This is a genomic window from Pseudomonas sp. Pseusp15 (assembly GCF_059492165.1).
In genome coordinates, this window is sequence record NZ_CP168523.1 from 851,152 (window position 1) to 1,080,150 (window position 228,999).

A 228,999-nucleotide genomic window follows, 5' to 3' on the forward strand; every position below is an offset into this window, starting at 1 on the left:
AGAAGGGGCGCGAGTACCAGACCCAGGTCAATCTGAAGGGGCCGGACGGTGAGCGATTCCAGCCGGACGTGATTATTTACCTGCCTGGCGACAAGCAGGTCGTGGTCGATTCCAAGGTCAGCCTCACGGCTTATCAGCAATATGTGGCCGCCGAAGACGACGGCATCGGCCAGATCGCCATCAAGCAGCACGTGCTGTCCCTGCGCAATCATGTGAAAGGCCTGGCCGGCAAGGACTACAAGCGGCTCGACGGGTTGCACAGCCTGGATTTCGTCCTGCTTTTCGTCCCGATCGAAGCGGCGTTTTCCGCGGCGTTACAGGCTGAGCCGACGTTGTTTCAGGAGGCCTTCGACCGCAACATCGTGATCGTCAGCCCGACCACGTTGCTGGCCACTTTGCGGGTCATCGACAGCCTGTGGAAGCAGGAGCGCCAGAGCCAGAACGCTCGGGAAATCGCCGAGCGCGCCGGGTGGCTGTACGACAAGTTCGTGTTGTTCATTCAGGATCTGGATGAGGTCGGCAATCGCTTGCAGCAGCTGGACAAAGCCTACAGCTCTGCCCGCAATAAGCTGACAGAAGGCCGCGGCAACCTGGTCAGTCGCAGCGAACAGCTCAAATTGCTTGGCGCGCGGGCCAGCAAGAGCTTGCCGGCGGACCTGCTGGAGCGGGCCATGACGGATGTCGATGGCTTGGCCGAATTGCCCGAATAAGCCATCTTTTACGATGGCATCTGTGGCGAGGGGGCTTGCTGTGGCGAGGAAGCTTGCTCCCGTTGGGCTGCGCAGCAGCCCCCGTTTCCCGTAAAGCAATCCGCGTTGCGTGTTTTGCGACTGCTGCGCAGTCTAGCGGGAGCAAGCTCCCTCGCCACAGGTTCTGGGCTAGCCAGACGCATTTATTACAACGGCAAATGCCGACTCAACAATGCCCGCAACGCCGCCGGCTTCACCGGTTTGGCCAGGTAATCCAGGCCCGCTGCATGCACCTGGGCCACGGTCTCCGGCCGTCCGTCGGCGCTGATCACCACCCCCGGCACCGGCTCGCCCAATTGCGTGCGCAACCACGCCATCAAGTCGGTTCCGGTCTCGCCATCGTCCAGGTGGTAATCCACCAGCGCCAACTGCGGGCGCATCCCGTCGTTGAGCAGCGTCGCGCATTCATCACGGTTGCGCGCGGTCCAGACCTGGCAACCCCAGCGCGTGAGCAGGCTGTTCATGCCGATCAGGATGCTGTCCTCGTTATCGATGCACAGCACCTGTGCGCCGCCGAGCAAATGGCCATTGAGTTCGGCAACCTTGGCCGGCACCGCGGCTTGTGCCCGAGCCAACGGCACGCTGACACTGAATACACTGCCGCGCCCCGGCCAGGAGCGTACGCGCAAAGTGTGACCGAGCACGCGGCACAGTCCATCGGCAATCGCCAGCCCCAGGCCCAGGCCTTTCTCGGCCCGGGTCTGGTGGCTGTCGAGGCGTTTGAACTCTTCGAAAATCACCTGTTGTTTGTCTTTCGGAATACCCGGTCCACGGTCCCAGACCTCCAGGCACAGCTCGCCGTTGCGCCGCCGAACGCCGAGCAGCACGGGGCCTCTGGCGTAGCGGAAGGCATTGGTCAGGAAGTTCTGCAAGATCCGTCGCAGCAGTTTGATGTCACTGTCGACCCGTAGCGTGCTGCCCCGGACGCGGAATTTCAGCCCCTGTTCCTGAGCAAGTGCCTTGAACTCGGCTCCCAGCGTGTCAAACAACTCATTGAGCACGAAGGGCCTGCGATCAGGGTTGATCTTGCCGCTTTCCAGACGGGAAATATCCAGCAGATCACTGATCAGGTCTTCGGCCGAACGCAGTGAGCTGTCCAGGTGATGAACCAGCTTCTGCGCTTCGCTGGACAAACCCTCTTCCTGATGGGAGAGGGCGGCGGAGAACAGCCGCGCGGCGTTCAGCGGTTGCATCAAGTCATGGCTGACGGCGGCCAGGAAACGGGTTTTCGACTGGTTGGCCGATTCGGCGGTGCCCTTGGCTTCGGTCAGGGCAAGGTTGAGTTGCGACAGTTCGTGGGTCCGTTCGGCGACCCGCCGCTCAAGGCCTTCATTGGCTTCGGTCAGCGCCTGCTCGGCTTCGCGGAACGCGGTAATGTCGGTGAAACTCATGACGAAACCGCCGCCGGGCATCGGGTTGCCGATCAGTTCGATCACTCGGCCGTTGGGGAACAGTCGCTCGGAGGTATGGGCGCGGCCCTGACGCATCCAGTGCAAGCGACGGGCGACATGCACTTCCGCTTCGCCGGGGCCACACAGGCCGCGTTCCGCGTTGTAGCGAATGATGTCGGCAATCGGTCGGCCGACGCTGATCAAACCGTCGGGGTAGTTGAACAGCTCCAGGTAGCGCCGGTTCCAGGCCACCAGTTTCAGCGACTGGTCGATCACGCTGATGCCCTGGGTGATGTTCTCGATGGCGCCTTGCAGCAGGGCGCGGTTGAATTGCAGCACTTCCGAGGTTTCGTCGGCGATCCGTACGACGTCCTCCAGTTGCATTTCCCGACCTTCGATGGCGGCTTTTACCACCGCCCGAGTCGAAGAGGCGCCGAGTACACCGGCCAGCAAGCGTTCGGTATGGGCGATCCATTCGCCGTCGGCGTTCTGGTTCGGGTTGAAGCCTTTGCCCTGGCGGTAGGCGAAACGGATGAAGCTCTGACGGGCCCGTTCTTCGCCGACAAACCGGGCAGCCAGTTGCAGCAAATCGTCGATCTGTACCGCCAGCATCGAGCGGGCGCTGGGGCGGGGGCTGATTTCCTGGCCGATGAAACGACCGGCCTGCCAGTGCTCCGAAACCCGTGTGCGTGACAGCACCGAGACCCAGGCGAACAAGGTGAAGTTACCCGCCAGGGACAACACCACGCCCTGAGTCAGCGGCGTGATCGGCAGGTTCAGCGGATTGCTTTGCAGCCAGGCCAGGCCCGGAAAACTGCTCAAGGGCAAGCCGAGGCTGTTGGCGGCAACCGGCAACACCAGGGTGTAGAACCAGAGGAATGTCCCGGTGGCCAGACCGGCGAACACGCCACGGCGGTTAGCCTGTTTCCAGTACAGCGCGCCGAGCATGGCCGGGGCCAGTTGGGTCACGGCGGCGAAGGCAATCTGGCCGATGGTCGCCAGGCTCGCGGTCGAGCCCAGCAGGCGATAGCTGACGTAGGCCAGCAGCAGAATGACCACAATGCTCACCCGGCGCACCGAAAGCATCCACTGGCGGAACACTTCGAATGGCCGTTCGGCGTTGTTGCGCCGCAGCAACCATGGCAGCAGCATGTCGTTGGAGAGCATGGTCGACAGCGCCACGCTGGCGACAATCACCATGCCGGTCGCCGCCGAAGCGCCGCCGATAAACGCCAGCATTGCCAGGGCAGGGTGAGATTGGGCCAGAGGCAGGCTGATAACGAATGAGTCCGGCAGCACCGAACTGGGTAGCAACATCTGACCGGCCAGTGCAATCGGCACCACAAAAAGCGCGGCCAGCGCCAGATACGTCGGGAACACCCACTTGGCCAGGCGTAAATCCTGGGGGTCGATGTTTTCCACCACGGTCACGTGGAACTGCCGGGGCAGGCAGATGATCGCCATCATCGCCACACCGGTCTGCACCACCATGGACGGCCAGTTGATGGTTTCCTTCCAGTACTCTTCCAGGCGCGGTGCGAGCATGGCCTGGTCGAACAGGTCGTCGAAACCGTCGTACAGGCCGTAGGTCACGAACGCGCCGACCGCGAGAAAAGCGAACAGCTTGACCAGCGATTCAAAGGCAATCGCCAGCACCATGCCGCGGTGGTGTTCCGTGGCGTCGAGGTTGCGGGTACCGAAAACGATGGTGAACAGCGCCAGTACCAGGGAGACGATCAGCGCCGTGTCCTGCGCGCGCGTGCCCATGGCGTCGGCGCCGGCGCCGATCAACAGGTTTACACCCAGCACGATGCCCTTGAGTTGCAAGGCAATGTAGGGCAGCACGCCGACCAGGCAGATCAGCGCGACGACTACCGCCAGGGACTGGGATTTACCGTAACGGGCGGCGATGAAGTCGGCGATGGAGGTGATGTTCTCCTGCTTGCTGATCATCACCATTTTTTGCAGGACCCACGGCGCGCACACCAGCAGCAGGATCGGCCCGAGGTAGATCGGCAGGAAGGACCAGAGTTGTTCGGCTGCCTGGCCCACGGCGCCAAAGAACGTCCAGCTGGTGCAATAAACCGCCAGCGACAGGCTGTACACCCAGGCACGCACCCGTGGCGGCAGCGGCGTGCTGCGACGGTCGCCGTAAAAGGCGATGGCGAACAGGATGGCCATATAGGCCAGGGCGACAATGGCGATCAGCCCGGTGGACAGCGACATGGGAACTCCAGACAAAGGACATCCGGGACTGCGCCCGATCCAGACAGTCTCGCATGACCGCCTGAGTTAGTCAGTGTCGACCAAGGTCGTGGCGTGGCGGGGTGTCGCAGGTTGTGTATCCGTCAGATCCTGGTCGTCATTGCGGGAGCGAGGCTTGCCTGCGAAGGCGGCGTTACTGACTCAACGCAATATCGATCAGCCGATGCAACTCTTCAACCTCCAGCGCCTGCGCCGCAAACAGGATGCGAAACACCGTCGGTGCCACCACCATATTGATCAACCGGTCGACACTTGGCCGTGATTGATCGGGATAACGATCCAGAATCGTCTGCAACTGCCCGCCAATGATCGTCACGCAATAGCCCGGCGTGGCACTGGATTGCACGTCGCGCATCATGTTGCGCCCGGGTTCGGAACTCATTTCGTCCAGATACTGCTCCGCCCAGGCCCGCACGTCCCCGCGCAAGCTGCCGGTATTGGCCGGCTCACTGTCGGGGCGCATGCGGGCGAGGGCGACATCGGCCAGCAGTGCTGACAAATCACCCCAGCGCCGGTAAATAGTCGACGGCGTCACTCCGGCCCGTGCAGCAATCTGCGGCACAGTCACGCAGGCGCGGTCCTGCTCTTCAAGGAGCGCGCGGACGGCCGAATGAATCGACTCTTGAACCCTGGCACTTCTGCCACCGGGACGTAAACCTTCTTTAATAGCCATGCAATGGACCTTAACACAAAGAATTTGCTTTAAGAGAAGGCCAGTAGCACACTCCGCAAAAGCAAAAAATTAGCTTTTGCGGAGTGTGCTCATGTCTCTTCCAGCGACAAATCGTTCCAGCCTGTGGTTTCTGGCGATCACCTTACTCAGTTTTCTCGCCGCTTCCACTGCGCCGACCCCGTTGTATCACCTCTATCAAGAGCACCTGCAGTTCTCAGCCGCCACCCTGACCCTGATTTTCGGTGTCTATGCCCTCAGCTTGCTGGCGGCGCTGCTCACGGTCGGTTCGCTGTCGGATTATCTGGGGCGCAAACCGGTGATTTTTACCGCCGTGTTGCTGAATATGCTGGCGATGTTGCTGTTCATCAACGCCGACAGCGTCGCCTGGTTGATCGGTGCGCGAGTACTTCAGGGGTTTGCGACGGGAATGGCCACCGCCGTCTTGAGTGCGGCGTTGCTGGACACCGATCGCCAGCAAGGGTCGATGGTCAACAGTGTTGCGCCGTTGCTGGGCATGGCGCTGGGGGCCATGGGCTGCGGATTATTGGCCGAGTTTGCGCCCCTGCCGTTGCAATTGACCTATTGGGTGTTGTTCGCGCTGTTTGCGATGCAAGCGCTGTACGTCTGGCGCCTGCCGGAAAGCGTCAGTCGACAACCGGGTGCCTGGGCCTCGCTGCGCCCGACCCTGCATGTGCCGATTCAGGCGCGGCGAATGTTGTGGCGGGTGCTGCCGATAGACCTCGCGGTGTGGGCGCTCGGCGGCTTTTTCGCCTCCCTGGCGCCGTCCCTGGTGCGGACAGCCACCGGGTCCACGTCGAACCTGATTGGCGGTGCGACGGTGGCCGTGTTGACGGTGACCGGTGCCTCGATGATCTACACCTTGCGCAATCGGCCGGCCGACAAGGTCTTGCTGCTGGGCGCGAGCTTGCTGCCCGCAGGCGTTGCGCTGATTCTGCTGGCGGTCCACAGCGCCAGCCTGCCATTGTTTTTCTTCGGCACGCTGGTGGCGGGCAGCGGATTCGGTACGGGTTTCCTTGGCGCCTTGCGCAGCATCGTGCCGCTGGCCTTGCCTCATGAGCGGGCCGGGTTGATGTCGGCGTTTTATGTGCTCAGTTATCTGGCGTTCTGCTTGCCGTCGTTGCTGGCCGGTAATCTGACCCGCAGCTTTGGGCTGGTGGCGACCACCGACGGTTACGGCGCGGTACTGATCATCCTGTCGCTCGGTGCGCTGATCGGGTTGCTTCGTGAGCGGTCTGTCAAAGTCTGTGGCGTCGATGTCAGATGACCGTTAGCCTTGGCACCGCCATTCATTTCGACGGACCGACCCATGAAGATCATCCGCAGCAAATCCTTCACCGGTGACCGCGCCTGGGCGGCGCTGGACATCGCCAACATGAACGGTATCACCACCCGTTTGCACTGGACCGATCAGCCGTATAAATGGCACGTCAACGATGGCCAGGAAGTGTTCGTGGTGCTCGACGGTCAGGTGCAGATGCGTTATCGCGAAGCAGGCCTCGAAAAGGAAACCCTGCTGGAGGTCGGCGATATTTTTTATGCCTCGGTGGGCACCGAACATGTGGCTCATCCGCAGGGCGTGGCGAGGATATTGGTGATCGAGACTGAAGGCAGCGTCTGATGCTATATCTGTAAAGCAGATAACAGTTAGAGATATTACCCGTTATATCGATATTCTATTCGGATCTATCATGAGCGCCTCCCTCATTAGAGGACAGGAGTTCGCCATGACCTGCACCCGTAGCGTTAAACCCGGTATCAAGCCGCTCAGTCATCTGCAGCACCCAAGAGAAGCCATCCGCCAATTCACCCCGAACTGGTTCGCGGCGACCATGGGCACTGGTGTATTGGCGCTTGCGCTTGCGCAACTGCCGGTGTCGACTCCCGGTCTGCATGCGTTGGCCGAAGGCTTGTGGCTATTAAATATTGGCCTGTTTGTGTTGTTCACGGCCATGTATGCCGCGCGTTGGGTCATGTTCTTCGACGAAGCGCGGCGGATTTTCGGCCACTCCACGGTTTCGATGTTTTTCGGCACCATTCCCATGGGCCTTGCGACCATCATCAATGGCGTTCTGTTGTTCGGCTTGCCGCGCTGGGGCGACGGTGTGATTCATGTCGCCGAAGTGCTGTGGTGGCTGGACGTGGCGATGTCGCTGGCCTGCGGCGTACTGATTCCCTACATGATGTTCACCCGTCAGGAGCACAGCATCGACCAGATGACCGCTGTCTGGCTGTTGCCGGTGGTGGCGGCGGAAGTGGCGGCTGCCAGTGGTGGCTTGCTGGCGCCGCACCTGGCCGATGCTCATTCGCAGTTAGTGGTGCTGGTGACCAGCTACGTGCTTTGGGCTTTTTCCCTGCCGGTGGCGTTCAGCATTCTGACCATCCTGTTGCTGCGCATGGCGTTGCATAAATTGCCCCACGAAAACATGGCCGCCTCGAGCTGGCTGGCGCTTGGGCCGATTGGCACGGGTGCGCTGGGCATGTTGTTGATGGGCGCCGACGCACCGGCGATCTTTGCCGCCAACAGTCTGCCGGGGATCGGTGAAATAGCTGAGGGCCTTGGGCTGGTGGCCGGGATCACGCTGTGGGGCTTCGGGCTTTGGTGGATGCTGATAGCACTGCTGATCACCGTGCGTTACTTGCGCGCCGGTATCCCGTTCAATCTCGGCTGGTGGGGTTTCACGTTCCCGCTGGGTGTCTATTCCCTGACTACGCTGAAACTGGCCAGCACCTTGAACCTGACGTTTTTCAGTGTCTTTGGTTGCGTGTTGGTGGCCATGCTGGCGGTGATGTGGCTGATTGTCGCCAAACGCACGGTGCAGGGCGCGTGGAAGGGCGAACTGTTTGTCTCACCGTGCATCGCAGGATTAAAGAAATAACCGGCAAAGATTAGGTAATGTGTGTGGCCTGGATCGACGTTCGACATTCCAATAACAGTATCCACGCCACCCTCTACCAAAAAAATCAGGGACACATGGAAGATGAGTCACCCCTCGCAGTTCACCTTGCTTCGCACTCGGCGCTTCCTGCCTTTTTTTGTCACGCAGTCCCTTGGGGCCTTTAACGACAACATCTTCAAGCAGTCGCTGATCCTCGCCATTCTGTACAAGCTGACCATCGAGGGTGACCGTTCGATCTGGGTCAACCTGTGTGCGCTGCTGTTTATCCTGCCGTTCTTCCTGTTCTCGGCGCTGGCCGGGCAGTTCGGGGAGAAGTTCGCCAAGGACGCGCTGATCCGTCTGATCAAGCTCGGGGAAATCGTCATCATGACGGTGGGCGCGGTCGGTTTCATGTTCGATCACCTGTCGCTGATGCTGTTGGCGCTGTTTGCCATGGGCACCCACTCGGCGCTGTTCGGGCCGGTGAAGTACTCGATCCTGCCGCAGGCCTTGCGCGAAGAAGAGCTGGTGGGTGGCAACGGGTTGGTGGAAATGGGCACCTTCCTGGCAATTCTCGCCGGGACGATTGGCGCCGGCATCATGATGTCCGCCAGCAACTACGCGCCGGTGGTGTCCACGGCAATCATCGGCATTGCGGTGCTCGGTTATCTGGCTAGCCGCAACATTCCCCGAGCTGCGGCGGCATCGCCGCAAATGCGCCTGAACTGGAATATCTTCAGCCAGTCCTGGGCCACGTTGAAGCTGGGCCTGGGGCAAACCCCTGCGGTCTCGCGTTCGATCGTCGGCAACTCATGGTTCTGGTTTGTCGGGGCGATTTATCTGACGCAAATCCCGGCGTATGCCAAGGAATGGATGCACGGCGACGAGACCGTGGTGACGCTGATTCTTACCGTGTTCTCGGTCGGTATTGCACTGGGTTCGATGCTTTGCGAGAAACTCTCCGGGCGCAAAGTCGAGATCGGTCTGGTGCCGTTCGGCTCATTCGGCCTGACCGTATTTGGCCTGTTGCTGTGGTGGCATTCCGGTGGAATTCCGGACAGCGTTACCGGCCATGGCTGGATCGAAATCCTTGGCTTCGGTCACACCTGGCTGGTGTTGATCGACATCCTCGGGCTGGGAGTCTTCGGCGGTTTCTACATCGTGCCGCTGTATGCGCTGATCCAGTCCCGCACCGTCGAGAACGAACGGGCCCGAGTGATTGCCGCCAACAACATTCTCAACGCCCTGTTCATGGTGGTGTCGGCGATTGTGTCGATCGTCTTGCTGAGCATTGCCAAGCTGTCGATCCCGCAGCTGTTCCTGGTGGTGTCGCTGCTGAACATCGGCGTCAACGCCTACATCTTCAAAATCGTCCCGGAATTCAGCATGCGTTTCATGATCTGGCTGCTCGGCCATTCCATGTACCGCGTCGAGCATCGCAACCTCGAGCTGATTCCCGATGAGGGCCCTGCGCTGCTGGTTTGCAACCATGTGTCGTTCGTCGATGCGTTGCTGATTGGTGGAGCCGTGCGTCGGCCGATTCGCTTTGTGATGTATTACAAAATCTACAACCTGCCGGTGCTGAACTTCATCTTCCGCACGGCCGGGGCAATTCCGATTGCCGGGCGCCAGGAAGACATTCAAATCTACGAAAAAGCCTTCACCCGCATTGCCCAGTATCTGAAGGATGGTGAGCTGGTGTGTATTTTCCCTGAAGGCAAGTTGACCGCTGATGGCGAGATCAACGAGTTCAAGGGCGGGCTGACGCGGATTCTCGAAGAAACGCCGGTGCCGGTGATTCCGCTGGCGTTGCAAGGGTTGTGGGGGAGTTTCTTCAGCCGCGATCCGAACAAGGGCTTGTTCCGTCGGTTGTGGTCGCGGGTGACGTTGGTGGCGGGGCCGGCGGTGGCCGTTGAAGTGGCTGAGCCAGCGAAGTTGCAGGCGATGGTGGGGGATTTGCGTGGCGCCGTTAGATAGTTGGTGACTTTGCGGGCGTCATCGCGGGCTTGCCCGCGATGACGTCAGTGGCCTAAGCGCTGACCTTGAGCCCAACCAACCCGGTAATGATCAGTGCCACACTGGCCAGCCGAAACAGTGCCATGGATTCACCAAACAGAATGATCCCGGCGATCACCGTGCCCACTGCACCCACGCCGGTCCAGATCGCATAGGCCGTGCCCAGCGGCAATTCCTTCATGGCAAGGCCCAGCAGGCCAAGGCTGATGGCCATGGCGGCAACGGTCAATGCGGTGGGAAGAGGGCGGCTGAAGCCGTCGGTGTATTTCAGGCCAACGGCCCAGCCGACTTCGAACAGACCGGCGAAAAACAGAATGATCCAGGACATGGAAGACCTCCATCGATGGATGGGGTCGTCCCCGGATTAAGCACTCGATCGAGCCGCGAGGTCGTCCCCGCGTTGCGCGATAGAGTGCCCATCATTAACCCGAGGATCAAGTTTTCGGATCAGTCAGCCACTTGCTGAGCAGCGATTTTCCGATCCTCTTTTTCGCTCATGCGACGGAAATACGTCGAGAGCAGCGCCCCCGAAATGTTGTGCCAGACGCTGAACAGCGCGCTCGGCACCGCCGCCAGCGGCGAGAAGTGCGCACTGGCCAGTGCCGCACCCAGACCGGAGTTCTGCATGCCGACTTCCAGTGCCAGGGATTTGCGCTGGGCCAGCGGCAGGTTGAACAGGCGCCCGGTGAAGTAACCCAACAAGTAGCCGAAGCTGTTGTGCAGCATCACCACGGCCATGATCAGCAGACCGGATTCGGCAATCTTCGCCTGGCTGGCAGCCACCACGGCCGTGACGATGATTACGATGCTCACCACCGACACCAGCGGCAACACTTCTACCGCGTGACGAACCCGATCACCGAGTACGCGTTGGGCAACCACGCCAAGTACGATCGGCAACAGCACGACTTGCAGGATCGACCAGAACAGCTCCATGAACGACACCGGCAACCAGGCCGAGGCCAGCAGCCAGATCAGCGCCGGTGTCAGCAATGGCGCGAGGAGGGTGGTGACGGCGGCGATGGCCACCGACAACGCCAGGTCGCCGCGAGCCAGCCAGGTCATCACGTTCGACGAGGTGCCGCTCGGGCAACAGCCGACCAGAATCACCCCGACGGCGATCTCTGGCGGCAGGTGGAATACCTGGCAGAGCAACCACGCCATGCCGGGCATGATCACGAAATGGGCAACCACGCCCAGGGCCACGCGCCACGGATGGCGAGCGACTTCGGCGAAGTCTTCGAGCTTGAGGGTCAGGCCCATGCCGAACATCACCAGCCCCAGCAGCGGCACAATGGCGCCTTTCAAACCGATGAACCAGGCCGGCTGCAGAAACGCCACGATGGCGAAAATCAGTACCCAGTAAGCGAAGGTGTTGCCGACAAAACGACTCAATGCAGCGAGTGCGCGCATGGCCTGATCCTTGTTATGTGTTTAAAAGCGGGTAGGGCTTGGAACTTGGGTTGCCTGCAAAAAGATCGCAGCCTTCGGCAGCTCCTACATTTGAAATGCGATCCTCTGTAGGAGCTGCTGAAGGCTGCGATCTTTTCTTACCAGGCGCCGCCGATCAAGGCCGGCGCCCTAAGGCAATCAGATACCCTGTGGGGTCTCTTCACCGCCCAACGCTTCAACCAGTGCCGGCAGGAAGTCGCCGAAGGTCAGCATCATCAGGGTGAAGCTGGCGTCCAGTTGGCCCAGTGCTTCGTCGCCACCGTCCTGCTCCGCCTGATCTTGCAGCAGGTCTTCGAACTTCAGGCGCTTGACCACCATTTTGTCGTCGAGCACGAAGGACAGTTTGTCCTGCCAGGCCAGCGACAGCTGAGTGACCACTTTACCGGTGCTCAGGTGCAGCTGGATTTCTTCGCTGGTCAGGTCCTGACGCTTGCAACGCACGATGCCACCGTCTTCGTGGGTGTCGCGCAGTTCGCACTCGTCCAGCACAAAGAAATCGTCTGCGGCTTTCTGAGTGGTAACCCACTCGGTCATGGTCGCGGTCGGGGACATCTTCACCGTCAGCGGACGTACCGGCAGCGAGCCGATCACTTCACGCAGGGTGGACAGCAGGTCTTCGGCGCGTTTCGGGCTGGCCGAGTTCACCAGGATCAGGCCCTGTTTTGGCGCAATGGCGGCGAAGGTCGACGAGCGACGGATAAAGGCGCGAGGCAGGAAGGCCTGGATGATTTCATCCTTGATCTGATCGCGTTCCTTTTTATAGACCTTGCGCATTTGTTCGGCTTCGATCTCTTCGACCTTTTCCTTCACTGCGTCACGCACGACGCTGCCCGGCAGAATGCGTTCTTCTTTACGGGCGGCGATCAGCAGGAAGTCTCCGCTGACGTGTACCAGCGGTGCATCTTCGCCTTTGCCGAAGGGCGCGACGAAACCGTAGGTGGTCAACTCCTGGCTTGCACATGGACGCGCCAGTTTGGTGGCCAGTGCAGTTTCCAACGCCTCGGCATCAAAAGGCAGATCTTGGGTCAGGCGATAGATAAGCAGGTTTTTGAACCACATGGGGTGAGTCTCTCCTTTATACAAAGGGGGCATTATTGTCTTCGCCGGGTCATAGGCCAACCCTTCTCTAAGCCTTTGGAAGGCCTGAGAAAATTATTTAAAAAAGTGCTTGCCAGAGGTTGGGTCGCTCCGTAGAATGCGCGCCACACCGAAGCGAAGGGTGATTAGCTCAGCTGGGAGAGCGTCTGCCTTACAAGCAGAATGTCGGCGGTTCGATCCCGTCATCACCCACCATTCGTTTCAAGTGTTTAGCGCAGCGGTAGTTCAGTCGGTTAGAATACCGGCCTGTCACGCCGGGGGTCGCGGGTTCGAGTCCCGTCCGCTGCGCCATATTCGGTAATCTGGACCACTGAACGCCAGGTCACCACGGAAAAACCCGCTGAGGCGGGTTTTTTTCTGTCTCAAGTTTGTACCTTGTTCCATCGGGTTGTGTCGTTTCACCGGTTTTCGGATTTTTTTGAAAAAAACTTCAATTAAATCAACACTTTACGAAAACTTGTGGCATAATGCGTCCCGTAACGAAGCGAAGGGTGATTAGCTCAGCTGGGAGAGCGTCTGCCTTACAAGCAGAATGTCGGCGGTTCGATCCCGTCATCACCCACCATTCGTTTCAAGCGTTTCGCGCAGCGGTAGTTCAGTCGGTTAGAATACCGGCCTGTCACGCCGGGGGTCGCGGGTTCGAGTCCCGTCCGCTGCGCCATATTCGGTATCTGGAACACTGAACGCCAGATCACCACAGAAAGCCCGCTTAATGCGGGCTTTTTGCTGTCTGGGATTTGGCTTTTTGCCGGACTCACTGAAGAAAGCGACCTGTTCGGGTCGCTTTTTTCGTTTCTGCCTTACTTATTGTTCGCCGTTGCGGCTGTGTCGGTAGTCGCTAACGGCCTCGTACACCGCTTTGCGCAACCGGTTGATCCCACCAATCGGCCGATGGGCTTCAAGGCCGAACCATGGATTGAACGACAGGTTGTCGCATTGCAGGTTCAGCGCCGGGGTGTCGAAATCCTGGGCAGGCAGCTTGATCCTGGCCACGGTTTCGAAGGGCGCGTCTCGTTCACGCCACTCGATGCTGGTGTCTTCGATCGGCATATATTGGCCCGGATCCTGACGCTGGACCTGTAACACGAAACAGGCCGGCACCCGATCAGTCGACAGCTGCTGGTTCAGCGCACTGCGCAGGAAGTTCGGCAGGTTTTGATTTTGCGTGGGCAGCGTGTAGGTCGGGCAGCTCTCCGGATCCGGGATTACCCGGAATTTGACGTTGGCCTCACCAAACTTGTACGGCGAAACCGAAAAGTAGGTGGTCTGGGTCGGACTTGCCGGGGCAGGGGAGAGTGTCGCCAGCGCAATAAACAGATGACGAACCTGCCAGGTGCGCGGATCCCAAGCCGGGAAGAACGCCATTATCGTTTTGCCGTCAGCCTGAGCGGCCACATTCTGACGATACTCGGCGACATCGCTGACAAAGAAGTTCGGATGGTTGAACATCACGAAATCCTGTTCGTTGCGCCCTTGTCGATCACTCAGCAACTGTTTACCCGGCACATCGAACAACTTGATCGCCATGCCCCGGGCATCGCGGATGCTGTCGAACTGCGGATAGGCATTGCCGTTGGACAGACGCATCGTCGCTTGCCAGGTTTTGCCGGGTTCGCTGAACACGCCTTGGCGCAACGCCGTCGCCAGATCCGGCAGCACCTGAACCTCGGCCTTCACGCAACCATGGGCCTTGGCGTGAGCATCGCGCAGATAGCGAGTACTTTCGCGGTGTTGATCGACGATCCGCACCGCTGTCTGAATGATGTCCCGGGTCATCGCCGCTTCGCCGTCCGGAATCAGTTCTTCAGCCGATACCGGGCCGCGATGTTGCCAGGCGAGCCATGCCATGGTCAGCGCCCAGCCGAGGACCCCCAAACCCAACATCCACAGCAGGGTTTTACCAAGGAAGGCACCCAGACGTAGCCAGAGCGTGATCAGCATGGGTCAATCCTTTTGACTGATGAGGTGGTCTGGCAATTGCGACTCCAGCGGGCCGCCCAACACTTTCAGGTATTCCAGCAGCGCCCAGCGCTCCTGCGGTTGCAGCAGGCGACCGATCACGCCATTACCGCGCTCGCCGTCGCGGAATTCGTGGCCGCTGTTGTGATTGCCGGTAATACGCGTGTCGAACACAAAACCGTTGGTGAAGGCTTCGGTGCGATAGCCCAGGTGTTTGGGATCGTATTCGAAGGTGCCCTTGTAGAACGTTGTTGCACGTTCATCCTGGGGCGAGAGCAGTTGATAAATGCTCGGCACCGAACCGTTGTGCAAAAACGGCGGCGTGGCCCAGACGCCCGCCAGCGGCCGGGCCTTATAGCTGCGTAATTCCTGGACGCCGATAGGCAAGCCGAAGCCGTCCAGGTTCGGGCGCTCCGCCGGCGTCACATTGGCTGCGCGATAGGCCTGGTTCCCCACGAAAGCAGTGACGTAGGCCAGCCCCTTGGCCACTGACAACTGGCTCAAATCCAAGGGCTCCGTGGGTTTTGGATGCAATTGCACGTCCAGTTGCGCAAGCTCTGCCGGATCCCACTGCAGGGCTGTCAGATCGAAGCGATGGTCGGCAATATTGTTGGCGGCGCCGGGGTCTGTGCCAATCACCTCCACGGGCAGTAAGTTCAGGTGGTGCACCGGTCTGCCGTCGCTTTGGGTGACGCGGGGGACGTGGCACCCAGCGCAGTTTTCAGCGAATAGTGCGCGGCCTTTTGCGGCCAACGGTTTGTCGATGGAGCCCAGCAAGGCTTCCGGCCAGACGGGCGGCTTGAGTCGTTGCAGGGTTTGTTCGATCCGGTGCAGATCGCGCACCCGGACGCTGGACGGGTAGCGATCGTCGCCCTTGAGGGGCTGCCCGCTGGCGTCGAAGAAATTCAGCGTGGCGCCGACACCCAGGGCCTCGCCGATGTTACGGGCCATCGGTTGCTGCGCCGAACCGTTCCACTGCACCCAGTCGAAGGTCCACATGTCCCACAGTTGCGGGTAGTCCACCGGCGCGTTGGCCACGCGGTAGTTGGCCGGCGAAATGGCGTCGCCGAAGCTGGCGTTGGCAATGCGCCCGAAGGCGTCGGTACGGCCGGGGCCTTCTTCGGTGGGGTAGAGCCCGCGATGGGTATCGTTCCAGGCCACTTTCAAGAAGGTATCGAGTGAGCTTTTGAAGTCCTGGCGTAGCTGTTGATGCCGGGCGTCATAGTCCTGGCCCAGGACGTTGCGTGCGAAACGTTCGAATTTCCACGGGTTGTAGTAAGTCGAGGCGAGGCTGGCCACCAGTGCCTGGCCGAAGCTGCCGCCGCGCAGGGTCGGGACGCTGGATGGCAACACATGCTGGGCCGAGCCGCCGTCGATGCGCACGGCCTGGCCGTTGAAACGCAATTCGCCGGTGTGGCAGGCGGAACAGGTGATGTCCAGAAACTCTTCCTGGCTGCCCGGATTCTGATGACGGGCGAAACCGACGGGCAGGTTGCCAGGGTTGTCTGGCGTGGCTTTCTGGCTCGGATCGATCAGAAAACCAAAGCGTGCGAGGTATTCGGGAGCGGCGAATCGTTTTTGCGAGAAGGGCAGTTCGAGGGCGTTGAACCAGTCATAGCGCAAGCCTTTGACCTGGGTGCCTTGAGGCGTGAAGTAGTAGGCCTGGCGGTCTGCGGCGCTCCATTGCTCCAGGTAATGCACCTGTTGCGCCGGTGACCAGGCCGGTAATTTCGGGTTGGCGACGTAGTACAGCACCACGGCGAGGCCCAGCCCCAGTAGTACTGCGATCAGAATCAGCAAGCGGATTATGAGGCGCACGATAAACATCCTTGTCAATTTGTAGCTCTCTTATGCCTCAGCTGATGAAGTGCGGCAAGAGGCCATTACGCCAAGGGCTATGGGAACCGGCATCGGGGGCTGTGAGAGCCAGATGACAGAAGCTTCATCGTTCTAATCCCGAAATGCGTTTAAACACCTGAACTTATCGGAAGTTTCCTGCTCTCATGCCGGTAGCCATTGGTCGTGGCCGCCTGATAAGCTCGCGGCTTTACTCGATTGCCCTTTAGGCGCATGAACAAGGAAATAGCATGAAACAGCATCGGTTGGCGGCGGCGGTGGCCCTGGTTGGCCTGGTACTTGCGGGTTGTGATTCGCAGACCAGCGTAGAGCTGAAAACCCCGGCGCAAAAAGCTTCCTACGGCATTGGCCTGAACATGGGCAAAAGTCTGGCTCAGGAAGGCATGGATGATCTGGACTCCAAAGCCGTAGCCCAAGGCATCGAAGATGCCGTCGGCAAGAAAGAACAGAAACTGAAGGATGAGGAACTGGTTGAAGCCTTCGCAGCGCTGCAGAAGCGTGCCGAAGAGCGTTTGGCCAAGATGAGCGAAGAGTCGGCAGCCGCCGGCAAGAAATTCCTCGAAGAGAATGGCAAGAAAGCCGGTGTCGTCACCACGGCTTCCGGCCTGCAATACGAAGTGGTCAAGAAGGCCGATGGCGCACAGCCTAAGCCGACCGACGTAGTGACTGTTCACTACACCGGTAAACTGACCAACGGCACCGTTTTCGACAGCTCCGTCGAGCGCGGCAGCCCGATCGATCTGCCGGTCAGCGGTGTGATTCCGGGTTGGGTCGAAGGCCTGCAACTGATGCACGTTGGCGAGAAGTACAAACTGTACATCCCTAGCGACCTGGCTTACGGCGCCCAAAGCCCTAGCCCGGCGATTCCAGCCAACTCGGTGCTGGTATTCGACCTGGAGCTGCTGGGCATCAAGGATCCAGCCAAACAAGACGACGCCAAGTAATCCGCGTCTGCTCGAAAAAACAACGCCTCGCTTATGCGGGGCGTTGTTGCATCTGGGGTTTGGTGAAGGTAAACAAAGCGAACGGATGCGGTACGCTGCAGTCATAGCCAGTGAGAGTGCCCGAGCTAGACGTACCGGTGCGCCAAGTCAATGAAATCTTGGGTTTTTTTATGTGAGTAAAAAACGCCCGATCTGAGCAAGACCCTTGTGAAACGGGGCCTCCAGCGGTGAAATGCAGCTCTGTTCACAAGGTTATCCACAATTTGTGTGGATAACATTTCAGTGGGAGGAAAAGATGAAAATGCCCTGGAATTTCGCCCGCTTCCTGCCAATGGCCGGGCGCCTGCTCGCCCGTGGTCGTTTGCCGACCCTGCTGTTCGCGGTTGCCAGCAAAGGCGCGAGCCAAGGTAATCGTCTGGGCAAACTTAAGGACGATCTGCGCTTGTTACAGGCACTCTGCCTGGCCTACTGGCGTGGCGAGTACCGGGCCATCAGCCCGAAAGCGATGGTTTCGGTGGTGGCCGGCCTGATGTATTTCCTGAGCCCGGTGGATGCGATCCCGGATTTCATCCCGGTGTTCGGCATGCTCGACGACATTGCCGTCCTGGCCTGGCTGATGAAAGTCCTCGATGACGAACTCAACGCCTTCCGCGCCTGGCGCAAGCGTCAGGCGCCGGAAAAACTCGCAGTGGTTGAACGCCTGCCCGATACCCCGGAACAGCTGCAACTTCAGGGCCCGAAAAAAAACTGAACCGATTCAGGATCATCCATATTCATACCCCCCGCGACCTTGGCCGCTGTTAGGATTACACTTCTAAGGAAAAGTGCCGACTCGCTACGTGTCGTTGTCCTACGGGGTAGTCATGGATATTCAGATAATTACACGCGAAGGCGAACCAGAATATGCGGTTCTGCCATGGGCTCAGTATCAGGCTCTACTGAAAGCAGCAGGCATCAACGAACAACCACCGCGCGAAGCCACAGTGCGTCCCGCGGCCACATCAGACCAGACTCTTCCGGGTCTGGATCAACTACGCAGTTTGCGCGAAGGGAAGGGCATCGCCATTGAGGCGCTTGCCCGCACGGTAGGCATCAGCCCGTCATATCTCGCCTTGATCGAAAGCGGTGAGCGTCAACCCGACGCTGCTATTCGCCGCAGCCTCGCCTGGGAGTTGACGGTGCCAGGATGGAGGGATGAATCGTGAGCGTACGCATCAGTCGTCAACATTGGGACGGATTGCTGGGGGAACTGGATCAGGCGCGCCGTCAGCGCCATCTTCTGACTTATCGGGCATTGCTGGAGCGATTGCAGCTACCCACGCCCGCCATGCAAACCCTGACCGCCGCCCTTGAGCACCTGGCCGCGCTGGACGCCAGGGCCGAGCAGCCACTGCGCAGCTCGCTGGTGATCAGCCAGGGCGCCAGTCGTTTGCCGCGCACCGGCTTCTTCGAATGCGTCGAGCGCCTCGGGCGCTTCTCCGGACCGTCCGACGGTGTGGCTGCCGCGTCCTGGCATGCCTCGGAGGTGGTGCGGGTGTTCGAATACGAGTACCCCGAGTCGGCGGAAGCCTGAGTGTTCCTACGACTCAAAGCGCGGGCCGGTTACTGGCTGGCCCGCCGGTTGTTCCACTGGTCGTGGTTTGTGCGCCAACCGCGCGGCTGGCGCTGGCTCGAGGGCCAGTTCGCGCGCATGGCCAACCTGGGCGATGTCGGCGCCCAGAGCTTCTACGGCCACATCCTGACCTTTCGCGGGGTCGGTCTTGGGGCTCGCGAGGAAGGCGTACGATTACTGCGCCTGGCCGCGTTGGCAGGGGATGGCAAGGCGGCGTATCAGGTGGGCGTGATCTGCCTCGCGGGGACGCCGAGCAAGGCGCCGGATCCGGTGGAAGCGGCGCGGTTTTGGCGTATTGCCTTGAAGGCCGGGCATCCGTTGGCTGAGATTAAGTTGAAAGGGGTGGAGGGCGGCGATGCTGAGCAGTGATTCGATGTTCTTCGATGAGCTAGAGTTGTGGGGGGCTAACGATGGTCAAATATAAATTCTATGGCGAGCTGCTTTCGGCCGATTGTGTTGAAAAAGTCGACCCGGCTTGGCCTGCCATACACTGAGCGGTGGAAACTCCTTTTTTGCACGCTGCTACGTCAAATCTGAGCCCAAACCCTTCTGCGCAAAACACGGATTTCAATCTCAGACGCATACTTTTCTGTCGTGATAACCGAAGCCGACTTTTTCAACAGAATCGGCCAAAAGCAGTCATTTCGACATGCCTAAGAAAGTCGGGCGATTCACCTTGAGCGTAGTTACGAATAAAGAACATGCTACGAACTGAAGGCATAGGTGGACAAATCGATCGTCATTCAGACGACCCTCAGCCAGGAAAGTACGTGCCCCAAGCTCACTTCAGAGATTCAATAGCATGTAATCATCTCGCTGATGCAGGCCGCTCAGCTAGATGTGACGAGGCATCGTCAGCTCCTTGAGCAGAAGCGGGGGTATGATGCCCATCGCGCTACGTCCCGCAAGAATGGATCCATTTGAGCATCCTCTTTGATGTCGATGTGCTATCTTCGATAGAACAATGGCGACTCAAGAGACTTGTTGTGTCCAATCTTAATTTTCAAAGCGAACATCCCGCACTTGAAGATGTCTTCCCAGGTGGAAGTCATGACAAGGTCGCTACGGCGATTTCTGATTATTTGTTAGGAGCAGATAACTCTCAAGTAATAGGCTTGGATGGTGAGTTTGGTTCCGGTAAAAGCTCCATTCTCAAGATGGTTGAGCAAAAGCTCGAGAAAGGAAATCCGAACTACAAAGTCTGGTTTTTTGATTGCGAACAAAATTATCAAGGCTCAATAAAAAGCAACTTCATCGAGTTGTTTACAGAGGAGCTATTGAGTTCAGTTGGAAGTAATAAGGCGACTAGGGAGGTCTTGACAAGTAGCCGCGATAAGGCCTTGGGTCGGCATTACACGTATACAAAAAACACAATCAGTCGAGTTAGTGTTTGGGCTCTACTTTTGATTGTTGCGCTTTTTTTCTGCTCCAGTTCATTCAAAGAGCTATTCACTTTATCAAGAAGCACTACTCCGGTGCCATTGTGGCTATATTTTTTGCATGGTTTTTCCCTTTTGAGCCCAGGCCTCATATTAGGGGCAGCATATCTAAAACTTAAGGATACGGAGGTTAATGGGGAGCCTTGGAGTATCTGGCATCTGTTTAAAGGGGGGACAGATGATACAGTTACTGAGAAAATTCGAATCTCGAAAGATGTGACGCCACTTGATCTAAAGAGAACGTTAACATCGCAACTTAGTCTGTTAGGTGATCGACATTACGTCGTTGTGCTGGACAATCTGGATCGTCTACCGAAAGACAGTCTCAGAGCAGTCTGGAGCGATTTGGAAATTTTTACTTGGGCATCAGAGGCGAAGAATTTAACGGTCATTGTTCCATTCTGTTCAAATAAGGTTGCGAAGTATCTTGGCTCTGACCAAGACGGCACTTACGATTCAAGGGATTTTATAGCTAAAAAATTCCCAATAGTTTTCCGTTCTCCCCCAGTTATCGCATCCGGATGGAAAACGGGATTCCAAAAGCTATGGGAGAGCACTTATCCCGCAGAGCACCATGCATTAGCGGATAAATGTGCCCAGCTTTTACAGCGGCATAGTCCTATGATGGGCAGGCTGGTTACTCCTCGGCTACAAAAAAGATTCATTAATGATATCGCGACCGCCTCACTTATACTGGGGGATTCTGCAAATTTAGTTTGTATCGCAGCGCACCTATTGCTCTGCAAATACACGGAGCATCCTCTAGCCGAAGTTATTAGAGTCGGAGGACTGTCCGAGATATACGGGAAAAATTTCGAAGATGGGGAGCTTAAGGATTTAGCCGCAACTCAGCAACTTCTGACCGATACGGTTGGGACTAACATGCATACTGGCTGGCAGATCCAGTTTTTGCAGATCCATTTCTTGACCAGTAGCGATATCGCAATTGCAGAGTTGATTGATGAGCCTCTTGCCGAGGCGATTGCTAGCGATGACGCGGAGAAATTTAAGTCACTGGTTTCGATGTTCGGTTTTTGGGATGCCTTCAAGCGCTACGTTGCGAAAAATCAGCTAAGCAAACATTTGATTTTGACTATTCAGCTAGTTGGAGAGCTCCTGGAAAATAGCGAATTAGTTAAAGTCATGGCAATTGTAAATTCGGAAGCGAAGAATTATGAAGGTGATGGTGGCTCAAATCAGGACGCCTTCTATGATGCGTTGGAATATTGTCGAGAGTCAGGGTTGCGTGTATCTCTTTTCGACGGTTTAAAGGATAAGCTCGAAACCGAAGTTTTTTCTGTCTTGAATGAGCCCGTTACGGTGGCGAGCATACCTAGTCGTAAAGCAGAGCTCATGGAATATGACAGATGCTTAGCCGCGCTGGGCCAGGACGTGGGTCAAGTCGATGTTGACTCAGCTGAATATTTATTCCATATCGTTATCCCTTCCGCTGATTTAAAAGTCATTGCCGGTAGCGATTTTACTTTATCAAAGTCTGCGAGGACTAGCGCTGTTCGTCAAATCGCAAGTTCCACGGAAGAGCCACTATCATTTATACCGTTGGAACCTGATCACCGGCTTTTGGCATTGAATTTCTTATGCGAGAACCGCCGGCTGGACGGAGATATTGTCGAAGGACTTAGCGCCGTTGACGTCGATAGTCTGATGACAGCTTTTAGTATCAATCCTAACAATGAAGGGGTGCTGATTGGTCTAGCATTGGCATCAAAAAAAATCGATCCTGCCCAAGTAGCCATAATCGCTGCTCAAACATTCGAAGGTAGGACAATGATAGGGGATGCCGCGATTGCGGCCATTTTCCTACGTGCTAACGATTTTGCAAATTTAGCTAAGGTTGAAAATCTTTCACAAGTTTCTAATACTGAAACTTTCAGACTGCTATTGCGAGCATGCGTGACCTCAGGCTCCTTAATTAGCGGCTTAACCAATGCAAGCGTTGCAAAAGAGATAGCCGGTATTTTTGCGTGGTGTATTCAGGAACGAGCCATTCATCGACTTAATACCGATTGGGTGGCGCAGAATTTCTCACTGCTTACTAATTTAACTCGGCAATTCGACGTTGATGAGGTCGATGTTTTAAATTGGTTTGGGGCTTGGGAGGTCCATATCAAGTATGAGCTTGATCAAATTGCTCTCATGGATATTGCGCTGATCAATTTGATCTTAGAAAATCAATCGGAGCTTTATAGTAACTTCGTTAAAAAAGCGGTAGATTTTTTTACAGCGAAGGATCGTAGTGAGGCTGACTGGAGCAAAGTGTTGCTAGGCGACTCTCCAAACTGCTCGGCAGTGCTAAATTATTTATCAGAAAAAGAATGTCGACTCGAATCAAGTTTGGCTGCAAAAAACTCTATTCTGAACCTGCTCAGCGGAGTTGTTACCGATGCGGAGTCAAGTTCGCTTACTGGAAATGTAATTAGAAATATTCGGTCGCTACTGAACGTGATAGAGCAAAGTATAAAGAATGCTCTAGGCACGGACTTGAGGACATTGATGTACTCTGATGCGGCGCTACCGGAGCGTAACACGGAAATGCTAGGCGAGTTTGGCGCGCTGATTGTCGAGCTCCAGCCAGCCGATCCAAGAGAAGTAGGTAGGTTAATGACACTGTTAGGATACCTCGCGCGGCACGTAGCAGTCTCCACGTCTACGATCCAGTATTTGGATAGTAGAGCGGAGCAAATCACTGCATATCGCTATTCGCAGGAACTTAAGCACGCAATGGCCATTGCCGTTGCTGAACTAGCAAACGAGGCTCCGAAGCTGTACAAGGCGTTCGCCAAAAAACGCGGTGTTGGTGCAATATTAAAATCGCTACTGAGTGGTCCCGATTCAGAGTCTGCACCCACGCCGTCAGCTGATTCAAAGAATGCAGCTTCGAGCGATTCATAGTTTCGGATCAGAGCGGAAAAAGGGAATGGATTTATTTCTCTGCAGTGTCAAAAAATGAACCCGTCTCCTTTTTCCCCTTTTTTTCTAGATTCAGGCGATATCTGTCCATTGGTTCCGGTCATGGTCGAATTTCCCTAAGTTTTGTAGACAAATTTCTTCTCCCGCTTCCGATCAGTTTTCGCCTTCGCACGACATCCCGTGGTCGGCCAAAAGCTGCTGTGGTGACGGGCAGCAGACGACCAATCGTCGACCTCCAAACCGTGACTGCTTCCAGTCTCAAGCAGCTTAGCTAATTCTACAGAAAGAGCGGACTGCCTCGGGGTGGCTTTGTGCTAGCCTTAAATCTACAGGTTTACTCGTCTGCTTTCCCGATGTGGATATTTCAGACCTGATTCTGACAGTATTATCAGGTGAGTGTTTTCGTAGCCAAGGGATTGAAAATGCCGGCTCTAAATATTTTTAAAATATATAACACTCAACTGAATAATTTAGAAGAGTCATTAACCGAAAACAATCTTACTTTAGTGCAGGAAGTTGAGCGAGAACACGAAGATAAACGTTTCAGTCTAAAGCTTTTCTTCACACAGAACCCGTATCCCACTTCCATAAAGTGGATAGCCGATCTGGCAAAAACTTTTAGAATCGAAGAAAAAAACGCTCATCATTACGCTGCTGCTGTGATCGTAATCTTCGATGATCAAGTATTTGTACTAAGCTACGGCGCGGCACACTTCTATATTTCGAAATTCGCAGATCTCGACTTTGGGATGGACGTAGCTGCCCGGCTACTAAGTTCGTTCAAAATTAAAAGCTCGCAAGAGCTGGCCGGAAGCCGCTTGAGAAGTATCGACACATACAAAATAATTTCAGATCTAGCCTATGAAGCCGGAGAAGCTGTGGATTACATCAGAGGTATTCCTATTGATATTGGAATGTGGGGTCGTAATATAAGTTGCGGGCATTCAGTTCATCTTAGGCACAGAAAATTCAGTGTAGAAAACTGTCATCTGATATGTCAGAGATTAGTTGGAGTGCTTGAGGGGGACGTCGTAAAACATATCCCTCGTCGCATTGTCATTAGTCAGGAAGACATAATTGCTGCACAAGATCAAAAGTTGATTGATGCGATTGAAAATAATCTATACATGGCCGACATTAGCCCAACCCAGCTATGCGGTATCGCTCTCATGTTTCCTGAAGAGCGGGACTACGTGCTCAGAACGGCCCGTCGACAGCTAATTCTTAACGACGAGTTGGACAGGACAACGCTTCGCACCATTGCACACGAAGACTTTAATGGGGATTATCAAGCATTATTCAATGCCAAAGTCGCAATCTTAGGTGATGACGACGAGAGGCAGATAGCAAGCCTCAAAACCATCTTAGATTACAAAGACGAAGAAGGCTACTATCTTGAGAATGGTAGATGGCATCGCTATGACCTAACTTACTTGAATACCATTCGCCATGAAGTCAATCGAATTGACATCCGATTTTCCGATGAAATGCCTTTCTTTGATCACGAGGCGTTCGCGGCCTGGAAAGCACAGCAAACGGGCAGCGTTAAATACGCTGAGCGTTTTGTTAATGTAACCCTGGCTGAAAATTTTGGGTATTTCGACGGGGACCGAAATCTCGATGCTCCCGAAGGTGCGGCAGTGGAAGTTGCTGATCTTTTTAGGGATGAAACAATTTTTATCGTAAAAATTGGAGAACCACAAAAGCTTAATTATGCCATTGATCAGGCGATGGCATCACTTAGCATCCTCGAGCGGAGCTCCTTTATTACGAGCGTTAATGGCGCAGAGTTTAACGTAAGACAAGTATGCCTATGGCTATTTATAGAGCGCCAAACAGAAATTGAGCAACTATCCGAACTGAATTCTCTAATTTTTCTAACCAAGCTGGCCAACTGGCGAAAATTCACACTTTTACGCGGGAGAATTCCTATAGTAAATATTAGCTATAAACGTAAGTTACAACAAAATACAACCGCTGCGCAGTGATGAAAGTTAAGAGCATTCTCAATTGCGCCCTCTGACCAGCCGCCCTGCCAAGCACTCGAAGCTGAAAGCAACTATACAAAAACCATCAGTAAAACGTTCGATTGTGCAACTGAATTACCGAAGTCATTGGGAGCATAATCCCGCTCGCGTATCTGGACCTCACTCCAACGTCTAAGCTTTAGAAATCCCGAGAATCATCATTCCAATTTGCGCCGGACTGGGCATTCCCGATCTTCCTTGACTTCGTCTGGACGTTGGATCGTGTCTGCCGCCCAAGCATCGATGTGGTACGCCTGGCCGTGGAGATGCAGTGGGCCCAGGATATTTGCGCGTCGCGCGAGGGTTTACCGAAACGACCGCGTCCATCTAGACTACCTTGCATTGCTGCCAGACATGGCTCCTTTAACTTCGACGCATGTTGAGGCCCGTATGAACATTGACACAAGCCATTTTCATAGACAGAGCATGAGTCGCCTGTCGTATGTTGGAGAGTACCTGGAGCGAGAAGGATATAATTTGAATGGCACTAGAGTTCAACATCACCTAAAGATTGTACGTGCTTTTTTGGATACCTCTGAACTTACCGACGAGGAGGCATGGGCCCTCGTCGAGCTAAACGAACTCTACGTCATAATAAAAGTGGCAGAGCGTCGTGGAGGAATTAGTCGAGAAGAAATATCGATATGCCTGAAGGGTGTTCACTACCTAGCAGATGAGACTTCCAACTCATCCGGGAACAAAGCAAGAAACTTCTGCTTCCAGCTATACGTTATATCTAATATGTTGGCCTTTGGTATGAAAGTCGATATTCCGTCTCATGGCGAGGAAGCCGATATTCGCTTCATGTATGATGACGTCAGCGTACCCGTCGAGTGTAAGAGGCTATTCGCGGAGCGCGGCGTCGAAAAGATTGCCAAAAAAACCTGCAGTCAGGTATCAAAACGTGTATCCAAAGGAAATCATGGTATCGCTGCGTTATCCTTGAGCAGAGAATTTTGGACAGCGGAAGAAGGGGCTGTCACTGAATCTATTCAAGATGCGAGAGATAAGGTCGAGAGGCTATATGGGCAGTGGCGCAATACGTTGGCAAAGGTTTTGAAGCAGTACCCGAAGGTAGCATTGATCTACATTAACATTCAGTTTCCATACATTGGCACCGACAACCTTTACTGTGTTTACGAGCGGAAGTTTTTCAGAACACGCAGCAACTACATTGATCTACCCGGAGGAGGAGTAGCGCAGCATTTCATTGAAAGCATGATGACACTGGGCCTAATGGAGGAGATCTCACATGATGACCAGTGAGTACTTTTAATTTTTTTGCTGGAGCCTATCTTTCCAGTGGAGCATGCTGATTTTTTAGGAACTAGTTCTACTTTATCCAAACGACAATTCCCATCTCGTAGTCTGATCGTGGTACTGAAGTTGGCTTTCAATTTGTTGAAATACTGTGTTACGTCAACTCGGTCTTGCTGGTGCGGAATATGTTGCTGAATCGTCCCCCCATTAGTAGACAAGTCGAACGCTATTGACCGAGGCTCCCTGGATCGAGCGTCCGCTATTGGCCGATTCTGTTGAAAAAGTCGGTCTGCCTAAACTGCCTGATCATTGACTGGTGAAAACGTTTTTTTTACGCGCTGCTACGTGAAATCCGCGTCCGAAGCCTCTGCCAAAAGTAAAGATTTCAATCTCAAACGCGTACTTTTCTAGCGTGGAAACCATGGCCGACTTTTTCAACAAAATCGGCCGATTTCTGCCTGTCGCCTCCGGCAGCTATAGCTCGAAAGCGGCTAACCCACGGTGGAGAAATCAAGCCAAGCTTCAGCGAAGCCTTCCACCACGTTTGCCTTTTTTGAACGAAATTTCTGGGCAAGGTCTTCGGAAGTTTCCTTCAAGTTGTGGCGGTTTTCGTGAACTGGTGCGCAGTGAGTTCGATCGCTAGGCTTTGGTGGTCACTGAATATCAGTGAGGGGGTGTAGGAACCCTTTAAGCATCGGTAATGCGTTAGCAATCGAAGTCAGATTTGCGGCCGTCAATGTGCGTCCGTAATATCTGTCGCGGCGGCTGTGCGCGGGCACGCTTCGGCGTGGTCGAGTTTCCGATGCTCGGTATTCCTACCCCGCGTATAGCTGCCACCCAAGCCTGTAGGAAGGCTTTTGGCAGCTCCCATTTTCATCGGAAGGTCTCAAATGCCAACACTTCATCCTGATCCACCCTACGAAAAACCAATTCCCCACCCCAAAAACCGCTTCATGGCGTTGACCAGCAACTGCACCGACATGCCCACCCTATTCGTCGACACCCACGCGCCGCTGGACATTCTGACCGAGGCCGCCAGCTATCGAATTCGCGCCGTCACCCAAGTGCTTGAGAACCTGTCCATGCGCGGTTCAGTCGAGTGCGATTCGATGATTCTCAGTGATTTTGCCTTGCTCTGCGCCATTCCACTGAGGGATGGCTGTGATGTGCTGGATGTGATTGGGCGGCGGTTGAGGGCTCGGTCTTCGGATTAGAGCCGAGTGGTTTTTGTGGCGAGGGGGCCTTGCCACAAAAGCAAGATCAAAAGATCGCAGCCTTCGGCGGCTCCTACGGATTCGGTGGGGCAAACAAATCCGCAAACATACAAGCGAGGCTTACCCGCGAAGGATGTACCGTGGTTTTTCAAGTATTACGCGTTATCGTTCTTCGCGGGCAAGCCTCGCTCCTACAGGTTTTGCGTTCAAGATCAAATACGGCAAATCACCGATGTCCGGCAACCAACGCTTCCTTAGTTGTCGGCACCGCCAGACAGTCAATCACATGCACGCTATACCCCGGCACATTCTTCGCGTGGTGTTTGGCCTGTGAGGCCATTTCCGCCAGTTGGCTCGCATCGAGCTGTCCGCAGGCCTGTGGATGCAGATGCACTACGCCGATGGACAGGGACAGCAGCGGAAACTCCTGGCGTACGCCCTGGCGGTTGGGGGCGATGAAGCAGCCGGCTTCCAGGTGTTCGCTGCGGTAGAAGCGTCGGCATTGGCTGTGGAAGTCGTCCAGCAGTTGGTTGAGGCGTTTGCGCCAGTCTTCCGGGCCGAGCACCAGCAGGAAGTCGTCGCCGCCGATATGGCCGACGAAGTCGCGGGATGGGTCGACGCGGTCGTTAAGGCATTGCGCCAGGCACAGTAGGACTTCGTCCCCGCGACCGTAGCCGTAGATGTCGTTGAAGGGTTTGAAGCTGTCGATGTCCACGTAGCAGATCACCGACTCCCGTTCCTGTTGTAGCAGGCGTGTCAGGCATTGCTGGATCGGCACGTTGCCTGGCAGCAGGGTTAGCGGGTTGGCGTAGCGGGCTTGCTGGATTTTCAGTTCGGTAATCAGTTTGAGTACGTCGATCACTCGACCCAGGCCCAGATAGCCGCCGTTGAGGGTGATGATGAAGTCTTCTTCGATGCGTTGGCGGGCGCGGCTGGTGATCAGGCGGCTGACCTGTTGCAGCGACTGGCTCAGTTCCACGGCGAGGAAGTCGTCGCTCATCAAGCGGCTGATGGGTTTGCGGGCGAACAGGTCGGTGGCAAACGGCTTGAGCAGGGCGTCGGAGAGTGAGTGACGGTGAACGATGCCGCACGGCCGGCCTTGCTTGTCGAGTACCGCCAGGGAGTTCAGGTTGGCCTGGCGGCGGAAGGCTTCCAGTACGGTGGCGGTCGGGGTGTCGCTGGCCATCGCCGGTTGGTCGTTGAGCAGGGCGCTGAGGTCACTGGCGTCCTCGTTCAGCATCGCTGCGGCGCTGGTTGGTTTGGGCATCAAGGTTCGGGCATCGCGGGGCGGATGCTCCTGGGGCCGGCAGAGCAGATAGCCTTGCACAAGATCGACGCCCATTTCGGTCAGCACGGCGAGTTCTTCTGGCAATTCGATGCCTTCGGCGATCACTTTTGCCCGCGAAGCCTTGGCGATCTGCAGGATCGAGCCGACGAATTCACGTTTGAGCGCGTCCTGATGGATGCCGTCGATGAAGTGCCGATCGATCTTGACGTAATCCGGCCGCAATTCAGACCACAGCCGCAAGCTCGAATAACCCGCACCCAGATCATCCAGCGCAATCGAAAAACCCATCGCCCGATAGTGATGCAGGGCGGTTTGCAGCAACTGGAAATCGTCGGTCGGGGTCTGTTCGGTGAGTTCGATCACCACCTGGCTCGGCGGTATGCCGAAATCCTGCAGCAGTTGCAGGGTGCGTCCGGGCTGGTGGGCGGCTTCGAGCAGGGATTCCGGGGATACATTGAGGAACAGTTTGCCGGGCAGTTGCTGTTCATTGAAACGTCGGCAAGCGCTTTGGCGGCAAGCGATTTCCAGTTCGCTGAGGCGACCGGCTTGGCGGGCTACCGCGAACAGGGCAATGGGGGAGTGCAGCGGGCTGTTGGAGGGGCCACGGCTGAGGGCTTCGTAGCCGATGATTTGTCGTTCGGAGAGAGAAATGATCGGCTGGAACAGGCTGTGCAAACCGCTTTGAGTCAGTATTGAGCTCAAGGCACTCAGCTGTTCGGTTGTGGTCATGGCGATCTCTGGCGATAAAAAAAGGACCGGGAGCGCAAAGCTCCCGGTCCTTTATTTCACGACAGAATGATGTCTATTTGATGACACTCCGGGGAGCGTCAGCACTAAATTGCCATCATCCTGATTGTAAGCACTTAGTGCTTGGCGACCGCAGTGTTGAGTTTCAAGTAATCCAGCAGAATCCGCCCGGTCTCGCTCAGGTAGGCGTCGTCTTCTGGTTTGGTCTTGTCCGGCTCGGCCGCGATGGCATCTTCGTCTTCTTTCTTCAGCTCTTTGAGCGGCTCTTCACCCTTGGCCTTGCGACGGATGTTTTCCATGGCCAGTTGCTTGGCTTCGATATCGGCGTGTTGTGCACGACGGTCGGCTTCATTGAGGCTGACGGTTTTTTCGGCCATCAGCTTCTGGGCCAGGGCCAGTTTGTCGCGGATGAACACGAACTCCGCGTCTTTGGCCGAGCGCATATCATGCTCGGACTTGAGCTGCGTGATGTACGGTTTGAACGGGTCGACCGCCGGCTTGATGGCCGCACGGATGGTGTCCCACGGCATCGCTTCCGGCAGGGCGCTTTCGCCGATTTCCTTGGTGTCGATGATCGACGGGTAATCGATGTCCGGCAGTACGCCCTGATGCTGGGTGCTCTGGCCGGAAACCCGGTAGAACTTGGCCAGGGTCAGTTTCAGTTCGCCATGGTTCAGCGGCTGAATGGTCTGCACGGTGCCTTTGCCGAAGGTCTGGCCGCCGATGATCAGTGCACGGTGGTAGTCCTGCATCGCACCGGCGAAGATCTCCGACGCCGAGGCGGACAAACGGTTGACCAGCAACGCCATCGGGCCTTTGTAGAACGCGCCCGGGTTTTCATCTTCCAGTACATCGACCCGGCCGTCGGCGTTACGCACCAGCACGGTCGGACCTTTGTCGATGAACAAGCTGGTCAGTTCGGTGGCTTCCTGCAGGGAACCGCCGCCGTTGTTGCGCAGGTCGATGACCACGCCGTCGACCTTGTCTTTCTGCAGTTCGGTCAGCAGCTTCTTGACGTCGCGGGTGGTGCTCTTGTAGTCCGGATCGCCGGCACGGAAGGCCTTGAAGTCCAGGTAGAAGGCCGGGATCTCGATGACGCCGAGCTTGTAGTCCTTGCCATCCTGCTTGAGGCTGAGGATCGACTTCTTCACCGCCTGATCTTCAAGCTTCACCGCTTCGCGGGTGATCGGCACGATCTTGCTGGTCTGGTCATTCGGCGCATTGCTGGCCGGAATCACTTCCAGGCGCACCACGGTGCCTTTCGGCCCACGAATCAGTTTGACCACTTCGTCCAGGCGCCAGCCGACCACGTCGACCATCTCTTTGTTACCCTGGGCTACGCCGATGATCTTGTCGGCCGGAGCGACCTGCTTGGTCTTGTCGGCCGGGCCGGCAGGCACCAGGCGCACGACTTTGACTTGATCGTTATCGCTCTGCAACACGGCGCCAATGCCCTCCAGGGACAGGCTCATGTTGATGTCGAAGTTCTCCGCGTTATCCGGCGACAGATAGTTGGTATGCGGGTCGTACGACATGGCGAAGGTGTTGATGTACGCCTGGAAGATATCTTCCGCGCGGGTCTGGTCCAGACGCACCAGCTGATTCTTGTAACGCTTGGTCAGGGTTTCCTGAATCTGCTTTGGCTCTTTGCCGGAAATCTTCATCCGCAGCACTTCGTCCTTGACGCGTTTGCGCCACAGGTCGTCGAGCTCGGCGGTGGTCTTGAGCCAAGGGGCATCCTTGCGGTCGACCAGCAAGGTTTCCTTGGTGGTGAAGTCGATCTTGTCGACGCCCTTGTTCAGCTCGGCAAGGGCAAAGTCCAGACGCGCCTTGACGCGATCCAGATAGCGCTTGTAGATGGTGAACCCGGCGTTGAGGTCGCCGCTCTTGAGGAAGTCGTCAAACTGGGTTTTCCATTTGTCGAATTCGGCAATGTCACTGGCCATGAAGTAGCTGCGCGATGGATCCAGCAGCTTGAGGTAGCTGTCGTAGATGATCGCGGAGCGCGCATCGTCGAGCGGCGGCTTGCTGTAATGGTGACGCTTGAGCAATTCGACGACGTTCAGACTGGCGATGACTTCGTCGCGATCGGGCTGAAGCTTGTCCCAGCTGTTGGCTGCGAACGAATTGCTCGACATCGGCAAAAGACCGAGACCAATGACAAGAGCGAGGGCGGTACTGGGGAAAAAATGCTTCATGCTGATTCGACGCGGGGACAATTGATCACGCATATTAGGCCGTCTTTGAAGTCGCCGGTTCCCACAAGGGCCGGTCGCATAATGCAAGAAAGCCCGGCGCTATAGCTTCGGGCTCAGTCCAGACTCACTATGGAGGCACTGTGAAAGCATTGCAAGGCGTTGAGGGGCGAGTGGAGTGGGTTGAGGAGCCGAGTCCTACGTGCGATGTAGGACAAGTTCGTATCCGAGTGGCGGCAGCGGGACTCAATCGAGCCGATTTGTTGCAGAAAGCGGGCCTGTATCCGCCGCCGCCGGGAGCCAGTCAAGCACTGGGTCTTGAGTGTTCGGGGGTGATCAGCGAGGTCGGCCCGGGCTCGTCCTGGCAGGTCGGAGATCGGGTTTGCGCCTTGCTGGCCGGGGGTGGGATGGCCGAAGAGGTAGTTGTCGACGGACGGCATGTGTTGCCGGTTCCCGAAGGTTTGTCCCTGGCCGAGGCCGCGGCGTTGCCGGAAGTGTATGCGACCGTTTGGCTGAATTTGTTTCAATTGGCTTCGCTCAAACCGGGTGAGAAAGTTCTTCTGCATGCCGGAGCAAGTGGAATCGGTTCAGCTGCCATTCAGCTGTGCAAGGCATTCGGCAACCCGTGCTGGGTCAGCGTCGGCTCCGAGGATCGTCTGGCCTACTGTGAAGCGCTGGGTGCCCAGGGTGGAGTGGTGCGCAATAAGGATCTGGACCGCCTGAACGATCTGGGGCCGTTCGATGTGATCCTGGATCCGGTGGGTGGCAACTATGCGGCGCTGAACCTCAAGTTGCTGGCTCGCGATGGCCGTTGGGTGTTGATCGGTTTGATGGGCGGTCGTGAAGCGCAGCTGGATCTGGCGCAGGTGCTGGCCAAGCGCGTGCAACTGCTGGGTTCGACCCTGCGCAATCGAGACGAGCAGTTCAAGGCCGATTTGTTCAGCGATCTCAGCCAGCACGTCTGGCCGCTGTTTGCCGAAGGGCGTTTGAGCCCGCAACTGGCCAGGACGTTTGCGATCGAGGACGCCGAAGCGGCGTTTGCGGAGCTGGCGACCAATCAGGTGTCGGGCAAGCTGGTGCTGGTGATTGACGACAGCCTGAGCTGACAACATGAACCTGTGAGTGCCTTTGTGGCGAGGGAGCTTGCTCCCGCTCGGTTGCGAAGCAGCCGCAAAACCTGAAAACCGGTTTTACCTGGCTAGCCACAGTGACTGATTTCAGGGCCGCTTCGCGGCCCAGCGGGAGCAAGCTCCCTCGCCACAGGGGACCCGGATTACTTCCAGATATGGATCGGCCAGCCGGCTTTTTCGGCGTGTTCGAGCAACACTGGATCCGGATTCACCACATGCGGGAAATCCACCTTCAGCAGCAGCGGCAAATCGTTGCGTGAGTCCGAGTAGAAACTCGCGCCTTCAAGGTTTTCCTCTTCGGCGTCCAGCCATTCCAGCAAGCGGGTGATCTTGCCTTCGCGGTAGGTCAGGGTGCCCACCGTGTTGCCGCTGTACACCCCGTGCGCCACTTCCAGCTCGATGCCGAGAATCTCGTCGATGCCCAGACGGTCGGCAATCGGCTTGACCAAATGCGTACCCGAGGCCGAGATCACCAGAATCCGGTCGCCGGCCTTGCGGTGGGCGGCGATGGCTTTGGTGGCGTCGCTGAAGATGATCGGCTCGATAAAGTCTTCCACCCAGGGCGCTACCAAGTGTTCGAGCTCTTGCGGCGTGCGACCGATCAACGGCTCCAGGCTGAAGGCCATGTAGTCTTCCATCGCCAAGTGGCCCCTGCCGTAGGCATCCATCAATTCCTTGTCACGACGCAGGAAGGATTCGCCATCGACCCAGCCGAGGCGGGCCATCTGTTCGCTCCATAGCGAGGCGCAGTCGCCGTGGATCAGGGTTTCGTCCAGATCAAAAATTGCCAGGGCCATCAGTACGGTTCTCTCTTCAACATCAGCAAGGTCATCAGGCTACCTCACACAGGGCTGTCGGATCGATGGAAAGTGCCAGGCGCTGACCATCGGGATGCAGATCGGACGCCGAGCGGTTCAGCACATCCACCACCAATTCCACCCCCCGAGCTTCCACCCGATAGCGAATCACGTTGCCCAACAGGCTGTGGCTGCGCACCTGCGCGTCGAGTTCGCCGTTCAGGCTTAGCTCAATGGCCTCCGGGCGAATCGCGATGCGGTGGGTGATCGGCCGCTGCAGCAGTTTGCTGGCGCTGTCGGCGTCCAGCAGGTTGTAGTTGCCGATGAAGCCTGCGGCGAACACGTCGACGGGCGCGGTGTAGAGGGTTTCGGCATCGCCACTCTGTACGATCTTTCCCTGATTCATCAGGAAGATTCGGTCAGACATGGTCAGGGCTTCTTCCTGATCGTGCGTGACGAAGATCGTGGTCAGGCCGAGTTCGCGCTGGATCTGACGGATCTGTTCGCGCAAGTGCTTGCGAATCCGAGCATCGAGCGCCGACAGCGGCTCATCCAGCAACAACAGCCGAGGCCGGGTCACCAACGAACGAGCGAGAGCGACACGCTGGCACTGGCCACCGGACAGCTGATGCGGGTAGCGGGCGGCGAAGTCATTGAGTTCTACCAGTCTCAGCACTTCGGCGACGCGTTTTTGGCTGTCGTCGGCGTTGACCTTCTGCATGCGCAAACCGAAGGCGACGTTCTGCTCCACGGTCATGTTCGGGAACAGCGCATAACTTTGGAACACCATGCCGATTCCGCGTTTCTGCGGGCTCAGTGGGACGAGGTCGTGACCTTCCAGCAGAATCTGGCCACCGTCCACCGAGGTCAGGCCGGCGATGCAACGCAGCAGCGTGGACTTGCCGCAACCGGACGGGCCGAGCAGGGTGACGAATTCGCCTTTCCTGATTTCGCAGTTGATGTCGCTGAAGACGGTGGTGCCTGAGTAATCTTTCTGAAGATGTTGGACGCTTACATAGCTCATTCGCTTTTGTCCTTGTTCAAGATATTGGCCACCCAGGTCAGAACCAGCACAAAGAAGAAGTAGGAAATCACCAGCGCACTGGTGAAGTGGCCGCTGCTGTTGCGCATGTTGTTGAGGTAGACCTGCAGGGTTTCGTAGCGGGTGCCGACGAGGATGTTGGCGAACACGAACTCACCGAACAGGAACGAGAAGGACAGCAGCAACGCGACCATCAGCCCCTTGCGCAGGTTCGGCAACACCACCAGGAAGGCTGCTTGCCAAGTGCTGGCGCCGAGCAGTTGCGCGGCGTCCATCAGGTCGCGCAGGTTGATCGCTTGCAGGTTGTTGGTGATCGCCCGGTACATGAACGGCAGCGCCACGGTGAAGTAGCAACCGATCAGAATCCACGGCGTACCCACCATCGCGAACGGCCCCGAACCGTAGAGCTGCAACAGCCCCACCGACGACACCACCGGCGGCACCGCGAAGGGCAGCAGGATCAGGATGTTCATCAGCGCGTCGAGCTTCGGGAAGTGGTAATGCACCACGAACAGCAGCGGCAGAATCAGCACCACCGACAGAATCAGCGAGCCGATACAAACCAGCAACGACTGACCGAATGCGTCGAGAAAGCGTGGATCGCTCCACAGCTGGATGTACCACTTGAAGGTAAAGCCGCTGGGCATAATCGTCGCCGACCAACTGCTGGCGATCGAGTAGATCAAGGTTCCGAGCAGCGGCAATAACAGAATGGCAAACAGCAAATACACGATGACCCGGTGGTAGACACCGACGGGCCCCAGTTCAGCGCGAGACATGGTAGCTCCTCTTCAACAGCAGCTGATGCACGATGGTCACCAGGGTCATCAACGCCACCAGCACCACGGCCAAGGCGCTGGCGAGGTTCGGGTCGAGGGAAATGTCGCCGGACACCATCGCCGCGATACGGATCGGCAACACGTTGAAGTTGCCGGTGGTCAGCGCGTAGACCGTGGCGTAGGCGCCAAGGGCGTTGGCCAGCAGAATCACGAATGTGCCCAGCAGTGCCGGGGTCAGCACCGGCAGACCGATGTGTCGCCAGAATTGCCAGCCGTTGGCCCCGAGCAAGGCGGCGGACTCACGCCAGTCTTCGCGCAGGGCATCGAAGGCCGGGTAGAGCAACAGCACGCCCAGGGGAATCTGGAAGTAGGTGTAGAGAATGATCAGCCCGGTTTTCGAGTACAGGTTGAAATCCTGAATGATTCCGGCCTGTTTCAGCATGATGGTGAAGGTGCCGTTGAACCCCAGCAAGATGATGAACGCGAAGGCCAGGGGCACACCGGCGAAGTTGCTGGTCATGTTGGCGAAGGCATTCACGAAGTTGCGCAGTTTCGAGTCGACCCGGCGCAGGGAGTAGGCGCCGAGCACGGCAATGACGATGCCGAATACGCTGGACCAGAAACTGATCTCGAGGCTGTACTGGATCGCCTGCAAATAGAACTTCGAGTTGAAGATTTTGCTGAAGTTGGCCAGGCCCCAACCGAACTCTTCCGATTGCAGGCTGTTGATCATCACCCAGAGCAGCGGGGCGATCTCGAACACGAAGAAGAAAATCGCGAAGGGCACCAGGCACAGAGCGGCCAGCCATTTACCGCGGGTCATGGCATTCACTTGAGCAGCTCCCGGCACACAGGTTTGTCGTGGGGCACGCCCAGCAGTTCGCAGACGGTGCCGCACAGTTCGGTTTGTTTCGGTGCAGCGCCTTGGTTGAAGCTGAAGGCGTCGCCGAGGACGAACAGCGGCACTTCGCGTTCTTCAGGCAGCAGGCCGTTGTGCGAGCGGTCGTTGTTCATGCCGTGGTCGGCAGTCACCAGCACTTGGTATCCGGCGTCGAGCCAGCCTTGCAGGTAGTCGGCGAGGATGACGTCCGCCGAGCGGGCGCTGTTGCGGTATTGCGGGGTGTCGAGGCCGTGCTTGTGCCCAGCGTCGTCGATGTTCATGGGGTGGACCAACAGAAAGTTCGGCGCGTGGCGCAGGCGCAGGTTTTCCGCGTCGGCGAACAGGTGCGAATCCGGGTAGTGGTCGTTCCAGTAGAAGTGACCGTGCTGGATCGGCAGTTTCGGGTCGTCGGTGTGACGGTCCCGGGCAGCCACGAACGGCGAACGGTTATACAACTCGCTGACCCAGTGATAGGCCGCGGCGGCGGTTTTCAGGCCGGCGTCGGTGGCGTAATGGTAGATGCTGCGCTGGTTGGACAGGCGTGAGACGTTGTTGTGAACGATGCCGCTGTCGATCGGCGCAACGCCGGTCAGGATGCATTCGTAAAGCGGTCGGGACAGAGCCGGCAGTGCACATTCCAGTTTGTAGAGCGCCGCGCGTCCTGCGCCAACGTAAGCCTGCAGATGCCCCATGGCGTGGCGCGCGACTTCGTAATTGAGGCCGTCGAGCACGACAAGGATGACGTTGTGCTTCATGGGGGGTGGGACTCCGCAAAAACAGATGATTCAAGTACGCAACCAATCCCTTGTGGGAGCGGGCTTGTGGCGAGGGGGCTTGTCGGACCGCCGCATCGCCCCGTTGGGCCGCGCAGCGGACCCAGTATCTACGAGCGCTGCGCACTCGAACGGGGGCAAGCCCCCTCGCCACAGGCCCGCTCCCCCATTTGGATCTCCATCAGATATCCAAATGGGGATCTACAGGTTTACGGCATATTGATGATGACTTCTTCCTGCCACTTCTGCGGCAGCGACTTGGAGGTCTTTTCCCACGCGTCGGCGTCTTTGATCGGCGTGACCTTTTTGTACTGCTCGTTAGGCAGCAGCTTGGCCTTGACCTCTTCCGGCAGAGTCAAATGCTCGGCGCGAATTGGACGGGCGTTGCCTTTTGCCAGGTTGATCTGGCCAGCGTCGCTGAAGATGTATTCGCGGGCCAGTTTGGCGGCGTTCGGGTGCTTGGCGTATTTGTTGATGATGGTGGTGTAGCCGGAAATCACCGAGCCATCGGATGGAATCAGCACGGTGTAGTCATCCGGATTGGCCATCTTGGCCTTGTAGCTCAGGCCGTTGAAGTCCCAGACCACGCCGACTTCGATTTCACCCTTTTCCATGGTGGCGATCGTCGGGTTGGCCATGGACAGGCGGCCTTGCTTGGCGATGTCTGCGAACAGCAACAGGGCCGGCTGAATGTTTTTCTCGTCACCGCCATTGGCGAGGGCGGCGGCCAGTACGCCGTTGGCAGCCTGGGCTGCGGTGCTTACGTCACCGATGGAGACTTTGTACTTGCCGCTCTTGAGGTCGGCCCATTTGGTCGGTGCTTCGGAACCGTGCAGCAGCTTTTTATTGATGATGAACGCGATGGAGCCGGTGTAGGCCAGTGCCCAGTTACCGTCCTTGTCCTTGGCCCAGTCCGGAACCTGTGCCCAAGTACTCGGCTTGTAAGGTTGCACCACGCCCTGCTTGACCGCGATCGGGCCGAAGGCGGCACCGACGTCGCCGATGTCGGCGGTGGCGTTGTCTTTTTCGGCGGCGAACTTGGCGATTTCCTGGGCCGAGCTCATGTCGGTGTCGATGTGTTTCAGGCCGTATTTCTTGGCCAGGTCTTCCCAGGTGCCTTTCCAGTTGGCCCAGTCATCGGGCATGCCGACGCTGTTGACGGCGCCTTCCGCTTTCGCAGCGGCTTCGAGTGTTTTCAGATCGGTATCCGCCGCCATGGCGGCAGTGCACAGGGCAATGGTCGAGCCTAACAGTGATGCCAGGAAAAACTGTTTCATCCGAAGCTCCTTTGGGCGTTTTCAACGCTGCGATTGCGGTTGTGTTGGTCTAGGTCAGCAATACCTGAGCCAATTTAGGCGTCCTGGATGACATTTTGATGTCGACGACCGGTCGGCCTGAATTTCCTGCGCTCGGATACGCGGGGTGCGAGATAAGCGTAGACCATGGCTAAAGGGCTGATATGAAAGGGACTTGGCCATGAAATTGCAGGTGTCTGAAGCAACCGTTCGGCGGCTTTGTCATCTGTCAGTCATCTGCAGTGCCTAGGCTTGCAGGCAATTGATGGAGCCCGGTTTCGATCGCGGTTCTGCCCTGAATCAGTGCTGGTCTAGTCCAGATAGGTAACGTTGATGCGCATCGAGACAACCAAAGCGGTGACAGCGATCGGGCAGGTTCTGCAAGAACAGCTCGACCACGGGCTGTTGGCGCCTGGGAGCAAGTTGCCGGCCGAGCGCAAGCTCAGTGAGTTGTTCGGTACCACGCGGATTACCGTGCGTGAGGCGTTGTTGCAGTTGGAGGCCCAGGGCCAGATTTATCGCGAGGAGCGGCGTGGCTGGTTCGTGTCGCCACCACGGCTGGCTTATAACCTGATGCAACGCAGCCACTTTCACGCGATGGTCAGCGCCCAGGGGCGGGTGCCGTCCACCGAGGTGATTTCCGCGCGTTTGCAACCGGCGTCAGCGGCGGTGTGTGCCTGGCTGCAGTTGCCGGCGCTGTCGAGCGTGATCCAGATCTGCCGCTCGCGACGGATTGACGGGCGATTGGTGCTGTATGTGGAGCACTACCTGAACCCGCAATATTTTCCGGGGATCCTGGATTTCGATCTGAATCAGTCGATGACCGAACTGTATGCGCGGCATTACGACTTGCACTACGGGCGGGTGCGCTTCGAGATCGTGCCGACCGCGTTGTCGGTGGACGCCGCGGCGGCTTTACGGGTGTCGGTGGGCAGCCCGGGGTTGCGGATTGCCCGGGTCAACTACGATCAGCATCAGCGGCTGATCGATTGTGACCTGGAGTTTTGGCGCCATGATGCGATTCATGTCGGGGTGGATGTGGTTTGAACCCCATCTACGCAGATTGTTCGCCACCGGGGGTGATCACCTGAATGCTCATGCGCGGTGTCGCCAGATCCAGCCCGGCCTCATCCAGATGCCGCTTCAGCGATAAATTGAATGCCCGGGACACTTCCCACTGCTTGATCGGCGCGGTCTTGAAGCGCGCGCGCAGAATCGCATTGCCTGACTCGAAACTTTCGACCCCCTGGATCTCCAGCGGCGACCAGATGTTGCGCCGTTGCAGCGGGTCGGTGCGCATTTTCTGGCCGACGTCGCGCATCAGCTTGATCGCCTCGTCGATGTCCATGTTTGAGGGCACCGCCACCCGGAAGATCGCGTAGCCGAACTCCCGGGAGTAGTTCTTGATGCTTTTGATTTCGCTGAACGGAATAGTGTGGACGATGCCGTCGATGTCCCGCAGGCGCACGGTGCGGATGGTCAGGCCTTCGACCGTGCCCAGGTGGCCGCCGACGTCCACGTAGTCGTCGATGGCCAGGGAGTCTTCGATGATGATGAACAGCCCGGTGATCAAGTCGGCCACCAGCGATTGCGCGCCGAAACCGATGGCCAGGCCGATGACACCGGCACCGGCCAGCAGCGGCGTGACGTTCATGCCCATGTTCGCCAGGGCGACGATCAGCGCAATGATGAAAATCGCCACGAACAGCACGTTGCGGATCAGCGGCATCATCGTCTGCGCGCGGGCGTTGGCCAGGCCTTTGCGTGAGCGGGTGAGGGCGTGATGCACGGCGGTGTCGCTGAGGATCCAGATCAGCCAGGCAAAAATCAGCGTGCCGCCGAGGCTGAACAGCTTGACGCTGACTTCATGGCCTTCGCCTTCGGTGAAGCGAATCAGCGACATGCCCCAGACCCGCAGGCCGAGTTCGATGAACGCCAGCCATACCAGCAGATGGGCGAGGGTGTAGAAGAAGCTTTTCAGGCGATCCGAATACAGCGCATGGCGCTTGGGGCCGCGTTGTGGCTTGAGTGCATGACGGCGCACCAGCCCGTTGATGACCATGCACAACACCAGCAGCACGGTGCAGATCAGCGACTGACGCAGCGCGGTGCTGGTGTCGCCGGCAGAGACGAAGGTGGCGAACAGTGAGATGCCCACCAGCACCAGCGCCGGCAGATACCAGAACGTCCCGAGGATTTCGATCGTGTCGCTCAAGGCGCGGCGGGTCAGGCGCCGAGACAGCGGCTGGTTGCGGATCAGGTGCGCGATAGGCCTGCGGAAACGCAGAATGAAAAAACCTGTGAAGATCGCCGCCAGTACATTGGCGAACGTCGCCGCCGTATGGGCCAGATGTTCACCGAGGCTGGCGATCAGGCGCGGGTCGTTCAGGGCTTCACCGAAGGCGGCGAAACTGCCGATCAGCCACAACGGGCGGAAGGCCTGATGCCGCAGGATGTACAGGGCGCGATGACGATGCGGGCCATCGAGCAGGGAAAACGCGATGACGCAGATCGCCGAGAAACAGGTACCGACCACCAGCGCATAAGCCAGCACCATGGCCAGGCTTTTGCCCAATGACGAGGGCAGGGCGTAGGTCATGTATACCGTCATGACCAGGGCGATCATCCACGGCCCGAGTTTGCGCAAGGCAAAGCGCAGCATGTCCAGGGCCTTGGGGTGTTGCGGCAGTTCTTCGGTGAGGCCGAAGCGCATGCGCACCCGGTGGCCGAGCCAGATCAGGGCGGCGGCCAGCAAGCTCCAGACCATCAGGATCATGGCGAAGGCAAAGATGATGGGCAGCCATTCATTGGCCGGCAGCATGAGTGCCACCAGTTCATCCTTGGCCAGGTTGACTTCTTCGGACCAGCGAGTGAGGGGGCTGTCGGCGCCGGAAAATTGCTTTTCGAAACTGGCCAGGGTGCCGCCGATCAGGCCCAGCACGCCTTCTTCTGTGGTCGGTTGGGCTTTTTTGCTGACGTCGCGCAGCTTTTTCAGGTCCGCCAGCAGTTTGGTCCGTTGCTGATCGTTTTCCAGCGACTTGATGACTTCGTCCAGCGACTGCCCCAGTGGAGCTTGCGCTTCGGGCTGGGTTTTCGCCGAGCCGCTGAGCAGCCCCGGCAAGCCGGCCGCCTGGGCAGGCGTCAGCGGCAGCAGCGTCATCAGGCAGACAAGGAACAAACAGTGCAGGGCAAAAAGACGAGCGAACACTAGGCGGTCAACCTCGGATGAGCGAATCGGCCGAGTGTACGAGCCCGTCAAAATCAATGCGAGCCGGGCGTAAGGATTTATTCGTTGAGTTTGGCGAGGATCTTGTAGATCACGGTGGCGAGGATCATCAGCATGCCGACCCACATCGCGAACACACCGGCGTTCTTGTCGCGAAAGTTGAAGCCGATGGCCAACATGATCATCCCGGAAAGAATCGGGATTAGCATGGCGTGAAACGAAGACATCGAGATCATGGTGACAGCCTTGTCGGAGGGGTTACTGCAAGTCTAGGCGGCTTTCGGGCGGGCGTTGGTGATGTGTGGCAGGAATGGATCGCAAGATCATTGTGGCGAGGGAGCTTGCTCCCGTTGGGCTGCGAAGCAGCCCCAAAACAAAGCAACATCGGCTAATCAGCCAGACCGAGTTTGCCAAGTTACGACTGCTTCGCAGCCGAGCGGGAGCAAGCTCCCTCGCCACAAAAGTTGCCTTTTAATCACAAGGGTTATGGCAACTCGCGGCAGGCGTAAAACGCGCTCAGCACTTTGACCAGGTGTGCCAGGTCATGGCTACCGCACAGCTCGCGGATCGAGTGCATGGCGAACGTCGGCAAACCGATGTCCACGGTGCGCACGCCCAGGTGGCTGGCGGTGATCGGGCCGATGGTCGAGCCGCAGCCCATGTCGCTGCGCACCACGAAGCTTTGCACCGGTACTTCTTCGGCCATGCACAAATGACGGAAGAACCCGGCGGTTTCGCTGTTGGTGGCGTAGCGCTGGTTGCTGTTGACCTTGATTACCGGGCCGGCGTTGAGTTTCGGGCCGTGGTTGGCATCGTGTTTATCGGCGTAGTTCGGGTGTACGCCGTGGGCGTTGTCGGCCGAGACCAGCAGGGATTTCTGAATGGTCCGTACGAATTCATCCCCTTCGGGCAACAGGCGACGCAGGGTTTGCTCAAGCATCGGACCGTCGGCGCCACAGGCCGAGCAGGAACCGACTTCTTCGTGATCGTTGCAGACCAGCACGCAGGTTTCGTCTGTTTCGGTCGTCAGCAATGCTTGCAGGCCGGCGTAGCACGACAACAGGTTGTCCAGGCGGGCGCCCGCGATGAAATCGCCATGCAGGCCAATGACCGCGGCGCTTTGGGTGTCGTAGAAGCTCAGCTCGTAATCGAGCACCACGTCGGCGTTCAGGCCATGTTCGCGGGCCAGCTGATCGGTGAGCACGGCGCGGAAGTCCACGCGTTCGTCACCGGCGAATTGCGCGAGAATCGGCGGCAGCTCGGTCTGGGCATTGATCGCCCAGCCCATGTTGGCTTCACGGTTGAGGTGAATGGCCAGGTTCGGAATGATTGCAACGGGAGCCTTGAAGTCGATCAACTGGCTCTCGACCTTGCCATCGCGACGGAAGGTCACGCGGCCGGCCAACGACAGATCGCGGTCGAACCACGGCGCCAGCAGCGCACCGCCATAGACTTCGACGCCCAATTGCCAGAAGCCCTGGCGTTGCAGTTCCGGCTGGGGTTTGACCCGCAGGCACGGGCTGTCGGTGTGCGCGCCAACCAGGCGAATGCCGCCATGCAGGGGCGAATGACGGCCCATTTTGAACGCGACGATCGAAGAGTCGTTACGGGTGACGTAGTAACGGCCATTGGCTTCGGTGGTCCATGGCTCGCGCTCGTCGAGGCGCACAAAACCGGCCGCTTCCAGGCGTTGGACAAGGCTGGCGGTGGCATGGAACGGGGTAGGGGAGGCCTTGAGGAAGTCGATCAGGCCTTGGTTCAACTCTTCGCGCATAAGAAGCTCCAGACAGCAGTGGCGCCAGTTTAACGTATTGAAAGCGCAAAGTGCGGCGGGCCTGATGTTGGCGGCGCGTGAGATTTAATGTGGCGAGGGAGCTTGCTCCCGCTCGGCGGCGCAGCGGCCGCAAATCCTGCTTGCGCGGTGTGCCCGACAGAATACGGTCGCTGGTTTTGGGAGTGCTCCGCACTCCAGCGGGAGCAAGCTCCCTCGCCACAACAGCCTCCTCGCCACAACAGCTCCCTCGACACCGAAGCCTGGGCACTACCGTTAGAACGGTGCCGGGCACTCGAAGCGCAGGCGTTCGCCGCTTTGCGGATGAGTGAAGCTCAGCATGCTCGCGTGCAGGCACAGGCGTGGCCAGGCAGCCAGGGCTTGCGGATGGGCATAGAGCCCGTCACCCAGCAGCGGGTGGCCGATGGAGAGCATGTGCACGCGCAACTGGTGAGAACGGCCGGTGATCGGCGTCAGCTCGACGCGGCACCAGTCGCCACAACGCTCCAGTACACGCCAGAAGGTCAGGGCGTGCTTGCCGAATTCGTGGTCCACCACATGCCGTGGCTTGGTCGGCGGATCGTAGCGCAGGGGCAAGTCGATGCTGCCACTGTCCAGTTCCGGTTGTCCCCAGCACAGGGCGGTGTAGGCCTTTTCGGTTTCGCGGTCGTGAAATTGCCGAGACAGCTCGCGATGAGTGTCCGGGTCACGGGCCAGCAGAATGATGCCGGAGGTTTCCCAGTCCAGCCGATGGACAATTCGCGCTTCCGGGTAGCCGTTTTCTTGCAGGCGCGTAATCAGGCAGTCCTTGTTGTCATCGGCCCGTCCGGGGACGGAGAGCAACAGGGTCGGTTTATCCACCACCAGTACGGCGGCGTCCTGATAGATGATGCGGATGTTGGACAACGGCATTAAAACAGCCTCGTAACAAACGCCAACGGCGACTCAGGCCCCCTCCAGTCATGGAAGGGCCCTGAGCCGCCGTGGCTCCCGCCGGATCGACTCAGCGATCGGGCAGGGTGATATTGAGTTCCAGAATCGAGCAGCTGCCCTGGTTTTCCAGAGCGACGTGCACGTCATCGGACCCGATATTGACGTACTTGCGGATCACTTCCACCAGTTCCTTCTGCAAGGCTGGCAAGTAGTCCGGCGTACTGCGTTGGCCGCGTTCATGCGCCACGATGATCTGTAGACGCTCTTTCGCTACCGAGGCGGTACTGGGCTTTTTGTTGGCACGAAAGAAGTCAAAAAGGTTCATTACCTACCTCCAAAAAGTCGCTCGAAGAATCCCTTCTTCTCGACATCGAGGAAACGATGGTCCACGGTCTTGCCCAACAGACGATCGACAGCATCGCTGTACGCCTGGCCGGCGTCGCTCTGGTCGTCGAGAATCACCGGCACGCCCTGGTTGGAGGCTTTGAGGACGGCTTGCGATTCCGGAATCACGCCCAGCAGGGTCACCGCGAGGATTTCCTTGACGTCTTCGACGCCGAGCATTTCGCCGTTGACGACGCGCGTAGGGTTGTAGCGGGTCAGCAACAGGTGTTCCTTGATCGGGTCTTCGCCGTTTTCGGCGCGACGGGACTTGCTGGCCAGCAGGCCCAGCATGCGGTCCGAGTCACGTACGGAGGAGACTTCCGGGTTGGTCACGACGATCGCTTCGTCAGCGAAGTACATGGCCAGGTGGGCACCTTTCTCGATACCGGCCGGGGAGTCGCAGACCACGAATTCGAAGTCTTCTTTCAACTGCATCAGGACTTTTTCTACGCCTTCCTGGGTCAGCGCGTCTTTGTCGCGGGTCTGACTGGCGGCTAGCACGTAGAGGTTTTCCAGGCGCTTGTCTTTGATCAGGGCCTGTTGCAGGTTGGCTTCGCCGTTCACCACGTTGACGAAGTCATACACCACGCGGCGCTCGCAACCCATGATCAGGTCGAGGTTACGCAAGCCGACGTCGAAGTCGACGATAACTGTTTTGTGACCACGCAGAGCGAGGCCGGTACCGATAGCGGCGCTGGTGGTGGTCTTACCCACACCACCCTTGCCGGATGTAACCACGAGAATCTTGGCCAAGGTGTTTTACCCCTAAGGAAAAAGGACGTTTAGCCCCTGAAAAACATCTCTTGAAAAACTACTGCAGTCGGACAGCCTTGGCTGGAATCCGGTTTTGAGCGGTATCTACCCCCGGTAAACACTGCTTTTAGCCTTTTTCCTACTTCGTTTGAGCCGTTTTCGCTACGTTTTAGAGATGCTTGGAAAATGCGGCAGTATCCGTTAAAGCCGAATGATGTTCAACACGTCACCCGACAGGCTGACTTGTACTCCGGCGCCCCACAATGGATCGCGGCGCAGGTCCTCGGAAACCTTGTAGTGACCGGCGATGGAGACCAGTTCAGCGGTCATTTGCTGACAGAAAATCCTGGCTTTCGTATCACCTTTGACGCCGGCCAGCACACGACCGCGCATCGCGCCGTATACATGGATGTTGCCGTCGGCGAGAAGTTCCGCCCCCGGGCTGACCGACGAAATCACCACCAGATCGCTGCCCTGGGCATAAATCTGCTGGCCACCACGTACTGGCGACGTGATGATTTTTGTCGGTTTGATGGTCGGCTCCGGTGGTTTTTCGGGTTTTTTCGCTACGACGCCTTCGAGCGGGTCGAGCGGGCGTTCCCGCGCGCCGGACGGCGGCAGCACTGGCAGATCGACCGCAATGGCGGCGGCGATGTCTTCAATGCGGCTGGCACGGATCGCCAGGGTGCGCAGGCCATGCTGGCGGCAGATGCGCATCAATCCCGGCAGGTCGACCGAGCCTTCGCTGGCCGGGAGTTTGTCCAGGGCCAGTACCAGCGGCGCATTACTGAAGAAGTTGGGCGCCTGGGCGACCTTGGCGGCCAGTTGCCGATCAAGGTTCACGAGGTCGTTACGGGCCAGTTCCAGCACCGTAATGGCCAGCATGCTGCCCTTCAACTGGAACACGGGATCTTGGTCTAGCGGTTCGGTTTGGCTCATGGTCGGCATACAACGGCTTGTCACTAAAAGTGCCGAGACTTATAACGAGAACGCCCGCAGGCCGCAAGCCGGGTCGAACGATGTAGAATGCGCGGCCATTAACTTTCCGGAACCTTTAATGGAACGCCCGCGATTTCGAACAGCATTTCTTTCTCCGCGTTTCTGGCCGCTGTGGTGTGGCCTGGGGCTGTTGTGGCTGATTGTGCAGTTGCCGTATCCGGCGTTACTGGCGATCGGTCGCGCCCTGGGCGCATTGATGTACCGAGTGGCCGGCGACCGACGGCGCATTGCCAAGCGCAATCTTGAGCTGTGTTTCCCTGAAAAATCCGCTGCCGAGCGCAAGCGCCTGCTCAAGGAAAACTTCGCGTCCACCGGCATCGCCTTCTTCGAGATGGCCATGAGCTGGTGGTGGTCGCGCAAGCGTCTGGCGAAACTGGCCCATGTCGAAGGCCTGGAGTATTTGAAACAGGCTCAGGCGCAAGGCAAGGGCGTGATTCTGATGGCTGTGCACTTCACCACGCTGGAGATCGGCGCAGCGTTGCTCGGTCAGCAACACACCATCGATGGCATGTACCGCGAACACAAGAATCCGCTGTTCGACTTCATCCAGCGCCGAGGCCGCGAGCGGCATAACCTCGACTCGCTGGCGGTGGAGCGCGACGACGTGCGTGGCATGCTCAAACTGCTGCGCGCAGGGAGAGCGATCTGGTACGCACCGGATCAGGACTATGGCGCCAAGCAAAGTATCTTCGTGCCGCTGTTCGGGATTCAGGCGGCGACTGTCACCGCCACCAGCAAATTCGCACGCTTGGGCAAAGCGCTGGTGGTGCCGTTCACCCAGGAGCGACTGGCTGACGGCAGCGGTTATCGACTGGTGATTCATGCCCCGCTCGAAGGCTTTCCCGGCGAGACGGAAGAGGCCGATTGCATTCGGATCAACCAATGGGTGGAGGGTGCGTTGCGCGAATGTCCGGAGCAATATCTCTGGGCGCATCGCCGCTTCAAGAGCCGCCCACCGGGCGAGCCGAAACTGTACGCCAAACGCGGTTGAGTCACCGATCCCTTTAAGCACCATGGAGTGTTGCAATGAGTCCTGCTGAACCGGTTACAGGGTTGATTCTTTCCGGCGGTGGGGCTCGTGCGGCCTATCAAGTAGGCGTGCTGGCAGCGATTGCCGAGCTGCTGCCGATGGGGGCGACGAATCCGTTTCCGGTGATCGTCGGCACCTCGGCCGGTGCGATCAATGCGGTCAGCCTGGCCAGTGGGGCGATGGATTTTCGGAGTGCGATCGAGCGTCTGACGGCCTTCTGGCAAGGTTTTCGCAGCCATCTGGTATTACGCAGCGATTGGCCGGGGGTGATTCATCAGGCCGCCCGTTTTGTCAGTCACAACCTGATGGGCATTGGCTCGCCGGTGCCGGTGGCCCTGCTTAACAGTTCGCCGCTGCGCCGCTTGCTTAATCACAAACTGCACATGCCCGGGATTGCCGAAGCGATTGCGCAAAAGCAATTGCGGGCCGTAGCGGTTACAGCGTTCGGCTACGAGTCCGGCCAGGCCGTCACGTTTTATCAGGGCGGCGGCACCATCGAATCCTGGTTGCGCCATCGGCGAGTCGGCGTGCCGACCCAACTGACTGTCGACCATCTGCTCGCCAGTTCCGCGATTCCGTTGCTGTTCGCACCGGTAAAAATCGGCGAAGAATATTTCGGCGATGGCGCGGTGCGTCAATCGGCACCGATCAGCCCGGCCCTGCACCTGGGCGCCAGTCGCGTGCTGGTAGTGGGCGTCAGCGGCAACCCGCGCGGGATCGATCCGCAACAGCCGCTGCAACGTGCCTACACCGGTCAGCAGCCGACCCTGGCGCAAGTCGGTGGGCACCTGCTCAACAGTACGTTCATTGACAGCCTGGAAAGTGACATCGAGTTGTTGCAGCGTCTGAACCAGTTCAGCCATCTGCTGCCCGACGGCATCTCGAGTCGTGCATTGGGGGCGGCGCCGGTGGATGTGTTGGTGATTTCACCGAGTCAGCCAATCGATGAAATTGCCGCGCGGCATCGCCAGGAACTGCCGGCAGCCTTGCGCCTGTTTTTACGCGGCCCGGGGGCGACCAAGACCAGCGGGGCAGGGGTGCTGAGTTATCTGCTGTTCGAGGCGGGGTATTGCAGCGAATTGATTGATCTGGGGCGGCGCGATGCGTTGGCCAAGCGCGATGAGCTGTGCCGGTTTCTGGGGTTGGTGGAGCCTGCGGTTCCGGCTTGAGATTTGCGGTGTGGCTGTTCGCGGGCAAGCCTCGCTTCTACGGATTTGAGTCGTTCACATAACCGGTGAACGACACAAGACCTGTAGGAGCGAGGCTTGCCCGCGAAGCTTTTACGATCAGAAGTGGAACTTCACCAGCAAGCTCGTGTTGCTCTGATCGGTCTTGAAGTACTGACTGTCCCTGATCCCGTACTTGTCCGACCAATAGTCGTACTCGACACCCACATACAACTGCTTCTCGCCAATGTTCAGCGCTTTGCCCAAGTCGTATTTGATCTGCGGGTTGAAGTGCAGGTTGGCGTGGTAGGTGCCTTTGCTGTTCTTGTCGTTGTCGACCACCCAGTCCATGAAGCCATCGATCAGGATGTTCGAATCGCCCACCGGAATGGTGTAGGACCAGACCGGGGTGATCTGCCAGACGTTGTCACCCGGGCGGCTGCCTTCGGTGTGACGCTGGTAGAAGTTCAGCTGGAAGTAGTCGAAACCAGGAATCGCCAGGTCGAAACCCGGACCGATCAGGTAAGACTCGGTATCGCCTTCACCGAACTCGTACGTCATGGCCAGCAGCACGTCCTTGACCGGGCCGAACTCCAGTTTCTGGTCGAAGATTTTGCCAAACGACAAGCGCGGGCTGATTTCGCCGTAGTAGGTGTTCGAACCGACGCCGGGGTCGTCCTTGCCGTTGTAGAAAATCTTGTCGACGAACATGAAGTTGTCGCCGTATTTCCATGCATCGGCGTGCTCGAAAGTGACGGTTTGCTGAATGCGCGGGTTGACCTGGAAGTCCTTGCCATAGAGGTAGGTCAGGCTGTTGTTCTGCCATTGCAGCAAGTCGCCGGCCATGGCCTGGCCCCCGGCCAGCAAGGATCCCGCGAGCATCAGGCTGGTGCACGTACGTTTCATTCGGTTGCTCCCAAAAAGTAGGTGGTTCCACGTTATTTTTCTAAGGTCGGCGCTCTGGTGTGGCGCCTTTTCTTGCTGCTGTAAAAAAATCATCCATTCGGTCAGCTTTGGTGCTGTTAGCAAGAGCTGAGCCAAGGCTTTCAAAAAGCCAAAAAATGCCCGTTCGGCTGTTCTAAAACAGTCGATTGAGCGTCTTTTCGGGAAGCCTTGATACTGCCCGGAGCCGGGGTAAGTTGGCTTTCCGGTCAGGAATTAAATCCGGGCTTTTTTTTAGACCGGATTCGGGCGGCCGCGGAGAATACTGACTCCTTGGCCAGGTCTCAAGTGCCCCGCAACAGAGCACTGGCGACAGGTGTGGGGCATTGCTGAACGACAGACTTGTCTGGGTACGAATCATCTGTTGCTCCCTCTTGTTTTTATTGTTTGAGGTGCAGGCAGCCACCCCTGTGGGAACTCGCCACAGGGTGTGTGCTTTGTACTGTGTCAGTGCGTGTGGGCGTGGCAGTCGTTGACGGCTGCGCGTTCGTGACCGCCGAGGATGTTGAACAACAGGTTCAATGCCAGGGCGCTAAGCGTGGCCATGGCGATGCCACTGTGGGTGATCGGGCTCATCCACATCGGCAGGTGGGCGAAGAATTCCGGACGCACCACCGGGATCAGCCCCATGCCGATACTCACCGCCACCAGCAACTGGTTGCGCCGGTCACCGATGTCGGCCTCCTGGAGAATCTTGATCCCGGTGGCGGCGACCATGCCGAACATCGCAATCGCCGCGCCGCCGAGTACCGCCGGAGGTATCGATGCCACCAGGAACGCGGCTTTCGGCAGCAGGCTCAGCACGATCAGTAAGCCACCGGCGACGATGGTCACCGAGCGGCAACGTACGCCGGTCATTTGTACCAGGCCGATGTTCTGAGCGAATGAGGAGTGGGTGAAGGTGTTGAAGAAGCCGGCGAAAAACGAAGCACCGGCATCGCACAGCAAGCCGCGACGCAGCATCCGCGGCGTGACGTCCTGGCCGGTGATTTTGCCCAGCGCGAGGAACATCCCGGTGGACTCGACGAAGATGATTACCACCACCAGGCACATGGACAGAATCGGTGCGAGCTCGAATTTCGGCATGCCGAAATGCAGCGGGGTGACGATTTGCAGCCACGGCGCCTGGTCCATGCCGCTGAGGTCGACCATGCCGATCACGCCGCAAATCGCGTAACCCAGGCACATGCCGATCAGCACCGAGATGTTGACCCAGAATCCGCGCATGAAGCGGTGGACCAGCAGAATGGTGGCCAACACCAGTGCAGCAATGGCCAGGTACACAGGCGAACCGAATTGGGCTGCGCCAGCGCCGCCACCGGCCCAGTTCACGGCTACAGGGAACAGCGATAAACCGATCGAGGTGATGACAGTGCCGGTCACCAGTGGCGGGAAGAAGCGCACGACCTTGGACATGAACGGTGCGATGAGCATGCCGAAGAAACCGGCGGCAATGGTCGCGCCGAAAATCCCTTGCAGGCCGATGCCGGGCATGCCGGCCATGGCCACCATGCTGCCGACCGCGGCGAAACTGGCGCCCATCATCACCGGCATGCGGATGCCCATCGGACCGATGCCCAGCGACTGGACGATGGTGGCGATGCCTGCCACCAGCAGGTCGGCGTTGATCAGGAAAGCGATTTCTTCACGGTTCAGGCCGGCGGCCTGCCCGATGATCAGCGGCACTGCAATGGCGCCGCCGTACATCAGCAGAACGTGTTGCAGACTGACCAGAATCAGTTGCACAAGGGGTAAACGTTGAATGGCGGGTGCGTCGGGGATGCGCGCTTCGGATAGCTCGGACATGCAACACCTCGGATCTTTTTTATTCTTGTGATTTTTGTATCAGGGGGACCGCAGTGCGGTCGTTCGCGGGCAAGCCTCGCTCCTACAGGGATTGTGTTGACCTTGTAGGAGCGAGCGGGCGGCGATCCGACTTGCCCGCGAAGCTTTTCAACGATTAATGGGTCGGAGCTCCCTGAACAATCCACGCGCCGATCAGGTCACGTTCCTGCTGGGTCATCTGGGTGATGTTGCCCAGTGGCATGATCTGGCTGGTGACCGCTTGAGCCTGGATGCGGGCAGCGTTTTGGCGGATCTGTTCTGGCGTATCGAACATCACGCCGGCCGGTGCGGCACTGAACAGCGGGCTGGTGGGTTTGGCCGAGTGACAGACCGCGCAACGTTCCTGAATCACGCTGTGAACCTTGTCGAACGTCGGGCCCTGATTCGAGGCCTGGGCCGGTGCAGCGGCAGGCGCATCAGGTTTCGCCGCTTCAGGTTTGGCACCACCGCCCAGGGCGGTTTCCGGCAGCGGCTGGTACTCGATGGTCCCAGGTGCCTTGGCCACTTCAGGTGCGCTGGACATCGGCGCCGGGCCGGTCACGTAGGCCAGGCAAATCATGCCGACCGCCGCAACGGGCAGGGTCCAGGCGAATTTGTGGCTGTCGTGACGGGTGTTGAAGTAGTGACGCACCAACACCGCCAGCACCGCGATCCCGGCCAGGATCAGCCAGTTGTATTGGCTGCCGTAGGTGCTCGGGAAGTGGTTGCTGATCATGATGAACAGCACCGGCAAGGTGAAGTAGTTGTTGTGCCGCGAACGCAGCAAACCTTTGGCCGGCAGCGCCGGATCGGGCGTGCGATTCTCGGCGATCGCCGCCACCAGGGCGCGCTGGGCCGGCATGATGATGCGGAACACGTTGCCGACCATGATGGTGCCGATGATCGCGCCGACGTGCAGGTATGCGCCACGACCGCTGAACACTTTGCTGAAGCCGTAGGCGGCGCCGATGATCAGCACGAACAGGATTGCGCCTAGCAGGGCAGGGCGTTTGCCCAGGGCCGAGTCGCAGAGGAAGGAGTAGATGAACCAGCTGATGAACAACGAGCCGAGGCCGATAGCCACGCCTTCAGGGCCGCTCAGGGTGCTGCCCGGAGCCAGCAGGTACAGCGTCGGGTTGGAGTAGAACACCACGCACAGCAGTGCGATCCCCGACAGCCAGGTGAAATAGGCTTCCCATTTGAACCAGTGCAGGTTGTCCGGCATGGTCGGTGGAGCCAGTTTGTATTTTTCCAGGTGGTAGATACCGCCGCCATGGATCGCCCACAAATCGCCCGCCAGCCCGTTTTTCGGGTTGACCCGGTTGAGGTTGTTTTCCAGCCAGACGAAATAGAACGACGCGCCGATCCAGGCCACGCCAGTGATCATGTGAACCCAGCGCACGCTCAGGTTCAGCCATTCCAACAGATGTGCTTCCACAGTCTTTACCTCTCGCCTGTCACCCTTGTTGTCGAGTGATCAGACCTTCTCTTATTGGTGGGGGGCGAGGATCAAACACTCATCCTCTTGGAAAAAATGCTCATCGCAGTTATTGCCTGTGCCACTGCGATCAACCACCAGGAAGTCATCCCGCTTTTCGATCGTCAGCACCGGGTGGTGCCAGACGCCGCGATGGTAATTAATGCCCTGCCTGCCGTTGGTGACGAAGGCGCGGACCAAGCCTGATACAGGTGCATCGCCAAGTGGCGCGACCACGATCAGAAAGGGGTTGCCGAGCAGCGGAATGAACGCCTGACTGCCCAGCGGATGGCGCTCCAGCATGCGTACCGTCAGCGGCATGTCCTGCGCGTCGGCGCGGAAGATGCTGATGATCGCCTTGTCCTCTGGCGTGGCGGTTTCCACCGTCGCCAGTTTGTGGAAGCGCATGGTCGAACCGTTGTTGATCATGAAGTGATCGCTGCCGTCGGTTTCGATCACGTCACCGAAAGGGGCGAAGGCTTCTTTGGTCAGCGGTTCAATCGTCAATGTGCGCATGCTGGTCTTCTTAATCTCGAATGTGTTGGGGTACTGCTTTTGTAGGAGCCGGCTTGCTGGCGATGGCGTCAGTGAGGGCGCTATCGCCAGCAAGCCGGCTCCTACAGGCTCAGCATTACTTCGCGACCTTGCCCAAAACGCGCAGGCGGCTCACACCACCATCCGGGAACACGTTCAGGCGGATGTGGGTGATCGGGCCCAGCGCCTTGATCTGCTCGGCGAAGGTGTGTTCGGCGTGCATTTCCAGCTTCTGGCTTGGCAGCAGTTCGCGCCAGAACAGCGATTGGGTTTCGATCTGGCTGTCGGTGCCGCCCTTCACGAAGGCACCCTGGATCGAGCAGCTGTCCGGGTAGTTGCCCTTGAAGTGCAGGGTGTCGACGATGACTTTCTCGACTTCACCCGCATGGCCCAGCGCGACGATCACCCAGTCATTGCCTGGGGTACGACGACGTGCGGTTTCCCAGCCATCGCCCATGTTGATGCCACGGCCCGGGTTGAGAATGTTGCTCATGCGGCCGAAGTGTTCATCGGAGCAGGCGAGGGCGCGACCGCCGTTCAGGGCTGCAGCCAGGTCGACTTGTTCGTTGTCGCCAACGGCCGACCAGTCGCGGAACGGAATGCCGTACACGCGCAGACGGGCCACGCCACCATCCGGATAGATGTTGAAGCGCAGGTGGCTGAACGCCTGGTCGTTATTGATTTCGTGGTAGTGATGGCTGTTGCCCTGCAGCTCGACGGCCGACAGCACTTCAGTCCACTGGGTGTTTTCGTCCGGCTCGCCCGAGGCCAGGAAGCAGGCTTCCAGGGAGGCCGATGGCGGGTAGTTGCCGGTGAAGAATGAAGTGTCGATGTCCACGCCTTTGATCGAACCCGGTACGCCCAGGCGGATCACCGCGCTGTCGTAGCCTTCGAAGCGCTTGCGGCGCGACTCCCAGCCGTCCATCCACTTGCCGTTGTCATCGAACACGCCCTCTTTCCACACGGCCGGGGTCGGCTGGAACAGACGGTTGGCGTCTGCGAACCAGTCATCGGTGACCGAGATGATTTTGGTGCCCAGACGGGCGTCGGCCAGGTTGACGAACTTCTCGAAAGGTACGGCGTAAGCTTTCATTCTTCTTGTCTGCCTTTAATAAGTTGGCTTGGGATGCTTGCAGTGCCCTGGGTGCTGTTTGCGTTTGAGAACACTCGGGCAAAGCTCGCTATAGGGTCAGTAATCGGAACAACGCGATCTTGTTGATCTCCGCCAGCGCGCATTTGAATTCGGTGTCGACCGAATTGTGAATGCGCGTTTCGAACGCCGCGAGGATCTGATGCCGGTTGCTGCCTTTTACCGCCATGATGAAGGGAAACTTGAACTTGGCCTTGTAGGCGTCGTTCAGCTCGGTGAAGCGCTCAAACTCTTCGGCCGTGCATTGGTGAATACCGGCGCCAGCTTGTTCATGGGTGCTGGCTTCGGTCAGTTGGCCCTGGACGGCAGCTTTGCCGGCCAGGTCCGGGTGCGCGTTGATCAGGGCCAGTTGGCTGGCGTGATCGGCGCTTAACAGGATGTCGCTCATGCGCTGGTGCAGGGTTTCGATCTGGTCGATCGAAGCGTCCTGGCCCAGGTCGAAGGCCTTCTCGGCCACCCATGGCGAGTGTTCGTAGATGTCGGCGAAGGCGGCGATAAATGCGTCGCGGCTCAGGGTCGAGGGCTTCAGTGTCTGGAAGTGGCTCATTTGGCAGCCCCTTGGTACGGATGGGTTTGCTGCCAGTGGCGAGCGATGTCGACACGGCGGCTGAACCACACCTGTTCATGACTTTTAGCGTATTCGATAAAGCGCTTGAGTGAGGCCAGGCGCGCCGGGCGGCCGATCAGCCGGCAGTGCAGGCCGATCGACAACATTTTCGGTGCCTCGGCGCCTTCGGCATATAGCACGTCGAAGGCGTCCTTCAGGTATTCGAAAAAGTCGTCGCCCTTGTTGAAACCCTGAACCTGGGTGAAGCGCATGTCGTTGGTGTCCAGGGTGTACGGAATCACCAGGTGTGGCTTGCCGGTCGGGTTGTTCGGTTCCCAGTAGGGCAGGTCGTCGTCGTAGGTGTCGCAGTCGTAGAGGAAACCGCCTTCCTCCATCACCAGCCGGCGGGTGTTCGGGCCGGTGCGGCCGGTGTACCAGCCCAGCGGGCGCTCGCCGGTGATTTCGGTGAGGATGCGGATCGCTTCGAGCATGTGCTCGCGTTCCTGCGCTTCGTCCATGTACTGGTAGTCGATCCAGCGATAGCCGTGGCTGCAGATCTCGTGGCCGGCCTCGACCATCGCGCGGATCACGTCCGGGTGACGCTGGGCGGCCATGGCCACGGCGAAGATGGTCAGCGGGATGTCGAATTCCTTGAACAGTTTCAGAATCCGCCAGACGCCGGCACGGCTGCCATACTCGTAAAGGGATTCCATGCTCATGTTGCGCTCGCCTTGCAGCGGCTGCGCCGAGACCATTTCCGAGAGGAAGGCTTCGGACTCTTTATCGCCGTGAAGGATATTGCGCTCGCCACCTTCCTCGTAGTTGAGCACGAAGGACAGGGCGATGCGGGCATTGCCCGGCCAGTGTGGGTGAGGAGGGTTACTGCCGTAACCGATCAGGTCGCGTGGGTAGTCAGCGCTCACTGCAGTCTTCCTTCTTGTTCGTGTCGACTTGTTCAAAGTCAGGGTGTGTGTGGCGGCCTGGCGATGAGAGGGCAGGCTGGCGTCACAGCGATGGAGTGATTGTATACAACTTTATATTCACTTTGTAAGCCTGATTTTTTGCATTTTTCACTGACTGCTCTCATTGGAGAGTACTGCAAGAAACCTGCCTGACTGGTCAGCTAATGGATGGAAGGTCCATTGATCTTATGGTTTTGCGCAAGATTCGCCCGCAAACCATGAATGCCGTTGGTGGCAGTAAAAATGTCGTTTTTATTGTGTACAATTTTTTTGAAAAATGTCTTAATCAGTCGCTCGCCGCAACTTTTCGTGCTCCGGAACGGTGCGGTCTCCTTTTCAACTGACTTCGGGAGGTGCGAGGTCTGACTGCTCCACGCAGGCAGGCGCGCAGAATCAATGGGACGTTTGACTACACACGTTTTGGACGCTGCTCACGGTTGCCCGGGCAGTTCGATCAAGGTCGAGCTGTACCGCGTCGAAGGCTCGCAGCTGGAGCTGGTCGCCACGGCGCTCACCAACAGCGACGGCCGGGTCGATGCGCCGTTGCTGCAAGGCGATGACTACCGTACCGGGGTCTATCAGCTGCAATTTCATGCGGGCGATTACTACCGCGCCCGTGGCGTTCAGTTGCCTGAGCCTGCGTTCCTCGACGTGGTGGTGCTGCGGTTCGGCATTTCTGCCGAACAGGATCACTACCATGTGCCTTTGCTGATTTCGCCATACAGCTATTCCACGTATCGCGGCAGCTGATCCCCCAAGCAGCTGCCTCAACCTGGAAGCGACTGCGCATATAGCTTCTTTGGTCTTTTGCCCGCTCACACTGCGGGCTTTTTTTCGCCTGGTGGAAAGTCAAAAGATCGCAGCCTTCGGCAGCTCCTACATGGAAACGCATTCCCCCTGTAGGAGCTGTCGAGTGCAACGAGGCTGCGATCTTTTGCCCTTAGCGGCTCAACAATGAGGCCGCGCCCGCACCGCTGAACAACCCGGCACTGACCCGGTTAAACCAGCTTTGCCCCTTGCCGCTACGCAGATACCGCGCCGCGCCATGAGCCCCCAGCCCATAAGCCAGCTTGCACAGCAGATCCAGCACGGTCCAGGTGGCAATCATCACCAGCAACTGCGGCAGGAACGGTTGTTCGGCACTCAAAAACTGCGGCAGGAACGCGGCAAAGAACAAAATGTCTTTCGGGTTGCTGGCGCCGAGCATGAATGCGCGCCCGAACAGTGCACGAAAGCGTGGCACCGGCGCAGCCTGGGGCACTTCGGCGCCCAGGGAGGGTTGGCGTGATTGCTGCCAGCTCTGCCAGGCGAGGTAGAACAGATACAGCGCGCCGACGATTTTCAGGGCGCTGAACAGCTGTTCCGACGCCAGCAGCAATGCACCCAGGCCGAGCGCCGAAGCGCTGAGCAGGCAGATCGAAGCAAACACCCCCCCGAGAAACGCCGGGTAAGAACGGCGCAAACCGTAATTCAGACTGTTGCTGATCATCAGCAAAGACAGTGGCCCCGGTATCAGGATCACCACCAGCGCAGCGCCGCTGAACAGCAGCCAGGTTTCCAGACTCATCACTTTCCTCCCTATGCACAAAAGCCCCACCCGACGGGGTGAGGCTGGTTTGAAACGCGTACCGCGTGACGCTTATAAGAAGATGAACTTGGCGATGAAGATCGCGCAGAGCACCCACAGGCTCACCGAAATTTCCTTGTACTTACCGGTGCCGGCCTTCAGCACCACGTAAGTGATGAAGCCCAGCGCGATGCCGTCGGCGACCGAGAAGGTCAGCGGCATCATGATCGCGGTGACGATCGCCGGAATGCTGTCGGTCGCTTCTTCCCATTCGATGTGCGCCATGCCGCCCATCATCAGCATCGCTACATAAATCAGCGCACCGGCGGTTGCATAAGCGGGGATCATGCCAGCCAGCGGTGCGAAAAACATTGCGGCAATAAATAGCACACCTACGGTCACGGCGGTAAGACCAGTCCGACCACCCGCCGCTACGCCAGCGGCACTTTCCACATAGCTGGTAACTGGCGGCACACCGACCACCGCCCCGAAAACACTGGATGCACTGTCGGCTTTCATGGCGCGGGACAGGTTTTCGATCCGGCCGTCAGCGTTCACCAGGTTGGCGCGCTGGGCGACGCCCATCAAGGTGCCGGCGGTGTCGAACATGTGCACAAAGAGGAAGGCCAGCACCACGCTGATCATGCTGACGTTGAACACGCCGGCGATGTTCATGGCCATCCAGGTCGGTGCCAGGCTTGGCGGGGCCGACATGATGCCCTCGTAGTGCACCAGGCCCAAGCCCCAGCCGGCCAGGGTCACGGTGATGATGCTGATGAGGATCGCGCCGAACACTTTGTGGTAGCTGAGCACGGCGATCATCAGGAAGCAGATGGCAGCCAGCAGCGGGCCGGGCTCGCGCAGGGAGCCGAGCTTGATCAGGGTGGCCGGGCTATCGACGACGATGCCCGAGGTTTTCAGGCCGATCAGCCCCAGAAACAGGCCCACACCCGCACCCATGGCGAAGCGCAGGCTCACCGGAATGCTATTGAGCAGCCATTCACGAATCCGGGAAAAGGTCAGGAACATGAACAACACGCCGGACACGAACACCGCGCCGAGAGCGGTTTCCCAGTTGTAGCCCATGGTGCCGACCACGGTGTAGGTGAAGAACGCGTTCAGGCCCATGCCCGGCGCCAGGCCCACCGGCCAGTTGGCGTACAGGCCCATCAACAGGCAACCCAGCGCGGCGGCGATGCAGGTGGCCACGAACGCGGCACCGTGATCGATCCCGGCATCGGCCATGATGTTGGGGTTGACGAAGATGATGTAGGCCATGGTGATGAAGGTTGTCAGACCGGCGATCAGCTCGGTCTTCACCGTGGTGCCGTGCAAGCTGAGTTTGAAGATGCGCTCCAGCCAGCCATTGCGTAACGGCGGCGAGAGTTCCAGCGTCGAGGCTTCGGATTTGCGGCTTTCCACAGCGAGTACTCCTCAAGAGTTTTATTGTTATTTCCAGGGCCGGACCCATGAGGGTGGCAGCGACCCTTTGAGGTGCTTGCGAATTTGTTGACCTGATGGTCAGGAACTCGCACGAAGCGAATTATGCTTTTGTATACAAATAAAGCAAATAATGTTTTTGATTTTGTAGACGAAAAAAATGGCAGGCGGGGTATATAGATATGAAATGTGATGTGTAGCGAGCTGTTTGTGGCGAGGGAGCTTGCTCCCGCTGGGGCGCGCAGCGGCCCGACTCAGGCGGTGGCAATTTTTCAGGCATACCGGCGTTATCGTTCTTTGCGACTGCTGCGCAGCCGAACGGGAGCAAGCTCCCTCGCCACAGTCAGGTGTCGTCCCGATCAACTCTGGTTACTTCCCCCAATGCCAGATTCACCGCCAACCACCCATTCACCGCCGTCTCCCCAGCTTCGGCAAACACCCGCTCGAGCAATTTCACCTGCTCGCGCCGTAACGACTGCTCGAACCGCGCGCCTTCCACAGTCAGTTCCAGCAGCCGCTTACGCTTGTCGGTCTGGGACGCGACGCTGTTCACCAAATGCATTTCCACCAACTGCCGCAGCGGAATGTTCAGCGCCTGCTTGGTCACGCCGAGCAACGCCAGCAACTCCTTGACACTCAGGTTCGGATAACGCGCGATGAAAAACACAATGCGCTGATGCACCCGGCTCAAGCCGCGCCGCTCGAGCATTTCATCAGCCTTGGCGGTGAAGGCCTGATAGCCGAAGAAAAACGCTTCCATGGCTTGTTGCTGGGTGGTGGGGTTTTTAAGGTCAAGCATGTTGACGTATCCGCTCGGTCTGTCGTAATTTCGGTCAATCAGTTTGACTCATTTTCCTCAGGCCTCGCTACCGGTGACCCCCATGGCTTTTTCCGAACGTGTCTCGCGCCTTAAAAGTTCTTTGATCCGTGAAATCCTCGCCGCCGCCCAGCGCCCGGAAGTGATGTCGTTCGCCGGCGGTTTGCCGGCCGAAGCCATGCTGCCGAAAGTCGAGTGGGCGCAGATGCCGCTGTCCATGGGCCAATACGGGATGAGCGAAGGCGAGCCGGCACTGCGTGAAGCGTTGGCGGCCGAAGCCCGGGCGTTGGGCGTGCCGTGTGAGGCGAGTCAGGTATTGGTGGTCAGCGGTTCGCAACAAACCCTCGATCTGGCGGCCAAGCTCCACATCGACAAAGGCACCGAAATCCTGCTTGAAGCGCCGACCTACCTGGCGGCGTTGCAGATTTTTCAGCTGTTTGGCGCCGATTGCATCACCGTCCCGCTGGAGGCTGATGGCCCGAACCTGGTGCAACTGCGCAGCCGTCTGGAACAACACAAGCCAGCGTTCATCTACCTGATCCCGACGTTTCAGAATCCGTCGGCGGTGCGCTACAGCGAAGCCAAGCGCGATGCGGTGGCAGCGTTGCTCGACGAGTTCGGCGTGACCCTGATCGAAGACGAACCCTATCGCGAACTGACCTTCGATGGCGGCAGCGCCACACCGATCGTCAGCCGCTTGACCAAGGCCAGTTGGATCTACACCGGCACCGTGTCGAAAACCCTGCTGCCGGGCCTGCGGGTTGGTTATTTGATTGCCAGTCCGGACCTGTTCCCGCATTTGCTGCGGCTCAAGCAATCGGCCGATCTGCACACCAACCGCATCGGGCAATGGCAAGCGCTGCAATGGATCGGTACTGAAAAATACCAGCAGCACTTGGGCGAGTTGCGGGACTTCTACCGGGTTCGTCGGGATGCGTTCCAGTCGGCACTGGAAAGGCATTTTTCCGATCTGGCGGATTGGAACGTGCCGCAGGGTGGGCTGTTTTTCTGGCTGACGCTCAAGCTGCCGCTGGATACCCGCACGCTGCTCAAAGCGGCGCTGGCAGCAGATGTGGCGTTCATGCCGGGCGAACCGTTTTTCCCTGAGCCGGATAACAACCCCGGCCATCTGCGGCTGAACTTCAGCCACATTGATCCGGCACGGCTGGACGAAGGGCTCAAGCGATTGGCAGCGGTGGTGCGTCAGGCCCAGGCGGCGCAAGCAGCCTGAGGCTGTTGGTGGGAGAGGGGGTAGAAACGAATAAACCGGCCAATCGGCCGGTTTATTTTTGTTCGGGTTTTGCGGTGTTTATACCGGCGCCACAGAAGCGTCAGACCGCAGCAAACCGCTTATCCAGATAATCAATGATCACCTTGGACTCATACATCCAGGTGGTCTGGCCATTCTCTTCGATGCGCAGGCACGGCACCTTGATCTTGCCGCCTTGCTCCAGCAGGGCCTGGCGATCCTGTTCGTTGTTCTTGGCATCGCGCAAGGCCACCGGAACGTTCAGGCGACGCAGGGTGCGACGGGTTTTCACGCAGAACGGGCAGGCGTGGAACTGATACAGCGTCAGGTCCTTGGCGGCCGCTTCGACCTGAGCCTGAGCGGCGGCGGGGCGCTGCTTCTTGCCAGGGCGGGTGATGAAATCGATGAAGATGATCAGTTGGCCGAGGCCGACACGAAGCGCTTTGACGAACACGGTATAAGTCTCTCAGGGCAAACAGAAGGCGCGCAGCTTACCTGATTTTTCGCAGGCGAAAAAAAACCGGCGATCAGTGCCGGTTTTCTTCTTGCTGCGCGTTACTTGATCAGGCTGAGAAACTCGCTGCGGGTGGCGGCGTTTTCGCGGAACTCACCGAGCATCACCGAGGTGATCATCGTCGAATTCTGTTTCTCCACACCGCGCATCATCATGCACATGTGCTTGGCCTCGATCACCACCGCCACGCCCAGGGCGCCGGTGACTTGCTGGACCGCATCGGCGATCTGGCGGCTGAGGTTTTCCTGGATCTGCAGGCGGCGGGCGTACATATCGACGATCCGCGCGACTTTCGACAGTCCCAGTACCTTGCCGCTCGGAATATAGGCAACGTGCGCCTTGCCGATGAACGGCAGCAGGTGATGCTCGCACAACGAGTAGAGCTCGATGTCCTTGACCAGCACCATCTCGCTGTTGTCGGAGCTGAACAAGGCACCGTTGGTGACCTCTTCCAGCGTCTGTTCATAACCGCGGCAGAGGTACTGCATGGCTTTGGCGGCACGTTTTGGCGTGTCGAGCAGGCCCTCGCGGGACACGTCCTCGCCCAATTGGCCGAGAATCGCGGTGTAATTCTGTTCCAGGGACATGAAACTACCTGTGGGATTTTACGCAAAGGGCAAGGGTACGGTGGCAAACACGGCGCTGCAAGCGTGAAGCGACAGCTTTACTCGTCGCGACCTTCCATCATGGTGCGTTTAAGCATCACGTAAACCGCTCCAGCGCCGCCGTGTTTCGGCTGGCACGAGGTGAAGCCGAGCACCTGTGGATGCTGACGTAGCCAGGTGTTGACGTGACTCTTGATCATCGGCCGCTTGCCGTCCAGACGCACGGCTTTGCCGTGGGTGACGCGCACGCAGCGGATTTCGAATTTAGTTGCTTCGGCCAGAAACGCCCAGAGGGTTTCACGGGCCTTTTCCACGTTCATGCCATGCAGGTCGAGGCTGCCTTCGAACGGAATCTGTCCGATCTTGAGCTTGCGCATCTGGCTTTCCTGAACACCGTCACGCGCCCACATCAGCTCGTCTTCCGGGCCGACATCAATCACAAACTGATCGGACAGCCCGTCAACGGTGGTCGCATCGGTGCGCACAGTGGCGGCCTGGCGCAGCTTGGCGATTTGCGCGCGGTCGGCCTTGGGTTTGCCGGTTTCGGCGCGATCGTGCTTGATCGGCTTGACGCCTTGGATCGCGCTTTTGAACAGGGAAAAATCGTCGTCTTGCATGTCAGCCTCCGCGAAGGGGGGGCAGTTTACCCAAGTCGGAGCGCTATCCATAACAATTGAGGCCCGTCAAAACGCCAGGCCTTTGATTCAGTCGTGTTTTTTCATCAGGTGCGGGGCTATGTTCAGCTCTCGCGACTGGCGCGAACGGCGACGGCAGCGGCGCCATAGCGACACGCCGAGGTACAGCACGAACACGCCCACCGCCAGAATGATCGACGAGCCCAGCGGGCTGGCATTCAACTCGCCCAACGCCGGTGGCCGCCCGAGCAGGCTGGCCGCGCCGGCCATCGCCAGCAATACACCGCACATCGCCAGCAGGGCAGCGAACGCTGCGCCGAAACGAAATCGCCAGTTGCGTTGGCCCTTGGGCCGCAAGCGGCGTGCATCAAAACCATCGGATAACTTCATTCCGACCTTCCTCAATGGGTATCGGCCCTTCGACCGGGAGTTGACCGGGATGTTCCTGAGGCTAGGGCAATTACGGCAAATGAGAGGCTTTTGCGGATGAGCGGCGGTTTGGGCCGCTCATCGACGGTCGATCAGATCAGGTCGCGGGTCAGGGCGAGGGTGGCGAAGTTGTCCGCCATGATCGCCATTTCGGTCTGCTGAACGTGTTCGGCGCTGAGGATCCCGCCCTTGCAAGGCAAATCCCGCGTCGCGCAGGCGTCTTCCACCAGGGTGCAGCGAAAGCCCAGGTTCTTCGCCGCACGCACGGTGGTGCTGACGCTGGAGTGACTCATGAAACCGCAAACGATCAGGTCGAGCGAGCCCAGTTGTTGCAGGCGATCGTACAGTTCGGTGCCGTGAAACGCGCTTGGCAGCAATTTGCCGATGACGGTTTCGTCGCCCTGTGGCTCCAGGCCCGGGATGAACTCACCGCGTTCGCCCTGGGGATCGAACAGCCCACCGACGGTGCCGAGGTGACGCACATGCACGATTGGCCGACCGGCTGCACGGGCAGCGGTCAGCAGGTGTTTGATGTTCGCGACGGCAGCATCCATGCCGCTCAGGGCCAGCGGACCACTGAGGTATTCTTTCTGGGCATCGATGATGACTAGGGTCGCATGACCCAGATTGGCCGCTGCATAACCACGGCCGCTGAGTTGAAACATCGTTTTTGGAACGGACATTCTGGGGCTCCTTCGGGTGGGGCTTTTGCGGCATTGTCCTCTGGCTGAGCGCTTCTGTGAATCGCTTCCATCGCAGGCACCGCCGTTGCTGGCTCGCAGCCTTGTCAAGATACTCGTTCTGTTCAATAGCTCGCTGAAAAAATAGAAGAGTCCTACATCTGATCCGGTGTTTTTCCTGCGTCGTCGCGGCGCCTTTTGGCTGTTAGAATCGTCAGTCGTTTTTTCTGGAGTTTACCCCGTGATCACTTCCCGCCTTCGTACCCTGCGTGACCATATCCGTTGGGCCGTCAGCCGCTTCCATGGGGAGGATCTGTTTTTCGGCCATGGGACCGACAACGCCTGGGACGAAGCCCGTCAACTGGTATTGGGTGCGCTGCACTTGCCGTGGGAAATCGCCGACAGCTATCTGGACTGCCGTCTGGAGGACGATGAGCTGGTCAATCTGCAACGCTTGCTCAAGCGCCGCATCGAAGAACGCATTCCGACCGCTTACCTGCTGGGCGAAGCCTGGTTCTGCGGCTTGTCGTTCATTGTCGACGAACGCGTGCTGATCCCGCGTTCGCCGATTGGCGAGCTGATCGAAAAACGTTTCGAGCCGTGGCTGGGTGCCGAACCTGCGCGCATTCTCGACTTGTGCACCGGTTCCGGTTGCATCGGTATCGCCTGTGCCTATGAGTTCCAGAACGCCGAAGTGGTTTTGGCCGACCTGTCGTTCGAAGCACTGGAAGTGGCTAACCAGAACATCGAGCGCCACGGTGTCGACGAGCGCGTGTTCACCGTTCAGGGCGATGGTTTCGATGGTTTGCCAGGGCAACGTTTCGACCTGATCGTGTCGAACCCGCCTTACGTCGATGCGGAAGATTTCGCCGACATGCCGGACGAATATCAACACGAACCCGAGCTGGGCCTGGCCTGTGGCGACGACGGTTTGAATCTGGTGCGCCGCATGCTCGCCGAAGCGGCGGATCATCTGACCGAGAAAGGTTTATTGATCGTCGAGGTGGGTAACAGCCAGGTTCACGTTGAGGCGTTGTACCCGGAAGTCGATTTCGCCTGGCTGGAGTTCGAGCGCGGTGGGCATGGGGTGTTCATGCTGACCGCCGAGCAGTGCCGCGATCATCAGGCGCTGTTCGCTTCTCGCATCTGACCCCGAATATTGTGGTGAGGGAGCAAGCTCCCTCACCACAATTGGGTTTGATGTCGGTTACCGATGCGTGGCAATCCAGATCAACAACCCCGCCTGAAACACCGCAAACGCCACCAGACAGGTAATGGTAAAACGCAGTCCAGCGTCTTCACGCTTGTACTTGCTGACCTTTTCTTCGTGTTTCTTCAGTTTGACTTCCTGTTCCGCCAGGTTCTGCTCGGCTTGCTGGAGCATCTGCGCGGCTTCGAGGATTTCCACCTGTTGCAGCTTTTCGCTGTTCCAGTCGCCCAGCAAATCACCGATCTGCACCTCTTTGACGCTGCCCTTCAAATGCTGGGCATCGGCGTAGGCCACGTCAAAACCGTGCACCCGCAGAAAGTGGTCGCGGCGCAGGCGCGTGTCTTCGTTCAACGCGTCCTTGTTGTTCAGGTCAGTGCCGTCGACGGTGTAGGCGGGCCATCGTTTCTTCGCCCAAGTGATGCCTTGAGCCGCCATATAGCGCCCGATGCCACGGTTCATCGGCTCTATCTGCAAGCCGCTTTCCGGAGCGAAATGCACGCGTTTGGCGGTGTGATCGACCCACACATCCAGATAATTCTGTTCTTTGCGCACCCGTTGGCCTGGCAGCTTGATGGCCATGCGCAGCAGGCTGTGCTCCTTGCTGTTGCGTTCGGCGTAACCGAATTCGACAAAGCGCAGCGGTCGGCCGCCGGTGTTACGGTCGGTTTGCAACGGCGCCAGGCGGAGCATTTTGTGGTGCTCGACGTGGACGTCCGCCCACGGCAGCTCGACCGCTGGCGGTGTGTCTTTTTCAGCGGTGGAGTCGGGTGAAGTCTGGGTATCAGTCATAACGGCGAGATCCTGTCCAAGCCCTGTTGCCACCAGTCATAGCGCTGGCGACAAAGGCTTATCGGCCGTTTTTTTCAGGACTGGAGCTTAACTGGGGCGAAGTCCGTCAATAAATCCGAGGATTCGTGCGCCGAGCTCCGCCGCCAGGGGCAATTGCGGATCTTTATAGGAGGCTAATTGCCGCTTCACGTCGTTGGGCACGATGCGCATGACGTGGTTCATGCCTTCGATCAGTGCCAGTTCGGCGTCCGGTTTGGCGGCTTTGAGCGCCCTGGCGTCACCCACGCCGACCTGGATGTCGTTGCTGCCCTGAATGATCAGTGCCGGCATCTTCAGTTTGGCGAAGGCGGCTGCCGGGTCCTGGCGGAACAGTGAAATCAGGTACGGCTGCACGCTGGGGCGGAAAATCACCTGCAACTGCGGCGGCACGTTGTCGTCAGTGTGGCCGGCCTTGAGGCTGTCGAGCAGTTCATTGCTGCGCAGCATCAAGGCCGGCGGCAAGCGATTGCTCAACTGCTGGCGCAGCACTTGATCGATCGGCCGCGCGCTGCCGGACAGGGAAATCACCGCCGCGGCGTCGACACTTGGCGCCGCCAGGCTGGCAATCAACGCACCTTCGCTGTGGCCCAGCAAAATCAGTTTGCCCAGGCGCGGGTCGGCCTTGAGCTTCTGCCCCCAGGCCACGGCATCGGCCACGTAGGCTTCCACCGACAGATTGCGTTCATCGGGCGTTGCCGCAAGGCTCGCCGCCACGCCGCGTTTGTCGTAACGCACACTGGCGATGTTGTGTTTGGCCAGCACCCAGGCCAGCCGTTTGAGGCTGTCGTTGCGCCCGCCGTCGGGGTTGTTTCCGTCACGATCCGTAGGGCCGGAGCCGGAAATGATCAGGACAACCGGTACCGGCGTGTCGGACTTGGGCAGCAACAGCGAGCCGAAAAGCTCGCCACTGTCGGTGTCCAGGGTGATCGGGCGTTGCAGGACGGAGGCCTGTACAAAACCGGTAAACAGGGTAAGGCTCAAGGCTAGAACTCGCAGCATCATCACGCCATCATCAACAAGGTGCCGGTTGGACTCGCAGGCACCCATAAGGTTCGAGGATGAACTACTTGGGTAGCCTGCGTATACTGGCGCGCATTACGTATTTTAGGTTCGATTTCACGGAGCGTCCTGCATGTCCGGCAATACCTACGGCAAGCTGTTCACTGTCACCACCGCGGGCGAAAGCCATGGTCCGGCGTTGGTCGCCATTGTCGATGGCTGCCCGCCGGGCCTGGAGATCTCCCTTGAGGACCTGCAGCGCGACCTGGACCGCCGCAAGCCCGGCACCAGCCGCCACACCACCCAGCGCCAGGAAGCCGACGAAGTCGAAATCCTTTCCGGCGTGTTCGAAGGCCGCACCACCGGTTGCGCCATCGGCCTGTTGATCCGCAACACCGACCAGAAGTCCAAGGACTACTCGGCGATCAAGGATCTGTTCCGTCCGGCCCACGCCGACTACACCTACCATCACAAATACGGTGAGCGCGATTACCGCGGCGGCGGTCGCAGTTCGGCCCGTGAAACCGCCATGCGCGTAGCCGCCGGCGCGATTGCCAAGAAATACCTGGCCACCCAGGGCATCGTCATTCGTGGCTACATGAGCCAGCTCGGCCCGATCGAAATCCCGTTCAAGACGTGGGATTCGGTGGAAGATAACGCCTTCTTCAGCCCCGACCCGGACAAAGTGCCGGAGCTGGAAGCCTATATGGACCAGTTGCGTCGCGACCAGGATTCGGTCGGCGCGAAGATCACCGTGGTCGCCGAAGGCGTGATGCCGGGCCTCGGCGAGCCGATCTTCGACCGCCTCGACGCCGAACTGGCCCATGCGCTGATGAGCATCAACGCGGTCAAGGGCGTGGAAATCGGTGCCGGTTTTGCCAGCATCGCCCAGCGTGGCACTGAACACCGCGATGAAATGACCCCGGAAGGTTTCCTCAGCAACAACGCCGGCGGCATTCTCGGTGGCATTTCGTCGGGTCAGCCGATCGTTGCGCACCTGGCGCTCAAGCCTACATCGAGCATCACCACGCCGGGCCGTTCCATCGATATCCATGGCAACCCGGTGGAGGTCGTCACCAAGGGCCGTCACGACCCGTGCGTCGGCATCCGCGCCACGCCAATCGCCGAAGCGATGATGGCCATCGTGCTGATGGACCACTTGCTGCGTCACCGCGGGCAGAACGCCGATGTGCGCGTGAGCACTCCGGTGTTGGGGCAGCTTTAATGGCTGATCTGAAAGCCGCTGCAGTCTGATGACGGTGGCGGCGCTCCCGTACTGGCGGCTTTCCAGCTTCTACCTGTTCTATTTCGCCTTGCTCGGTTCGACAGCGCCGTTTCTGGCGCTGTACTTCGATCATCTGGGCTTCAGCGCCGCGCGCATTGGCGAACTGGTGGCGATCCCGATGCTGATGCGCTGCGTGGCGCCGAATATCTGGGGCTGGCTCGGTGACTACACCGGGCGACGCCTGGCGATCGTGCGTTTCGGCGCCGCCTGCACCTTGCTGACCTTCTCGCTGATTTTCGTCAGCAAAAGCTACGCCTGGCTGGCGATGGTCATGGCCTTGCACGCGTTTTTCTGGCATGCGGTGTTGCCGCAGTTCGAGGTCATCACCCTGGCTCATTTGCGGGGACAGACCTCGCGTTACAGTCAGATTCGCCTGTGGGGCTCCATCGGTTTCATCATCACTGTCGTGGCGCTGGGCCGATTGTTCGAATGGCTCAGCCTCGACATTTACCCGGTGGCACTGGTGCTGATCATGGCCGGGATCGTCGTCAGCAGTCTCTGGGTGCCCAACGCGCAACCGGTTCAGGGTGAACGGTTGGCGGGGGACGGATTCCTCCAGCAATTGCGCAACCCCGGGGTGTTGGCGTTTTATGCGTGCGTGGCGCTGATGCAGATGAGTCACGGGCCGTATTACACCTTTCTGACCTTGCACCTTGAGCGACTCGGTTACAGTCGCGGGCTGATCGGCATGCTCTGGGCGGTCGGCGTGGTCGCCGAAGTCTTGATGTTTCTGTTCATGAGCAAGATTCTCGCGCGCTTCTCGGTACGCCGGGTGCTGCTGACGAGTTTCCTGCTGGCGGCTTTGCGTTGGTTGTTGCTCGGCTCGTTTGCCGAGTTCCTTTGGGTGTTGCTGTTCGCCCAGGTGCTGCACGCCGCCACCTTCGGCAGCTTTCACGCCGCTGCCATCCAGTTCGTGCAACGTAGCTTCGGCGCGCGCCAGCAAGGCCAGGGCCAGGCGTTGTATGCCGCGCTGGCCGGCACCGGCGGTGCACTGGGCGCGTTGTATTCCGGCTACAGCTGGAATGCCCTCGGCGCCACATTGACCTTTAGTATTGCCAGCCTCGCAGCCTTTGCCGCTGCCGTTATCATTGCCACACGTATGCAAGAGGACAGGCCATGAGCCTTACCCGTGAACACCTCGCCCAGGAAATCATCGACGCCGGGCGCTTTCTGTATGGCCGCGGCTGGTCGCCGGCCACCAGCAGCAATTACTCGACCCGCCTGTCGCCGACCGAAGCCTTGCTGACCGTGTCCGGCAAGCACAAGGGCCAACTGGGCCCGGACGATGTGCTGGCCACCGACTTGTCAGGCAACAGCCTGGAGCCAGGCAAGAAGCCGTCCGCCGAAACCCTGTTGCACACCCAGCTCTATAGCTGGCGTCCGGAGATCGGCGCGGTGCTGCACACCCATTCGGTGAACGCCACGGTGCTGTCGCGCCTGACGCCGGAAGATTTCATCGAGTTCGAAGACTACGAACTGCAAAAGGCCTTCAGCGGCGTGTCGACCCACGAGTCCCGGGTGCGCGTGCCGATTTTCGACAACGACCAGGACATTGCGCGGCTGGCCACCAAGGTGCAGCCTTGGCTCGACGCCCACCCTGATTGCGTCGGCTACCTGATTCGCGGTCATGGCCTCTACACGTGGGGCGCGCGCATGAGCGACGCACTGCGGCAGATCGAGGCTTTTGAATTTTTGTTCGAGTGCGAGTTGAAGACGCGCTCGCTCTTTAACCGTAATGCATGAACTGTTAAGGAGTTGCCCTGATGAGCAGCCTGTCCGTTTACCACGTCTCAAGCCCTGACATTCCGAACAAGGTGCTGACCCACTTTGAAGACATCGCCTCGACCCTGGCCGAGCAGGGCGTGCGTTTCGACCGTTGGCAAGCCGCAGCGAAAATCCAGCCAGGCGCTAGCCAGGAAGAAGTGATCGCCGCGTACCAGGAGCAAATCGACAAGCTGATGACCGAGCGCGGTTATATCACCGTCGATGTGGTCAGCTTGAACAGCGATCACCCGCAAAAAGCCGAGTTGCGTGCCAAGTTCCTCGATGAACACCGTCATGGCGAAGACGAAGTGCGATTTTTCGTCGCTGGCCGTGGCTTGTTCACCCTGCACATCGACGATTACGTGTACGCCGTGCTCTGCGAGAAGAACGACCTGATCTCGGTGCCAGCCGGCACAAAGCACTGGTTCGACATGGGTGAAAACCCGCATTTCGTCGCAATCCGCCTGTTCAACAACCCCGAAGGCTGGGTGGCCAACTTCACCGGCGATGACATCGCCAGCCACTTCCCGTGTCTTGAGGACTGAACCGATGCCGATCAAAGCGATTCTCACCGATATCGAAGGCACCACCAGCGCGGTGAGTTTTGTGTTCGACGTGTTGTTCCCGTACGCGGCCAAACACCTGCCGGACTTCGTTCGCGAAAATGCCGAACGTGCTGACGTCGCCGAACAGCTCGCCGCTGTTCGGCGTGACAGCGGTGAACCGCAAGCCGACGTCGAGCGGGTTATCGAAATCCTCTTGGGCTGGATCGCCGAAGACCGCAAGGCCACGCCGCTCAAGGCGTTGCAAGGCATGGTCTGGGAGCAGGGGTATCAGGCCGGGCAGTTGAAGGGCCATGTTTACCCGGACGCCGTTGAAGCGCTGAAGCGCTGGCATCAGGAAGGCTATCAACTGTTTGTTTATTCCTCGGGTTCGATTCAGGCGCAAAAACTGATTTTCGGTTGTTCGGAGGCGGGGGATCTGTCGCCACTGTTCAGTGGCTATTTCGACACCACTTCAGGGCCCAAGCGCGAAGCGCAGTCCTATGAGCGCATCACCCAGGCGATTGGTGTCGAGGCTTCGCAGATTCTGTTTTTGTCCGACATCGTTCAGGAACTCGACGCGGCGCGCACGGCAGGCATGGCAACCTGTGGCCTGGCCCGTGAAGGCGGGGAATTGGCAGGGCATGTGACGGTGGACAGTTTTGCGCGGATCAGTCCGTCTGCCTTTTAAACATCAGCCGTAGAAACAACTCAGGCCGTGAAGCGAAAGCTCTCACGGCCTGATCGTTTATAGCGCTGTGACGGTTTATGCCGAGTGATAGGTCGGCAGCGCGAACCGTTGCTGGCTTTGCAGCATGGAAATCTGCGGCAGTTCGCTGGCCTGTTCGGCGACGTCACGGCGAATCGCGCTGATGACCCATGACAGCTGATCGCCGGCATGCAATTGCTGGTAGGAAATCGAACGTTTGAAGACTTTACCGTCGTGGCTGCGCAGGGTCAGCAGAATGCCGCCATCCGGCCGGGGCTGGGTGGTCACTTCGAAGTTGGAGAACAGCGACGAAAATTTTTCCTGGATCAGGCTCATGTCTATCAGCTCCATTTTGTGCTTGAAGGGCAACATGGAGGGGTAGTTGCAGTGATTGTGCCAGTGTCGATACTTTTAAAATTCCATACAAATCAACAAGTTATATATTCATGATTTTCAGGGGGTCGTGCAATTTGCATGAATGGCCATCGTGCATCCTGCATTTTGCGAGGTTGGCGACAATTGGATGGAACCAATCGCAATCGCCGGAGTTCCGCTTTGCGAAGGCATCGGTCGCGGATACAAAACATTGCAAAAACCGCGTGTACAGCTCAAGAAGCCCTGACGTATTTTCGGCCTCAATCAACGCCACCCGACAATAAAAAGATCGAACGGGAGCAACCATGAGCCGCACACTGCACGACACGATTACCTGGGGCATGATGCTCCGCAAGCTGCCTTCCATTGCCAAAGCCATCCCCCGCGTGGTGAAGGGCATGAAAGTCGCCAACGTCAAGGACCCGACCCAACCGTGTGGTCTCGGCTGGAGCTTCGAGCAGGCGACGTTGCGCAATCCCGATGGCCCGGCATTGCTGCAGGGCGACGTGATGCTCACTTATGCACAGGCCAATCAGTGGGCCAATCGCATCGCCCATCACCTGATTGCCCAAGGCATCGGCAAGGGCGATGTGGTCGCGGTGTTTATCGAGAACCGTGTGGAACTGCTGGTGACGATATTGGCGGTGGCCAAGGTCGGTGCGATCAGCGCCTTGCTGAATACCTCCCAGACCCGCGATACCCTGGTTCATAGCCTGAATCTGGTGGCGCCTGTAGGGATTGTGGTCGGAGAAGAGCTGGTTCCGGCCTTCAATGCGGTCCGCGAGCGGGTGGCCATCGATGTGGCGCGCACCTGGTTTGTCGCCGATCAAGACACTTATCGCGATCCGGGCAAAACGCCCGATGGTTTCATTAACCTGATGACGGCCAGCTGCGACGCGCCCAGTGACAATCCCGTCAGCAGCCGGCAGGTTTTTCTCGACGACCCTTGTTTCTATATCTACACCTCGGGCACTACCGGGTTGCCCAAGGCCGGGGTGTTCAAACACGGCCGCTGGATGCGCAGCTCCGCCAGCTTCGGGCTGATCGCCCTGGACATGCAGCCGCAGGACGTCGTCTATTGCACCTTGCCGCTGTACCACGCCACCGGGCTTTGCGTGTGCTGGGGCTCGGCGATCAGCGGGGCGTCGGGGTTTGCCATCCGCCGCAAGTTCAGCGCCAGCCAGTTCTGGAGCGACGTGCGCAAATACCGGGCGACCACCCTCGGGTACGTTGGCGAATTGTGTCGCTACCTGGTGGATCAACCGCGCAGCGTCGACGACAGTCGGCACAGCGTGAGGAAGATGATCGGCAATGGTCTGCGCCCCGGCGCGTGGAACGAGTTCAAGACGCGATTTGCCGTCGACCACATCTGCGAGCTGTACGCCGCCAGCGACGGCAATATTGGTTTCACCAACATCCTCAACTTCGACAACACCATAGGCTTTTCCCTGATGTCCTGGGAGCTGGTGGCGTACGACCACGACAGCGGTGCCCCCACGCGGGATGCCAACGGCTTCATGCACAAAGTGGCCAAGGGCGAGCAGGGGCTGTTGTTGGCGAGGATCGACGATAAGGCGCCTCTGGACGGCTACACCGATCCGCAGAAGACCGCAAAAGTGGTGCTCCACGATGTGTTCGTGAAGGGCGACCGTTACTTCAATACCGGTGACCTGCTGCGCAACATCGGTTTCGGTCACGCGCAGTTTGTCGATCGCTTGGGGGACACCTACCGCTGGAAGGGCGAAAACGTCTCTACCACCGAGGTCGAGAACATCCTGTTGCAACACCCGCACATCGCCGAAGCCGTGGCCTATGGTGTGGAAATCCACAACACCAACGGGCGGGCAGGGATGGCGGCCATTACACCGGCCGAATCCCTGGCGACCCTGGATTTCAGTGAGTTGCTGGCGTTCGCCAGGCAACAAATGCCGGCCTATGCGGTGCCACTGTTCCTGCGGGTGAAAGTGAAAATGGAAACCACCGGGACCTTCAAGTACCAGAAGACCCGGCTCAAGGACGAAGCCTTCGACCCGAGCAAAACTGGCGATGACCCGATTTATGCCTGGCTGCCGGGCACCGAAACCTACGTGCGAGTCACCGAGCAGGTGCTGGCGGATATTTACGGAGGCAGGCATCGCTATTGAAAGGGTCGCTATTGAATATCGCTATGACCGTCCATGAGAAAAAACAAGTGACAGGTTCCGGGCTGCTCGGGAAACTATCGGCTTTCCGATTGACCGAATGTGGAGTCCCCAATGTCAGACAAAAGCCGCCAGATGACCCCCGAAGAGGCTGCTGAATTTGCCGAACAGGTGTTCAACAAAGCGCGCGATGGTGATGCGGTGATGCTGGACCGGTTGATCAGCTCCGGATTGCCGGTGAATCTGCGTAACAGCAAGGGCGATACCTTGCTGATGCTCGCCAGTTACTACGGGCATGTAGAGGCGGTGCAGGTGCTGCTCAAGCACAAGGCCGATCCCGAGTTGCGCAACGGCAACGGTCAGAGTCCGATTGCCGGTGCCGCATTCAAGGGCAACCTGGCGGTGGTCAAGGCGTTGGTTGAGGGGGGCGCTGAAGTGGAAGGTTCGTCCTTCGACGGACGCACTGCGTTGATGATGGCGGCGATGTTCAACCGCGTCGAAATCATCGACTACCTGATCAGCAAAGGCGCCGATCCAGCGGCCAAGGACGCCAACGGTGTGTCTGCGCTGGACGCGGCCAAGACCATGGGCGCGGCGGATACCACGGCTCAGCTGAAAAAACTCCTGGCCTGACCTCTGTAGTGTCGCGGGGCTTTTGTGGCGAGGGAGCTCTGTGGCGAGGGGGCTTGCCCCCGTTGGGCCGCGAAGCGGCCCCCTTCGGTATCTCATTCAAACCCAGTTCTCTGGTTTTACGACTGCTTCGCAGCCGAACGGGGGCAAGCCCCCTCGCCACAGGTTCCTGCCAGGTCCCGCAATCCGTTTCCGAATGCGGTATCCTTCGCGCCCTCAAAATTCCCTCGCTACAGGATCCACCTCATGAAAGCCGCACTCGTCGAACTCATCAGCAAAATCAGCTCCGGGTGCATGGGCGAGGACGAAATCCTGAAAATCGCTGACGAAGCGGCTCAGGCCTACGCCGATCCCGAGGCTTTTCTGGCGGCCAATCCAGATATCAACTACGACGACACCTTTCCGATCCCGTTGGGCGAGTGGGTTGTCGTCGGCAGTCTGCCGGAAACCGTGTTGTTCCAGGCCGACACCTACATGGACCTGTTCGCGCAGATCGTCGCCTCGTTCGGCCCCGGCGTTGAGTTCAACATCAAGCCCAAGCAACTGGCCAAAACCGAAGCCCTGACGGCACTCAATCGCATTCAGGTGCAGATGAGCAGCCTGAACAAGGAAAACGGTGGCTACACCTTGATGAATTTCAGCCAGTTGCTCGACGACGAACTGCAAGTGGTGCTGGTCTATGGCAACGACGTGCCACGGGTGCTGGAGTTGTGCGCCGAAGTCGGCATCGCCGCTGCGCCCTCCCTGGAAGCCCTGAAAGTGGCCATCCACGTCTGAAGCCGTCTACAACGGTAATAAAACGGAACCCTCGCCAGGCCCGACTATCCTAAGAGTGCCTACCATTTTTTTGGAGCGACACCATGGGTTCCACGTTCAACACCCTGATCGGCCTGATTATTTTTGCCCTGGATATCTGGGCCATCATTAACGTGCTTAAAAGTGGCGCCGAAACCGGGATGAAAGTCCTTTGGGTGCTTTTGATCCTGCTGCTGCCGGTGCTGGGCCTGATCATCTGGGCCATCGCCGGGCCAAGAGGCGATGTGCGGATCTGACGATCTTCATGGTAGGAGCGAGGCTTGCCCGCGAAAGGATCGCTGCGGTGTACCTGATAGACCGAGTCATCGTTCTTCGCGGGCAAGCCTCGCTCCTACCGGTGTGTGCATCAGAAGGTTCGACCTGTCATGTTCCGCGACGTAGAATGCGCGCCTTTCCCGGTCAATCGAGGCGATCGATTGGCCATCATGGGCGGGTAACCGTCCGTTGCCACCCGCATTCATCGGAGCACTTCCCATGAGCAATACCCCAACCAGCGAGTACCTGGAAACCCTCTACGAAGGCTATGGCCAGCGTTTTCGCATGGAAAAACTGCTGCACGAAGTGCGCACCGAACACCAGCACCTGGTGATTTTCGAAAACCCGCGCATGGGCCGGGTGATGGCGCTGGATGGCGTAATCCAGACCACCGAAGCCGACGAATTCATCTACCACGAAATGCTCACCCACGTGCCGATCCTCGCCCATGGCACCGCCAAGCGCGTGCTGATCATCGGTGGTGGCGACGGCGGCATGCTGCGTGAAGTGGCCAAGCACCGCAGCGTCGAACACATCACCATGGTCGAAATCGACGGCACCGTGGTCGACATGTGCAAGGAATTCCTGCCGAACCACTCCAAGGGTGCGTTCGATGATCCACGCCTGAACCTGGTGATCGACGACGGCATGCGTTTCGTCGCCACCACCACCGAAAAGTTCGACGTGATCATTTCCGACTCCACCGACCCGATCGGTCCGGGGGAAGTACTGTTCTCCGAAAACTTCTACCAGGCTTGCCACCGCTGCCTGAACGAGGGCGGCATTCTGGTGACCCAGAACGGCACCCCGTTCATGCAAATCGAAGAAGTCAAAACCACCGCCGGCCGCCTGCGCAGCCTGTTCCCGGACTGGCACTTCTATCAGGCGGCCGTGCCGACCTACATCGGCGGCGCAATGACCTTCGCCTGGGGCGCGACCGATACCGCTTATCGCAAATTGTCCCGCGAAACCCTGCAACAGCGCTTCGCCGGCAGCGGCATCATCACCCGCTACTACAACCCGGAAATCCATATTGGTGCCTTCGCGTTGCCGCAGTACGTGCTGCAAGCGGTGAACAAACCTAGCAACGACTGATGCTTCGTCGATAAGAAAGGCCGTCGCCGGTGTGTGAACACGCGGGTGACGGCCTTTTTTCATGTCTCGCTTTTAGGATCCCTTGGAACGATCGGCCAATGCACGAGTCGAGATAGATGTAAGCCCATCCATGGGTTTTACCGAGGAGGCACCGATGCAAAAGTGGAAAATCACTTTCGTGGATGAACACGGTGAATCAGTCGACGAACTCTTCGAGTGCGAGGAGTGCCCGAGCAACGAGCAAGCCGCCCAACTCATTCGCGACCGGCGACTGCCGGTGGCTGCGAAACTGGACCTCAATGATCTGGAGGGTCGTACCGATGATCCGACCGTCAAAAGTCTGAAATCCCAGCACAGCATTGAAATCCTCAGTATTACTCCGATTTGATACACCTCCTGTCACATTCACCACCAGGTCTTGGCAGCGGCTCTGTCTTGAGGCTACTCTGCAACCGAGATCAGCGAGTGACTCGCTAAGGTCTGGTCTTGTCAGCTACATGCTTGTTTCCCGGCGGCAACCTCTGTTGCCGCATCGAAAGTGCAGGGAATACGGAAAGTCTATCCATCAGTCTGAGGGGGACGTTTCATGAGCACAGCCTATCAAGAAGACATCAGCAGCAGCGTGCTGCGCCGCATGAAAGAAGGCGGTTTCGATTTTTCACGATTCCATCCCATCGAGTTCTACGCCATTTTCCCGGACGAGGAGCGGGCACGCAGGGCGGCAGGTCATTTTTGTGGTGAATCCTTGAATGCCCAGATCAGCGCGCGTGACGACGGCGCGTGGTCGCTGGAACTGAGTAAAGTGATGTACGCCACCTACGACGGGATCGGCGACTTCGAGCAGGACTTCGAGGCGGTGGTCGAGCCTCTGGGTGGCATCATCGAGGGATGGGGCGTCAAACAGGAGATACGAGGGCTACTCGCATAAGCTTATGAACAGTGACACTTAGTAACGGCTGACCTTTGGGTTGGCCGTTTTTTGTTTCGATCTTTTTATTTCGCCACATTTCAAACGGACAAAAAAAAGCCACCTGAACAGGCGGCTAAAGGGAAGAGCGATCAGTTTTCCAGCGAATGTACGGATTATCCGCATCTCCCTCCCGAGCAGTGAAATCAACTCTGACTATGCTGCTGATAGGCGACAGCATTGCTTCGCCATGAAGCGGGGGCGATCAGGGTGGGGCAATTACCGCACAGGATTGGTGCGGGGCGCGCAGCAACATTATTCAACTGATTGATATCAAAGCGTTTCTGCCTATGGCACGGGCCTTGCGAAGGCCTGGATGTCCGTGTGACAAGGAGTACGGCATGATCCGCACCTTTTTTGATGAGATGTACGATGCCGGCGGCCAGGTCCGTCCGCATTATCGGGAGTTTGCCCGTTGGTTGGCCGAAACGCCTGACGAGCTTTTGGCACAACGGCGACGCGAGGCCGATCTGTTATTTCATCGCGCCGGGATTACCTTCACGCTCTATGGTGATGAGCAGGGGACAGAGCGCCTGATTCCCTTCGACACCATTCCCCGCAGCATCCCCGCCAGTGAATGGCGGGTCGTCGAACGCGGCTGCATTCAGCGGGTCAAGGCATTGAACATGTTTCTTGCCGACCTCTATCACGAGCAGCGCATCATCAAGGCCGGCATCATTCCGGCCGAACAAGTGCTGGCCAACGAGCAATACCAGTTGGCGATGCAAGGGCTGGATCTGCACCGCGATATCTATTCGCACATTTCCGGTGTCGACCTGGTGCGCGATGGCGACGGCACCTACTACGTGCTCGAAGACAACCTGCGTACCCCCAGCGGCGTGAGCTATATGCTCGAAGACCGCAAGATGATGATGCGCCTGTTCCCCGAGTTGTTCGCGGCCCAGCGCATCGCGCCGATCGACCACTACCCGAACCTGTTGCTCGACACCCTGAAAAGCTCCAGCCCGATCGACAACCCGAGCGTGGTGGTGCTGACGCCGGGGCGTTTCAACAGTGCGTTTTTCGAGCATGCGTTCCTCGCTCGGGAAATGGGCGTTGAACTGGTGGAAGGCGCCGACCTGTTCGTGCGCGACGACAAGGTGTTCATGCGCACCACGGACGGGCCGAAAGCGGTCGACGTGATCTACCGTCGCCTCGACGATGCTTTCCTCGATCCGCTGGCGTTCAACCCCGATTCGATGCTTGGCGTTCCAGGGCTGCTGTCGTCCTACCGCTCCGGCAATGTGGTGCTGGCGAATGCCATCGGCACCGGGGTCGCGGACGACAAGTCGGTGTATCCCTTCGTCACGGACATGATTCGTTTCTACCTCGATGAAGAGCCGATCCTGAAGAACGTGCCGACGTGGCAGTGTCGTAATCCTTCTGAACTGTCCCACGTGCTGGCCAACCTTCCGGAGCTGGTGGTCAAGGAAACCCAAGGCTCCGGCGGTTACGGAATGCTGGTGGGGCCGGCGGCGACGGCGGCGGAGATCGAGTCTTTCCGCGAGCGGATCAAAGCCAAGCCCCACGCGTACATCGCGCAACCGACGTTGTCGTTGTCGACCTGTCCGACCTTTGTCGAAAACGGCATCGCACCGCGCCACATCGACCTGCGTCCGTTTGTATTGTCTGGCCGCGAAACCCGGGTTGTGCCCGGCGGTTTGACCCGTGTCGCCTTGCGTGAAGGCTCCCTGGTGGTGAACTCGTCCCAGGGCGGCGGAACCAAGGACACCTGGGTGGTCGAGGATTGAAGGAAGCTTGCCATGTTAAGTAGAACTGCCTCGGATCTGTACTGGATGTCGCGTTACCTGGAGCGGGCGGAAAACCTCGCGCGGATGCTCGACATCAGTTATTCGCTGTCGCTGATGCCCCAGGACGGTCGTGGTGACGGCTTGCACGAACTGGCCATGCCGTTGCTGATCACCGGCACCCTGGACGATTACCTCGCGCGCCACGGCGATCTGCATGCCGAACGGCTGCTGCATTTTTTCGCCCTGGACGCGGCCAACCCGGCGAGCATCTACAGCTGCCTCGGTGCCGCGCGAGCCAGCGCCCATGCGGTGCGTGGGCGAATCACCGCCGACATGTGGGAAAACATCAACGCCACCTGGCTGGAAATTCGCGGGATCGCCGAGCAGGGCTTGAGTCGCTACGGCATGAGCCGTTTCTGTGAGTGGATCAAGGAACGTTCCCACCTGTTCCGCGGCGCTTGCTACGGCACGATCATGCGTAACGACGCGTTCCGCTTCATTCGTCTGGGCACCTTTATCGAAAGGGCCGACAACACCTTGCGCCTGCTAGATGCTCGTTACGAAATGGCCGGCGATCAAGCCGAAGCAGTCAGTGACGGTACGGCCCACGCCTACTACCAATGGAGCGCCTTGTTGCGGGCCTTGTCATCGTTCGAGGCCTACACCGAAATCTACCGCGACGCCCCCGGCGCCCGGCATGTGGCCGAGCTGTTATTGCTGCGCGCCGATGTGCCGCGATCCCTGCGAGCCTGCACCGAAGAGGTCGATCAGATTCTCGCTCAACTACCGGGGGCCAACGGCCGTCCCGCACAACGCCTGGCGGCGGAAATGGACGCGCGCCTGCGCTACACCGGTATCAACGAAATCCTCGACGAAGGCCTGCACACCTGGCTGACCGAGTTCATCCCGCTGGTGCGCCAGTTGGGCAATGCCATACACAGTTCCTATCTGGAGGCTGCATGAGACTTTCCATTAGCCACGAGACCGCCTATCACTACGAAGATCAGGTGCGGGCGAGCATCCAGTACCTGCGACTGACACCCCACGACAGCGAGCGCCAGCACGTGCTGAGCTGGCAACTCGACCTGCCGCGCCCGGTGCGCGCGCAACTCGATCCGTTCGGCAACATCCTGCATGTGTTGACCCTGGATGAGCCGCATGAGGCGATCATCATCGGCGCCCGTGGCCAGGTCGACATCGACGAGCTGCGCGAAGCCGAGCACGAGAGTCAGTCGGCGCTGCCGTTCCTGCGTTTCACCCGGCTGACCGAAGCCGACGAAGCCCTGCGCGCGTTTGCCGAGAAGGCGTGCAAGCAACGGCGGGATCGCACGGCGCTGATCGATTTGATGCATGGCCTGAACCAGCACATGACCTACACGCCAGGTGCCACCGAAGTGGAGACCAGCGCCGCGCAAGCTTTCGCCGGGCGTTCCGGGGTCTGCCAGGACCATACCCATGCGTTTCTCGCCTGCGCCCGCAGCCTGGGCATCCCCTCGCGTTATGTGTCGGGGTATTTGTACAGCGAGAACAGTGAACACCTGGCCAGTCACGCCTGGGCGGAAGCCTGGCTGGATGACGCCTGGTATAGCTTCGATGTAACCAACGAACTGGCCCGGCCTGAACGTCACTTGAAACTGGCTGTGGGCCTGGACTACCTCGACGCCTGTCCGGTGCGCGGTATGCGCCGTGGCGGCGGGTATGAGCAGATGCATGCCAAGGTGTTGGTCGCGCCGACGCCTGCGCCGGTGATCTCCGTCCAACAGCAGTAGCAGTCATTCATTGTGGCGAGGGAGCTTGCTCCCGCTCGGCTGCGCAGCAGTCGCAAACCCGGCGAATGCGGTTTGCCTGACGGATCGCGTCGCCTGATTTGAGGGCCGCTTCGCGCCCCAGCGGGAGCGAGCTCCCTCGCCACAGGTGGATGTTTACTTGGCCGTAGACACCTTGCGTCCCGCCATGTGCTTCAAATACCCCACCAACAACTCCAGATCCCCCTCCGGCAACACCGTCGGCGAGAACCCGGGCATCTTCGCCTGCGGCCACTGGCGCAAGCTCTGCGGGTCACGGATGTAACGCTTGAGGAAGTCTGCGCCGAAATACTCGGTCGGGTTGAACGGAATATTCAGGTCCGGCCCGAACTGCGCGTCCCCCGCGCCATTGAGTCGATGACAGGCCAGGCAGTTCTTCTGAAACAGCGCAAAGCCCTTGTTCACCGGATGGTCCGCCTTCAATGCAGGATCGGGTAACAGGGCAGGGAAGCGCTCATCCACCGGGGCCATGCGCTTGATGCTCGCCACTTCGAACGGCCATTGCTCGGGACTGATATTGCCCGCCTGTGGATCGGTCCAGACCAGATAGAACGGCCCGGCACTGGGCTTGCCCTCGGACAGCGGCGGCCACGGCTTGGCCGGGTCTTCAATCGCCAGCCAGGCCTGCGCGCCCTGGGTATTGAGCAACGGTGCGGCGGCCAGTTCGGCGGCAAAACCGTCCAGGGCCACGGCTTGCAAGTGGTCGTCAGGCTTGATGCCCGTCAACAACGCTGCCAACGGCACGGCGCGATAGCTCATGTCCCGTTTGTAGGAAACGTCGTTAGTGATCGTGATGGTCTGAGCCTGAGGATGCTTGAGCAATTCCTCGGTCTGCCAGGTGCGAGGGCTCGCGCCCAACTCAAGATTCAGCTGCGCGGCAGACAGAGGCGTGCTGAGCAGCAAGGCCCCAAACAAAATGAGCGCTTTCAAGTGATCGTCGTCCATGTCGTGGAAGTGCCGCAAAGGTTGGCACAGCCACGCCGGCCCGGATAGCGAGCCAGTCACATTTTTATCAGGCGAAATGAAAACCCCCGCTGCTCGATCAGCCAAGCACCTTGGTCAGGTTCGGCAAAATCAACAACAGCGTAGTAGCAAATAGAATGAGCCCGGCTTGACGTACTTTCGAATGTTTGAACATGGCTTGACCGCCTTTTTTGTTATTTCCTGGTTGCCTGCCTGCATATCTCCATGACGGCAGAGCGCTGCACTTCCTGTAGGACGAGAGCCTCGGCAAAACCCGACGACAACTTCGTACAGGTTTACATTAGGGCCCGCGTCACGCTTGGCTTAGATCCATTTCGTATGGACTTAGCGCTGATCGCTGCCAAAAAGACATGAGGCCTATGGCCAGCTTCTTGGGCGCCCGTTGGCTAGACAGCTTGGTGACACGAATCGATTAATCCGATAGCTGACTACCGTTCGTCTGAGCGTGACCGTCAACGTCAATGAGCGGTGTGGTCATTGAATCCACGGCTGCTCGGCATAAGGTGAGGGTATAGAGATCACCCTCAGGTTCGAGAACGCCATGACCCAAGCTTTGATATTTGACGCGTTACGCACGCCCCGTGGCAAAGGCAAGGCCAATGGTGCCTTGCACAGCGTCAAGCCAGTGAACCTGGTGGCCGGGCTGCTGACGGCGTTGCAGCAGCGCACCTCCCTGGACACCAGTCAGGTCGACGACGTGGTGCTTGGCTGCGTGACGCCTATCGGTGATCAGGGCGCCGACATTGCCAAGACCGCCACACAAGTGGCCGATTGGGACGTCAGCGTGGCGGGTGTGCAACTCAATCGCTTCTGCGCGTCGGGGCTGGAAGCAGTGAACCTGGGTGCGATGAAAGTGCGTTCCGGCTTCGAAGATCTGGTGGTGGTCGGTGGCGTCGAGTCGATGTCCCGCGTGGCCATGGGCAGCGACGGCGGGGCCTGGGCGCTGGACCCGGAAACCAACTTGCACAGCCATTTCACACCCCAGGGCGTGGGTGCTGACCTGATCGCGACAATCGAAGGTTTCAGTCGTCAGGACGTCGATGCCTTCGCGTTGCACTCCCAGCAGAAAGCGGCGCGGGCGCGGGCGAATGGTTCCTTCAACAAGTCGCTGGTGCCGGTGCAGGACCAGAACGGCATCATCCTGCTTGATCACGATGAGTTCATTCGCGCCGATTCGACGATGGAAGGCCTGGGCAAGCTCAAGCCGAGTTTCGAAATGATCGGGCAAATGGGCTTCGACGCCACGGCATTGCGGGTGTACAGCCAGGTCGAGCGGATCAACCACGTTCACACGCCGGGCAACAGCTCCGGGATCGTCGATGGCGCGGCGCTGATGCTGATCGGCTCCGAAGCGAAGGGCCGGGCGCTGGGCTTGCAGCCACGGGCGCGGGTCGTCGCCACGGCGGTCACCAGCACCGACCCGACCATCATGCTCACCGGCCCGGCGCCGGCCACCCGCAAGGCACTGGCCAAGGCTGGGCTGCGGGTCGAAGACATCGACCTTTTCGAGGTCAATGAAGCGTTCGCCTCGGTCGTGTTGAAGTTCATCAAGGACATGGCCATCGACCCGGACAAGGTCAACGTCAACGGCGGCTCCATCGCCATGGGCCACCCGCTCGGCGCCACCGGTTGCGCGATTCTCGGCACGCTGCTCGATGAACTGGAAACCCGTCACCTGCGCTATGGCCTGGCGACATTGTGTGTCGGCGGCGGCATGGGCATTGCCACCATCATCGAACGCCTCTGAGCCTGCCTTTAAGAAAATCCGACTCAAGGAAAATTGCCATGACCCAAGCCATTCGTTACGAAAAGGGCCAGGACCGGATCGTCGTCCTGACCATCGACATGCCGGGCCAGAGCGCCAACACCATGAACGCGGTCTACCGCGAGGCCATGGCCACCTGTGTCGAGCGCCTGGTCGCCGACAAGGATGCGATTGCCGGCGTGATCATCACCTCGGCCAAGAAAACCTTCTTCGCCGGTGGCGACCTCAATGAACTGATCAAGGTCGGCAAGTCCGAAGCCCAAGCCTTTTACAACATGGTGCTGACCCTCAAGGGCCAGTTGCGCACCCTGGAAACCCTCGGTAAACCGGTGGTTGCCGCCATTAACGGTGCGGCGCTCGGCGGCGGTTGGGAAATCTGCCTGGCATGCCATCACCGTGTGGCGCTCGACAACCCGTCGGTGCTGCTTGGCCTGCCGGAAGTCACCCTCGGCCTGTTGCCGGGCGGCGGCGGGGTGGTGCGCATGGTGCGCATGCTGGGCATCGAAAAAGCTCTGCCGTATCTGCTGGAAGGCAAGAAAATCCGCCCGCAACAGGCGCTGCAAGCGAGGTTGATCGATGAGTTGGCTGTCGATCACGATGAGCTGATAGCCAAGGCGCGGGCGTGGATTGCTGCTCATCCGGTTGCTGTGCAGCGTTGGGATGTGAAGGGTTATCAGATCCCTGGCGGTACGCCGTCGGATCCGAAAGTCATGCAGATGCTGGCCATCACGCCGTCGATCCTACGTAGTAAAACCCAGGGGTGCCTGCCCGCGCCGGAGAAAATCCTCTGCGCCGCGGTGGAGGGCGCTCAGGTGGATTTCGACACCGCGCACCTGATCGAAACCCGCTATTTCACCGAACTGACTACGGGCCAGGTGTCGAAAAACCTCATCGGCACCTTTTGGTTCCAGCTCAATGAGATCAATGCCGGCGGTTCGCGACCTCAGGGCATAGCGCCTTACGTGACGAAGAAAGTCGGCGTGCTCGGCGCCGGGATGATGGGCGCGGGCATCGCGTTTGTCAGCGCCTCAGCCGGTATCGATGTGGTGCTCAAAGACATCAACCTCGCCGCGGCAGAGAAGGGCAAGGCTCACTCGGCGGCGCTGCTGGACAAGAAGGTTGCTCGGGGTCAGTTGAGCCGGGAGCAGCGCGAGGCGATTCTGACGCGAATCCATACCACCGAAAATGATGCGGATCTGGCTGGTTGCGATTTGATTATCGAAGCGGTGTTTGAAGATCGCGAGCTTAAAGCCAGGGTCTCATCGGCAGCGCAAACCGTCGTCGGCCCGGACGCGGTGATCGCCTCCAATACCTCGACGTTGCCGATCAGTGGCCTGGCCACCGCCGTGCCAGACCAGAGCAAATTCATCGGCCTGCATTTCTTCAGTCCCGTGGAGAAAATGCCGTTGGTGGAAATCATCAAAGGCGTCCATACCAGCGACGAAACCCTGGCTCGCGGTTTCGATTTCGTCCTGCAAATCAAGAAAACTCCGATTGTGGTCAATGACAGTCGTGGCTTTTTTACGTCGCGGGTGTTTGGCACCTTCACCAACGAAGGCATCGCGATGCTCGGCGAAGGCGTGAGCGCGCCGATGATCGAGACCGAAGCGCGCAAGGCCGGCATGCCCGTCGGGCCTCTGGCGATCTCCGACGAAGTTTCCCTCAGCCTCATGAGCCATATCCGCCAGCAAACCGCCAAAGACCTGCAAACGGAAGGGAAACCGCTGATTGAGCACCCGGCGTTTGCCGTGATTGACTTGTTGCTCAAGGAATTCAAGCGTCCGGGCAAGGCCGCTGGAGGTGGTTTCTACGATTACCCGGCCGCCGGGCAGAAACATTTGTGGCCGGAGCTGAAAACCCGTTTCGAGAAAACTGACGGGCAGATTTCGCCGAAGGATGTGCGTGATCGACTGCTGTTCATCCAAGCCATCGAAACCGTGCGTTGTGTAGAGGAGGGCGTGCTGACCTCGACAGCGGATGCCAACGTCGGCTCGATCTTCGGCATCGGCTTCGCAGCCTGGACCGGCGGTGCGCTGCAATTCATCAACCAGTACGGTGTGAAAGACTTTGTTGCCCGCGCCCAGTACCTGGCCGAGCAATATGGCGAACGCTTCACGCCGCCTGCGCTGTTGCTGGAGAAAGCCGCCAAGGACGCGCTGTTCTAAGGCGGCGTTCCAAGGGACCGATGACGCCTTCCGGGGCTTGCCTTGCCACCGTGTTTCAAGGCAGGCTCTGGGGTGTGCATTATTCCCACCATGTGTCAGGTATTTTTTATGTCGTTACGCATCTGCATTCTGGAAACCGACATCCTGCGTCCGGAACTGGTCGATCAATATCAGGGTTACGGGCAGATGTTCCAGCGTCTGTTTTCGCAGCAACCCATCGCGGCCGAATTCAGCGTGTACAACGTGATGCAGGGCGATTATCCCAGCGATGACCTGACCTTCGATGCGTATCTGGTCACCGGCAGCAAGGCCGATTCCTTCGGCACCGACCCATGGATTCAAACCCTCAAGACGTATCTGCTGAAGCGCTACGAGCGTGGCGACAAACTGCTGGGCGTGTGCTTCGGTCACCAACTGTTGGCGCTGCTATTGGGCGGCAAGAGCGAGCGGGCGACCCAGGGCTGGGGCGTCGGCACCCACAAATACAAACTCGCGGCCAAGGCGCCGTGGATGAGTCCGGTGAGGGAAGAACTGACGTTGCTGATCAGTCACCAGGATCAGGTCACCGCATTGCCGGAAAACGCGACGGTGATTGCTTCTAGCGATTTCTGCCCGTTCGCCGCGTACCACATCAACGATCAGGTGCTGTGCTTCCAGGGGCATCCGGAGTTCATTCACGATTACTCGCGGGCGCTGCTGGATATCCGCCAGGAGGCGCTGGGCGAGCAGATTTATTCGCAAGGTATGGCGAGTCTTGAACACGAGCATCACGGCACTACCGTCGCAGAGTGGATGATGCGGTTTGTGGCGCACAAGCCTGAGACTGACTCGGTTAAGCCTTAAAAGCTTCGCGGGCAAGCCTCGGTCCTACGGATAACCTGTAGGAGCGAGGCTGCCCGCGAATTTTGCAGACGCCTCGGTTCCGACTACAACCACCCAGACTTTTTGAAGCTCGCCCACAAACCGACGCACCCAACGGTAATAAACCCCAGCACCGCGAAATACCCGTAATGCCAGCTCAACTCCGGCATGTTCTGGAAGTTCATCCCATAGATCCCGGCCACCGCGGTCGGGAACGCCAGAATCGCCGCCCATGCCGCAAACTTGCGTTGCACCACGCTCTGGCGTGACGCCTCCAGCAACACCCCGACCTCGATGGTCTGGCTGGCAATGTCCGCCAGGGTCGTCAGGTCTTCCAGTTGCCGCGTGACATGAATCTGCACATCGCGGAAATACGGGCGCATATTTTTGTCGATAAACGGAAAGCTCAGCTTTTGCAATTCCTCACCGATCTCCACCATCGGTGCCGCATACCGGCGCAAGCGCAATACATCGCGGCGCAGGCCGTGGAGTTTCTGGATATCGCGCTCGTTCAGGGAACCGCAGAGGACATTGCTCTCCAGCTCATCGATCTCGGCATGAATCGCTTCGCCCATCGGCTGGTAGTTTTCAATCACGAAATCGAGGATGGCATAGAGTACGAAATCTTCCCCATGCTCCAGCAAAAGCGGGCGCGCCTCACAACGCTGTCGGACATGGGCGTAGGACGCCGAATGACCGTTACGTGCGGTAATGATGTAACCCTTGCCGGCGAAGATATGCGTCTCGATGAACTGCAATTTGCCTTCATGGCGGATCGGCGAATACGTGACGATGAACAGCGCATCGCCGAACGTTTCCAGCTTCGGTCGGCTGTGTTTTTCCAGGGCGTCTTCGATGGCCAGTTCGTGCAGGTTGAACTGGCGTTGCAGGTTGAACAGCTCCTGCGCATTGGGCTCTTCGAGGCCGATCCACACAAAGTGGCCAGGCTTGGCAGCCCAGGCAGCGCCTTCGTCGAGGGTGATGTTGGTGACTTTCTTACCGGCGCTGTAAACCGCAGCAGCAACGACTCTACCCATGATGATTCACTTCTTATCGGTCGCTTTCTATTGGTAAAGACTGGCGGTGCCAGGCAGGTTTCAGCTTAACCTTGTCTACTGCTTGAGAGTCAGCAAAATCGGTAGAGTTCGCAGGCAAAAGAAAACCCGCACAGGGCGGGTTTCATTCAGGCGGCTTGCAGCTGCCGATCCATCGAGTCGATGCACTCACGCATCTGTTCGCGGCACTGGGCGATCAACATCGGCATGTCATCCAGACTCAATCCAGCCGTAGGAATTGCCGGTAACGAACGGATCAGAATCTTCCCACTGCGCCAGCGGTTCAATCGCATGTGTTTGACGTAACTGCTGACACACACCGGCACGATTGGCACGCCGGCGGCGATCGCCATCTGGAACGCGCCTTTCTTGAACGGCAGCAGCTCTTCGCCCAAGTTGCGGGTGCCCTCGGGGAAGACCCAGATCGAGGTGTCTTCATTTTGCAAGGTGTGCGTGGTGGTCAGCATCGACTGGCGTGCCTTGTGCGCATTGCCGCGATCGATCAACACATTGCCGGCCAGCCAGAACAACTGCCCGAACAGCGGCACCCACTTCAGGCTCTTCTTGCCAATGCACACGGTACGGCGGGGCACCACGTTGCCGAACACAAACAGATCGTAGTTGGACTGGTGGTTGGCGATGATCACGCAGCTGTCGGGTTTATCCATCAACGGCCCGACATCGGCCTTAACCCGCAAGCGCAAAATACACATTGCCGGCCACGCATACAGACGGGCGCACAAACGGCTGTTGTCCGGATTGAACGGACGGCACAGCCCGAGAATCACTCCGAGCACACCGGCCAGAATAAAGTGCAGGCCCATCAACAACATACGAAACACAAACAGCATTTAAAGGCCCACCGGGACAAAAGGTGGCGCAGTGTACGGATGTGCACTGTTTTCGGCAATTGCCGCTATAGAAGTGGGAGATAGCCGATTTTTGAGCGCATGTTTCCGACTTGTGGGTCAGATGCGGCCTAGAGCGGTTGTAAGGTTTTAAACCAGACACCCAAGAAAAAGCCCGACACGACGGTCGGGCTTTTCGGTGCAACGCGTTCGGGCTTAGCCCATGTGCTCCTGATCCAGGATGATCGCGTTGTCCAGCGTCTCCAGCAGCGCCTTGCGCGTTTTCAACTTGGTGTTCTTGTGGGCGATCATGTTGAGCTTCTTCAACTGACGAGCCGCCGCCAGCGCCGCGCCTTGCAGCTCTTCGGCCGACACCACCTTATCGAGGAAGCCGGCATCCACGGCACTCTGCGGGTTGAACATCTCGGCGTTGATCACCGCGCGATGAAACGCCGACTTGCGCAGACGATCACGGGCCAGTTCGATACCGGCATGGTGCATGGTCATGCCGATCTGCACTTCGTTCAGGCCAATGCTGAACGGGCCATCGACACCGATGCGGTAGTCAGCCGACAACAGAAGAAACGCACCCTTGGCCACCGCATGCCCAGGACACGCCACGACCACCGGGAACGGATGCGACAGCAGGCGACGAGCCAGGGTCGAACCCGCAGCCACCAGCGCCATGGCCTCGTTAGGGCCGGCCGTCATCACCTTCAAATCATAACCACCCGACAAAATTCCCGGCTGACCGGTAATGATCACCACCGCCCGATCCGCTACCGCCCGATCCAGCGCAGCGTTAAACGCGACAATCACGTCTGGAGAGATGGCATTGACCTTGCCATTGCTCAAGGTCAGGGTCGCGATACCGTCTTCGAGATGGTAGGAAATCAACTCACTCATGACGCCAATCCTTCTAATAAAGTAGGGCAGACGTTACCCACCGCTGTAGGCCAGGTAAAGCGCTGTGACTGACCCGCCAGTCACCCTTTTCCGGCCCTCCAGGCATTGTCCGCCCCGCCCATCGTGCATTGGCTTCTATATAGAAGGGGAGGCGAAGCCGGAGATTGGCAGGTTTGCCATGCCCTTGAACGCCCCCAAAGCGTTAATCGCGTTAAGCGCATGAAAATTCTGAAAAAAATATTTGCCATCAGAAAAGCTTTCGACTACATTAGCGCGCCTCGACAGACTGAATAAGTTTGACGAGATACGGTGAAGTGTCCGAGTGGCTTAAGGAGCACGCCTGGAAAGTGTGTATACAGGAAACTGTATCGAGAGTTCGAATCTCTCCTTCACCGCCACATTCGATATACATAAAACCCCTGATTTCGAGAGAAGTCAGGGGTTTTGTGGTTTCTGGCGTCTGGATTTCATGCATTAGACTGCCAAACTCCTCGAGCGGAATCGACCTCGGTGCCCAAACCCTCGAGTCAGTTTCGTCGTTTCAGCCATTGATGACAGCTCTGAACAAGGACATCCCATGATCACCACCACTACCCACACCATCGAAGGTCGGCAAATCACCGCCTACCTGGACATCGTCAGCGCCGAGTCGGTGCAGGGCGTTAACGTGATTCGCGACATGTTCGCCGGGATGCGGGATTTTTTCGGTGGGCGTTCTCAGACGTTGGAGCGGGCATTGAAGGAGGCGCGGGTTCAGGCGACCGAGGAGATCAAGGAGCGGGCGCGGGTGCTTCAGGCGGATGCGGTGGTGGGGCTCGATTATGAGATCAGCATGCCTGCCGGCAAGGGTGGGATGGTGGTGGTGTTTGTGACCGGGACGGCGGTCAAGCTGAGGTAGGTTGCTCGGTACTGGCCATTCGTCGGGCATGTAACGATCTGAATCACAAGTCTGGGAATGACCGGCTAGTCTCAAAAACCAGGGTGGTCGATATTTTTCAGGCAAAAAGGGCTTGCCGGTATCGACCCGTTTTGAGAGGAGCGAAGATATGGCTGAGCCGTATATCGAAGACGACGGTGCAGAGTTTCCAATCAATGATTGCGTGCAGTGTGGTCAGACGGACTATGTGCCGAGCTTCGGCGAAGACCGTATCAAAATCAACAAAATCAAATCTGCAGTGCCTAGGACCCGAGGGCCGAAATCGAAATTTATGCCCAAGCTGGGGGCGCCCTCCAGGAAGTAAACCGATCACAGCACGAACCCCGTCATTGAGCGGGGTTTCTTGTTTCTGAAGGGCAGGAAGGGTGGCTCGGTGGCAATGCCGAGAAATGTCCTACAACTTTGCGAGCACTGGTATTTTTTTCACAAACTTTTCACACCGGCCTCCGTAGGCTCAGCTCATCCGTTAGAAAGCAGTACCCTGGCCCGTCTCCCCAGCGGGCTTTTTTTTGCCTGTCATAAAACCTTTTGCATAAACGCTGTCCAACCGTCGCCAATGGCGAGGTTGTTCTGGTTTTGTGTCTGGACTTTCCCTCCGCTAAAGCATTCAATCTCCGGCCTTTCGGTTCCCACTTTTTTGAGGTTCTTGTTATGCGTTTGACACTGCCTGCTCTGGTTCTGGGCCTTTTGGTTGCTCAAGGTGCGATGGCTGCCGGCGACGGCACAGCCGCGCTCGGTGGTGGTCTGGGTGGTGCGTTGGGTAACGTGGTTGGCCAGAAAATGGGCGGCAGCACTGGCGCAGCGATTGGTGCTGGCGTAGCGGGTGCAGCCGGCAGCGCTGTTGCCGCACGTAAAGGCAGCCGCACCAAAGCGGCCATCGGCGGCGGTGTTGGCGCGGCCGGCGGTTCGATAATCGGTAACAGCCTGGGCGGCAAGACCGGCTCCACCATCGGCGCAGGCCTGGGTGGCGCATTGGGTGGCGGCGTAGGCAGCAACCTGTCCAAAAAGCGTCATTGATTCTGAAGGTCAGCTGAAAAAGCCCGGCTTAATGCCGGGCTTTTTCGTTTTGGAACGTTTCTGCATCATGTGGCTCAAATCTCATACAGTCGGTATTGGTTTTCTGTATAACAGACCCAGATGCAGGCTGATGCCTATCCGCGGCACGTTTCTTCCCCCAATGCGGAAATTAGAGGTGCATATCATGCGTTTCATGCGTTTGACATTGTCCACGGTGTTTTTGGGGCTTTTGGTCGCTCAGGGCGCAATGGCGGGCGGCAACGGTGATGCTGCAGTCGGCGGTGGTCTTGGCGGTGTGTTGGGCAACGTAGTCGGCGGGCAGTTGGGCGGCAGCACCGGGGCCGCGGTGGGCGCTGGCGTCGGCGGTGCGGCAGGCAGTGCGGTCGGTGCGCGCAAGGGCAGTCGCACAGAAGCGGCCGTTGGCGGTGGTCTCGGCGCGGCGGGCGGTTCGGTGATCGGCAACAGCCTGGGTGGCTCCACGGGTTCGGCCATTGGCGCAGGCCTGGGCGGCGCAGCCGGTGGCGCGGTGGGCAGCAACATGGGTGATGACCGCGGCAGTTCGCATTCCGGTGGCGGCTACTACAAACACAAGCATAAAAATAAGTACAAGAATCACTAACTCGATATCGAGTTAAAGTAAAACCCGGCCGAGTGCCGGGTTTTTCGTTTCTATCGATAGGACGCTGGAACGATTTGCCGTAGGACCTCTCGAACTTTATATAACTCTGAACGTTGTGAGGCATGCCCATGAGTCCGGAAACCGAAGACAAGGAAGAAGAAGGCCCGATCAACGATCCTGGCAACGAAGATCCGGGGTCCCTGATGGACGACGCCACGGTACCGCTCAACGATGCCGATGACGCAGGCGATGTGGGCAATCTGGAGAATGATGAGTATGACGAGGAAGACGACGAGTGATTTTGCGGTCGGGCCGACCTCGATCCCTCTGATCGAACCGTGTCTGTCGTGTTGGCCTCGAAAGGCAAGGATCTGCTTTTCAGGTCCATTGAGAGGTGCGTTATGAACGCTGATCCGAAAGACTCCGATATCGACGATACCCCCGAATATCCGCTGCCTTCGCCCACCAATTCGCTGCGCCGTGACCAGCGCCCGCCCGACGATGACGACACCGCTGTGGAACAGGTGCCCGCCGATGATGTGAGGCGCGGTAATGTGGAAGCCGACCCGGAAGACCCGGACATCGCCGGCGATGACGCTTCGGGGGAACCGAGCTGAAACCTGTGTGGTGGTGCATCGCAGATTGTCGATTGAGCGACACCTTTTAAAAGCGATCACCGCCAGAGATCAGGTAAAGCACTCTTTAAAGGAGATGCACCATGATCAGATCAAAATGGATGGCGCTTACGATGGTCGGCTTTTTGTCGATCAGTTCATTGACGACGTTTGCTGAATCTACCGGTCGCGATGCGCCGGTCGACAAGGGCGGGATGCCGCCTTATTCGGAAATGAATGCGGGTACCTCGGATGGGAAGGCGCTGCCACCGGACACCCTTGGTGGTGGGAATGGTGGTGATACCAACGGGAGTAGCATCGACCCGGGGAAGGGCAGCGGGTCGGTGAGTGGTGGAAGTTCGATGGGGAGTGGTTCTGGAAGTGGGTCTGGAGGATCAGGTGGTTCTGGGAGTATTGGGACGGATAGGACAGATGATAGCGCGGGAGGTTAGAGTTCCTTAAGCTGATTTAGCCCGGACGTGAACCGGGCTTTTGATGGTTAGATCTTTTCTGATTCAATCCAGCATCTGTAGAAAGATCGCTGTTCATTTGGATCGTTTGTTAGATTGCTCTCATCATAATCAAAAATATAAACTACATCGGTGAGTGACGACGCTTTACCCAATGTCAATTCATATGCTTTCAACCCAAGAGACATTTGTGATGACATGCTGGAAGGATGTACGTTGATTTTTGATCCCTTGCAGAGAAATTGTATGTTGGGATTGTCCTCTCTGACACGTGCGAAGCATCTATAAAAGTCACTGTCCGAATATTTTTTGTTAAAGCCATTTTTCATTGTGAGAGTTATGGTTATTTCTTTGTTGTCGCATATAAGGTTGGCGACTTCCTTTATGCCGTCAATGCTTATGGTGATTTCAACCTTTGATATCATTTTTTTATTTTCCTGTACGGATTTGGTATGGAATAGCCGAGCTCTCGGCCGTCATCTATGATTAGCGTTGCGCCAAGTACGTCGACATTCTCTATACGGTTAGCTATGGCTATCTCTTTTTCTGGTCCGAAAAGATAAGCTTGTCCAAGCTCTTTTTGTAAGTCATACCCATCTATTTTTTGAAGGGTATAGAGGTAACCTACTTTTGTGTGATATCCAGTGGCGAAAAGCTTGCCAACATCTCGCGACGGTGATGTGCTGATAAAATTACTGGGTGGATTTTCACTGTCTATAGAGTGGAGCAATAAATCATTGCTTTTTCCTTTGCTTTTAAAACCATTTTGAAATACATCATCAGGCCCTCGCTCGTCCCCGCGATATAAGTAATCCTCTTCTCTTTTGGGGGAGGGAGTTTTTGGCTCCCCCTCATCAACCCCCGTCTTACCCGCCGGATCCTCATCCCCAAACGACGGCGTCTTACACCCATCCCCCCCAGGGCATTCACTCAACCCCAACGGATCAACCCAACCCGCCGGATTGCGCGTGTACTGATAGCCGTTTAACCCGCCCGCCAACTTGCTCGGGTCCGGCGTCAGGTACCGGCCGATATCCGGATTGTAGTAGCGATGCCGGTTGTAATGCAGGCCGGTTTCCGCGTCGTAATACTGCCCTTGAAAGCGCAGCGGTTGATCGAAGACCTGGTGGGTGTCGCGGTTGAGGCGGGTGAGGCGGCCATAGGCGGTGTATCGGGCGGCCCAGATGATGTCGCCACTGTAGTCCGTGAGTTCTTGCGGGGTGCCGAGGTGGTCGAGCTGGTAGTAGAAGGGACAAGCCTTACGCGGGCCTTTGCCGTCGAGCATCGCCAGCGGGCGGAAGCTGCCGGGTTCGTAGACGTAGCTGCGATGGTGGTCCTGGCTGTGTTCGGCGACGAGGTGGTCGCCTTGCCAGAAAAACTCGATGGTTTTGCCGTCGACGGTTTTGGCGATGCGGCGGCCGAAGGCGTCGTAGCGATAACTTGAACAACGACCATCCGGCGTAGTGACGCCGACCAGCCGATGCTGGCAGTCGTAGCGGTATTCGGTGACCAGTTTCTGCCCGGTGCCACGGCGCTCGCGGATCAGGTTGCCGAAGGTGTCGTAGTCGAAGTGGCGATCGCCCTGCATCAACAGGCGATTGCCTTTGACGGACGTCGGGCCGGGGCGGTCCTGCATCAGCAGGTTACCGGCTGGGTCGTGGGCGTAGCTTTCCGGCTGTTGGTCGCGGGAGTGGCGCACGCGGATCAGTCGATTGAGCGGGTCGTACTGATAGCTGCGCTGGCCATGGCGGGTGTCGGCGATGCTGTCGAGATTGCCATTGAGGCTATAGGCATAGTCGCGGCGGTAGAGCGGATGTTGGTGCTGGCCGACAGCGTGGGCCTTCAGACGGCCCTGTTCGTCGTAGGCATATTCACTGAGCAGCAGGCCCTGTTGGCGGTTTTGTTCGCGACCGGCGAGGAAAGTATGCGAGGTCAGTCGTGCGCCATTGAGGTCAATGGCCGTCAGCGCACCGCCCTTGGCGTGGCGGTAGTCGAGTTTGCTGCCGTCCGGCAGGCGCAGGCGGTTGAGCTGGCCGCAGGCGTCGTAGCCATAACGCAACGTGCCCCAGCCTTGGTGCTCGGTGATCAGCCGGTCCTGCTGGTCGTACTCGAACTCCAGCGGGTGATCGTGGCCGTCGTCGACGCGGGTCAGCCGGCCCAACGAGTCGTAGCGGTATTCGACCTGGATGCCGTCGGGCAAGGTCTTGACCAGCAAGCGCCCGGCCGAATCCCGCTTGTAAGCCGTCACCAGCTGCGAGCCGTCATCGCCGAACTCGGTTTTCTCCAGCAGGTGCCCATTGAGATCGTAGGCGTACGCGGTACGACGGCCGTCGAAGCCGGTTTCCTGTCGGATCAGGCCGCTGGGCGTGTAGTCCAGCCGATAGTGTTCGCCGGATTCGTTCTCGATTTCCGTCAGCAGCAGCTGCGCATTGTCATAGCGGTACTGGAGCTGGGTGCCGTCGGGATTGATCCGGCGGCTGACCAGGTGCAAATCGTCGACGTATTCGTAGCGGGTGATGCGGCCCAGTTCATCGCGTTCGGCGGTGATCTTGCCGTAGGCGTTGTAGCTGAACCCGCGGGTGGCTCCGGTAGGGAATGTTGTCTGGACCAGTCGGCCAATGGCGTCCCATTGGTACTGGGTGACGGCACCGTGTTCGTCCTGATGAGTCGTCTGCCGTCCCAGCGCATCGTAGGAAAAGCGCCGCTGCCCACCATCTGGCAGTGTTTCCTCAAGCAACTGACCCAGGGCATTCCAGACAAAGACATGTCGACTGGTGTCCGGGTAGCGGATCGACAGTAGCCGGCCTTGTTCGTCGTAGTGGTAATGGGTGATCTGACCGTCGGGATCGGTCGCCTCGGTGACATCGCCCTGGGCATTGCGCTGGTATTTCCACACCGCCTGACCGCGATAGCGCGCATGCAGGAAACCGTTGCGATACTCGTAGGCCGTCGGTTCGTCCTGCGGTGGAATCAGTGTCACCAGCCGTCCGACGTCGTCGTAACGGTATTCGGTGACGGCCCCCAACGGATCCTGCTCAGCAATCAACCGCCCGCTGTCGTCGTAGCTTTTGAGCTGCTCACCGCCATCCAGCTCGACCCGGCGCACCAGCCGCGCCCGCTCGTCGTGGGCGTAAACCTCTTCGCTGCCGTCGATGTTCCGGACGGTGACGCTGCCCTGGTCATCCCAGGCATACCGCGTGTCCATCTGCGCAAACGACGCCCAATGCCGCACGCAGCGTGCGGCCTTGCCAGACCGTTCCCACTCCCAGAAGAAACTCGCGCCACCGGCCAGCTGCCGCTGCAAAATGACGTGGTTGTCGTCGTAGTCGTAACGCTCGCTTTCCCCGGCGGCACTGGTCGCTTCGATCAAGCGCTGGCGGGCGTCGTAGCGGTAGAAAGCCAGCGTCTGCTCTGTACGCCAGGCTTCACCCAAGTCATCGCTGGGGTGAAACGACTGGTATTCGACGGCGATGAGGTGCCTGCGCTCGTAGCACAACAGCAGCGAACGACCGGCACCGTTGTCGAGGCGTTGAATACGTTCCTGGCGGTCGCGAGTGATGCGCAATCGGTTGTCGTAGGCGTCGCTGATCGCCGTCAGTCGACCGTTGTGAAAGTGGTAGAACCGGTTCGTCTCGCCGGCCAGCGCGAGGATCAGTTCCTCGGGGTCATCACCGAGGTAAATCGCCGCGCGCGACAGGCTGTTGTGGATCGCCGGGCGTTCGCTGCTCGGCAGCGGGAACGTGGTGCGACGGTTTTCATGGTCGATCCAGACGACCTGTTCAACGCCCAGCTCCAACCGCTGCGCCAGCGAATGGCTCCAGCCCCAGCCCAGCCCGCAATCGATCTCCACCGCGCTGGTGCGGTACAACCGGGTGAAGGCAAACGGCAGCAGCCCGTCCAGCGCACCGTCGGTCAGGGTCAGCAGTTCTTCGCCGCTGACCATCGACACAGGACAGCCGTTGGTGCAGGTCAGTGCCGAGCAATCGGCGCTGTCGCCATTGGGGTTTTTCGCTTGATTCGGTGCATCGTCGTGGGGTTCGTGACGGCCCAGCCGGGTCTTGGCTGCAGACTTGTCGCGGGCAATGGCGAGTGGATTGTTCACCTGCACAACCGGTGAGTTGCCGGCGCTGATCTGCAGTGGAACCGTCGGTGCAGGTTTCAGCGGTGCATTGCGCGCACTGACCACGAGCGGTTTGAGGACACCAGCGTGGGCTGTCAGGTCGGATTTGGCCGTCAGTTCGGCCAGTCGCGAACTGGCAGTCGCCAACCATTGTCGAGCCCGATGGGACTTGATCTTGTCCAGCACTTTGGCGCTCATGCCGAGCTTCAGGCCCGTAGGACCTGTGAGACGCACCAGCAGGAAGCTGATTAATATTTCCGTACGAACTTGTGCCACGACTTCGGCGATGAACTGCGGCGGCAACATCCTCAGCCAACTGGTGAAGGCGGCGAGATGGATGAACATCAACGGCTCATCGCTCAACATCAGCAACACATTGGCAATGGTTTCAGCCGAAGCGTTCAGCAGCGTCTCAAGCTCGCCTTGTGTCAGGTACTCAAGGAGTTTTTCGCTGCTGCCTTGCAGGTCCGCCACCAGTGCGTAGACCTGCTTCACGTCATCCCACAAGCCGTGCAGCGAACGCTCGAAACTGTGCCAGTCAGCCTGTTGCAGCAGGCCGTAGCGTTGAGTGAAACCAGCTTTGGAAAAATCTGCCCATAAAGGCTCGAATTCGCTCGTCCATTCGTTGCGCAACCAGCCTTCCAGCTCGCCGATCACGCCCTGATAGGAGGCGTAGAGCGCTTTGACGTGTTCAGTGGTGACATCGGGAAAGAAGGTGATGCGATAGCGATGGCCGCGCCAGCATTCGGGGATTTCGAGAATGCCGCTGGGGCCGATGGTTGCGTGGACGGGCTCACCGAACGTGAGCTCACCGTTGTGCTGGGAGATAACCGGCTCGAGCATCACCGGCGTATCGCCGATCGGCACGAAACGCGCGGCTTCAAACATATGCACCAGGGTCAACGGACCGCTGGCCGGGCACACGGCGAGTGTCGAACTGACAGGCGCGGTGGAGTCCTTCGGTGCGCTGAGTCGGACTTCGTTGCCGACCTTGAACACTTGCTCGACGTTCAGCGCGCCACCGGTCCAGAAGTTTTCCGCCCAGGCCTCGTAGTCGTTGAGGCAGAGTCGGAAATCACTGAGCAGCGCTTCGATGTTCGGCTGCTCGGGGTTCATGGCGGCGACCACCAACAGACCGATGGCGTTGTTCAAGGCCAGGACCTTGTCAGGTTCGAACATTCGCAATCCCTCGCGCAGATCAATGTGGAGCGAGAGACTTTGCGGGGGATCAAAAAGGAAAGAAGTCGGGAAAGGAGGTGTTTGGTGTAGGGGAAATCGCTAAATCATCACGGCGCCCTTGGCAGAGGATTTTGTATCCGCCAGGCATTGCCCGTTGCTCTCGACCAATCGCGCTCGCTATGCTGCTGAACCCTTTAATCCATCACGGATCCGGCCATACCTGAGCCGCCCTGAGATGTCGTGAGAAAACGGATCAGATGCGATGAGTGCACCCTTGGATGAGTTCGGTCCGATCAAGGCCGTGATTTTCGATATGGACGGTTTGCTGCTGGACACCGAGGGCATTTACACCGAGGTCACGTCCATCATTGCCGAGCGTTATGGGCGGACCTTCGACTGGAGCGTCAAACAGAACATCATTGGCCGTGGCGCGGGTGATCTGGCGCGCTATGTGGTCGAGGCGCTGGACCTGCCGATCACCGCCGAAGAGTTTTTGGTGATCCGCGAGCCCTTGATGCGCGAGCGTTTTCCGACGGCGCTGGCGATGCCCGGCGCGGAGGAACTGGTTCGGCACTTGAAAGCCAACAACATTCCTATCGCGGTGGGCACCAGTTCTTCGCGTCAGTCGTTTGGTCAGAAAACCACCTTGCACCGCGACTGGTTCGCGCTGTTCGACTTCATCGTCACCGCTGACGACCCGGAAGTGGGGGCGGCGAAACCGGCGCCGGATATTTTCCTGACGGCGGCACGACGCCTTGGGGTCGCGCCTCGGGATTGTCTGGTATTCGAAGATTCGCCGTTCGGCGTCACTGCAGCCAAAGCGGCAGGAATGACGGCGATTGCGGTCCCGGATGCGGCGATGGCCGACGAAAAGTACGCACACGCCGATGGCATTCTTCGTACGTTGAAGGCGTTCAAGCCCAGTGCATGTGGCTTGCCGGCGCTTGAATGGGGCTGATCATTCGGTAGTCCCTGAGACAAAAGTCCCTGACACAAAAAAACGCCGGCAATTGATTGCCGGCGTTTTTGTTTCAATCGAACGGTGTATCAGGCGCCGAAACCACCGTCGATGGTCAGGCTGGCACCGGTGATGTAGCCAGCTTCGGGACCTGCGAGGTAAGCGACGAAGCTGGCGATTTCTTCCACGTTGCCGTAACGACCCACCGCCATCAGCGGGATCAGGCTATCAGCGAAGTCGCCGCTGGCGGGGTTCATGTCAGTGTCCACCGGGCCTGGTTGTACGTTGTTGACGGTGATACCCCGCGGGCCGAGGTCGCGAGCCAGGCCTTTGGTCAGGCCGACCAGTGCCGATTTGCTCATGGCGTACGGGCCACCGCCGGCGAAAGGCATGCGCTCGGCATTGGTGCTGCCGATGTTGATGATGCGACCGCCTTCGGTCATGTGGCGGGCGGCTTCCTGGGTGGCGATGAACACACTGCGTACGTTGATGGCCAGGGTCTGGTCGAAGTCTTCGAGTTTAAAGTCCTCCAGCGGTGCGACGGCCAGAACGCCTGCGTTGTTGACCAGGATGTCCAGGCGGCCGAAGGTCTCGACGGTGGCGTTGACGGCATTGCGAATAGCAACGGCATCGGCGCTGTCGGCCTTGATGGCCAGGGCTTTGCCGCCGGCGGAGATGATGCTGTTTTGCAGGTCTTCGGCTTTGGCGGTAGAGCTGACATAGGTGAAGGCGACGGCTGCGCCTTCTGCGGCCAGGCGTTTGACGATGGCAGCACCGATACCGCGTGAACCGCCTTGAATCAGAGCTACTTTACCGCTGAGGTGTTGAGTGGTCATGTCGATCTCCAGAAGTTCAAGGCAGGCTGCCTTGTTGTCGGAGTCGAGTATCGGCTTCGCATTACCCGGCGGGTAGACCGTGATTGCTATAGTCTGTGTAAACCAGAAGTTTATAGTGGCGCTTATGGAAACCTTCAGCAGTATCGAATGCTTCGTGCGCAGCGCTGAGGTCGGCAGCTTCGCCGAGGCTGCGCGACGCTTGAGCCTGACGCCTGCTGCGGTGGGCAAGAGCGTCGCCAAGCTGGAGGCGCGGCTTGGTGTGCGGCTGTTCCAGCGCAGCACGCGTAGCCTGACGCTGACCGAGGCCGGTCAGCTGTTTCTCGGCGAAGTCAGCGCCAGCCTGCACACGATCCAGAATGCCGTGGCCAACCTGGCCAGCGCCGAAGGACGTCCGGCGGGAACGCTGAAGGTCAGCATGGGCACGGTGTTCGGGCGCTTGTACATCGTGCCGTTGCTCGGAGAGTTTTTGCGGCGCTTTCCGGCGATCAACCCGGACTGGCATTTCGATAACCGTCAGGTCGACCTGATCGGCCAGGGGTTCGATGCGGCGATTGGCGGTGGATTCGAACTGCCCCAGGGCGTGGTGGCGCGCAAGCTGACGCCCGCCCATCGAGTGTTGGTGGCTTCAGCCGGGTACCTGGCGGGGCACGAAGCGATCATCGAGCCCGATGACCTCCAGCGCCACGATGGCATCCTGATACGGTCGCCGCAGACGGGGCGCGTGCGTTCCTGGCAACTGACCTGTCGCAACCGGCAACACAGCCCGCTGACGCTCAAGGCGCGAATGACCATGAGCGATTCGGAAGCAGCCTGCGCGGCGGCGACCCAGGATTTGGGCATTGCATTGGTGAGCATGCCGTTCGCCGTTGGCTATCTGGACGCCGGGACCTTGCAGCGGGTGCTGCCCGACTGGTACGTCGACGATGGCAATATCTCCATCTATTACGCCGAGCACAAACTGCTGCCGGGCAAGACCCGGGCGTTTGTCGACTTCATCATTGAACAGTTTGCCGAGCAGGGGTTGGGGCAGCGGTTCAGTGCAGTTTGAGCCCGGCTTGGGACCGAGGGGAGGCCATCGCGGGCAAGCCACGCTCCCACAGAGTGATGCAAACCCCTGTAGGAGCGAGGCTTGCCCGCGAAGAACGATAACGCGGTCTAGCGCCCAAACCGCCCAGGCCAACCAATAATGGTCTTCGGCCGAGGCGTCGCATACGTCCGCACTTTCGACGTCGACAACCCCAACCGCACCAGTGATTCGGCAATGGTCACCGCCGCCGTCACGCCATCCACCACCGGTACGCCGGTGCGCTGACGAATCTGTTCATCCAGCCCGGCCATGCCGCCACAGCCCAGGCAAATCACCTCGGCCTTGTCCTCGCTCACCGCCAGTTCCGCCTGGCGGACGATCGCCTCCAGCGCACGCTCTGGATCGGACTCCAGCTCCAGCACCGCCAACCCACTGGCCCGCACCGACGCACAACGATCCCAGAGCCCGGAGAGTTTGAGGCGATCCTCGATCAGCGGCACGGTGCGGTCGAGGGTGGTGACCACCGAATAGGCATGGCCGAGGAACATCGCGGTGCTGGCGCCGGCATCGGTGATGTCCACCACCGGCACATTGAGCAACTCCTGCAAACCTTCGCGGCCGTGCTCGCCATAGCCGGCCTGGATTACCGCATCGAAGGGCTGATCGTAGGACATGACCCGGTCCATCACGGCGATGGCGGCCAGGTAGCTTTCGAAATTGCCTTCAATGGAGTCGGCGCCGAAATGCGGGGTCAGGCCAATGATTTCCGTGCCGGGCGCGGCCACGGACTGTGCTTGACGGGCGATGGCCTGGGTAATGGATTCGGTGGTGTTGACGTTGACCACGAGAATTCGCATGGGAGGTCCTTATAGCGAGTGGTTTGCGGCCCGATGTCACCGGGCCGCCAAGAGGATTAATGGCTGACGTTATCGACCGCGATGGCTTCTCCGCTGACATCGGCGTAGTAAGGCTGCCGTTTGGCGATGATCAGGTAGAGCATCCCTGCAATCCCGGCGCCAATCAGCCAGGAGAATGGCGAGACACTATCGAAACCTGGTACCAGGGCCAGGACAATGGCGATCAAGGCTGCCGGAATGAACGCCGCCACGGCGCGCAAATTGACCCCACGGCTGTAGTAATAATCGCCATCGGGATCTTCGCTGTACAACTGCGGCACGTTGATCCGGCCTTTTCGTACCTGCCAGTAGTCGACCATGATCACCCCGTACAGCGGGCCGAGCAGGGCGCCGAGGCCAGACAGGAAATACACGATCACCAGCGGGCTGTTGTAGAGGTTCCACGGCAGGATCAGCACCGCGATAGTCGCGCTGATCAGCCCGGCGCGGCGGAAGGTCAGGTATTTGGGCGCCAGATTGCTCAGGACAAAGGCCGGGGCCACGAAGTTGGCCATGATGTTCACCGCCACGGTGACAATCAGGAACGCCAGGCAACCGAGTACCAGAAAGAAGGTATTGGGAATCGACGCGATAATCTCGGTCGGGCTTTCGATGATCCGGCCGTTGATCTGAAATTGCGCACCGCACAGCAGGACGGTGATCCCGGCGAATACCAGAATGTTGACGGGCAGGCCCCAGAAATTTCCGACCCGGATGGTCTTGCGGCAGGGAGAAGAGCGGGCGAAGTCGCAGAAATTGAGGATTAGCGTGCCGTAGATCGACAGCCACAAGGCGCCGCCGGCAAAGATATTGCGCCACATCTCACCGCCACTCAGCGGTTCACGAATCGACCAGGCGATGGTGGCGTTGGCCTGGAAGTACATCCAGCCGGCGAGGGCGGCGACGGTCAACAAAATCACCGGGCCGGCAAACGCCTCGTAGCGTCGCACCATTTCCATGCCATAGGCCAGAATCGCCAACTGCACGAACCAGATCGCCACGAAACACACCCAGCCCAGGCTCGACAGTCCGAGTATCGAATTGTGGTCGTAATCGGCGAGTCCGGGATGCACCGCCGTCAGCAATACGCGAAAGACCACTGACGCCAGGTACGTCTGAATTCCGAACCAGGCAATGGCGATAACGGCGCGAATCAATGCAGGAATCTGCGCGCCATGGATGCCGAAACTGATCCGGCTGATCACCGGAAACGGCACCCCGGTTTTCTGGCCCATGTAACCGGAAAGGTTCATGAAGCAATACACCAGCGCAGCACCGATTCCCAAGGACAGCAGAATCTGCCAGCCGCTCAGGCCCAGTGCATACAAGCCAATGGCAAAGGAGTAGTTGGCAATGTTGTGCACATCGTTTGTCCACAGGGCAAAGATGCTGTAACGGCCCCAGCGCCGACCTTCGGCCTTGGTCGGCGCGAGGTCCTTGTTATGCAGGCGGGGGCTGAGCACGACGGGTGGTTGAAACGTTTGATCGTGAATCACGGAGGTAGAAAGAGGAGAGGGCAGATCCAGCGCAATATTGTTATTGGGGAGGCTAGTACGCATTCCGGCAGGCTCCTGAAGCTCGTTGCCGCGATGACTGTGCATGAGCGTGGGCTCGACAAATCTTCGTCGCGGGTGGGAGAGCATCATTGGTTACGGGGCATCTGCAGCCTGTACGGGATAGGGCGCTTCAGGCTTGCGGATATAAAGTGTGTGTATGTTTTTGTATTTATTGTATACAAAACATGTGTTCGCTTAAGCCAGATATGTGCCAGTCGGTGATCTATAAAATTTAAGGCTAATTTCGTTTTGTTATTGATTGAAGATAAGTATTTGAAAAAAAGACGATATAAATTGACCGATTGAACAGGTAATTATTTTGGGCAGGGTTTTGTCGGAGTGTTCGACTGAGGAAGTCAGGACAGGGGAATGTAACTTTCTGGGGCACTGAAACTAAAAGTGCACACAGATATGGCACTTATGGTGACATTTCTGTGTACACTTTTTTAAAGTAAAACCATCACAGGCTTCGCCAGCTCCTGCAGGAGCTGCTACGGGCTGCGATCTTTTAAGCTTTGGACTTGCTGATGATGTTCCCGGCATGCAGCCCGCATTCTTTCTGCGTGGCTTCTTCCCACCACCAACGACCTTCGCGCTCATGCTGGTTCGGCAGCACCGGACGGGTGCAAGGCTCGCAACCAATGCTGATGAATCCGCGTTCATGCAGGCTGTTGTACGGCAGCTCCAGCATGCGGATGTAACCCCAGATCTCTTCGCTGGTCATCTGTGCCAACGGGTTGAACTTGTACAGGGTACGTTCCGGGGTGGAAAACGCGGTGTCGATTTCCAGCACCGCGACGGCGCTGCGGGTGCCCGGGCTCTGGTCCCGACGCTGGCCGGTGGCCCAGGCGGTCACGCCAGACAGTTTGCGACGCAGCGGCTCGATCTTGCGAATGCCGCAGCACTCGCCATGGCCATCCTTGTAGAAACTGAACAGGCCTTTTTCCTTCACGAAAGGTTCGAGCTTGCTGTAGTCCGGCGACACCACTTCGATATCGATCTTGTAGTGCTCGCGCACCTGCTCGATGAAGCGGTAGGTCTCGGGATGCAAGCGGCCGGTGTCGAGGCTGAACACTTTGACGTTCTTGTTCAGCTTCCAGGCCATGTCCACCAGCACCACATCCTCGGCGCCGCTGAAAGATATCCACAGGTCATCGCCGAACTCGGCAAACGCGAGTTTCAGGATGTCCTGGGCGGATTTGTTGGCATAGGTCGTGGCGAGTTCCACGACGTCGAACGATGGGCTCATCAGGGCGGCTTCCTACAGGTCGGTGGCGCTGGGCGCTCTATATGCGTCGATGGTAACAAAATCCTGCGGTGGCTGGCGCGTCCTCTGCGTTGCACGGAGGGGGGCGAGTCGCTAGAGTTCGGCAGTCCTTTTGCTCGCTCGACTCATAAATAATACTAATGGGAGTGTCTTGTGGAAATTGCCTGTCTGGATCTTGAAGGTGTGCTGGTCCCGGAAATCTGGATCGCCTTTGCCGAAAAAACCGGGATCGAGTCCCTCCGGGCCACCACTCGGGACATTCCCGACTACGACGTGTTGATGAAGCAGCGCCTGCGGATTCTCGACGAGCATGGCCTGAAGCTCTCCGACATTCAGGAAGTGATCGCTACGCTCAAGCCTCTGGAAGGCGCCAGTGAATTTGTCGACTGGCTGCGTGAGCGCTTTCAGGTGGTGATTCTGTCGGACACCTTTTACGAATTTTCCCAGCCGCTGATGCGTCAACTGGGCTTCCCGACTTTGCTTTGTCATCGTCTGATTACTGACGATGCCGGTCGGGTCACGGGCTATCAGCTGCGTCAGAAAGATCCCAAGCGTCAGTCGGTTTTGGCGTTCAAGAGCCTCTACTACCGAGTGATTGCGGCGGGGGATTCCTACAACGACACCACGATGCTGGGCGAGGCGGATGCCGGGATTCTGTTCCACGCGCCGGACAACGTGATTCGCGAGTTCCCGCAGTTCCCGGCGGTGCACAGCTTTGCCGAGTTGAAGCAGGAATTCATCAAGGCTTCGAATCGCAATCTGAGCTTGTAAACCCGATCTGTGGCGAGGGAGCTTGCTCCCGCTCGGCTGCGCAGCAGTCGCATGCGTTATATTTGACGATATGCGGTGTCTGGTTTGGGGGGCGCTTCGCACTGGAGCGCCAGCCCGGCCCAGCGGGAGCAAGCTCCCTCGCCACATAAAAGTGCGGTATCAGAGGTTCTGCAACGTTTCGAGCAGCACCTTCACCTTGGTAATCGATTCCTGATACTCCGCCTGCCAATCCGAATCCGCGACGATCCCCCCGCCGCCCCAGCAGCACACCTGCCCATCCTTGACCAACAAACTGCGAATGGCGATGGAGCTGTCCATCTCCCCGCGCACGTCCAGATACAGCAATGAACCGCAATACAACCCGCGACGGGTCGGTTCCAGTTCATCGATGATCTGCATGGCGCGAATTTTTGGCGCGCCAGTAATCGAGCCGCCGGGGAAGCTGCCGGCGATCAAGTCCAGCGCGTCCTTGTCATCCGCCAGTTCGCCGGTAACGCTGCTCACCAGGTGATGCACGTTCGGATAGCTTTCCAGGCTGAACAGCTCCGGCACCCGTACCGAGCCGATACGGCAGGTACGACCCAGATCGTTGCGCAGCAAGTCGACGATCATCAGGTTTTCCGCGCGGTCCTTGGGGCTGGCCAGCAGTTCGGCGGCGTTCGCCGCATCTTCGGCAGCGGTCAGCCCGCGGGGGCGGGTGCCTTTGATCGGGCGGGTTTCGACGTGGCGCTCGCTGACTTTGACAAAGCGCTCCGGCGACAGGCTTAGCACCGCGTCGCCGTCGGGCAGGCTCTGGAAGCCGGAAAACGGTGTCGGGCAAGCCGCCCGCAGCGCGCAATAGGCCGCCCACGGATCGCCCTGGCATTGGGCGCGAAAGCGCTGGGCGAAGTTGACCTGATAGCAGTCGCCAGCCTGGATGTACTGCTGAATGCGTTCGAAGGCTTGCCGATAGTCGTCAGCGCTCAGGTCAGCACTCATCGGGCCGTCCAGTTTGAATGGCTGGATATTCTCGGTGGTGGGCTGAGTGAACAGTTCGATCAGCCGTTGTCGTTCGCTGTCGATCAGCGTCGGGTGGAACACCAGTTGACTGGTAGCCAGATGGTGATCGCTGATCAGTGCCCAGTCATACAGCCCGAAGCGTGCGTCGGGCAATTGCAGATCGTCCCGCGCCTGGCTCGGCAGGTTTTCCAGATGCCGGCCGAAGTCGTAGCTCAGGTAGCCGATCAGGCCGCCGGCGAAGGGCAAGTCGTCAGGGACGGTTGCTTCACCGAGCCGTGTAAGGTTCTTGCGAAGGCGTTGCAGGAAATGGCTGCCGCTTTCATCCGGCAACACGGCCAGTTGCTCCAGCGGCCAGGCGCTGAGCAGGTCAAAACGCCCACGTTCGGCACTCGGCCGGCCGCTGTCGAGCAGCACGGCACCGGGGGCATGACGAATCGCCGCGAAGTACTCGGCAGGGTTGGCGCGATAGGGCAGCGGGTGTACAGAACAGGTCAACATGGGCGGGGCAGATCAGCCAACGAGGCGGGGGAGCGATTGTAGTCCTCTGCAGGATTTGCTCCTAGAGGGGATGTCGGCAAGAGATACATCTGCGGCGAGGGAAGTTTGCCTGTGGCGAGGGAGCTTGCTCCCGGCGGACTGCGAAGCAGGCCCAAAAAAATCAGCCCCTCGGTTTTCAGAGAAACCGAGGATGCCGTTTTATGACTGCTGCGCAGTCAAGCGGGAGCAAGCTCCCTCGCCACAAAGAGCCAGAGGGGTCAGCCCTCAATCGTCGGAATATGCCCAAACAGTTCCTGAACGAACGCCACACGTTCCTGCGCCGTTTCGGTGATCCCGCGCGCCTTCAGCTCTTCGAGTCGCGCCTCGACCGCGTGGGTACGGGACGTCAGCCCGCAATCGTTGGCGATCTGAATGTTCAACCCAGGCCGGGCATTGAGCTCAAGAATCAGCGGCCCTTTCTCCTGGTCAAGCACCATGTCGACACCGATGTAGCCCAGCCCGCACAACTCGTAACAGCCGGCGGCCAGTTTCATGAAACCGTCCCAGTAGGGCAGTTGCACGCCGTCTACCGCGTTGGTGGTGTCCGGGTGTTTGTTGATGATGTTGTTCAACCAGGTGCCGCGCAATGTCAGGCCGGTGGCCAGGTCGACACCGACGCCGATGGCGCCCTGGTGCAGGTTGGCCTTGCCGCCGGACTGGCGGGTCGGCAGGCGCAGCATGGCCATCACCGGATAACCCATCAGCACGATGATGCGGATATCCGGCACACCTTCATAGCTGATGCTTTTGAAGATCTGGTCCGGGGTCACGCGGTATTCGATCAGCGCACGGTCGCGGTGCCCGCCCAGGGAATACAGGCCGGTGAGGATGCTCGAGATATGGTGCTCGAGTTCCTCATGGTCAATGATCTTGCCGGACACTGTGCGATAGCGCCCTTCGAACCGGTCGGCAACCACAATGATGCCGTCGCCGCCGGCGCCCTGGGCCGGTTTGATCACGAAGTCGGTGCGCCCGCCGATGATCTCCTTGAGGTTATCGATTTCCTTCTCGGTGGAGATCACGCCGTACAGTTCCGGCACGTGGATGCCGGCGGCGATGGCGCGTTCCTTGGTGATGATCTTGTCATCGACGATCGGGTACAGGCTGCGCTTGTTGTACTTGAGCACGTAGTCGGCGTTACGCCGATTGATCCCCATGATGCCCCGGGCCTCCAGGGCTTTCCAGGTCTTCCAGAGACCGAACATCAGGCGTCAGCCTCCTTCAGGAAAGCCTTGAAACGCACCAGTTCGGTCAGGCGGTAACCGCGATAGCGACCCATGGCCAGCATGAAAGCCACCAGAATCAGCAGGACCGCCGGGAAGGTGAACACGAAGTACACCAGCTCCGGCACGCTCATGATCAGGTGCGCCAGGGAGGCGGCGAACAGTGTGCCGATCGCCACTTTCATGGCATGGCCGCCACCGCGCTCTTCCCAGGTGATCGACAGGCGTTCGATGGTCATGGTCAGAATCACCATCGGGAACAGCGCCACCGACAACCCGCGCTCCAGGCCGAGTTTGTGGCTGAACAGGCTGATCGCCGCGATCAACACCACCACGAAGGTCAGCACCACCGACAATCTCGGCAGCATTTGCAGTTTCAAGTGCTCAAGGTAGGAACGCAGCGACAGCCCCAGCGCCGTGATGATGGTAAACAGCACGATGCCGAAGCCGAGTTGGGTTTCCCGGAAGGCGAGGGCGATCAGCACCGGGGTAAAGGTGCCGAGTGTCTGGATGCCGATCAGGTTGCGCAGGATCAGGATCACCAGCACGCCGATCGGGATCATCACCATGATCATGAAGGTCTGCTGGGTTTGCAGCGGCAGGCCGTACAGCGAGTAGTCGAGGAAATTGGCGTCGGAATTCTCGTCCGTCAGCTTGGCCAGGCGAATGGCGTTCATTTCGCTGTTGTTCAGGCTGAAGGTGACGTTGGCTTTCTTGCCGCCATCGACGGTGATCAGGTTTTCATCGCCGGTCCACCACAGCAAGCGGTCGGTGGGCAGGCCCTGTTCGCCGGTTTCCGGGTTGAAGTACAGCCAGTCGGTACCGTTGAAACTGCGCAACCAGAGTTCAGGCGTTTGCGGCTGATCGGCCACCAGGCGGATGGTGTGGACCTTTTCCACCGGCACGTGGGCGATGGACAGAACCAGCTCAACGATTTTGGCTTTGTTCGCGGTGGACGTATCGCCGGCCAGCAGCAGTTTCACGTTGTCGTCGTTGAGGTTGTTGACACGCTTGATGGCTTCGCCGATGAAAGTTTCGACGTCGGCCGAATGCTGGCGGATCGGCGCGAGCAAGGCTTCGGCGGCGATTTTTTCCGGACCTTCGACGGCGATGCTGTCGCGGAAGGTCGCCCCTTTGACCTTGGATTTTTCGCCGGTGTAGCGCTTGGTCAGCACCAGGCGGTAATAAAGGGTCTGGTTGCCCTTGGCCCGACGTGCCGACCAGGTGACCTTGCGGTTGCCGTCGACACGGTTCACTGCCACACCGTAGTTATTGGAAATGAAACTCTCGTTAAGGCTCACGTAGTCGCGGCTCAGCGGCGGCACGAACATCTGGATCTTGATCGGGTCTTTGGCGTTGGCGACGAACTCGACCTTGGCGTCGATGTTCCACAAGTCATCGGTGGCATCTTCAGTCACCGGAATACCGAGCACGAAAATCTGATAGGCCGTAACTGAAATGCCCAGCACCACCAGGATGGCGATCAGCAATTTCAGATGGAGGGTAAGAGAGCGCATTGGAATTACTCTGCGGTATGTGCGTCGGTGGCGCAGGCAGGTTTGCCAGCAGCGTATTTAAGACTTGGATCGACCAGCGCATCGAAACGCTTGAGTGCCTCGGAGCCGATCAAGAGCGGGTATTGGAAGGCGCTGCGGTCGGTCAGGTTCACTTCAATACTGCGTAAAGCCGACCCCATGCAGATATCCAGCTCGATGACCGGACGGGCGGTGTACTTCTTGCCTTCTTCCGGGTCGTAGTCGCCGGCCCGGCGCTTGATCTTGCTGACACGGGCCAGCGGTCGTTCGATCGGGTGCGAATGCGCGGCGTCGATGGCCAGATAGAAGCGCACCCAGGATTCGCCATTGCGTTTGAAACGTTTGATGTCGCGGGCGCTCAGCGAGGCGGTTTTCGCCCCGGTGTCGAGTTTGGCGGCAACTTCCAGGTTGATGCCATCCAGCGACGCGTACTCATTGAGGCCGTACACAGTCTTTTCCCCTGCCGCGGCAAAACCTGACAGGCCAAGAAGACAGAGAAATGTGGTGAAGAGCTTGAGTCTCATAAATCCTGATGCGCAGCGGTCCGTTCTTCAATTCAAGGCCCTGGCATTGCTGCACAAGCTCCCTCGTATGCCTATCCTTTTTTTATGACAGGCAATGCAGATGACAAGCAAATGCGGGCGGCATTCTAGCACGGTGGTTTTATGGCGCCAGCGCTGGCGGACGGCTGTAACCGGGGGTGCTGCTTCTTTATGGTGCAAGCGGTTATTAGACGATTGTCGACAATGTCTATTTATCCTTTGACGTAACCGGCCTTATTCGCTAATTTTTGCGGCATTGCTTTTAAAGGTGTCGACAATATGCTGGATCAACTCGATCCCCCGGTCACGGTTCAGGACGACTCGGAAACACTTTCCGAAAACGTCTTCCGACGCATTCAGGCGGCCATCGTCAAGGGTGAGATCGCCCCGGGCAGCAAGATCTCCGAGCCGGAGCTGGCGCGCACCTACGGCATCAGCCGCGGGCCGTTGCGTGAGGCGATCCACCGACTGGAAGGCCAGCGCCTGCTGGTTCGCGTGCCGCACGTCGGGGCGCGGGTGGTGTCGTTGAGTCACGCCGAATTGCTGGAACTCTACGAAATCCGCGAATCCCTGGAAGGCATGGCGTGCCGTCTGGCGGCTGAACGCATGACCGTTGAAGAAATCGACGAACTGCGCCGGGTGCTGGAAACCCACGAGCGTGATGCGGCGTTTCAGGCGGGCGTCGGCTATTACCAGCAGGAAGGCGATTTCGACTTTCATTACCGGATCATCCAGGGCAGCGGCAACCGCACCCTGACCCAGATGCTCTGCGGCGAGCTCTATCAACTGGTGCGCATGTACCGCATCCAGTTTTCCACCACGCCCAATCGGCCACGCCAGGCGTTTGCCGAGCACCACCGAATTCTCGATGCCATCGCCGACCGTGACGGTGAACTGGCCGAGTTGTTGATGCGCCGTCACATCGGCGCCTCCAAACGCAATATCGCCCGTCACTACCAGGACGGCGCTAACCCGACAGCCACTGAACGAGGTGAGTCATGAGTTCCAACAAGAGCACTCCAGGCCAGCGTTTCCGCGATGCGGTCGCCAGCGAGCATCCGCTGCAAGTGGTCGGCACGATCAACGCCAACCACGCGCTGTTGGCCAAGCGCGCCGGTTTCAAGGCTATCTACCTGTCGGGGGGCGGGGTGGCTGCCGGCTCCCTCGGCGTGCCGGACCTGGGCATTACCGGCCTGGATGACGTGCTGACCGACGTGCGCCGCATCACCGACGTTTGCGACCTGCCGCTGCTGGTGGACGTGGACACCGGTTTCGGTTCCTCGGCGTTCAACGTCGCCCGTACCGTCAAGTCGATGATCAAGTTCGGCGCGGCGGCAATTCACATCGAAGACCAGGTCGGCGCCAAGCGCTGCGGTCACCGTCCCAATAAAGAGATCGTTTCGCAGCAGGAAATGGTCGACCGCATCAAAGCCGCTGTTGATGCGCGCACCGACGACAGCTTCGTGATCATGGCCCGCACCGATGCCTTGGCGGTGGAAGGTCTGGAGTCTGCACTGGATCGCGCCGCCGCGTGCATCGAGGCCGGCGCCGACATGATCTTTCCGGAAGCCATCACTGAGCTTGAGATGTACAAATTGTTCGCCAGCCGCGTGAAAGCGCCGATCCTGGCCAACATCACCGAATTCGGCGCGACCCCGCTGTACACCACCGAGCAGCTCGCCGGTGCCGATGTGTCGCTGGTGTTGTACCCGCTGTCGGCGTTCCGCGCGATGAACAAGGCCGCCGAAAACGTCTACACCGCGATCCGCCGCGACGGCACGCAACAGAACGTCATCGACACCATGCAGACGCGCATGGAGCTTTACGATCGCATCGATTACCACACGTTCGAGCAGAAGCTCGATGCGTTGTTTGCGGCGAAGAAGTAAGGCGCAATCCCCCACAACTTGCCGATTCCCTAACAAATTCAAGATTGGAGACAGCAATGGCCGAAGCAAAAGTACTCAGTGGCGCCGGGCTCCGTGGCCAGGTTGCCGGGCAAACCGCACTGTCCACCGTGGGCCAGTCGGGTGCCGGCCTGACCTATCGCGGTTACGACGTGCGCGAACTGGCGGCTGACGCACAGTTCGAAGAAGTGGCTTACCTGCTGCTGTACGGCGAACTGCCGACCCAGTTACAACTGGCCGGCTATACCGAGAAACTAAGCAAGCTGCGCGACCTGCCGCAAGCGCTGAAAGAAGTGCTGGAGCGCATCCCCGCGGACGCCCATCCAATGGATGTGATGCGCACTGGCTGCTCGTTCCTGGGCAACATCGAGCCGGAGAAAGACTTCTCCGAGCAGCACGACAAAACCGACCGCCTGCTGGCCGCGTTCCCGGCGATCATGTGCTACTGGTATCGCTTCAGCCACGACGGCAAACGCATCAATTGCGTGACCGACGAAGCCTGCATCGGCGGCCATTTCCTGCACCTGTTGCACGACAAGAAACCGAGCGAATTGCACGTCAAGGTGATGAACGTTTCGCTGATCCTCTACGCGGAGCACGAATTCAACGCCTCGACCTTCACCGCCCGGGTGTGTGCCTCGACGCTGTCGGATCTGTATTCCTGCATCACGGCTGCCATCGGTTCCCTGCGCGGCCCGCTGCACGGCGGGGCCAACGAAGCGGCGATGGAAATGATCGAGCGCTTCAGCTCGCCGGAAGAGGCGGTTGAGGGCACCCTCGGTATGCTGGCACGCAAGGACAAGATCATGGGCTTCGGCCACGCGATCTATAAGGACAACGATCCGCGCAATGAGGTGATCAAGGGCTGGTCGAAAAAACTCGCCGACGAAGTGGGCGACACGGTGTTGTTCCCGGTTTCAGAAGCCATCGACGCAACCATGTGGGAACAGAAGAAACTGTTCCCGAACGCCGACTTCTACCACGCCTCGACGTACCACTTCATGGGCATCCCGACCAAGTTGTTCACACCGATCTTCGTCTGCTCGCGCCTGACCGGCTGGGCGGCTCACGTGTTCGAGCAACGTGCCAACAACCGCATCATCCGCCCGAGCGCCGAGTACGTCGGCGTCGAACAGCGCAAGTTCGTGCCAATCGAACAACGCTGACCGGGGAGGGCGCCGGTACTGGTTACTGAAGGAACCGGGAACCCTGCAGGTCAGGGTTCAGCCCGGTGCCAGGCGCCCACCTTTTGAAATTACCGCGACCGAGTCCTGACGATGAATACTGAATTCCGCAAACCGCTGCCCGGCAGCTCTCTGGATTATTTCGACGTCCGTGCGGCGGTCGATGCCATTGCGCCCGGCGCCTACGACACCCTGCCGTACACCTCCCGCGTGCTGGCGGAAAACCTCGTGCGTCGCTGTGACCCGGCCACGCTCACTGATTCCCTGAAACAACTGATCGAGCGCAAACGCGACCTCGACTTCCCATGGTTTCCGGCCCGCGTGGTGTGCCACGACATTCTCGGCCAGACCGCCCTGGTGGACCTTGCCGGCTTGCGCGATGCCATTGCCCTGCAAGGCGGCGACCCGGCGCAAGTGAACCCGGTGGTGCCGACGCAATTGATCGTCGACCATTCCCTGGCCGTCGAGCGTGGCGGCTTCGATCCCGAGGCCTTCGAAAAGAACCGCGCCATCGAAGACCGTCGCAACGAAGACCGTTTCCACTTCATCAACTGGACCAAGAAAGCCTTCAAGAACGTCGACGTGATCCCGCCGGGCAACGGGATCATGCACCAGATCAACCTGGAGAAAATGTCGCCGGTGATCCAGGTGTGCGACGGCGTGGCTTTCCCTGATACCTGCGTCGGCACCGACAGTCATACCCCGCATGTCGATGCACTGGGTGTGATCGCCATCGGCGTCGGCGGTCTGGAAGCGGAAAGCGTGATGCTCGGCCGCGCGTCGTGGATGCGTTTGCCGGAAAGCGTTGGCGTCGAGCTTACCGGCAAGCTGCAACCGGGCATCACCGCTACCGACATGGTGCTGGCGCTGACCGAATACCTGCGCAAACAGAAAGTCGTCGGCGCGTGGCTGGAGTTCTTTGGTGAAGGTGCGTCAAACCTGACCCTCGGCGACCGCGCGACCATTTCCAACATGGCCCCGGAATACGGCGCCACTGCGGCAATGTTCTACATCGACCAGCAGACCATCGACTACCTGAAACTCACCGGCCGTGAAGACGAGCAAGTGCAACTGGTCGAGAGCTACGCCAAACAGACCGGCCTGTGGGCCGATAGCCTCAAAGGCGCGCAATACGAGCGCGGGTTGAGCTTCGACCTGTCCTCGGTGGTGCGCAACATGGCCGGCCCGAGCAACCCGCATGCGCGTGTTGCGACCTCGGATCTGGCTGCCAAAGGCATCTCCGGCCAGTGGGAAGACGTGCCCGGCCAGATGCCGGACGGTGCGGTGATCATCGCCGCCATCACCAGTTGCACCAACACCAGTAACCCGCGCAACGTCATTGCCGCCGGCCTGCTGGCGCGCAATGCCAACCAGCTTGGGCTGACCCGCAAGCCATGGGTCAAGTCGTCCCTGGCACCCGGTTCGAAAACCGTGGCGCTGTATCTGGATGAAGCCGGCCTGACCAAAGAGCTGGAGCAACTCGGCTTCGGCGTCGTGGCCTTCGCTTGCACTACCTGCAACGGCATGTCTGGTGCGCTGGATCCGGTGATCCAGCAAGAGATCATCGACCGCGACCTGTATGCCACCGCCGTACTCTCTGGCAACCGCAACTTCGACGGGCGGATTCACCCGTACGCCAAGCAGGCGTTCCTCGCATCGCCGCCATTGGTGGTGGCTTATGCCATCGCCGGCACCATCCGTTTCGACATCGAAAAAGATGTACTGGGCGTGGTCGATGGCAAGGAAATCCGCCTGAAAGACATCTGGCCGAGCGACGAAGAAATCGACGCGGTGGTCAAGGCCTCGGTCAAGCCGGAGCAGTTCCGCCAAGTGTACATTCCGATGTTCGCCATCCACGAAGACACCGGCCCGAAAGTCACGCCGCTGTACGACTGGCGCGAGATGAGCACCTACATCCGTCGTCCGCCGTACTGGGAAGGCGCGCTGGCCGGCGCGCGTCCGCTCAAGGGCATGCGCCCGCTGGCGGTGCTGCCGGACAACATCACCACCGATCACCTGTCGCCTTCGAACGCGATCATGCTCGACAGCGCAGCGGGTGAGTACCTGGCGAAAATGGGCCTGCCGGAAGAGGACTTCAACTCCTACGCCACGCACCGCGGCGACCACTTGACCGCGCAGCGCGCAACCTTCGCCAACCCGAAACTGTTCAATGAAATGGTGCAGGAAAACGGCAAGGTCAAGCAGGGTTCTCTTGCCCGCGTGGAGCCGGAAGGCAAAGTGATGCGCATGTGGGAAGCCATCGAAACCTACATGGAACGCAAGCAGCCGCTGATCATCATTGCCGGTGCCGACTATGGCCAGGGTTCGTCCCGGGACTGGGCGGCCAAAGGCGTGCGTCTGGCGGGGGTGGAAGCGATTGCCGCCGAAGGTTTCGAGCGCATTCACCGCACCAACCTGGTGGGCATGGGCGTGTTGCCGCTGGAGTTCCTGCCGGGCACCAATCGTAAAACCTTAGGGATAGATGGCAGCGAAACCTATGACGTGATCGGCGATCGCACCCCGCGCGCGACGCTGACGCTGGTGATCAACCGCAAGAACGGTGAACGCGTCGAAGTGCCGGTGACCTGCCGCCTCGACACCGCCGAAGAAGTGTCGATCTACGAGGCCGGCGGCGTGTTGCAGCGTTTCGCTCAGGACTTCCTCGAAGAGTCGGCGGTTGCCGTTTAACACGACGAGCCGCGCGGGATTTCAAGTCCCGCGCTGGCCATACAGGATCAATATGGCTCACGCATCTCAGATAAAAATCCCTGCCACCTACATGCGCGGCGGCACCAGCAAAGGCGTGTTCTTCAGCCTCAAGGATTTGCCCGAAGCGGCGCAGATGCCAGGCACCGCCCGCGATGCCTTGTTGCTGCGCGTGATCGGCAGCCCCGATCCGTACGAGAAGCAAATCGACGGCATGGGCGGCGCGACGTCCAGCACCAGCAAAACCGTGATCCTGTCGAAAAGCATCAAGGCCGATCACGACGTCGATTACCTGTTCGGTCAGGTCGCCATCGACAAACCTTTCGTCGACTGGAGTGGCAACTGCGGCAACCTGTCGGCGGCGGTCGGTTCGTTCGCCATCAGCAATGGCCTGGTGGATGCCGGCCGCATTCCGCACAACGGTGTGGCGGTGGTGCGCGTGTGGCAGGCCAACATCGGCAAGACCATCATCGCTCATGTACCGATCACCAATGGCGAGGTGCAGGAAACCGGTGATTTTGAACTCGACGGCGTGACCTTTCCGGCCGCCGAAGTGCAGCTCGAATTCATGGATCCGGCGGCGGAAGAAGAGGGTGGCGGTGGCTCGATGTTCCCCACCGGCAATCTGGTGGACGACCTTGAAGTGCCAGGTGTCGGCACGCTCAAGGCTACCCTGATCAACGCTGGCATCCCGACCATATTCATCAACGCCGAAGACATCGGCTACACCGGCACCGAGTTGCAGGGCGCGATCAACAGTGACCTGGAGGCTTTGGCAATGTTCGAAACCATCCGCGCTTACGGTGCGCTGCGCATGGGGCTGATTGAACACCTGGATGAGGCCGCCAAGCGCCAGCACACGCCGAAGGTCGCGTTCGTCGCCCCACCTGCGGATTACATCGCGTCCAGCGGCAAGAAAATCGCAGCCGCCGACATCGACCTGCTGGTGCGCGCGTTGTCCATGGGCAAGCTGCACCACGCCATGATGGGCACGGCAGCGGTGGCGATCGGCACGGCGGCGGCGATTTCCGGCACCTTGGTCAACCTGGCAGCGGGCGGTATCGAACGCAACGCCGTGCGCTTCGGCCATCCGTCCGGCACCTTGCGCGTGGGCGCCGAGGCCGCAAAGGTCAACGGTGAGTGGAAGGTGAAAAAAGCCATCATGAGCCGCAGTGCGCGGGTGTTGATGGAAGGTTATGTCCGGGTGCCGGGGGATTGTTTCTAACCTCAATCCAGGCATACACAAATCCCTGTGGGAGCGCCGCTCCCATAGGTGATGCATTTCCAAAACAAGAGTGTTGTACCGACTGAGACTACCCTGAACCGAGGTCCCATCAACGAACCACTTCAAGAGTGAATCGAACATGAGCGCCAACGTCGACCTGAACACCCGCCCCGACTACGACACGGTTCTGCAGGACATCGCCGACTACGTCCTCAATTTCAACATCCAGTCGCCCGAGGCGCTTGATACTGCCCGCAATTGCCTGATGGACACCCTCGGCTGCGGCTTGCTGGCGCTGCGTTTCCCCGAATGCACCAAACACCTGGGTCCTATCGTCGAAGGCACTGTCGTCCCCTTCGGCGCCCGCGTGCCCGGCACCAGCTATCGTCTCGACCCGGTCAAGGCCGCTTGGGACATCGGTTGCATCGTCCGCTGGCTCGATTACAACGACACCTGGCTCGCCGCCGAATGGGGCCATCCGTCCGATAACCTCGGCGGTATTCTCGCGGTGGCCGACCACCTGTCGCAAAAGCGCCTGGCCAATGGCGACGCCCCGTTGACCATTCGCGCTGTGCTGGAAGCCATGATCATGGCGCACGAGATCCAGGGCGTGATCGCCCTGGAAAATTCGTTCAACCGCGTCGGTCTCGATCACGTGATTCTGGTGAAAGTCGCCTCGACCGCCGTTACTGCCAAACTCATGGGCGCCAATCGCGAGCAGCTGCTGTCGGCGTTGTCTCATGCCTTTGCCGACGGCCAGGCGCTGCGCACTTACCGACATGCGCCGAACGCCGGATCGCGTAAATCCTGGGCGGCCGGAGACGCGACCAGTCGGGGCGTGCGTCTGGCGGACATTGCGATGCGTGGTGAGATGGGCATCCCCGGCGTACTGACCGCCAAGCAATGGGGTTTCTACGATGTACTGTTCAGCCACACCAACAACGACCTGGGGCTCAAGCCTGAAGGCAAGCGAGCTTTCAGTTTTTCCCGGCCGTTCGGCAGCTATGTGATGGAAAACGTGCTGTTCAAGATCAGCTTCCCCGCTGAGTTCCACGCGCAAACGGCCTGCGAGGCTGCCGTCACCCTGCATCCATTGGTCAGGAATCGCCTGCATGAAATCGACAGGATCGTTATCACCACCCACGAATCAGCGATCCGCATCATCTCCAAGGTCGGCCCGCTGGCCAACGCTGCGGACCGCGATCACTGCCTCCAGTACATGACCGCCGTACCTCTGGTATTCGGCAATCTGGTGGCCGAGCAGTACGAAGACGACTTCCACGCCGCGCACCCGATTATCGATGTGCTGCGCGACAAAATGGTCATTGTCGAAGACCCGCGTTTCACCCGCGAATACCTGGAGGCGGACAAACGCTCCATCGCCAACGCGGTACAGGTGTTCTTCAAGGACGGTTCCAGCACCGATAACGTGATGGTGGAGTACCCGATCGGTCATCGCCGGCGCCGTGCCGATGGCATTCCGTTGCTGGAAGACAAGTTCAAGGTCAACCTGACGACGCGCTTCACGGCTCAGCGAAGCGCCGAGATCCTTGCGCTGTGCAAGGACCCGGCAGCACTTGAAGCGACGCCGGTGAACCGGTTTGTGGATTTGTTTGTGATCTAGCTGGCCGCGAAGGCGGCATAACTGCCGCCGACTATCTACTTGAACCGCCGTTCCACACCTTTCTCCACCAGAATCTTCGCCGAGATCTCTTCCACGGAGAAATGCGTGGAATTGATGTGGGGAATGTTCTCGCGTCGGAACAGATTCTCCACCTCGCGCACTTCGAATTCGCACTGCGCGTAGCTCGAATAGCGGCTGTTGGGCTTGCGTTCGTTGCGGATCGCGGTGAGGCGGTCCGGGTCGATGGTCAGGCCGAACAGCTTGTGATGATGGGCGCGCAGGGCGGTCGGCAGTTGCAGGCGCTCCATGTCGTCTTCGGTCAGCGGATAGTTGGCTGCGCGGATGCCGAATTGCATGGCCATGTACAAACACGTCGGTGTTTTGCCGCATCGCGACACGCCTACTAGTATCAAGTCAGCTTTGTCGTAATAGTGCGTGCGGGCGCCATCGTCATTGTCGAGGGCGAAGTTCACCGCCTCGATACGCTCCATGTAATTGGAGTTATGGCCGATGGAGTGGGATTTGCCGACGGTGTAGGAAGAATGCTCGGTCAGCTCCTGTTCAAGGGGCGCCAGGAAGGTCGAGAAAATGTCGATCATGAAACCATTCGACGTTGCGAGAATCTCACGAATGTCCTGATTGACAATGGTGTCGAAAATAATCGGACGAAAACCATCGTTTTCGGCGGCTTTGTTGATTTGTTGTACCATGGCCCGCGCTTTATCAGCGTCGTCGATGTACGGTCGTATGATTTTGCTGAAGGTAATGTTTTCGAACTGCGCCAGCAGGCTTTGGCCGAGGGTTTCGGCGGTAATGCCGGTGCCATCGGAGATAAAGAAAGCAGATCGTTTCATTTGCACCTTGGGCCTTAAGCTAGTGACGATTCTTGGATATAGTAGGCGCGATTTGTCGGCCACCGATGGCCCGCATTCTCACTTATTTTCCAGGTCCAGGCCATACAGCCGGCAAAGGCTCCCCCGAGTCGCCGGCTTCTGAGCTTTTCCAACACAGTTAGTGGAGAGATCACCTTGGTAGAGTACGTAGTTTCCCTCGATAAGCTCGGCGTCCATGATGTAGAGCATGTGGGGGGCAAGAACGCATCCCTGGGCGAGATGATCAGTAACCTTGCAGGCGCCGGTGTATCGGTGCCAGGTGGCTTTGCCACGACAGCTCAGGCTTATCGTGATTTTCTGGAACTGAGCGGCCTGAACGATCAGATCCATGCCGCCCTCGACGCCCTGGACGTCGATGATGTAAACGCCTTGGCCAAGACCGGCGCCCAGATCCGTCAATGGATCATGGAAGCCGAGTTCCCCGAGAAGCTCAACGCCGAGATCCGCACCGCGTTCGCCACGCTGTCGGCCGGCAACCCTGACATGGCCGTGGCCGTGCGCTCTTCCGCTACCGCCGAAGACCTGCCGGACGCTTCCTTCGCCGGTCAGCAGGAAACCTTCCTGAACATCCGTGGTGTCGAAAACGTCATTCGCGCCGCCAAAGAGGTGTTCGCCTCCCTGTTCAACGACCGCGCCATTTCCTACCGCGTCCACCAGGGCTTCGACCACAAGCTGGTGGCCTTGTCGGCTGGCGTGCAGCGCATGGTCCGCTCCGAAACCGGCACCGCCGGCGTGATGTTCACCCTCGATACCGAATCGGGCTTCCGTGACGTGGTGTTCATCACCGGCGCCTACGGCCTGGGTGAAACCGTCGTACAAGGCGCGGTGAACCCGGATGAGTTCTACGTCCACAAAGGCACGCTGGAAGCCGGTCGTCCGGCCATCCTGCGTCGCAACCTGGGCAGCAAAGCCATCAAGATGATCTACGGTGACGAAGCCAAGGCTGGTAAATCGGTCAAGACCGTCGACGTGGACAAGGCTGATCGCGCTCGTTTCTGCCTGACCGACGCCGAAGTCAGCGAACTGGCCAAGCAGGCGATGATCATCGAGAAGCACTACAAGTGCCCGATGGACATCGAATGGGCCAAAGACGGCGACGACGGCAAGCTCTACATCGTGCAGGCCCGTCCGGAAACCGTGAAGAGCCGCACCCAGGCCAACGTCATGGAACGTTACCTGTTGAAAGAAACCGGCACCGTGCTGGTGGAAGGTCGTGCCATCGGCCAGCGCATCGGCGCCGGCAAGGTGCGGATCATCAAGGACGTGTCCGAGATGGACAAAGTCCAGCCGGGCGACGTTCTGGTTTCCGATATGACCGACCCGGACTGGGAACCGGTCATGAAGCGCGCCAGCGCCATCGTCACCAACCGTGGCGGCCGTACCTGCCACGCGGCGATCATCGCTCGCGAGCTGGGCATCCCGGCCGTGGTCGGTTGCGGCAACGCCACCCAGCTGTTGAAAGACGGCCAGGGCGTGACCGTCTCCTGCGCTGAAGGCGACACCGGTTACATCTTCGAAGGCGAACTGGGCTTCGACATCAAGAAAAACTCCGTGGATGCCATGCCGGAGCTGCCGTTCAAGATCATGATGAACGTCGGCAACCCGGACCGCGCCTTCGACTTCGCGCAACTGCCGAACGCCGGTGTGGGCCTGGCCCGTCTGGAATTCATCATCAACCGCATGATCGGCGTGCACCCCAAGGCGCTGTTGAACTACGGTGGCCTGCCGCAGGAAATCAAGGACAGCGTCGACAAGCGCATTGCTGGTTACAACGACCCGGTTGGCTTCTATGTCGACAAACTGGTCGAAGGTATCAGCACCCTGGCGGCAGCGTTCTGGCCGAAAAAGGTCATCGTGCGTCTGTCGGACTTCAAGTCCAACGAATACGCAAACCTGATCGGCGGCAAACTCTACGAGCCGGAAGAAGAAAACCCGATGCTGGGTTTCCGTGGCGCTTCGCGTTACATCAGCGAATCGTTCCGTGACTGCTTCGAGCTCGAATGCCGCGCCCTCAAGCGCGTGCGTAACGAGATGGGCCTGACCAACGTTGAAATCATGGTGCCGTTCGTCCGTACCCTGGGCGAAGCGAGCCAGGTGGTCGATCTGCTGGCTGAAAACGGTCTGGCCCGTGGCGACAACGGTCTGCGCGTGATCATGATGTGCGAACTGCCGTCCAACGCGATCCTGGCTGAAGAGTTCCTCGAGTTCTTCGACGGTTTCTCCATCGGCTCCAACGACCTGACCCAGCTTACCCTGGGCCTGGACCGTGACTCCGGGATCATCGCGCACCTGTTCGACGAGCGTAACCCTGCAGTCAAGAAGCTGCTGGCCAACGCCATTGCCGCGTGCAACAAGGCCGGCAAGTACATCGGTATCTGCGGTCAGGGCCCTTCGGACCACCCGGACCTGGCCAAGTGGCTGATGGAGCAGGGCATCGAAAGCGTTTCGCTGAACCCCGATTCCGTACTGGAAACCTGGTTCTTCCTGGCTGAAGGTCAGGCTTCGGCCTGATGGTGTGAGTGAAAGGGCCGATCTGTGATCGGCCCTTTCAGAGATTCAAGTAGGGCGGGCTCCTCTGGATGCCGCCCTTTTTTGTGCAAGAGCATATGCAAAGTAGCAGCAACCTATTTCCTGTCGCCCTGATCAGCGCCGAGCGGCGCGGCGATCTGAGCGAAGACGTCTATCGTTTGAAACCCGGCAACAGCCCCGACGGCACCGTTGAGTTGGCTGTGACACGCCTGGGCCTGGCCGATGAGCCGGCGGTGCGTGGCGTGCCGGTGATTCTGCTGCATGGCAGTTTTTCCAATCGGCGGTTCTGGTTTTCTCCCAAAGGTTTGGGCCTGGGCGCTTACCTGACGCGTCTGGGATTCGATGTGTGGATTCCGGAAATGCGTGGTCACGGCCTGTCTCAGCGCAACCAGAACTATCGCCAGAACAGCGTCGCCGACTATGCGCGTTACGATTTGCCGGCCATTGGCGCGTTCGTGCGCGAGCAAAGCGGCCAGATCCCGCACTGGATCGGCCATTCGCTGGGCGGCATTACCCTCGCCGCGGCGTTGGGCGGCCAGTACCTGGGCGAGCCCGCCGTGGCTTCCGCGGCGTTTTTCGGCACGCAAGTCAGCCGTACTTACTGGCCGTTGAAGTTTCCACCGGTGGAGTGGAGCGGGCGCTTCATTCTCAAGCGTTTTGCCCAACTGTCGGGCTCTCGGCTCAAGCGCGGCCCGGAGGACGAGCCGATAGGCCTGGCTCTGGAAAGCATGCGTTGGTACGGGCTGTTCGGCCGCTTCGGCGATGCCGACAAAGACTGGTGGGCGGGTTTGGCCGAGGTGCAATTGCCGGTGCTGGCCGTGAGTGCCGCGGGCGATCATCAGGACCCGACCTGGGCCTGCCATAAGCTGTTCGATCAAGTCGGCTCCGAGCACAAGCAGTTCATCACCCTTGGCCGCGAGCAAGGCTTTGGCGATAATTTCGGTCACGTGGAAATGCTGGTCAGCAAGGCTGCGCAGGCTGAAGTCTGGCCGTTGGTGGCTCGCTGGCTGGCGGATCAACAGACGCCTTTACTGGGTGAAAAGCCGGATTTGGCCACAGCGATTTGAGCCTGATGCTCTAACAAGGGCATTTCTCTCTGGTCGGCTTGCGGCTAATATGTGACGCATTGAGTGGTTCTGGTCACTTTGAGTGATTGATGCGGTCGCTGTGTTCGTGCGTATGGAGCGATTTGCAACCGTCCAGCCTTGGCCCGAGTATGCTGCATACTCGATTGTCTTCCTTGTTACAGGAGTTTCTCGATGAACCATTACCTCACGCCTGACCTGTGCGACGCCTATCCGGAGCTGGTGCAGGTGCTGGAACCGATGTTCAGCAATTTCGGCGGCCGTGATTCTTTCGGCGGCGAAATCGTGACCATCAAATGTTTCGAAGACAACTCGCGGGTCAAGGAGCAAGTCGAGCTCAAGGGCAACGGCAAGGTGCTGGTGGTCGACGGTGGCGGTTCCCTGCGCCGCGCGCTGTTGGGCGACATGCTGGCCGAGAAAGCCGCGAACAACGGTTGGGAAGGGCTGGTGATCTACGGTTGCATCCGCGACGTCGACGTCATCGCGCAAACTGATCTGGGGGTTCAGGCCCTGGCCAGTCACCCGATGAAAACCGACAGGCGCGGTGTTGGCGATCTCAACGTTGCCGTGACCTTCGCGGGCGTGACCTTTCACCCGGGCCACTACGTTTATGCGGACAACAACGGCGTGATCATCTCGCCAAGCCCGCTGAAAATGCCTGAATAAGCGCTGCCGGCTTTTTGTTTCAAGAATAGGGGTGAGGATGTTCGAGGAAGAAAACGCGCAGTGGGGGCTGGTGCATGCCCTGGTGCTGGACGGTAAAGGCGGTGCGCGTTCGATAGCCCGGACTGAACTCGATGACTTGCAGCTGCAGGCCCACGAAAGCCTGTGGCTGCACTGGGATCGCAGTCACCCGCAAACCCAGACCTGGCTGCGCAAATCCAGCGGGCTGAGTGAATTTAGTTGCGATTTGTTGCTGGAAGAGAACACCCGACCGCGTCTTTTGCCGCTGCCGGACTCTGAACTGCTGCTGTTTCTGCGCGGGGTCAACCTGAATCCGGGCGCGGAGCCGGAAGACATGGTCTCGGTGCGGATCTTCGGTTCGGCTCAACGGGTGATTTCCCTGCGTTTGCGGCCGTTGCGTGCCACCGAAGAGTTGTTGGTGCAACTGGCCGACGGCAAAGGGCCGAGAAGCGCTTCCGAGCTGATCCTGTATATGGCGCAATACCTTACCCATAAAGTGCAGGATCTGGTCGGCGACCTCTCGGAAGTTGTCGATGAGGAAGAAGAAAAGCTGGATGCCGACGAACGGTATACACCTGAGCATGGGGCTGTTTTGCAGATCCGCCGCAGGGCCGCTGGGCTGAAGCGTTTTCTGGCGCCGCAGCGGGATATTTTCGGTCAGCTGACGCGGATAAAACTGCCGTGGTTCTGCGAAGACGATGGCGATTACTGGAACGAATTGAACAACAGCCTGACCCGTTACCTCGAGGAACTGGAATTGACCCGGGAGCGCGTGGGGCTGGTCCTGGAGGCTGAAGACCGGCGTTTGAGCGTGCGCATGAACCGCACGATGTATCGCTTCGGGATCATCACCGGAATCTTTTTGCCGATGAGTTTTCTGACCGGTCTTTTGGGCATCAACGTCGGCGGCATTCCGTTCTCTGCCAACCCCTACGGCTTCCTGATCGCCTGCCTGTTGATGGTCTTGGTGGCGCTGGGGCAGTGGTGGTTATTCCGACGTTTACGCTGGGTCTGACGATGAGCCATGTGACCCGACCAAATCTAACCGCGTCTTTGACAGACATCACGAGAGGTGCGTATGCACGATCCGTTTGAACAGTCTTTGCGTGACATGCTCAAAGCATCGCCGTCCAGCCGTGACGACGATGCCTGTCTGGGGCGTGTACTGAAAACCGCCAACCGCCAGGTCGGTGCCGGCGATCTGTTCAGCCTTCTGGGCCGTTGGCTGCCCGCGCTGATGATCGCCCTGAATAACGGATCGGCCCATGTAGCCCCGGTTTCTCGTCTGCGTAAACCTACCGCCCGCACTGCTGATAAGGCTGATTGAATATGGAACTTGATCTCTGGACTCAGAGCCTCGTCACTGCAATGACTGCGTTGTGGACCAAAGTTGCGAACTTCATTCCGAACCTGTTTGGCGCACTGGTTGTGCTGCTGCTGGGTTTTGTCGTGGCCAAGCTGCTGGACACGCTGCTCTCAAAATTGCTCGCCAAATTGGGCCTTGATCGCCTGATGGGTGGCACCGGACTGACCAAATTGCTGTCCCGCGCCGGCCTCCAGGTGCCTATTTCGACGCTGATCGGCAAAATTGTCTACTGGTTCGTCCTGCTGATTTTTCTCGTTTCTGCCGCAGAATCCCTTGGACTTGAACGAGTTTCGGCTACGCTGGACATGCTGGCGCTGTATGTTCCGAAAGTATTCGGCGCGGCGCTGGTGCTGCTGGTGGGTGTCTTGCTGGCGCAACTGGCCAATGGGCTGGTACGTGGCGCGGCAGAAGGTGTAGGGCTGGATTACGCCGCGGGCCTGGGGCGGATTGCCCAGGGCCTGGTGATCATCATCAGTATTTCGGTTGCGATCAGCCAGTTGGAGGTCAAGACAGACCTGCTCAACCACGTGATTGTGATCGTTTTGATTACCGTTGGTCTGGCGGTTGCGCTGGCCATGGGGTTGGGAAGCCGGGAAATTGCCGGTCAGATTCTTGCGGGAATCTATGTGCGTGAGTTGTATCAGGTTGGGCAACAAGTGCGTGTTGGCGAGGTCGAAGGGCAGATCGAAGAGATCGGCACGGTGAAAACCACGGTGCTGACCGACGAGGGTGAGCTAGTCTCTCTCTCGAATCGGATTCTCCTGGAGCAGCATGTGAGTAGCCGCTAACCCGGCAAATCCTGCTAATGTATGCCGCCGCAAATTGCCCTGAAGGGCAGCGGCGGACATTGACCTGACTGTCGGCCCGACTTGTTTTGAATAAAGCTCAATCGCTCTCCACGCGCTACGACCCCCGCGAGCTCTCTGATGAGGAGTTGGTCGCGCGCTCGCATACCGAGCTGTTTCACGTAACGCGCGCCTATGAAGAACTGATGCGGCGTTACCAGCGAACATTATTTAACGTTTGTGCACGGTACCTGGGGAACGATCGTGATGCAGACGATGTCTGTCAGGAAGTGATGTTGAAGGTGCTGTACGGCCTGAAGAACTTCGAGGGCAAATCGAAGTTCAAGACGTGGCTCTACAGCATTACGTACAACGAGTGCATCACGCAGTATCGGAAGGAACGGCGTAAGCGTCGCTTGATGGACGCTTTGAGTCTGGACCCCCTCGAGGAAGCGTCTGAAGAAAAGGCGCCGAAACCCGAGGAGAAGGGCGGACTTGATCGCTGGCTGGTGTATGTGAACCCGATTGACCGTGAAATTCTGGTGCTACGTTTTGTCGCAGAGCTGGAGTTTCAGGAGATCGCAGACATCATGCACATGGGTTTGAGTGCAACAAAAATGCGGTACAAACGCGCTCTAGACAAATTGCGTGAGAAATTTGCAGGCATTGCCGAAACTTAGTTTGGCGCAAATATCTCTTACGTGTAGGCAAGTTCTGATAGACTTGCCGCCGAGTTGTCCCCCGGTTTGCGGGACTGCTTCACAATCACCAGATGGGGATTTAACGGATGAAACTGAAAAACACCTTGGGCTTGGCCATTGGTTCTCTTATTGCCGCTACTTCGTTCGGCGCGCTGGCACAAGGCCAAGGCGCAGTTGAAATCGAAGGCTTCGCCAAGAAAGAACAGTACGACAGCGATCGTAACTTCAAGAACAACGGCAACCTGTTCGGCGGCTCGGTTGGTTACTTCCTGACCGACGACGTAGAACTGCGTCTGGCCTACGACGAAGTACACAACGTACGTGCAGATGATGGTCGCAACGTAAAGGGCGCTGATACCGCTCTGGACGCTCTGTACCACTTCAACAACCCAGGCGACATGATCCGTCCATACGTTTCTGCCGGTTTCTCGGACCAGAGCATTGGCCAGAACGGTTCGGGTCGTAACCGCTCCACTTTCGCCAACGTTGGCGGCGGTGCCAAGCTGTACTTCACTGAAAACTTCTACGCCCGTGCTGGCGTTGAAGCTCAGTACAACATCGACCAGGGCGACACCGAGTGGGCTCCTAGCGTCGGTATCGGTGTGAACTTCGGTGGCGGCTCCAAGCCTGCTGCTGCTCCAGTTCCAGCACCGGCTGAAGTTTGCTCCGACAGCGACAACGATGGCGTTTGCGACAACGTTGACAAGTGCCCAGACACCCCAGCCAACGTAACTGTTGACGCTGATGGCTGCCCAGCAGTTGCTGAAGTTGTTCGTGTTGAGCTGGACGTGAAATTCGACTTCAACAAGTCGGTAGTCAAGCCTAACAGCTACGGCGACATCAAAAACCTGGCTGACTTCATGAAGCAGTACCCATCCACCACTACTGTTGTTGAAGGTCACACTGACTCCGTCGGTCCTGACGCTTACAACCAGAAACTGTCCGAGCGTCGTGCAAACGCCGTTAAGCAAGTTCTGACCAACCAGTACGGTGTTTCGCCGTCCCGCGTTCAGTCTGTTGGCTACGGCGAATCCCGCCCAGTTGCTGACAACGCCACTGAAGCTGGTCGCGCTGTAAACCGTCGCGTAGAAGCGAAGGTTGAAGCTCAAGCTAAGTAATTAGCTCGCAGCTCAAGAAAAGCCCGGCTTAGGCCGGGCTTTTCTTTGTCTGCGATTTGGTGAAGAGGGAGTAATAGGTAGGGTTCAGGCTGATTGATCGGCCACCATCGCGGGCAAGTCGCGCTCCCACATCGATGAAGTTGCGCAGGCTGCCACGGCACCGATCACCAGGATCGCCGGGCTCTTCAACTGAAAGCTGAGGGCATCCTCTTCCATTGCTGTCAGGTCGCTCCGGCATTCCCGTTGGTGCGGCAGCGAAGCGTTTTCGATCATCGCCACGGGCGTATCGGCGGCCATTCCACCGGCCAGCAGTTGCTCACGAATCTCGCTCAGTTTTGCGACACCCATATAGACCACCAACGTGGTGCCGCCTTGAGCCAGGGCCTGCCAGTTCAGGCTGCTGTCATCCTGAGTGTGCGCCGTGACCAGTGTCACGCCACGGGCGACACCCCGCAGCGTCAGTGGAATATCACATTGGGTCGCGCCGGCAAGGCCAGCGGTGATGCCATTGACCAATTCAACCTCGACCCCTCGTTCACGTAACCACTGCGCCTCTTCACCGCCGCGTCCGAAGATGCACGGATCGCCACCCTTGAGCCGCACCACGCATTTGCCGTGGCGGGTATAACGCAGCATCAGGCGATGAATGAAGGCTTGAGGCGTGGAGCGACAGCCGCCGCGCTTGCCCACGGGAATAATTCGCGCATTCGGGCAATGCTCCAGTACCGCAGGATTGACCAGATCGTCGATCAACACCACGTCCGCTTCGCGCAACGCACGAACCGCCTTGAGGGTCAGCAATTCCGGATCGCCGGGACCCGCACCCACCAGCCAGACTTTTGCGCTCATAGTGTTTTCCTCACGAGGTGACGGCGACTGGCTGCGCAGTGGCGGCCAGTAAACGCTTGATTTCCGGGACGCAGGAGCCGCATTGCGTGCCGCAGCCCAATTCTTGTTTCAAACCTTGCAAGTCCAGGCCACGGCTGATTCCGGCACAGATTGCGTTCTGGCTGACGTTCATGCAGTTGCACAGGGTTTTGCTGCCGGATGCAGGGGCGCCAGCGTTGCCTGGTGGCGCACTCAACGGTGCCAGCAGCCAACGGCGCAGTTGTTCGTCGGCGCGACCTTCGAGCCACAGGCTTTGCAGCCAATGCTGGGCGAGTGTTTCACCGGCCAGGCGAATCGCGGTGATCCGGCCGTTCTCGATACGCACCCGTTTACCGATCGAGCGCCGGGGATCGTCATAGGCCAATACCGGGCCGTCGTTGAGCCCCAGGCATTGATCGATATCACGCAACAACTGTGGATCTGGCGCGGTGGCGCTGGCGGCGCGTATCAGCAGCGCGGGACGCTCACGGCCGGCCAAGCTGAGGCTGGCGTAGGAAAACGCCTCGCAGAGTGGTCGCAACGTCTCCAGGTGCTGTTGAACATCGCCTTCGATCAGGGCGAAAAGCTGCCAGGGCAAATGCACAGGCTCGAGCCGCACACCGCTGTGTTTGAGTTCCGGTTGCTTCGACAACGGATCGAAGGCGGGAAGGGTGAGGGTATTCACACCGCCCTTGAGAAAGCGGTCGCCCCAATGCATCGGCAGGAAAGCCTGGCCCGGACGTACGCTGTCGTCGCTGCTGACCGGCAGGATCACCGCGCCCCGGCGACTTTTCAGATTGATCAGGTCGCCAGGTTGCAGGCGATGCCGACGCAGTTCATCCGGGTGCAGGCTCAACACGGCTTCGCTGACATGGCCGAACAGCTGCGCGGCGGTGCCGGTGCGGCTCATGCCGTGCCATTGATCGCGCAGGCGGCCGGTGATCAAGGTCAGCGGGAAACGCGCATCGCGTTGTTCCTTGGCGGCGCGATAGGGGTCGGTCACGAACTGCGCACGCCCGCTGGCGGTCGGGAATACCCCGTCAAGGTACAACCGCGCGGTGCCTTCGCGGGCTCCGGCGGGGAAGGGCCATTGCTGCGGTCCGAGCTGGTCGATCAACTCATGACTGATCCCGGACAGGTCGAGGTCGCGGCCGCGAGTCAGTTGTTTGTATTCGTCGAAGACCTGTGCCGGGGTTTCAAAGGCAAACAGGCTGGAGGCTCCGGGACGCAGGTGTTTTTCCAGGCGCTGTGCGAAATCCACCGTGATCGCCCAATCGGGCCGTGCTTCACCGGGGGCGCCGATGGCTCGGCGGACGTGGGAAATGCGTCGCTCGGAGTTGGTAACCGTGCCGTCCTTTTCACCCCAACTGGCGGCGGGCAGCAACAGGTCGGCGAATGCGGCGGTTTCGGTGGTGTGGAAGGCTTCCTGCAACACCACGAACGGGCAGGCTTGCAGTGCCTCGCGCACAGTGGTCTGGTCCGGCAGCGACTGGGCAGGGTTGGTGCAGGCAATCCACAGGGCTTTGATCTTGCCGCTGCGCATCTGCTCGAACAGTTCGATGGCCGTGAGCCCGGTGTTTTCGGGCAGTTGATCGACGCCCCAGTAGGCGGCCACTTGCGCGCGGTGCTCGGCATTGGCCGCTTCGCGATGGCCTGGCAGCAGATTCGACAAGCTGCCGGTTTCCCGGCCGCCCATGGCATTGGGCTGACCGGTCAGCGAGAAAGGTCCTGCACCGGGCCGGCCGATTTGCCCGGTAGCCAAGTGCAGGTTGATCAGCGCGCTGTTCTTCGCGCTGCCGGCGGTGGACTGATTCAGCCCCATGCACCACAGCGACAGAAAGCTCGGTGACGTGCCGACCCATTCCGCGCATTGGTGCAGTTGCTCGACGCTGATGCCACAGAGTTGCGAAACCATTGTCGGGGTGTAGTCGCGCACCAGCTTTTTCAGCTCGGCCAGGCCTTCGGTGTGGGCCTTGATGAAGTCGCGGTCGATCCAGTCTTCCCACAGCAGCAAGTGCAAAATCCCATGGAACAACGCGACATCGGTACCGGGCAGAATCGCCAGGTGCAGGTCAGCCAGATCGCAGGTGTCAGTGCGCCGTGGGTCGATGACGATGACTTTCATCTGCGGACGATGGGATTTGGCTTCTTCCAGGCGACGAAACAGGATCGGGTGGGCGTAGGCCATGTTGCTGCCGACGATCATCACGCAGTCGCTCAGTTCCAGGTCTTCGTAGTTGCAGGGCGGAGCATCGGCGCCGAGGCTGCGCTTGTAGCCGACCACCGCTGAAGACATGCACAGCCGTGAATTGCTGTCGATGTTGTTGGTGCCCACCAGCGCCCGCGCCAGTTTGTTGAAGGCGTAGTAATCCTCGGTCAGCAATTGCCCGGAGATATAGAACGCGACGCTGTCCGGGCCGTGTTCGGCGATGGTCTTGGCGAAGACACTGGCGGCGTGATCGAGTGCGCTGTCCCAATCTGTGCGGCTGCGAGCCAGTCCTTTGCCCAGGCGCAGTTGCGGGTACAAGGCCCGCGCGGTCAGGTCGCCGGTCAAATGCAAGGTCGAACCTTTACTGCACAATTTGCCGAAGTTGGCCGGGTGCGCCGGATCGCCGCTGACGCCGAGAATGCGCTCGCCGTCATGCTCGATCAGCACGCCGCAGCCGACCCCGCAGTAGCAGCAGGTGGAGGCGGTGATTTGGCGGTCCATCAGCTTGCTTCCCGCAGAGCCAGCAACACCCGGCCATTTTCGACCCGTGCCGAATGATGGTGGGCGCAGCCGATATCGGGAGCCTGGGCTTCGCCGGTTTCCAGGTCGATCTGCCAGTTGTGCAGCGGGCAGGCGACCCGTTTGCCGTAGATCAAACCCTGGGACAGCGGCCCGCCCTTATGCGGGCAGCGGTCGTCGAGGGCGAAAACCTCATCGTCGCTCGTACGAAAAATCGCAATGTCGCCTTTCGGGCCGGCGACGATCCGCGAGCCAAGGGTGTTGATCTCTTCCAGTGCGCAGATATCCAGCCAGTTCATACCGACACCTCCAGGTTCTTCACGGGAATGACTTCGAATTCTTTTTTCAGCAGTGGTTGCTCGAGGCGTTCTTTCCACGGGTCCTGTTCGAACGACAGGGAGAATTGCAGGCGTTCGTTGAGTGCCTTGCGCCGTACCGGGTCTTCCAGCACGGCTTTCTTGATGTGTTCCATGCCGACTCGTTGCAGGTAATGCACGGTGCGCTCGAGGTAGAAGGCTTCTTCACGGTACAGCTGCAGGAAAGCGCCGTTGTATTCGCGCACCTCTTCAGCGGTTTTCAACTTGACGAAGAATTCAGCGACTTCGGTCTTGATCCCGCCGTTGCCACCGATGTACATCTCCCAGCCGGAATCCACGCCGATAATTCCGACGTCCTTGATCCCCGCTTCCGAGCAGTTGCGTGGGCAACCGGAGACAGCCAGTTTCACTTTGTGTGGCGACCACATGTTGAACAGGTCATGTTCGAGCTCGATGCCCAGTTGCGTGGAATTCTGGGTGCCGAAGCGGCAGAACTCACTGCCGACACAGGTTTTCACGGTGCGGATGGATTTGCCGTAGGCGTGGCCGGACGGCATGTCCAGGTCTTTCCAGACGCCCGGCAAGTCTTGCTTTTTGATCCCCAGCAAGTCGATGCGTTGGCCGCCGGTGACCTTGACCATCGGCACGTTGTACTTGTCGGCCACGTCGGCGATGCGCCGCAGTTCTGAAGGATTGGTCACACCGCCCCACATCCGCGGGACGACAGAGTAAGTGCCGTCTTTCTGAATGTTGGCGTGGGCGCGTTCGTTGATCAGGCGCGATTGCGGATCGTCCTTGGCTTCGCCGGGCCAGGTGGAAATCAGGTAGTAGTTGAGCGCCGGGCGGCAGGTGGCGCAGCCGTTCGGCGTGCGCCAGTTCAGGTAGCTCATGGTGCCGGCGATGGTCAGCAGATGCTGGTCGCGGATGGCCTGGCGGATTTGCCCGTGGTTGAGGTCGCTGCACCCGCAGATGGCTTTTTCGCTTTTCGGTTTGACGTCTGCCGCACCGCCCACGGTGTTGATCAGGATCTGTTCGACGAGGCCGGCACAAGAGCCGCAGGAGCTGGCGGCCTTGGTGTGTTTCTTCACGTCGTCGACGCTGAACAGCCCGTGTTCCTGAATGGCTTTGACGATGGTGCCTTTGCACACGCCGTTACAGCCGCAGACTTCGGCGGTGTCGGCCATGCTCATGGCTTTGTCCTGGCCTTGATGTCCTACATCGCCTAAAGCATTTTCGCCAAACATCAGGTGATCGCGGATCTCGCCGATGGCATGGTTCTCACGGATCTGCCGGAAATACCAGCCACCGTCTGCCGTATCGCCGTACAGACAGGCGCCGACCAGCACGTCATCCTTGATCACCAGTTTTTTGTACACCCCGCCAATCGGGTCGGAGAGGGTGATGGTCTCGGTGCCTTCGCCACCCATGAAGTCGCCGGCGGAGAACAGGTCGATGCCGGTGACTTTCAATTTGGTCGACGTCACCGAGCCCTTGTAAGTGGCGAAGCCCAGTTGGGCGAGGTGGTTGGCGCACACCTTGGCTTGTTCGAACAGCGGTGCGACCAGGCCGTAGGCGGTGCCGCGGTGGCTGGCGCATTCACCGATGGCGTACACCCGAGGGTCGTAGGTTTGCATCGTGTCGTTGACCAGAATCCCGCGGCTGCAAGGGATGCCGGCTTTTTCCGCCAGTTCGGTGTTGGGGCGAATGCCGGCGGCCATCACCACCAGATCGGCTGGGATAATGTCGCCGTTCTTGAACTGCACCGAGCCGACCCGGCCATTGCCGGCGTCGTGCAGGGCCTGGGTCTGTTCGCACAGGCGGAAATGCAGGCCACGGGCTTCCAGGGCGGTTTGCAGGAGTTGGCCGCTGGTTTTGTCCAGTTGGCGCTCCAGCAGCCATTCGCCGATGTGCACCACGGTGACGTGCATGCCCCGCAGCATCAGGCCGTTGGCGGCTTCAAGGCCCAGCAGGCCGCCACCGATGACCACGGCGTGCTTGTGGGTCTTGGCGGTGTCGATCATCACCTGGGTGTCGGCGATGTCGCGGTAGCCGATCACGCCCTGCAAGGTATTGCCGGGGATCGGCAGGATGAACGGGGTCGAGCCGGTGGCAATCAGCAGGCGGTCGTATTCGGCCTCTGTGCCGTCTTCGGCGATGACCCGGCGTTTGACCCGGTCGATCTCCACCACTTTGCGGTTAAGCAGCAGCTTGATGTTGTTTTCCAGGTACCAGTCCAGATCGTTGAGCACGATCTCTTCGAACGTCTGTTCGCCGGCCAGTACGGGGGACAGCAGGATGCGGTTGTAGTTGGTATGCGGTTCGGCGCCGAAGACCGTGATGTCGTACAGCTCATTACTCAGCTTGAGCAGTTCTTCCAGGGTACGAACCCCGGCCATGCCGTTGCCGATCATCACCAGTTTTAGTTTTTTCATCAGGTTCTCCGGGGAGCTCGGGCCTGCCTCATCAGGGCATTCAGGCCTTGCTCGACAAAATTTTGCGCAAACAAAAAAAGGCGTCCCGCTAGCTAACTAGCGAGGACGCCTTTGTCCTTGTCCCGTTCTCTCGGGCAGCGCAGCCTTCTACGTTGAAGGCCGGGCTTTATGTCTGTTGGGAAAGGTAATGCAGTGGTTGTGCCAAGTTCTTCAGACGCCAGAATTTGCTGGGGTTGGTCGCGGTCTCGGTATTTGATTGGGATGTTTGTGCACCGAAACAATGCATGTTGCCCGCAATTGGCGCGGTCTCTGTAGCAGCTGGCGAAGCCTGCGTTCGGCCGCGAAGTAGTCGCGATTTCAGGCACTGCGGTGTGACAGGTACATCGTGCATGCAGGATTTACGACTGCTTCGCAGCCGAACGCAGGCTTCGCCAGCTGCTACAAGGATTGGTGTTAGCCATGAAACAACAAAAACAGCAGCACCAGATTCACCAGCAACGACACCAGTGCCAACGTCCGCCAGACCTTCAACGGTTCGCGCTCCAGCAACGGTCTGGGGCGCACGCTCAAACTGCGTCGTTCCCCTTGTTCCAACACCAGCAACCATTCTTCTGCCGTTTCAAAGCGCTGATCCGGGGCTACCGCCACCGCGCGCTCCAGACTCTGCGCGATCCATTCCGGCAGGTCGGGTCGGTAGCGACTGGCGCTGACCGGCACACCAAACCGTGGACGCTGGAATGCTTCGATTTCGCCGTAGGGATAATGCCCGGTGAGCAGGTAATACAAGGTCACGCCGACTGCATACAAATCCTGTTGTGGTGTCGGCGGGTCGCCGCGAAAGGCTTCCGGCGCGATATAGCTGGGCGTTCCGGGCAGGGCGAAGGCTTGATCTTCGGACAGCCCCGGACAGTAGGCGAGGCCGAAATCCAGCAGACGCAACTCGCCGTCGTCCCCCAGCAGCAGGTTTTCCGGTTTGATATCGCGATGCAGGATCTGCCGTCGATGCAGGATGCCGACAGCCCGCAACAAGCGTTCGGCCAAGTCCTGCCATTGCGCCAGGGGCAGCGATGTGACGCGTTCATGCAACTCAGCCAGGGTCGACCCGGAGTATTCACGCATCACGTAGTACAAATGCTGACGCTGACTGGCGGCATGGACTTCAGGGAAGTGTCGACCGGCTACACGCTTGAGAAACCATTCCTCCGACAACAATGCCTGCCCGGCCTGGTGATCGTCACGTAGAGCACCGGGCAAGGTTTTCAGCAACCAGCGCTGTTGTTGTGCATCGCGCACCCGGTAGAGCAGCGATTGCTGGCTCTGGCCGAGAATCCCTTCGACCTGCCAGCCTTCGAAGGTCTGGCCCGGTTTCAGTGCAGGCGGGAGTGGCCATTGCTGCAGATGAATCAGTGCATCGCCGATGCTGGTTTCGCCAAGGGCATCGACCCGCACCAGCAGGGCGCTGGCATTGTCCTGGCTGCCGGCCAGGTGCGCGGCGCTGACCAGGGTCTGCGCGGCACTGTTGAGGTCAGGCTGATCGCGCAGAATCGCCGCGATGGCGGTGTCGCCCAGCACGGCCCAGATGCCGTCGCTGAGCAGCACGAAACTCTCGTTCAGGCGCAATTCGCCATCCAGAAAATCCAGCACCAGATGTTGATCCAGCCCCAGGGCCCGCTTGAGCACATGCTGCATGCCCGGCTGGTCCCAGACGTGATCTTCGCTCACCCGTTGCAAGGTGTCGGCGTGCCAGCGGTACACCCGGCAATCGCCGACATGCGCCAGGGTGAAACGTCTGCCGCGCATCACCAGGGCACTGACCGTGGTCAGCAGCGGTTGCCCGCCGCCGTTGGCCTGCAACCAGCGGTTTTGCGCCAGTAGCAGGCGATCGAGTGCCTGGGCGACACCCCAGGTTTCCGGGGTGGCGTAGTAGTCCAGCGCCAGGGCCTGCAAGGTCGAACGGGCCGCGAGCCCGCCATCGGCGCATTGGCTGACGCCGTCGGCGATGGCGAACAGGTAACCCTTGCTCGCCGCCAGTGCCGGGGCCGGAGTAACCAGGCGCAGAGCGTCCTGGTTCTCTTCGCGAGGGCCGATGGCGCTGGCTTCGGCAAAACTCAGTTGCAGGCTCATTCAATCCTCACACCCGAGCAGCGGTGACGGCTGCCGAACCCCAAGTGGTTCTCCAGCGACGTTTCACCCCGTGCAGACCGAACCAGGCGAGTACGCCGAGGCTGGCGAACAACCACAACGCCATTTGATAGCTGCCGGTACTTTGCTTGATTGCGCCCATGCCGGCCGCCAGTGCGAAGCCACCGATGCCACCGGCCATGCCGATCAAACCGGTCATCACACCGATCTCCCGACGAAAACGCTGTGGGACCAACTGGAATACGGCACCGTTACCTGCACCTAAACCGAGCATAGTGCAGACGAAAAGGGCCAACGCTGCGTAGGAACTCGGCAGATTGAAACCCACGGTCGCAATGCAGATCGCTGCCACGGTGTACATCGCCAACAGGGTGCGAATCCCGCCGAAGCGATCCGCCAGCGCGCCGCCCAGCGGACGCATCAGGCTGCCACCGAACACGCAAGCAGCGGTGTAGTAACCGGCAGTGACCGGGCTCAGGCCGTACTGGTCATTGAAGTAGCCGGGCAGGGCGCTGGCCAGGCCGATGAAGCCGCCGAAGGTCACGCTGTAGAAAAACATGAACCACCAGCTGTCGCGGTCACCCAGGGCCTTGAGGTAGTCGGCCATGGACTTGGCTTTCGGCCGCTCAGGGGCGTTCTTGGCCAGCCAGGCGAAGACGATCAGGGTCAGGATCAACGGAATCAGGGCGAAGCCGAACACGTTGCTCCAGCCATACGCGGCGGCCAGCACCGGAGCGATCAGGGCGGCCAGCACGGTGCCCGAGTTACCGGCACCGGCGATGCCCATGGCTTTGCCTTGGTGCTGCGGCGGATACCATTGCGAGGCCAGCGGCAGGGCGACGGCGAAGGACGCACCGGCCATGCCGAGGAACAGGCCCAGCAACAGCGCCTGCTCGTAACTGTGGATGCCGACTTTCCAGGCAACGAGCAGGGCGCTGATGACGATTATCTGGCCGATGATCCCGGCGGTTTTTGGCGACAGGCGATCAGCCAGCAGGCCCATCGCAAAGCGCAGTACGGCACCGGCCAGAATCGGCGTGGCCACCACCAGCCCGCGCTGTTGGGTGGTCAGGTGCAGGTCAGCGGCGATCTGCACCGCCAGGGGGCCGAGCAGGTACCAGACCATGAAGCTCAGATCGAAATAGAGGAAGGCTGCGAACAGTGTCGGGGTATGGCCGGATTTCCAGAAGCTTGAATTCATCGCGCACCTCAGCTGTCAGGCGTATCAAGAAGGAGTCATGAGCTTGCAGGTGGGGCGCCGCAACGGCCGCACCACCAGCCCCGGTCTCTGGGGCCAAAACGGAAAAACGCCGCTACCTGATTCGCAAAAGGGGGCGAATGAGGTGAGCGACGTCTTTGTCGTAGGTGGGGCAACCGCCGTTGGTTACCTTGCAGGGATTACTTAGCGAGATCTGTGCCAACAAGGGAAACCGAGTCGCGGCCTTCGCGGGCAAGCCTTGCTCCTACAGGTATTGTGCTTGCACTTGTAGGAGCGAGGCTTGCCCGCGATAGCGTCCTTCAGCCAAGCAACTCACTCATGGCAATGATTTGCTCTGCCACCTGTATCAGCTTCTGCTGGCGGCTCATGGCCTGGCGGCGCATCAGGGTGTAGGCCTCTTCTTCGTTGCAGTCCTTCATCTTCATCAGCAGCCCCTTGGCCAGCTCGATGCGCTTGCGCTCGGCCAGTTGCTGGTCGCGGGCGTGCAGTTGCGCGCGCAGGGCCTGATCGCTTTCAAAGCGAGCCATGGCCACGTCGAGAATCGGCTGCAAGCGTTGTGCGTGAATGCCTTCGACGATGTAGGCACTGACGCCGGACTTGATCGCCTGGCGCATCACGCCGGGATCGTGCTCGTCGGTGAACATCACGATTGGCCGTGGTTGGTCGCGAGTAACCAGCACCACTTGTTCCATCACATCGCGGCTCGGTGACTCGGTATCGATCAGAATCACGTCCGGACGCACCGTTTCGACGCGCGCGGGCAGGTCAATGGTCAGGCCGGACTCGTCGATGACTTCGAACCCGGCTTCGGTCAGGGCCGCTTTCAGACGCCCGACTTTTTTCGCGGTGTCATTGATCAGCAGGATACGCAACATATTCGCAGGCTCCTGTCAGCGGCTGGCGAGAAGGGGAGCGCTGTCGCTCATGGCGTGCAGCGTAAAACTGCGGGCATAGCCGGCCGGGTCCGAACCGTCCCAGATCTTGCCGTCGATCAGTTGACTGCTGCGCATTTCCTGACCACGGGCGGGCACGCCGACAGCGGCGGCGGCCTCACTGTATAAGTCTAGTTGCTGGACTTGGCGGGCCACGCCGAGGTAATCCGGGTCGTCACGCAGCAAACCCCAGCGACGGAACTGGGTCATGAACCACATGCCGTCGGACAGATACGGCAGATTGACCTCGCCGTCACTGTGGAAACGCACCGCGTGCGGGTCTTGCCAGCGATTGCCCAGGCCGTCGGCGTAGTCACCGAGCAAGCGCGGTTCGATGCAATCGAGCGGGGCATCCAGGTATTGGGGAGCGCTCAACAGTTGCGCGGTGCTGCGGCGATTTTCGCGGCTGGCTTCGATGAAGCGGCTGGCCTCGAGGATCGCCATCACCAAGGCCCGGGCGGTATTGGGGTATTGCTCGATAAAGGCCCGGGTGCAGCCGAGGACTTTTTCCGGGTGATCGGGCCAAATCGTCTGGGTGGTGGCCATGGTGAACCCGAGATTCTGTTGCACCGCACTGGCAGCCCACGGTTCGCCGACGCAGAACCCGTCGATGCGCCCGGCTTGCAGGTGCGCGACCATTTGCGGCGGGGGCACCACCACGCTGTCGACATCCTGCAACGGATGAATGCCCTGGCTCGCCAGCCAGTAATACAGCCACATGGCATGGGTGCCTGTGGGAAATGTCTGGGCGAAGGTTAGTTTTGGGCGACTTTGGTGCACGTGATGGTCCAGTGCTTCAGGACTGGTCACGCCCAGGGCCTGCAAGCCGTGGGAGAGGTTGATGCTCTGGCCATTCTGGTTCAGGCCCATGAGCACAGCCATATCGGTGGAGGCTACGCCGCCGATGCCCAGATGCACGGCGTAAATCAGGCCGTACAGGCTGTGGGCGGCGTCGAGTTCGCCGCTGACCAGTTTGTCCCGCAGGTTGGCCCAGGACGACTGGCGCTTGAGGTTCAGGGTCAGACCGTAAGGCTGGGCGAAGCCCTGGGTGGCGGCGACCACCACTGAGGCGCAGTCGCTCAGAGCCATGAAGCCAAGGTTGATTTCGGTTTTTTCCGGGGCATCGCTGCCGTTGACCCAGGCCAGTGGGCCGGCTGATGGTTCATTCATCGATTTGCACCTTCCAAAAAAAACGTCGTCCCATGGCCTCTGCGCGAGCAGAGCCGGTGACGACGCCATTGTCCTTCCACTCATTCCGTCGTTGGCATGAGTGCTGATGATCATGTTGGTGCAAGGCATATGCCATCGCTGGCTGATTTTGTCGTGCGCCTCGCCTGTGGACTCGATGCGCGGCTATAATCGCCGCCTCTCATCGCCACCCGAGTCAAGCCTGCCCATGTACACCCTGGCCCGTCAGCTGCTGTTCAAACTTTCCCCGGAAACCTCCCACGATCTGTCCCTGGACCTGATCGGCGCGGGCGGGCGTTTGGGCCTCAACGGCTTACTGTGCAAGGCACCGGCGAAAATGCCGGTGACGGTCATGGGCCTGGAATTCCCGAACCCGGTGGGTCTGGCGGCCGGTCTGGACAAGAACGGCGCGGCGATCGACGGGTTTGCCCAACTGGGTTTCGGTTTCGTCGAAATCGGTACCATTACCCCGCGTCCGCAACCGGGTAATCCGAAACCACGGATTTTCCGCTTGCCGCAAGCCGAGGCGATCATCAACCGCATGGGTTTCAACAACCTCGGCGTCGATCACTTGCTCGCTCGCGTGGCGGCGGCCAAGTACAAGGGCGTGCTGGGCATCAATATCGGCAAGAACTTTGATACGCCGGTTGAACGTGCGGTTGACGACTACCTGATCTGCCTGGACAAGGTCTATGCACACGCCAGCTACGTGACGGTCAATGTCAGTTCGCCGAACACACCGGGCCTGCGCAGCCTGCAATTCGGCGATTCGCTCAAGCAATTGCTTGCCGACCTGGCCACGCGCCGGGCGGAATTGGCCCTGCGCCACGGCAAACATGTGCCTTTGGCGATCAAGATCGCACCGGACATGAGCGATGAAGAAACCGCTCAAGTCGCCCAGGCGTTGATCGAAACCGGGATGGATGCGGTGATCGCCACCAACACCACCCTGAGCCGCGTCGGCGTCGAAGGCCTGGAGCACGGTGACGAGGCGGGCGGGTTGTCCGGCGCACCGGTTCGCGACAAGAGCACCCACACCGTGAAGGTGCTGGCGGCGGAACTGGCCGGTCGCTTGCCGATCATCGCGGTGGGCGGCATCACTGAAGGCAAGCACGCGGCTGAGAAAATCGCCGCGGGTGCGAGCCTGGTGCAGATCTATTCGGGCTTTATCTATAAAGGCCCTGCACTGATTCGTGAATCGGTAGATGCCATCGCCGCGTTGCGCTGAAGCCTGATTTGGGCCCTGATGGTGGGGGCTTTTGTGGCGAGGGAGCTTGCTCCCGCTCGGCTGCGAAGCAGTCGTAAATCCTGCAACCGCGTTTTACCTGACACTCCGGGTTGATTGGTTTTGGGGCCGCATCGCAGCCCAGCGGGAGCAAGCTCCCTCGCCACAGAAACGACCTCACCACCGTAGTTTCTTTGCAGGCATAAAAAAGGGCTCCCCGAAGGAGCCCCTGGGCCGAAGCCCGCCGTCCGGATAGGACGTGCGTGGTTAAGTCGTAGCGTAATCAGATTGTCGTGTCGGAGTGTGTGCCCTGTATTAGCCGACGGCGTGAAGTTCGTTGAGTCTGTGGATTCCCGCAGTGCCGGTCATACCGTCCCAATTGTCGCCGCGTCCTTCTCGCCAGCCATTGATCCAGGCTTGGCGTACCGACGGTAGAGTAAAAGGGCAAAGCTCACGGGATTTACCACCAACGCCATATTGATATCCGCGCAAAAATGCTCTTTCCAACGGATCACGCTTAAGTCTTCTCATAGGGTGTTTCCCTCACTTGTTGACTGTATGTATCGCGTCGACCTCAATCGAGGTCAGGCAGAAAAATTCTGCCGTTGGTGGCTCGCTGCCGGCGTCGCGAGCCAAGGTGTTGACGCCGTTGCGACGTCAACCTGAGTGGAGTTCTAACCAATGCGTCACATCGAGGGAATGACCGTTTTGTCATAAGAACGTAACCATAAAGATGGTATGGCCATAAGTAACACGATATTTGTGCCGTGTTGATTGGCCAAAGCCCGGTATGATCGGCCCTTCGCTGGGATGCTGGGGGTTGCGCCTTAACGAGAATGACACCCGTTGCTCTTGGGTATTATTCGACGAAGGGTCGACTTATGACATTTTGTTTCATCAACTTTTTTATCTGCCCTGGCATCTAAGCTCTTTTAACCCGAGCAGTCAGGGTGGGACGGCACACCTTCGTGCCACGCGGGCGTCTGTTAGAAAAACGCCTGATTGAAAACCGGATCGGCAACGCGTTGCCGGTTCACTTAGCTAAAGGCTCTGGAATTACCATGTCCGATCGTTTCGAACTCTTCCTCACTTGCCCCAAAGGCCTTGAAGGTCTGCTCATCGAGGAAGCCGTCGGGCTTGGCCTTGAGGAAGCACGCGAGCACACCTCGGCTGTGCGCGGCATGGCCACCATGGAAACCGCTTATCGCCTGTGCCTGTGGTCGCGTCTGGCGAACCGGGTGCTGTTGGTGCTCAAGCGCTTCCCGATGAAGGACGCCGAAGATCTCTATCACGGCGTGCTGGATATCGATTGGCAAGACCACATGCTCAACGACGGCACCCTGGCCGTCGAATTCAGCGGTCACGGCTCTGGCATCGACAACACGCACTTTGGCGCCTTGAAGGTCAAGGATGCCATCGTCGACAAACTGCGCACCCCGCAAGGCGATCGCCCGTCCATCGACAAGCTCAACCCGGACCTGCGCGTTCACCTGCGTCTGGACCGTGGCGAAGCCATCCTGTCCCTCGACCTGTCCGGGCACAGCCTGCACCAGCGCGGTTATCGCTTGCAGCAAGGCGCGGCGCCGCTGAAGGAAAACCTCGCGGCAGCGATTCTGATCCGTTCCGGCTGGCCGCGCATTGCCGCCGATGGTGGCGCGCTGGCTGACCCGATGTGCGGTGTCGGCACGTTCCTGGTGGAAGCCGCCATGATCGCCGCCGATATGGCGCCGAACCTGCGCCGTGAGCAGTGGGGCTTCACCGCCTGGCTCGGTCACGTGCCGGCGCTGTGGAAAAAACTCCACGAAGAAGCCACTGAACGCGCTGCGGCTGGCCTGGCCAAGCCACCGCTGTGGATTCGCGGTTACGAAGCCGACCCACGCCTGATTCAACCGGGCCGCAACAACGTCGAACGTGCCGGCCTGAGCGAGTGGATCAAGATTTACCAGGGCGAAGTGGCAACGTTCGAGCCGCGTCCGGACCAGAACCAGAAAGGCCTGGTGATCTGCAACCCTCCGTACGGCGAGCGTCTGGGCGATGAGGCGAGCCTGCTCTACCTCTACCAGAACCTCGGCGAGCGTCTGCGTCAGGCGTGCTTGAACTGGGAGGCGGCGGTGTTCACTGGCGCTCCGGACCTGGGCAAGCGCATGGGCATCCGCAGCCACAAACAGTATTCGTTCTGGAACGGCGCGTTGCCGTGCAAATTGCTGCTGATCAAGGTCACGCCAGACCAGTTCGTCACCGGCGAGCGTCGCACCCCGGAACAGCGTCAGGCCGAGCGTGAACAGGCGGCCTACGATGAAGCACCGAGTGAGCCGCAAGAGCGCAAGTACAACAAGAACGGCAATCCGATCAAACCGGCTCCGGCACCCGCCCCGGTGATTGAGCAACCGCGCTTGAGCGAAGGTGGGCAGATGTTTGCCAACCGTCTGCAAAAGAACGTCAAGGCGCTGGGCAAGTGGGTCAAGCGTGAAGGCATCGACTGCTACCGCGTCTACGATGCCGACATGCCGGAATATTCCATGGCCATCGACCTGTATCACGACTGGGTCCACGTTCAGGAATACGCCGCGCCGAAATCCATCGATCCGGAAAAAGCCTCGGCGCGGATGTTCGATGCCCTGGCGGCAATCCCGCAGGCGTTGAACATCGACAAGAGCCGCGTGGTGGTCAAGCGTCGCGAACGTCAGAGCGGCACCAAGCAGTACGAACGCCAGAGCGCCCAGGGCAAGTTCAACGAGGTCAACGAAGGCGGCGTGAAGCTGCTGGTGAACCTCACCGACTACCTCGACACCGGGTTGTTCCTCGACCACCGGCCGATGCGCATGCGGATTCAGAAAGAGGCGGCCGGCAAACGCTTCCTCAACCTGTATTGCTACACCGCGACCGCCAGCGTGCATGCGGCCAAGGGCGGTGCGCGCAGCACCACCAGCGTCGACCTGTCGAAAACTTACCTGGACTGGGCGCGGCGCAATCTGTCGCTGAACGGTTTCTCCGACAAGAATCGTCTGGAGCAGGGCGACGTGATGGCCTGGCTCGACGCCTGCCGTGACGAATACGACCTGATCTTCATCGACCCGCCGACCTTCTCCAACTCCAAGCGCATGGAAGGGATCTTCGACGTGCAGCGTGACCAGGTGCAGTTGATCGACCTGGCCATGGCGCGACTGGCACCGGGTGGGGTGTTGTACTTCTCCAACAACTTCCGCAAGTTCCAGCTCGAGGAAAACCTCACCGAGCGTTATGCCGTTGAAGAAATCACGGCCCAGACCATCGATCCGGATTTCGCCCGTAATGGCAAGATCCACCGTGCCTGGAAGATCACTGCTCGCTGACACTTGAGCCTGATTGGATCCACAGAGCCTTGATTTTTAAAGGCTCTTTGGTTCTTTCAGTGCTGGTCAAATTAGTGGCTAATAGCTATAACTCAACTCATGGCCAATGGGCTTTCCGGCACCTGGCGTTATGAGTTGCGTTTATGTCGTTACACGCCGTGCGCCCCAAGATCCTGGGTTTTATCAGCGAAGATGTCTCGGCCTGGCTGGTCGCGCTGCTGGTATTGCTCGTCGGCGGGATTCTTACGGGGTTGCTGGCCTGGGCCACGCTCAATCAGTTTCATCAGCAAATGCGGCAACGTTTCCAACTGCTCGCCAGTGAACGCTACAGCCGTATCGTAGAACGTTTCGAGGATCAGGAGCAGCGCCTTGATGGCCTGCGCCGGTTCTTCGCCAATTCCGAGTCGGTGTCCCGCGAGGAATTCGACGGTTACGCCAAACCTCTTTTGCGGCGCACTCAAGCCTATTCCTGGGCACCACGGGTTTCCCGCGCCGAACGCCCCTTGCTTGAACGCTTCGTGCATGACGAAGGCTTGAGCAATTTCACCTTTCGCGAACTCACCGCCGACGGCCAGTTGCAACCGGCCGCGGAACGGGACGAGTACGTGCCGGTGCTCTATACCCAAACCCAGAGCCGACTGCCCACGCCGCTGGGTTACGACCTGCTGGCCCAGCCCCTGCGCCGTTCGACCCTGGAGCGTGCCGATCGAACTGGCGGCATGGTTGTCTCGCAACCATTGCATCTGGTAGGCATTGAGCCTGCCTATTCACGGGGTGTGTTGCTGGTGGCACCGGTCAGCCGTCAGCAGCTGCCGGGCACCACGCCCGCCGGGTATGTGATGGCGGTGATCAGCATGCGCCAGCTGCTGGCGGACGGGCTGCCGGAAGAGAATCATGATTCTCTGTCGGTGCGCATTCTCGACTTGTCCACCGATGACCAACACGAAGTGCTGTACGAGTCGACCAACCCGGCGGGGGCCAGTGACTTATCCTCCACGCGCTTGCTGCGCCTGGCCGACCACGATTATCAAGTGGATATGCGCCCCAGTGCTGCGTTCCTGCAAGCCAACCATTCTTCAGTGACCAGCCAGGTGGTGCTGGGTGGTTTACTCAGCTTGTTGCTCAGTGTGTTTCTCTATGTGTTGGTCAGCCAGCGGCAACGGGCGCTGAAAATGGTCGAGCAACGGACCGAGGAACTGCACGCCCGTGAGCAAGAGCTGCGCGGCACGCATGGCCAATTGCGCGGCGTGCTGGATGCTGCGACTCAGGTGGCGATCATCGCCACCGACCTGCGGGGGATCGTCAGCACTTTCAATGCCGGTGCCGAGCACATGCTCGGTTACTCCAGTGCGCAGGCCGTGGGCCACATGACCCTGGAAAACCTGCACCTGCCCCGGGAGCTCGAGGCGCGGTCGGCGGAGTTGAGCGCGCGCTATGGCAAGCCGATTCCGACCTGTCAGGCCATGTTGGTCGAAGGCGGGGAAGAGGGCGGTCATGAAGCCCGGGAGTGGACGCTGGTGCGCCGCGACGGTAGCCATTTGACGGTGAACATGCTGGCGACCCCAGTTCTCGACGAACAAGGGCTGTGGGTTGGGCACCTGGCGATCTGTATCGACGTCACCGAGCGCAAGCGTGTCCACGAGGCTCTGGCGGCGCGGGACCTGTTGTTGAAGAAGCTCAGTGCCCATGTGCCCGGCGGGATTTACCAGTTCAAGATGGAGTTCGATGGGCGCTTCAGCATTATCTACGCCAGCGACGGGATGCGCGAGATCTACGAACTCGAATTGGAGGTGCTGCTGAGCAATGCCGAAGCGGTGTTCTCGCGGATTCATCCTCAGGACTCGCGCCGGGTCCGCGCGTCGATCCAGGTGTCGGCGGACAACCTCAGCCCCTGGCGCGAAGAGTATCGCGTGCAATTGCCCGAGCGTGGCCTGCGCTGGGTCCGCGGCGAAGCAACGCCGGAGGAACTGCCCGGTGGCGGTGTGCTGTGGCATGGCTACATTTCGGACATTTCCGACCTCAAGCGGGTGGAAGAGGAATTGCGCGCGCTGTCGGTGACCGACTCCTTGACCGGGATCCACAACCGCCGCTACTTCCAGGAGCGCCTGACCACCGAAATGGCCCGGGTCGAGCGCGGTGGTGGCGAGTTGTCGGTGATCATGCTCGACATCGACCACTTCAAACGCATCAATGACCAGCACGGCCATGCCGTGGGCGATCGGGTATTGCAGGCGGTGTGTGAGCGTATTGGCCGTCGCCTGCGGCGCACCGATGTGTTCTGTCGCCTGGGGGGCGAAGAGTTCATGGTGCTCTGTCCGGACATCGACGGCGAGCAGGCTCATGTGCTGGCCTTGGAACTGTGGCAAGGGTTGCGCAGTTCGCCGATCGACGAGGTGGGGATCGTTACCGCGAGTTTCGGGATTGCCAGCTGGCGGGCCGGGGAAGGCGCGGATGCGTTGCTGTTGCGGGCGGATTCGGGGGTTTACGCGGCGAAGCAGGCGGGAAGGGATAGGGTTGAGGGGCAGATGAGCTAGGTCAGGCGGGATGTTTGTGTGGACAGAAAAAGATCGCAGCCTTCGGCAGCTCCTACATGGGAATGTGTACACCCTGTAGGAGCTGCCGAAGGCTGCGATCTTTTGACTCTAAAGGCTTACAACACCGATGCCGTGGTCGGCAGCTTCGGCTGGCGATACAAGTCCAGCAGCACCTGATCCAGCACCGAAGACGCGCCAAACGGAGCCTTGTCGTTAAGGATCGCCACCACTGCCCAGGTATTGCCATTGACATCGCGGCTGAAGCCGGAGATGGCACGCACAGTGTTCAGGGTGCCGGTCTTGACGTGGGCTTCACCGGTCATGGCCGTGCGCTTCAGGCGTTTGCGCATGGTGCCGTCGGTGCCGGCAATCGGCATCGAACTGATGAACTCGGCGGCGTACGGGCTGCGCCAGGCGGCTTGCAGCATCGCGGCCATTTCACGCGCGCTTACCCGTTCGGCGCGGGACAGGCCGGAGCCGTTCTCCATCACCAGGTGCGGTGCGGTGATGCCTTTCTGCGCCAGCCACTGACGTACCACGCGCTGGGCCGCTTTGGCGTCATCACTGTCGGCGTCGGTGCGGAACTTCTGGCCCAGGCTCAGGAACAACTGCTGAGCCATAGTGTTGTTACTGTATTTGTTGATGTCGCGAATGATTTCCGCCAGGTCTGGCGAGTAGGCCCGGGCCAGCACCTTGGCGCTGCTCGGCGTCGGTGCCAGACGATCCTGGCCCTGGATACTGCCGCCCAGTTCCTTCCAGATCGCGCGCACGGCGCCGGCGGTGTAGGTCGCGTGGTCGAGTAGCGACAAGTAGGTCTGGGAGCTGCAACCTTCGCCCAACTGGCCGCCGACGGTCACGGTGACGCTGCCATCAGCCTGGGTCACCGGGTTGTAGCGCACGCCCCCGGTGCATTGCTTGGAGTTGAGCGCCTTGACCTGATTGTCGATGCGGATGCTGGCAATCGGCGGCTCGACCGACACCAGGACCTTGCCCGAGTCGTTGCGGGCCACGAAGCGCAGGGCCTTGAGGTTGACCAGCAGTGCGTCGGGCTTGACCAGGAACGGTTTGTTCTCGTCATTGCCGTCGTCGTTGAACTCGGGCAGTTGCGGCTGGACGAAGAAGCCGCGGTCCAGCACCAGGTCGCCGGTGACCTGGGTCACGCCATTGGCGCGCAAGTCGCGCATCAGCAGCCAGAGTTTTTCCATGTTCAGCTTCGGATCGCCGCCACCCTTGAGGTAGAGGTTACCGTTGAGGATGCCACCGCTGAGGGTGCCGTCGGTGTAGAACTCGGTTTTCCACTGATGGTTCGGGCCAAGCATTTCCAGCGCCGCATAGGTGGTGACCAGTTTCATGGTCGAGGCCGGGTTGACCGAAACGTCAGCGTTATAGACGGTTGGGGTGCCCGGGCCATTAAGCGGGATCATCACCAGCGACAAGGCACTGTCCGGCAATTTGCTGGCCTTGAGGGCCTTTTCAACGTTGGGCGACAGGGCGGTGTTGATCGGTGCGGCGGAAACGGGGAGGGCCAGGGGCAGAAGAAGGCTGGCCAGCAGCAATGGACGCAAAGATTTGATCATCTGAAATAAAACCCTACAGCCGAGGGGAAAAAAGACGAGGGCATGGTGATAAATTCCCTCAGCGGTCATGAAAGTGTCGGCATTATGCCCCAAGGTGCAAGGGCTTGTGCCGCACCTTGGTCGACTAATCCGCTATTTTTTTACCGACGGTAGACGTCGCGCCGTTCTGAGGCGGGTAATCGGCGCCTTAAACTGCTAAAGTGCCGCCCGTTATTACTTATGAGGATTGTTCCAATGGCGACTAACCGTTCCCAGCGTCTGCGCAAAAAACTGTGCGTCGATGAATTTCAAGAGCTGGGTTTCGAACTGAACCTGGATTTCAAAGAAGATTTGGCTGATGAAGCCATTGATGCTTTCCTCGACGCGTTCCTGAAAGAAGCCATGGAAGCCAACGGTCTGGGTTATGTGGGCGGCGATGACTTCGGTCTGGTTTGCCTGCAGAAGCGTGGCTCGGTGACCGAAGCACAGCGTGCCGCTGTTGAAGCCTGGCTCAAGGGCCGTAGTGAATTGACCAGCGCTGAAGTCAGCCCGCTGATCGACGTCTGGTACCCGGAAAAGCCGATCAATCCGGTAGCCTGATGTTCAAAAAAACGGCGACCCAAGGGTCGCCGTTTTTTTCAGGCCTTGCGCCAATTCAGAATCACCAGCGTCAACACCCCCGCGACAATCCCCCAGAACGCCGAACCGATGGAAAACAGCGTCAGCCCCGATGCCGTCACCATAAAGGTAATCAGCGCCGCTTCCCGTTCCTGCACTTGCGCCATGGCAATGCTCAGCCCGTTGATGATTGAGCCGAACAGCGCCAGCGCGGCAATCGACAGCACCAGTTCTTTAGGCAACGCGGCAAACAACGCCGCCAGTGTCGCGCCGAACACTCCGGCAATTCCGTAGAAAATCCCGCACCAGACCGCTGCCGTGTAGCGCTTGTTGCGATCCTCATGGGCGTGCGGCCCGGTGCAGATCGCTGCGCTGATGGCGGCCAGGTTGATGCCGTGGGAGCCGAACGGTGCCAACAGCAGCGAGGCAATCCCAGTGGTGGTGATCAGCGGCGAGGCCGGGACGTTGTAGCCGTCGGCGCGCAAAACGGCGATGCCCGGCATGTTCTGCGAGGTCATCGCCACCACGAACAGCGGGATGCCGATGCTGATGGTCGCGGCCAGGGAGAAATGCGGCGTGGTCCAGACCGGCGTCGCGACTTCCAGGTGAAAGCCACTGAAATCCAGCAACCCCATGAAACCAGCCAGCGCGGTGCCGATCAACAGTGCCGCAAGCACGGCGTAGCGTGGCGACAGGCGCTTGACCAGCAGATACGTGAAGAACATCCCCAGGACCAGCGCGGTGCGGTGCTGGGCGGCGACGAAAATCTCGCTGCCGATCTTGAACAGAATCCCCGCCAGCAACGCTGCCGCCAACGAGGCCGGAATCTTTTTCACCAGCCGTTCGAAACTGCCCGTCAGGCCGCACACGGTCACCAACACTGCGCAAGTAATGTAGGCGCCGATGGCCTCGCCATAGGAAACACCGCCCAGGCTGGTGATCAGCAACGCCGCGCCGGGGGTCGACCAGGCAATGGTAATCGGGGTGCGATAGCGCAAGGACAGGCCGATCGAGCACACCGCCATGCCGATGGAGATCGCCCAGATCCACGACGAAATCTGCCCGCTGCTCAGGCCCGCCGCTTGCCCGGCCTGGAACATCAGCACCAGCGAACTGGTGTAACCGGTCATCATGGCGATGAACCCGGCGACGATGGCCGAGGGCGACGTGTCGGTCAGGGGACGAAGCTGCGTGTGCGTGGCGTCGGTCATGACAGCGGTGTTCCTTGTTTTATAGAAATAATCAACTCCGGGGAGCTTTTGTGGCGAGGGAGCTTGCTCCCGCTGGGCTGCGAAGCGGCCCCCCAAACAATCCAATGCGCTCAGATAGATGAAGCGCGTTAGCAGCATCAACGACGGCTTCGCCGCCGAGCGGGAGCAAGCTCCCTCGCCACAATGGTCTCTTCACTTCAGTTCCCGCCCACAGGTTTGTGCGTTCAAGCCTAAACTGAAACGTAACCGGTCGTTGCAATACAGCAAAGGCGACAAACAGCCGTACAGTCGTGTTGCCACCCGCCATTGTGTACAATTGCAGTGTTTTTTACGCGATACTTGCCAGTGACCCACTGTGCCGTATTACAGTCACGGTCAATTCGCCGCAGTTCTCCCGACTCGAGTGCCCATGAACGAACAGTTGCAACCCCTCAAGAAACAACCGCGAGCAGGCAAAGCCGGCCGCAGCGGTACCCAGGACGATATTGTCTACGCGCATATCTTCGAGGCCATCCTCGAACAGCGTCTGGCTCCCGGCACCAAGTTGAGCGAAGAAGCGCTGGGGGAAATTTTCGGGGTCAGTCGCACCATCATTCGCCGCGCGCTGTCGCGTCTGGCCCATGAAGGCGTGGTGTTGCTGCGTCCGAATCGCGGCGCTGTCGTCGCCAGCCCGAGTGTTGAAGAGGCCCGTCAGGTGTTCATGGCGCGGCGTCTGGTGGAGCGGGCGATCACTGAATTGGCGGTGCAGCACGCCACTGCCGAGCAGATTGCCGACTTGCGGCAGATGGTCAACGACGAGCGCGACAGCTTCTCCCGTGGCGATCGCGGTGCCGGTATTCGTCTGTCGGGCGAGTTTCACTTGAAACTGGCCGAGGCGGCGAAGAACGCGCCGCTGATCAGCTTCCAGCGCAGCCTGGTGTCCCAGACATCGCTGATCATCGCCCAGTATGAGAGCGGCAACCGTTCCCACTGTTCCTACGATGAACACACCCAGCTGATCGACGCCATCGAAGCGCGGGACGCGACGCTGGCGGTGGATTTGATGATGCATCACATGGACCACATCGACAGCAAACTCAACCTCGACGAAGAAAGCGCGTCGGATGATTTGCATGCGGTGTTCTCGCATCTGTTGCAGACCAAGAAGCCAGGGCGCTCGACTGCCAAGCTATAAATCGGGCCGAGTCGCGATAGCGGTCTGACAGGCGACAAAAAAATCCCCCGCAATCAATGAATGCGGGGGATTTTTTATGCCCGAAAAACCTTAACGCTGATGCACCAGATTCCCCGCCGCGTACGTCTGCAGCACAGTCCGATCATCCCCCAGCGTCATCAACACAAACAACGTCTCGGCTATGTTATTGGCCTGCTTCAGGCGATAGCTCAGCAGCGGCGTCGCGTTGTAGTCCAGCACCAGGAAGTCCGCGTCGGAGCCCGGTTGCAGGGTGCCGATCTTGTCTTCCAGGCGCAGCGCGCGGGCACCGCCGAGGGTGGCGAGGTAAAGCGACTTGAACGGGCTCAGCCGTGCGCCTTGCAGCTGCATGACCTTGTACGCTTCGTTCAGGGTTTGCAGCAGCGAGAAACTGGTGCCGCCGCCGACGTCCGTGCCCAGTCCGACATTCAGTTTGTGCTTCTCGGCCATCGGCAGGTTGAACAAGCCGCTGCCGAGGAAGAAGTTCGAGGTCGGGCAGAACGCAATCGCCGATCCGGTCTGCGCCAGGCGCGCGCATTCGTCGTCGCACAGGTGCACGCCGTGGGCGAACACCGAGCGCTCGCCGAGCAGTTGGTAGTGATCGTAGACGTCCAGGTAGCCCTTGCGCTCCGGGAACAGTTCCTTGACCCACTCGACTTCCTTGAGGTTTTCGCTGATGTGGGTCTGCATGTACAGATCCGGGTATTCAGTGAGCAACTGCCCCGCCAGTGCAAGCTGTTCCGGGGTGCTGGTCGGGGCGAAGCGCGGCGTGACCGCGTAATGCAGGCGGCCCTTGCCGTGCCAGCGTTCGATCAGCGCCTTGCTTTCGACGTAGCTCGATTCGGCAGTGTCGGTCAGGTAGTCAGGCGCGTTGCGATCCATCATCACCTTGCCGGCGATCATCCGCAGATCCAGTTGCTCGGCAGCCTCGAAAAACGAGTTCACCGATTGCGGATGCACGCTGCCGAAGACCAGGGCGGTGGTGGTGCCGTTGCGCAGCAGTTCCTTGATGAAAATATCTGCGACTTCATCGGCGTGAACCTTGTCGGCAAACTGGCTTTCGCACGGAAAGGTGTAGGTGTTGAGCCAGTCCAGCAGTTGCTCGCCGTAGGCGCCGACCATGCCGGTTTGCGGCAGGTGAATATGGGTGTCGATGAAGCCGGGAGTGATCAGTGCGTCCTGATAATGGGTGATCTCGATGTCGGCCGGCAGCGTTGGCAGCAATTCGCTGGCGTGGCCGATGGCGTTGATCTGGCCGTTCTCGACCACCAGCAGGCCGTCTTCGAAATACTCATACGAGGCTTCGATACCCACTTCGGCAGGGTCGGCGATGCTGTGCAAAATGGCGGCGCGGTAGGCTTTGCGAGTCATTGGCTTGGGTTCTCAATTAGTTCGAAGCTTTGCAATTCGAGGCTTTTCAGTTCGAAGCTCTTCAGTTAAAAGCTTGGCTGCGGCGTGAAGCAGGCAGCAGTTTGGCGATCGATGATCCGGTGCTGGCGGTGTGCTGGCCGAAATTCGCGTTATAGGTGGCGATGATTTCGCCGGCGATGGAGATGGCGATTTCCACAGGCAACTTGCCTTTGACTTCGCCCAGCCCCATCGGGCAGCGCATGCGTTGCAGCACGGCACTGTCGAAACCACGATCACGCAGGCGGTGTTCGAACTTCACCCGTTTGGTTTTCGAACCGATCAGGCCGAAGTAGGCGAAGTCGTTGCGCTTGAGGATCGCGGCGGTGAGTTCGAGGTCGAGCTGGTGGTTGTGGGTCATGACAATGCAGTAGCTGCCAGCGGGCAGGTCATCGACTTCATCCAGCGGTTCTTCGGTGACGATTTTGCGCACACCGTGGGGGATCTGTTCGGGGAATTCGGCTTCCCGCGAATCGATCCAGCGCACCCGGCAGGGCAGGTTGGCGAGCAGCGGCACCAGCGCCCGACCGACGTGTCCGGCGCCGAATACAGCAATCTGCGCTTGCACCTGGCCCATCGGTTCGAACAGCAGCACGGTCACGCCGCCGCAGCACTGGCCCAGGCTGGCACCGAGGCTGAAGCGCTCCAGATGGGTGTCCTGCCGGCCGCTGGCAAGCATCTCGCGGCCGATCTGCATGGCCTTGTATTCCAGATGCCCGCCACCAATGGTGTCGAACGTTTGCGTGGCGCTGATGACCATCTTCGAGCCGGCATTGCGCGGCGTCGAGCCGAGCTCTTCGATGATGGTCACCAACACACAGGGTTCACCCCGGTTTTGCAGGTCGGCGAGGGCGTCGATCCAGTTATACATGTTCACCTCTCAAGATCGTTCCCACGCTCGGCGTGGGAATGCATCTCTGGACGCTCCGCGTCCGCTGTTCACAATGCGACGCAGAGCGTCGCGGGCTGTATTCCCACGCCGAGCGTGGGAACGATCAAACCACTACTTCCGACTCAGTTTCGACGGCCTTCACCGCCTTCAACTGACGCATCTGCTCACAGCCCCACAACACCCGCTCCGGCGTCGCCGGCGCGTCGATTTTCGGTTGATGCCGGTAGTCGCCCAAACTCGCCACGGCGTCCTTGATCGCGCACCAGACGGCGATGCCAAGCATGAACGGCGGCTCACCCACAGCCTTGGAATGGAACACCGTGTCTTCCGGGTTCTTGCGGTTTTCCACCAGTTTCACCCGCAGGTCCAACGGCATGTCCGCCACGGCCGGGATCTTGTAGCTGGCCGGGCCGTTGGTCATCAGTTTGCCTTTGTCGTTCCACACCAGTTCTTCCATGGTCAGCCAGCCCATGCCCTGGATGAAGCCGCCCTCGACCTGACCGATGTCGATGGCCGGGTTCAGCGAGGCGCCGACGTCGTGGAGGATGTCGGTACGCAGCATCTTGTACTCGCCAGTCAGGGTGTCGACGATCACCTCGGCGCAGGCCGCGCCGAAGGCGTAGTAGTAGAATGGCCGACCGCGAGCCTGACTGCGGTCGTAGTAGATTTTCGGAGTCTTGTAGAAGCCAGTGCTCGACAACGACACCTGGGCGAAATACGCCTGCTGGATCAGCGCTTCGAACGTCAGGATGTGATCGCGAACCCGCACATGACCGTTGTGGAATTCCACGTCTTCTTCGCTGACCTTGTATTGTCGCGCGGCAAATTCCACCAGGCGTTTCTTGATGATTTCCGCGGCATTCTGTGCGGCTTTACCGTTGAGGTCGGCGCCGCTGGAGGCGGCGGTCGGCGAGGTGTTCGGCACTTTGTCGGTGTTGGTCGCGGTGATCTGCACCCGGTCCATTTCCACCTGGAATACTTCAGCCACCACTTGTGCAACCTTGGTGTTGAGGCCCTGGCCCATCTCGGTGCCGCCGTGGTTCAGGTGGATGCTGCCGTCGGTGTAGACATGCACCAGCGCACCGGCCTGGTTGAGGAAACTGGCGGTGAAGGAAATACCGAATTTCACCGGGGTCAGCGCCAGGCCTTTTTTCAGGATCGGGCTGTTGGCGTTGTAGCGACGAATCGCTTCGCGACGCTCGGCGTACTGGCTGCTGGCTTCCAGTTCGGCGGTCATTTCCTCGAGCATGTTGTGCTCGACGGTCTGGTAGTAATGGGTGACGTTGCGCTCGGTCTTGCCGTAGTAGTTGGCCTTGCGCACCGCCAGCGGATCGAGGGCCAGATGACGGGCTATGGCGTCCATCACTTCTTCGATCGCAACCATGCCTTGCGGGCCACCGAAGCCACGGTAAGCGGTGTTCGATGCGGTGTTGGTCTTGCAGCGGTGACCATTGATGGTCGCATCGCCCAGGTAGTACGAGTTGTCGGCATGGAACATCGCGCGGTCGACAATCGACGCCGACAAATCCGGCGAGCAACCGCAGTTACCGGCCAGCTCCAGAGCGATGCCGTGCAGACGGCCGGTGCTGTCGAAGCCCACGTCGTACTCGACGTAGAACGGGTGACGCTTGCCGGTCATCAGCATGTCTTCGACACGCGGCAGGCGCATTTTGGTGGGTTGACCGGTCAGGTGCGCGATCACCGCGCACAGGCACGCCGGGCTTGCCGCCTGGGTTTCCTTGCCGCCGAAACCACCGCCCATGCGGCGCATGTCGACGACGATTTTGTTCATTGACACGTCCAGCACCTCGGCCACCAGTTTCTGCACTTCGGTGGGGTTCTGGGTCGAGCAGTAAACGATCATCCCGCCGTCTTCAGTCGGCATCACCGAGGATATCTGGGTTTCCAGATAAAAGTGTTCCTGGCCGCCGATGTGCAGCGTGCCCTGGATACGATGCTCGGCAGTGGCCAAGGCATTGGCCGAATCGCCGCGCTGGTGGGTATGGCTGTCGAGCACGAAATGGCGTTTGCGCAGGGCTTCGACCACGTCCAGAACCGGTTCGAGGTCTTCGTATTCGATGATCGCCGCCATCGCGGCTTTGCGCGCGGTTTCCAGGTCTTTCGCGGCGACTGCGAGCACCGGTTGGCCGACGAACTGCACATCATCGATGGCCAGCAGCGGATCGCCCGGCAACAGCGGGCCGATGTCTTTCAGGCCCGGCACGTCTTCGTGGGTGATGGCGATGCGCACGCCTTCGAAGGCGTAGCAGGGCTGGGTGTCGATGCTGATGATTTTCGCGTGGGCGCGATCCGACAGCCGTGCGTAAACGTGCAGCTGATTGGGGAATTCCAGCCGATCGTCGATGTACTGCGCTTCACCGGACACATGCTTGGCGGCGCTGTCGTGCTTGACGCTGCGGCCGACGCCGGTGGTCAGGTCCTTGGCGAACAATTCAGCCAGTTCGGCTTGGGTCTTCTCTACGGCGTGATGATTAGACATAAGCGGTCACCCGAGTCTCGATGTGCGGTGTTTGCAGTTCGATGAAGTATTTGCGCAGGAGGTTCTGCGCGCTGAGCAGGCGATATTCCTTGCTGGCGCGGAAGTCCGAGAGCGGTGTGAAATCTTCGGCCAGTGCGGCGCAGGCGCGTTCAATGGTGGCGTTGTTGAATGGTGCGCCAACCAGCGCGGCTTCGCAGTTCTTCGCGCGTTTCGGGATCGCCGCCATGCCGCCGAAAGCAACGCGGGCGTCGGCGACTACGCCATTGTCGATGCGCAGGTTGAAGGCTGCGCAGACTGCGGAAATGTCGTCGTCCAGACGCTTTGACACCTTGTAGGCGCGGAACAGTTGTTCAGCGCTGGCGCGGGGCACGATGATCTTCTCGATGAACTCGCTTTCCTGGCGCGCGGTGACCCGGTAATCGATGAAGTAATCTTCCAGGGCCAGGGTGCGGCGAGCCTCGCCTTTGCACAGCACGATCTTCGCGCCAAGGGCGATCAGCAGCGGTGGCGAGTCACCGATCGGCGAGGCGTTGCCGATATTGCCGCCGAGGGTGCCCTGGTTGCGAATCTGCAACGAAGCGAAGCGCTGCAGCAATTCGCCGAAGTCCGGGTACTCGGCCTTCAAAGCGTCGTAACAGTCGGAGAGGGCGGTGGCGGCGCCGATTTCCAGGCGATCGTCGAAGCGCTCGATGCGTTTCATTTCAGCGACGTTGCCGACGTAGATCATCACCGGCAAGGTGCGGTGGAATTGCGTGACTTCCAGCGCCAGGTCGGTACCGCCGGCCAGCAGGCGGGCCTGTGGATAAGCGTCGTAGAGGTCGGCCAGATCGGCCACGGTCAAGGGCACCAGACAACGTTTGTCGCCACTGTTGAGTTCACCGATGTCGGTGGGGGCGATGGCTTTCAGGCGAGCGATGGTTTGCGCTTCGCGAGCATCGAACTGGTCCGGTTGCTTGTCGCAGCAGGATTGCTCGGCGGCGGCCAGGATCGGCCGATAACCGGTACAGCGGCAGAGGTTGCCGGCCAGCGCTTCATGGGCCTTGTGGGAGTCCGGTTGATCGCTGTTCTTTTGCAGGGCGAACAACGACATGACAAAGCCCGGGGTGCAGAAGCCGCACTGCGAGCCGTGGCACTCGACCATGGCTTTTTGCACGCTGTGCAGTTGGCCTTGGTGCTTGAGGTCTTCGATGCTGATCAGTTGCTTGCCGTGCAGCGACGAAACAAAGGTCAGGCACGAGTTGAGGCTGCGATAGCGAATGTGTTCGCGGCCATCGTCATCCGTCTGCAGCTCGCCGACCACCACAGTGCACGCGCCACAGTCACCGCTGGCGCAGCCTTCTTTGGTGCCGGATTTGCCCACATGTTCGCGCAAGTAATTGAGCACAGTCAGGTTCGGGTCCAGGGCGTGCTCGCTACGGAGTTCCTGGTTGAGTAAAAACTGGATCACGGATGGCCTCGCAAACTCATTATTGTTGTTAACCGACATGAGCCGAATTTATCAGGTCTGACTTTCCGGTCAATGATTTTCTGACTTAAAGGTCAGGAAATGGCATTTTGTCGATCAACGACTCGTTCCTTCATTATTGACCCTCACGGGATAGCCTGCTTTTTGCTTGAATCGTGCCAAAAACCGCTGGGTGGGCACTCCGCCATGACCCCTCAATTGCGCTACACTGCGCCGCTTGTGCAGATCGAAGAGTTTGAAGGACAACCATGACGTTCAAGGCGCCGGACAGCCTCGCCGAGCAAATCGCTCACCACCTCGCCGAACGTATCATTCGCGGCGAAATGAAGCCGGGGGAGCGCATCCAGGAACAGAAGGTCACGCTGGCCCTCAATGTCAGCCGCGGTTCAGTCCGTGAGGCCTTGCTGATCCTCGAGCGCCGCCACTTGATCGCGATTTTGCCGCGACGTGGCGCCCACGTGACCGAACTGACGGCGCATAAGGTGCAGAGCCTGTGCACGCTGATGAGCGAGTTGTACATCTTGCTCGGCAACGCCGTGGCTAGCGGCTGGCAAGTCCAGGCCGACATGGCGCCGTTCCTGCAGATCCAGCAGCGCCTGACCGACAGCTACGAACGCCAAGACATCCGCACGTTCGTCGACGACAGCTTCAGCGTGATGCGTGCCGCGTATCCGTTCGCCAACAACCCGTACTTGCAGGAAACCGTCGAGAATCTGCAGCCGGCCATGAGCCGTGCGTATTTCCTTGCCTTGGAGCAGCGCAAGGCCTCGATGAGCGAGTTCCTTGAACTGTTCGAACGCCTGCTGGCCGCCGTGCTGGCCCGTGACTTTGCGCAGATTCGCGTGGTGCTGACGGCGTATGCCCAGCGCAGTTGCGATCTGGTGGTTTCTGCCTTGACGGTCGCTTAAGCGTGCGGCTCAAGTGCATCAAACTGGCGGGGTTCAAATCCTTCGTCGACCCGACCACGGTGAACTTCCCCAGTAACATGGCGGCGGTGGTCGGGCCCAATGGTTGCGGCAAGTCGAACATCATCGACGCCGTGCGTTGGGTGATGGGCGAGAGCTCGGCCAAGAACTTGCGCGGCGAGTCGATGACCGACGTCATCTTCAACGGCTCCACCAGCCGTAAACCGGTGAGCCAGGCGAGCATCGAGCTGGTGTTCGATAACTCCGATGGCACCTTGATCGGCGAATACGCCGCCTACGCGGAAATTTCCATCCGCCGCAAAGTGACCCGCGACAGCCAGAACAGTTATTTCCTCAACGGCGCCAAATGCCGTCGTCGTGACATCACTGACATTTTCCTCGGCACCGGTCTCGGCCCGCGCAGCTATTCGATCATCGAGCAGGGGATGATCTCCAAGCTGATCGAAGCCAAGCCGGAAGACCTGCGCAACTTTATCGAAGAAGCGGCGGGCATCTCCAAGTACAAGGAGCGTCGACGCGAAACCGAAAACCGCATCCGCCGCACCCACGAAAACCTGGCCCGCCTGACCGACCTGCGCGAAGAGCTCGAGCGTCAGCTTGAACGCTTGCACCGCCAGGCCGAGGCCGCCAAGAAGTATCAGGAATACAAGGGCGAAGAGCGTCAGCTCAAGGCCCAGTTGTCGGCCCTGCGCTGGCAGGCGCTGAACGAGCAGGTTGGCCAGCGCGAAGCAATCATCGGCACCCAGGAAATCACCTTCGAAGCCCTGGTGGCCGAGCAGCGCAATGCCGACGCGGCCATTGAACGCCTGCGTGACGGGCATCACGACCTGTCTGAGCGCTTCAATCTGGTGCAGGGGCGCTTCTATTCGGTCGGCGGTGACATCGCTCGGGTCGAGCAGAGCATCCAGCACGGTCAGCAGCGCTTGCGTCAATTGCAGGACGATCTAAAAGAAGCCGAGCGCGCGCGGCTGGAAACCGAATCGCACTTGGGCCATGACCGCACCTTACTGCTGACTTTGGGCGAAGAGCTGGACATGCTCACGCCGGAACAGGAAGTTACCAGCGCCGCCGCCGAAGAGGCCGCCGCCGCACTGGAAGAATCCGAAACCACCATGCATGGCTGGCAGGAGCAGTGGGACACCTTCAACCTCACCGCCGCCGAGCCGCGTCGCCAGGCTGAAGTTCAGCAGTCGCGGATCCAGCAGCTGGAAACCAGCATGGAGCGATTGGCCGATCGTCAGAAACGTCTGGCCGAAGAGCGCGCGTTGCTTTCGGCAGACCCGGAAGACGCGGCGATCATGGAACTCAGCGAGCAGTTGGCCGCGTCCGAGGCGACGCTGGAAGACTTGCAGGCCAGTGAAGAGGCGCAAGTCGAACGTCTCGAACAACTGCGTCAGGAGTTGCAGCAAGCCCTTTCGGCGCAGCAGCAGGCCCAGGGTGATTTGCAGCGGCTCAACGGTCGGCTGGCCTCGCTGGAAGCCTTGCAGCAAGCCGCGCTCGATCCGGGCACCGGCACCGCCGAATGGCTGCGCGAACAGCACCTGGCGGATCGTCCGCGTCTGGCCGAAGGCCTGAAGGTTGAGGCCGGGTGGGAGCTGGCGGTGGAAACCGTACTCGGTGCCGACCTGCAAGCAGTGCTGGTGGACGACTTCGGTGATTTCGATCTGGCCGGGTTTGCCCAAGGCGATTTGCGCCTGCTCAGTCCGGCCAGTGATGGCGTGCGCATGCCCGGCAGTTTGCTCGACAAGGTTGAGGCGCAGATCGATCTGTCGCCGTGGCTGGGGCAGGTCAAGCCGGTCGACAGCCTTGAGCAGGCCTTGGCCCTGCGCGGGCAATTGGCTGCCGGCCAAAGCCTGATTAGCCGCGACGGCTACTGGGTTGGCAGGCACTTTTTACGCGTACGTCGGGCTAGCGAGGCAGAAAGCGGCGTGCTCGCCCGTGGCCAGGAAATCCAACGGCTGGGCCTGGAGCGTGAAGAACGCGAAGCCACGGTTGAAACTCTGGAAACCCAACTTCAGAATCTCAGGGCGCAACAGCGTCAGCAGGAAAACGGCCGCGAACATTTGCGCCGTCTGCTGCAAGACGAAGCGCGTCAGCAGGGCGAATTGAAAGCCCAGTTGTCGGCTGGTAAAGCCAAGGTCGAACAGTTGACCCTGCGCCGCAGCCGTCTCGATGAAGAACTCACCGAGCTCAGCGAACAGCGCGCTCTGGAACACGAAAACATCGGCGAAGCGCGCCTGCAATTGCAGGAAGCCCTCGACAGCATGGCGCTGGATACCGAGCAGCGCGAGTTGCTGCTGGCCCAGCGCGACAGCCTGCGCGAACGCCTCGATCGGGTGCGCCAGGAAGCCCGGCAGCACAAGGACCATGCGCATCAATTGGCGGTGCGCCTGGGGTCGTTGAAGGCGCAACACGATTCCACCCGTCAGGCCCTTGAGCGGCTGGAAATGCAGGCAGAGCGCCTGACCGAGAAGCGCGAACAGCTGAGCCTCAATCTGGAAGAGGGCGAGGCACCGCTGGAAGAGCTGCGGCTGAAGCTCGAAGAGTTGCTCGACAAACGCATGACCGTCGACGAAGAGCTCAAGACCGCGCAAATCGCCATGGAAGACGCCGACCGTGAACTGCGCGATGCTGAAAAGCGCCGGACTCAGGCCGAGCAGCAATCCCAGTTGATTCGCAGCCAGCTCGAACAGCAACGCATGGAATGGCAAGCGTTGACGGTGCGGCGCAAGACCTTGCAGGATCAATTGCTCGAAGATGGCTACGACCTCAATGGCGTGCTCGCCACACTGGTAGCCGGGGCCAGCGAGAAAGACGCCGAAGAAGAACTCGAGCGTATTGCCGCGCGGATTCAGCGCCTCGGCGCGATCAACCTCGCGGCCATCGACGAATACCAGCAACAATCCGAGCGTAAACGTTATCTGGATGCCCAGAACGACGATCTGGTGGAAGCACTGGACACTCTCGAGAACGTGATTCGCAAGATCGACAAGGAAACCCGAAACCGCTTCAAAGATACCTTTGATCAGATCAATGGCGGTTTACAGGCCCTTTTCCCAAAAGTTTTCGGTGGAGGCAGCGCCTATTTGGAACTGACGGGCGAAGATCTACTCGATACAGGGGTAACGATCATGGCGCGGCCGCCAGGAAAGAAGAACAGCACCATCCATTTGCTCTCCGGTGGCGAAAAAGCCCTGACCGCATTGGCCCTGGTATTTGCCATCTTCAAGTTGAATCCGGCGCCGTTCTGCATGCTCGATGAAGTTGACGCGCCATTGGATGACGCTAACGTTGGACGCTACGCACGGCTGGTCAAAGAGATGTCGCAGACGGTGCAGTTCATCTATATCACCCACAACAAGATCGCCATGGAAATGGCCGATCAATTGATGGGGGTGACGATGCATGAGCCGGGTTGCTCGCGTCTGGTGGCAGTGGATGTGGAGGAGGCGATGGCCATGGTGGACGCCTGAGTCATTGCATGTAGGACAGGTAATTTTAAGCTGTAGGGCTTTTTTACCTGGCTTGACTTGCTGGCCAATCGACATATTCGCGCAAGCCATTGTGACAGACGGTGTAAAGTTATCTTTGGTCGTGCTAGTTTAATGTCAATTTTTCGTATACGTGGGCAAAACGCCTGTCAGAACATAGAGTTGGCGCCACGTTTTAAAGCGGTTTACACAATGTAAACCCCTTATTTTTCAGCATTTTTTATAGAGGCACGGGATTACATGGAAATCGGTCTGCGCGAGTGGCTGATCGTCATCGGCATTATTGTCATTGCCGGTATTCTTTTCGATGGCTGGCGTCGCATGCGCGGCGGCAAGGGAAAACTGAAATTCCGTCTTGACCGAAGTCTGTCCAACCTGCCGGACGAGGACACCAGCGCCGAGCTGTTGGGCCCGCCCCGCGTGCTGGACACCCAGAAAGAACCGCAACTGGACGAGCACGACTTGCCGTCGGTGAGCATGCCTGCCCGTGAACCGCGCGAATCGGGTTCCAAGCGCGGCAAGCGTGGCCATGGCGAGCCGTCGCAAGGCGATATGAACCTCAGCCTGGACCTGGACGGTGGCCCGAGCTTCAGCAGCCGTGACAACGATTTCCCGGATGACCGCAAGTCCGCCAGCTCACCTGAAAAAGATCAGCCACAAGCCGAAGAGGTGCTGGTGATCAGTGTGATCTGCCGCGACCCGGCCGGCTTCAAGGGCCCGGCGCTGTTGCAGAACATTCTGGAAAGCGGTCTGCGTTTCGGCGAGATGGACATTTTCCACCGCCACGAAAGCATGGCCGGTAACGGCGAAGTGCTGTTCTCGATGGCCAACGCGGTCAAGCCGGGCGTTTTCGATCTGGATGATATCGACCACTTCAGCACCCCGGCGGTGAGCTTCTTCCTCGGTCTGCCAGGCCCGCGTCATCCGAAGCAAGCCTTCGACGTGATGGTGGCGGCGGCACGCAAGCTGTCCCAGGAGCTGAACGGCGAACTGAAGGACGACCAGCGCAGCGTGCTGACCGCCCAGACGATTGAGCACTACCGTCAGCGCATCGTCGAGTTCGAACGCCGCGCATTGACCCAGAAGCGCTAAACGAATGACTGGGGCAGGCTTCTGTGGCGAGGGAGCTTGCTCCCGCTGGGCCGCGAAGCAGCCCCATCCAGATACACCGCATTCACTGGTTTTACGACGGCTTCGCCGCCGAGCGGGAGCAAGCTCCCTCGCCACAGTGTCCACAGCTTTGCGCTACCGTATTTAAAAGATTGAGCAGCCTCGGCTGCTCTTTTGCTTTATGAGAGAACACCCATGACTGCCGCCGAAACCCGCATTCTAGAGCTGCGCGCCGAGCTCGATCAGCACAACTATCGCTACCATGTGCTGGATGAGCCGAGCATTCCGGACGCCGAATACGATCGCTTGTTCCATGAACTCAAGGCGCTCGAAGCGGCCCATCCCGAACTGATCACCAGCGACTCGCCGACCCAGCGCGTCGGCAGTGCGGCGCTGTCGGCGTTCACTCAGGTGCGTCATGAAGTGCCGATGCTCAGCCTTGGCAACGCCTTCGAAGAAACCGACATGCGCGAATTCGATCGCCGGGTGACGGAAGGTCTGGACTTGCCGGTCGGCGACCTGTTCGGTGGCGGCGCAGCGGTGGAGTACAGCTGCGAACCCAAGCTCGATGGCCTGGCGGTCAGCCTGCTGTATCAGGACGGCATGCTGGTGCGCGGCGCCACTCGCGGCGATGGCACCACGGGCGAAGACATCAGCGTCAACGTGCGCACCGTGCGCAATATCCCGCTCAAGCTGCATGGCAGCGGCTGGCCGGCGACCCTGGAAGTGCGCGGCGAAGTGTTCATGTCCAAGGCCGGTTTCGAGCGGCTCAACGCCACGCAACTGGAAATGGGCGGCAAGACCTTCGCCAACCCGCGGAACGCGGCGGCAGGTAGCTTGCGGCAGCTGGATTCAAAGATCACCGCCAACCGTCCGCTGGAATTCTGCTGCTACGGCATCGGCCAGGTTTCCGCCGATATCGCCGACACGCACATTGGCAATCTGCAGCAACTCAAAGCCTGGGGTATGCCGATCAGTCATGAATTGAAATCGGCTCGTGGCATCGATGAGTGCCTGGATTACTACCGCGACATCGGCGAACGCCGCAATGCGCTGCCCTATGAAATCGACGGCGTGGTGTTCAAGGTCAACAGCATTGCCTCCCAGCGCGAGTTGGGTTTCCGTGCCCGCGAACCGCGTTGGGCCATCGCGCATAAATTCCCGGCGATGGAAGAGCTCACCGAGTTGCTCGATGTGGAGTTTCAGGTCGGTCGCACCGGTGCCGTGACGCCGGTGGCACGCTTGAAACCGGTCAAGGTCGCCGGTGTTACCGTGGCCAATGCGACGTTGCACAACATGGATGAGGTCGCGCGGTTGGGGCTGATGATCGGCGACACCGTGATCATCCGTCGCGCCGGTGACGTGATTCCGCAAGTGGTGCAAGTGGTCATCGAGCGTCGTCCTGAGGATGCACGACCGGTACAGATTCCCGAGCAGTGCCCGGTCTGCGGTTCGCATGTCGAGCGTACGCAACTGATCAAGCGCAGCAAGGGTCGCGAGACTGTCAGCGAAGGCGCGGTGTATCGCTGCGTCGGCCGTCTGGCCTGCGGTGCGCAACTCAAGCAGGCGATCATTCACTTCGTTTCGCGTCGCGCCATGGACATCGAAGGGCTGGGCGAGAAGAGTGTCGAGCAACTGGTGGACGAAGGTCTGGTGAATTCGCCAGCTGATTTGTACGCATTGACCTTCGAACAAATCGTCGACCTCGAAGGCTTTGCCGAGCTGTCGAGCAAGAACCTGCTCGGCGCCATCGAAGACAGCAAGCGCCCGAGCCTGGCGCGGTTCATCTACGCCTTGGGCATTCCTGATGTCGGCGAAGAGACGGCCAAGGTGCTCGCGCGTTCTCTCGGCTCGCTGGAGCGTGTTCAGCAGGCGTTGCCGCAAGTGCTCACGTACCTGCCGGATGTCGGGCTGGAAGTGGCTCACGAGATTCACAGCTTCTTTGAAGACCCGCATAACCAGCAGGTGATTGCCAATCTGTTGAAGCACGGCCTGCAGATTCAGGATCAGGGGGCGTTGGGTGCCGAATTCGCTGCAAGCACCACGCTTGGCGGTTTTCTCGACAAGCTGAACATTCCTTCGGTCGGGCCGGGCGGGGCGCAGAAGCTTGCCGACAAATTCGGCTCGCTTGAAACGGTGATGAATGCTGACTGGCTGGACATGCGCCAGGTGTTGCCGGAGAAGCAGGCGACCTCGGTGCGTGAGTTTTTTGCGGTCGCAGAAAACCGTCAGCTCGCCGAGTCCGCTGAAAAGCAGCTGCGCGATTTCGGCATGCATTGGCAGAGCGAGAAAAAAGTCGTCGAAGGATTGCCGCTGGCTGGGCAGACCTGGGTGCTGACCGGTTCGCTGGAACTGATGAGTCGCGACGTTGCCAAGGACAAACTTGAAAGCCTCGGGGCCAAGGTGGCCGGTTCGGTGTCGGCCAAGACCCATTGCGTGGTCGCCGGGCCGGGCGCAGGTTCGAAGCTGGCCAAGGCCAATGAGCTGGGGTTGAAAGTGCTGGATGAAGAGGCGTTTGTCGCTCGTCTGAAGGAATACAACATCCCGATCTAACCCGGGCCTGTGGCGAGGGAGCTTGCTCCCGTTGGGTCGCGTAGCGGCCCTGGAACCGGTACTCGCGATTTTTTAGGCGTACCATGCTGGCAGGATTTGCGACAGCTTCGCCGCCGAACCGGGCGATGCGGCGTTCCGACAAGCTCCCTCGCCACAAAAGCTGATCTTCATCAGGAGGCTGTTTGGTGCGGGAACGATCATGTCTGAGCAATGATCTAGTCTTGGCAGTCCCCAAAGAGAGATCGCCATGTACCGCTTCTTCGAACAGCTCAGTTCACGCATCGCCGCGCCCTTCATGGGTGAGCGTTCGCGCAACAGCAAGGTCTGGCATTGTCGCTGCGGGCAGTCGCTGTTCTTTCGCAACAGCCAGTGCCTGGCCTGTTCGGCGGCACTGGGCTATCAGCCGCAGCAAAGTCGCTTGTCATCGCTGCAACCCGGCCCGCAAGCGGATACCTGGTTGCTCGATGCCGACCCTGACGCCGGTATTTTCCGCCGTTGCGCCAATCTCGATTCCCCGGCTGCGTGCAACTGGTTATTGCCGGCCAATCATCACGATGGGTTGTGCATCGCCTGTAGCCTGAATCGCACCATCCCCGACCTGTCGATTCCCGAGAATCACGAACGCTGGCGCAAAGTGGAAACCGCCAAGCGTCGTCTGGTGGCGCAGTTGCTCAGCCTGGGCTTGCAGGTCATTCCCAAAACGGTGGACGAAGGGGCTGGTCTGGCCTTCGATTTCATCGGTATCGACCTCGAAGGCAAGCCGCCGACCACCGGGCACGCCAACGGCCTGATCACCCTCGATATCAAAGAAGCCGACGACGCTCACCGCGAGCAGGTTCGCGTGCAGATGCACGAACCCTATCGCACGCTACTCGGTCACTTTCGGCACGAGACAGGGCATTACTACTGGGACCGACTGATCGCCAACAGTGCCTGGCTGGAACCGTTCCGCGGCCTGTTCGGCGACGAGCGTGCCAGCTACGCCGAGGCTCTTGAGCAGCATTATCAACAAGGTGCGCCGCTCGACTGGCAGCAACATTACGTCAGCGCCTACGCCACCATGCACCCTTGGGAAGACTGGGCGGAAACCTGGGCTCACTACCTGCACATGATGGATGCGGTGGACACCGCTCTGTGTTTTGGCATGAGTGCCCAGGAAATGGAGTTCGACTATCAGCCGTTTCCACCTAGCACGCTGTTTGATCCGCAGCATCCCGGCGGGCCGGCGTTCCTGTCGTTCGTCAACGCGTGGATCGAACTGGCCGGCATGCTCAACGAGTTGTCACGCAGTATGGGCCAGCCGGACTTCTATCCGTTCGTCTTGCCGCCGGCGGTGATCGCCAGGCTGCACTTCATTCACCTGGTGATCCAGCAAGAGGGCGGCCGGGCGGATGAAGTGTTGGTGCAATAGGATCAAAGGATCGCGGCCTGGTCGCGATCTTTTGAAGGCCGGCGCATGTCCTTGAAGCAGCTCATGTTTTTTAATCCGCCCGAACGGTTGTAACTTCGTCTCAGATAGGTACAATGGCGCGGCTCGCCGTCAGGTGAGCGTCGTTATGGTGACCCCATCGGTCCCCCCGCAACGATTACCCGTGAACCTGGTCAGATCCGGAAGGAAGCAGCCACAGCGGGAACATTGTGTGCCGGGGTGTGGCTGGTGGGGTTGCCTCCATAACGCAACACGAACCCTCTCTCGTGTTTTCTATCTAAAAATACTGTTTTTCTTTACCTGCCATGGAGTTCATCCAGGGCGGCTTTTCGTCGTTTCCGAATGAAACAGCGGGATATATAAAAGGAGGCCGATCTGTCGCGTTCGACAGGTCGGCCTCCTTTTTTATTTGTTAGCATCAAGGCTTGGACAAGGCCTGGTCAACCGCTGCGATCAGCTTTCCCAGATCCTTCGGGGTGGCTTTGTGTATGACGTTGAACAGGTACGCTCGCTGTTCATCCTCGTCGCCTAGATCTGCGAAAAAGGCTTTCAGCTTCACACCCAGCACGTCGGCAAGCAGGAACAATGCTTCCACGCTGGGGGTATAGGTGCCAGTTTCGAAGCGGCTGATGGTTTTGGGGTCAAAACCGGTTTTTTCGCCGAGTTCAGCCTGAGTAAGCCCTGCGACCTTGCGGTAGCGTCGGATGGCTGGACCCAAACTTGAAATTTGCATCGCTCAATTCCCATTTAGAATCAAGAACTTAACGATAGATTTTTGCATTAGGCAACTGCATGATCCATCACCTTGCTTTGCAAAATGTGATGCATTTCGTAGAATCGCCGCTTCGGAGGGGGTTTTGGTGATCTGCTGTCTGAAGTTTAGGCGATATGAAACAGCCAGCATTGTCTTCCCTTGCCGGGTGTGCAGAGAAGTCGTTGGCGGTCTGAAACCCTCGCGAAATGTTACCAGAGTCGGTGTTGCTACCTTGCCCGAGACTAGTTGATCTTCGGCGGTCCAGGGGCCATCAAATGCTGTTCATGGAGTGATAACGTGTCTCTGCGCTGTACGTCTCAAAACATCTCTTCCGGGCATCCTGCACTGGTCGAGCGGTACCTCCGCTAGCGACAGTGAGCCTCACTCATGGATGAGAAATACCGCAGGGCCGTGGATGCCGCCGCAATTTTTTCCGAGACTGATCTGAACGGCCGGATTACTTACGTCAACGATCAATTCTGCGTCGTGTCCGGCTACAGCCGCGAGGAATTGCTGGGGCAAAACCATCGCCTGCTGAACTCCGGCCTGCATTCCGCCGATTTCTTCGCTGCCATGTGGCGCACCATTGCTCTGGGCAATGTCTGGAAGGGCGAAATCTGTAATCGCGCCAAGGATGGCAGGTTGTATTGGGTCGACAGCACAATGGTGCCGGTGCTCGACGACACCACCGGGCTCGTTGACCGATACCTGTCGATTCGTTTCGACATCAGCGAAAAACGCCAATTGCTGCAATCCCTGCAATGGCGGGTCGGGCATGACGTGCTGACCGGGCTGCCCAATCGCGCGTTCCTGTCGGATTTGCTGGATCAGGCGCTGGAGTTTTCCCGGCAGGAAAACATTCCGCTGGCAGTGTGCATGCTTGACCTCGACGGGTTCAAAGCGGTCAACGACGGCTACGGTCACGCCAGTGGCGATATGTTGCTGGTGGAAGTGGCCAAGCGTCTGCGTGACATTGTGCGCGGCGAAGATGTGGTGGCGCGATTGGCCGGTGACGAGTTCGTGCTGGTGTTGCGTTACGTGCGTGATCTGCCGGAATTGCGCGCGGCGTTGAGTCGCGTGCTGGGGGCGATCTCGGCGCCTTACACATTGCACGGCAAGGACATCAATGTGTTTGCCAGTATCGGCGTCACCCTGTTTCCCCACGACAACGAAGATGCCGAAACCCTGCTGCGCCACGCCGACCAGGCGATGTATGTGGCCAAACAGCGCGGGCGAAACCGCTTTCATCTGTTCGATGTGTCCCTGGATCAAGAGGTCAAGGCCACGCACCAGACCGTCGAGCGGGTGCGTCAGGCGCTGGTCGCCGGTGAATTTCGCCTGCACTTTCAGCCCAAGGTGAACATGCGTCGTGGCGAGGTTGTCGGTTTCGAGGCCTTGTTGCGTTGGCAGCACCCGCAAAACGGCATGGTGCCGCCCCGGGAGTTTTTGCCGCTGGTAGAGGATACCGACCTGATCATCGATATCGGCGAATGGGTGATGGACCAGGTGCTGGCGCAGTTGCACCGCTGGCAGCAAGTGGGGCAGGGCTGGCCGATCAGTATCAACATCGCGGCGCGACATTTTCAGCGCGCGGATTTCGTCGACCGGCTCAGACAGGTACTCGCTCGGCATGCTCAGGTTGCCCCGCGGATGCTCGACCTGGAAATCGTCGAGTCGGTGGCGATCGAGAATATCCAGCATGTCAGCGCCTGTTTGCAGGCCTGTCAGGCGTTGGGGGTGCAGTTTTCCCTGGGTGATTTCGGCACCGGTTATTCGTCCCTGAGTTATCTCAAGCGTTTACGCACCCAGACTATCAAGATCGACAAGTCATTTGTGCGTGACATTCTGAATGATCGGGATGACCTGGCCCTGACCACGGCGGTGATTGGCCTGGCCCGCGCATTCGGTCGGCAGGTGATTGCCGAGGGGCTGGAAAGCCTTGAGCACGGTGAGTTGTTGTTGCGGCTGGGGTGCGAAGTCGCTCAAGGCTATTTCATCGCCCGTCCGATGCCGCCCTCCGAGGTGCCGGCCTGGGTGGCGGGGTTTGTCGCCCCGTCGCAATGGCAGGCACTCGATCAAATAGCCTGACTCGCTCTATATGGCAGCCTTCGGCAGCTGCTACGGGGTCGGGTTGCCGGTATAGAGCCGGATGATGTCATTGATCTCCCCCGACGTTTTCATTTGCTGCAACGTACGCAAAATGCGTTGTACCGGCACTTTGGGGTCATTGCGCATGTAACAACTGATAGGCTGTTCCTGCACCAGCGCGACACTTTTCAGTTGCTGGTCGGGCAGCAGGCGCTGGTTGAACCAGTCCAGGGTCCATTGGTTGCTCACCGCGTAGCGATAGCGTCCAGCCAGCAGTTTTTCCAGCACCTGTTCCTGATTGCGTGCGTCCTCGCGGTGCAGCCGGTCGGCGTCGAACAGCGGTTGCAGGGTCGGGTAGCTATAGCCGAGCACGGTGCCGATCGACTGTCGTGGCAGGTCCGCTGGATTGACAGAGTCGGGTGGGCCTTGCCGGCCAATCAGCATGTCGCGCTGAACCAGCAGCGGAACGCTCCAGATATAGTCGCCGGACGGGGTCGACAACCAGTCTTGTGAGACGAAACAGCGCACATCGGCTTCGCCGTGCTCCATGGCGTTCTGTACTCGCGGCCGAGGCAACACGTGAAATTGCGCCGGCGCGCCGACCTGAGTCGCCAGGCTAAGCATGATGTCGTGCAGAATGCCCTGGGTCGGCCGGTCGCGCTCGATTTGCACCAAGGGCATGGCCCAGCTGTCCGGCACGACAAAGCGCAACGGCACTTCGGCGGCCGCGACGCTCAGGCTGACGAATAGCAGTGCCCCCAAGGCAAAGTGCATAAATGCTCCGGTACGGCTCAAGCCTGAGCTGATAAAAGCTCCTCAAAGTGCAGCTTAGCCAGAATAGACGAGCGCACCGGATGCAATTTTGGCCTTGCTCCGCTAGCATTAGCCGCTTCTGCTTCCTTCGCTGCGACGGTTTTCGATGAGTTATCAGGTTCTTGCACGTAAATGGCGTCCGCGCTCGTTCCGCGAAATGGTCGGCCAGACCCATGTGCTCAAGGCTCTGATCAATGCCTTGGACAGCCAGCGGCTGCACCACGCCTACCTGTTTACCGGTACCCGCGGGGTCGGCAAGACCACCATCGCGCGGATCATCGCCAAATGCCTGAATTGTGAAACAGGTATCACTTCGACGCCTTGTGGCGAGTGCTCGGTGTGCCGCGAAATCGATGAAGGCCGCTTCGTCGACCTGATCGAGATCGACGCCGCGAGCCGGACCAAGGTCGAAGACACCCGCGAACTGCTCGACAACGTGCAGTACGCGCCGAGCCGCGGGCGCTTCAAGGTCTACCTGATCGACGAAGTGCACATGCTTTCCAGCCATTCCTTCAATGCGCTGTTGAAAACCCTCGAAGAGCCGCCTCCCTACGTCAAGTTCATCCTGGCTACCACCGATCCGCAGAAACTTCCTGCAACGATTCTCTCGCGGTGCCTGCAGTTCTCCCTGAAGAACATGACCCCTGAGCGGGTGGTCGAGCATCTGAGCCATGTGCTGAGCGTCGAGAACGTGCCGTTCGAAGACGATGCGCTGTGGTTGCTGGGTCGCGCCGCCGACGGTTCGATGCGCGATGCCATGAGCCTGACCGACCAGGCCATCGCCTTCGGTGAAGGCAAGGTTCTGGCCGCCGACGTGCGGGCGATGCTCGGCACCCTCGATCACGGCCAGGTCTACGACGTCCTGCATGCGCTGATCGAAGGCGACGCCAAGGCGTTGCTCGAAGCCGTGCGCCATCTGGCCGAGCAAGGCCCGGACTGGAACGGCGTGCTCTCGGAAATTCTCAACGTGTTGCACCGTGTTGCCATCGCCCAGGCCCTGCCTGAAGGTGTCGACAACGGTCATGGCGACCGTGATCGAGTATTGGCACTGGCCCAGGCACTGCCGGCCGAAGATGTGCAGTTCTATTACCAGATGGGCCTGATTGGTCGCCGGGATTTGCCGCTGGCACCGGATCCGCGCGGCGGTTTCGAAATGGTCCTGCTGCGAATGCTCGCATTCAGGCCAGCAGACACCGAGGACGCTCCGAGGCAACCGCTAAAGCCAGTGGGGATCAGCCAGGCCACAGTTGATTCCGCAAACTCAGTGGCTGCCGCGCCGATTGTTGCGCCGGTAGTCGCTGCGGCCGTGGTACCGGTTCCAGTGGCGCCCGTGGTTGCACCCGCACCTGTCCCGGCCGTTGCGCCTGAACCTGTTGCGCTGGTGGCGGTGCCTGAGCCCGAGCCCGTGGTCGAGCCTGTAGCGGTCGAAGAAGTCGTCGATCTGCCCTGGAACGATCCGGTAGAGCCCGAGGTTGTCCAGCAGCCCGCCGTCGAGCCAATGCTGGAGACGGCCGGCGAACAACCCGAATTACCACCGATGCCCATGCCGACGCCGGACAGCGTGGTGCCGGATGCGCCTGAGTGGGCCGCTGCGCCGATTCCGGAACCGTCCGTGGCCGAAGTCGATGCCGCCACGCCAGGCATCGACCTGGATGACGAGCCGCCGCTGGACGAGGATTACATCGAGCCGGACATGGATTCGGCCTACAGCTACCTCGACGATCTGGCCAGTGAGCACACCGCCGAACCTGCGGCGCAGCCCGAGCCTGAACCGGCCGCGATGCCGGCCACCGGCCTGGCCCTGCAATGGCTGGAGTTGTTCCCGAAATTGCCGGTGTCCGGCATGACCGGCAGCATCGCCGCCAACTGCACGCTGATCGCCGTCGATGGCGACAATTGGCTGTTGCATCTGGACCCGGCTCACAGCGCCCTGTTCAACGCGACGCAACAACGTCGCCTCAACGATGCGCTGAACCAGCACCACGGGCGCACGCTGACCCTGAGCATCGAGCTGATCAAGCCTGAGCAGGAAACCCCGGCCCAGGCAGCGTCCCGGCGTCGTGCCGACCGTCAGCGCGAGGCCGAGGAGTCGATCCATGGCGATCCGTTCATCCAGCAAATGATGCAGCAGTTCGGGGCGGTGGTCCGTCACGATACTATTGAACCTGTCGAAGCCCTGGTCAGTCAGGGCTAATAACTGAAGGCGCTTGGCCGCACTCGCCGGGCGCTGTTTTTATCCAAGTACTTTTGAGGTGATTCCCATGATGAAAGGTGGCATGGCCGGCCTGATGAAGCAGGCGCAGCAGATGCAGGAAAAAATGGCCAAGATGCAGGAAGAGCTGGCCAACGCCGAAGTCACCGGTAAGGCCGGTGGCGATATGGTCACCGTGGTAATGACCGGTCGTCACGACGTCAAGCGCGTGACCATCGACCCAAGCCTGGTCGAAGGCCTGAGCGAAGACGACAAAGAGATGCTGGAGGCTGTATTTGCCGCCGCCGTCAACGATGCAGTGCGCAAGATCGAAGCCAACAGCCAGGAAAAAATGGGCAGCATGACCGCTGGCATGCAACTGCCACCGGGTATGAAATTGCCATTCTGATTCGCCAGCGCGCGTCGGATGGGTTAAAAAAATGCCAGGCATCGCGCCTGGCATTTTTGTTTCCGGCTGGTTTTTGCCAACCCCTGTGGCGAGGGAGCTTGCTCCCGTTGGACTGCGCAGCAGTCCCCCTCTTTTCAGGTAGAGAGAGTGGGGCCGCTACGCGCCCCAGCGGGAGCAAGCTCCCTCGCCACAGTGAAAAGTAGAAACATCGAACGCGCCATCCCCACAATGGTCTGCTCCCTATACCGCCGAAATTCATCGATCAAAGGAGACGCTCACATGCCACAAGCATTGACCCTCAACCAACGAATCGTCCTGGTGTCTCGCCCGGTGGGCGCGCCGACACCGGAGAATTTCCGCCTGGAACGGGTAGCGTTGCCGGATCTGGCCGACGGTCAGGTGCTGCTCAAGACGCTGTATCTGTCGCTGGATCCCTACATGCGCGGTCGTATGAGTGACGCGCCGTCCTACGCGGCACCGGTAGAAATCGGCGAAGTAATGACCGGTGGGGCTGTCAGTCGTGTCGAGCGTTCGCTGAATCCGAAATTCCAGGAGGGCGATCTGGTGGTCGGCGCCACGGGATGGCAGAGCCACAGCATCAGCGACGGGCGCAACATCATTCCGCTCCCGTCCGGGCTGCCAAGTCCATCGATGGCGCTGGGGGTGCTGGGCATGCCCGGCATGACCGCCTACATGGGGCTGATGGACATCGGCCAACCCAAAGAGGGCGAAACCCTGGTAGTGGCGGCCGCTTCCGGCGCGGTGGGTTCGGTGGTCGGCCAGGTGGCGAAGCTCAAAGGCCTGCGGGTGGTCGGCGTGGCCGGTGGTGCGGAAAAATGTCGTTACGTGGTCGAGGAGTTGGGCTTCGATGCCTGCATCGACCACAAGCGCCCGGACTTCGCCGACGAATTGGCGCTGGCCTGCTTCAAAGGCGTCGACATCTACTTTGAAAACGTCGGTGGCAAGGTGTTCGATGCGGTGTTGCCGCTGCTCAACCCCAAGGCGCGGATTCCTCTTTGTGGTCTGATCGCTTCCTACAATGCCCATGAAGCCCCGAGCGGGCCGGATCGCTTGCCACAATTGCAGCGCACGCTGCTGACCAAGCGCGTGCGGATTCAGGGGTTTATTGTGTTCGACGACTACGGCGACCGTCAGCCAGAGTTCATCAGCGCCATGGCGCCTTGGGTGCGTGACGGCAAGGTGAAATTCCGTGAAGACGTGGTCGACGGCCTGGAGAACGCGCCCGAGGCATTTATTGGCCTGCTGGAAGGACGCAACTTTGGCAAACTGGTGGTGCGGGTGGCGCCGACTGAGTAATTGGCGCTGCTATTTGACGCTAAACAGAGGCGAGGGTATAAACCGCGTCTCGTTGTTATGTCGGACTTTTTCCCCATGAGCTTCAGCCCTTTGATTCGCCAACTGATCGATGCCCTGCGAATTTTGCCGGGTGTGGGTCAGAAAACTGCCCAGCGCATGGCGTTGCAACTGCTTGAGCGCGATCGCAGCGGCGGTTCGCGACTGGCCCAGGCGCTGAGCCAGGCCATGGAAGGGGTGGGCCACTGCCGTTTGTGCCGCACGCTGACCGAAGACGATCTGTGCCCGCAATGCGCCGATTTACGCCGCGACGACACCTTGCTGTGTGTGGTGGAAGGTCCGATGGACGTTTACGCCGTGGAGCAGACCGGTTTTCGCGGTCGCTACTTCGTGCTCAAGGGCCACTTGTCGCCTCTGGACGGGTTGGGGCCGGAAGCCATCGGCATTCCACAACTGATGGCGCGGATCGAAGAGGCGGGCACGTTTACCGAAGTCATCCTCGCCACCAACCCGACGGTGGAAGGCGAGGCCACGGCGCATTACATCGCCCAGTTGCTCAGCAACAAGGGCCTGATTGCCTCGCGCATTGCCCACGGCGTGCCGTTGGGTGGCGAGCTGGAACTGGTGGATGGCGGGACATTGGCGCATTCGTTTGCCGGGCGTAAGCCGATTTCGCTGTAACGGTGCTGTCTGGGCTGACGCCTTCCAGGCGCTGCCTTACTTATCGCTCAACGCAAACTGCGTCAGACAGAAAGTCGCAATCCCCATGTCTTCCAGCCGTTGCGAACCACCCAGCTCCGGCAAGTCAATGATCGCCGCCGCTTCATGCACCCGCGCGCCCATGCGCCGAACCAGGTTGGCCGCCGCAATCAGCGTGCCGCCGGTGGCGATCAGGTCATCGAACAGCACCACCGAATCCCCCTCGCACAGGCTGTCGGCGTGGACTTCGAGGAAGGCTTCGCCGTATTCGGTCGCGTAACTTTCGGCCAGCACGTCGGCAGGCAATTTGCCCTGCTTGCGGAACAACACCAATGGCTTGTTCAGCTGATACGCCAATATCGAACCGATCAGGAACCCGCGCGCGTCCATGGCGCCGATGTGGGTGAAGTCGGCCTCGACGTAGCGATGGGCGAAGCTGTCCATCACCAGGCGCAGGGCCGTGGGCGACTGGAACAGCGGGGTGATGTCGCGAAAGATCACGCCCGGCTTGGGGAAGTCGATCACGGGGCGGATCAGTGATTTGATGTCGAAGGAGTCGATGACCATCGTCGAAGTGTCCTGGCGGGCTGCAAACGTCGCAGTATAACGGTGGCTGAACCGTTTCGCTCAGCCACCGTCAACAGGGTCAGCCTTCGATCGAGCCACCGGCCAGGGCGCAGAGCTGGATCGGGTCGAGGATGTGCACTTCCTTACCCTCGGCGGCGATCAGTTCGTTTTGCTGGAAGCGGGTGAACACCCGGGACACGGTTTCCACCGCCAGGCCCAGGTAATTGCCGATTTCGTTGCGCGACATGCTCAGCCGGAACTGGTTGGCCGAGAAGCCTCGGGCGCGGAAACGGGCCGACAGGTTGACCAGGAAGGTGGCGATGCGCTCGTCGGCGGTTTTCTTCGACAGCAGCAACATCATTTGCTGATCGTCACGAATCTCGCGGCTCATCACGCGCATCAACTGACGGCGTAGTTGTGGCAGTTGCAGGGCCAGTTCGTCGAGGCGCTCGAACGGGATCTCGCACACCGAAGTGGTTTCCAGGGCTTGCGCCGAGACCGGATGCTTTTCGGTGTCCATGCCCGACAGGCCGACCAATTCACTCGGCAAATGGAAACCGGTGAGTTGTTCTTCGCCGCCATCGCTCAGGCTGAAGGTCTTCAGGGCGCCGGAGCGTACTGCATAAACGGAATCGAACGTGTCGCCCTGGCGAAACAGGAATTCGCCTTTTTTCAGCGGGCGACCACGTTTGACGATATCGTCCAGCGCATCCATGTCTTCCAGATTCAGAGAAAGTGGCAGGCAGAGAGGGGCCAGGCTGCAATCCTTGCAATGGGCCTGGTTATGAGCGCGCAGTTTTACTGGCTCGGACATTTCTTTAATCCTTGTGGGAAAAAACACACATAAGCCGTAAGGGTACCCCACGGGAGGACATTCGGGCCAGCCTGCGACAATTTAACCGCAAGGCATTAAATCACTCGTGAAAAGCGCTGGCGATTGGTGTGTTCCAGGTATGCATCGAACACCATGCACACCGAGCGCACCAGCAGTCGGCCTGCGGGGAGTACGGTGATCCGTTCATTGTCGAGCTCGATCAACCCGTCCTTGGCCATGTCCTGCAGCTGTGGCCAGAGCTCGCCGAAGTAACCGCGAAAATCGATGTTGAAGGCCTGCTCGATTTCCGCGAATTCCAGGTTGAAATGGCAAATCAGTTGCTGAATCACCGCCCTGCGCAAGCGATCGTCGGCATTGCACAGCAGGCCACGGGCGGTGGCCAGTTGCGCGGACGCCAAAGCGTTCTGGTACTGGGTCAGGTCGCTGCTGTTCTGGCAGTACAGGTCGCCGATCTGGCTGATGGCCGATACCCCCAGACCGATCAGATCGCAATGACCGTGGGTGGTGTAGCCCTGGAAGTTGCGTTGCAAGGTCGACTCTTCCTGGGCAATCGCCAGTTCATCATCGGGCAGGGCGAAGTGGTCCATGCCGATGTAGCGGTAACCGGCGGCCGTCAGTTGTTCGATGGTGCGCTGGAGCATTTCCAGCTTCTGCGCCGGTTCCGGTAGATCGTTGCTGTTGATCCGCCGTTGCGGCATGAAGCGCTCTGGCAGATGGGCGTAGTTGAACACCGAGAGCCGGTCCGGTTGCAGGTTGATGACTTCGTCGACGGTGCGGGCGAAGTTCTCGGGCGTCTGCTTGGGCAGGCCGTAGATCAGATCGATGTTGATCGAGCGATATTGCAGAGTCCGGGCGGCGTCGATCACCGCGCGGGTTTCTTCCAGGCTTTGCAGGCGATTGACCGCCCGCTGTACCGCCGGGTCAAGGTCTTGCAGGCCGATGCTGACCCGGTTGAAGCCCAGTTCCCGGAGCAGGCCCATGGTCGACCAGTCGGCCTCGCGCGGGTCGATCTCGATGCCGTAGTCGCCGGAATCGTCGTCCAGCAGATTGAAATGCTTGCGCAGCCGGGCCATCAGCTGACGCAGTTCATCGTGGCTGAGAAAGGTCGGTGTGCCGCCGCCGAAATGCAGTTGCTCGACTTTTTGCATGGGGTCGAGGTGGCAGGCGATCAGCTGGATTTCCTGTTCCAGGCGCTGCAAATAGGGCAGGGCGCGGCCTCGGTCCTTGGTGATGACTTTGTTGCAGGCGCAGTAGTAGCAGATGTTCGCGCAGAACGGCACGTGCACATACAGGGATAACGGCCGCAACGCCTTGCGGCTGTCGCGCAGGGCATGAAACAGGTCGAAGGTGCCGACCTGGCTGTCGAATTGCACGGCCGTCGGATACGAGGTGTAGCGCGGCCCCGCCAGGTCGTAACGGCGGATCAGATCTGTGTCCCAACGAATGGCGTCGAGCATGCGGGCATTCCCCCGGATAGGCTGGCAGTGTCGGCGAGTCTAGGGGGTGCGGCGTTGCGGCATCTTGATTTGCATCAACGGTGATTGGCGATAGCGATAGTTTTTGTGGCGAGGGGGCTAATGCCCCATGAGCCAATGCTGATGCGGCCCCGGCAAGGTCCAGATGCCGAACACCATCACCAACAAGCCGCCGGTCATGCGCACGCTGCGTTTACGCAACAACGCCGTGACCCGCTCGGCGGCCAGGCCTGTGGCGAGCAGCACCGGCCAGGTGCCCAACCCGAACGCCAGCATCAGCAACGCACTGTCCAGCGCATTACCCTGACTCGCCGACCACAGCAATGTGCTGTAAACCAGCCCGCACGGCAGCCAGCCCCACAGCGCGCCGAGCAGCAAGGCGCGGGGCAGGTTCGACACTGGCAACAGTGTGTTGGCCACCGGCTGGATATGCCGCCACAGGCCGCGACCGAGGCTTTCGATGCGGGTCAAGCCGCTCCACCAACCGGCCAGGTACAGCCCCATGGCGATCAGCAGCAATCCGGCGAGGATGCGCATGAACATCGCCGCCGGGCTATTGGCCACGGCCCAGCCAGCCAGGCCGATCAGCAGGCCGGCCGCGGCGTAGCTGAGAATCCGCCCCAGGTTGTAGGCCAGCAACAAGCGCAAGCGTCGGCTGCGCTGTTCCTTGGGGATCGCCAGGGTCAACGCGCCCATCAAACCGCCGCACATGCCCAGGCAATGGCCGCCACCGAGCAGGCCGAGGATCAGCGCAGAGACCAACAGTGGCGCCAACTCAAGCATGGGGTGGCGCCTTGTCGTCGGGTTTGGCCGGATGGCCGCTGGCCTCGTCGACCGCTGCCGTGTGCTTCGGGTCCTGGTCGTCGAACAGGATGCTGTGGGCCGGGCCGTCGAGGTCGTCGTACTGACCGCTGTCGACCGCCCAGAAGAAGATGTAGATAGCGATGGCCACGATCAGCAGCGCGGCCGGGATCATCACGTAGAGAGCTGGCATCTGGACTCCATGCCCGCGCGGCTCAGGCCGGCAGCGGGCGGGTTTCTGGCGTGGCGCTGGTGGCTGGCGCGCTCGGCAGGCGAGTCAGGCGCAAAGCATTCAACACCACGGTCAACGAACTGATGGACATGCCGACCGCGGCCCACACCGGAGTGATCCAGCCGAGGGCGGCGAATGGCAACATGAGGCCATTGTACAGCGCTGCCCACAGCAAGTTCTCGATGATGACCCGACGGGTGCGACGGGCCAGGCTGAAGGCTTGCACCAGCGCGTCGAGGCGGTTCGACAGCAACACCGCGTCGGCACTGGTTTTTGCCAGATCGGTGGCCGAGCCCATCGCCACGCTGATGTCGGCGGCGGCCAGCACCGGCACGTCGTTGACCCCGTCACCGAGCATCAACACCTTGCGGCCTTCCTGGTGCAGTTGTTTCAGCACCTGCAATTTATCGTCCGGACGCAAACCGCCACGGGCCTCGTCGATGCCCAGTTCGGCGGCGACGCTGGCGACCATCGGCGAGCTGTCGCCGGACAGCAGCAAGGTGCGCCAGCCGCGAGCCTTGCAGGCCGCCAGCAGAGCGGGGGCGTCGGCGCGCAAACGGTCGTCGAGGACGAACCACGCCAGTGGTCCCTGGCTGTCGCCGAGCAGCAGCCATTGGCCGGGTTCATCGGGCATCATCGGCACTTGAGCACCGCTGAGCTCGCAGACAAAACCCGGTTGGCCAATGCGCAGGCGTTGCGCGCCGACCAAGCCTTCAAGGCCCAGGCCCGGCGTGCTGTGGACCTCTTCGGCGGCCAGCGGCGCGCGGCCAAAAGCCCGGGCGATCGGGTGTTCGGAACGGTTTTCCAGGGCGGCGGCGAGGCTCAGGCATTGATCGCTCGCCAGTGCCCCAAGCGGCCGGATCGAACGCAAGGCCAGCCGACCTTCGGTGAGGGTGCCGGTTTTGTCGAAAATCACCGTGTCGATCTGGTTCAGGCCTTCCAGTACATGGCCGCGCGTCAGCAAAAGCCCCAGTTTGTGCAGCGTGCCGGTGGCGGCGGTGAGAGCGGTCGGCGTGGCCAGGGACAAGGCGCACGGGCAGGTCGCAACCAGCATCGCCAGGACAATCCAGAACGCTCGCGATGAATCCAGCTCCCACCAGAGCAGGCCGATGGCGGCCACTGCGATAAGCGTCAGCAGCAAGAACCATTGCGCGGCGCGGTCGGCGATTTCCGCCAGCCGTGGCTTTTCGGCCTGGGCGCGATCCAGCAGGCGGACGATGGCCGACAGGCGCGTGTCCTGACCCAGCGCCAGGACCTCCACGGTCAACGCACCCTCGACGTTCAAGGTGCCAGCGGTGACAGCGTCGCCCAGGGTTCGTGGCTGCGGCAGGTATTCGCCGGTGAGCAGGGATTCGTCAATGCTCGACTGACCGTCGAGGATCTTGCCGTCGGCCGGCAGGATCGCACCGGGGTGCACCAACACCTGATCGCCCACGCGCAGCTCGCTGAGCAGAATCCGCTCGCTCTGGCCGTCGGCACTCAGCCGCAGGCAGGAGGCGGGCAACAGATTGACCAGTTGTGCGGTCGCGGCGGCGGTTCGTTCCCGGGCGCGGCGTTCCAGGTAGCGCCCAGCCAGCAGGAACAGCGCAAACATTCCCACCGCATCGAAATACAGCTCGCCGACCCCGGTGATCGAGGTCCAGATCCCGGCGATATAGGCACTGCCAATTGCCAGTGACACCGAGACGTCCATCGTCAGGTGCCGGGTGCGCAGATCGCGCATCGCCCCTTTGAAGAACGGCGCACAGCTGTAGAACACGATCGGCGTGGTGAGAAACAACGCGACCCAACGCAAGATGGTGTGCAGTTCGGGGCTGAGGTCAATGTTGAATTCCGGCCAGGTGGCCATGGTCGCCATCATCGCCTGGAACCACAGCAACCCGGCGACCCCGAGTTGGCGCAGGGCCAGACGGTTTTCGCTGGCCAGTTGTTCGCTGGCACGGTCGGCCTGATAAGGGTGAGCGGCGTAACCGATGTGGCGCAATTCGCTGAGCACCTGGCTTAACGGCAATTGCGCGTCGGCCCAGCGCACGTGCAGGCGATGGTTGGACAGGTTCAGGCGTGCTTCGGCCACCGCCGGCAGGCTGCGAAGATGCTTTTCGATCAGCCAGCCGCAGGCGGCGCAGCTGATGCCTTCCATCAACAGGGTGGTTTCGGCGAGTTCGCCTTCGTGACGGACAAAGGGTTGCTGCACGTCGGCGCGATCATACAGCGCCAACTCGTCGACCAACTGCACCGGCAAGGCTTCGGGGTTGGCCGAGGCTTCGCTGCGATGCTGGTAATAACTTTCCAGCCCACCGGCCACGATGGCCTCGGCCACCGCCTGGCAACCCGGGCAGCAGAATTCGCGGGTATCCCCGAGGACAGCGGCGGTGAAGCGGCTACCGGCCGGGACGGGCAGGGCGCAGTGGTAGCAGGGGGTTGGACTGGTCATGTTTGTTGCCATGAAAACCATTGTGGCAGGCCCAAAGGCCTCTGTGGCGAGGGGGCTTGCCCCCGTTGGACCGCGCAGCGGTCCCAAAGACAGTCAGCGCGAACTTCTCGATAGATCGAGTAGACAACTTGCGGCTGCTGCGCAACCGAACGCGGGCAAGCCCGCTCGCCACAGGAGATCGTTGTGACTATTTCTTCAGGTCTTCGGCACCTTGCAACGGCTCATCACCGAGCAACAGATCCTTGGCATGGCTGACCTGTTCTTCTTCGAACATGCGCCAGGTCTTGTCATCCTGCACACCCAGCAATTCGACGAAGCGGCGGCCTTCAACCTTGTCGCTCAACTGGCCAATGTAGCGGCCCTGTTCAGTTTCACTGCGGGCCAGGGTGATCTTGCGATCCTTCTCCGGCTGGGTCGGCGAAATCAGATTCAGCTCAAGGGTTTTCGGTTGGCTGTTGCCGCTCAGGCGCAGGTCGACTTCGCCGGTCAGCTCATCCAGGTGCACGCTGGCTCGCAGTTGCAGGGTCTGGGCCAGCAGTTCACGGTCCAGGGAGCGGTTGATGCCTTTGCCGGCCTCGTAATAGTTGTCGTTGACCAGGTTGTCCGGGTTGTTCACCGCGATGGTCACCATCGACAGGGTCAAGGTCACCGAGCAGGCCAGGATGGCGATGATGATCCACGGCCAAAGGTGCTTGTACCAGGGACTTGCGGCAGTTGCTGCGGGCATGATCACTTCTCTCAACGAATTTGTGGGCCGATGAATCGGCTCTTGGCTTCAACGTGGACGCTGGCGTCATCGGCATCCTTGAGGATGAACTTCACCTCGTTGGTGCTCGACGGCAGTTGCTCCGGCGAGCTGGACAACTCGACCGGCTGGCTGAAAATTTCCCCGGCGGCGACTTTGATCTCGCGCTTGCCTTGCAGCTTGAGGTCCGGCAGGCCGGTGGCTTCGAGCACGTAGGTGTGGTCGCGCTGGTCCTTGTTCATGATCTTCAGGCTGTAGACGTTTTCGATCCGGCCTTCGGCGTTCTCACGGTACAGCACGCGGTCTTTGCTGACATCGAAACCGACCAGCGAGCGCATGAAGAACGCGGTCACCAGCAACGCGATCATGGTCAGCAACACCAGGGCGTAGCCGATCAGGCGAGGGCGCAGTTTATGGGTTTTTTGCCCCGACAGGTTGTGCTCAGTGGTGTAGCTGATCAGGCCGCGCGGGTAATCCATCTTGTCCATGATGCTGTCGCAGGCGTCGATGCAGGCCGCACAGCCGATGCATTCGATTTGCAGGCCGTCGCGGATGTCGATGCCGGTGGGGCAGACCTGGACGCACATGGTGCAGTCGATGCAATCGCCCAGGCCCTGAGCCTTGTAGTCGATGCCTTTCTTGCGCGGGCCACGGCTTTCGCCACGGCGCGGGTCGTAGGAGACGATCAGCGTGTCCTTGTCGAACATCACGCTCTGGAAGCGTGCATACGGACACATGTAAATGCACACCTGTTCGCGTAGCCAGCCGGCGTTGCCGTAGGTGGCGAGGGTGAAGAAACCGACCCAGAAATACGACCAGCCATCGGCTTCACCGGTGAAGAAGTCGATCACCAGTTCACGAATCGGCGAGAAGTAGCCGACGAAGGTCATGCCAGTCACGAAGCCGATCAGCAGCCACATCGTGTGCTTGCTGAATTTGCGCAGGAATTTGTTGGCGCTCATCGGCGCCTTGTCGAGCTTGATGCGCTGGTTGCGGTCGCCTTCGGTGACCTTTTCGCACCACATGAAGATCCAGGTCCAGACGCTTTGCGGGCAGGTGTAGCCGCACCAGACCCGACCGGCATACACGGTAATGAAGAACAGGCCGAAGGCGCTGATGATCAGAATGCCTGAGAGCAGGATGAAATCCTGGGGCCAGAAGGTCGCGCCAAAAATGAAGAACTTACGCTCCGGCAGGTTCCACCAGACGGCCTGATGACCGCCCCAGCTCAGCCACACCGTGCCGAAATACAGCAGAAACAGTGCGGCACCACCCGTCATCCGCAGGTTGCGGAACAGACCGGTGAAGGCGCGGGTGTAGATCTTTTCTCGAGAGGCGTAGAGGTCGACGCTGTTGTTCGCGTTCTTGGCGGGTGGAGTGACGTCGTGTACCGGAATCTGATTGCTCATCATTGCATCCCACGGCAGTGGAAAAATGCCTCGGTCAGTACGTGCCGACCGCGGTCAAAAAGAGGTGTTGCAGTGGCGCAATGATACGCCTGTAGCTCTAACTCAAGGGTGCGACCTTTGGTCACGTTGGTGGAAATCAACTGACAGTGTAATGACTTGAATCAATTGACTTGTGAATTATGGACGGTTTTGTGGGGGCGGCGAGCTCATTCGAGCGCTACGGTGGCATCGACCGGCAAAATCCTGGCATCGAAGGCGGTATGACGCGGTGGCGCTTCAGCCGGGTGCGCATTACGTTCCCTGTACGGGATTCCTATGCTGCTGGCGAAAGCATCGACGTCAGTTGTTATAAGCAAGTCGGAAATATATTAACTGAATTGCCCGCTGTTTGATGTTTGCGGTTTTCTATTTTCTGGAATAAGTTGTTCTGGCATGCCGTTGTTATATAGCGGCGTGCCTATCTAATATTACGGAAATGGAATTCTATGAACATTGTAAAAGGTGCGAAGTTATTCGCATGCATGTGGATCCTGTCGCTGGCATCTGTCGCACATTCAAATGAAGGTACACCTATTCATATGGTCTTCGCGTCTGATCCGCAGTATCCGTGGACGGATAAAACGGACAGTGAGGAATATGAACCTGACAGCGAGTTTGAACAGCGTGCCAAATGGCTGGTGGAGACCCAGTTCGCGAGTATTGCGGATTTCAGAAGCAAGATGGGCGGGCACTCGCAGGTGCCATTGATGATCAACGGTGACATGACGGCGTTTGGTCATGGTTGGCAGCGTTCGTATATCAATTCGACGCTGCAGAAGTACTTTAATAAAGACTATCTGTACGGCTTGGGTAATCATGACTATCAGAACAATGTCGATGATTGTTTTACTAATAGTTGTGCGGCGGGCAGTATTGTCGAATATCAAGAGCATCATGCCGGCAAGGTAGATGATTTCGATTTGAAGATTACGGGCTTTTTGTTCAATAAGATGTATTCGGGCAGTCTTGCCTATTCCAAGAATATAGGGGAGGTTCATCTGGTCCAGCTTAATAATGAGCCGACTTACGCAACCAAAATTTCCCATCCCCTGAATCCTACAACTTTTAACATTACCGCTGCGCTGGATTGGCTTGAAAATGATTTACGAGTCGCCCGGGCCCAAGGTTACGCGATCATTATCAACATGCATAAACCCTATGACTGGCAGGGTGACTGGAGTCAGGAAAGTCGTTTCAGGGACATGATCGCAAAATATGAAGTGACGGCCATATTCGCCGGTCATCTTCATGAAAACGGCGGTTCCATGTCCTATAGGGGGAATGTGCCCGTTTTCCTCAGTGGCAGCGCTTCCCAGGAGACCTATCTGATTGCCAGTTTTTCCGCGGATCGCAAGCAACTGCAGGTCGATCTGGTCGAAAACAACCAGTGGCATAACCGCAAGCTTGTAGCGAAAGTGCCGGTGAAATCAATTTTCACCAGTCGCCCATGAAAAAGGCCCCGCCAGATCACTGGCGGGGCCTTTTTTGTTGCATCGAGCGTTTGCCTTACTGGGCGTCTGCCACCGGCGCTTTCTCACCGTGAGAGAGGCTGTAGACGTAAGCGGCCAGCAGGTGAACCTTGTCGTTGCCTTGCAGCTGTTCCTGCGCAGGCATCTGGCCCTGACGGCCGTAACGGATGGTCTGCTGCAGTTGAGCGAAGCTCGAACCGTAGATGAACGCTGCCGGGTGAGTCAGGTTAGGGGCGCCCATGGCCGGGGTGCCTTTGCCTTCCGGACCGTGGCAAGCCACGCAGTTGGCAGCGAACAGCTTCTGGCCGGCAACCGGGTCAGCCTTGGCGCCCTCCGGCAGTTTGCGGCCATCGAGGCTGGTCAGCACGTAAGCGGCAACGTCGCTGACGCCTTGTTCGCCGATCACTTCGGCCCAGGCCGGCATCACGGCGTGACGGCCGCCCATGATGGTGGTCTTGATGGTTGCCGCTTCACCGCCCCAGCGCCAGTCGGCGTCGGTCAGGTTAGGGAAGCCATAAGCGCCTTTGGCGTCGGAACCGTGGCAGACCGAGCAGTTGGAGGCGAACAGGCGGCCACCCATCTTCAGGGCTTGCGGGTCCTTGGCGACTTCTTCGATTGGCATGGAAGCGAACTTGGCGAAGATCGGGCCGAACTTGGCGTCCGACCTGGCCATTTCCTTTTCCCACTCGTGGACGCCGGTCCAGCCGGTCTGGCCGTTGGCGAACGCGGTCTGCTTCTCGTTATCCAGGTAGTTGTAACCTGGCAACAGGCCTTTCCAGTTACCCAGGCCCGGGTACAGGACCAGATAGCCAAGGGCGAAGATGATGGTGCCCACGAACAGCATGAACCACCATTTCGGCAGTGGGTTGTCGTACTCCTCGATCCCGTCGAAGGAGTGGCCGACCGTCTCGTCGGTCTGCTCGGCGCGCTGGCCCTTGCGGGTGGACAGCAGCAGCCAGGTCAGGGCGAAGATGGTGCCGAGACTGAGGACTGTGACGTACAGACTCCAGAACGTAGTCATTCTTTGTTACTCCTAGAAGCTTGCTCGACGTGCTTGATGGCTTCGGGATCATCCGCGAAAGGCAGCAAGGTCGCGTCTTCAAACTCCGACTTGCGCTTGGGGCTGAATACCCACAACGCCAGACCGATGAAGGCCACCATCACAACAACGGTGCCCAGGCCACGAATCATCCCGATATCCATCTAAATCACCGTTTGCTTTTGATGATGGTGCCCAGGCCTTGCAGATAGGCCACCAGCGCGTCCATTTCGGTTTTGCCCTTCACAGCATCCTTGGCGCCGGCGATGTCTTCGTCGGTGTAAGGGACGCCGAGCGTGCGCAAGACTTCCATTTTCTTGGCGGTGTCTTTGCCGTCGAGCTTGTTTTCCACGAGGAACGGGTAAGCCGGCATTTTCGACTCGGGCACCACGTTGCGCGGGTTGTACAAGTGCGCACGCTGCCAGTCATCGGAGTAACGACCGCCGACACGGGCCAGGTCCGGACCGGTACGCTTGGAACCCCACAGGAACGGGTGATCCCAGACGCTTTCACCGGCGACCGAGTAGTGGCCGTAGCGTTCGGTTTCAGCACGGAACGGGCGGATCATCTGCGAGTGGCAGCCGACACAACCGTTGGCGATGTAGATGTCGCGGCCTTCCAGTTCAAGGGCGGTACGAGGCTTCATGCCCTCGACCGGCTTGTTGGTAACGTCCTGGAAAAACAGCGGAACGATCTGGGTCAGGCCGCCGATGCTGACGGCGATAACCATGAAGAAGGCCAGCAGGCCAATATTCTTCTCGACTGCTTCATGCTTCATCAGTGAGCTCCAACTACAGCAATCTTGGCGGCGGCTTCAGCTTCAGCCGGGTCCGAGGCACGAACGGTACGGAACACGTTGTAGGCCATCAACAGCATGCCGCTGGCAAAGAACGCGCCGCCCAGGGCACGAACGATGAAACCAGGGTGGCTGGCTTGCAGCGCTTCCACGAACGAGTAGGTGAGGGTGCCGTCGTCGTTGATTGCACGCCACATCAGGCCCTGGGTGATGCCGTTGACCCACATCGAAGCGATGTACAACACGGTACCGATGGTCGCGAGCCAGAAGTGCGCGTTGATCAGACCGGTGCTGTGCATTTGTGCACGGCCGAACAGTTTCGGGATCATGTGGTAGATGGCGCCGATCGAGATCATCGCTACCCAGCCCAAGGCGCCGGCGTGTACGTGGCCGATGGTCCAGTCGGTGTAGTGCGAGAGCGAGTTGACGGTCTTGATGGCCATCATCGGGCCTTCGAAGGTCGACATGCCGTAGAACGCCAGCGATACCACGAGGAAGCGCAGGATCGGGTCGGTGCGCAGCTTATGCCAGGCGCCCGACAGGGTCATCATGCCGTTGATCATGCCGCCCCAGCTCGGAGCCAGCAGGATGATCGACATCGCCATGCCCAGGGACTGAGCCCAGTCCGGCAGTGCGGTGTAGTGCAGGTGGTGCGGACCGGCCCAGATGTACAGGGTGATCAGCGCCCAGAAGTGCACGATCGACAGGCGATAGGAGTAGATCGGACGCTCGGCCTGCTTCGGCACGAAGTAGTACATCATCCCCAGGAAACCGGTGGTCAGGAAGAAGCCCACGGCGTTGTGGCCGTACCACCACTGGATCATCGCGTCGGTCGCACCCGCGTAGGCCGAGTAGGACTTGAACAGGCTGACCGGTAGCGACATGTGGTTGACGATGTGCAGCATCGCGGTCACGACGATGAAGGCACCGTAGAACCAGTTACCGACATAGATGTGCTTGGTCTTGCGCTTGACGATGGTGCCGAAGAACACCAGACCGTAGGTGACCCAGACGATGGCCAGCAGAATAGCCAGGGGCCATTCCAGTTCCGCGTATTCCTTGGTGGTGGTGAAACCCATCGGCAAGGTCACGATCGCGCCGACGATCACCGCTTGCCAACCCCAGAAGGTGAAGGCCGCGAGGCTGTCGGAGATCAGTCGCGTTTGGCAGGTTCGCTGCACGACGTAATAAGAAGTGGCAAACAGAGCACAACCACCGAAGGCGAAAATCACCAGGTTGGTGTGCAACGGGCGTAAGCGTCCAAAAGTCGTCCACGGCAGACCGAAGTTCAATTCCGGCCATACGAGCTGTGAGGCGATGAAGACACCAAGCCCCATGCCAAGGATCCCCCAGACCACCGTCATGATGGCGAACTGGCGGACTACCTTATAGTTATAAGCAGTCGGACTGATTGCTGTGCTCATTCTAAGGTTCCACGGTTTGGGTGTTTTATTAGGAGTAAAAATCGGCCGCAAGTATGGAGAAAGCGGGGGGTCATTGCAACGCGCCATGACCTGGGTCAATGCTTTCAAAACCTGATTCTGCGGCCTTTCCATGCGCCGCGTAAGGACAAAATTGCCCTCTGACAAAATGTCGCAGCGGATGAAAAAGGCGAGGGGTTCAAGTCAGATGTAACGGGGTGTGTTCAAACGCAACGATCGAGGGACAGACGGCAATTTGCGCGACAGCCGGTATCTACCAGCCTTTGCGGCCTGTCATCGAACAGAATCGTCGAACACATCGGGTAAAATCGACCTGGAACCGGCTCATGCCAGTCCGCACCGAGGAAGCTTAGACCCGAATCTGGTGAACCGAAAGGAAGGGGAACGGCAGGGTGCGACAATGGGTCGCAAAGAGGCAGGGAACTGCCGCATTCCGCAGAATGCGGCAGCAGAGCGGTCAAAAATTATTCGCTTTTGCCTTGTGCCTGCAAACGCTCGGTGCCGACTCCGTGGGACAAGCTGTACACATAAGCGGCCAGCAATTGCACCTTGTCGTTGCCCAGCAGTTCGTTTTGCGCCGGCATATGGCCCTGGCGGCCATGGCGAATAGTCTGTTGCAGTTGCGCCAGGCTGGTACCGTAGATAAAACCGGCCGGGTGCGTCAGATTCGGCGCGCCCATGGCTTCAGTGCCCTGGCCGTTTGCCCCATGACAGGCTACGCAGGTGGTGCTGAACAGTTGCTGTCCGGCTTGCACGTTGGCACCACTGTCGGCTGGTAGCGGCAGGCCGGCCAATTCGTGACGCACGTACGCGGCGACGTTCTTCACCCCGGTCTCACCCAACACTTCACCCCAGGCCGGCATGGCCGCCATCCGGCCACCCATGATGGTGGTCTTGATGGTCTCGGCACTGCCGCCCCAGCGCCAATCGCTGTCAGCCAGGTTGGGAAAACCGAACGCGCCCTTGGCATCCGAGCCGTGGCACACCGAGCAGTTGGAGGCGAACAGGCGGCCGCCCATTTTCAGCGCTTGCGGGTCTTTCGCTACTTCTTCCACCGGCATTGCCGCGAATTTGGCGAAGATCGGTCCGAACTTCGCGTCTGCCTTGCTCATCTCCTTTTCCCATTCATGGACACCAGTCCAGCCGTTTTCATAACCGGGCAGGATGCCTTTCCAGTTGCCCAGGCCCGGATAAAGAATCAGGTAGCCGACCGAGAACACCAGGGTGCCGGCGAACAGCATGAACCACCACTGCGGCAGCGGGTTGTCGTACTCCTCGATGCCGTCGAAGCTGTGGCCCATGGTCTGGTCGACGCTGCCCTTGGTTTCGCCCCGGCGGGTGCCGATCAGCAGCCAGGTCAGGCCGATCAGGCTGCCGATGGTCAGTACGCAGATCCACGCACTCCAGAAGGTGGTCATGGCCGGGCGCTCCTTGTTGTTGCAGATTCTTGGGTAGTTTCGGGTTGCGGCTCGTCAGCGAACGGCAGCAGGCGCGCTTCGGCGAATTGCGGATTGCGCTTGCTGTTGAACACCCACAGTGTCAGGCCGACGAAGGCCACGAACACCACGACTGTGCCGAGGCCACGGATCAGGCCTGTGCTCATATCAATGACCATGACTCACCTCTTGCTCTTGATGGCAGTGCCGAGCACTTGCAGGTAGGCAACCAGCGCGTCCATCTCGGTCTTGCCCTTGAGCGAAGCGACTGAGCCTGCGATGTCTTCGTCGGTGTACGGCACGCCGAGGGTGCGCATGGCGCGGATCTTGGTTTCGGTGTGGCTGCTGTCGAGCGGGTTGGCCACCAGCCATGGATACGCCGGCATCTTCGATTCCGGCACCACGTTGCGCGGGTTGTACAAGTGCGCGCGGTGCCAGTCTTCGGAGTAGCGCCCGCCGACTCGCGCCAGGTCCGGCCCGGTGCGCTTGGAGCCCCAGAGGAACGGGTGATCCCACACGCTTTCCCCGGCCACCGAGTAATGGCCGTAGCGTTCGGTTTCGGCGCGGAACGGGCGGATCATCTGCGAGTGGCAACCGACGCAGCCTTCGCGGATGTAAATGTCGCGACCTTCCAGTTGCAGCGCGGTGTAGGGCTTCATGCCTTCCACCGGTTTGTTGGTCACGTCCTGGAAGAACAGCGGGACGATCTGGGTCAGGCCGCCGATGCTCACGGCGAACACCATCAGCAACATCAGCAGGCCGACGTTTTTCTCGATTGTTTCGTGTTTCATGGCGGACTCCTCAGGCGATCTGCGCGGCAGCGACGGCTTCGGCAGGCTGCGAGGCCCGCACGGTGCGCCAGGTGTTGTAAGCCATCAGCAGCATGCCGCTGAGGAAGATCGCGCCGCCCACCAGTCGCACGATGAAGCCAGGATGGCTGGCCACCAGGGTTTCGACGAAGGAGTAGGTCAGCGTGCCGTCCTCGTTGACTGCGCGCCACATCAAGCCCTGGGCGATGCCGTTGACCCACATCGAGGCGATGTACAGCACGGTGCCGATGGTGGCGAGCCAGAAGTGCGCGTTGATCAGGCCGATGCTGTGCATCTGCTCGCGGCCGAAGACTTTCGGGATCATGTGGTACAGCGCACCGATGGAAATCATCGCCACCCAGCCGAGCGCGCCGGCGTGAACGTGGCCGATGGTCCAGTCGGTGTAGTGGGAGAGGGCGTTGACCGTCTTGATTGCCATCATCGGCCCTTCGAAGGTCGACATGCCGTAGAACGCCAGGGACACCACGAGGAAACGCAGGATCGGGTCGCTGCGCAACTTATGCCAGGCACCCGACAGGGTCATCATGCCGTTGATCATCCCGCCCCAGCTCGGCGCCAGCAGGATCAGCGACATCACCATGCCCAGCGACTGTGCCCAGTCCGGCAGCGCGGTGTAGTGCAAGTGGTGGGGACCGGCCCAGATGTACAGGGTGATCAGCGCCCAGAAGTGCACGATCGACAAGCGATAGGAATACACCGGGCGTTCGGCCTGTTTCGGCACGAAGTAGTACATCATCCCGAGGAAACCGGCGGTGAGGAAAAAGCCTACGGCGTTGTGGCCGTACCACCACTGCACCATGGCATCGGTCGCACCGGAGTACAGCGAGTAGGACTTGGTCAGACTCACCGGCAATTCCAGGTTGTTGACGATGTGCAGGATTGCCACGGTGATGATGAATCCACCGAAGAACCAGTTACCGACATAGATGTGCTTGGTCTTGCGCTGCATGATCGTGCCGAAGAACACGATGGCGTAAGCCACCCAGACGATGGTGATCAGGATGTCGATCGGCCATTCCAGTTCGGCGTATTCCTTGGAGCTGGTGTAACCCAGCGGCAGGCTGATCGCCGCCAACAGGATCACCAGTTGCCAGCCCCAGAAGCAGAACGCGGCGATTTTCGGCGCAAACAATCGAGTCTGGCAGGTACGCTGTACCGAGTAGAACGAACTGGCGAACAACGCACAGCCGCCGAAGGCGAAGATCACCGCGTTGGTGTGCAGCGGGCGCAACCGGCCGAAACTGGTCCATGGCAGATTGAAGTTGAGTTCGGGCCAGACCAACTGGGCGGCGAGAAAAACCCCGAGCCCCATGCCGACGATGCCCCACACCACCGTCATAATGGCGAATTGGCGGACCACCTTGTAGTTGTAGGCGGTACTGATAGAAGTGTTCATGGTTCCCCATCCACGGTTCAGCCGAAGTGAGGGCCCGTCTTTGCGAGTAAGCCGCGCAAGGCAGACGCTCCCTTCGCCTGGAGTTATAGGCAGACTAAAAGCGAGGCAAGCATGGACAAACAGCACAAGGCCAGTATTGACGGGGATCAATGGGCGCAGTGCGTGCGGGATCACGGATGGTTGTGGAATGCCGCCTCGGTGCCGGCCTCGGCGACACTGATTCTCGCCCATGGCGCCGGTGCGCCGATGGACAGCGGCTGGATGAGCGACATGGCTGCGCGCCTTGCCACGCAAGGCGTCAACGTGCTGCGCTTCGAGTTTCCGTACATGGCCCAACGGCGAGTGGACGGCGGCAAGCGCCCACCGAACCCGGCGCCGAAACTGCTGGAGTGCTGGCGTGAGGTGTACGCCGTGGTGCGACGCCATGTCACTGGGCGTCTGGCCATTGGCGGCAAGTCCATGGGCGGGCGGATGGCCAGTCTTTTGGCCGATGAGCTGGAAGCGGATGCGCTGGTGTGCCTCGGTTATCCGTTTTATGCCGTCGGCAAACCGGAGAAACCTCGGGTTGAGCATTTGGCTGCGCTAAAGACACGGACGTTGATTGTGCAGGGTGAGCGCGATGCGCTGGGCAATCGTGAGGCCGTTGAGGCTTATACGTTGGCGCCGGGTATCGAGGTGTTCTGGCTTGAGGCGGCGGATCATGATTTGAAGCCGTTGAAGGCTTCAGGGTTTACGCATGAGCAGCATTTGGACGCGACAGCGAAGAAGGTCGCCGGGTTTCTGTGAGAAGCAAGATCAAAAGATCGCAGCCCTTGGCAGCTCCTACAGCGTGGACGCCGTTCAAATGTAGGAGCTGGCGCAGCCTGCGATCTTTTGACTTTGTTGTCAGCGGTTAAACCGCTCCACCAACGAATACTGGGTATTCGCCGTCTTGGTCAGTTCTTCACTCAGTAGCGCCGAGTTCTGTGCCTGTTCCGAGGTCTGATCAGCCAGTTGCGAGATGTTGCTGATGTTGCGGCTGATTTCTTCGGCCACCGAACTTTGCTCTTCGGTCGCGGCAGCGATCTGGGTGGTCATGTCGGTGATGTGGGCTACCGCTTCGCTGATGCCCACCAGCGCCTGATCCGCTTCCAATACCCGCGCCACACCTTCTTCAGCCTGGCGATGGCCGGCCTCCATGGTTTGCACCGCCGTGCTGGCGGTTTGTTGCAGCTTGGCGATCAGGGCGTGGATCTGCCCGGTGGATTCGCTGGTGCGCTGCGCCAATTGGCGCACTTCGTCGGCCACCACCGCAAAACCACGGCCCATCTCACCGGCACGCGCGGCTTCGATCGCAGCGTTCAAGGCGAGCAGGTTGGTCTGGTCGGCAATGCCTTTGATCACATCGACCACGCCACCGATTTCGTCGCTGTCCTTGGCCAGTTGAGTGACCGTCAGACCGGTTTCACCGACCACCACCGACAGGCGTTGAATGGCTTCGCGGGTTTCACCTGCGATGTCGCGACCGCGACCGGTCAGGCGATTGGCTTCCTGAGTGGCGTCGGCGGTGCGTTGCACGTGACTGGCGACTTCCTGAGTGGTAGCGGCCATCTGATTGACGGCGGTCGCCACTTGCTCGGTTTCGACGCGCTGACGTTCCAGACCGGTGGAGCTGTTATGGGCCAGCGTGTCGGACTGTTTCGCTTGTTCGTTCAGATGCTCGGCGGTGTCTTGCAGGCGCGTCAGGCAGGTTTTCAGGCGAGCTTCCTGGCTGAGAATGGACATTTCCAAGCGTGCCTGGGCACCGCGGCTGTCGGTGTACATCTGCGCGATCAGCGGGTCGGACGTGGTCTGTTCGGCCAGGCGCAGCAAGCGCTTGATGCCGCGCTGTTGCCAGCTCAAGCCCATCAAGCCCAACGGCACCGAAAGACCGGCGGCGAGGGCGAAGCCCCATTGCGACGTCAGGGTGGCGCCGATCATGAAGCTCAACTGGCTGACCAGAATGAACGGCAGCCAGTCCTGAAGCACCGGCAACCACTTATCCCTTTGAGGAACGGCTGACTTGCCCTGATTGATGCGTTGGTAGAGCGCTTCGGCACGGCGGATCTGCTCGGCGGTGGGCTTGACCCGCACCGACTCGTAACCGATCACCTGATTGCCTTCGAACACCGGTGTGACATAGGCGTTAACCCAGTAGTGGTCGCCGGTCTTGCAGCGATTCTTGACAATGCCCATCCATGGCAAGCCTTGTTTCAGTGTGCCCCACATGTGCGCGAACACCGCAGACGGGACGTCGGGATGACGAACCAGGTTATGCGGCGCACGGATCAGTTCTTCACGCGAAAACCCGCTGATTTCGACGAAAGCATCGTTGCAGTAGGTGATCATGCCCTTGGCATCGGTGGTGGAAATCAACCGTTGCTGCGCCGGGAAGGTCCGTTCGCGTTGTGTAATGGGCTGGTTGTTACGCATGGCTTTTTCAATCCGCAAGGCTTTGATGGTGTATCGGCATCGTTGGGCATTTATTGAAGTTTTTTTTCAATAAATCAGTAACGCGTCGCAAAACGACCGCTGCGTCATCATCCCGCGAGCATCGGATACGTGAACAAGCCGAAATGCAGCAGATTCAAACCAAAATGGGTGGCGATGGCCGCACCCAGCCCACCGAACCGGTAGGCCAGGCCATAGCCGACACCGGCCAGGCTGGCCAGCAACACCCATTGCCAGCCAGCGCCCAGATGAACGAGGCCAAATAGCAATGATGCGAGCACCAGCGCGAGGCTTTCGCCATAAGGCAGGTGTTTAAACTGCCGGCTCAGACCGCCCTGGATGTAGCCGCGAAACAGCGCTTCTTCCACCAGCGTCACCAGCAACAGATTGTTCAGCATCCACAGCCAGACCTGATCCGGCCATTTCGGTGCCCAACTGATCATCCCCAGCAACAGCGCACCACCCAGAGCCAGTACGGCACTCACGGTCAGGGCGAGGGCGGTGGCATACACGGACAGGCGCAGGGAGCGCCGACCGATGATCCACGGACAAACCAGCAACAGCCAGAAGCCGATCAGGGGTTTGTCCAGATTCAGGTACATGGCGAACCGCACGGCATCGTCGGTGAAACGCAGGGGATCGATAGCGCGACCGTTGTAGAAACCGGGAAGCCAGTGTGTCGCCAGCGCCACCGCCAGGACGATGAACAAGCCGTGGCCGAGGTAGCGGCCGAGGGGGATCTGTTGTTGGCGAACGGCGAAACCGGCGATCAGCAGTAACCCGAAAGAAATGGCAGCCAGCCAGCCGAGATGGCCGTAGATCAAAGCCAGGCTGTAGCCGAGCGAGAGAAGTGCCAGATAGATCCATGGCAGAGCGATCATTTGAAGTCCTTGAGGGCGGAGGTGCCTGTTTTCTTGGGGCGCGCAATTATAGAGACATACACCGCCCAAACAAAAACACCGCCCGAAGGCGGTGTCGTTGTCGGTGGAGGCGTTACGAGGCAATCAACTGCCGCAACACGTAATGCAAAATCCCTCCGGCCTTGAAGTACTCCACTTCGTTCAGGGTATCGATCCGGCACAATACCTCGACCTTCTCCTGGCTGCCGTCTTCACGGGTGATGACCAGCGTCAGGTTCATCCGCGGAGTCAGTTCGACGCCCGTCAGGCCAAGAATGTCCAGGGTTTCCTTGCCAGTGAGGTTCAGGCTCTTGCGGTTCTGATCCAGCTTGAACTGCAGCGGCAACACGCCCATGCCCACCAAATTTGAACGGTGAATCCGCTCGAAGCTTTCTGCGATGACGGCTTTGACCCCCAGCAGGTTGGTGCCCTTGGCCGCCCAGTCACGGCTCGATCCAGTGCCGTATTCTTGCCCGGCGATCACCACCAGCGGCGTGCCCGATGCCTGGTAACGCATGGCCGCGTCGTAGATCGGCAGTTTTTCCCCGGTCGGAATGTAAATCGTGTTGCCGCCTTCTTCACCACCGAGCATTTCGTTGCGAATGCGGATGTTGGCGAAGGTGCCGCGCATCATCACTTCGTGGTTACCGCGACGCGAGCCGTAGGAGTTGAAGTCCCGTGGTTCCACCCCTTGTTCGCGCAGGTAACGGCCGGCAGGGCTGTCGGTCTTGATGTTGCCGGCGGGGGATATGTGGTCGGTGGTTACCGAATCGCCGAGCAGCGCGAGGACTTTCGCCCCTTCGACATCCTTGACCACCGGCGCAGGGCCGCCAATGTCATCGAAGAAGGGCGGGTGCTGGATATACGTCGAATCGTTGTTCCAGACATAAGTCGCTGCTTGCGGCACTTCGATGGCTTGCCACTGCTCGTCGCCGGCGAACACTTCGGCGTACTCCTTGTGGAACATTGCGGTGTTCACCTGAGTTACCGCGTCGGCGATTTCCTTGGTGCTCGGCCAGATGTCTCGCAGGTAAACCGGGTGGCCGTCCTTGTCGTTTCCCAAGGGCTCGCTGCTGATGTCGATGCGCACCGTGCCGGCCAGCGCGTAGGCGACGACCAGGGGCGGGGAGGCCAGCCAGTTGGTTTTCACCAGCGGATGCACGCGGCCTTCGAAGTTGCGGTTGCCCGACAGCACCGAGGCGACGGTCAGGTCGGCTTTCTGGATGGCTTTTTCAATCGGCTCCGGCAACGGCCCGGAGTTGCCGATGCAGGTGGTGCAGCCATAACCGACCAGGGCAAAACCGAGTTGGTCGAGGTATTGGGTCAGGCCGGCTGCCTTGTAGTAGTCGGTGACCACTTTCGAACCGGGGGCCAGGGAGCTCTTGACCCAGGGTTTGCGCTTGAGGCCTTTTTCCACGGCTTTTTTCGCCACCAGCCCGGCCGCCATCATCACACTGGGATTGGAGGTGTTGGTGCAGGAGGTGATCGCGGCAATCACCACCGCACCGTTTTTCAGCCGATGCGTATGGCCTTCGTGGGCGTAGTCCGCTTCACCGATCAGATCGGCGTTGCCTACCGCGACGCCACCGCCGCCCTCACTTTCGAGGCGACCTTCTTCCTTGCTGGTCGGTTTGATTTGCAGGCCGAGAAAGTCAGTGAACGCTTGCGCCACATTCGGCAACGAGACGCGGTCTTGTGGGCGTTTCGGTCCGGCGAGGCTGGCCTCGACGCTGCCCATGTCCAGGGCCAGGCTGTCGGTGAACACTGGCTCTTTGCCGGGCAGGCGCCACAGGCCCTGGGTCTTGCTGTAGGCCTCCACCAGTTTCACGGTTTCCGAGGTACGGCCGGACAGGCGCAGGTACTCCAGGGTCACCTCGTCCACCGGGAAGAAGCCGCAGGTGGCGCCGTATTCCGGAGCCATGTTCGCAATGGTCGCGCGGTCGGCCAGCGGCAGGTCGGCGAGGCCGTCGCCGTAGAACTCGACGAATTTGCCGACCACGCCTTTCTTGCGCAGCATCTGGGTGACGGTCAGCACCAGGTCGGTGGCGGTGATGCCTTCCTTGAGCTTGCCAGTGAGTTTGAAGCCGATCACTTCCGGAATCAGCATCGACACCGGTTGACCCAGCATCGCCGCTTCCGCTTCGATCCCGCCGACGCCCCAGCCGAGTACGCCGAGGCCGTTGATCATGGTGGTGTGGGAGTCAGTGCCGACCAGGGTGTCGGGGAAAGCATAGGTGCGGCCGTCCTCATCCTTGGTCCAGACCGTGCGTCCTAGGTATTCAAGGTTGACCTGGTGACAGATACCGGTGCCCGGCGGCACCACGCTGAAGTTGGCGAAGGCGCTCTGACCCCAGCGCAGGAAGGCGTACCGCTCGTGGTTGCGCTGCATTTCGATGTCGACGTTCTGTTCGAAGGCGCTTGAGCTGGCGAACTTGTCGACCATCACCGAGTGGTCGATCACCAGGTCCACCGGCGACAGCGGATTGATGCGCTGTGGGTCGCCACCGGCCTTGGCCATGGCGGCGCGCATGGCGGCCAGGTCGACCACGGCGGGGACGCCGGTAAAGTCCTGCATCAATACCCGCGCGGGGCGGTATTGGATTTCGCGGTCGGAGCGACGCTCCTTGAGCCAGGCGGCAATCGCCTTGAGGTCGGCGCCGGTGACGGTTTTCTCGTCCTCCCAGCGCAGCAGGTTTTCCAGCAACACTTTCAACGACATGGGCAGCTTGTCGAGGTCACCCAGGCTCTTGGCGGCTTCGCGCAGGCTGAAATAGTGGTAGGTCTTGTCGTCGACTTGTAAGGTTTTAAGGGTTTTCAGGCTATCGAGGGACGGCATTGAAATGACTCCTTTAAGTCCGCACGGCTACGGACGGAGGGAAGGGCAGAGGTTTAAACCTAGTCCTGTTTGGTGCTTAAGGCTAATAACTGGACCCTAAGGGCAAGTCCAAGGTTCCGAACTCGGCTATCATGCGCCGGTTTTCGTGACAGGCTTTGCTTCAACGCAAGCCTGGGCATCGCGCAGTGGCGCAATTTTTCCGCCAACTGCCCAGGAGTAAGAATGAACACCCTCTTTATGCATTGCCGACCGGGCTTCGAAGGCGAAGTCTGTTCCGAGATTTCCGAACATGCCGCGCGGCTGAACGTGGCCGGTTATGCCAAGGCCAAAACCGCCAGCGCCTATGCCGAATTCATCTGCACCGAAGAAGACGGCGCCGAACGCCTGATGCGTGGCCAGCGTTTCGCCGACCTGATCTTCCCGCGCCAGTGGGCCCGTGGGATCTTTATTGATCTGCCGGAAACCGACCGCATCAGCGTGATCCTCGCCCACATGGCGGACTTCCCGCTGTGCGGCAGCCTGTGGCTGGAAATGGTCGACACCAACGATGGCAAAGAGCTGTCGAACTTCTGCAAGAAGTTTGAAGTGCACCTGCGCAAGGCGTTGATGGCGGCCGGCAAACTGGTGGAAGACCCCAACAAGCCGCGTCTGCTGCTGACCTTCAAGAGCGGCCGCGAAGTGTTCATGGGGCTGGCGGAGTCGAACAACTCGGCGATGTGGCCGATGGGCATTCCGCGCCTGAAGTTCCCCCGTGAAGCACCGAGCCGTTCGACGTTGAAGCTGGAAGAGGCGTGGCATCACTTCATTCCCCGCGACCAGTGGGATGAGCGTCTGCACAGCGACATGACCGGTGTCGACCTCGGCGCCGCCCCTGGCGGCTGGACCTGGCAACTGGTCAACCGCGGCATGCTGGTGACCGCCATCGACAACGGCCCGATGGCCGAAAGCCTGATGGATACCGGTCTGGTGCAGCACTTGATGGCCGACGGTTTCACCTTCAAGCCCAAACAGCCGGTGGACTGGATGGTCTGCGACATCGTCGAGAAGCCGGCGCGTAACGCGGCGATGCTGGAAGAATGGATTGGCGAGGGGCATTGCCGGGAAGCGGTGGTCAACCTCAAGCTGCCGATGAAACAGCGTTATGCCGAAGTGAAGCGCTTGCTGGAGCGTATTGCCGAGGGGTTCAAGGCGCGGGGCATTCGGGTTGAAATCGGCTGCAAGCAGCTGTATCACGACCGTGAAGAAGTGACCTGCCATTTGCGCCGGCTTGACGTGAAAAAACCGAAATCCCGCTGATTCATACGGTCCCGCTCCCATAGGTGACCGAACACCCGGCAATGCGCGACAATGCCGGCAAGTTTCAGGAGTAAACCATGAGTGAAATGATCGATACGCCGGTTGACGGCACCCTCGATGCCACCGGCCTCAATTGCCCGGAACCGGTGATGATGCTGCACCAGCACATCCGTGACCTGGTGCCTGGCGGCCTGCTGAAGGTGATCGCCACTGACCCGTCGACCCGTCGCGACATTCCCAAGTTCTGCGTGTTCCTCGACCACGAGTTGGTGGCGCAGCACGAAGAGGCAGGCACCTACCTGTACTGGATCCGCAAGAAGCTCGCTTAACGGGCACAAAAAAGGCCTGCATGTGCAGGCCCTTTTTTTGCGCTCGCTTAACCGGCCGAACGGCTGATGCGGATCCGCTTGCGTGCGCTGCGCGCCAGGCGGATCGACAGCATCAGCGCCGCGCAACTCAAACCGACGATCAAACCCTGCCACAGCCCGCTCGGGCCGCTCGGCGCGCCGAACCAATCGGTCAGGCCCAAGGCGTAACCCACCGGCAAACCGATGCCCCAATAAGCGAACAGCGTCAGGATCATCGTCACTCGCGTGTCTTGATAGCCGCGCAGTGCACCGGCCGCCGTCACCTGGATCGCATCGGAAAACTGGAACAGCGCCGAGTACACAATCAGCATCGCGGCCACGTGAATCACCGTCGGGTCGGCGGTGTAGATTGCGGCGATGGGTTCACGCAGCAACAGCATCATGCTTGCGGAAATACACGCATAAGCCAGTGCCGTGCCCATGCCGACTCCGGCGGCGAAGCGTGCTTCGCGTGGTTCTTCGCGGCCCAGTGCCTGGCCGACCCGCACGGTCACGGCCATGCCCAGGGAGTAGGGGATCATGAACACCAGTGAGCTGAAATTCAGGGCGATCTGGTGCCCGGCGACCACAGTGGCGCCGAGGCTGCCGATCAGCAGGGCGATCACCGCAAAGATGCTCGACTCGGCGAAAACGGCGATGCCGATCGGCAGGCCGATGCCCAGCAAGCGTTTGATCACCGCCCACTGGGGCCAGTCGAATCGGCTGAACAACTGGCTCGACTGATAGGCCGGCGCCCACCGTTCCCAGCCGGCCATCCCCAGCGCCATCACCCACATCACGATTGCCGTGGCCCAGCCGCAGCCGACACCGCCCATCGCCGGCACACCAAAGTGGCCATAGATGAAAATGTAATTTAGCGGAATATTCAGCGCGAGCCCGCACAAACCAAGGACCATGGCCGGGCGCGTGCGACCCAGGCCATCACTGAAACAGCGCAATACGTGATAGAGCGCGACGGCGGGCAGGCCGCTGGCGATGCCGTGCAGGTACTGCATGCACGGGCCGATCAGCTCGGGATCGACCTTCATGAAATGCAGGATCGGTTCGGCGCTGAACAGCAGGCCGGTCGCCATCAAACCCACCACCAGCGCCAACCACAAGGCCTGACGCACGATCGGGCCGATCTCGCTGTGAGTGCCGGCACCGAAGCGCTGGGCGACTTTCGGGGTGGTGGCCAGCAACGTACCGGTCATCAACAGAAACACCGGCACCCAGATCGAGTTGCCCAGCGCGACGGCCGCAAGATCGCGAGGCCCGACCCGTCCCGCCATCACCGCATCGACGAAGCCCATGGCGGTGGTCGCCAGTTGCGCGATCATGATCGGCAACGCCAGGCCGAGCAGGTTTTTCAGCTCCAGGCGAACCCGGGCCGGGCGGTTGAGGGAAATAGCGGCGGTGGGGTCAGTCACGGAATTCAAGGCGAAACGTCCAAAGGATTTTGATGCGCGAGGCGGCGCATTCTACGCCTTGACGCAATGGTCAGGAAAAATCCTGTGTTGCGGATTTGTAATCGGTTTTACAGGCATCCCCCACTCCCTCGCCACAGAGGGGGGGGCGACTAAGGTGCTTAATACCTGCTGGCCCATCACCTCCATCTGCGCCTAAACTGCCGGTCCGCCAAAGGAGCCTGCCATGTTGATTGTTGCCGACGAAAATATCCCGTTGCTCGATGCCTTCTTCGAAGGTTTCGGTGAAATCCGCCGAGTGCCGGGACGTTCCATCGACCGCGCCACCGTCGAGCAGGCCGATGTACTGCTGGTGCGCTCAGTGACCAACGTCAACCGTGCATTGCTCGAAGGCAGCAACGTGCGCTTTGTCGGCACGTGCACCATCGGCACCGATCATTTGGACCTGGACTACTTTCAGCAGGCCGGCATCACCTGGTCCAGTGCGCCAGGCTGCAATGCCCGGGGTGTAGTCGATTACGTGCTGGGCAGTCTGCTGACCCTGGCCGAAATCGAAGGGGTCGACCTGGCTCAGCGCACTTACGGCGTGGTCGGCGCCGGCGAGGTGGGCGGGCGGCTGGTCAAGGTTCTGCAAGGCCTGGGCTGGAATGTGCTGGTTTGCGATCCGCCACGGCAAGCCGCTGAAGGGGGCGATTACGTCAGTCTCGAGCAGATCATCGAGCAATGCGATGTCATCAGCCTGCATACGCCGCTGGACAAGCAAGGCCCTCAGGCAACCTGGCATCTGTTCGATAAAAACCGTTTGAACCAACTCAAACCCGGCACCTGGCTGATCAACGCAAGTCGTGGCCCGGTGATCGACAACGCCGCCCTGCGTCAGGTGCTGTTGCAACGTGAAGATCTGCAAGCGGTGCTGGATGTCTGGGAGGCTGAGCCTGAAGTCGATGTAGCGCTGGCGGAGTTGTGTGTCATCGCGACGCCGCACATTGCCGGCTACAGCCTCGACGGCAAACAGCGCGGGACGGCGCAGATCTATCAGGCGTTTTGCAAATTTCTTGGGCAACCGGAACAGGTCAGCCTGAACGATTTGCTGCCAGCGCCATGGCTGTCGGCTGTTACGTTGAATGCTGATACCGATCCGGCCTGGGCGCTGGCGATGTTGTGCCGTGGCGTGTACGACCCGCGCCGTGATGACGCGGATTTCCGTCGCAGCCTCGTAGGCAATGTGAGTGAACAGCGTGCGGCGTTCGATGCGCTGCGCAAGCATTACCCGCTGCGGCGTGAGATCGATGGGTTGAAAGTGCGAATTGAAGGGGATTCGCCGGCGTTGCAGCAGATCGTGGCGGCCTTAGGCGCAACCTCGGCCTAGCAAACTGACCGGATCCCTACAAAAGCCACACAAAACAGGCACCCATAAAAAACCCGGCCAACAGGGCCGGGTCAAGAAGACGGTGGCTATATCACTTTTGTTCGGCAGGCTTGACCAATCGCTTTTCCAGTTCGCGACAAGCGTCCTGGATCATGCTTTCAGTGATCGGTACTTCACGCCCATCCTCATCGATAATCGAGCAACCCAGAGACTGGTCTGGCTGTGTGCGGATCACTTGAATCTTGTCATCGCTGCTGTTTTGCAAGGACATGGCCTGTCTCCTCATCAGGTTGTGCGCTTACTGTAAAACCGCCAGGTGACCGGGCTGTGACAATTCCCTGCGATCTTTCAGGTCGGCCTCTTCAGTCCATCAGAAATACCCTGATGTTTCCACCCGGACTTTAGACCAATATTCTCTAGCCACTAGTCTAGGCGGTCATAATTAACCCGACTCATTGTGATTTACAGCGTTCAATCCGATTGAGCAGTGTAGGCTTGATCGGGTCAAAACCATGGGTTACGCCTTCGGATGATCTTCATGCTTTCTGCCCGTCACCGCCGCGCCATTCGCCTGGCCAGCCGTTTCATCACGCCTTATCGCTGGCCGGCCTTCGGCGCCTTGCTGGCGTTGATTGTCACTGCCGGCATCACCTTGTCCATGGGGCAGGGGATTCGCCTGTTGGTGGATCAGGGTTTCATGACCCAGTCGACGCATTTGCTCAATCAATCCATCGGCCTGTTCATGTTGCTGGTGATCGGTCTGGCGATTGGCACCTTTGTGCGCTTTTACCTGGTGTCGTGGATTGGCGAGCGCGTTGTCGCGGACATTCGCCGTCGGGTGTTCAACCACCTGGTCTATCTGCATCCGGGTTTTTATGAAGACAACCGCAGCTCCGAGATCCAGTCACGACTGACTGCCGACACCACGCTGCTGCAATCGGTGATCGGCTCTTCGCTATCGCTGTTCCTGCGCAACGGGCTGATGGTGATCGGCGGGATTGTCTTGTTGTTTATCACCAACCCCAAGCTGACCAGCATCGTAGTGGTCGCATTGCCGTTGGTGGTCGCGCCGATCCTGATTTTTGGCCGCCGGGTACGCACCCTGTCGCGCCAGAGCCAGGATCGGGTTGCCGATATCGGCAGTTATGTGTCCGAAACCCTGAGTCAGATCAAAACCGTGCAGGCCTACAACCATCAGGTGCAGGACGAGCAGCGTTTTGCCGCGACCGTGGAAGAGGCTTTCAATACCGCCCGCAAACGCATTTTCCAGCGAGCCTGGTTGATCACCCTGGTGATCCTGCTGGTGTTGGGCGCGGTCGGGGTGATGCTCTGGGTCGGCGGAATGGACGTCATCGCCGGGCGGATTTCCGCGGGTGAGTTGGCAGCGTTCGTCTTTTACAGCCTGATCGTCGGTGGCGCCTTTGGCACATTGAGTGAAGTGATCGGCGAACTGCAGCGAGCAGCAGGGGCGGCGGAGCGGATTGCCGAGCTGTTGCGTTCGGAAAACATCATCCAGCCACCGACCCATGGGCTGGTGACCCTGCCTGAACGGGTGAAGGGCGATCTGGTGCTGCAAGATGTGCGCTTTTCCTACCCGTCGCGTCCTGAGAGCTATGCCGTCGATGGTTTGAGTCTGACGATCAATGCCGGCGAAACGCTCGCTCTGGTCGGGCCGTCAGGTGCCGGCAAATCGACGGTGTATGACCTGCTGTTGCGCTTTTACGACCCCGCTGAAGGACGCATCCTGCTGGACGGTGTGCCGCTGACCCAACTCGACCCTCTGGACCTGCGTCGCTGCTTCGCCCTCGTCTCGCAAACCCCGGCGCTGTTCTTCGGCAGCATCGAAGAGAACATTCGCTACGGCCACCCGACGGCGACTTTGGCCCAGGTCCAGGAAGCCGCCAAAATTGCCTACGCCCACGACTTCATCGAGCAAATGCCCAACGGCTACCAGACCCACCTCGGCGACGCGGGTCTCGGTTTGTCCGGCGGTCAACGCCAACGCCTGGCGATCGCCCGGGCGCTGCTGGTGGACGCGCCGATCCTGCTGCTCGACGAAGCCACCAGCGCCCTCGACGCCCAGAGCGAGCACCTGATCCAGCAAGCCCTGCCCAGCCTGATGAAAAACCGCACCACACTGGTCATCGCCCATCGACTGGCGACAGTGAAAAACGCTGACCGAATCGCGGTGATGGACCAAGGGAAACTGGTGGCGGTGGGGACGCATCAGGAGTTGATTGCGAGCAATGCGTTGTATGCGCGATTGGCTGCGTTGCAGTTTAGTGATGGGCTCCATGCCCCAACCGACCAAGTAACCGAATAAGTAACCGACCAAGTCGAGCACCATAAAAAAAGCCCGCATCAATCGATGCGGGCATTTTTGTCAGCGTTTCAAAGCAGGCTCATTGATCGTCAAAGTAACGTTCATGCCAATCCACCAGCGGCTGCGGTGAATTGAGCTTCTGGCCGTAGATCACCGAATACGACAGCACGTTCTGCACGTACTGGCGGGTTTCGTCGAACGGGATGCTTTCCACCCACACATCGAAGCTCAGGTGGTCGGCGCCGCGCAGCCATTGACGCACGCGGCCGGGGCCGGCGTTGTAGGCAGCGGAGGCGAGCACGCGGTTGCCGTTGAATTGGCTATGGACCTGGCTCAGATAAGCGGCGCCGAGCTGGATATTCTTGTCCGGATCGAGCACTTGCTGCGGCGAGGCCAGGGGAATGCTGAACTTGCGCGCGGTTTCCTTGGCGGTGCCGGGCATCAGTTGCATCAGGCCGCTGGCGCCAACGCCGGAACGGGCGTCGTCCATGAAGGCGCTTTCCTGACGAGTGATCGCGAACACCCAGCTCGAGTGCAGGCCACGGACCTTGGCTTCACGCACCAGGGTATCGCGGTGAGCCATCGGGAAGCGGATGTCCAGGTCGTCCCAGTACTGCGCCTGACTGATGGTGCGGATCGCCGGGAAATACCATTTCAGGTCGTAAGCCAGTTTCGCCTGGGCAACCATTTCATCACGGCTGAAGTGCCGGCTGACGTGGTACCACTCGCGTCGGCCGTCGACGATCTGCCCGCGTGCATGGAACTCCAGCGCGCGGCGCACACCGGGGGTATTGCGTACCTTGTTGATCAGCGCCTGGCTGAGCATCAGCGGTTTGTTGATCAGCGAATAGGGAGACTGCGAGCGATCGGCCGCCAGGAAGCCGTAGAAGTCGCGTTCGCGAGCCAGGCCCTTGTAAAGCGTTTGCGCTTGCGGATTCTGTGGCTGCGCCAACTCCAGGGTGCGAGCCTGCCAATAACGCCAGCGGTTGGTGGTGGCCAGGTCCTGAGGCAGGCGGCGGGTCAACTGATAGGCGTCGTCCCAACGGGCCAGACGCAACAGCAGGCGCAAGCGCCATTCCGAAACGGTGTTGTCCCGCAGCTCCGGGTCGTATTTGGTCATCACGTCCAGCGCGCGACTGTCGAATCGTCGAGCGAGGGTCAGCCCGATTTCCCGGGCGATCGCGACTTTTTCGTCCCGGGAGAAGTGCATGCTGCTGGCGTAGCCGTCGAGCAGGGCCATGGCCCTGTCCGGATCCTGACGGGCCAGGCGGCGCAGGCCAAGGCTGACGATGTCGGACATCGGCTCATCGGCCGGGGTAAAGCGCGACGGCTGATTCAGCAGTTCGGGTTTCTGCGCCACATCCACCAGCAGGCGACCGCGCGGGGCGAGGGTCGTCAGGCCATTGATCAGGCTGTTGGCCAGCGGGTAGTTGCCGGCCTGGGCGGCGAGCTTGGTGCGTTCCCAGCGTTTCTGTTCAGTCAGTTGACCATCGGCGGCCCACATGCCGAACACTGCATCGCATGCCTCGGGCCGGGTTTTGCCGCTCAGCCAGAGTTTGTCGGCGTTGGCGTAACCTTCGGTCTTACGGTTATGGCTGATCTGATACTGCGCGTTCAGGCAGTCCAGTTCGGTGAAATTGAGCTTGGGGTCATAATATTTGACGAACGTTTCCCAATCGCCGCGTTCGGCCAGCCAGCGCAACCAGCGCAATTTCATCCAGTTGGCTTGTGGCAGGTCGCCGTGTTCGGCGAGGAAGTTCTCGATTTCGGCATTGTTTGCGGTTTTCAGCCGCGCGGTCAGTTCGTCATAAGCCAGGTAGGGGGTCAGCGGATAATCGCTGAGCGCCTGGCTATAACGGAAATAAGGGCCGGAATCGCCCTTGGCCAAGGCACGCTTGGCTTCGTCGTAATACTGGCGTTGGGTAGACAGGTCTACCGCCTGGGCGGATTGAACGGCAGCGGCTGTAAGAAGCAAACATGAAAAAAGACTGAAAAGGCGACTGCGCATGAGACATCCGGGCAGAAAAATCATGACAAGTGCTGGTAAGACCGGCACCTAATTATATGTAGCTTAGCCTTTTGCCAGCAGCGGGTGAAAGCTTTGCCGACATGCCAGCATAAGTTCGCAACAATTGTTGTGCAGAGTGCTTCGACATTGAAATTGCCGGCCTTCTGTAGCCTCAAGTCAGGTAGAATGCGCGCCCGGTTTTTGGAGAAGCTCATGACCCTGCTCAAATTCAGCGATGTGTCCCTTGCTTTCGGCGCTATGCCGTTGTTGGACAAGGTGTCCTGGCAGATCGCCCGTGGTGAGCGGGTGTGCATCATCGGCCGCAACGGCACTGGCAAGTCCAGCATGATGAAGCTCGTCAAGGGCGACCAGAAGCCCGACGATGGCTCCGTTTGGCGCGCACCTGGCCTCAAGATTGGTGAATTGCCGCAAGAATTGCCGGTAGCCGACGAGCGGACCGTGTTCGACGTGGTCGCCGAAGGCCTCGACGGCGTTGGTGCGTTGCTTGCCGAATATCACCATCTGAGCCAGAACATCGTCACTGACGCCGATCTGGACAAGCTGATGCACGTCCAGCACGACCTCGAAGCTCGAGATGGCTGGCGCTTGCAGCAACTGGTCGACAGCACCTTGAGCCGTCTGCAGTTGCCTGCCGACAAGACCCTCGCCGAATTGTCCGGCGGCTGGCGTCGTCGCGTCCTGTTGGCTCAGGCGCTGGTTTCCGAACCGGACCTGCTGCTGCTCGACGAACCGACCAACCACCTGGACATCGGTGCCATCGCCTGGCTTGAAGAAGCGCTGAAGGATTTCCAGGGCGCCGTACTGTTCATCACGCACGACCGTTCATTCCTGCAGAACCTTGCAACCCGTATCCTGGAACTGGATCGCGGCGGCTTGATCGACTGGAACGGCGATTACGCCAGCTTCCTCGTGCACAAAGAGGCCACACTGGCCGCTGAAGAAACCGCCAACGCGCTGTTCGATAAAAAACTGGCCCAGGAAGAAGTCTGGATCCGCCAGGGCATCAAGGCGCGTCGCACCCGTAACGAAGGCCGTGTCCGTGCACTGAAAGCCCTGCGCGTCGAGCGTAGCGAGCGTCGTGAGCGTACCGGCAAGGCCAACATTCAGCTCGATACCGCCGACAAGTCCGGCAAGCAGGTGATGGTGCTCGAGAATGTGAGCTTCGCTCACCCGGGCGGCCCGTTCCTGATCAAGGATTTCTCGATGGTCCTGCAGCGCGGCGACCGCATCGGTCTGCTCGGCGCCAACGGTACCGGCAAGACCACGCTGTTGAAGCTGATGCTCAACGGTCTGCAACCGACCAGCGGCACAGTGGAAGAGGGGACGCGCATCGACGTGGCCTATTTCGACCAGTTGCGCCATCAGTTGGACCTGGAAAAGACCGTGATCGACAACGTCGCTGAAGGTCGCGACTTCATCGATATCGATGGCCAGAGCCGTCACGTACTGAGCTACCTTGGCGACTTCCTGTTCAGCCCGCAGCGTGCCCGCACGCCGGTCAAGGCGTTGTCCGGTGGTGAGCGTGCGCGTCTGCTGCTGGCCAAACTGTTCAGCAAACCGGCGAACCTGCTGGTGCTCGACGAACCGACCAACGACCTCGACGTGGAAACCCTCGAACTGCTGGAAGAGGTCTTGCTGACCTTCAACGGCACTGTGCTGATGGTCAGCCACGACCGGGCATTCCTCGACAACGTGGTCACCAGCACCCTGGTCTTCGAAGGTGAAGGCAAGGTTCGCGAATACGTCGGTGGTTATCAGGACTGGCTGCGTCAGGGCGGCTCGCCGCGCCTGCTGGGTGTGACCGAGAGCAAGTCCGGCAAGGCCGACCTGAACTCGGCTGTCGTGACGGCCGAACCTGCGCCAGTTGCTGCAGTGGAAACGCCAGCGCCGGTGGCGAAAAAGAAACTCAGCTACAAATTGCAGCGTGAGCTGGAAGCCTTGCCTGGCCAGATCGAAGCCATGGAGCAGCAGATCGCGGTGGTTGAAGCGCAGATGGCGGACGCCGGCTTCTATCAGCGTCCTCCTGCCGAGACGGCTGCAGTGATCGCTCAGCTTGAGCAGTTACAGGCTGAACTCGACGTGATGGTCGAGCGCTGGGCCGAACTGGATGCCTGATTGATCCGGCTATAAAAAAGCCCGGCTTCACTCGTGTGAATGCCGGGCTTTTCGTAAGGGGTTTATTGTTGCTTGTTGTCAGCTTTTTTGCAGGCGCACGGCAAGTACATCGCAAGGCGCGCCGTGCAGCACGTCATTGGCAGTGGAGCCGAGCAACAGTGCCAGGCCATGCCGGCCATGACTGCCCACCACGATCAGGTCGCACGTTTGCTCCTTGGCGAGATGGTGAATCTCCTGTCGCGGCTGGCCGTAGGTCAAGTGGCTGTATTCCTTGGAGAGCTCCGGGTATTTCAGGATCAATCGCTCAAGGCGCTCCTTGGCCTGATCGAACTGTTGCTGTTGCAACTGGGAAAGGTCCATCGGCACGTCGCCGCCAAAGGCCATGGCCATCGGCTCGACGATATGCACCAGGGACAGCTTTGCGCCATTGCTCACCGAAAGTTCGCGGGCGCGGTGGATTACAGGATCGCACTCTTCGGTTAGATCTACAGCGACCAGAATATGGTGGTAGGGCATGAGGTGCTCCTCCTGAGGATTGCAATATTGGTAAGTATGGCTGGTTTCAAGCGCATTGGTTTCAACGTGACCCAATGGGCCCATCAAGAATCGGGAGTACAGATATGACGGTCTGGATAGTGGTGTCAATCCTGCTGGTGGTGCTGAGCCCGCTGGCCTGGTTGCGACCGTCTCGTGTCCAGAGCGGTCGCATGGCCCTGCGCATGGAGGCGCGGCGCATCGGCCTTGCCATGCAATTGGCGCCCCAGGAGTGGCCGCACTGGCTGAGCCAGGAGCCGCCAAGCCCTTGCGCCCAGTACCACCGACCGCGCCGTGGCACTCAGCCAGCGTGCTGGAGCTATTGGCAGAAGGCGCCGGGTGTGTGGGTCAATCAGTGGCAGGAAGTCTGCGAGGATGGAGTGCTTCTGAATCATTTCGAAAAACTGCCTGCCAACGTCTACAAGGTCGAGGCAGACAAGCAAATGATTGCCCTGTATTGGGGCGAGAAGGGCGAAGCCGAGGTTCTGCAACAGATCGACGCTACGCTCAAGGCGCTCGCCTGAACCCCGATCTGTTACGGAAGGCAATAAAAAGCCCGACATCATCATCGGGCTGGGGTTGGCCAGGCAGGCCGGTAATTCTTTGTGGCACAGATCTTACGCTGGGCATTCGTCAAAGCGTTCAAATTTTTTCTTCAGGGTCACGCCAGCGTAGCCTGTTAAACACAGGTTGCCGCGAATTAGGGCGACTTTTCTAACTATTGATTCTATGAATGGCCTCACATGCATCCGCATGTTGCAGGGCTTCGTGGTACGGAAGTGACCGGAAAGTCGCGTTTCAACCAGTATTTTGGGCGATTGACAATTGCCGGAAATTCCGTGAAGGTGACACACCCAAATCAAACGGGCGTATGAATTGAGCGTTTGTATTACAGACTGCTCCTACAGAATCCCGACTATCGCGTTGGCGGGTGTGCCGGGTGAGTTGGCGTTAGCATTGACGATAAACGTCCCTGCCGAGCCAGCCGCCTGCGTCCGACGTGTACTGTTCAGCTTCCATATCGTGGAGATCAGTTGATGATTTACGAAGGTAAAGCCATCACGGTTAAGGCTCTTGAAAGTGGCATCGTCGAACTGAAGTTCGACCTCAAGGGTGAGTCCGTCAACAAGTTCAACCGTCTTACCCTGAACGAGCTGCGTCAGGCTGTAGACACCATCAAGGCAGATGCTTCGATCAAGGGTGTGATCGTCAGCAGTGGCAAGGACGTATTCATCGTCGGCGCCGACATCACCGAATTCGTCGACAACTTCAAGCTGCCGGATGCCGAGCTTGTTGCTGGCAACCTCGAAGCCAACAAGATTTTCAGCGATTTCGAAGACCTCAACGTCCCGACTGTTGCCGCGATCAATGGCATCGCACTGGGTGGCGGTCTGGAAATGTGCCTGGCGGCGGATTTCCGCGTCATGGCCAGCACCGCCAAAATCGGTCTGCCGGAAGTCAAGCTGGGCATCTACCCAGGCTTCGGTGGTACCGTGCGCCTGCCGCGCATCATCGGTGCCGACAACGCCATCGAATGGATTGCCGCCGGTAAGGAAAACCGCGCTGAAGACGCACTGAAAGTCGGTGCCGTCGACGCGGTGGTCGACTCGCAGAAGTTGCACGAAGCGGCGCTGAACCTGATCAAAGGCGCCATCTCCGGTACGTTTGACTACAAGGCCAAGCGTCAGCCGAAGCTCGAAAAGCTCAAGCTCAACGCCATCGAACAAATGATGTCGTTCGAAACCGCCAAAGGTTTCGTGGCCGGCCAAGCGGGCCCGAACTACCCGGCGCCGGTCGAAGCGATCAAGACCATCCAGAAAGCTGCGAACTTCGGTCGCGACAAGGCCCTGGAAGTCGAAGCCGCCGGTTTCGTCAAACTGGCCAAGACCTCTGCCGCACAGAGCTTGATCGGTCTGTTCCTGAACGATCAGGAGCTGAAGAAAAAGGCCAAGGCCTACGACGAAATCGCCAAGGAAGTGAAGCAGGCCGCCGTATTGGGCGCCGGCATCATGGGTGGCGGTATCGCTTATCAGTCGGCCTCCAAAGGCACGCCGATCCTGATGAAGGACATCAACGAGCACGGTATCGAGCAAGGTCTGGCCGAAGCCGCCAAGCTGCTGGTTGGCCGCGTTGATAAAGGTCGAATGACCCCGGCGAAGATGGCCGAAGTGCTCAACGGCATTCGTCCGACCCTGTCCTACGGCGATTTCGGTCACGTCGATCTGGTGGTCGAAGCCGTGGTCGAGAACCCGAAGGTCAAGCAAGCCGTTCTGGCCGAAGTCGAAGACAAGGTCAAAGAGGACACCATTCTGGCGTCCAACACCTCGACCATTTCCATCACCTTGCTGGCCAAAGCCCTCAAGCGTCCGGAAAACTTCGTCGGCATGCACTTCTTCAACCCGGTGCACATGATGCCGCTGGTTGAAGTGATCCGTGGCGAGAAGTCCAGCGAAGTGGCCGTTGCCACCACCGTTGCCTACGCCAAGAAAATGGGCAAGAACCCGATCGTCGTCAACGACTGCCCGGGCTTCCTGGTCAACCGTGTGCTGTTCCCGTACTTCGGCGGTTTCGCCAAGCTGGTCAGCGCCGGCGTGGACTTCGTCCGCATCGACAAGGTCATGGAGAAGTTCGGCTGGCCAATGGGCCCGGCATACCTGATGGACGTGGTCGGCATCGACACCGGCCACCATGGTCGTGACGTCATGGCTGAAGGCTTCCCGGATCGCATGAAGGACGATCGCCGTTCGGCCGTCGACGTGCTCTATGAAGCCAAGCGCCTGGGCCAGAAAAATGGCAAGGGTTTCTACGCCTACGAGACCGACAAGCGCGGCAAGCAGAAGAAAGTCGCCGATCCGTCGGTGCTGGAAGTGCTCAAGCCGATCGTTTTCCAACAGCTCGAAGTCACTGACGAAGACATCATCAACTGGATGATGATCCCGCTGTGCCTGGAAACCGTGCGCTGCCTGGAAGACGGCATCGTCGAAACCGCCGCCGAAGCCGACATGGGTCTGGTCTACGGTATTGGTTTCCCTCCATTCCGTGGCGGTGCGCTGCGCTACATCGATTCGATCGGTGTTGCAGAGTTCGTTGCCCTGGCTGACCAGTACGCTGATTTGGGCGCGCTGTACCACCCGACCGCGAAGCTGCGTGAAATGGCCAAGAACGGTCAGAGCTTCTTCGGTTAAGCGCCCACACTAGAGCGAGAGTGAAAGTATATGAGCTTGAATCCTAGAGACGTCGTGATTGTCGACTTCGGTCGTACGCCGATGGGCCGCTCCAAGGGCGGCATGCACCGCAACACCCGCGCCGAAGACATGTCGGCACACCTGATCAGCAAATTGCTGGAACGCAACGTCAAGGTCGACCCGAGCGAAGTCGAAGACGTGATCTGGGGCTGCGTTAACCAGACCCTGGAACAGGGCTGGAACATCGCCCGCATGGCGTCCCTGATGACTCAGATTCCACACACCTCGGCCGGCCAGACCGTCAGCCGTCTGTGTGGCTCGTCGATGAGTGCGCTGCACACTGCCGCGCAAGCAATCATGACCGGCAACGGTGACGTGTTCGTCGTTGGCGGCGTCGAGCATATGGGTCATGTGAGCATGATGCACGGTGTCGATCCGAACCCGCACATGTCCCTGTACGCGGCGAAAGCCTCGGGCATGATGGGCCTGACTGCGGAAATGCTCGGCAAAATGCACGGCATTACTCGCGAACAGCAGGACGCCTTTGGCGTGCGCTCCCACCAACTCGCCCACAAGGCGACCGTGGAAGGCAAGTTCAAGGACGAAATCATCCCGATGCAGGGCTACGACGAGAACGGTTTCCTGAAACTGTTCGACTACGACGAAACCATTCGTCCGGAAACCACCCTGGAAAGCCTGGCGGCTCTGAAACCAGCGTTTAATCCGAAGGGCGGCACCGTGACCGCTGGTACTTCGTCGCAGATCACTGACGGTGCTTCGTGCATGATCGTGATGTCGGCACAGCGTGCCCAGGACCTGGGCATCCAGCCGCTGGCGGTGATTCGCTCGATGGCAGTGGCAGGTGTGGACCCGGCGATTATGGGCTATGGTCCAGTACCGGCAACGCAGAAAGCATTGAAGCGCGCGGGTCTTGGCATCAACGATATCGACTTCTTCGAGCTCAACGAAGCTTTCGCTGCACAGGCCCTGCCAGTGCTGAAAGATTTGAAAGTGCTCGACAAGATGAACGAGAAGGTTAACCTGCACGGCGGCGCGATCGCCCTGGGTCACCCGTTCGGTTGCTCCGGTGCACGTATTTCGGGCACCTTGCTGAACGTGATGAAGCAGAATGGCGGCACCTTCGGGGTGGCTACCATGTGCATTGGTCTCGGCCAAGGTATCTCCACCGTCTTCGAACGCGTTTAAGCGTTTCGTCGATGGAAGCCGGGGCCAAGTGCCCCGGTTTTTGTTTTTCCGGATTTATTTTTGTTTTTATTTTGAAAAAATTTGAGTGAGGGCCAAAGCATGCCGATACAACCTGGGCTCTACCAACATTACAAAGGTCCGCAGTACCGCGTATTCAGTGTTGCGCGGCATTCGGAGACCGAAGAAGAAGTAGTCTTCTACCAAGCCCTGTATGGCGATTACGGCTTTTGGGTACGTCCCTTGAGCATGTTCCTGGAGTCGGTCGAGGTTGACGGCGAACAGGTGCCACGCTTTGCTTTGGTGCAAGCCGAACCGAGCATTTTTCCGCAGCCATAAGGGGAGTGCGCGCAGAACCCTGCGCTTGACCTCACCTTGTAGCCACTATATATAGCGGTGCCGCGTCAGGCGCCAACCGCCTTTCACTTCTAGAATTCAGGAATTTTCTGATCCATGGGCAAATCGCTGGTCATTGTGGAATCCCCGGCTAAGGCCAAGACCATCAACAAGTATCTGGGTAACCAATACGTGGTGAAGTCGAGTATCGGCCATATCCGAGACCTGCCCACCAGCGGTTCGGCTAGCGCCAGCAAAGAGCCTGCCGCCAAGCGTGGCAAGGCCGCCGCAGGCGAAGGTCCGGTGCTCACGCCGAAAGAGAAAGCGCGCAAGCAGCTGGTCTCGCGCATGGGTGTCGATCCCGATCATGGCTGGAAAGCCAAGTACGAGATCCTCCCGGGCAAGGAAAAGGTTATCGAAGAGCTGCGCCGGCTCGCCAAAGATGCTGACACCATCTATCTCGCAACCGACTTGGATCGCGAGGGGGAAGCCATTGCCTGGCACCTGCGCGAAGCCATCGGTGGTGACGACAGCCGCTACAAGCGCGTGGTGTTCAACGAAATCACCAAAAAAGCGATCCAGGAAGCTTTCTCCCAGCCGGGCGAGCTGGACATCGATCGCGTAAACGCTCAGCAGGCGCGTCGCTTCCTCGACCGCGTGGTGGGTTACATGGTTTCGCCGCTGCTGTGGGCCAAGGTTGCTCGTGGCCTGTCCGCCGGTCGCGTGCAATCGGTTGCCGTGAAGCTGGTGGTTGAGCGTGAGCGCGAAATCCGCGCGTTCAACCCGGAAGAGTACTGGGAAGTTCACGCTGACCTCGGCACCGCCAAGGGCGCGACTGTGCGCTTCGACGTGGCTCGCGAGAAAGGCGAAGCCTTCAAGCCGCTCAACGAAGCCCAGGCCATGGCCGCGCTGGAGAAGCTCAAGGCTTCCAGCTACAGCATCGTCAAGCGCGAAGACAAACCGACCAGCAGCAAGCCGTCGGCACCGTTCATCACCTCCACCCTGCAGCAGGCCGCGAGCAACCGCCTGGGCTTCGGTGTGAAGAAAACCATGATGATGGCCCAGCGTCTGTACGAAGCCGGCTACATCACTTATATGCGTACCGACTCCACCAACCTCTCGGCCGATGCCGTGACGATGGCGCGTACTTATATTGAAGGCGAATTCGGCAAGAAGTACCTGCCGGAAACCCCGAACGTCTACAGCAGCAAGGAAGGCGCACAAGAGGCTCACGAAGCGATTCGTCCGTCTGACGCCAATACCGAGCCAAGCAAGCTGTCGGGCATGGAGCGTGATGCCGAGCGGCTTTACGAGCTGATCTGGCGCCAGTTCCTCGCCTGCCAGATGCTGCCGGCCCAATACCTGTCGACCACGGTCACCGTCGGTGCCGGTGACTTCGAGTTGCGCGCCAAGGGCCGCATCCTGAAGTTCGACGGTTACACCCGCGTCATGCCGCAAATCACCAAGCCTGGTGATGACGATGTGCTGCCGGACATGGCCCAGGGCGATGCGATGAAGCTGATCAAGCTTGATCCGACCCAGCACTTCACCAAGCCGCCGGCGCGTTACTCGGAAGCGAGCCTGGTAAAGGAAATGGAAAAACGCGGCATCGGTCGTCCTTCGACCTACGCGGCGATCATTTCGACCATCCAGGACCGCGGCTACGTGGCGCTGCACAACCGTCGTTTCTATTCGGAAAAGATGGGCGACATCGTCACCGAGCGTCTGGCCGAGAGCTTCTCCAATCTCATGGACTACGGCTTCACCGCCGGCATGGAAGAGAATCTCGATGACGTGGCCCAGGGCGAGCGCGACTGGAAAAACGTGCTCGACGAGTTCTACGGCGACTTCAAGAAGAAACTCGAAGTGGCCGAAAGCGCCGAAGGCGGCATGCGCGCCAACCAGCCGGTAATGACTGATATTCCATGTGTGGTGTGCGGTCGTCCGATGCAGATTCGTACTGCATCGACCGGCGTGTTCCTCGGTTGCTCGGGCTACAGCCTGCCGCCAAAAGAGCGCTGCAAGGCCACCGTCAACCTGGTGCCGGGCGACGAAATCGCTGCGGACGACGAGGGCGAGTCGGAGTCGCTGGTTCTGCGCGGCAAGCACCGTTGCCCGATCTGCAGCACGGCGATGGACGCTTACCTGCTCGACGAGAAGCGCAAGCTGCACATCTGCGGTAACAACCCGGATTGCGCAGGCTACGAGATCGAAGAGGGCGCTTACCGCATCAAGGGCTACGAAGGTCCGAGCCTGGAATGCGACAAGTGCGGCAGCGAGATGCAGCTCAAGACCGGCCGTTTCGGCAAGTTCTTCGGTTGCACCAACGCAACCTGCAAGAACACCCGCAAGCTGCTGAAAAGCGGTGATGCGGCGCCGCCGAAGATGGATCCGGTGAAGATGCCTGAGCTCAAATGCGAAAAGGTCAACGACACCTATATCCTGCGTGACGGTGCTTCCGGCCTGTTCCTGGCGGCCAGCCAGTTCCCGAAAAACCGCGAGACCCGTGCGCCATTGGTCGTCGAGATCGTGCCGCATAAGGATGAGATCGATCCGAAGTACCACTTCCTCTGCGAAGCACCGAAGAAAGATCCTGACGGTCTGCCAGCAGTGATCCGTTACAGCCGCAAGACCAAAGAGCAATACGTGCAGACGGAAGTCGACGGTAAGCCGACTGGCTGGAAAGCGTATTACGATGGTGGCAAGTGGACGGTTGAAGACAAGCGTCCAGCAGCCAAGGCTTAAAAGCCGCTGCACATAAAAAGGCCGCATGACAACCCTCGGGTTTTCATGCGGCCTTTTTGTTTTGGGCTTGCGGTGAGCTTGGGTGATCCATGACACTGTCAGACCTGCGTGAAGCAATTATTTCGTTGTGGAGGCTGCCGTCATGGCCCACGAACTCTATACCCGTACCAACCAGAAAATTTATTTCGCCGGCTTGTCGCTGGAAGCGCTCGCCAAGGCCGAAGAGGGGCGAGCGATGAACTCCCTGGCGCTGATTCAGGCCGGTCGCGAATCGGCGTTGTTTCACCTGTACGGGGCGCTGTTGGGGCTGTGCCATGAAATCGCCGGTTTCTATCGCTTGCCTCAGGCCAATGCGCCACGGGCAGAGATGCTGCTGACCCGCGAAGTACTCGAAACCATCGCTATTCCGGAAATGGCCGAGATGGTCGAGTTGGCGCAAAACCCTGAAACCTGGCTGGCCAAGCTGCTGTCGGCTTATGCCGCACTGTTTCAACCGCCTCGTGCTCCACACAAGCCCAAGGGTGATGTGACGCAGCCGCTTATTCTGGCCGTCAACCTGGACGAAGAAGAGGCGTCTGAAGAGCTGAGCCGGGAAGAGCTGGAGAGCTGGCGCCAGAATCTGAAAAGCTTGGCGATCCGGTTTCGCGACGGGCTGAACGAGTGCTGAAAGATTGAGTGCTCGGTGAATGGTCCGCTCAAGGAAGCGTGATGTCAGAAATTTCTCTTCGTGATGGCATCTGGTCAAGATCCTGAGCGAAGCTTGGCCGATGCCTATATAATCCCTGCCTTTCGTGGAGAACAGTCCTTTATGCCAACGTCCTTTCTAGAAATTGTCGAGTTACCAGACGGCCGAATCGAGCTGCGTAGGGCCGAGGACGAGGGTTCTCTGGTTACTTTGGATTTCTCCGAGGATGCCAAGGCTTTCCTGCAAGGCCAGCACGTGGAAGTCGCCAAGGCGATGTTGAGCGTCGGTGTTCAGATGGCAGGACGCCTGGTTGAAGGCGAATTTGATAAGGAAGAGGGGCCACGGGTTCTTCATTGATCCCGCCCGTCGGATTTTGCGGATACCTCTACAGACCGGCTTCTCTATCCTTGGAGAAGCCCCGCGCTGTTCAGTGCAAACACTGTTTTGTCAGTTAACCCAGCCGAATATTCAGACTTTGCGCATCCCCGGTACGGGCGGCGCTGATCAGCTGTTGCCGCGACGATGTGCTCAACGGGTTTAGCCAGCTGACGACCGTATGGCTGCGGCCAAGTCGCAAAGCTTCACAGGTCAGCTGCTGAGCGCTCTGTGTGCCGCGTGGTTGCAGCAGCAGAATGCGTTCACGGTTCAGGCCGGCGTCTCGCAGCCAGGCCTGGGTCAGGCTGGCGGGCGGGGCGATCAGCGTCAGCCAGCGAGCGTCCTGATCCTGGCTCAGCTCCCTGAGGATTGGTGCCAGAAGGTTCAGGCAGTTCCCGGCCGCGCCACGCAATGACAGCTCGCTGAAGACTTCGGGCTCGGCGCTCCAGGGCGACTCGACCACTTCTTTCAGGATCGGCGCCAGCGGCTGCGCCATGAATGCCTCGAACAACGGCAGTTGGGCTTGCTGTGAAGTGTGTGGGAACTGCATAAAGCCTCCTTTAGCGGCGAATCACGCCGACGCTCAAGCCTTCGATCACCAGTTCCTGATCTTTCAGGTTGACTTCGATAGGGGCAAATTCAGGGTTTTCGGCAATCAGCCAGACTTTGCTGCCGTCGCGCTTGAAGCGCTTGACGGTCACTTCGTCGCCAATCCGCGCCACCACGATCTGACCGTTACGGGCTTCGCGGGTGGTATGGACGGCCAGTAGGTCTCCGTCGAAAATGCCGACGTCCTTCATGCTCATGCCATGGACCCGCAACAGATAGTCAGCGCGAGGGTGGAAGAACGAAGGGTTGATGTTGCAGGATTCTTCGATGTGCTGCTGGGCGAGGATCGGAGCGCCTGCTGCCACTCGGCCGATGATCGGCAGGGTAGAATCGTCGGCCTTGGCTTCGAAGCCGGGGATGCGAATGCCACGGGAGGCGCCCGGGGTCATCTCGATCGCGCCCTTGCGGGCCAGTGCCTTGAGGTGTTCTTCCGCCGCGTTGGGCGACTTGAAGCCCAGTTCCTGAGCGATTTCCGCGCGGGTTGGCGGGTAGCCGTTGTCTTCGAGGCAGCGTTTGATGAAGGCCAGAATCTCTGCTTGGCGTGGCGTCAGCTTTAGCATATTGATCGCTCTGTCTTTTTATACAGTGACTGGGATTATATACAGTGAACCGGTCTTGGCAATGCCCCTTTTTTTGCCGGCCGCTGGACGGTCATTCAGCTCGCCGATTGAAGCGCCAGTGTTGTATGGTTAAATAGCTGACCGACCATTCCCAAAACGAACCCGCCAGACTTGACAAGGCCTGGGCTGAAACGTATGTTTCAAACAAGTGTTTGTCAGGCGGAGTAGCCATGGCCCAGTCGGAAACCGTTGAACGCATTCTCGATGCTGCCGAGCAATTGTTCGCGGAAAAAGGTTTCGCTGAAACCTCGTTGCGTCTGATCACCAGCAAGGCCGGTGTCAATCTGGCGGCGGTGAACTATCACTTCGGATCGAAGAAGGCGCTGATTCAAGCGGTCTTCTCGCGTTTTCTCGGGCCGTTCTGCCTCAGTCTCGATAAAGAGCTGGAGCGCCGTCAGGCCAAACCCGAGAACAAACCGACCCTCGAAGAATTGCTGGAGATCCTCGTCGAGCAAGCCTTGGTGGTGCAACCACGCAGCGGCAACGACCTATCCATCTTCATGCGTTTGCTGGGGCTGGCTTTCAGTCAGAGCCAAGGGCACTTGCGTCGTTATCTGGAAGACATGTACGGCAAGGTTTTCCGCCGCTACATGCTGCTGGTCAACGAAGCCGCGCCACGCATTCCTCCGATCGAACTGTTCTGGCGCGTGCACTTCATGCTCGGTGCAGCGGCATTCAGCATGTCGGGGATCAAGGCCTTGCGTGCGATTGCCGAGACCGATTTCGGCGTCAACACTTCCATCGAGCAAGTGATGCGTCTGATGGTGCCATTCCTGGCTGCGGGCATGCGTGCCGAAACCGGCGTCACCGACACCGCCATGGCCGCCGCGCAATTGCGTCCGCGCAGTAAATCGAGTCCGGTAGCCGCCAAGGTTTAACCGCACACGGGTGGGCGCGGTGGCGGACATCCGCTAAGCTAGGCGCCCATGCCGACTCTCGTTTTGAACCCCCTCATTGATATCGCCGACCTGCCGGGCTCAGCCCATGGCGGCGAATTCGCGCGAGCCGGGTTTATCGTATTCAAGGAACTTCCATGACTGCTGGCCTGCAAGGCTCGTTGATGGTGGACGTCGCCGGTACCTGGCTGACGTCTGAAGATCGCCAATTGTTGCGCCAGCCCGAAGTGGGCGGCCTGATCATTTTTGCCCGCAACATCGAACACCCGCGTCAGGTGCGCGAATTGAGCGCCGCGATCCGCGCCATTCGTCCCGATCTGCTGCTGGCGGTCGACCAGGAGGGCGGTCGGGTTCAGCGGCTGCGTCAGGGCTTCGTGCGACTGCCCGCCATGCGCGCCATCGCCGACAACCCGAATGCCGAATACCTGGCCGAACAGTGCGGCTGGATCATGGCGACCGAAGTGCTCGCGGTCGGTCTCGACCTGAGCTTCGCCCCGGTGCTGGATCTGGACTACCAACGCAGTGCGGTGGTTGGCACCCGTTCGTTCGAAGGTGATCCCGAGCGCGCAGCCTTGCTCGCCGGTGCATTCATCCGCGGCATGAACAGCGCCGGGATGGCTGCCACCGGCAAGCATTTCCCCGGTCATGGCTGGGCCGAGGCCGATTCCCACGTTGCGATTCCCAACGACGAGCGCAGCCTCGAAGAGATCCGCGCCAACGACCTGGTGCCATTCGCGCGATTGAGCAAGCAATTGGCCGCCGTCATGCCGGCCCACGTTATTTATCCACAAGTCGATTCCCAGCCTGCCGGCTTCTCCCGTCGCTGGTTGCAGGACATCCTGCGCGGCGAGCTGCAGTTTGATGGCGTGATCTTCAGTGACGACCTGTCGATGGCCGGTGCGCACGTGGTGGGCGATGCCGCCAGTCGCATCGAAGCGGCATTGACCGCCGGTTGCGACATGGGCCTGGTGTGCAACGACCGTGCGGCTGCCGAGTTGGCTTTGAGTGCCGCCCAGCGGTTGAAGGTCAAGCCTTCGGCGCGTATCGCGCGGATGCGTGGGCAGGCGTACGCCAGCACTGAATACCGTCAAGACCCGCGCTGGCTGACGGCCGTCGGCGCGCTCAAAGAAGCTCAATTGATTGATTAAGGACTTTTCGTTATGACGGTTTACGCGATTATCGGTGGCACCGGCCTGACTCAACTCGAAGGCTTGAGCATTCGTCAGTCATTGGCGGTGGACACCCCTTACGGTGCGCCTTCGGCCGAGGTGCAGATCGGTGAGTACGCCGGCAAGGAAGTACTGTTTCTCGCACGTCACGGCCACCCGCACCGCTTCCCGCCGCATCAGGTGAACTACCGCGCCAATCTGTGGGCCTTGAAGCAGGCCGGAGCTGAAGCGATTCTCGCGGTCAACGCCGTGGGCGGGATTCATGCCGCGATGGGCACCGGGCATTTCTGCGTGCCGCATCAATTGATCGACTACACCAGCGGTCGCGAACACACCTATTTCGCCGATGACCTGGAACACGTTACACACATCGACTTCAGCTATCCCTACAGCGAACCCCTGCGTCAGCGATTAATCGCGGCGTTGGCGGCTGAAGGCGTCGGCTATAGCAGCCATGGCGTGTACGCCTGCACTCAAGGGCCACGTCTGGAAACAGTTGCTGAAATCGCGAGGCTGGAACGTGACGGTTGCGACATCGTCGGCATGACCGGTATGCCAGAAGCTGCATTGGCGCGTGAACTGGAACTGGACTATGCCTGTCTGGCGCTGGTGGTGAACCCCGCGGCGGGCAAATCGACGGCGGTCATTACCATGGCCGAGATTGAACAGGCACTGCATGATGGCATGGGCAAAGTGAAGTCGACGCTGGCGCGGGTATTGAAAGGCTAAGCTCGACACTCTCGAGCGCCAGTCTCGACGGGCTGCTGGCGAGCAATCGGTTGTTGATCGATGCGGCGATGCCGGCCATCGACTATCTGGCCGATCGCCAAGGCAAGGAAGGGCTGATCATCCTCGCCAATTCCGACGCCACCATCCTCGCCGTCGAAGTTCGCGCCGACCGTATCAAGGGCAGCGGCCTGCAAGACATCACCCTTGGCGCAGGGGCATGGTCTGGCCGTCGGCGGCCTCGACCCAGTCACCGCCGATGAGCGTGCGCGGTGCGCGCTGGATGAACGCCGAGGTGGCGGGAAGCAGATAAGGGAGGGGCATGGCAAGACCTCTTGTTGTGCGTGAAAATGGGGGCTTGCTCAATGTTTGGCAATGGCTGTGCCAAGTGCCGGGAAGGGGCTGATCGCCCAGTGTCGGCGGGGTTTTGAGTGATGCGAGGGGGCGGGCGACTCGCTTGGAGGTGTCGCAAATCGCGACAGCCCGATGAGACGACGAGCAACCTGTCACAGCCTTGAGACACCCGCTAATGAGGATTAGAATTTTCAGGCTAAAGGGTGAAATGACGGAGCATTTGCCCGGCATCCATCTGGCGTGAGGGAGGTAGCGATGTTCCTATCACCCCTGGAAATCCAAAACATCATCGAGCAAAGTTTTCTGCCCGCCGTGTGCACCTGTAGCATGGAGGCAGACCAGTTCCTGACGATTCGGGTCTGCGATTGCATGACCGGCAAAGTGGATCTGGTGGCCACTCACGTACCGGTATGGACACTGGACAGTCCCCATGCAATTGCATCGCTGGTGGCTGATATGCGGTTGGAAATCGAGGCTCACAAAGGCGTTCACCCGACGTTCTACAGCTGAACCGATGTCACGCCGCACCTGTCGATGGTGCGGCGTGCGTCTGTCATGTCAGGACGGGATTTTTCGGGAAATCTCATCGAACGTGTCGTTGTCTACAGCCGCCAGCAACCTTCTTCCATCCTTGAGTGTGGCCAGAAAGGTTACCTCGGTTTCCTTGCCAGCCAACATGAAGCCGGCAATTGCGCCGATAGGCCCCAGCAACATGGCCCCCGCCACGCCGAAGCCGATGACATCCTTGATGTTGTTGATCGAATCCTCGTTGGCCACTTCTACACTCTTGAACAATGAGAGCGGGAGGGTGATGCCGGGCCACGGGTGAAGCGACGTCCTGAGCGTGAAAACGCCGTCTGTGTACTCTCCATCACCCTGCAGAAAGTCCCCCGCCAGGACCGTTATGCTTGCCATGTTCTTACCCTCTGACTGGCAATCGGTGAACCCACATTTCGCGCCTGCACTGCAGCATCGTCAATCGCCGGGCGATGAAGTGTTCCGGCCGGGGGCCTCTATGCTTGTCTCACACTGCAACAGGTATCGCGATATTAGACGCGGGCGATCTCGTTCAGACGCGCCCATAAGCCAGTTATTTCAAGTAACTGATTGATTTTTATAGTGATCGTTAAGCTGGCACGCGGCGGCATCAAGAACGCCGCAGCATCACGCCTCAGGCACCGGGCAACTCAAATCCCCTTCCTTACACTTCAAGTAAGTCTTGAAGGCTTCGACCCGCGCCTTGGTCAGCGCCGTGGTGCAGTTGCTATAGATCAGCGGGTAAACACTGCCTCCCTCCACTCCGGACGCCGAGAACTTGCACTCGGCATCGCGAAACGCAATCCATGAGCGCTGGGCACCGACCAACAGCTTCTTGGCGTCAGGGCTGTCCTTCAATCGCGTGGTGATCTGCTGGTAAAGCGCATTCAGCTCCTTGTCGGCGGCCTTGTTCTGCTGCGCTGCGCACTGATTCATCGTCGTCTGGTCGGTGGCGTTGTCGCAGTCGACGGCATGCGCAAGAGGGGTGAACAGCAGCGGCGTCAGTGCCAGGAGCAAGCGTGGGTGCATGGGAATTCTCGCTGTGACAATTGAAAAGAGGAGGTTGCAGTGTAGCGAAGACGCAGGCTTCAGCTTGTAGAAAGGGCGCCTGAAGCCGCGAGTAACTGGTCCGCACAAACCTGGATGTCAGCGCGCCTGTGCAACTTCGCCAGCCAGCCTTCAGGGATGGCCTGCGCACCATAGTGAGCCCCGGCCAACTGACCGACGATGGCGGCAGTGGTATCGGCGTCGTCACCCAGGTTCGCGGCTTCGAGGATGGCGGCTGCAAAACTGTCAGTGTGGTGAAAGCACCACAAGGCCGCTTCCAGTGATGCAACGCAGTAGCCGCTGCCCCGGATATCGTCTTTGGACTTGTCGAGGTAGTCGCCTCGGGCGATGGCCATGACTTTTGGTTCCAGGAATATTGTCTCTGGCAGGCGCTGCAAATCCGGCTTGGTGGCGCCTAGCAATGCCTTGCGGAGCAGTTCGGCAAGCAACTGACAGCATTCAAGTGCCTCCGGCGCGGCATGGGTAGTACGCGAACTGTCTACGGAAAACGTCCTGATCCGGTCGCGGTCGGGAAAGTAGTACAAGACTACCGGCGCCAGCCGCATCAGCGAACCGTTGCCCGCCGTGTCGGGATCGGAGGAGCCTGCGAATGGCTGACCGGTTTTCTGATAACGAGCCAGCGCGTCACGTACGGTCATGCCAATGTCGAAGCATTCGCCGGTCGAACTCTGGTAACCCCATTGCCACCAGTTGAGGTAACGGCCCATCTGGTCAGCCGCATCAAAACCTTTTTTGTTCAGCAGACTTTCAGCCAGGCAAAGTGCCATGGATGTGTCATCGGTCCATTGCCCCGGCTTCAGATTGAACGGGCCGCCGCCAACCATATCGGTCAGGGGCTCGAACGAGCCGCGTGGCTGGAATTCGACACTGGTGCCGATAGCATCTGCGCAAGCAAGCCCAAACAGGGTTGCGCGATAACGCTCCGTGAGTGAAGGCTGCATGAATCTTCCTTGTAAGGTTGCACGTCGTTGCAAACGTTAGCAGTTTCAATCCGTTGACTGTGCCTTTCAAACCAGAACTTATGGCCAAAATCGAGGCCGAATATTTCAGGTACGGTTGATTGCATCAGCCGTTTGATACAACTTTTAGGTTGGTCTTCTGGTCTTTACGGGCCTACTGTTCAATACAGGAGGTGACTTATGAACCCAGCATCAGATCGCATCGAAAGGAAGATCCTGCTCAAGGCGCCGCGCTCGCGGGTCTGGCGCATGCTGGCCAATGCCGAAATGTTCGGACAATGGTTCGGCGTGGCACTCGAAGGCAAGCGCTTTGTCGCCGGCGAGTGGACCCAGGGGCAGATTACGTATCCTGGTTATGAGCACTTGTTGTGGAATGTACTGGTGGAGCGGGTCGAGCCGGAGCGGGTGTTTTCGTTTCGCTGGCACCCGTATGCGGTGGAGCCGGAAGTCGATTACTCTCAGGAGCCCACCACGCTGGTGAAATTCGAACTCCAGGACATGGACGAAGGCACGCTGTTGACGGTCGTCGAGTCCGGTTTCGATCACGTTCCCCAGTCGCGCAGGCTCAAGGCTTTCCGCATGGACAGCCGTGGCTGGGATGAGCAGATGAACAACATCGAACAGTTTCTGGCAGAAAACACCAAGGCCCACGAGCGTCAGGGAAGTTGATGGCTGCAAGCCGCGAAATTCGCGGCTTCGGCCCATGATGGTTGATACGTCCAAGGGTTTTCGGAAGGGTGGCTATAGCGAATGTCTTACACGCGGTAGTAGCTATATCGTCTATTGCTGATTGGATCCGAAGCGTAATCTAGCCCCATCAACTGAAGCACAGGAAGTGCTCAGGGTCACGGATGATCGACCATAAGCAAGGATTGCTGCCGACAGGGAGTCGATATGGTCTTGGGAAAACCCGCTTCGGCGGGTTTTTTTTCGTCTGCAGGAAACTGCGACCGATCTCCCGTACCTGTACCCGTACTAGTAGCAGCTGCCGAACGCAGCCTTCGGCAGCTGCTACAGGGGCTGCTTTCAGGTGCTGAATGGTCAATGGCTTACACGCAGCCGCTGTTATGTCGTCTTTTGAAGCTTCATCGATGTGTTTAATCTGGATCCATCAACTGAACACAGGACGTGTTCAGGATCACGGATGATCGACCATACGCCAGGATGGCTACCGACAGGATGTCGCAATGGTCTTGAGAAACCCGCTTAGGCGGGTTTTTTTATGGGTGTCAGAAAAGTCCGTCAGATGTCCACGGCTTCACGCAGAGTCTCCAGGGCGCGCTTCAATACGTCGAGGCTGATCGATCCCATGGCCACCCGCAGTGCAGGAGGCACGTGAGTCGTCGTGGCAAAGGGATCGGCGCTGGTCACCTGCACGCCTTTACGTTTCAGCTCGGCAACCACCGTTTCGGCCCGCAAGCCTTCGGGCAATCTGAGCCAGAGGTAGTAGGAAGCGGGATGCGCCACCAATTCGCAGTTTTTCAGGATTTGCCGAGCCAGGTCCTGTCGCTGCCGGGCGTCCAGGCGTTTTTGCTCTTCGAGGTTGTCGACTTCGCCGCTATCGATCCAGCGGCAGGCCAGCGCGACGGTCAGCGACGGGGTGCTCCATGTCGACACTCGGATGGCTTGCTCCAGCGCCGGCATCATCGCTTTCGGTGCAACGATGAAACCGATGCGCAGGCCCGAGGCAACGCTTTTCGACAGGCCGCTGATGTACAGCGTGCGCTGCGGGGCCAGGGTAAACAGCGGTTTGGGGGCCGGTTCTGCGAGGAAGGCATAGGCGCCGTCTTCGATGATCAGAAAGTCGTATCGCTCGGCCAATTGCACCAGGCGTTCACGGTCGGCGATGGACATCACCGTCCCCAACGGATTGTGCATCGTCGGCATGCTGTAGAGCGCCCGCACGGGGCGCCGCTTGCACAGCGCTTCCAGGGCGTCGAGGTCGGTGTGCCCGGCGATTTGCGGGAGGGCTTCGAGGTCCAGCCGATGGGCCTGGGCCAAGGTTTTCAGGCCGGGGTAGGTGAGGGCGTCGAGGGCCAGAATATCTCCCGGCTTGAGCAGTGCCATCAGCGTCACGGCAAGACCTTGCTGGGCGCCGTTGACGATCAGAACCTGATCGCCCCCCACCCGAATGTCCCGATTGCGTAAATGCCGGGCCGCCGTCTGCCGTTCATGCGGCCGCCCGCCCTGAGGCGCGGAATGCAATAGCGCATCGATATCCCCGGAGGCGGCAATCGCTCGCAAACCCTCGCGCAATAACTCGTCCTGACCGGGTACCGACGGGTAATTGAAGGTCAGGTCCACCGTGCCGATGCCCAGTGGTTGCTGTTCCAACCCCAGTCCGCGAGGCAAGGACGTGTCGCGCACAAAGGTGCCACGGCCGGTCTCGCCGACCACCA

General features: G+C 59.3%; 197 protein-coding genes, 5 tRNA genes, 1 other RNA gene and 2 pseudogenes (2 of these 205 cut by a window edge). 104 read left to right on the plus strand and 101 right to left on the minus strand.

Annotated features, from left to right (window positions below; translation table 11 throughout):
* Positions 1 to 710 carry the 3' portion of a DNA recombination protein RmuC gene (locus ACEN8R_RS04040; RefSeq protein WP_167331171.1) on the plus strand. The gene continues 655 nt to the left of window position 1, outside the view, so 710 of the gene's 1,365 nt are visible here — the last part of the coding sequence; its start codon lies off the left edge, out of view; the stop codon is at positions 708 to 710.
* Positions 711 to 895: 185 nt separating this feature from the next.
* Here ACEN8R_RS04040 and ACEN8R_RS04045 read toward each other — a convergent pair whose 3' ends face one another.
* Together ACEN8R_RS04045 and ACEN8R_RS04050 are read right to left on the minus strand one after the other, a co-directional pair.
* On the minus strand, positions 896 to 4,366 hold the full coding sequence (locus ACEN8R_RS04045; protein ID WP_138866086.1) for a hybrid sensor histidine kinase/response regulator: 3,471 nt from the start codon (positions 4,364 to 4,366) through the stop codon (positions 896 to 898).
* A gap of 172 nt (positions 4,367 to 4,538) precedes the next feature.
* A complete protein-coding gene (locus ACEN8R_RS04050; protein WP_086945823.1) occupies positions 4,539 to 5,078 on the minus strand; it encodes a TetR/AcrR family transcriptional regulator in 540 nt (179 codons plus the stop codon).
* A gap of 91 nt (positions 5,079 to 5,169) precedes the next feature.
* Between ACEN8R_RS04050 and ACEN8R_RS04055 the strand changes: the two genes are divergently transcribed.
* The 4 genes from ACEN8R_RS04055 (at position 5,170) to ACEN8R_RS04070 (ending at position 9,952) form a co-directional block, all read left to right on the plus strand.
* The gene (locus ACEN8R_RS04055; RefSeq protein ID WP_495624581.1) at positions 5,170 to 6,363 is read left to right on the plus strand and encodes an MFS transporter; all 1,194 of its coding nucleotides are present in this window, start codon (positions 5,170 to 5,172) and stop codon (positions 6,361 to 6,363) included.
* 42 nt (positions 6,364 to 6,405) lie between these two features.
* A complete protein-coding gene (locus ACEN8R_RS04060) occupies positions 6,406 to 6,717 on the plus strand; it encodes a cupin domain-containing protein (protein WP_007936125.1) in 312 nt (103 codons plus the stop codon).
* Positions 6,718 to 6,823: 106 nt separating this feature from the next.
* Positions 6,824 to 7,975, plus strand: a complete 1,152-nt coding sequence (locus ACEN8R_RS04065) for a TDT family transporter (protein WP_495624582.1) — start codon at positions 6,824 to 6,826, stop codon at positions 7,973 to 7,975.
* Positions 7,976 to 8,077: 102 nt separating this feature from the next.
* Positions 8,078 to 9,952 (plus strand): MFS transporter, encoded by a 1,875-nt coding sequence (locus ACEN8R_RS04070; protein ID WP_018925157.1) that lies wholly within the window; start codon positions 8,078 to 8,080, stop codon positions 9,950 to 9,952.
* A 52-nt stretch (positions 9,953 to 10,004) separates the two neighbouring features.
* Here the strand turns inward: ACEN8R_RS04070 and sugE are convergent, their stop codons facing one another.
* The 3 genes from sugE to rdgC form a co-directional block, all read right to left on the minus strand.
* Positions 10,005 to 10,319, minus strand: coding sequence for a quaternary ammonium compound efflux SMR transporter SugE (gene sugE / locus ACEN8R_RS04075; protein WP_018925158.1), 315 nt, complete (start codon positions 10,317 to 10,319; stop codon positions 10,005 to 10,007).
* Positions 10,320 to 10,438: 119 nt separating this feature from the next.
* Entirely contained in the window at positions 10,439 to 11,404 is a 966-nt protein-coding gene (locus ACEN8R_RS04080; protein ID WP_018925159.1) for a bile acid:sodium symporter family protein, read from the minus strand.
* A 177-nt stretch (positions 11,405 to 11,581) separates the two neighbouring features.
* Positions 11,582 to 12,502 carry a recombination-associated protein RdgC gene (gene rdgC / locus ACEN8R_RS04085; protein ID WP_007936132.1) on the minus strand — a complete coding sequence of 307 codons (921 nt, stop codon included), beginning with the start codon at positions 12,500 to 12,502 and terminating at the stop codon, positions 11,582 to 11,584.
* A gap of 158 nt (positions 12,503 to 12,660) precedes the next feature.
* On the opposite strand from rdgC, the gene ACEN8R_RS04090 reads away from it, so the two are divergent.
* From ACEN8R_RS04090 to ACEN8R_RS04105, 4 genes are all read left to right on the plus strand, one after another.
* A tRNA-Val gene (locus ACEN8R_RS04090) sits at positions 12,661 to 12,736 on the plus strand.
* 19 nt (positions 12,737 to 12,755) lie between these two features.
* Positions 12,756 to 12,832, plus strand: a tRNA-Asp gene (locus ACEN8R_RS04095).
* A 198-nt stretch (positions 12,833 to 13,030) separates the two neighbouring features.
* Positions 13,031 to 13,106, plus strand: a tRNA-Val gene (locus tag ACEN8R_RS04100).
* 19 nt (positions 13,107 to 13,125) lie between these two features.
* Positions 13,126 to 13,202 (plus strand) — tRNA-Asp (locus tag ACEN8R_RS04105).
* A 143-nt stretch (positions 13,203 to 13,345) separates the two neighbouring features.
* Here ACEN8R_RS04105 and ACEN8R_RS04110 read toward each other — a convergent pair.
* Together ACEN8R_RS04110 and ACEN8R_RS04115 are read right to left on the minus strand one after the other, a co-directional pair.
* Positions 13,346 to 14,482 (minus strand): catalase family protein, encoded by a 1,137-nt coding sequence (locus ACEN8R_RS04110; RefSeq protein ID WP_018925160.1) that lies wholly within the window; start codon positions 14,480 to 14,482, stop codon positions 13,346 to 13,348.
* Between the two features lie 3 nt (positions 14,483 to 14,485).
* Positions 14,486 to 16,318 (minus strand): di-heme-cytochrome C peroxidase, encoded by a 1,833-nt coding sequence (locus ACEN8R_RS04115; RefSeq protein WP_018925161.1) that lies wholly within the window; start codon positions 16,316 to 16,318, stop codon positions 14,486 to 14,488.
* A gap of 269 nt (positions 16,319 to 16,587) precedes the next feature.
* Here ACEN8R_RS04115 and bamJ point away from each other — a divergent pair, with 269 nt between their 5' ends.
* The 9 genes from bamJ to ACEN8R_RS04160 all read left to right on the plus strand — a co-directional run bounded on the left by bamJ (position 16,588) and on the right by ACEN8R_RS04160 (position 27,784).
* Positions 16,588 to 17,301, plus strand: coding sequence for a BamJ family beta-barrel-assembly machinery protein (gene bamJ, locus ACEN8R_RS04120; RefSeq protein ID WP_018925162.1), 714 nt, complete (start codon positions 16,588 to 16,590; stop codon positions 17,299 to 17,301).
* A 295-nt stretch (positions 17,302 to 17,596) separates the two neighbouring features.
* Positions 17,597 to 18,052 carry a YkvA family protein gene (locus ACEN8R_RS04125; protein ID WP_028940036.1) on the plus strand — a complete coding sequence of 152 codons (456 nt, stop codon included), beginning with the start codon at positions 17,597 to 17,599 and terminating at the stop codon, positions 18,050 to 18,052.
* Positions 18,053 to 18,164: 112 nt separating this feature from the next.
* Positions 18,165 to 18,506 carry a helix-turn-helix domain-containing protein gene (locus ACEN8R_RS04130; protein ID WP_026286335.1) on the plus strand — a complete coding sequence of 114 codons (342 nt, stop codon included), beginning with the start codon at positions 18,165 to 18,167 and terminating at the stop codon, positions 18,504 to 18,506.
* Positions 18,503 to 18,874: a hypothetical protein gene (locus ACEN8R_RS04135; RefSeq protein ID WP_007898892.1), complete on the plus strand. Its 372-nt coding sequence runs from the start codon at positions 18,503 to 18,505 to the stop codon at positions 18,872 to 18,874. The genes ACEN8R_RS04130 and ACEN8R_RS04135 overlap by 4 nt, the downstream gene beginning before the upstream one ends.
* On the plus strand, positions 18,875 to 19,282 hold the full coding sequence (locus ACEN8R_RS04140; RefSeq protein WP_018925165.1) for an SEL1-like repeat protein: 408 nt from the start codon (positions 18,875 to 18,877) through the stop codon (positions 19,280 to 19,282).
* A gap of 617 nt (positions 19,283 to 19,899) precedes the next feature.
* Entirely contained in the window at positions 19,900 to 23,265 is a 3,366-nt protein-coding gene (locus tag ACEN8R_RS04145) for a P-loop NTPase fold protein (protein WP_018925166.1), read from the plus strand.
* 440 nt (positions 23,266 to 23,705) lie between these two features.
* Positions 23,706 to 25,271 (plus strand): DUF6119 family protein, encoded by a 1,566-nt coding sequence (locus ACEN8R_RS04150; RefSeq protein ID WP_018925167.1) that lies wholly within the window; start codon positions 23,706 to 23,708, stop codon positions 25,269 to 25,271.
* 465 nt (positions 25,272 to 25,736) lie between these two features.
* Positions 25,737 to 26,576 carry a hypothetical protein gene (locus ACEN8R_RS04155; RefSeq protein ID WP_495624583.1) on the plus strand — a complete coding sequence of 280 codons (840 nt, stop codon included), beginning with the start codon at positions 25,737 to 25,739 and terminating at the stop codon, positions 26,574 to 26,576.
* Between the two features lie 884 nt (positions 26,577 to 27,460).
* On the plus strand, positions 27,461 to 27,784 hold the full coding sequence (locus ACEN8R_RS04160; RefSeq protein ID WP_026286336.1) for a hypothetical protein: 324 nt from the start codon (positions 27,461 to 27,463) through the stop codon (positions 27,782 to 27,784).
* A 226-nt stretch (positions 27,785 to 28,010) separates the two neighbouring features.
* On the opposite strand, the gene ACEN8R_RS04165 is transcribed toward ACEN8R_RS04160, so the two are convergent.
* Entirely contained in the window at positions 28,011 to 29,801 is a 1,791-nt protein-coding gene (locus ACEN8R_RS04165) for a bifunctional diguanylate cyclase/phosphodiesterase (RefSeq protein WP_018925170.1), read from the minus strand.
* Between the two features lie 134 nt (positions 29,802 to 29,935).
* On the minus strand, positions 29,936 to 32,017 hold the full coding sequence (locus ACEN8R_RS04170; RefSeq protein ID WP_167331168.1) for a carboxy terminal-processing peptidase: 2,082 nt from the start codon (positions 32,015 to 32,017) through the stop codon (positions 29,936 to 29,938).
* A gap of 140 nt (positions 32,018 to 32,157) precedes the next feature.
* Here ACEN8R_RS04170 and ACEN8R_RS04175 point away from each other — a divergent pair, with 140 nt between their 5' ends.
* Positions 32,158 to 33,120 (plus strand): zinc-binding dehydrogenase, encoded by a 963-nt coding sequence (locus ACEN8R_RS04175; protein WP_026286337.1) that lies wholly within the window; start codon positions 32,158 to 32,160, stop codon positions 33,118 to 33,120.
* Positions 33,121 to 33,287: 167 nt separating this feature from the next.
* Here the strand turns inward: ACEN8R_RS04175 and ACEN8R_RS04180 are convergent, their stop codons facing one another.
* The 6 genes from ACEN8R_RS04180 to ACEN8R_RS04205 form a co-directional block, all read right to left on the minus strand.
* Positions 33,288 to 33,941: an HAD family hydrolase gene (locus tag ACEN8R_RS04180; protein ID WP_018925173.1), complete on the minus strand. Its 654-nt coding sequence runs from the start codon at positions 33,939 to 33,941 to the stop codon at positions 33,288 to 33,290.
* A gap of 34 nt (positions 33,942 to 33,975) precedes the next feature.
* A complete protein-coding gene (locus tag ACEN8R_RS04185; protein WP_007936172.1) occupies positions 33,976 to 34,965 on the minus strand; it encodes an ABC transporter ATP-binding protein in 990 nt (329 codons plus the stop codon).
* Positions 34,962 to 35,762, minus strand: a complete 801-nt coding sequence (locus ACEN8R_RS04190; protein WP_018925174.1) for an ABC transporter permease — start codon at positions 35,760 to 35,762, stop codon at positions 34,962 to 34,964. Before ACEN8R_RS04190 ends, ACEN8R_RS04185 begins: the two co-directional genes overlap by 4 nt.
* Positions 35,749 to 36,585 (minus strand): ABC transporter permease, encoded by an 837-nt coding sequence (locus ACEN8R_RS04195; RefSeq protein ID WP_167331172.1) that lies wholly within the window; start codon positions 36,583 to 36,585, stop codon positions 35,749 to 35,751. The genes ACEN8R_RS04190 and ACEN8R_RS04195 overlap by 14 nt, the downstream gene beginning before the upstream one ends.
* A gap of 5 nt (positions 36,586 to 36,590) precedes the next feature.
* On the minus strand, positions 36,591 to 37,397 hold the full coding sequence (locus tag ACEN8R_RS04200; RefSeq protein WP_018925176.1) for an alkaline phosphatase family protein: 807 nt from the start codon (positions 37,395 to 37,397) through the stop codon (positions 36,591 to 36,593).
* Between the two features lie 227 nt (positions 37,398 to 37,624).
* Positions 37,625 to 38,692 carry an ABC transporter substrate-binding protein gene (locus ACEN8R_RS04205; RefSeq protein ID WP_018925177.1) on the minus strand — a complete coding sequence of 356 codons (1,068 nt, stop codon included), beginning with the start codon at positions 38,690 to 38,692 and terminating at the stop codon, positions 37,625 to 37,627.
* Between the two features lie 351 nt (positions 38,693 to 39,043).
* Between ACEN8R_RS04205 and ACEN8R_RS04210 the strand changes: the two genes are divergently transcribed.
* Positions 39,044 to 39,757, plus strand: coding sequence for a UTRA domain-containing protein (locus ACEN8R_RS04210; RefSeq protein ID WP_007940851.1), 714 nt, complete (start codon positions 39,044 to 39,046; stop codon positions 39,755 to 39,757).
* 7 nt (positions 39,758 to 39,764) lie between these two features.
* On the opposite strand, the gene ACEN8R_RS04215 is transcribed toward ACEN8R_RS04210, so the two are convergent.
* From ACEN8R_RS04215 to minC, 7 genes are all read right to left on the minus strand, one after another.
* Entirely contained in the window at positions 39,765 to 41,918 is a 2,154-nt protein-coding gene (locus ACEN8R_RS04215) for a mechanosensitive ion channel family protein (RefSeq protein ID WP_018925178.1), read from the minus strand.
* Positions 41,919 to 41,995: 77 nt separating this feature from the next.
* Positions 41,996 to 42,172 carry a hypothetical protein gene (locus ACEN8R_RS04220; protein WP_008005668.1) on the minus strand — a complete coding sequence of 59 codons (177 nt, stop codon included), beginning with the start codon at positions 42,170 to 42,172 and terminating at the stop codon, positions 41,996 to 41,998.
* 248 nt (positions 42,173 to 42,420) lie between these two features.
* Positions 42,421 to 43,710: a M18 family aminopeptidase gene (locus ACEN8R_RS04225; protein ID WP_018925179.1), complete on the minus strand. Its 1,290-nt coding sequence runs from the start codon at positions 43,708 to 43,710 to the stop codon at positions 42,421 to 42,423.
* 273 nt (positions 43,711 to 43,983) lie between these two features.
* Positions 43,984 to 44,619 (minus strand): RluA family pseudouridine synthase, encoded by a 636-nt coding sequence (locus tag ACEN8R_RS04230; RefSeq protein ID WP_018925180.1) that lies wholly within the window; start codon positions 44,617 to 44,619, stop codon positions 43,984 to 43,986.
* 91 nt (positions 44,620 to 44,710) lie between these two features.
* Positions 44,711 to 44,965 carry a cell division topological specificity factor MinE gene (gene minE, locus ACEN8R_RS04235; RefSeq protein WP_007940845.1) on the minus strand — a complete coding sequence of 85 codons (255 nt, stop codon included), beginning with the start codon at positions 44,963 to 44,965 and terminating at the stop codon, positions 44,711 to 44,713.
* Positions 44,965 to 45,777, minus strand: a complete 813-nt coding sequence (gene minD / locus ACEN8R_RS04240) for a septum site-determining protein MinD (RefSeq protein WP_007940844.1) — start codon at positions 45,775 to 45,777, stop codon at positions 44,965 to 44,967. Before minD ends, minE begins: the two co-directional genes overlap by 1 nt.
* Before the next feature lie 201 nt (positions 45,778 to 45,978).
* Positions 45,979 to 46,716, minus strand: coding sequence for a septum site-determining protein MinC (gene minC / locus ACEN8R_RS04245; RefSeq protein ID WP_026286338.1), 738 nt, complete (start codon positions 46,714 to 46,716; stop codon positions 45,979 to 45,981).
* Between the two features lie 118 nt (positions 46,717 to 46,834).
* Between minC and ACEN8R_RS04250 the strand changes: the two genes are divergently transcribed.
* Positions 46,835 to 47,767, plus strand: a complete 933-nt coding sequence (locus ACEN8R_RS04250) for a lipid A biosynthesis lauroyl acyltransferase (RefSeq protein WP_064619271.1) — start codon at positions 46,835 to 46,837, stop codon at positions 47,765 to 47,767.
* A gap of 35 nt (positions 47,768 to 47,802) precedes the next feature.
* Positions 47,803 to 48,975, plus strand: a complete 1,173-nt coding sequence (locus tag ACEN8R_RS04255) for a patatin-like phospholipase family protein (RefSeq protein WP_111454643.1) — start codon at positions 47,803 to 47,805, stop codon at positions 48,973 to 48,975.
* A gap of 117 nt (positions 48,976 to 49,092) precedes the next feature.
* Here ACEN8R_RS04255 and ACEN8R_RS04260 read toward each other — a convergent pair whose 3' ends face one another.
* The 7 genes from ACEN8R_RS04260 to puuE form a co-directional block, all read right to left on the minus strand.
* On the minus strand, positions 49,093 to 49,878 hold the full coding sequence (locus tag ACEN8R_RS04260) for an outer membrane protein OmpK (RefSeq protein ID WP_018925184.1): 786 nt from the start codon (positions 49,876 to 49,878) through the stop codon (positions 49,093 to 49,095).
* Positions 49,879 to 50,361: 483 nt separating this feature from the next.
* Positions 50,362 to 51,720: a nucleobase:cation symporter-2 family protein gene (locus ACEN8R_RS04265; RefSeq protein WP_495624584.1), complete on the minus strand. Its 1,359-nt coding sequence runs from the start codon at positions 51,718 to 51,720 to the stop codon at positions 50,362 to 50,364.
* 154 nt (positions 51,721 to 51,874) lie between these two features.
* On the minus strand, positions 51,875 to 53,176 hold the full coding sequence (locus tag ACEN8R_RS04270; protein WP_018925186.1) for a urate hydroxylase PuuD: 1,302 nt from the start codon (positions 53,174 to 53,176) through the stop codon (positions 51,875 to 51,877).
* Between the two features lie 51 nt (positions 53,177 to 53,227).
* Complete coding sequence (locus ACEN8R_RS04275; RefSeq protein ID WP_018925187.1) at positions 53,228 to 53,731, minus strand: ureidoglycolate lyase; 504 nt, start codon at positions 53,729 to 53,731, stop codon at positions 53,228 to 53,230.
* Between the two features lie 115 nt (positions 53,732 to 53,846).
* A complete protein-coding gene (gene alc / locus ACEN8R_RS04280; protein ID WP_007940834.1) occupies positions 53,847 to 54,842 on the minus strand; it encodes an allantoicase in 996 nt (331 codons plus the stop codon).
* An 88-nt stretch (positions 54,843 to 54,930) separates the two neighbouring features.
* Positions 54,931 to 55,446 carry a 2-oxo-4-hydroxy-4-carboxy-5-ureidoimidazoline decarboxylase gene (gene uraD, locus ACEN8R_RS04285; protein ID WP_495624585.1) on the minus strand — a complete coding sequence of 172 codons (516 nt, stop codon included), beginning with the start codon at positions 55,444 to 55,446 and terminating at the stop codon, positions 54,931 to 54,933.
* The gene (puuE, locus tag ACEN8R_RS04290) at positions 55,443 to 56,369 is read right to left on the minus strand and encodes an allantoinase PuuE (RefSeq protein ID WP_007940832.1); all 927 of its coding nucleotides are present in this window, start codon (positions 56,367 to 56,369) and stop codon (positions 55,443 to 55,445) included. Before puuE ends, uraD begins: the two co-directional genes overlap by 4 nt.
* Before the next feature lie 435 nt (positions 56,370 to 56,804).
* Here puuE and uraH point away from each other — a divergent pair, with 435 nt between their 5' ends.
* A complete protein-coding gene (gene uraH, locus ACEN8R_RS04295) occupies positions 56,805 to 57,158 on the plus strand; it encodes a hydroxyisourate hydrolase (protein ID WP_007940831.1) in 354 nt (117 codons plus the stop codon).
* Positions 57,159 to 57,348: 190 nt separating this feature from the next.
* On the opposite strand, the gene ACEN8R_RS04300 is transcribed toward uraH, so the two are convergent.
* The 3 genes from ACEN8R_RS04300 to ACEN8R_RS04310 form a co-directional block, all read right to left on the minus strand.
* Positions 57,349 to 57,975 carry a LysE family translocator gene (locus ACEN8R_RS04300; protein WP_096479757.1) on the minus strand — a complete coding sequence of 209 codons (627 nt, stop codon included), beginning with the start codon at positions 57,973 to 57,975 and terminating at the stop codon, positions 57,349 to 57,351.
* 72 nt (positions 57,976 to 58,047) lie between these two features.
* Positions 58,048 to 59,397 (minus strand): NCS2 family permease, encoded by a 1,350-nt coding sequence (locus ACEN8R_RS04305; protein WP_064619262.1) that lies wholly within the window; start codon positions 59,395 to 59,397, stop codon positions 58,048 to 58,050.
* Between the two features lie 361 nt (positions 59,398 to 59,758).
* Positions 59,759 to 60,214: a MarR family winged helix-turn-helix transcriptional regulator gene (locus ACEN8R_RS04310; protein WP_019648217.1), complete on the minus strand. Its 456-nt coding sequence runs from the start codon at positions 60,212 to 60,214 to the stop codon at positions 59,759 to 59,761.
* An 82-nt stretch (positions 60,215 to 60,296) separates the two neighbouring features.
* Between ACEN8R_RS04310 and ACEN8R_RS04315 the strand changes: the two genes are divergently transcribed.
* On the plus strand, positions 60,297 to 61,463 hold the full coding sequence (locus tag ACEN8R_RS04315; RefSeq protein WP_018925193.1) for an aminotransferase-like domain-containing protein: 1,167 nt from the start codon (positions 60,297 to 60,299) through the stop codon (positions 61,461 to 61,463).
* 100 nt (positions 61,464 to 61,563) lie between these two features.
* On the opposite strand, the gene ACEN8R_RS04320 is transcribed toward ACEN8R_RS04315, so the two are convergent.
* From ACEN8R_RS04320 to ACEN8R_RS04340, 5 genes are all read right to left on the minus strand, one after another.
* Complete coding sequence (locus ACEN8R_RS04320) at positions 61,564 to 61,935, minus strand: glutathione S-transferase N-terminal domain-containing protein (protein ID WP_018925194.1); 372 nt, start codon at positions 61,933 to 61,935, stop codon at positions 61,564 to 61,566.
* Positions 61,936 to 62,036: 101 nt separating this feature from the next.
* Positions 62,037 to 62,582, minus strand: a complete 546-nt coding sequence (folE, locus tag ACEN8R_RS04325) for a GTP cyclohydrolase I FolE (RefSeq protein WP_007988130.1) — start codon at positions 62,580 to 62,582, stop codon at positions 62,037 to 62,039.
* A 77-nt stretch (positions 62,583 to 62,659) separates the two neighbouring features.
* Positions 62,660 to 63,217, minus strand: a complete 558-nt coding sequence (locus ACEN8R_RS04330) for a Smr/MutS family protein (RefSeq protein ID WP_008005647.1) — start codon at positions 63,215 to 63,217, stop codon at positions 62,660 to 62,662.
* An 87-nt stretch (positions 63,218 to 63,304) separates the two neighbouring features.
* The gene (locus ACEN8R_RS04335; protein WP_018925195.1) at positions 63,305 to 63,625 is read right to left on the minus strand and encodes a hypothetical protein; all 321 of its coding nucleotides are present in this window, start codon (positions 63,623 to 63,625) and stop codon (positions 63,305 to 63,307) included.
* Between the two features lie 131 nt (positions 63,626 to 63,756).
* Positions 63,757 to 64,347, minus strand: a complete 591-nt coding sequence (locus ACEN8R_RS04340) for a cysteine hydrolase family protein (RefSeq protein WP_018925196.1) — start codon at positions 64,345 to 64,347, stop codon at positions 63,757 to 63,759.
* Positions 64,348 to 64,585: 238 nt separating this feature from the next.
* Here ACEN8R_RS04340 and prmB point away from each other — a divergent pair, with 238 nt between their 5' ends.
* On the plus strand, positions 64,586 to 65,494 hold the full coding sequence (prmB, locus tag ACEN8R_RS04345; RefSeq protein WP_018925197.1) for a 50S ribosomal protein L3 N(5)-glutamine methyltransferase: 909 nt from the start codon (positions 64,586 to 64,588) through the stop codon (positions 65,492 to 65,494).
* Positions 65,495 to 65,551: 57 nt separating this feature from the next.
* On the opposite strand, the gene ACEN8R_RS04350 is transcribed toward prmB, so the two are convergent.
* Both ACEN8R_RS04350 and ACEN8R_RS04355 read right to left on the minus strand, forming a co-directional pair.
* Positions 65,552 to 66,343, minus strand: a complete 792-nt coding sequence (locus ACEN8R_RS04350) for a hypothetical protein (RefSeq protein WP_018925198.1) — start codon at positions 66,341 to 66,343, stop codon at positions 65,552 to 65,554.
* Positions 66,344 to 66,430: 87 nt separating this feature from the next.
* The gene (locus ACEN8R_RS04355) at positions 66,431 to 67,429 is read right to left on the minus strand and encodes an alpha/beta hydrolase (RefSeq protein ID WP_018925199.1); all 999 of its coding nucleotides are present in this window, start codon (positions 67,427 to 67,429) and stop codon (positions 66,431 to 66,433) included.
* An 85-nt stretch (positions 67,430 to 67,514) separates the two neighbouring features.
* Between ACEN8R_RS04355 and aroC the strand changes: the two genes are divergently transcribed.
* Genes aroC through mtnC form a run of 5 tightly spaced genes read left to right on the plus strand, consistent with a single transcriptional unit; the run spans position 67,515 to position 71,663 of the window.
* Complete coding sequence (aroC, locus tag ACEN8R_RS04360; protein ID WP_018925200.1) at positions 67,515 to 68,606, plus strand: chorismate synthase; 1,092 nt, start codon at positions 67,515 to 67,517, stop codon at positions 68,604 to 68,606.
* A 28-nt stretch (positions 68,607 to 68,634) separates the two neighbouring features.
* Positions 68,635 to 69,786 carry an MFS transporter gene (locus ACEN8R_RS04365; protein WP_018925201.1) on the plus strand — a complete coding sequence of 384 codons (1,152 nt, stop codon included), beginning with the start codon at positions 68,635 to 68,637 and terminating at the stop codon, positions 69,784 to 69,786.
* Entirely contained in the window at positions 69,783 to 70,409 is a 627-nt protein-coding gene (locus ACEN8R_RS04370) for a methylthioribulose 1-phosphate dehydratase (RefSeq protein WP_018925202.1), read from the plus strand. Before ACEN8R_RS04365 ends, ACEN8R_RS04370 begins: the two co-directional genes overlap by 4 nt.
* Positions 70,410 to 70,429: 20 nt before the next feature.
* Complete coding sequence (locus ACEN8R_RS04375) at positions 70,430 to 70,975, plus strand: 1,2-dihydroxy-3-keto-5-methylthiopentene dioxygenase (RefSeq protein ID WP_018925203.1); 546 nt, start codon at positions 70,430 to 70,432, stop codon at positions 70,973 to 70,975.
* Positions 70,976 to 70,979: 4 nt separating this feature from the next.
* A complete protein-coding gene (gene mtnC, locus ACEN8R_RS04380) occupies positions 70,980 to 71,663 on the plus strand; it encodes an acireductone synthase (RefSeq protein WP_018925204.1) in 684 nt (227 codons plus the stop codon).
* A 75-nt stretch (positions 71,664 to 71,738) separates the two neighbouring features.
* Here the strand turns inward: mtnC and ACEN8R_RS04385 are convergent, their stop codons facing one another.
* Entirely contained in the window at positions 71,739 to 72,017 is a 279-nt protein-coding gene (locus tag ACEN8R_RS04385) for a DUF3509 domain-containing protein (protein WP_018925205.1), read from the minus strand.
* 344 nt (positions 72,018 to 72,361) lie between these two features.
* Between ACEN8R_RS04385 and ACEN8R_RS04390 the strand changes: the two genes are divergently transcribed.
* The 10 genes from ACEN8R_RS04390 to ACEN8R_RS04435 all read left to right on the plus strand — a co-directional run bounded on the left by ACEN8R_RS04390 (position 72,362) and on the right by ACEN8R_RS04435 (position 81,480).
* Positions 72,362 to 74,200: a long-chain-acyl-CoA synthetase gene (locus tag ACEN8R_RS04390; protein WP_018925206.1), complete on the plus strand. Its 1,839-nt coding sequence runs from the start codon at positions 72,362 to 72,364 to the stop codon at positions 74,198 to 74,200.
* A 111-nt stretch (positions 74,201 to 74,311) separates the two neighbouring features.
* Positions 74,312 to 74,830 carry an ankyrin repeat domain-containing protein gene (locus tag ACEN8R_RS04395; protein WP_018925207.1) on the plus strand — a complete coding sequence of 173 codons (519 nt, stop codon included), beginning with the start codon at positions 74,312 to 74,314 and terminating at the stop codon, positions 74,828 to 74,830.
* Positions 74,831 to 75,073: 243 nt separating this feature from the next.
* Positions 75,074 to 75,604 carry a hypothetical protein gene (locus tag ACEN8R_RS04400; protein WP_007940803.1) on the plus strand — a complete coding sequence of 177 codons (531 nt, stop codon included), beginning with the start codon at positions 75,074 to 75,076 and terminating at the stop codon, positions 75,602 to 75,604.
* 83 nt (positions 75,605 to 75,687) lie between these two features.
* Entirely contained in the window at positions 75,688 to 75,879 is a 192-nt protein-coding gene (locus ACEN8R_RS04405) for a PLDc N-terminal domain-containing protein (protein ID WP_007940802.1), read from the plus strand.
* A gap of 238 nt (positions 75,880 to 76,117) precedes the next feature.
* The gene (gene speE / locus ACEN8R_RS04410) at positions 76,118 to 76,993 is read left to right on the plus strand and encodes a polyamine aminopropyltransferase (RefSeq protein WP_018925208.1); all 876 of its coding nucleotides are present in this window, start codon (positions 76,118 to 76,120) and stop codon (positions 76,991 to 76,993) included.
* A gap of 154 nt (positions 76,994 to 77,147) precedes the next feature.
* Positions 77,148 to 77,381 carry a hypothetical protein gene (locus tag ACEN8R_RS04415; RefSeq protein ID WP_018925209.1) on the plus strand — a complete coding sequence of 78 codons (234 nt, stop codon included), beginning with the start codon at positions 77,148 to 77,150 and terminating at the stop codon, positions 77,379 to 77,381.
* A gap of 198 nt (positions 77,382 to 77,579) precedes the next feature.
* Positions 77,580 to 77,921 carry a ribonuclease E inhibitor RraB gene (locus ACEN8R_RS04420; protein ID WP_018925210.1) on the plus strand — a complete coding sequence of 114 codons (342 nt, stop codon included), beginning with the start codon at positions 77,580 to 77,582 and terminating at the stop codon, positions 77,919 to 77,921.
* Between the two features lie 380 nt (positions 77,922 to 78,301).
* Complete coding sequence (locus ACEN8R_RS04425; RefSeq protein ID WP_018925211.1) at positions 78,302 to 79,711, plus strand: circularly permuted type 2 ATP-grasp protein; 1,410 nt, start codon at positions 78,302 to 78,304, stop codon at positions 79,709 to 79,711.
* Positions 79,712 to 79,723: 12 nt separating this feature from the next.
* On the plus strand, positions 79,724 to 80,674 hold the full coding sequence (locus ACEN8R_RS04430) for an alpha-E domain-containing protein (protein ID WP_026286340.1): 951 nt from the start codon (positions 79,724 to 79,726) through the stop codon (positions 80,672 to 80,674).
* On the plus strand, positions 80,671 to 81,480 hold the full coding sequence (locus tag ACEN8R_RS04435) for a transglutaminase family protein (protein ID WP_018925213.1): 810 nt from the start codon (positions 80,671 to 80,673) through the stop codon (positions 81,478 to 81,480). Before ACEN8R_RS04430 ends, ACEN8R_RS04435 begins: the two co-directional genes overlap by 4 nt.
* A gap of 153 nt (positions 81,481 to 81,633) precedes the next feature.
* Here the strand turns inward: ACEN8R_RS04435 and ACEN8R_RS04440 are convergent, their stop codons facing one another.
* Positions 81,634 to 82,461, minus strand: a complete 828-nt coding sequence (locus ACEN8R_RS04440) for a c-type cytochrome (RefSeq protein ID WP_018925214.1) — start codon at positions 82,459 to 82,461, stop codon at positions 81,634 to 81,636.
* 580 nt (positions 82,462 to 83,041) lie between these two features.
* Here ACEN8R_RS04440 and ACEN8R_RS04445 point away from each other — a divergent pair.
* From ACEN8R_RS04445 to ACEN8R_RS04455, 3 genes are all read left to right on the plus strand, one after another.
* Positions 83,042 to 84,247: an acetyl-CoA C-acetyltransferase gene (locus ACEN8R_RS04445; protein ID WP_018925215.1), complete on the plus strand. Its 1,206-nt coding sequence runs from the start codon at positions 83,042 to 83,044 to the stop codon at positions 84,245 to 84,247.
* 38 nt (positions 84,248 to 84,285) lie between these two features.
* Positions 84,286 to 86,430 (plus strand): 3-hydroxyacyl-CoA dehydrogenase NAD-binding domain-containing protein, encoded by a 2,145-nt coding sequence (locus ACEN8R_RS04450; RefSeq protein WP_018925216.1) that lies wholly within the window; start codon positions 84,286 to 84,288, stop codon positions 86,428 to 86,430.
* A gap of 108 nt (positions 86,431 to 86,538) precedes the next feature.
* On the plus strand, positions 86,539 to 87,273 hold the full coding sequence (locus ACEN8R_RS04455; protein ID WP_018925217.1) for an amidotransferase: 735 nt from the start codon (positions 86,539 to 86,541) through the stop codon (positions 87,271 to 87,273).
* An 83-nt stretch (positions 87,274 to 87,356) separates the two neighbouring features.
* Here ACEN8R_RS04455 and ACEN8R_RS04460 read toward each other — a convergent pair whose 3' ends face one another.
* The 3 genes from ACEN8R_RS04460 to ACEN8R_RS04470 form a co-directional block, all read right to left on the minus strand.
* Positions 87,357 to 88,328, minus strand: a complete 972-nt coding sequence (locus ACEN8R_RS04460; protein WP_018925218.1) for a magnesium and cobalt transport protein CorA — start codon at positions 88,326 to 88,328, stop codon at positions 87,357 to 87,359.
* Positions 88,329 to 88,474: 146 nt separating this feature from the next.
* Entirely contained in the window at positions 88,475 to 89,197 is a 723-nt protein-coding gene (locus tag ACEN8R_RS04465; protein WP_018925219.1) for a 1-acylglycerol-3-phosphate O-acyltransferase, read from the minus strand.
* A 213-nt stretch (positions 89,198 to 89,410) separates the two neighbouring features.
* Positions 89,411 to 90,100, minus strand: a complete 690-nt coding sequence (locus tag ACEN8R_RS04470) for a crotonase/enoyl-CoA hydratase family protein (RefSeq protein WP_018925220.1) — start codon at positions 90,098 to 90,100, stop codon at positions 89,411 to 89,413.
* A 308-nt stretch (positions 90,101 to 90,408) separates the two neighbouring features.
* Here ACEN8R_RS04470 and ACEN8R_RS04475 point away from each other — a divergent pair.
* From ACEN8R_RS04475 to ACEN8R_RS04505, 7 genes are all read left to right on the plus strand, one after another.
* Positions 90,409 to 90,498 (plus strand) — tRNA-Ser (locus ACEN8R_RS04475).
* A gap of 179 nt (positions 90,499 to 90,677) precedes the next feature.
* Positions 90,678 to 90,998, plus strand: coding sequence for a YbjQ family protein (locus tag ACEN8R_RS04480; RefSeq protein WP_018925235.1), 321 nt, complete (start codon positions 90,678 to 90,680; stop codon positions 90,996 to 90,998).
* A 148-nt stretch (positions 90,999 to 91,146) separates the two neighbouring features.
* Positions 91,147 to 91,341, plus strand: coding sequence for a hypothetical protein (locus tag ACEN8R_RS04485; RefSeq protein WP_007940781.1), 195 nt, complete (start codon positions 91,147 to 91,149; stop codon positions 91,339 to 91,341).
* A gap of 347 nt (positions 91,342 to 91,688) precedes the next feature.
* Positions 91,689 to 92,054: a glycine zipper domain-containing protein gene (locus ACEN8R_RS04490; RefSeq protein ID WP_018925236.1), complete on the plus strand. Its 366-nt coding sequence runs from the start codon at positions 91,689 to 91,691 to the stop codon at positions 92,052 to 92,054.
* 193 nt (positions 92,055 to 92,247) lie between these two features.
* Positions 92,248 to 92,673: a glycine zipper domain-containing protein gene (locus ACEN8R_RS04495; RefSeq protein ID WP_026286342.1), complete on the plus strand. Its 426-nt coding sequence runs from the start codon at positions 92,248 to 92,250 to the stop codon at positions 92,671 to 92,673.
* A 128-nt stretch (positions 92,674 to 92,801) separates the two neighbouring features.
* Complete coding sequence (locus ACEN8R_RS04500; protein WP_018925238.1) at positions 92,802 to 92,972, plus strand: hypothetical protein; 171 nt, start codon at positions 92,802 to 92,804, stop codon at positions 92,970 to 92,972.
* A 102-nt stretch (positions 92,973 to 93,074) separates the two neighbouring features.
* A complete protein-coding gene (locus tag ACEN8R_RS04505) occupies positions 93,075 to 93,290 on the plus strand; it encodes a hypothetical protein (protein ID WP_018925239.1) in 216 nt (71 codons plus the stop codon).
* Positions 93,291 to 93,786: 496 nt separating this feature from the next.
* Here the strand turns inward: ACEN8R_RS04505 and ACEN8R_RS04510 are convergent, their stop codons facing one another.
* Together ACEN8R_RS04510 and ACEN8R_RS04515 are read right to left on the minus strand one after the other, a co-directional pair.
* The gene (locus ACEN8R_RS04510) at positions 93,787 to 94,182 is read right to left on the minus strand and encodes a hypothetical protein (RefSeq protein WP_018925240.1); all 396 of its coding nucleotides are present in this window, start codon (positions 94,180 to 94,182) and stop codon (positions 93,787 to 93,789) included.
* Positions 94,179 to 99,056 (minus strand): RHS repeat-associated core domain-containing protein, encoded by a 4,878-nt coding sequence (locus ACEN8R_RS04515; protein WP_018925241.1) that lies wholly within the window; start codon positions 99,054 to 99,056, stop codon positions 94,179 to 94,181. Before ACEN8R_RS04515 ends, ACEN8R_RS04510 begins: the two co-directional genes overlap by 4 nt.
* A gap of 262 nt (positions 99,057 to 99,318) precedes the next feature.
* Here ACEN8R_RS04515 and ACEN8R_RS04520 point away from each other — a divergent pair, with 262 nt between their 5' ends.
* Positions 99,319 to 100,014, plus strand: coding sequence for an HAD-IA family hydrolase (locus ACEN8R_RS04520; RefSeq protein ID WP_018925242.1), 696 nt, complete (start codon positions 99,319 to 99,321; stop codon positions 100,012 to 100,014).
* An 89-nt stretch (positions 100,015 to 100,103) separates the two neighbouring features.
* On the opposite strand, the gene ACEN8R_RS04525 is transcribed toward ACEN8R_RS04520, so the two are convergent.
* The gene (locus ACEN8R_RS04525; RefSeq protein ID WP_018925243.1) at positions 100,104 to 100,850 is read right to left on the minus strand and encodes a 3-oxoacyl-ACP reductase family protein; all 747 of its coding nucleotides are present in this window, start codon (positions 100,848 to 100,850) and stop codon (positions 100,104 to 100,106) included.
* Positions 100,851 to 100,974: 124 nt separating this feature from the next.
* On the opposite strand from ACEN8R_RS04525, the gene ACEN8R_RS04530 reads away from it, so the two are divergent.
* Entirely contained in the window at positions 100,975 to 101,898 is a 924-nt protein-coding gene (locus ACEN8R_RS04530) for a LysR family transcriptional regulator (RefSeq protein WP_018925244.1), read from the plus strand.
* 107 nt (positions 101,899 to 102,005) lie between these two features.
* On the opposite strand, the gene ACEN8R_RS04535 is transcribed toward ACEN8R_RS04530, so the two are convergent.
* From ACEN8R_RS04535 to ACEN8R_RS04545, 3 genes are all read right to left on the minus strand, one after another.
* Positions 102,006 to 102,734 carry an aspartate/glutamate racemase family protein gene (locus tag ACEN8R_RS04535; protein WP_007942162.1) on the minus strand — a complete coding sequence of 243 codons (729 nt, stop codon included), beginning with the start codon at positions 102,732 to 102,734 and terminating at the stop codon, positions 102,006 to 102,008.
* 56 nt (positions 102,735 to 102,790) lie between these two features.
* Positions 102,791 to 104,332 (minus strand): NCS1 family nucleobase:cation symporter-1, encoded by a 1,542-nt coding sequence (locus tag ACEN8R_RS04540; protein ID WP_019648251.1) that lies wholly within the window; start codon positions 104,330 to 104,332, stop codon positions 102,791 to 102,793.
* A gap of 505 nt (positions 104,333 to 104,837) precedes the next feature.
* Positions 104,838 to 105,578 (minus strand): phosphoadenylyl-sulfate reductase, encoded by a 741-nt coding sequence (locus ACEN8R_RS04545; protein WP_007942164.1) that lies wholly within the window; start codon positions 105,576 to 105,578, stop codon positions 104,838 to 104,840.
* A gap of 171 nt (positions 105,579 to 105,749) precedes the next feature.
* On the opposite strand from ACEN8R_RS04545, the gene thrH reads away from it, so the two are divergent.
* A complete protein-coding gene (gene thrH / locus ACEN8R_RS04550) occupies positions 105,750 to 106,367 on the plus strand; it encodes a bifunctional phosphoserine phosphatase/homoserine phosphotransferase ThrH (RefSeq protein ID WP_007942165.1) in 618 nt (205 codons plus the stop codon).
* Positions 106,368 to 106,526: 159 nt separating this feature from the next.
* On the opposite strand, the gene pabB is transcribed toward thrH, so the two are convergent.
* The 4 genes from pabB to rloA form a co-directional block, all read right to left on the minus strand.
* Entirely contained in the window at positions 106,527 to 107,864 is a 1,338-nt protein-coding gene (gene pabB / locus ACEN8R_RS04555) for an aminodeoxychorismate synthase component I (protein WP_018925247.1), read from the minus strand.
* A 257-nt stretch (positions 107,865 to 108,121) separates the two neighbouring features.
* A complete protein-coding gene (locus ACEN8R_RS04560) occupies positions 108,122 to 109,108 on the minus strand; it encodes an alpha-L-glutamate ligase-like protein (protein ID WP_018925248.1) in 987 nt (328 codons plus the stop codon).
* Complete coding sequence (gene rloB / locus ACEN8R_RS04565; RefSeq protein ID WP_018925249.1) at positions 109,108 to 110,643, minus strand: osmotic stress tolerance membrane protein RloB; 1,536 nt, start codon at positions 110,641 to 110,643, stop codon at positions 109,108 to 109,110. The genes ACEN8R_RS04560 and rloB overlap by 1 nt, the downstream gene beginning before the upstream one ends.
* Positions 110,644 to 110,648: 5 nt before the next feature.
* Positions 110,649 to 111,185 (minus strand): retropepsin-like aspartic peptidase RloA, encoded by a 537-nt coding sequence (rloA, locus tag ACEN8R_RS04570; protein WP_019579744.1) that lies wholly within the window; start codon positions 111,183 to 111,185, stop codon positions 110,649 to 110,651.
* A gap of 297 nt (positions 111,186 to 111,482) precedes the next feature.
* On the opposite strand from rloA, the gene ACEN8R_RS04575 reads away from it, so the two are divergent.
* The 6 genes from ACEN8R_RS04575 (at position 111,483) to prpD (ending at position 119,849) form a co-directional block, all read left to right on the plus strand.
* On the plus strand, positions 111,483 to 112,205 hold the full coding sequence (locus ACEN8R_RS04575; protein ID WP_007902102.1) for a GntR family transcriptional regulator: 723 nt from the start codon (positions 111,483 to 111,485) through the stop codon (positions 112,203 to 112,205).
* Positions 112,202 to 113,092, plus strand: a complete 891-nt coding sequence (prpB, locus tag ACEN8R_RS04580) for a methylisocitrate lyase (RefSeq protein WP_018925250.1) — start codon at positions 112,202 to 112,204, stop codon at positions 113,090 to 113,092. The genes ACEN8R_RS04575 and prpB overlap by 4 nt, the downstream gene beginning before the upstream one ends.
* Before the next feature lie 56 nt (positions 113,093 to 113,148).
* Positions 113,149 to 114,276: a bifunctional 2-methylcitrate synthase/citrate synthase gene (gene prpC, locus ACEN8R_RS04585; RefSeq protein ID WP_018925251.1), complete on the plus strand. Its 1,128-nt coding sequence runs from the start codon at positions 113,149 to 113,151 to the stop codon at positions 114,274 to 114,276.
* Positions 114,277 to 114,387: 111 nt separating this feature from the next.
* Entirely contained in the window at positions 114,388 to 116,982 is a 2,595-nt protein-coding gene (acnD, locus tag ACEN8R_RS04590; protein ID WP_018925252.1) for a Fe/S-dependent 2-methylisocitrate dehydratase AcnD, read from the plus strand.
* Positions 116,983 to 117,034: 52 nt separating this feature from the next.
* Positions 117,035 to 118,225, plus strand: coding sequence for a 2-methylaconitate cis-trans isomerase PrpF (gene prpF, locus ACEN8R_RS04595; protein ID WP_018925253.1), 1,191 nt, complete (start codon positions 117,035 to 117,037; stop codon positions 118,223 to 118,225).
* A gap of 139 nt (positions 118,226 to 118,364) precedes the next feature.
* Positions 118,365 to 119,849, plus strand: a complete 1,485-nt coding sequence (prpD, locus tag ACEN8R_RS04600) for a 2-methylcitrate dehydratase (protein ID WP_018925254.1) — start codon at positions 118,365 to 118,367, stop codon at positions 119,847 to 119,849.
* A gap of 35 nt (positions 119,850 to 119,884) precedes the next feature.
* On the opposite strand, the gene ppsR is transcribed toward prpD, so the two are convergent.
* Positions 119,885 to 120,703 (minus strand): posphoenolpyruvate synthetase regulatory kinase/phosphorylase PpsR, encoded by an 819-nt coding sequence (ppsR, locus tag ACEN8R_RS04605; protein WP_018925255.1) that lies wholly within the window; start codon positions 120,701 to 120,703, stop codon positions 119,885 to 119,887.
* 174 nt (positions 120,704 to 120,877) lie between these two features.
* Between ppsR and ppsA the strand changes: the two genes are divergently transcribed.
* From ppsA to ACEN8R_RS04645, 8 genes are all read left to right on the plus strand, one after another.
* On the plus strand, positions 120,878 to 123,253 hold the full coding sequence (ppsA, locus tag ACEN8R_RS04610) for a phosphoenolpyruvate synthase (RefSeq protein ID WP_026286343.1): 2,376 nt from the start codon (positions 120,878 to 120,880) through the stop codon (positions 123,251 to 123,253).
* 95 nt (positions 123,254 to 123,348) lie between these two features.
* Positions 123,349 to 124,338 carry an alpha/beta fold hydrolase gene (locus tag ACEN8R_RS04615; RefSeq protein WP_018925258.1) on the plus strand — a complete coding sequence of 330 codons (990 nt, stop codon included), beginning with the start codon at positions 123,349 to 123,351 and terminating at the stop codon, positions 124,336 to 124,338.
* A 192-nt stretch (positions 124,339 to 124,530) separates the two neighbouring features.
* Positions 124,531 to 125,022, plus strand: coding sequence for a ribonuclease E activity regulator RraA (gene rraA, locus ACEN8R_RS04620; RefSeq protein ID WP_018925259.1), 492 nt, complete (start codon positions 124,531 to 124,533; stop codon positions 125,020 to 125,022).
* Positions 125,023 to 125,059: 37 nt separating this feature from the next.
* Positions 125,060 to 126,055 carry a zinc transporter ZntB gene (locus ACEN8R_RS04625; protein WP_018925260.1) on the plus strand — a complete coding sequence of 332 codons (996 nt, stop codon included), beginning with the start codon at positions 125,060 to 125,062 and terminating at the stop codon, positions 126,053 to 126,055.
* 63 nt (positions 126,056 to 126,118) lie between these two features.
* The gene (locus ACEN8R_RS04630) at positions 126,119 to 126,367 is read left to right on the plus strand and encodes a hypothetical protein (RefSeq protein ID WP_007940635.1); all 249 of its coding nucleotides are present in this window, start codon (positions 126,119 to 126,121) and stop codon (positions 126,365 to 126,367) included.
* Positions 126,368 to 126,369: 2 nt separating this feature from the next.
* A complete protein-coding gene (locus ACEN8R_RS04635; RefSeq protein WP_007940637.1) occupies positions 126,370 to 127,194 on the plus strand; it encodes a mechanosensitive ion channel family protein in 825 nt (274 codons plus the stop codon).
* A gap of 86 nt (positions 127,195 to 127,280) precedes the next feature.
* Positions 127,281 to 127,871: an RNA polymerase sigma factor SigX gene (gene sigX, locus ACEN8R_RS04640; RefSeq protein ID WP_017337463.1), complete on the plus strand. Its 591-nt coding sequence runs from the start codon at positions 127,281 to 127,283 to the stop codon at positions 127,869 to 127,871.
* A 107-nt stretch (positions 127,872 to 127,978) separates the two neighbouring features.
* On the plus strand, positions 127,979 to 129,010 hold the full coding sequence (locus ACEN8R_RS04645) for an OmpA family protein (protein WP_018925262.1): 1,032 nt from the start codon (positions 127,979 to 127,981) through the stop codon (positions 129,008 to 129,010).
* Positions 129,011 to 129,094: 84 nt separating this feature from the next.
* Here ACEN8R_RS04645 and cobA read toward each other — a convergent pair whose 3' ends face one another.
* The 8 genes from cobA to ACEN8R_RS04685 all read right to left on the minus strand — a co-directional run bounded on the left by cobA (position 129,095) and on the right by ACEN8R_RS04685 (position 140,817).
* Positions 129,095 to 129,859, minus strand: a complete 765-nt coding sequence (gene cobA / locus ACEN8R_RS04650; RefSeq protein WP_018925263.1) for a uroporphyrinogen-III C-methyltransferase — start codon at positions 129,857 to 129,859, stop codon at positions 129,095 to 129,097.
* A gap of 10 nt (positions 129,860 to 129,869) precedes the next feature.
* Entirely contained in the window at positions 129,870 to 132,587 is a 2,718-nt protein-coding gene (locus ACEN8R_RS04655; RefSeq protein WP_018925264.1) for a nitrate reductase, read from the minus strand.
* Positions 132,587 to 132,904, minus strand: a complete 318-nt coding sequence (gene nirD, locus ACEN8R_RS04660; protein WP_018925265.1) for a nitrite reductase small subunit NirD — start codon at positions 132,902 to 132,904, stop codon at positions 132,587 to 132,589. The genes ACEN8R_RS04655 and nirD overlap by 1 nt, the downstream gene beginning before the upstream one ends.
* The gene (nirB, locus tag ACEN8R_RS04665; RefSeq protein ID WP_007940642.1) at positions 132,901 to 135,354 is read right to left on the minus strand and encodes a nitrite reductase large subunit NirB; all 2,454 of its coding nucleotides are present in this window, start codon (positions 135,352 to 135,354) and stop codon (positions 132,901 to 132,903) included. The genes nirD and nirB overlap by 4 nt, the downstream gene beginning before the upstream one ends.
* A 453-nt stretch (positions 135,355 to 135,807) precedes the next feature.
* Positions 135,808 to 137,478 carry a bifunctional protein-serine/threonine kinase/phosphatase gene (locus ACEN8R_RS04670; RefSeq protein WP_018925266.1) on the minus strand — a complete coding sequence of 557 codons (1,671 nt, stop codon included), beginning with the start codon at positions 137,476 to 137,478 and terminating at the stop codon, positions 135,808 to 135,810.
* Between the two features lie 7 nt (positions 137,479 to 137,485).
* Positions 137,486 to 138,697 (minus strand): nitrate/nitrite transporter, encoded by a 1,212-nt coding sequence (locus ACEN8R_RS04675; RefSeq protein ID WP_018925267.1) that lies wholly within the window; start codon positions 138,695 to 138,697, stop codon positions 137,486 to 137,488.
* Between the two features lie 317 nt (positions 138,698 to 139,014).
* Complete coding sequence (locus ACEN8R_RS04680) at positions 139,015 to 139,590, minus strand: ANTAR domain-containing response regulator (protein WP_018925269.1); 576 nt, start codon at positions 139,588 to 139,590, stop codon at positions 139,015 to 139,017.
* A 15-nt stretch (positions 139,591 to 139,605) separates the two neighbouring features.
* Positions 139,606 to 140,817 (minus strand): CmpA/NrtA family ABC transporter substrate-binding protein, encoded by a 1,212-nt coding sequence (locus ACEN8R_RS04685; protein WP_018925270.1) that lies wholly within the window; start codon positions 140,815 to 140,817, stop codon positions 139,606 to 139,608.
* A gap of 226 nt (positions 140,818 to 141,043) precedes the next feature.
* Here ACEN8R_RS04685 and ACEN8R_RS04690 point away from each other — a divergent pair, with 226 nt between their 5' ends.
* Complete coding sequence (locus ACEN8R_RS04690; protein WP_026286344.1) at positions 141,044 to 142,063, plus strand: quinone-dependent dihydroorotate dehydrogenase; 1,020 nt, start codon at positions 141,044 to 141,046, stop codon at positions 142,061 to 142,063.
* Positions 142,064 to 142,375: 312 nt separating this feature from the next.
* On the opposite strand, the gene rmf is transcribed toward ACEN8R_RS04690, so the two are convergent.
* Positions 142,376 to 142,591 (minus strand): ribosome modulation factor, encoded by a 216-nt coding sequence (gene rmf, locus ACEN8R_RS04695; protein ID WP_003223300.1) that lies wholly within the window; start codon positions 142,589 to 142,591, stop codon positions 142,376 to 142,378.
* Positions 142,592 to 143,121: 530 nt separating this feature from the next.
* Here rmf and rlmKL point away from each other — a divergent pair.
* Together rlmKL and ACEN8R_RS04705 are read left to right on the plus strand one after the other, a co-directional pair.
* Complete coding sequence (gene rlmKL / locus ACEN8R_RS04700) at positions 143,122 to 145,392, plus strand: bifunctional 23S rRNA (guanine(2069)-N(7))-methyltransferase RlmK/23S rRNA (guanine(2445)-N(2))-methyltransferase RlmL (protein WP_018925272.1); 2,271 nt, start codon at positions 143,122 to 143,124, stop codon at positions 145,390 to 145,392.
* 143 nt (positions 145,393 to 145,535) lie between these two features.
* On the plus strand, positions 145,536 to 147,926 hold the full coding sequence (locus tag ACEN8R_RS04705; RefSeq protein WP_018925273.1) for a sensor domain-containing diguanylate cyclase: 2,391 nt from the start codon (positions 145,536 to 145,538) through the stop codon (positions 147,924 to 147,926).
* Between the two features lie 116 nt (positions 147,927 to 148,042).
* Here the strand turns inward: ACEN8R_RS04705 and dacB are convergent, their stop codons facing one another.
* A complete protein-coding gene (dacB, locus tag ACEN8R_RS04710) occupies positions 148,043 to 149,503 on the minus strand; it encodes a D-alanyl-D-alanine carboxypeptidase/D-alanyl-D-alanine endopeptidase (RefSeq protein WP_018925274.1) in 1,461 nt (486 codons plus the stop codon).
* Between the two features lie 234 nt (positions 149,504 to 149,737).
* Here dacB and ACEN8R_RS04715 point away from each other — a divergent pair, with 234 nt between their 5' ends.
* The gene (locus ACEN8R_RS04715) at positions 149,738 to 150,082 is read left to right on the plus strand and encodes a YggL family protein (protein ID WP_018925275.1); all 345 of its coding nucleotides are present in this window, start codon (positions 149,738 to 149,740) and stop codon (positions 150,080 to 150,082) included.
* Positions 150,083 to 150,120: 38 nt separating this feature from the next.
* Here ACEN8R_RS04715 and ACEN8R_RS04720 read toward each other — a convergent pair whose 3' ends face one another.
* Positions 150,121 to 151,311 carry a benzoate/H(+) symporter BenE family transporter gene (locus tag ACEN8R_RS04720; protein WP_018925276.1) on the minus strand — a complete coding sequence of 397 codons (1,191 nt, stop codon included), beginning with the start codon at positions 151,309 to 151,311 and terminating at the stop codon, positions 150,121 to 150,123.
* 409 nt (positions 151,312 to 151,720) lie between these two features.
* On the opposite strand from ACEN8R_RS04720, the gene ACEN8R_RS04725 reads away from it, so the two are divergent.
* Complete coding sequence (locus tag ACEN8R_RS04725) at positions 151,721 to 152,485, plus strand: GntR family transcriptional regulator (RefSeq protein ID WP_007941070.1); 765 nt, start codon at positions 151,721 to 151,723, stop codon at positions 152,483 to 152,485.
* 90 nt (positions 152,486 to 152,575) lie between these two features.
* On the opposite strand, the gene guaD is transcribed toward ACEN8R_RS04725, so the two are convergent.
* The 4 genes from guaD to xdhA all read right to left on the minus strand — a co-directional run bounded on the left by guaD (position 152,576) and on the right by xdhA (position 158,749).
* Positions 152,576 to 153,874 (minus strand): guanine deaminase, encoded by a 1,299-nt coding sequence (gene guaD / locus ACEN8R_RS04730; protein WP_018925277.1) that lies wholly within the window; start codon positions 153,872 to 153,874, stop codon positions 152,576 to 152,578.
* A 61-nt stretch (positions 153,875 to 153,935) separates the two neighbouring features.
* Positions 153,936 to 154,781, minus strand: a complete 846-nt coding sequence (gene xdhC, locus ACEN8R_RS04735) for a xanthine dehydrogenase accessory protein XdhC (protein WP_018925278.1) — start codon at positions 154,779 to 154,781, stop codon at positions 153,936 to 153,938.
* A gap of 124 nt (positions 154,782 to 154,905) precedes the next feature.
* Entirely contained in the window at positions 154,906 to 157,302 is a 2,397-nt protein-coding gene (gene xdhB / locus ACEN8R_RS04740) for a xanthine dehydrogenase molybdopterin binding subunit (protein WP_018925279.1), read from the minus strand.
* On the minus strand, positions 157,295 to 158,749 hold the full coding sequence (xdhA, locus tag ACEN8R_RS04745) for a xanthine dehydrogenase small subunit (protein WP_018925280.1): 1,455 nt from the start codon (positions 158,747 to 158,749) through the stop codon (positions 157,295 to 157,297). Before xdhA ends, xdhB begins: the two co-directional genes overlap by 8 nt.
* 266 nt (positions 158,750 to 159,015) lie before the next feature.
* On the opposite strand from xdhA, the gene ACEN8R_RS04750 reads away from it, so the two are divergent.
* The 6 genes from ACEN8R_RS04750 (at position 159,016) to ffs (ending at position 168,510) form a co-directional block, all read left to right on the plus strand.
* Positions 159,016 to 159,675, plus strand: coding sequence for a GntR family transcriptional regulator (locus tag ACEN8R_RS04750; RefSeq protein ID WP_018925281.1), 660 nt, complete (start codon positions 159,016 to 159,018; stop codon positions 159,673 to 159,675).
* 2 nt (positions 159,676 to 159,677) lie between these two features.
* Positions 159,678 to 163,166 (plus strand): chromosome segregation protein SMC, encoded by a 3,489-nt coding sequence (gene smc / locus ACEN8R_RS04755; protein ID WP_018925282.1) that lies wholly within the window; start codon positions 159,678 to 159,680, stop codon positions 163,164 to 163,166.
* A gap of 258 nt (positions 163,167 to 163,424) precedes the next feature.
* The gene (gene zipA, locus ACEN8R_RS04760; RefSeq protein ID WP_018925283.1) at positions 163,425 to 164,276 is read left to right on the plus strand and encodes a cell division protein ZipA; all 852 of its coding nucleotides are present in this window, start codon (positions 163,425 to 163,427) and stop codon (positions 164,274 to 164,276) included.
* Positions 164,277 to 164,489: 213 nt separating this feature from the next.
* Positions 164,490 to 166,847: an NAD-dependent DNA ligase LigA gene (gene ligA / locus ACEN8R_RS04765; protein ID WP_018925284.1), complete on the plus strand. Its 2,358-nt coding sequence runs from the start codon at positions 164,490 to 164,492 to the stop codon at positions 166,845 to 166,847.
* Between the two features lie 247 nt (positions 166,848 to 167,094).
* Positions 167,095 to 168,258, plus strand: a complete 1,164-nt coding sequence (locus ACEN8R_RS04770) for a zinc-binding metallopeptidase family protein (protein WP_018925285.1) — start codon at positions 167,095 to 167,097, stop codon at positions 168,256 to 168,258.
* Between the two features lie 155 nt (positions 168,259 to 168,413).
* Positions 168,414 to 168,510: signal recognition particle sRNA small type (gene ffs / locus ACEN8R_RS04775), an RNA gene on the plus strand.
* Between the two features lie 184 nt (positions 168,511 to 168,694).
* Here ffs and ACEN8R_RS04780 read toward each other — a convergent pair.
* Complete coding sequence (locus ACEN8R_RS04780; protein ID WP_018925286.1) at positions 168,695 to 169,009, minus strand: helix-turn-helix domain-containing protein; 315 nt, start codon at positions 169,007 to 169,009, stop codon at positions 168,695 to 168,697.
* A gap of 408 nt (positions 169,010 to 169,417) precedes the next feature.
* Here ACEN8R_RS04780 and ACEN8R_RS04785 point away from each other — a divergent pair, with 408 nt between their 5' ends.
* Positions 169,418 to 171,118: a putative bifunctional diguanylate cyclase/phosphodiesterase gene (locus tag ACEN8R_RS04785; protein ID WP_018925287.1), complete on the plus strand. Its 1,701-nt coding sequence runs from the start codon at positions 169,418 to 169,420 to the stop codon at positions 171,116 to 171,118.
* A 30-nt stretch (positions 171,119 to 171,148) separates the two neighbouring features.
* On the opposite strand, the gene ACEN8R_RS04790 is transcribed toward ACEN8R_RS04785, so the two are convergent.
* Positions 171,149 to 171,892 carry a substrate-binding periplasmic protein gene (locus ACEN8R_RS04790; protein WP_018925288.1) on the minus strand — a complete coding sequence of 248 codons (744 nt, stop codon included), beginning with the start codon at positions 171,890 to 171,892 and terminating at the stop codon, positions 171,149 to 171,151.
* 145 nt (positions 171,893 to 172,037) lie between these two features.
* Here ACEN8R_RS04790 and dnaX point away from each other — a divergent pair, with 145 nt between their 5' ends.
* From dnaX to recR, 5 genes and pseudogenes are all read left to right on the plus strand, one after another.
* The gene (dnaX, locus tag ACEN8R_RS04795; RefSeq protein ID WP_018925289.1) at positions 172,038 to 174,125 is read left to right on the plus strand and encodes a DNA polymerase III subunit gamma/tau; all 2,088 of its coding nucleotides are present in this window, start codon (positions 172,038 to 172,040) and stop codon (positions 174,123 to 174,125) included.
* Positions 174,126 to 174,192: 67 nt separating this feature from the next.
* The gene (locus tag ACEN8R_RS04800; protein WP_018925290.1) at positions 174,193 to 174,531 is read left to right on the plus strand and encodes a YbaB/EbfC family nucleoid-associated protein; all 339 of its coding nucleotides are present in this window, start codon (positions 174,193 to 174,195) and stop codon (positions 174,529 to 174,531) included.
* 233 nt (positions 174,532 to 174,764) lie between these two features.
* Positions 174,765 to 174,875 (plus strand): annotated as a pseudogene (locus tag ACEN8R_RS04805) (hypothetical protein); the annotation flags it as partial.
* Positions 174,823 to 175,848, plus strand: coding sequence for an NADPH-dependent curcumin/dihydrocurcumin reductase (gene curA, locus ACEN8R_RS04810; protein WP_495624997.1), 1,026 nt, complete (start codon positions 174,823 to 174,825; stop codon positions 175,846 to 175,848). The pseudogene ACEN8R_RS04805 and the gene curA, both read left to right, overlap by 53 nt.
* 75 nt (positions 175,849 to 175,923) lie before the next feature.
* Positions 175,924 to 176,526, plus strand: coding sequence for a recombination mediator RecR (recR, locus tag ACEN8R_RS04815; RefSeq protein WP_018925292.1), 603 nt, complete (start codon positions 175,924 to 175,926; stop codon positions 176,524 to 176,526).
* Between the two features lie 36 nt (positions 176,527 to 176,562).
* On the opposite strand, the gene ACEN8R_RS04820 is transcribed toward recR, so the two are convergent.
* The 8 genes from ACEN8R_RS04820 to ccoG form a co-directional block, all read right to left on the minus strand.
* A complete protein-coding gene (locus ACEN8R_RS04820) occupies positions 176,563 to 177,111 on the minus strand; it encodes an adenine phosphoribosyltransferase (RefSeq protein WP_018925293.1) in 549 nt (182 codons plus the stop codon).
* Positions 177,112 to 177,190: 79 nt separating this feature from the next.
* A complete protein-coding gene (fnr, locus tag ACEN8R_RS04825) occupies positions 177,191 to 177,925 on the minus strand; it encodes a fumarate/nitrate reduction transcriptional regulator Fnr (RefSeq protein WP_018925294.1) in 735 nt (244 codons plus the stop codon).
* Between the two features lie 95 nt (positions 177,926 to 178,020).
* Complete coding sequence (hemN, locus tag ACEN8R_RS04830) at positions 178,021 to 179,403, minus strand: oxygen-independent coproporphyrinogen III oxidase (protein WP_018925295.1); 1,383 nt, start codon at positions 179,401 to 179,403, stop codon at positions 178,021 to 178,023.
* A 117-nt stretch (positions 179,404 to 179,520) separates the two neighbouring features.
* Complete coding sequence (locus ACEN8R_RS04835; protein ID WP_018925296.1) at positions 179,521 to 180,204, minus strand: sulfite exporter TauE/SafE family protein; 684 nt, start codon at positions 180,202 to 180,204, stop codon at positions 179,521 to 179,523.
* Complete coding sequence (ccoS, locus tag ACEN8R_RS04840) at positions 180,197 to 180,415, minus strand: cbb3-type cytochrome oxidase assembly protein CcoS (RefSeq protein ID WP_007933363.1); 219 nt, start codon at positions 180,413 to 180,415, stop codon at positions 180,197 to 180,199. The genes ACEN8R_RS04835 and ccoS overlap by 8 nt, the downstream gene beginning before the upstream one ends.
* A 22-nt stretch (positions 180,416 to 180,437) precedes the next feature.
* Positions 180,438 to 182,888: a heavy metal translocating P-type ATPase gene (locus tag ACEN8R_RS04845; protein WP_018925297.1), complete on the minus strand. Its 2,451-nt coding sequence runs from the start codon at positions 182,886 to 182,888 to the stop codon at positions 180,438 to 180,440.
* Between the two features lie 187 nt (positions 182,889 to 183,075).
* On the minus strand, positions 183,076 to 183,615 hold the full coding sequence (locus ACEN8R_RS04850; RefSeq protein WP_018925298.1) for a FixH family protein: 540 nt from the start codon (positions 183,613 to 183,615) through the stop codon (positions 183,076 to 183,078).
* Between the two features lie 11 nt (positions 183,616 to 183,626).
* Positions 183,627 to 185,042, minus strand: coding sequence for a cytochrome c oxidase accessory protein CcoG (gene ccoG / locus ACEN8R_RS04855; RefSeq protein ID WP_007933370.1), 1,416 nt, complete (start codon positions 185,040 to 185,042; stop codon positions 183,627 to 183,629).
* Between the two features lie 485 nt (positions 185,043 to 185,527).
* Here ccoG and ACEN8R_RS04860 point away from each other — a divergent pair, with 485 nt between their 5' ends.
* A complete protein-coding gene (locus ACEN8R_RS04860; protein WP_018925299.1) occupies positions 185,528 to 186,532 on the plus strand; it encodes a metallophosphoesterase family protein in 1,005 nt (334 codons plus the stop codon).
* A gap of 55 nt (positions 186,533 to 186,587) precedes the next feature.
* On the opposite strand, the gene ccoP (ACEN8R_RS04865) is transcribed toward ACEN8R_RS04860, so the two are convergent.
* The 8 genes from ccoP (ACEN8R_RS04865) to ccoN (ACEN8R_RS04900) all read right to left on the minus strand — a co-directional run bounded on the left by ccoP (ACEN8R_RS04865) (position 186,588) and on the right by ccoN (ACEN8R_RS04900) (position 193,489).
* Positions 186,588 to 187,571 (minus strand): cytochrome-c oxidase, cbb3-type subunit III, encoded by a 984-nt coding sequence (gene ccoP, locus ACEN8R_RS04865; RefSeq protein ID WP_018925300.1) that lies wholly within the window; start codon positions 187,569 to 187,571, stop codon positions 186,588 to 186,590.
* Positions 187,568 to 187,753 carry a CcoQ/FixQ family Cbb3-type cytochrome c oxidase assembly chaperone gene (locus tag ACEN8R_RS04870; protein ID WP_003175465.1) on the minus strand — a complete coding sequence of 62 codons (186 nt, stop codon included), beginning with the start codon at positions 187,751 to 187,753 and terminating at the stop codon, positions 187,568 to 187,570. Before ACEN8R_RS04870 ends, ccoP (ACEN8R_RS04865) begins: the two co-directional genes overlap by 4 nt.
* 5 nt (positions 187,754 to 187,758) lie before the next feature.
* Positions 187,759 to 188,367: a cytochrome-c oxidase, cbb3-type subunit II gene (gene ccoO, locus ACEN8R_RS04875; protein WP_018925301.1), complete on the minus strand. Its 609-nt coding sequence runs from the start codon at positions 188,365 to 188,367 to the stop codon at positions 187,759 to 187,761.
* Complete coding sequence (ccoN, locus tag ACEN8R_RS04880) at positions 188,367 to 189,809, minus strand: cytochrome-c oxidase, cbb3-type subunit I (RefSeq protein ID WP_007942208.1); 1,443 nt, start codon at positions 189,807 to 189,809, stop codon at positions 188,367 to 188,369. Before ccoN (ACEN8R_RS04880) ends, ccoO (ACEN8R_RS04875) begins: the two co-directional genes overlap by 1 nt.
* Positions 189,810 to 190,291: 482 nt before the next feature.
* Positions 190,292 to 191,245, minus strand: coding sequence for a cytochrome-c oxidase, cbb3-type subunit III (gene ccoP / locus ACEN8R_RS04885; protein ID WP_495624586.1), 954 nt, complete (start codon positions 191,243 to 191,245; stop codon positions 190,292 to 190,294).
* Complete coding sequence (locus ACEN8R_RS04890) at positions 191,242 to 191,442, minus strand: cbb3-type cytochrome oxidase subunit 3 (RefSeq protein WP_018925303.1); 201 nt, start codon at positions 191,440 to 191,442, stop codon at positions 191,242 to 191,244. The genes ccoP (ACEN8R_RS04885) and ACEN8R_RS04890 overlap by 4 nt, the downstream gene beginning before the upstream one ends.
* A gap of 3 nt (positions 191,443 to 191,445) precedes the next feature.
* Entirely contained in the window at positions 191,446 to 192,054 is a 609-nt protein-coding gene (ccoO, locus tag ACEN8R_RS04895) for a cytochrome-c oxidase, cbb3-type subunit II (RefSeq protein WP_007942211.1), read from the minus strand.
* 10 nt (positions 192,055 to 192,064) lie between these two features.
* Positions 192,065 to 193,489 carry a cytochrome-c oxidase, cbb3-type subunit I gene (gene ccoN, locus ACEN8R_RS04900; protein WP_007942213.1) on the minus strand — a complete coding sequence of 475 codons (1,425 nt, stop codon included), beginning with the start codon at positions 193,487 to 193,489 and terminating at the stop codon, positions 192,065 to 192,067.
* Between the two features lie 111 nt (positions 193,490 to 193,600).
* Between ccoN (ACEN8R_RS04900) and ACEN8R_RS04905 the strand changes: the two genes are divergently transcribed.
* Entirely contained in the window at positions 193,601 to 194,275 is a 675-nt protein-coding gene (locus ACEN8R_RS04905) for an alpha/beta family hydrolase (RefSeq protein ID WP_258612443.1), read from the plus strand.
* A 99-nt stretch (positions 194,276 to 194,374) separates the two neighbouring features.
* Here the strand turns inward: ACEN8R_RS04905 and ACEN8R_RS04910 are convergent, their stop codons facing one another.
* The 3 genes from ACEN8R_RS04910 to acnA form a co-directional block, all read right to left on the minus strand.
* Positions 194,375 to 195,940: a methyl-accepting chemotaxis protein gene (locus ACEN8R_RS04910; protein ID WP_018925305.1), complete on the minus strand. Its 1,566-nt coding sequence runs from the start codon at positions 195,938 to 195,940 to the stop codon at positions 194,375 to 194,377.
* A 107-nt stretch (positions 195,941 to 196,047) separates the two neighbouring features.
* The gene (locus tag ACEN8R_RS04915) at positions 196,048 to 196,839 is read right to left on the minus strand and encodes a CPBP family intramembrane glutamic endopeptidase (RefSeq protein WP_495624587.1); all 792 of its coding nucleotides are present in this window, start codon (positions 196,837 to 196,839) and stop codon (positions 196,048 to 196,050) included.
* Positions 196,840 to 196,951: 112 nt separating this feature from the next.
* Positions 196,952 to 199,693 carry an aconitate hydratase AcnA gene (acnA, locus tag ACEN8R_RS04920; protein WP_018925307.1) on the minus strand — a complete coding sequence of 914 codons (2,742 nt, stop codon included), beginning with the start codon at positions 199,691 to 199,693 and terminating at the stop codon, positions 196,952 to 196,954.
* A gap of 222 nt (positions 199,694 to 199,915) precedes the next feature.
* Between acnA and rlmM the strand changes: the two genes are divergently transcribed.
* A complete protein-coding gene (gene rlmM / locus ACEN8R_RS04925) occupies positions 199,916 to 200,989 on the plus strand; it encodes a 23S rRNA (cytidine(2498)-2'-O)-methyltransferase RlmM (protein ID WP_018925308.1) in 1,074 nt (357 codons plus the stop codon).
* Between the two features lie 77 nt (positions 200,990 to 201,066).
* The gene (tusA, locus tag ACEN8R_RS04930; RefSeq protein ID WP_007907805.1) at positions 201,067 to 201,318 is read left to right on the plus strand and encodes a sulfurtransferase TusA; all 252 of its coding nucleotides are present in this window, start codon (positions 201,067 to 201,069) and stop codon (positions 201,316 to 201,318) included.
* A 47-nt stretch (positions 201,319 to 201,365) separates the two neighbouring features.
* Here the strand turns inward: tusA and ACEN8R_RS04935 are convergent, their stop codons facing one another.
* Positions 201,366 to 202,775, minus strand: coding sequence for an MATE family efflux transporter (locus ACEN8R_RS04935; RefSeq protein ID WP_495624588.1), 1,410 nt, complete (start codon positions 202,773 to 202,775; stop codon positions 201,366 to 201,368).
* A gap of 214 nt (positions 202,776 to 202,989) precedes the next feature.
* Between ACEN8R_RS04935 and pdxB the strand changes: the two genes are divergently transcribed.
* Positions 202,990 to 204,132 carry a 4-phosphoerythronate dehydrogenase PdxB gene (gene pdxB, locus ACEN8R_RS04940; protein ID WP_495624589.1) on the plus strand — a complete coding sequence of 381 codons (1,143 nt, stop codon included), beginning with the start codon at positions 202,990 to 202,992 and terminating at the stop codon, positions 204,130 to 204,132.
* Positions 204,133 to 204,223: 91 nt separating this feature from the next.
* Here the strand turns inward: pdxB and ACEN8R_RS04945 are convergent, their stop codons facing one another.
* On the minus strand, positions 204,224 to 204,403 hold the full coding sequence (locus tag ACEN8R_RS04945) for a PA1571 family protein (protein WP_018925311.1): 180 nt from the start codon (positions 204,401 to 204,403) through the stop codon (positions 204,224 to 204,226).
* 267 nt (positions 204,404 to 204,670) lie between these two features.
* On the opposite strand from ACEN8R_RS04945, the gene ACEN8R_RS04950 reads away from it, so the two are divergent.
* The gene (locus ACEN8R_RS04950) at positions 204,671 to 206,455 is read left to right on the plus strand and encodes an ABC transporter transmembrane domain-containing protein (protein ID WP_086945156.1); all 1,785 of its coding nucleotides are present in this window, start codon (positions 204,671 to 204,673) and stop codon (positions 206,453 to 206,455) included.
* Between the two features lie 79 nt (positions 206,456 to 206,534).
* Here the strand turns inward: ACEN8R_RS04950 and ACEN8R_RS04955 are convergent, their stop codons facing one another.
* Positions 206,535 to 208,463 (minus strand): transglycosylase SLT domain-containing protein, encoded by a 1,929-nt coding sequence (locus ACEN8R_RS04955; RefSeq protein WP_018925313.1) that lies wholly within the window; start codon positions 208,461 to 208,463, stop codon positions 206,535 to 206,537.
* A 213-nt stretch (positions 208,464 to 208,676) separates the two neighbouring features.
* Here ACEN8R_RS04955 and ACEN8R_RS04960 point away from each other — a divergent pair, with 213 nt between their 5' ends.
* A complete protein-coding gene (locus ACEN8R_RS04960) occupies positions 208,677 to 210,599 on the plus strand; it encodes an ATP-binding cassette domain-containing protein (protein ID WP_018925314.1) in 1,923 nt (640 codons plus the stop codon).
* Positions 210,600 to 210,677: 78 nt separating this feature from the next.
* On the opposite strand, the gene ACEN8R_RS04965 is transcribed toward ACEN8R_RS04960, so the two are convergent.
* Positions 210,678 to 211,115: a universal stress protein gene (locus tag ACEN8R_RS04965; protein ID WP_007933196.1), complete on the minus strand. Its 438-nt coding sequence runs from the start codon at positions 211,113 to 211,115 to the stop codon at positions 210,678 to 210,680.
* A gap of 104 nt (positions 211,116 to 211,219) precedes the next feature.
* Here ACEN8R_RS04965 and ACEN8R_RS04970 point away from each other — a divergent pair, with 104 nt between their 5' ends.
* The 7 genes from ACEN8R_RS04970 (at position 211,220) to ACEN8R_RS05000 (ending at position 219,644) form a co-directional block, all read left to right on the plus strand.
* A complete protein-coding gene (locus tag ACEN8R_RS04970; protein ID WP_007933194.1) occupies positions 211,220 to 211,657 on the plus strand; it encodes a hypothetical protein in 438 nt (145 codons plus the stop codon).
* 513 nt (positions 211,658 to 212,170) lie between these two features.
* Complete coding sequence (fadB, locus tag ACEN8R_RS04975) at positions 212,171 to 214,318, plus strand: fatty acid oxidation complex subunit alpha FadB (RefSeq protein ID WP_018925315.1); 2,148 nt, start codon at positions 212,171 to 212,173, stop codon at positions 214,316 to 214,318.
* Positions 214,319 to 214,348: 30 nt separating this feature from the next.
* Entirely contained in the window at positions 214,349 to 215,524 is a 1,176-nt protein-coding gene (fadA, locus tag ACEN8R_RS04980) for an acetyl-CoA C-acyltransferase FadA (RefSeq protein WP_007933190.1), read from the plus strand.
* 99 nt (positions 215,525 to 215,623) lie between these two features.
* On the plus strand, positions 215,624 to 215,860 hold the full coding sequence (locus ACEN8R_RS04985) for a DUF1653 domain-containing protein (protein WP_007933188.1): 237 nt from the start codon (positions 215,624 to 215,626) through the stop codon (positions 215,858 to 215,860).
* 114 nt (positions 215,861 to 215,974) lie between these two features.
* The gene (gene topA / locus ACEN8R_RS04990; protein ID WP_018925317.1) at positions 215,975 to 218,602 is read left to right on the plus strand and encodes a type I DNA topoisomerase; all 2,628 of its coding nucleotides are present in this window, start codon (positions 215,975 to 215,977) and stop codon (positions 218,600 to 218,602) included.
* A 142-nt stretch (positions 218,603 to 218,744) separates the two neighbouring features.
* Positions 218,745 to 219,269 carry a DUF6586 family protein gene (locus ACEN8R_RS04995; protein ID WP_064619098.1) on the plus strand — a complete coding sequence of 175 codons (525 nt, stop codon included), beginning with the start codon at positions 218,745 to 218,747 and terminating at the stop codon, positions 219,267 to 219,269.
* 141 nt (positions 219,270 to 219,410) lie between these two features.
* Complete coding sequence (locus ACEN8R_RS05000; protein WP_007933173.1) at positions 219,411 to 219,644, plus strand: hypothetical protein; 234 nt, start codon at positions 219,411 to 219,413, stop codon at positions 219,642 to 219,644.
* A 94-nt stretch (positions 219,645 to 219,738) separates the two neighbouring features.
* Here ACEN8R_RS05000 and sulA read toward each other — a convergent pair whose 3' ends face one another.
* Together sulA and lexA are read right to left on the minus strand one after the other, a co-directional pair.
* Positions 219,739 to 220,212: an SOS-induced cell division inhibitor SulA gene (gene sulA / locus ACEN8R_RS05005; protein WP_018925320.1), complete on the minus strand. Its 474-nt coding sequence runs from the start codon at positions 220,210 to 220,212 to the stop codon at positions 219,739 to 219,741.
* A gap of 10 nt (positions 220,213 to 220,222) precedes the next feature.
* Complete coding sequence (gene lexA, locus ACEN8R_RS05010; RefSeq protein ID WP_026286346.1) at positions 220,223 to 220,831, minus strand: transcriptional repressor LexA; 609 nt, start codon at positions 220,829 to 220,831, stop codon at positions 220,223 to 220,225.
* A 230-nt stretch (positions 220,832 to 221,061) separates the two neighbouring features.
* Between lexA and ACEN8R_RS05015 the strand changes: the two genes are divergently transcribed.
* The 5 genes and pseudogenes from ACEN8R_RS05015 to ACEN8R_RS05035 all read left to right on the plus strand — a co-directional run bounded on the left by ACEN8R_RS05015 (position 221,062) and on the right by ACEN8R_RS05035 (position 224,546).
* The gene (locus tag ACEN8R_RS05015) at positions 221,062 to 221,769 is read left to right on the plus strand and encodes a TetR/AcrR family transcriptional regulator (RefSeq protein WP_495624590.1); all 708 of its coding nucleotides are present in this window, start codon (positions 221,062 to 221,064) and stop codon (positions 221,767 to 221,769) included.
* A 155-nt stretch (positions 221,770 to 221,924) separates the two neighbouring features.
* Positions 221,925 to 222,935, plus strand: coding sequence for a beta-N-acetylhexosaminidase (nagZ, locus tag ACEN8R_RS05020; RefSeq protein ID WP_019579917.1), 1,011 nt, complete (start codon positions 221,925 to 221,927; stop codon positions 222,933 to 222,935).
* A gap of 12 nt (positions 222,936 to 222,947) precedes the next feature.
* Positions 222,948 to 223,685, plus strand: a complete 738-nt coding sequence (locus tag ACEN8R_RS05025) for an S-methyl-5'-thioinosine phosphorylase (RefSeq protein WP_019579918.1) — start codon at positions 222,948 to 222,950, stop codon at positions 223,683 to 223,685.
* A gap of 11 nt (positions 223,686 to 223,696) precedes the next feature.
* Positions 223,697 to 223,921, plus strand: a pseudogene (locus ACEN8R_RS05030) (sigma-54-dependent Fis family transcriptional regulator); the annotation flags it as partial.
* A 370-nt stretch (positions 223,922 to 224,291) separates the two neighbouring features.
* The gene (locus tag ACEN8R_RS05035) at positions 224,292 to 224,546 is read left to right on the plus strand and encodes a DUF1652 domain-containing protein (RefSeq protein ID WP_018925324.1); all 255 of its coding nucleotides are present in this window, start codon (positions 224,292 to 224,294) and stop codon (positions 224,544 to 224,546) included.
* A 48-nt stretch (positions 224,547 to 224,594) separates the two neighbouring features.
* On the opposite strand, the gene ACEN8R_RS05040 is transcribed toward ACEN8R_RS05035, so the two are convergent.
* The 3 genes from ACEN8R_RS05040 to ACEN8R_RS05050 form a co-directional block, all read right to left on the minus strand.
* On the minus strand, positions 224,595 to 224,951 hold the full coding sequence (locus ACEN8R_RS05040; protein WP_018925325.1) for a hypothetical protein: 357 nt from the start codon (positions 224,949 to 224,951) through the stop codon (positions 224,595 to 224,597).
* 249 nt (positions 224,952 to 225,200) lie between these two features.
* On the minus strand, positions 225,201 to 225,602 hold the full coding sequence (locus tag ACEN8R_RS05045) for a lysozyme inhibitor LprI family protein (RefSeq protein ID WP_018925326.1): 402 nt from the start codon (positions 225,600 to 225,602) through the stop codon (positions 225,201 to 225,203).
* Positions 225,603 to 225,661: 59 nt separating this feature from the next.
* The gene (locus tag ACEN8R_RS05050) at positions 225,662 to 226,582 is read right to left on the minus strand and encodes an ADP-ribosylglycohydrolase family protein (protein WP_018925327.1); all 921 of its coding nucleotides are present in this window, start codon (positions 226,580 to 226,582) and stop codon (positions 225,662 to 225,664) included.
* 198 nt (positions 226,583 to 226,780) lie between these two features.
* Here ACEN8R_RS05050 and ACEN8R_RS05055 point away from each other — a divergent pair, with 198 nt between their 5' ends.
* Positions 226,781 to 227,269, plus strand: coding sequence for an SRPBCC family protein (locus ACEN8R_RS05055; protein ID WP_018925328.1), 489 nt, complete (start codon positions 226,781 to 226,783; stop codon positions 227,267 to 227,269).
* A 573-nt stretch (positions 227,270 to 227,842) separates the two neighbouring features.
* On the opposite strand, the gene ACEN8R_RS05060 is transcribed toward ACEN8R_RS05055, so the two are convergent.
* Positions 227,843 to 228,999 carry the 3' portion of an aminotransferase-like domain-containing protein gene (locus ACEN8R_RS05060; RefSeq protein ID WP_495624591.1) on the minus strand. It continues 169 nt past the right edge of the window, so the window shows 1,157 of its 1,326 coding nt (coding positions 170–1,326); the start codon falls outside the window, past its right edge; the stop codon is at positions 227,843 to 227,845.

Bases quoted from the DNA above. Each gene is read 5' to 3' on its own strand.
- ACEN8R_RS04045 (WP_138866086.1), bottom strand. From the start codon at position 4,366: ATGTCGCTGTCCACCGGGCTGATCGCCATTGTCGCCCTGGCCTATATG.
- ACEN8R_RS04050 (WP_086945823.1), bottom strand. From the start codon at position 5,078: ATGGCTATTAAAGAAGGTTTACGTCCCGGTGGCAGAAGTGCCAGGGTT.
- ACEN8R_RS04055 (WP_495624581.1), top strand. From the start codon at position 5,170: ATGTCTCTTCCAGCGACAAATCGTTCCAGCCTGTGGTTTCTGGCGATC.
- ACEN8R_RS04060 (WP_007936125.1), top strand. From the start codon at position 6,406: ATGAAGATCATCCGCAGCAAATCCTTCACCGGTGACCGCGCCTGGGCG.
- ACEN8R_RS04065 (WP_495624582.1), top strand. From the start codon at position 6,824: ATGACCTGCACCCGTAGCGTTAAACCCGGTATCAAGCCGCTCAGTCAT.
- ACEN8R_RS04070 (WP_018925157.1), top strand. From the start codon at position 8,078: ATGAGTCACCCCTCGCAGTTCACCTTGCTTCGCACTCGGCGCTTCCTG.
- sugE (WP_018925158.1), bottom strand. From the start codon at position 10,319: ATGTCCTGGATCATTCTGTTTTTCGCCGGTCTGTTCGAAGTCGGCTGG.
- ACEN8R_RS04080 (WP_018925159.1), bottom strand. From the start codon at position 11,404: ATGCGCGCACTCGCTGCATTGAGTCGTTTTGTCGGCAACACCTTCGCT.
- rdgC (WP_007936132.1), bottom strand. From the start codon at position 12,502: ATGTGGTTCAAAAACCTGCTTATCTATCGCCTGACCCAAGATCTGCCT.
- ACEN8R_RS04110 (WP_018925160.1), bottom strand. From the start codon at position 14,482: ATGCTGATCACGCTCTGGCTACGTCTGGGTGCCTTCCTTGGTAAAACC.
- bamJ (WP_018925162.1), top strand. From the start codon at position 16,588: ATGAAACAGCATCGGTTGGCGGCGGCGGTGGCCCTGGTTGGCCTGGTA.
- ACEN8R_RS04125 (WP_028940036.1), top strand. From the start codon at position 17,597: ATGAAAATGCCCTGGAATTTCGCCCGCTTCCTGCCAATGGCCGGGCGC.
- ACEN8R_RS04130 (WP_026286335.1), top strand. From the start codon at position 18,165: ATGGATATTCAGATAATTACACGCGAAGGCGAACCAGAATATGCGGTT.
- ACEN8R_RS04150 (WP_018925167.1), top strand. From the start codon at position 23,706: ATGCCGGCTCTAAATATTTTTAAAATATATAACACTCAACTGAATAAT.
- ACEN8R_RS04155 (WP_495624583.1), top strand. From the start codon at position 25,737: ATGAGTCGCCTGTCGTATGTTGGAGAGTACCTGGAGCGAGAAGGATAT.
- ACEN8R_RS04160 (WP_026286336.1), top strand. From the start codon at position 27,461: ATGCCAACACTTCATCCTGATCCACCCTACGAAAAACCAATTCCCCAC.
- ACEN8R_RS04165 (WP_018925170.1), bottom strand. From the start codon at position 29,801: ATGACCACAACCGAACAGCTGAGTGCCTTGAGCTCAATACTGACTCAA.
- ACEN8R_RS04170 (WP_167331168.1), bottom strand. From the start codon at position 32,017: ATGAAGCATTTTTTCCCCAGTACCGCCCTCGCTCTTGTCATTGGTCTC.
- ACEN8R_RS04180 (WP_018925173.1), bottom strand. From the start codon at position 33,941: ATGGCCCTGGCAATTTTTGATCTGGACGAAACCCTGATCCACGGCGAC.
- ACEN8R_RS04185 (WP_007936172.1), bottom strand. From the start codon at position 34,965: ATGAGCTATGTAAGCGTCCAACATCTTCAGAAAGATTACTCAGGCACC.
- ACEN8R_RS04190 (WP_018925174.1), bottom strand. From the start codon at position 35,762: ATGTCTCGCGCTGAACTGGGGCCCGTCGGTGTCTACCACCGGGTCATC.
- ACEN8R_RS04195 (WP_167331172.1), bottom strand. From the start codon at position 36,585: ATGACCCGCGGTAAATGGCTGGCCGCTCTGTGCCTGGTGCCCTTCGCG.
- ACEN8R_RS04200 (WP_018925176.1), bottom strand. From the start codon at position 37,397: ATGAAGCACAACGTCATCCTTGTCGTGCTCGACGGCCTCAATTACGAA.
- ACEN8R_RS04205 (WP_018925177.1), bottom strand. From the start codon at position 38,692: ATGAAACAGTTTTTCCTGGCATCACTGTTAGGCTCGACCATTGCCCTG.
- ACEN8R_RS04210 (WP_007940851.1), top strand. From the start codon at position 39,044: ATGCGCATCGAGACAACCAAAGCGGTGACAGCGATCGGGCAGGTTCTG.
- ACEN8R_RS04220 (WP_008005668.1), bottom strand. From the start codon at position 42,172: ATGATCTCGATGTCTTCGTTTCACGCCATGCTAATCCCGATTCTTTCC.
- ACEN8R_RS04225 (WP_018925179.1), bottom strand. From the start codon at position 43,710: ATGCGCGAAGAGTTGAACCAAGGCCTGATCGACTTCCTCAAGGCCTCC.
- ACEN8R_RS04230 (WP_018925180.1), bottom strand. From the start codon at position 44,619: ATGCCGTTGTCCAACATCCGCATCATCTATCAGGACGCCGCCGTACTG.
- minE (WP_007940845.1), bottom strand. From the start codon at position 44,965: ATGAACCTTTTTGACTTCTTTCGTGCCAACAAAAAGCCCAGTACCGCC.
- minC (WP_026286338.1), bottom strand. From the start codon at position 46,716: ATGAGCCAAACCGAACCGCTAGACCAAGATCCCGTGTTCCAGTTGAAG.
- ACEN8R_RS04250 (WP_064619271.1), top strand. From the start codon at position 46,835: ATGGAACGCCCGCGATTTCGAACAGCATTTCTTTCTCCGCGTTTCTGG.
- ACEN8R_RS04255 (WP_111454643.1), top strand. From the start codon at position 47,803: ATGAGTCCTGCTGAACCGGTTACAGGGTTGATTCTTTCCGGCGGTGGG.
- ACEN8R_RS04260 (WP_018925184.1), bottom strand. From the start codon at position 49,878: ATGAAACGTACGTGCACCAGCCTGATGCTCGCGGGATCCTTGCTGGCC.
- ACEN8R_RS04265 (WP_495624584.1), bottom strand. From the start codon at position 51,720: ATGTCCGAGCTATCCGAAGCGCGCATCCCCGACGCACCCGCCATTCAA.
- ACEN8R_RS04275 (WP_018925187.1), bottom strand. From the start codon at position 53,731: ATGCGCACATTGACGATTGAACCGCTGACCAAAGAAGCCTTCGCCCCT.
- alc (WP_007940834.1), bottom strand. From the start codon at position 54,842: ATGAAAGCTTACGCCGTACCTTTCGAGAAGTTCGTCAACCTGGCCGAC.
- uraD (WP_495624585.1), bottom strand. From the start codon at position 55,446: ATGAGCCACTTCCAGACACTGAAGCCCTCGACCCTGAGCCGCGACGCA.
- uraH (WP_007940831.1), top strand. From the start codon at position 56,805: ATGGGACGTTTGACTACACACGTTTTGGACGCTGCTCACGGTTGCCCG.
- ACEN8R_RS04300 (WP_096479757.1), bottom strand. From the start codon at position 57,975: ATGAGTCTGGAAACCTGGCTGCTGTTCAGCGGCGCTGCGCTGGTGGTG.
- ACEN8R_RS04310 (WP_019648217.1), bottom strand. From the start codon at position 60,214: ATGCTTGACCTTAAAAACCCCACCACCCAGCAACAAGCCATGGAAGCG.
- ACEN8R_RS04315 (WP_018925193.1), top strand. From the start codon at position 60,297: ATGGCTTTTTCCGAACGTGTCTCGCGCCTTAAAAGTTCTTTGATCCGT.
- folE (WP_007988130.1), bottom strand. From the start codon at position 62,582: ATGTCCCTGGAACAGAATTACACCGCGATTCTCGGCCAATTGGGCGAG.
- ACEN8R_RS04330 (WP_008005647.1), bottom strand. From the start codon at position 63,217: ATGCAAGACGACGATTTTTCCCTGTTCAAAAGCGCGATCCAAGGCGTC.
- ACEN8R_RS04335 (WP_018925195.1), bottom strand. From the start codon at position 63,625: ATGAAGTTATCCGATGGTTTTGATGCACGCCGCTTGCGGCCCAAGGGC.
- ACEN8R_RS04340 (WP_018925196.1), bottom strand. From the start codon at position 64,347: ATGTCCGTTCCAAAAACGATGTTTCAACTCAGCGGCCGTGGTTATGCA.
- ACEN8R_RS04350 (WP_018925198.1), bottom strand. From the start codon at position 66,343: ATGACTGATACCCAGACTTCACCCGACTCCACCGCTGAAAAAGACACA.
- ACEN8R_RS04355 (WP_018925199.1), bottom strand. From the start codon at position 67,429: ATGGGTGCCTGCGAGTCCAACCGGCACCTTGTTGATGATGGCGTGATG.
- aroC (WP_018925200.1), top strand. From the start codon at position 67,515: ATGTCCGGCAATACCTACGGCAAGCTGTTCACTGTCACCACCGCGGGC.
- ACEN8R_RS04365 (WP_018925201.1), top strand. From the start codon at position 68,635: ATGACGGTGGCGGCGCTCCCGTACTGGCGGCTTTCCAGCTTCTACCTG.
- ACEN8R_RS04370 (WP_018925202.1), top strand. From the start codon at position 69,783: ATGAGCCTTACCCGTGAACACCTCGCCCAGGAAATCATCGACGCCGGG.
- ACEN8R_RS04375 (WP_018925203.1), top strand. From the start codon at position 70,430: ATGAGCAGCCTGTCCGTTTACCACGTCTCAAGCCCTGACATTCCGAAC.
- mtnC (WP_018925204.1), top strand. From the start codon at position 70,980: ATGCCGATCAAAGCGATTCTCACCGATATCGAAGGCACCACCAGCGCG.
- ACEN8R_RS04385 (WP_018925205.1), bottom strand. From the start codon at position 72,017: ATGAGCCTGATCCAGGAAAAATTTTCGTCGCTGTTCTCCAACTTCGAA.
- ACEN8R_RS04390 (WP_018925206.1), top strand. From the start codon at position 72,362: ATGAGCCGCACACTGCACGACACGATTACCTGGGGCATGATGCTCCGC.
- ACEN8R_RS04395 (WP_018925207.1), top strand. From the start codon at position 74,312: ATGTCAGACAAAAGCCGCCAGATGACCCCCGAAGAGGCTGCTGAATTT.
- ACEN8R_RS04400 (WP_007940803.1), top strand. From the start codon at position 75,074: ATGAAAGCCGCACTCGTCGAACTCATCAGCAAAATCAGCTCCGGGTGC.
- ACEN8R_RS04405 (WP_007940802.1), top strand. From the start codon at position 75,688: ATGGGTTCCACGTTCAACACCCTGATCGGCCTGATTATTTTTGCCCTG.
- speE (WP_018925208.1), top strand. From the start codon at position 76,118: ATGAGCAATACCCCAACCAGCGAGTACCTGGAAACCCTCTACGAAGGC.
- ACEN8R_RS04415 (WP_018925209.1), top strand. From the start codon at position 77,148: ATGCAAAAGTGGAAAATCACTTTCGTGGATGAACACGGTGAATCAGTC.
- ACEN8R_RS04420 (WP_018925210.1), top strand. From the start codon at position 77,580: ATGAGCACAGCCTATCAAGAAGACATCAGCAGCAGCGTGCTGCGCCGC.
- ACEN8R_RS04425 (WP_018925211.1), top strand. From the start codon at position 78,302: ATGATCCGCACCTTTTTTGATGAGATGTACGATGCCGGCGGCCAGGTC.
- ACEN8R_RS04430 (WP_026286340.1), top strand. From the start codon at position 79,724: ATGTTAAGTAGAACTGCCTCGGATCTGTACTGGATGTCGCGTTACCTG.
- ACEN8R_RS04435 (WP_018925213.1), top strand. From the start codon at position 80,671: ATGAGACTTTCCATTAGCCACGAGACCGCCTATCACTACGAAGATCAG.
- ACEN8R_RS04440 (WP_018925214.1), bottom strand. From the start codon at position 82,461: ATGGACGACGATCACTTGAAAGCGCTCATTTTGTTTGGGGCCTTGCTG.
- ACEN8R_RS04445 (WP_018925215.1), top strand. From the start codon at position 83,042: ATGACCCAAGCTTTGATATTTGACGCGTTACGCACGCCCCGTGGCAAA.
- ACEN8R_RS04450 (WP_018925216.1), top strand. From the start codon at position 84,286: ATGACCCAAGCCATTCGTTACGAAAAGGGCCAGGACCGGATCGTCGTC.
- ACEN8R_RS04455 (WP_018925217.1), top strand. From the start codon at position 86,539: ATGTCGTTACGCATCTGCATTCTGGAAACCGACATCCTGCGTCCGGAA.
- ACEN8R_RS04460 (WP_018925218.1), bottom strand. From the start codon at position 88,328: ATGGGTAGAGTCGTTGCTGCTGCGGTTTACAGCGCCGGTAAGAAAGTC.
- ACEN8R_RS04465 (WP_018925219.1), bottom strand. From the start codon at position 89,197: ATGCTGTTTGTGTTTCGTATGTTGTTGATGGGCCTGCACTTTATTCTG.
- ACEN8R_RS04470 (WP_018925220.1), bottom strand. From the start codon at position 90,100: ATGAGTGAGTTGATTTCCTACCATCTCGAAGACGGTATCGCGACCCTG.
- ACEN8R_RS04480 (WP_018925235.1), top strand. From the start codon at position 90,678: ATGATCACCACCACTACCCACACCATCGAAGGTCGGCAAATCACCGCC.
- ACEN8R_RS04485 (WP_007940781.1), top strand. From the start codon at position 91,147: ATGGCTGAGCCGTATATCGAAGACGACGGTGCAGAGTTTCCAATCAAT.
- ACEN8R_RS04490 (WP_018925236.1), top strand. From the start codon at position 91,689: ATGCGTTTGACACTGCCTGCTCTGGTTCTGGGCCTTTTGGTTGCTCAA.
- ACEN8R_RS04495 (WP_026286342.1), top strand. From the start codon at position 92,248: ATGCGTTTGACATTGTCCACGGTGTTTTTGGGGCTTTTGGTCGCTCAG.
- ACEN8R_RS04500 (WP_018925238.1), top strand. From the start codon at position 92,802: ATGAGTCCGGAAACCGAAGACAAGGAAGAAGAAGGCCCGATCAACGAT.
- ACEN8R_RS04505 (WP_018925239.1), top strand. From the start codon at position 93,075: ATGAACGCTGATCCGAAAGACTCCGATATCGACGATACCCCCGAATAT.
- ACEN8R_RS04510 (WP_018925240.1), bottom strand. From the start codon at position 94,182: ATGATATCAAAGGTTGAAATCACCATAAGCATTGACGGCATAAAGGAA.
- ACEN8R_RS04515 (WP_018925241.1), bottom strand. From the start codon at position 99,056: ATGTTCGAACCTGACAAGGTCCTGGCCTTGAACAACGCCATCGGTCTG.
- ACEN8R_RS04520 (WP_018925242.1), top strand. From the start codon at position 99,319: ATGAGTGCACCCTTGGATGAGTTCGGTCCGATCAAGGCCGTGATTTTC.
- ACEN8R_RS04525 (WP_018925243.1), bottom strand. From the start codon at position 100,850: ATGACCACTCAACACCTCAGCGGTAAAGTAGCTCTGATTCAAGGCGGT.
- ACEN8R_RS04530 (WP_018925244.1), top strand. From the start codon at position 100,975: ATGGAAACCTTCAGCAGTATCGAATGCTTCGTGCGCAGCGCTGAGGTC.
- ACEN8R_RS04535 (WP_007942162.1), bottom strand. From the start codon at position 102,734: ATGCGAATTCTCGTGGTCAACGTCAACACCACCGAATCCATTACCCAG.
- ACEN8R_RS04540 (WP_019648251.1), bottom strand. From the start codon at position 104,332: ATGCGTACTAGCCTCCCCAATAACAATATTGCGCTGGATCTGCCCTCT.
- ACEN8R_RS04545 (WP_007942164.1), bottom strand. From the start codon at position 105,578: ATGAGCCCATCGTTCGACGTCGTGGAACTCGCCACGACCTATGCCAAC.
- pabB (WP_018925247.1), bottom strand. From the start codon at position 107,864: ATGTTGACCTGTTCTGTACACCCGCTGCCCTATCGCGCCAACCCTGCC.
- ACEN8R_RS04560 (WP_018925248.1), bottom strand. From the start codon at position 109,108: ATGTTCGGTCTCTGGAAGACCTGGAAAGCCCTGGAGGCCCGGGGCATC.
- rloB (WP_018925249.1), bottom strand. From the start codon at position 110,643: ATGCGCTCTCTTACCCTCCATCTGAAATTGCTGATCGCCATCCTGGTG.
- rloA (WP_019579744.1), bottom strand. From the start codon at position 111,185: ATGAGACTCAAGCTCTTCACCACATTTCTCTGTCTTCTTGGCCTGTCA.
- ACEN8R_RS04575 (WP_007902102.1), top strand. From the start codon at position 111,483: ATGCTGGATCAACTCGATCCCCCGGTCACGGTTCAGGACGACTCGGAA.
- prpB (WP_018925250.1), top strand. From the start codon at position 112,202: ATGAGTTCCAACAAGAGCACTCCAGGCCAGCGTTTCCGCGATGCGGTC.
- prpC (WP_018925251.1), top strand. From the start codon at position 113,149: ATGGCCGAAGCAAAAGTACTCAGTGGCGCCGGGCTCCGTGGCCAGGTT.
- acnD (WP_018925252.1), top strand. From the start codon at position 114,388: ATGAATACTGAATTCCGCAAACCGCTGCCCGGCAGCTCTCTGGATTAT.
- prpF (WP_018925253.1), top strand. From the start codon at position 117,035: ATGGCTCACGCATCTCAGATAAAAATCCCTGCCACCTACATGCGCGGC.
- prpD (WP_018925254.1), top strand. From the start codon at position 118,365: ATGAGCGCCAACGTCGACCTGAACACCCGCCCCGACTACGACACGGTT.
- ppsR (WP_018925255.1), bottom strand. From the start codon at position 120,703: ATGAAACGATCTGCTTTCTTTATCTCCGATGGCACCGGCATTACCGCC.
- ACEN8R_RS04615 (WP_018925258.1), top strand. From the start codon at position 123,349: ATGCAAAGTAGCAGCAACCTATTTCCTGTCGCCCTGATCAGCGCCGAG.
- rraA (WP_018925259.1), top strand. From the start codon at position 124,531: ATGAACCATTACCTCACGCCTGACCTGTGCGACGCCTATCCGGAGCTG.
- ACEN8R_RS04625 (WP_018925260.1), top strand. From the start codon at position 125,060: ATGTTCGAGGAAGAAAACGCGCAGTGGGGGCTGGTGCATGCCCTGGTG.
- ACEN8R_RS04630 (WP_007940635.1), top strand. From the start codon at position 126,119: ATGCACGATCCGTTTGAACAGTCTTTGCGTGACATGCTCAAAGCATCG.
- ACEN8R_RS04635 (WP_007940637.1), top strand. From the start codon at position 126,370: ATGGAACTTGATCTCTGGACTCAGAGCCTCGTCACTGCAATGACTGCG.
- ACEN8R_RS04645 (WP_018925262.1), top strand. From the start codon at position 127,979: ATGAAACTGAAAAACACCTTGGGCTTGGCCATTGGTTCTCTTATTGCC.
- cobA (WP_018925263.1), bottom strand. From the start codon at position 129,859: ATGAGCGCAAAAGTCTGGCTGGTGGGTGCGGGTCCCGGCGATCCGGAA.
- ACEN8R_RS04655 (WP_018925264.1), bottom strand. From the start codon at position 132,587: ATGGACCGCCAAATCACCGCCTCCACCTGCTGCTACTGCGGGGTCGGC.
- nirD (WP_018925265.1), bottom strand. From the start codon at position 132,904: ATGAACTGGCTGGATATCTGCGCACTGGAAGAGATCAACACCCTTGGC.
- nirB (WP_007940642.1), bottom strand. From the start codon at position 135,354: ATGAAAAAACTAAAACTGGTGATGATCGGCAACGGCATGGCCGGGGTT.
- ACEN8R_RS04670 (WP_018925266.1), bottom strand. From the start codon at position 137,478: ATGAGCCTGCAACTGAGTTTTGCCGAAGCCAGCGCCATCGGCCCTCGC.
- ACEN8R_RS04675 (WP_018925267.1), bottom strand. From the start codon at position 138,697: ATGAATTCAAGCTTCTGGAAATCCGGCCATACCCCGACACTGTTCGCA.
- ACEN8R_RS04680 (WP_018925269.1), bottom strand. From the start codon at position 139,590: ATGTTGCGTATCCTGCTGATCAATGACACCGCGAAAAAAGTCGGGCGT.
- ACEN8R_RS04685 (WP_018925270.1), bottom strand. From the start codon at position 140,817: ATGAATGAACCATCAGCCGGCCCACTGGCCTGGGTCAACGGCAGCGAT.
- ACEN8R_RS04690 (WP_026286344.1), top strand. From the start codon at position 141,044: ATGTACACCCTGGCCCGTCAGCTGCTGTTCAAACTTTCCCCGGAAACC.
- rmf (WP_003223300.1), bottom strand. From the start codon at position 142,591: ATGAGAAGACTTAAGCGTGATCCGTTGGAAAGAGCATTTTTGCGCGGA.
- rlmKL (WP_018925272.1), top strand. From the start codon at position 143,122: ATGTCCGATCGTTTCGAACTCTTCCTCACTTGCCCCAAAGGCCTTGAA.
- ACEN8R_RS04705 (WP_018925273.1), top strand. From the start codon at position 145,536: ATGTCGTTACACGCCGTGCGCCCCAAGATCCTGGGTTTTATCAGCGAA.
- dacB (WP_018925274.1), bottom strand. From the start codon at position 149,503: ATGATCAAATCTTTGCGTCCATTGCTGCTGGCCAGCCTTCTTCTGCCC.
- ACEN8R_RS04715 (WP_018925275.1), top strand. From the start codon at position 149,738: ATGGCGACTAACCGTTCCCAGCGTCTGCGCAAAAAACTGTGCGTCGAT.
- ACEN8R_RS04720 (WP_018925276.1), bottom strand. From the start codon at position 151,311: ATGACCGACGCCACGCACACGCAGCTTCGTCCCCTGACCGACACGTCG.
- ACEN8R_RS04725 (WP_007941070.1), top strand. From the start codon at position 151,721: ATGAACGAACAGTTGCAACCCCTCAAGAAACAACCGCGAGCAGGCAAA.
- guaD (WP_018925277.1), bottom strand. From the start codon at position 153,874: ATGACTCGCAAAGCCTACCGCGCCGCCATTTTGCACAGCATCGCCGAC.
- xdhC (WP_018925278.1), bottom strand. From the start codon at position 154,781: ATGTATAACTGGATCGACGCCCTCGCCGACCTGCAAAACCGGGGTGAA.
- xdhB (WP_018925279.1), bottom strand. From the start codon at position 157,302: ATGTCTAATCATCACGCCGTAGAGAAGACCCAAGCCGAACTGGCTGAA.
- ACEN8R_RS04750 (WP_018925281.1), top strand. From the start codon at position 159,016: ATGACGTTCAAGGCGCCGGACAGCCTCGCCGAGCAAATCGCTCACCAC.
- zipA (WP_018925283.1), top strand. From the start codon at position 163,425: ATGGAAATCGGTCTGCGCGAGTGGCTGATCGTCATCGGCATTATTGTC.
- ligA (WP_018925284.1), top strand. From the start codon at position 164,490: ATGACTGCCGCCGAAACCCGCATTCTAGAGCTGCGCGCCGAGCTCGAT.
- ACEN8R_RS04770 (WP_018925285.1), top strand. From the start codon at position 167,095: ATGTACCGCTTCTTCGAACAGCTCAGTTCACGCATCGCCGCGCCCTTC.
- ACEN8R_RS04780 (WP_018925286.1), bottom strand. From the start codon at position 169,009: ATGCAAATTTCAAGTTTGGGTCCAGCCATCCGACGCTACCGCAAGGTC.
- ACEN8R_RS04785 (WP_018925287.1), top strand. From the start codon at position 169,418: ATGGATGAGAAATACCGCAGGGCCGTGGATGCCGCCGCAATTTTTTCC.
- ACEN8R_RS04790 (WP_018925288.1), bottom strand. From the start codon at position 171,892: ATGCACTTTGCCTTGGGGGCACTGCTATTCGTCAGCCTGAGCGTCGCG.
- dnaX (WP_018925289.1), top strand. From the start codon at position 172,038: ATGAGTTATCAGGTTCTTGCACGTAAATGGCGTCCGCGCTCGTTCCGC.
- ACEN8R_RS04800 (WP_018925290.1), top strand. From the start codon at position 174,193: ATGATGAAAGGTGGCATGGCCGGCCTGATGAAGCAGGCGCAGCAGATG.
- recR (WP_018925292.1), top strand. From the start codon at position 175,924: ATGAGCTTCAGCCCTTTGATTCGCCAACTGATCGATGCCCTGCGAATT.
- ACEN8R_RS04820 (WP_018925293.1), bottom strand. From the start codon at position 177,111: ATGGTCATCGACTCCTTCGACATCAAATCACTGATCCGCCCCGTGATC.
- fnr (WP_018925294.1), bottom strand. From the start codon at position 177,925: ATGTCCGAGCCAGTAAAACTGCGCGCTCATAACCAGGCCCATTGCAAG.
- hemN (WP_018925295.1), bottom strand. From the start codon at position 179,403: ATGCTCGACGCCATTCGTTGGGACACAGATCTGATCCGCCGTTACGAC.
- ACEN8R_RS04835 (WP_018925296.1), bottom strand. From the start codon at position 180,204: ATGCTTGAGTTGGCGCCACTGTTGGTCTCTGCGCTGATCCTCGGCCTG.
- ccoS (WP_007933363.1), bottom strand. From the start codon at position 180,415: ATGCCAGCTCTCTACGTGATGATCCCGGCCGCGCTGCTGATCGTGGCC.
- ACEN8R_RS04845 (WP_018925297.1), bottom strand. From the start codon at position 182,888: ATGACCAGTCCAACCCCCTGCTACCACTGCGCCCTGCCCGTCCCGGCC.
- ACEN8R_RS04850 (WP_018925298.1), bottom strand. From the start codon at position 183,615: ATGCCCGCAGCAACTGCCGCAAGTCCCTGGTACAAGCACCTTTGGCCG.
- ccoG (WP_007933370.1), bottom strand. From the start codon at position 185,042: ATGAGCAATCAGATTCCGGTACACGACGTCACTCCACCCGCCAAGAAC.
- ACEN8R_RS04860 (WP_018925299.1), top strand. From the start codon at position 185,528: ATGAACATTGTAAAAGGTGCGAAGTTATTCGCATGCATGTGGATCCTG.
- ccoP (WP_018925300.1), bottom strand. From the start codon at position 187,571: ATGACTACGTTCTGGAGTCTGTACGTCACAGTCCTCAGTCTCGGCACC.
- ACEN8R_RS04870 (WP_003175465.1), bottom strand. From the start codon at position 187,753: ATGGATATCGGGATGATTCGTGGCCTGGGCACCGTTGTTGTGATGGTG.
- ccoO (WP_018925301.1), bottom strand. From the start codon at position 188,367: ATGAAGCATGAAGCAGTCGAGAAGAATATTGGCCTGCTGGCCTTCTTC.
- ccoN (WP_007942208.1), bottom strand. From the start codon at position 189,809: ATGAGCACAGCAATCAGTCCGACTGCTTATAACTATAAGGTAGTCCGC.
- ccoP (WP_495624586.1), bottom strand. From the start codon at position 191,245: ATGACCACCTTCTGGAGTGCGTGGATCTGCGTACTGACCATCGGCAGC.
- ACEN8R_RS04890 (WP_018925303.1), bottom strand. From the start codon at position 191,442: ATGGTCATTGATATGAGCACAGGCCTGATCCGTGGCCTCGGCACAGTC.
- ccoO (WP_007942211.1), bottom strand. From the start codon at position 192,054: ATGAAACACGAAACAATCGAGAAAAACGTCGGCCTGCTGATGTTGCTG.
- ccoN (WP_007942213.1), bottom strand. From the start codon at position 193,489: ATGAACACTTCTATCAGTACCGCCTACAACTACAAGGTGGTCCGCCAA.
- ACEN8R_RS04905 (WP_258612443.1), top strand. From the start codon at position 193,601: ATGGACAAACAGCACAAGGCCAGTATTGACGGGGATCAATGGGCGCAG.
- ACEN8R_RS04910 (WP_018925305.1), bottom strand. From the start codon at position 195,940: ATGCGTAACAACCAGCCCATTACACAACGCGAACGGACCTTCCCGGCG.
- ACEN8R_RS04915 (WP_495624587.1), bottom strand. From the start codon at position 196,839: ATGATCGCTCTGCCATGGATCTATCTGGCACTTCTCTCGCTCGGCTAC.
- acnA (WP_018925307.1), bottom strand. From the start codon at position 199,693: ATGCCGTCCCTCGATAGCCTGAAAACCCTTAAAACCTTACAAGTCGAC.
- rlmM (WP_018925308.1), top strand. From the start codon at position 199,916: ATGAACACCCTCTTTATGCATTGCCGACCGGGCTTCGAAGGCGAAGTC.
- tusA (WP_007907805.1), top strand. From the start codon at position 201,067: ATGAGTGAAATGATCGATACGCCGGTTGACGGCACCCTCGATGCCACC.
- pdxB (WP_495624589.1), top strand. From the start codon at position 202,990: ATGTTGATTGTTGCCGACGAAAATATCCCGTTGCTCGATGCCTTCTTC.
- ACEN8R_RS04945 (WP_018925311.1), bottom strand. From the start codon at position 204,403: ATGTCCTTGCAAAACAGCAGCGATGACAAGATTCAAGTGATCCGCACA.
- ACEN8R_RS04950 (WP_086945156.1), top strand. From the start codon at position 204,671: ATGCTTTCTGCCCGTCACCGCCGCGCCATTCGCCTGGCCAGCCGTTTC.
- ACEN8R_RS04955 (WP_018925313.1), bottom strand. From the start codon at position 208,463: ATGCGCAGTCGCCTTTTCAGTCTTTTTTCATGTTTGCTTCTTACAGCC.
- ACEN8R_RS04960 (WP_018925314.1), top strand. From the start codon at position 208,677: ATGACCCTGCTCAAATTCAGCGATGTGTCCCTTGCTTTCGGCGCTATG.
- ACEN8R_RS04965 (WP_007933196.1), bottom strand. From the start codon at position 211,115: ATGCCCTACCACCATATTCTGGTCGCTGTAGATCTAACCGAAGAGTGC.
- ACEN8R_RS04970 (WP_007933194.1), top strand. From the start codon at position 211,220: ATGACGGTCTGGATAGTGGTGTCAATCCTGCTGGTGGTGCTGAGCCCG.
- fadB (WP_018925315.1), top strand. From the start codon at position 212,171: ATGATTTACGAAGGTAAAGCCATCACGGTTAAGGCTCTTGAAAGTGGC.
- fadA (WP_007933190.1), top strand. From the start codon at position 214,349: ATGAGCTTGAATCCTAGAGACGTCGTGATTGTCGACTTCGGTCGTACG.
- ACEN8R_RS04985 (WP_007933188.1), top strand. From the start codon at position 215,624: ATGCCGATACAACCTGGGCTCTACCAACATTACAAAGGTCCGCAGTAC.
- topA (WP_018925317.1), top strand. From the start codon at position 215,975: ATGGGCAAATCGCTGGTCATTGTGGAATCCCCGGCTAAGGCCAAGACC.
- ACEN8R_RS04995 (WP_064619098.1), top strand. From the start codon at position 218,745: ATGGCCCACGAACTCTATACCCGTACCAACCAGAAAATTTATTTCGCC.
- ACEN8R_RS05000 (WP_007933173.1), top strand. From the start codon at position 219,411: ATGCCAACGTCCTTTCTAGAAATTGTCGAGTTACCAGACGGCCGAATC.
- sulA (WP_018925320.1), bottom strand. From the start codon at position 220,212: ATGCAGTTCCCACACACTTCACAGCAAGCCCAACTGCCGTTGTTCGAG.
- lexA (WP_026286346.1), bottom strand. From the start codon at position 220,831: ATGCTAAAGCTGACGCCACGCCAAGCAGAGATTCTGGCCTTCATCAAA.
- ACEN8R_RS05015 (WP_495624590.1), top strand. From the start codon at position 221,062: ATGGCCCAGTCGGAAACCGTTGAACGCATTCTCGATGCTGCCGAGCAA.
- nagZ (WP_019579917.1), top strand. From the start codon at position 221,925: ATGACTGCTGGCCTGCAAGGCTCGTTGATGGTGGACGTCGCCGGTACC.
- ACEN8R_RS05025 (WP_019579918.1), top strand. From the start codon at position 222,948: ATGACGGTTTACGCGATTATCGGTGGCACCGGCCTGACTCAACTCGAA.
- ACEN8R_RS05035 (WP_018925324.1), top strand. From the start codon at position 224,292: ATGTTCCTATCACCCCTGGAAATCCAAAACATCATCGAGCAAAGTTTT.
- ACEN8R_RS05040 (WP_018925325.1), bottom strand. From the start codon at position 224,951: ATGGCAAGCATAACGGTCCTGGCGGGGGACTTTCTGCAGGGTGATGGA.
- ACEN8R_RS05045 (WP_018925326.1), bottom strand. From the start codon at position 225,602: ATGCACCCACGCTTGCTCCTGGCACTGACGCCGCTGCTGTTCACCCCT.
- ACEN8R_RS05050 (WP_018925327.1), bottom strand. From the start codon at position 226,582: ATGCAGCCTTCACTCACGGAGCGTTATCGCGCAACCCTGTTTGGGCTT.
- ACEN8R_RS05055 (WP_018925328.1), top strand. From the start codon at position 226,781: ATGAACCCAGCATCAGATCGCATCGAAAGGAAGATCCTGCTCAAGGCG.